Here is a 230,686-nt window from a genome sequence, read left to right on the forward strand (position 1 = left end):
GGCAACAACTTGGCCAAATGTTTGATCGCCAATTTGAACAAATGTTGGAGGGACAAGCGTATTTCTCAACTGCTTGGTAGCTCCATCTTTACCATTACTTTGCGCACCATAAGAAGTCCGGTCAAGGGCAAAATTGACGGCCTGACGGAAGTCTTTATTTAAAACCGCTTCTTTTGTTGCAGTCTTTTGAGCATCACTTGTTTTGGAAGTGTGATTGTATGATTGACGGTTGAAGTTGAAATTAAAGTAATATGAGGTCGCATCCTGTGGACTGTAAAGGATATTGTCCGCATATTTCTTTTTAACTGCCGCAAAACCTGAAGTATTCGGATAGAGACGTGCACCACTATAAGCTCCATCGCTGAAGTTGCGAATCAAAGATTCTTGGTCTGATCCATCATAGTAGGTTAATTTGACATGTTCTAGACTGACTTTGTCTTTATCGTAATAATTGGGATTCTTAACGAATTCCATAGACGATTTAGAAGTCAAAGATTTCAAAAGGAAAGGACCATTGTAAAGAATACTTGATGGATCAACAGAACCAAAATCTTTTCCTTTAGACTTCAAAAATTCTTCATTGACAGGGAACAAGATATTATTCGTAGTTTTAGAGTTCCAATAAGGCTCTGGGCGTGTCAGCGTGTATTGAACAGTATAATCATCTACTGCCTTCACTCCGACTTTTGAAAAGTCTTTTTCGTCGCCTTTGACATAGGCATCCAAGCCACTAATCGAGTCCTGAATTAGGTAAAGAGCTTCAGACTTTTGGTCAGCCACATATTTAAGTCCAGTCACAAAGTCTTGAGCTTTCACACTTGCAACTTCTTCGCCATCAACATTGAACCACTTAGCATCCTTACGAAGCTTATATGTGTAAGTCAGGCCATCTTGAGAAACTGTCCATGATTCTGCAAGAGAAGGAACTAGATTTCCATATTCATCATTTTCCAAAAGACCATCTACAAGGTTTGTAATAACGTCTGATGTAGTTGCACGGTTAGTGGTCAGGTAGTTCAAGCTATCTGGATCGCTGGCATAAACATAAGAATATGTGGTTGTGCTGGATGAAGATTTGCCACAAGCTGACAAGAATACTCCTGCACTGAGTACCACTCCAGTAGCTAAAAGCATTTTTGATACTTTCATAAATACACCTCCAAAAATCGAGAGAAGCCTAAGAATAAGAGAAGTAAAAATAAAGCCATTCCTTTATTTGATCCAATATTAATCTTAGTCCAATTTCTATGTTACATTTTATAACATAAACTATTATACCAAAATTATGATGAAAAGTAAATAGAAGAATCAGAGAGTCATTATGGAAAATTTCTGAAAACAGCCTCCACCCAATCCAATTGACAAATATACAGATTAAGCATATAATAAACTCAATGTAAACAAACGAGGAAATCACCGTGAATTCTAATTATATTACCCGCCTCAAGCGCTCTGAAGGTCAGTTAAGAGGCATTCAAAAAATGATTGAAGAGGACAGGGAATGTTCAGATATTCTCACACAGTTATTAGCCGTTCGCTCCAGCGTTGACCGTGTTATTGAGATGGTTATTACTGAGAATTTAACGGATTGCCTAGAAAATCCATCTGATGATCCGAAAAAACAAAGGGAAAGAATAGAGAAAGCTATTCATTTTCTGGTAAATCGAAAATAAGAAGGAGAGGAAAAAAGGATTCAAGCAACGACTTGAATCCTTTTTATCTTTTATTCCGTCTCTCCAGACCAAGCGTTCATGCCACCTAATACGTTGGTCACATCGAAGCCCTGCATGGCAAGAAATTGGCAAGTAGTTGCTGAACGCGCTCCTCCTTGGCAAATGACATAGTATTTGTAGTCAGGATTCAGCTTTTTATAGCCAGTTTCCAACTCACTAAGTGGAAGATTTCTAGCATTTGGGATATGACCTGCTTGAAATTCATGTCTTTCGCGCACATCTACGATGGCCAATTTTTCAGATTGATACTGCTTTTCTAAATCAGCTGCTGATATAGTTTTCATTTTTCTACTCCTTCTGGTTTTACCATTTTGTACAAAGCATAAGCTCCGTCTAGATTTTTCACTGCAAATCCTGCTTGTTTTAAGATTCGCTCGGCAATATAGCTGCGCAGACCGCTGTGGCAGCTCACGATATATTCTTCTTCCTTATTCAGCTCATCCAAGCGTTCTCTGAGTTCATTCAGCGGAATATGGACTGTCTTGTCCGCCTTCAGGCGTCCTTGCTGAAATTCATTGGGTGTCCGGACATCTAAAAAGACTTTCCCACGTGCTAACTCGTCTTCCAGCTGGTGCCATTGGATATTTTCACTCAAGCCTTCTGCTAGATTCATAGCTGCATAGCCCAGCATATTGACTGGATCCTTGGCTGAGCCAAAAGGTGGTGCATAGGTAAACTCCAGCTCTGGCAAATCAAAGATCGTGAGATTGCCCTTGATAGCTGTCGCCAAAATATCAATCCGCTTGTCAACGCCTTTTTTACCCACACCTTGAGCACCATAGATTTTTCCAGTTTTTGGCTCAAAGAGCAATTTCAAGGTCAAGTCAGTCGCACCTGGATAGTAGCCTGCATGATCCTTACCGCTGACATGAATCGCTTGATAAGGCAGCTGATTTTGCTGAAGGAAACGCTCATTCAGACCTGTTGAAGCGGCTGTCATGTCAAAGACACGCACAATAGCTGTACCAATACTTCCCTTATTCTTCCGCTCCAAGCCAGCAAGCACATCTGCCACCTGACGTCCTTGTCGATTAGCAGGCGAAGCTAGAGCAATCAGGGCATCTTCACCAGTGATTTCCTGCTTGACAGGGATAGCATCGCCGACTGCAAAAATATCTTTCTGACTCGTCTCATAATGTTCATCAACTAAGATACCCCCACGAAGACCTGTCTCAATACCTGCTGCCTTGGCCAAGCTATTTTCAGGCTGGACCCCGACAGAGAGAATAGTCACATCTGAAGCCAATTTTTGTCCATCTTCCAAGACGATCACTTTGCCATTTTCTTCGAAGCGAGTAGCCGACTGGGAAGTGATGATTTTCACTCCCTTATCGGCTAATTCCGCTTGGACAAAAGCTGCCATCTCCTCATCCAGTGGTGGCAAGACATGCGGTGCTTTTTCTACGATTGTCACATTCAAGCCACGCTTGCGCAGATTTTCAGCCGTTTCCAGACCGATAAATCCAGCACCGATGACAACAGCCTCTTGAGGCTCTTCATCCAAGGCTAACATGATCTGATCCAAGTCTGGGACATTGCGCAAAGTGAATACATTAGTTGCTTCTGAAAGTCCTTCAATCTCAGGAATAAAAGGCTTCGCTCCCGGTGAAAGAATCAGCTTATCATACTGCTCTGTGAACTCTGAACCGTCATGAGCCACCGTCACCGTATGATCTTCAGGCGAAATTTTCACCACCTCATGAAAAGGTCGCACATCCAAGTTAAAACGCGCCTTGAGACTTTCAGGTGTTTGAACCAAGAGAGCATCTCGCTCAGCAATTTCACCAGAAATATAATAAGGCAGACCGCAGTTCGCAAAAGATACAAAAGGACCTTTTTCAAAAATCACAATTTCAGCATCTTCCATCATCCGTCTTAAACGTGTTGCCGCAGACATACCGCCTGCAACTCCACCAACGATAATAATTTTCATTGTTTAACCCCTTCTACTTAATGGTTTTCCCTGTCCAAGCGCTCATACCACCGCGGACATTGACAACATCATAGCCCTTTTTCTTCAGCTTTTTCGCTGCCATCTTGCTCCGCACGCCTGAATGGCAAATAACGTAAATCGTCTCCTTTTTAGCTGGAGCAAATTGACCAATTTGGCTCAAAGGAATATTCTGGGCCTCTTTGATATGTCCTCTACGAAATTCGGATGGTGTCCGTACATCAATTAGTTGGATATTGGACTTCAATCGCTTCTCCAACTCATCCGTTGAAATACTATCTATCTTTGTAAAAAAATGAAACATATTTTTTCTCCTTTATACCCCTATAGGGTATATTAAAACACTAAGAAGAGAAAATGTCAAGGAAACGATTTCAAAACTAAATAAATCAGCAGATATTGCCGATTTATTTTTTAAAATTCAAAATTGGGATTTTTCTTTTGTCCGCTTCTTTTTCGGTTCTTGTCTTTGTTAGCCAGTCTTCAGTGAAATTTAAACATTCATAAGCACTACTTTTTTTGAAGACTTCATACCATGCAGCGTCTTTACAAATCGTACTATAGTCAATAGAGAAATTAATCAAGTCTAGCTTATACTTTTCCATAAGTTCCATTGCTTCACTTGTTAGTTTTACGTTTTGGAGTTCATTATAAATTTTAACATCCAGTTGAAAATACTCTTGATCCGTTAAATTATCATGATATTTGGAAAATATAAAAAATATCTTTTTTTCTTTAATCTTGGGAAATTTTACAGGCAAAGGCAGTTTTTTATTATCTTGATCTTCAAAATAATCTATTTCAGCAAAAAAATCCATTAAATAACATAAAAAATAAGAATCCAAATCATCGAAACTAATATCTCCCTCACCTTTAGTAGATAAGCTCACTCTGTATAAATTTGTATCCAATTCAACAAAGTCTCTTCCTTCATTTCTACGTTTTAATTCTTCTAAAATTGGCAGGAAGATATTGTAGTTTAACTTTTTCTTATTAAATTCTTTATCCAATTCAGCATAATATTCTAAAGTAGTCAAAATCAAACGTTCATTCATATTTTCAGAAAGAAAATTATCTTTAAAAAATTGTTCTTGAACTTCATTATCCAAATCATATAAATAGTTGGCAGCGTAAAATTCTTGGAAAATATTATGAACAAAATAGTAAGATTGTCCCTCTTTATGTATGATACATAGACAAGTTATCAAATCAGCAAGCAAATCTTCAGCTCGTGTTGAAGATTTGCCTTCATCATTTAATACCCTATCTAGCAAAGAAAGAATCTCACTTTCTGTAAACTCTGATTTCTTTCCATTATTTTCAAAATAAGTGAGAAAACATAGATGAGAAATCACTCGCATCATCGTAGACTCAGGTAAGTTGGTTTTAAACTCTCTAGTTAGAGCAACTAACTTTGAATGATCATGTTCTTTATAGAGCAGTCGGTAAGAATCTTTGATAAATGTAGCTTTTTCAGTCGGAAAACTTGCATTTCTTTCAAACATTTGTAGCATCAAAAAAAGCAATATTGGATTTTCTGCAAATGATTGATATTCATCATATAAATGTACTTCCAAACTATTGATAAATCGTTCAAACACCTCTTCTTTTAACTCTGCTATAGGCAATTTACTGATACGCCTTATTAAGGCTATCGCTTCGTCTTTACTTAAGCCATTCGTTTCGTAGGGATGAAATAAAGAGGCATTATTTATATGATTAAAAGGTAATTTTCGGCTAGTCACAAGGATTGGATTATTAGAATATTTAGTGGCTAATTCTTCTATCTCTGTCGCAGCTTGTTCCATATTATTTGAAGATATTTCATCAAAAGCATCCAAAAGAAAAATAAAGCGCCCTTTTTCTGCCATATATTCAAAATACTTAAATTCTAAATCAAACCCTAATACTTTAGCTTCTTCATATATAAAATTTAAAAATTCCCTTCTTTTCTTCGAATCAAAATTATATTTCCTCAATTCAATATAAATGGGAATTCTTTGATTATTATTACTCGTAGCTTTTTCAATCTCCTTAAGAAAAAAGTACTTCAGCATGGTTGATTTACCAATGCCACCATATCCATAAATCCAAGCATTATCCGATTCTTTTAAAATATTATCTAAATCAGCAGTATAACATCTCACATCATTTATTTCTGATTTTAGATAAGTGGGCTGAAAAATAGAAAACAAATCGATATTATTTGTACCGCTTAGGACAAATGGAATATTCTTCACTCTCTTAAACGAACCCTCAAAATAAGATGTAAAACTTTTATTAAATCTAGTTTCAAATTTTTCCCAATTATCTACACCAAAATCCACCAATTCATCTTTTAATTGAATCAACGTATTATTTAACAAAGCTGAAATAGCTAAACCTAAAAATTCCATATTGCCCTCCTTAGAATATCCTTATAACAACTCTATTATACAAAAAAAAACATTGCATGTAGCAACTGTTTCTTTTGAAACGATTTCATTTTCTCCAAAAATAAAAATCCCAATCTTGAGACAGGGATTTTTATCAATAATGAATTATTTCGCAATTGGGTAAACTGATACTTGTTTCTTATCGCGACCTTTACGTTCAAAGCGCACTACACCTTCAACTTTTGCGAACAATGTATCGTCTCCACCGCGGCCAACGTTAACACCTGGGTAGATGTGTGTACCGCGTTGACGGTAAAGGATAGATCCTCCAGTTACAGTTTGTCCGTCAGCTGCTTTAGCTCCAAGACGTTTTGCTTGTGAATCACGTCCGTTTGACGTTGAACCTCCACCTTTTTTGTGGGCGAAAAGTTGCAAGCTTGCAAGATTCATTTTTAACATAGTGTTTTTCCTCCGTGTTAGTTTTCTGTGATAACTCTGGTTTGGACGAACTCAGAAGAGTTCTCCGATAAGTTTGCCATTCCCAAGAAAAATGATTCAAAGAAAAGCTGAGTCATTTCTCTCTGATGCGGCGGAATATCCATAGGGATTTCTACTCGTAAATATCCGCCTTCTTCTTCGTTTAATTCTAGGATTGGTTCATAGCCTGCAAATTTTTCAATTGAATTGATGAAATTTATGGCAAGCGTAGAAACCGATGCACACACGACATCAAAGCCGTATTCGCCACTTCCGGCGTGTCCAGTAATTTCCGCACTCCTCAGCTCGCCATCTTCGGCTTTCTCAAAGACTGCTTGTATCATGTGTTCTCCTGTAAATTAAGCGTTGATTGCGTTGATGACAACTTTAGTGTAAGGTTGACGGTGACCTTGTTTGCGGTGGCTACCTTTTTTAGGTTTGTACTTGAAAGTAACGACTTTCTTTTGTTTTCCTTGTTTTTCAACAGTTCCAACTACAGTAGCTCCAGAAACAAGTGGAGTTCCGACAACAGTTTTATCACCACCAACAAGAACAACTTCGTTAAAAGTCACTTCTTGACCAGCTTCAACATCCAATTTTTCAACGTAGATAGCTTGACCAACTTCAACTTTAACTTGTTTTCCGCCAGTTTTAATGATTGCGTATGTGCTCATTATGCACCTCCTATGATTTTTTGGGGTTTCCCCATATTTTTGTGAAGACTCGCCTAGCATCGTGGGACGAACCACTTTATACTCACTATGTGGGCAACGATGTTCGAGCGGTTGCACAGGCCGTGCATAGTCAACATTCTTAGTATAGCACTTCTACTAACCTTTTGCAAGTAATTTTATTTAATGAAAACGGATTTTCCACTAAATATCCTCATTCTGTACTTCCATTTATTTAAAATATACAATCTGCCCTTCTTGATTGACACAAACCTCAATAGCTTTCGGAGGCTTCAAATGTTTTTTTGCTGATCTGGCAAGACTTTTATTACTATCTGAAACATTAACCTCTCGCTCTTTTCCATCAACGTTAATAGTAAAGGTAATACGAGAATAGGTAGACTTACTTCCTCCGGTCTCGGTATCAACACCAGTCACTAAAGCCGATTTTAGCTCGGTTATCTGATTAGTAAAATAATGATAGCGCCAAATACCATTGGTCATTCGATAGCCTTCATAAGCAGGAAAGATAAAAAACATAAGAAGAACGCCAATTATTGTGACAAAAATAGCTCTGCCCGTACTTTTTTGGCTTTGACGTATGGTATTCCATTTATTTCTCATAGCCTTCTTGACAGAGCCAGCTTCCTTAATATCTTTATGATATCCCCAAAATAAGAGAGCATACAAGCTTAGGAAAATCTGGAAATGAACTAAGAGACCAATAAAATAAGTCCAACTGGGAATTCCAAACAGCAAAGCATTATCTTGTCCATCTTTCCAAGACAATGCTCGCATGAGCCCACTCAAGAAATAATCCCACTCGTTCATAAATTTCCCCTTTTATCTTCAGCATAGATGGATATAATTTCCAGATTCTTTTAGAAAAAAGCTACTTCTAAACTCCTACAACAAGTCCTCAATCAGCTCATCAACTTCATCAGGCTCTGCTTGCGGTCTGATTTCTGTAATCATGATTCCTGCAACAGCGCGCTCAACTAAACCTTCAACATCTAGGTAAGTTTCGTACTTCTCAGCATTCTTGATTTTTGGATTAGTTTTAGGCCGGTCTGGCGCAAAAATAGTACAGCAGTCTTCAAATGGCTGGATAGAGATTTGGAAGGTATCAATTTTTTCTGCAATCTCAATGATTTCCAGCTTGTCCATCGTCACGACAGGACGGATAACCGGTGTATTGGTCACTGCGTTGATAGCCTGCATACTTTCAATGGTTTGACTTGCCACCTGACCAAGACTTTCTCCATTGATAATGACTTGAGCGCCCCGCTCCTCTCGAATCCGGTCTGTAATACGCATCATAAAGCGACGAGTCAGTGTCATCAGGTAGGCTTCTGGAGCCTTTGCCTTGATTTCCTCCTGAATCTCCGTGAAAGGAACTTCGATAAACTGGATGTTGCCACCAAATTTGGTCAATTTTCGCGTCAGATCTTGAGCTTTTTTCAACGCACCTGGACTGGTGTAAGGCGGACTGGCAAAGTGAACTGCCTCTATATCCACACCGCGCTTGAGAGCCAGATAACCAGCCACCGGTGAGTCAATCCCACCAGACAGCATGAGCATGCCCTTGCCTGAAGTTCCGACCGGCAGTCCCCCAGCACCACGAATCGTCTCATAAGAGATATAGGCCGCTTCTTCACGAATTTCGACCCGCAGCTCAATATCCGGCGCTTTCATTTTGACCTGAACATTGGGAATGGCCTCAAAAACAGCATTCCCAAGCGTCTGGTTCAGCTCGCGGCTATCCAATTCAAAGCTGTGATCACTGCGCTTGCTGGAAATCTTAAAGGTCATACCTTCTTGATAGACTTCCTTCATGATGGTTTGGACAGCTTCGATTAGGGCTGGTACAGACTTTGCGATTTTGTAAGACGGTGAAAAATTCTGAATCCCAAAAATCTGCTTGAGTGACTCAGCGACAGGCTGATAGTCTGTTCCATGCAAATAGACATGAGTTCGGTCACGGTCAGCCTTGACATGGACCTGCGGATAGACTGACAAAACAGCCTGAATATTACGTTTGAGTTTGTTGATAAAGCGCATGCGGTTCTTGCCCTTGGTAGAAAGCTCACCATAGCGCACCATAATTTCTGAATATTGCATTGTTTACCTTACTTTTCTGGTTTTTTCGTAAATAATTTTAAAAGTTGTTAAAAACTGCTCCATCTGGCTCATATCATTATCAAGATCCAAACTGATACGGACAGCAGTTTGAGCGAGAGACTTTTCGACCCCCATAGCGATTAGAGTTCCCGCTGGCTTTCCAGCCTTGGAAGAGCATGCGCTGGTCGTCGAGATATAGATCTCGTAGTCTTCAAACGCATGGACGACGACTTCACCTCGTACTCCCTTGATACCAAAGGTCAGGATATGAGGCGCAAAATCTTCCAAGCCTGAGAAGACCACCACGTCGGGATACTTCTGCAACTCTTCAAGGAGAATTTGCTTCATCTGAGTCGTCCGCTGGGCAAATACTTCTTGCTTTTCCATGGACAAACGCAGAGCCTTGGCTGTCGCTGCAATGCCAGCTAAATTTTCCGTCGTTGACCGCTTGTCCGACTCCTGGCCACCACCAGTCAAGAGCGGGCTGATTTTCTTGCCAGACTTGATATAGACAAATCCTACTCCCCGGAGACCGTGAAATTTATGACTGGAAAATGTCGCAAAATCCACACGATCCGTCAGATAAGCAGCTGTCGGAATCTTCGTAACAGCCTGTACAGCGTCCACATGAAAGGAAATAGTTGGCTTGTCTGCTAGCAGTTCAGATATTTTCTGAATGGGCTGAATACTGCCGATTTCATTATTGACAGCCATGATAGAGATCAGAGTGGTGTCTGGTCGAATCAGCTCCGCTAGCTTGTCTACATCAACAAAGCCTGCCTTATCAACTGGAGCAAAATCGACTTCAAATCCCCGACTCTGCAACCAGAGGGCTGATTCTTTAACCGCTGGATGCTCGATGTTAGATACGATAATGTGTTTGCCAAAAGGAATCTTTTCAAAAGCAACTCCCTTAAGCACCCAGTTGTCCCCTTCTGTTCCTCCAGACGTAAAAAAAATCTCCGACGAAGACTTGCCTAAAAGCTCTGCTATTTGCCGACGAGAGGCTTCTAAGAGACGGGTCGCCTGACTGCCTAAACTATGCAGGCTAGAAGGATTACCCCAGATTTTAGAAGCCACTTCTGTATAAGTAGCCAGCGCCTCTGGATAGGGCTTGGTTGTCGCTGAATTATCTAAATAAATCATCTTTTTCCTCTGTATTTATCAGTAAAAATCAATACTCCTATTGTAACACGAAACGAGCCTAGGAACAAGAAAAGGGCGCAGTTCCTACCTGATAAATTTAGGAACCGGCCCTGAAGACGATTACTGCACCTCGCCAATCATATCTAATTTTTTTAAATAATCCTCAATTAGGAAAGCTGTCTCTTCAATTGATTTATCCGTAATATTGATGACCTCCGTCTGATATTTTCTAAAGACTTCTTTGGAATAGTCTAATTCCTGATAAATCTTCTCCAAATCTGTGTAACTGGTCGAGCGGGACAGCCCCAGCGAATTGAGGCGGTTGCTACGAATTTTGACTAATTTTTCTGGCTCACAGACCAGACCGATGATCCTACGCTTGTCCACCTTGTCTAAAACTTGAGGAAGCGGAACTTCTGGAATCAAAGGCAAATTGGAAACTTTATAGCCCTTATTGGCCAGAAAAATGCTGAGAGGAGTTTTTGAAGTCCGTGAAACTCCTAGTAGAACTAGATCCGACTCCAAAAACCCCTGCGGAGATTTGCCATCATCATACTTTACTGCAAACTCAATCGCTGATATTTTATTAAAATATTCCGTATCCAAACGGTGCAAGGTTCCTGGTATCTCAATCGGGCTAATCCCAGTCTTTTCTCCTATGATTTCAAAGAAAGGGTGCATGAGATCAATGTAGGCTAGCTTGTGGTTTTGGCTAAATTCTCTAGCTAGTCTAGCTAATTCTCCATTTACCAAGGTACTGATGACCAAGGCATCATCTTTTAAAGCATCTTGCAAAATTTCCAGCAATTCTTGCTCCTTGTCTATAAAAGGAAAACGGTAGCTATTATTAAATATCAAATCTGGATACTGCGCACTTACAGCTGACAAGAGTCGCTGCGAGGTTCCTCCTAAAGAATCCGAAATGCTATATACAATAATTTCTTTCTTCATTGTCACTACTCCTGTCTCTTTACTTCCGCTTGGCGTGCTTCCTGAATGATATAGTCCAGCAGAGCTGTCTTAGTCACCGTTCCTAAAATCTTGCGCTCATTATCTTTCTCTACCACAGGCAGGGAGTCAATGGCAAAATCCTGCAAAAGAGCGGCCACCTCTAGTATATTCATATCCTTATGGCAGGTTCTAAGATGAGGCATCCGTGTCATACAAACTGCAATAGGCGTTGTTCCGATACTACTGGATAAAGCCGCTCGTAGCAAATCCTTGCGCGAGACAATTCCTAAGAGTAGCTTCTTTTCATCAATGACATAAAGAACATCCGCGTCATACATAAAGAGCCTTATCACCGCATCCTGTATGGAAGTGTCTTGAGACACCAAAACTGGAGAAACCATAATATCTTCCGCTTTCTTGCGAAAAGTGTCAAAGAAAAATAAGGTTTCTAAATCATTTCCTGAATAAGTATAGCCAACCTTTGGCGTCGCTTTTAAAATGCCAACCAGCGTCAAAAAGGACAGGTCCGAGCGCAAGGTTGCTCTAGAAATTTCCATCAGTTCTGAAATCTTTTCCCCGCTGACTGGCTGCTCTTTCTTGACAATGTCAACAATCTGCTTTTGGCGTGCTGATAATTCCAATGCAATATGTCTCCTTTTTAGAGATAGAATACTTTATTTTTCATCTTTTTCTGTCATATTATATCATATTTTTATCTTATATCAATGAAATATAACGATCTTTTCCATTGACAAATATATGTGATGTATATTAGAATATAAACAAGATATATATGACACATTTTTGTCTATTTGGAGGTACGATATGACGAAATGGATTTATTCCTTTGAGGAAGGACGAGCCGAGCAAAATGCTCTTTTGGGTGGTAAAGGTGCCAATCTGGCTGAAATGACCAATTTAGGTTTGCCAGTTCCGCCAGGATTCACCATTACGACGGAAGCCTGTATGCATTTTTTAAATAAGCCCTCCTTTTTTGAAGAAACATTAAGAGAGAATGTTTTGCAGGCTATTTCTGAACTGGAGCAAAAAACCGGCCAATGCTTCTCAGGAAATGAAGAGGAGCAACTGCTAGTCTCTGTTCGCAGCGGCGCCAAGTTTTCTATGCCTGGCATGATGGATACGATTTTAAACTTGGGACTGAATGATCTGAGAACCCAAACCTTGGCTTCCAAAACCAATATGGCTTTTGCTTACAACTGCTACCGCAGGCTGATCCAGATGTATGCAGATGTTGTTTTCCAAATTCCAAAAGAGGACTTCGATCAGTTGCTCTCCTATTTTGAAAAGAATGCTGGTAAGACTGCCAACGACTTTAGTTTGGAAGAGCACCAAACTCTCGTTGATCAGTACAAGCAGCTGTATCGCGAGCATTATCAGACTTTTCCTCAAAATCCTAAGGAACAACTCTTCGCTGCTATCAAAGCCGTTTTCCGCTCTTGGAATAACCCACGCGCCCAAGTCTATCGCAAGCTCAATCAGATTCCAGAAGATTTAGGAACCGCCGTTAATATTCAAGTCATGGTCTTTGGCAACTTTGATCAAGAAAGCGGAACTGGAGTCGTCTTCACTCGAAATCCAGCAACAGGTCAAAAGGGACTCTTTGGCGAATTTCTTTTAAATGCCCAAGGAGAGGATGTCGTGGCCGGTATTCGCACGCCCGAGCCCATTCAACATCTGCAAGAAAAGATGCCAGAAGCCTATGCTGCTTTTCAAGAGTATGCCCACATCCTTGAAGATCACTATAAAGATATGCAGGATATCGAATTTACAATCGAAAAGGGCAAGCTCTATATCCTGCAAACCCGTAATGGTAAGCGAACAGTCAAGGCTGCTTTGAAAATCGCTCTGCAATTAGTAGAAGAAGGCAAGATAGACAAGTGCGAGGCCATTCGTCGGATTAGCCCTGCTCATATCAATCAGCTGATTCACCCCGTCTTTGATGAAAATAAGCTCCAGCAAGCGACAATTTTAGCGCAGGGATTGCCAGCCAGTCCCGGTGCTGCAACAGGAAAAATTGTCTTTACTGCCAAGCGAGCCAAAGAACTACATGAAGCTGGCGAAAAAGTTGTGCTAGTCCGCCAAGAAACTTCTCCCGAAGACATAGAAGGAATGATTGTCAGCCAAGCAATCGTCACTAGCCAAGGTGGGATGACCTCCCACGCGGCAGTTGTCGCCCGAGGGATGGGAACCTGCTGTGTCGTAGGATGTGGAGATCTACTGGTCCAAGAAGACAGTAAGACCATCCAGTGCGGAGATATCTTGCTCAATGAAGGAGATATTCTATCCGTAGATGGTCGGACTGGTTTTCTTTATCTGGGTCAAATCCCGACTGTCTCTGTAGAGAACGATCAGGATTTGCAGCTCTTGCTGACTTGGGCTGATGAAGTAGCTAAACTTACAGTCCGCGCCAATGCTGAAACGATTCAAGATTTGAAAACCGCTATTAGCTTTGGTGCACAAGGCATTGGACTAGCAAGAACCGAGCATATGTTTTTCGGTGAGGAAAGAATCCTGCAAATGAGGAAATTAATTCTGGCCGAAAATGAGATAGAGAGACGGGAGGCACTTGCCCATCTACTCGATTACCAAGCCGAAGACTTCTATCAAATGTTCCAGACTGTTGGTGAAAAGCCCATGATTGTCCGTCTACTGGATCCTCCTATGCACGAATTTCTCCCGAAAGACCATCTAGAGATTGCCCTGCTGGCTGAAAAACTCAATAAAAAAGCTAGTCAACTAGAAAGAAAAATCACGCAATTGCAAGAAACAAATCCTATGCTTGGCCATCGCGGCTGTCGTCTAGGAATCACCTTGCCGGATATCTATAAGATGCAAATAGAAGCTATCTTTAGCAGCGCCATTCGACTGCAGCAAGAAGGAAATCTAGTCCGTCCTGAAATTATGATTCCGTTGATTGCTACAAAATCAGAGCTTGTCTATCTTAAAGAGCTGCTCATCAAGCATATCGAATGGATTTTCAAAAAGTATCAATGCCCGCCATTCTCATATGACATCGGAACCATGATCGAACTACCGAGAGCCTGCTTCATTGCTGATCAGCTGGCTCAAGAAGCCGACTTTTTCAGCTTTGGAACCAATGACTTAACCCAGATGACTTTTGGTTTTTCAAGAGACGATATCGGAAAATTCCTCAATGATTATAAAGAGAAAAAGTTGCTCACCCAGGATCCCTTCCAAAGCCTTGACCAGGAAGGTGTCGGCCAATTGATGAAATTGGCCATTGAAAAAGCTCGCCAAGTAGATCCAAACCTGTCCATCGGAGTTTGTGGCGAAGTTGGAGGTGATCCGACTTCCATTCCTTTCTTACAAGAAATAGGAGTCACTTATGTCTCCTGCTCCCCTTATCGAGTCCCAGCAGCTCGGCTAGCTGTAGCCCAAGCTGCCCTTAACTCTGAAACAACTCCAAAGTAGCTCTAACATTTTGATAAAACAAACAGCTCTAAGAGGCTTATCTCTCCGCCTTTTAGAGCTGTTGTTCTTCATTCTTTTGTGTGCGTTTTCATTTAAAAAATTCAGATTTTTGGAAGACTTTTCTAAATAAAAGACGTATAATAAATTAAGAACGAAAAGGAGCGACTTTTACATGGAAAACTATTCTCGCAAAGAAAAAAATAACAGCAATTCTAATCGAAAACCAGCTAGTCAGCATATTAAAACTGGCTTTTCTGCCCTACAAAAGACTATTGCTACAATTGCCAGTCTTCTATCAATCGTCATTGCTTGCTTTACCATCATGAACCTTATGAACAACAATGACTCAAAATCAAAAACTGATACAGGCAACTCGACTACGACTACTACCATCATCAAAGAGGTAGAAAAAGAGTCTACATCTGTTAGCTCGACTCCAACAGAAACTTCTGCTGCTACTGAGACCGAAACATCCTCAAGCTCTTCAAGCGCAGAAACGAATACGAGCCATACAACTACTTCCACTGATAGCAGTTCGACAAGCCAAGACCAGCATACAACAACAGAGTCCAGCACTCAATCATCCAACTAGGAACATTTGGGAGAGTGCCCCTTATCCAATCTATCCAAGAAAGCCTGAATATCACTTAGGCTTTTTTCTATTGCCAGCCTTCTCTTACTATTTGAGAAAAATTTTTAGCCTTTCTCTAATTTTTGGAGCCAAAAAAACTGTGAGGTCAAGAAGCCCCACAGCATTTTTAAAAATTAAAGTTCCAAAATTTGATAATCATAGCCTAGATGGCTCAAGAACTTAAAAAGATCTCGGGTCGCGACAAAAATTGTCTTTTCATTGGTATTGGGATGGAAAGTCATGATATCCTCTGATACAATGTCCTTATCAAAATAGACCTGAATGTCTCGCTCAGGATTATTCAGAAGGCCAAAAGGCGATACCGTTCCTGGTGGCAGCTGCATTTTTTCAAAGAGAGAATCCGCTGAAGCCATGCGAATACGATTGGCTGAGACCAAGTCTTTAAACAAGTCCATATCCAGAGTCTTTTGATCATCCATAATCAACAGATAATACTGAGTTTTCTTCTTATTGGTCAAAAACATAGACTTAGTCCGGACTCCTTCGATTCCTTCGATATAGGAGTCAGCTTGCTCTGTGGTAAATGCAGGCGGGTGCTCCACCACATCAAAGGTGATTCCCAACTCTTGCAACTTATTAGCTACTTGTTGATAAGCATCCATAGTTTTCCTCCTTTATTGATGAATAATCTTTTGTACCAACGCTTGCAATTCTGGCACCACTTCTGCCTCAAACCAAGGATTTTTCGCCATCCAGATTTGATTGCGGGGCGATGGGTGTACCAAGGGAAAAAAGTCTGGCAGGTAGTCTTGATAATGCTGGACCGTCTCGGTCAGCTTGACTGTACCTTTTTGATGCAGATAGTATTTCTGTGCATACTGACCAATCAATATAGTCAACTCAATATCTGGTAGGAGCTCTAAAATCGGCTGATGCCATTTCTCAGCAAAGCCTTTACGAGGCGGTAAATCTCCAGACTTGCCATGCCCTGGGAAATAAAAATCCATGGGCAGAACCGCAAAATATCCAGACTGATAGAAAGTCTCTTCATCAACACCCAGCCATTCTCTCAGCCGGTCGCCACTCTTGTCCTTCCAGTAAAGCCCTGCCTGCTGAGTTTTCAGACCCGGCGCTTGACCGACAATGTTAATCCTAGCATTCTTAGGCGCTGCAAAGAGTGGCTTGATCCCCTGTTCTGTGAAAGCTTTATTCTGTGGGTCAGCTATAATTGCCTTGGTAATATCTTCTATTGTCCGCATAATATCTCCTTCCTTGAAAAGAAACTCACCTGGCATAGCCAAATGAGTTCTTATTTTATTTGATCAATTCGTAGATAGCTTCAGCATAGATTGCAGCCGCACGGAATAGATCTTCAACATCGATAAATTCATTGGCTTGGTGCATGGTATCGATATAGTCTGGGAACATCGCACCGTAAGCGACACCACGTTTCAATAGGCGTCCAAAGGTACCACCACCGATAACTTGCTCATGACCTTTCAGTCCCGTTTGTTTTTCATAAACAGCCAGCAAGGTCTGCACCAACGGATCTTCCATCGGTACATAGTGAGGAGTATGTCCATGCTCAGACAAGGTCACTTTGGTAACTGGCAACTGCTCTAAAACATTCTGAATGGCTTCTGGACTAGTTCCCTTAGGATAGCGAATATTGAGGGCAATTGTGTTGTCAGCCTTGTTTTCGTCAAAGCGGAAAACGCCAGCATTCATTGATAGAGCCCCCATCTTATCATCCACATGAGCAATCTTCAAGTTCTTACCCTCATGGTCATTTAGGAGAATATTTCCAGCCACATCTAGGTAATCCTTAGCTGGACCAGCAAAATCAAACTGCGTTAGGAATTTAGCCAAATAGGTTGCACCATTGACACCAGACTGAGGAGAAGCACCATGAGCAGACTTACCGATAATGGTCACAGTGACTTGGCCACCAGCTAGTTCTTCATAAGTAAAGTCTAGCTCATTTTCCTTAGCAAACTGCTCCAATTTATCAACTAGATTTGGCAATTGACCTGACACAATGGCTGTACCAGACTCAGGTACCATGTTCTCCCGCAAGCCGCCAGTAAAGCTATGCAGGTGTGCTGCACCAGCATTTTCACCAGCAAAATGCAAGTACTCTGTGATATTTCCTTTTTCACCATTGATAATCGGGAACTCAGCATCTGGCGAGAAGCCGAAATCAGGCTCAGGCAGGCCTACATGAGCAAAGTAATACTCCATGTCTTTCCAGCCAGACTCTTCATCTGTCCCCACCACAAAGCGCACGCGCTTAGAAACCGGCAAGCCTAAGTCTTTGATGATTTTCAAGCCATAGTAACATGCCATAGTTGGTCCCTTGTCATCACTAGAACCACGGGCATAGAGACGGCCTTCCTTAATCGTCGGTGTATAAGGGTCTGTATCCCAACCACTTCCAGCAGGTACCACATCCATATGGGCAAAGATACCCAGCTCTTCTTCTCCTTCACCAAAAGTAAAGTGACCAGCATAATTATCCACATTTTGAGTCGGGTAACCATCACGTTCAGCAATTTCCAAGAACTTATGCAAGGCCTTTACAGGTCCAGGTCCAAAAGGATGCTCCTTGTCTGCCTTTGAATCATCCCGCTCTGAATTAATTTCTAAAAGGCTGAACAAGTCTGCCAACAGAGCTTCTCTACGTTTTTCAACTTCTGCTTTAAAATCAATTGTCATTTTTTTACCTCTATAAAACACTTCGATTTAAAATATCTGAATTAAATCGCGAATTCTGTTTTTTACTTTATTAACGCTTTTCGATAATCTCGTCAACCGGTAATCGATAGCTAGGCTCTAGCTTGTCGTCTGTATAACCAACAGTAATCAAGAGTTCCGGACGGAAGCGCTCATCAATCTCCAAAACTTCGTTGACTTTTGATTTATCAAAGCCTAGGATGATATTGGAGCCAATCCCTTGGTCAGTCAAGGCTAAAACAAGGTTCATAGCTACCAAGCCAGCGTTAAGGGCCAAGTAATCACTCTTTTGCTGGTCATTATAGCGAGCAAACTCAGCTGGCAAATTCTGCATGTAAAATTGAAGCTGTTCATCAGAAAAATTTCTTACTCCAGCGACACGCGCAATCTTTCGTGCCCGCTTAGCCAAATCCGTATCTGTAAAGAGGGCAATTGTCACTGGAGCTTCCTTGATTTGATCTTGGTTAGAGCCAAAAGCAATGCCCGCTAGAGCTTCATTTCGCTCACGAACCACCACGAACTTCCAAGGCTGACTATTGTGAGCGCTCGGTGCCAAGGTCGCAATCTCAATAGCTGTGCGGACATCTCTAGGATCTACCGGTTTGTCATTGAAATGCTTAGTAGCATGACGTTTTTTGTTTAATTCTAGAAATTTCATAATTGATTTCCTTTTCTAATTTCTGTTACTCTTATTTTACCACAAATTGAAAGAGCTTGCAGAGGTTTTTCACGAAGGATTTTTTCATTCTCTATCGAATAAAACTGTCTGCCCTTGCCACTTGATAAGATTATCGCTTTGTAGAAGTTTCATTTTCTCCATTCTAACTACTTGAATCTCATAAGCTCTTTTTCAAATCACTACATCCTGAGTTTCTTTCTTAGTCAAAACCTCTATATAGTTCTTGATTTAACTTAGGGATTTCAACTTTTGATTCAGGTTTGCGCACAGAATAATCAATAGCTCCAAGCAGTAGAACCAGCAACAAGACTAATATTGTCCACAAAGTCTCTTTTTTTGGAAGAGGCACTCCTTTGGTCGGGAAACCTTTCCAACGAGGATACTGCTGCAAAAATTCATTTATCTTCATCCCATTGGGGTAGAGTGTCAAAAAACCATACATGGTAAGAAAGAAAAACGAAAAACTATGCATAGATACCCAACTAAACCGAATCCTCATTTTGAAGGCTTTATAGCCTGACCTAGCCATATAAATCTCTAAGCCAAAAGCTATAATCATCAAGATAAAGAACATGAAAACCTGCAGTTTCCAGAGCTTTCTCAATCCTAAGTAAGCCCGTTTATCTGCCTGCTCTTTCGCACTGTCTTTAGTTTCTCTCTCTTGAGTCTGAATTTTGGGTGTAGGTTCAGTTACTTCTTGACTTGCTTGAATCTCCTGAACCACCTCATTTTCAATCTGCGGCTTATGTTTTAGACCATACCCCACCACTTCTTTTAAGACTAACTTCAGATTTGTCTCGGTTAGTTTGTAGGGATACCCGCGTAACGTCCATTTCTCTCTTAGTTCTGGATGATCTGGAAGAGATACCATGACGTAAAAGTGCTGTCCAATCAACGTAATCGTGAAAGAAATCCGATAAAATCTAGATCTTACAAAGAAATAGGCCCTATAAAGGTAGTCACCATCCATTTCCTTCGTCGTTTTGTCAAATTCAATCTTACCTAAAAACAGCTCTTCTATAATCTTCTGTATTTCTAAAACCTTTGTATCAACCGTATCCAGACTAAGGGGAGCCTTTAAAATAAGCTCTAAATCAGACATAGAATCCATAGAAAAACTTATGCCAGATTTGTCTTTTTCTAAATGTTCTTCTAAATAAGTCTTACACTTGCTCAGAAAAGAGGATAAATTAGAGGAATTTAACTGGACTGGACAATCAAGCAACGATTCTTGACTTCCTACACTAAAATCTAAGGGGACAATATCTCTTACAATGAAATCTTGTTCTAGTAGCTCAAGAGTAAAAGAAGCTTTGTAGCTAGGTAGGATGCTTGTAATAATGACTCGATAATTTTCGCCCTTTTCGACAGGTTTTTCCCACTTATCCGTTTTCGTTTTCCCATCAAAAATATTCTCAATCATCGCTTCAATAGCTCGTATTTTCAGATAATTATTTTCGGGAGTAAGAGGTTCAAGAAAAATCTGCTCTGGCTTATCTAGGTAGTTTTTTATTCTTCCCAGTCCTTCCGCCAATGTTTCTGGCCGATACTTGTATTGTATCCCGTATGTAGGCTTTTCGCCCCACTTCAAGTGTAAATCGCTGCCGTCTACTAAAATATCCAATTTTTCTTTATAATCTTCTAGATTGATTTTAAATAGAAAAGTCGGGCAGTATGAACTCAAGACAATATCAGAAATGCCTTCTATTTCAAAACCAGATTCAAATTTTTTTTGGAGCTCTGCACGGATATCCTTCTCCAAATGTTCTTTATGCTTATCAAAATTCAGCCCCATCTGTCTTCAACTTTCTTTTTGTTCTACTTTTCAAAAACAGCCCCACCACACACTTGGTCGTATGGAAAGCATTTTGCCTCTGCTTTTCTATCATTTAACTAGAGATTGTCGCAAGCATTAAGCTTGAGTACTGTTCTTTACTTCCTCAAACCATTTTTCAAATTCTAGACGTGGAAGCAACTCTTCATCCTTGTCATAGCGCCCTTCATAGCTATAGCGACTATCAAGACTGTTTTTCTGAGCGTCATAAATCAACCACATTTCAGTTGGATGTTCGCGGTCATATTCTTGGCACAGCTTAACCATTCTTTCTATATCTTGTGCCCCAATTCCTAATAGACTAAACTGAATTTCATCTGAACTATCTATTTCATTAGGAAGGTAACCCGCAATCTCATCTCTATCCAGATAATGATTATTCGTTTTAAAAAATACATCAAACCTATAAAAACCATCCGCAACGCAATAAATAAAAATTTTATCTGCTTGATTTTGGACATATTCCATAGCTAATGAAACCATGTCAATCTGGATTTCCATAAATTTATCTTCAAATTGTGTCATATTATTCTCCTACTGCTGCTCGCCTTTCACTTCCTCAAACCATTTTTCAAACTCGAGACTTGGAAGCAACTCTTCATCCTTTTCATAACGCCCTTCATAGCTATAGCGACTATCAAGGCTGTTTTTCTGAGCATCATAAATCAACCACATTTCAGTTGGATGCTCGCGATTATATTCTTTACAAACATCAAGCAATTTTTGTATATCTTCAGCTCCATATCCCAATAGAGCGAATGCCATATTATCGGAATCATCTATTTTTTTTGTCGCAACTTCATTAACTTTATCCATTTCAACTACAATACCATTAATCTTATAAAAAACTTTATATGATTGCAATGCTTCTTCAGAAATGCAATAAATATATACTTTTTCTGCTTGATTTTGGACATATTCCATTGCTAACGAAATCATGCTAACCTGAACTTCCATAAATTTATCTTCAAATTGTGTCATTGCTACATTCCTTTTATATTTTCAATAAAACTTCCGCTTTGTCTGAGTTTAGAAAATCTTTCAGTATATGCAAAGTATGTTCAATAGAATCTTTATTACCACCATACACTCTTCTTATACTCTTATCATCAATAAGCTTGGATAAAAATGTGACTGAAAATTTCTCTTCATCAGTTTGAGTAAACCAAATGTTAAATAATCCACCCTCTCCTGCTTCCAATTGCGTATTTTTACCTGTTGATGAAATACCTATTGTCATATGATAACCGTTATACACGAACGGAAAATTAAAATTTTCATCTTCCCCTTCATTAATCGCAATCGTATCAAGATCAATCGAAAAAATTTTCTCTAAAGCTTGCTTGACATTCTGATAACCTAAACTATCTCTTATTGGTAAGTATTGTTCGCTCATTTATAAGGACTCCACCTATTCCTAAAAATCCTCACTTTTATATCTTTTTCTCTCAAAAAAATCATTTCATTCTTGAACATTTCATCTTCTATGAAAAAAACTATCCTTATAAAACCTTATAGCATCCCTTGGCAAAACCACAAGGAATGTAACCCGCTTGGTATAAAGCATACAAATCATCATAAAATTTTGATTCGGCTTGAGGAATCTCTTTCTTGATGGTCAAGTAGAGAGCCAAGCCAATGATATCAAATTCAATCTGATCTTTCATGGATGCTACCAGTTTACCTTCCGTAATCAGGTTATCTAATCGTGCTTCAATTTCAGGAATGATTTCCTCTTTTGCATTATTTGCCAGTTCATTCCAGTGCTTATAAATGTCACTATGATTTTTAAAAAGATAAACACTAAAGTCACCATCTTTTTCTAAGACAAAATTCTCCCATTTTAAACTATTAATATTCTTTTCTGCTTCTTTTACAGTCTTTAACTGAGTAATCGGTAGACCTGTTTCTCTTTCTTCCTTCAAAAAGTCTATACTTATTAATTCATTTATCACATCTGAATGGAGCTTCATCTTTATCCCCTTTCTAGAACCAAGCTATTCTTTCAGATAAAAAGCTTCGTTTTCTATTCTCCCTGCACCAATAAATCATAAGGAAAATACTCTAAATCTTTCAAGCGTTCGTCATAAATTCCTTTGATCTTGCAGGTTGCGGCGGTGTCAAAACTCCAGTAACCATAATAACCACAGTGTTCATATTGATGAGAATTATACCAAGGTTCATCTGAATGACTATAGTACCAGAAACCCTGCGCCTTGGCCACACTCTCATAAGTGTCCTCAATCATATTTTGATACTCTAGAATCGAATGAAAAGGAACTACCGTATCATGGAATAAATAAGTCATGTAATATTCAATCAAGCCATCATTGTGGTCCATCTGCTCATAAATAGCCTTTAAATCATCCAGAAATTCTCCCTTGCGCTCACTATAAAGGACTTCCAATGCAAAGATGTTAACTGCCAAGTCAAATGGAACCCCCTCTGAGACAATGAGCTTCAAATTAGAAAGAATCCCTTTATAATAGGGGAAAATCTCCTCTTTCGCAGCCCCTATAGAATAGGAAAGTTTCACTAGTTCTTCATTGAACAAAACCAAGAATTGGTAATGGACTTGTAGATAATCTTTCATGATATCTTTAGTTTTACTTGTTTTCTTTTTTAAGCGCTCTTGTACACGATTCAATCGTCTTTCAAAATACGCATAATCTTTGTGTTTGTCTCTTATCATATATTAACTCCCTTTCTTAGCTTATTCTCCCTGCACCAACAAATCATAGGGAAAATACTCCAACTCCCTCAAGCCTTCGTCGTAAATTCCTTTGATCTTGCAGGTTGCGGCGGTATCAAAACTCCAGTAGCCATCATAGCCTCTATTGTCATACTTATGGGTTCCATACCAAGGTTCATCTGAATGACTATAATACCAGAAACCCTGCGCCTTGACTACGCTCTCATAAGTGTCCTCAATCATATTTTGATACTCTAAAATCGAATGAAAAGGAACTACCGTATCATGGAATAGATAGATCATGTAGTATTCAATTAAGCCATCTGTGTGGTCCATCTGCTCATAAATAGCCTTTAAATCATCCAGAAACTCTTCCTTGTGCTCACTGTAAAGAACTCCCAAAGCAAAGACATCAACTGCACGATAAAAGGGGATTCCCTCTGAAGCAATAACTTTGAGATGAGACAGAATACCTTGATAATAGGGAAAAATCTCCTCTTTCGAAGCCCCTATAGAATAGGAAAGTTTCACTAGTTCTTCATTATTCAAAACCAAATCTTGATAATGGAACAACAAATACTCCTCCGCAATCTCATCCGTTATCTTAATATTCTTCTCTAATCGTTTTTGAACAAAAGCTATCCATTTTTCAAAATACGCTTGATCTTTGTGTTTGTCTCTTAGCATATATTGACTCCCTTTCTATGCTTAATCTCTCTACACCAACAAATCATATGGGAAGTACTCCAACTCCCTCAAGCCTTCATCGTAGATATTTAGCCTTGTTTTTTATATTCTTCCATTTCTTTAAAAAGTTGAAGTAAATCATTATTTTCAGGTTCTTCTCCTAAACATTTATGTTTAAAAAAAGACAATCTTTGATTAGAGGTAAAGGGACTGGCAAACCAATCAGTGTAATCAAACTCAACTTTTAATTGCTTCCGAGATTTTACTATTAAAACCATTGCATACCATTTAGGTTGATTATTATTTTCTAAAACCTCTAAAATATTTCTAGAAATACTCATTAATTGATTAAAGGAGTCCATATATTCGGAAAATGGAATATCATAAATTACTGGTATATCATGTGAGAAAATATATTTTTCAGGACTTTCTTTCGTATTAAAATAGAAAAAAACTTCTCCGTCCCCTTCCTTTAACTCAACATTAAAGTATAAATCATTCCACGTTTCCGGAATCATACGATTTACATTATTTGCTATATCATTAAACAATTGGCTTAATTGATTTTCAAACATTTTTAACCTCCTGGTTTATTCCTTATCTGATTAATTCTTCAAGAGGAATATCATTTAATTTAGCTTTCCATGCATGCTCCATAGAATACCAAACTCCACCACTCCTGCTAATATTACTATTCATAGGAAAAAGAATAGTAATATCGCAAGCCACCCATAAATGGAAGCAAACAAGTTCAATGCTTTGATTTTAAATAATGCTTTATTATTTGATTCATTATTGCGATTCACCTTCCTAGGAATAAATAATTTCAGATGATTATTTGAATATAGACACATCCACTATTTTTCCTGAGCTTATATCAATTTTGCATCTTCTAGCATAAAAATCCGTCGCATAAAGCCAGCCATCTATCAAAATCATCTGTTCGAACGGATAAATAAGCTTACTGTATCCACTGTTAGCAATGGTCCAAACTACAGTTCCTCTACAATCAAGTCTGATAATATTATTTTTCTCCAAACTATCAAAAGGTATTTCTAATAAAACAATACACTCCTCATCCACTTCTATTAGATCTCGTATAGCAAACTGAAAAATTTTAGTAATTTCACCATTCACTATTAGTTTGTTGTTTTCATATTCTACCATTCAAGTAACCTTTCTATAATCTGTTCTATGCCTTTTCCCATCATCCTTAAAATCTCACTATTGGCACGTCGATATCATTCACTAAGAAGGTCGTACATAGAAAGTCTATATTGCTTAAAAAAGACTCTCAATTAGACTAGAAAAACTGGAACAAACAAAGGTCGCCTCTTTAAACTCATCATAGTTCTTTTCATGATTCCAAAAAACTACGCTTTTCTCAGCTGAATAATCAAAACATAATAAATTTCCAAAACCATCTTCCACAAAGGGAATCAGCTGGTCACCAAGTCGATCTTGTAGATCTTCAAGAATTTCATATATATTATTGTCTTCATTTTCGTCTAGGCTGATTAAATTGTTGAAAATTTCCACCTTCTCACCTACCTTAAAATGATTGGGATTAGGATAACCACCATCATATTTCAAAGCGACTTGCTTATAATCATCTGGTAGAGTAATCTGCAATCTATGCTCCACACTTTTTATGATATCCTTAGAAATTCCCTTATAATTTAACCACTTCATATTCGTACTTGATTTCCTTTCCCAAACTTCTCTAAACTGCTCTGGCTCCTGTTTCCTATTAAACTTTGGATTTTTCTAAAATCTTTACATAAGACGGTTGAAGCTGAGAAGCATTTGATAAAAGATAGGCAAATTTATGAATTATATACTTATAGAAGTATATCTTGATAGCCAATTTCAGACAAAAGGCCATTGGTAAATTTTATTCCTATGCCATTTTCTTTGTCCCAATCACAATCACATAAAAAGCCAAATTCTTCAACACCTTCATCAAAGGTTAGAGGAAACATGATTTGCTTAGGCTGCAATAGAGAATAAATTTGCTGCTCATCTCCCATTTTATTTAAAAAAGATTGTTTTTCAGCTAAATTTGTAAAACTGGAAACAATATCTGATATTTCTCGATCATAGTACGATAAAATAGCAGAATTAGCTTCTGTTACAATTTCATCCAAATGTTCTTGAAAAAATGTATAGGCTTTTTCTTGGTTTATTTCAAATTCTGCATCTTCATCTGCATCAATATTTATCTCTAAAACATGCTGCTTACCGAACATCGTTATAGAAATAGGTCTTGTCCAGCCATTATTAAATTCTATGTTACCGAAAATTTGATGATTCATTTTCATTGTTCTCTTTATTCTCCAAGTTCGTCAACTAGGTAACCGCAAAAATCTTTCTTACCTTCTATGCAGTCTTTTTTCACTGCTTCATCAATTCAATGCAATTTCGTTGTCGAAAATAGTTATTGGCCTTGCATTTCCTCAAACCATTTTTCAAACTCTAGATTTGGAAGCAACTCTTCATCCTTGTCATAACGACCTTCATAGCTATAGCGACTGTCAAGGCTGTTTTTCTGAGCATCATAGACAAGCCACATTTCAGTTGGGTGCTCGCGACCGTATTCTTGGCAGATTTCAATCATGTTTTCTACATCCTTGATACCTTCTCTCAGTAAGATTGATTGGAGACCGATATCAACTTGAGAATCATCTGGTAAAAAATTATTCACCAAGTGTTTATGTACAACCTTCCCTTTTATTTCATAAAACAAATTAAAACTATATAAACTATCTGCTATTGCATAAATGTATATTTTATCTGCTTGTTCTTGAACATATTCCATTGCTAACGAAATCATGCTAGCCTGAACTTCCATAAATTTGTCTTCAAATTGTGTCATTGTATTCATCCTATCTAATTCTTTTAGCTTTTCAAGTTAGTGGACACTATTCATAAAGCGCTCGACTTCTTCAACACGATTATAGAATCGGTATTGATTTCTGTTCGCCAAAAAAATCCAGCTATATCAAGTCATAATAGAAGGTATCATCTTCCATAAGCCGGTCTAGAAGGTCTACTAAATTAGGAGCAATTTCCTTATCATAATAGTAGATTTTCCCCTTATTTTCAGCAGCAAATCCGATAGATAGAAGCGCTACTTCATTGGCTTCAAAGAAAACTAATTTATCATTCTCAAATTGATTGTAGATTTCAATATCTGGATAAAACTGGTTCAACGGATCTAATTTAATCTTCTCAAACATCTAAGCTCGTCCTTCCAAATTCAATGTCATCTCTCTTCAACTTTTATTTTCTTTTGGTTCACCTATCTGAAAAAATTGCCTAACATCCTCTACGTAACCATACTTGTCATTCAAGTAAGCCAATAATTCTCGGTTATGCCCTTGGTAATTATCTTCGCGACGTAATTCTTCATACATTTCGATGAAAGGAAGAGCTTTTTCTTTGGCTAATTCTAACTCTGCTTCGTAGTCATAAGCGACTTTTCGGAATTGGATATTTACCAGTTCCCCGTCTTCAACTTCTAACAAGGCATACTGGGCACGGTGATTTTTCAAGGCCGACCAATCAAAATAGGGCATGCCAATCGAACCGGGATTGATAATCTGTTGCCCTTGGCTGCCATAACGAAGCAACTGCTTGTGGACATGACCGTAAATTGCCACATCAGTCTCCTCATCCAGTAGCCGGTCAAATTTGTCCGTATCATTGTCAACCAGTAGGTCACTCCCATAGTTTTTGGCAGGCAAATTATGTGAGAGCGAAAAACGCAGCCCATCAATTTCTTTCTTCGCAACCATAGGCAGACTCCGCAGCCAGGTGATCTGATCAGGGTCCATTCGCTCCATCAAATACTGCGTCATACGCAAGAGCTGGACTTCCTGTGGGTCTTCTAAGCCATATTGACCATCTAAAGCCTCTAGGACACAATCATCCCAGTTTCCGCGGACAGTCGCTGTGATAGGAAGGTCTTTTAACAAGGCTAGCAAGTCATTTTCCCCCGGACCAGGGAGAAAAATATCCCCTAGAAGCCAATACTCCGTCGCTTCCTGCCTTTTAGCATCTGACAGAACTGCCTTCAAGGCTGTGGTATTCCCATGTATATCAGATAGAATCGCGATTTTATGTTTCATATTATTACTTTCTATTATTCATTTTCAAATGATTGTATTGATAATTCAAACTATTTAATTACAAACTTATTTATCCGCATCGGCATTACTTATATTTGCTTCAATCATTGCTCTGACCTGCTGGCGTTGTTCCTCATTCAGATTCAACTTCTGTAGTTGTTTTTCAATACTAAATTCTGAGGTACTGTATTTCTTATCATACATCTCTAATAATTTATTACGAAGAATAGGCTCGCTGATCAAATGAATTTCTTTCAATAGTTCTTCTTCATTTCCTTCCTGCTCCTCTTCTCCATTAAGTCTTTCAATCATAGAATTAATCTTCGCTAAGGCAAAATCACCATAAATATTCTCAATCAAATTTTCCTTCATGATTTCTTGTATATTTTTAGCGAAAGTATTTTGTAAAACTTTTCCTTCTGAATATCCAGTTTCTTGATTCTTTTCAATCAAAATCACATTTCCTGGTTTAATATCAGATAACATATAGGGAGAGTGGGTTGTGAAAATAAGCTGTAAATTTACGTCTTCCCGTCGTCTCTCTCTTTTCAAAAACTCTACGAAGTTATTAATTAACTTTCGTGACCATTCCAGATGCATTCCCATTTCTATTTCGTCAATTAAAAATATATAATCTCTGATATATTCATTAAATTGTTGTGAAGTCAAAGCATTTGAAAATAATCTAATAAAGTTAGTTTCACCTGCTGACATACAAAAAGAATCAAATTTTAGAATATTAAATCTATAATATGAATACTGATTTAAAAAACTACGAAGTGAGTCAAATTCCTTACAAATATCTAAAAACTCTTGATCTTGTAATAAATCTCGTGAAAAGTTCACTAATATTTCTTCACCCTCTATAGAGATAATATAATTATTAAGATGCAATAAAAAATCAGAAATCTTTTGAAAAACTTCTACAAAACTTACTTTCCGATTTTCTACTTTCAAACTATTCATTAGCGAAGCTAACTCATTATCTAAATAACGCATTTTTTCTAAATAAAATGTAATATCTGACTCACAGTCATCATTATCTTGGTATTTGAAATACTCTATCTCGCTCACTGCTTTATCTATCTTTTCTTCATAATCATTTAAATAACCGTATCTATTTGCTTCAAAGTTGGAAATTAAGCTTAAACAAACATCTTTAATAAATTCTTTCTTATTATCAATCTTATTAGGTAAATAAGAATTAATTAATAAGATTTTAAATTTGAAATCAGAAAAAATCTCTTTATCATAAAACTCTGAGTAAATCCTAAAATAATTTTCTAACGAGGACCAATTGATTTCCATTTCTAATATATTGCTGTTTTCTGGCACCCCTGTCACACCAAAAAAAGATTGATTATGCAAATTATAATAATTTATTGCTGTGTTTATATTTGGTTTTTGAAATTGTTTATCATCACCATAAACTTCAAAATTCTCATTCTCTTGTATATCTATATTGTGCCTATCTACTTTGAATTTTTCATTATCCCTAAATACTTTAAAATAAGAACTATTACTTTCTAAATGAGAATCTGATTCCCTCATCAATCTCAATAAAGTTGATTTCCCAGTCCCATTTATCCCAACTATTGGTGAAATATTATAAATAGACTCTCCATAAAAGTTTTCAATATAGTCTGGATTTTTATCAATTTTTAATTCATTTGTTTCAAAGTTAAAATCAACTTTATATTCATCTGAAAAATTAAAAATCTGTTCTTTAAAAAGCTTATCATACTGTTTAATCACCAAAGCAATTAATTTCATTCTTCTTCTCCTACTAGTCCAATTTCTTTGCTAATATCTGTAACCATTTTTGAAAGTGGTCTATTCCCATAATTTTCTTTGTCTGTATAATAACCAACTATCATTCTATCTATCTCATATTTTGAAAACTTTTTATCGGACGTAGCTAAAATTTCTTCTAACTTAATTTTATAGCTATTACTATAAACTTCCTGCTTCCACAATAATTCTTGGACAACATCTGTGTGTAGTTTATATAGATTTCTTGTGTCAATCACATATTTATCCTTCAATAATTTCTGTCTGACACTTAATTCATCCTTGCTTTCTAATTGTTTTAACTTCTCCTCTGATATGTCATCCTTTACTATAATATCAATATTTGCTGAATTATTTATAAAATCAGCTAATTTTGGTTTCCACGAAAACATCAACAATTCATCAACATCAGTTATACTTTCATCATAGGGAGAGATATAAAATTTACTCGTACTCTTTTTATTATTACAACCATAACAAGAAGGAATTAGATTGTAAAAACATAAAGCGAATAGAGGATATTCATTCTTAGGGAAAAAATGGTCTAACTGACTCGTATTAGCCTCCTCGGTTACATTTATAAAATTTCTATTACAATATGGACAAACTGTGACACCAGTTATGCGAACTAACTCTTTTTTGTCTATTCTATTGTAAAGGGTTTCTAATACTCTTTTAAATTCATTTTGGAGATATTTTTTTAAAGGCACCTTGTATTCTATCTTTTCAGGAAATTTCGGGCACCATTTTTTATTAAAATCTTCCTGTCCATAAATTTCCAACAAATCCTCAAGCTTTATACTACATTTAGAGGATTCGAGCGCTTTTTCAAAAGATTCTCTGAAACTTATATCAAGTTTAGAGAGTAGTAACTCAGCAAACTCCTTTTTCTTGTCAATTTTATTTATTAAAATATTTACTTCATTAGTAATCTCTATGTTTTTCTCTTTAACAAAGCTATTAATTTTCTTCAATTTTTTATTGGACTTATATTCAAGTAGAATAAGTAGGTTAATATCATCTTTAACCCTGTCTATATTACCAATTTGTTTCTCTTTAAACCAACTATTGCATTCCTCAATAAAATCTTTATCCAAATGCTGATAAATAATCCTTAGGAATTTATTGAGTGAGTGGTTACATTTATTGGATTTTATACTAATGCTTTCATTTATCTCAAACTTAGCTTCACTTTGCCCATCAATTCTTTCTTTTACCTTCTGTAATTCCTTATATTCAAGAGTCATCAATTTTAAAAACAACTCCTCATCGTCAGACTGGATTTCTGGAAAAATATCACTAAACTCATCTTTTAAAATATGGTTCAATCTTTCTTTATCATTTTCCGAGATCATTTCATAAATATCCTTACAAAATTCATATACTTGTTCAGAATTGCTCTTTTTTATCGGAATCATTTTTCACCTCTAAAGCTTAGTTTAATCATAATTATACCACAAAAGACCGTTTGCACGGTCTTACTTTATATATTAACTATCCAACTCTACTAAAGGCCCAGCAACTTCTAACAAATGACGGGATGGATCTACCATTTATTTCATTAAATGACTACATTCAAATCTTTGCCCGAAATACCTTCAAGAAATACTTCATCAATTTCTGGTTTTAATTTTTTTAGTTTAAATTTTTGAATCTTCGTTATTTCGGGCTGAAAAGAGATAGTCCCACTTGGAAATTGGCCTCTGAGAATTTTAGTATAGACATCTATTACAAAATCTTCCCACTCCTTTGATAGCGGATTTTCAAAGGCTGCCTCTCCCTCAAGTAAATACCTGATGCCATCTGCACGATAGAAAGCTAATAAAGCCACTGAAAGACTGCACTTGGAATGATTAAGCACTACTTTTGGCACTTCAAATCCATTATCCCAGTTAAAATTGTCCAGCAAGACAAACAGCTCATCTTCAGTTTAAAACTGCTTAAGGCACACCACAGCTTTAGCATTGCTTTCAGCGTACAAAATATCAGCTATTTGCTGAATTTGTCGATTATCCATTTAAAACTTCAACTCCCTCCTAATAATCCTAAGCTTTCCAATTTTTGCAAGGCGGCATTTTTTGAAGGAGGACAATCATTCTTCAAAAAGCCCTTAATTTCTTCAAGATAATTATAAAAATTCATATTGATTTCTTTTAAATTCTCAATAAATAAGTCTACTAAGCTTGAATCAATATTTTCCAAAGGAGAAGGCAATTGTTGCTGATTGTCCAGCAGATAGGCTTCCCTAGCAGTTGCACCGATTGCATAGCTAAGATTGTCCCACGATGGAACATTAGCCTCATTCTCGTCTAATTGCATGTAGATGAAAATTCCCTTAAAATCCGTTCCATCATCTAGTAGACTATAAAGCTCTTTGCCCGTTTTGCTGTTATTTTCCACAAAACTCCAGCAAGCGTCCAAGGCAACTCGAATTTGTGGCTTATATTCTGTTTCCATATGATTTAGGATGGCTTCTGAGTAGACCAGCATGAGATAAAATTGATTGGTATTCATATTCTCGCATTTACTCCTCAAACAAAAATTCTAAGTAAGGGCTAACAGAGGGGTCTGCGACATAGGCTTCCTCCTCAAGCCATTTCGTTCTCCTTGCAATGTCACTGTAGCTTCTAACCAGTTGCTTATAATGAATAAAATAATCTTCGAGCGTATCTTCATCCACACACTCTATGGTTTGGGGCAAGTACTGCTGTCCAACTGCTTTGTATGACTGATAAACTACTAACGCAATGAAAGAATCAATACATCTCCACACAGCTAGATCGGTGCTTTTATCCAGCTCCGAATAGGTTAAGATGTCTTCCTCGTCTAAATTTTCCAATCTATCATACAGAAAGTCTGGGTCGGACTCACTAAGCCTATCAATACATCGGCCTGCAATGTCTAACGTTTCATGCACATATTCCTTATAATCCGAGTTTCCTATATATGTTTCTAGCGGTTCTGTTAATTTTTGCATAAATTGCAAAAGATTGAGGTTAAGAGTAAATTCCATTTTGATTCCTTTCTGAACCTAGGACGCTGCAAAAGCTATCATGGCTCTAGAAAATTGACTTTACATTAAAGCTAGTGTCTAATTTCATTCTTCATCTCCTGTAGTAGCCTTCAAAAATGCTTGTTTGAAATCCTCGTACATATCAAAGGCGATTTTCATGACATCTCTAAAATCAACATAATCAGAAATTACGGGATCCAAAATGATATAGTCTCTTGAGATTAGCCATTTGGCATAAGATGCAAAGGGGCTACCCATGATGGCTTTATTTCCCTCATAGATGACCCAGATCAATTCTAATCTTCCTCGTTCAAAAGCAAAATGAAAGCCAAAGCGAAAAGGTCCGATTTCCTCCAAATCAATATGGAAAAAGCGCTCTCGTTTATCATACTGCACTTTGTAGCCTAATAATTCCACAATTTCCATCAGAAAATCGCCGTCAAAATAATCCAATTCTTGGCCTTTTGGGGTTCTGTTCTGACTATAATACGCTGATAATTCTTCATATCTCTCTACAAAGTTAATTTCTTTTAAAGCCTGTTTAATTCTAGTGTCTAAGTTCATCCCTCATCTCCTGTAGCAGCTTTCAAAAATGCTTGTTTGAAAGCTTCATACATTTCAAAAGCGATTTTCATGACGTCACGAAAATCTACATAGTCGGAAATAATTGGCTGTTTGATAATATAATCACGCGCAATCATCAACCTTGGATACCTAGTCCAAGGAGAACCAAGGACAACTTTATCTCCTTCATAAACAACCCAAATCAATTCTAAGCGACCATACTCAAGAGAAAAATGGAAACCAAATTGAAATTTTTCGACTGATTCCAAATCAATATGGAAAAAACGTTCTCGTTTATCATATTGAGCTTTGTAACCTAATAATTCCACGATCTCCATCAGAAAATCACCATCAAAATAATCTAATTCTTGACCTTTCGGAGTTCTTTTCTGACTATAATATGTCGATAATTTTTCATATCTCTCTACAAAGTTGATTTCTAGTAAAGCCTGTTTAATTCTAGTATCTAGCTTCATTCTTCATCTCCTGCATCAACTATTTCTACATTTAAAATACCATCATCCAAGAATTCTTCCTCGAATATTTCTCCACTTTCAAACATAAAGTGTTTATTCATTGCTATTGACATGTGTTTTAGTTCAGAAAATGCATCCTCCAGGCCGTCCAGAGCTAAAAAGATATCTACAAATCCATATGTATAAGAGGGATCTTGAGATGATGAAATTTCATTTTTCTTTTTTTCTAACAAGCCAAGCCCGCTATTTAATTGATTCAAACATTCATTTATAGCTTTTTCACAGCTTTTTAAATCGTCTAGCCCCTCCTCACTTAAAAGCTTTCCATTGTAGTTCTGATTTAAGTTCTCACAAAAGCTGATATATCTCGTTACTAGCTCATTCATTTTCCTCTACCTATCTATAATTGACGGTCGCAATAAATTTGATATTGGGCTGCTCTTTGACTTGCCCACAATATTTATAATTATAAAGCAAAATAATGGAATTACTTTCAGGTATGGCTAAGTCATCTTCAATCTTCTTTAAATTATCTATGACAACATCTGCATATGAGGCTCCGATTAAATGGTCATATACATTTAAAAATCTGGAATCGCAATATTCTTTTTCAATTAGGTAGTCGTCAATATCATCAATATCAATTTGAAAAGCGTCATAAAACTTGGAACTGACGATTTCTCCGTCATCATCATACCTTAAGTCGATATAGCTATCCAGCTCTTCCCTACTTGCAAAATTTCCAACCCAAATTGATACTGTATTTTCAGTCTCCATATTCTCACCTCTATTTATACTGAAAGTCGCGCTATTAAAAATTTTAAGCTTATTCTAAAAATGCTACTGATGCTAGAACTTATAGCTTTTATCCCTCACTATCGAACATGAGTTCATCTAGTTTTTCTCTATCAGCAGCAATATTTTTATAGGTTTCAATGGTATTATTTAGAAATCCCATATCCACTTCAGCTTGTTCTTTGTACAAGTTAATTTCTGCACCTAAACTTATGAGACTGGCAAGAATTTCTTGCATAACTATTAACTGGTCTAGATCCAGATAATCACTTTCTAACAAAGTCTCATTTCTCTCTATTCTCGTCTTGATTTCACCAATTGGCAAAGTGCTATGTTTCCTCATTATTTTACATGCCTGTAAGATATTATCTGACATTTTGACATTTGCGTAGATTATTGACACCACTCGCTCCTTTATAAACATCTTCCATTAAAAGCATTCCTTCACTCGGTCACCCCATCTTTAGTTATGCGAGAAAATTGATTTAATTTGAGTCACCATCTTCATCCAGATATTTAACATTTAGGATTCCATCATCTAGGTATTCTTCCTCGGATGTTTCTCCGCTTTCAAACATCAATTTCTTATTCAAGGATAGCAGCAAGTCATCCGCATCATCCAATAAAACCTCTAGTCGTCTCAGTCCCCAAAAAATTTCAAGAATCCCTTTTGTATATGCCCTGTTTCTTGAAGATTCAATTGATTCAGCCTGACTTTCCAAGATCTGAAGGCCACCTCTTAACTGTTCGAAACTTGAATCCCAGTCATCACGAATGTCCTCCAGAAAATCATCTAACTTCTCCTGATCAAGCAGTTTTCCACTAAATTTATCATTGAGTCTTGAGCATACCTGATGCAAATTTTCTAGTACTTCTTTCACTTTCTACTTTCCTTATATATTTATCATCTACTTCTATCTTCAAAGGCCACAATCTTGACTGAGAGGGAACAATTTCGCAATATTACTATGTTGGGAAGTCGGAACCATTACTTCGCATCATCGAACATATAGAAATCGTCTTCCTCAATTTGATTTTTGGTATCTTCTTGTGACTCAATGACATGGCTCAAAAATTGCATGGTTACCTTTTCATCATCAAGGAATAATTGAAGCTCCCCACCCAATTCGGTTATCTCTTCTACTGTCTTTTTAAAGTTCTTTAGGCGCTCTAAATTCAAATATTCTGTTTCAAGCACAGCCATATGATGAGTCATTTTTTCCTTGATTGCTCCGATTGGCTCATGACTGAAATCTCTAATTATTTTCAAAATTTTCGTATCGCTATTATCTGACTTTATTTTGGCCATAAATTTATGCATGACTGCTCCTTTCTAAAATCGATCCATTCGCCGAGTAAACTCATTTTCTATCTTCTTTGCCAATCACATCTTCATCAACAATTTCGCCATTGATTTCTCTAATCTTCTTTGAAATTTGAATGTGAATCTCCCTTAAATCGGCTACATAATTTTCAATATTTAGCAATGAAGTATAGATATCATACATCCCACTTAGGTAGGCTTGATTAGCAGTATCATGTATTGATTCTAAGTCTAAATTTTTCATTGTAGCAAGCCCTCTGGCAAGATTATCGACGTCTTCTTGGAAATCTTCATGAATGTCATCATAAACATCCGATATCTTTTCTGGATTTATTAAATGCTCATTATAATGGGAATTTAACTTTGAATAAAGGGTTGTTAATTCTTCCAATAATTGTTTCATAAGTGTCCTTTAGTTCATTCTATTCAGGAAAGTATTTGACTTCAAAACAATATCTGCCTCTCGCAAAATAGGCAGGTTGTTAAAAATCAATGTCCAATAAAACTAGTATAACAAAAACTCTAGGAAAAATGAAAATGCGATAACAGTAGGTTATCACATTAAACAAAATAAGATTACAACTTAACAATCACTTGCTCTCGACCAGCATACCTATCGATTTCTTCTTGCCAGATTGCTTTCAATTCATCATCAACAATGACTGGACTATTTACCTCTTTCATTTTTTGAATTCTTTCGTCAATAGATTTAATCTTACATACCTTACTTTTAATGGTGGCTATAAATTCTTTAAACGAAAGATGGAAGGGAATAATTTTTTGTTTTTCATGATCAAAAAATGCTATGAGATTATAATTTTGTTTAGAAATTCCCAAAAGAATATAATTTCCAAAACTATCCTCTGCAATCGGTAGGTAGCCAGCTTGGATATAATCGGATAGAAAATCATGGTCAAGAAAATACTGGAAATTGTACTCATAATCAGCATTTTCAAAGCCATAAAAGGCTCGAATATCCCAACTCTCTTTCTTTATTTTAAAGCTTGTCTGTAAGGCATTTCCACCATTATAGTTTATTAAAAAGGTTCTATATTCTTCCGGCAACAAAATGTCATGATTTTTTTCAAATTGAGCCACTGCCTCTGAAACACCTGTTTTATCAAATGGAAAAATTCTTAACATTTTTCTCCTTTTTTGTTCTTGAATAGCCAGTATACTTGAATTTCAGCTATTTCTATCTATTTCATCGGAAAGTTTAAGAAATATGTCACATAATTCCTCAAAATCCAAAGATAGATTGCGTAGACCTATTATCATCTGTGAAATTGCTTCTCTGTCCAACTGATTGTCTTTTGTAAGAGACTGAACCAGCTTTTCATTTCCCTTTTGTATCCAACCTACATGATTTGGAATGTAGTCCCTTAAATAGTCTGTGAAATCTTCTAGAACATCTTCTGAAAACGGCATCTCAGCTTGACTCGTTTGAATCAATGAAATGCTTTCTACTATTTTATTTAACTCTTTCTCAATTGTCATTTTATTCTTCTTTCATGATAGAAATATGTTCCGATAAATTATCCATCTTTGACTGAGATAGATTAACAGTGCCAGTTCCATCAGGAGTCTAGCTTAGAAGGTCAATGATGAACAACTCTAGTATAACAGAAACTCTCCAAAAAATAAAAATGTGACAACATCAGGTTATCACATTAAACAAAATAAAACTACAACCTAACAATCACTTGCTCACGGCCGGCATACTTATCAATTTCTTCTTGCCAGATTTCCTTTAATCTAGGTGTAATTTCTTTTTTGCTGCCGACGGCTCTCATATCGGCGATTCTTTCTTCAATCGTGCGAATCTTTTTCTTTTTGCTTTTAAGTTTAGCCACCCAGTCTTCAAAATTGATTTCTAAAGACTGCACAAGCTGGCCTTCATGATCAAAAAAAGCTATCTGATTGAAATTTTTGTCTGTAACACCAAGAAGGATAGAGTTCCCAAAACTATCCTTGGCTATGGGAATGAAGCCTCTGTCTAAAACTTCTTCTAAAAAACCACTCTCAATCAAATATTGGAAATTATTGTATTGACTCGCTTTATTAAAACCATAAAATGCTCGTATGTCTGAAGTTTTACGATTTATACTAAAACTAGTTTGTAAGCTATTCCCACCATTATATTTAAGTAGAAATTCTTTATATTTTTCTGGAAACTTGATTGTAAACCTATCTTCAAAATCCGCTATAGCCTGCTCTACACCTTCTGTATCGTAAGGAAAAATTCTTAACATTTCTAACTCCAAATTTTTTACTATTTTGTAAAGTTTCAATTCGATCAATCTACCATTTTTAAAATAAGTACTAAATAAAAGAGGGACTACACATTCTCACATTCTAATCCCTCCCATTTTAACATTAATTTTGGACTAATTCTAGAAATTCGGTAAAAGTGCGAGCCAGAAAATAGGCATTATTTTCATCACTTGAAGCTTCTAGATTATATGTATCATCATAGTAATAAATACCTTCATCCTCATCACCACTCAACCAGAAAATAAGAAAACCATGTTGCAAGGAATCGCCTATAATGATTGAATTAGAAAAAAGATCATCCAAGTATTCATCAGTCCACTCTTCTATATCAGAGTTTTTTACGCCAGTCTTAATCCCATATAAAACAGCAACATTAATTTCTTCATTGATGTTCTTTATCTCAATAGAATTTTCAAACTCATAGGAAGGACATCGTCCACCATTGTTTTCTTTCAAAAAGTTTTTATAGTCTTCTGGAAGAGTTAGCATGTACTTCTCTTCCAAATCTTTTATTTCTTGATCACTGGCATGACCTAGTGGTCGAATCATTAAGCTCATCAAATTTTCCTCTTCTTTTAAATATCACAATCTTTGGTTTACGATTTTGTTGAACATGCTCCCCTTTTGGTTAAAAGGCTTGATGCCTTTTAGACTTTCTTGTCCATCTATCGCAAAATCAGAGTCAACTCAGAAAGTCAGTAAAAATAGTATTACAGCTTAACAATCACTTGCTCTCGGCTTGCAAATTCATCGATTTCTTCTTGCCATAAAGCTTTTAACTCATCATCAACTACAACAGGACTTTTTATCTTTTTTAGAAATTCAGTAAAATCGATAGTAAATGGAATATACATTTGCTTTTCATGTTCATAAAATCCTATTTTATTATAAGTACTAGCGCCGACACCAATTAGGATACTGTTACCAAAACTATCTTTAGCTATGGGTAGATAATGATTGTCAATAAAATCTTCTAAAAAGTTTCTTTCGATTAAATAGTTAAAATTACTATAATAGTTAGCTAATGAAAAACCATAAAAGGAGTGGATATCCGAACAAACTTTCTCTACTTTAAAGGTTATATCAATCGTATCTCCGCCATTGTACTTTAATAAAAAATCTTTATATTTTTCAGGCAATGAAATAGAATAATTTTTCTCCAATTGTTCTATTTCATCTAAGACACCATCGGTTTTAAATGGGAAAATTCTTAACATATCTGTCTCTTTTCATTACTGGCACCAAAAATATTCTCTATCAATCTGGTTGAGCATATCTCCCAGTATTGAAAGCTGCATACGAGTCTCTTTAATATCAAATGATTTTTTCTTTCAATCTATATCTACAATCGGCTCCGCCACTTCTAACAAAGGTCGGGATGGCTCTGTTTGATTGAGTTTTGCCTGCACAGCTTCTGCCACCGCTCGCGGTACGCCCACTTCGACGATTTCATCGACACTGGCTTCTTTAATCTTGGTCAGTGATTTGAAATGTTTCATGAGATTTTGCTTACGTTTTGGCCCCAAACCTTCGATGCCATCGAGTTGCGATGAGAAGGAATTCTTAGATCGAAGCTGGCGGTGGAAGGTAATGGCAAAGCGGTGCACCTCATCTTGGATGCGCTGGAGGAGGAAAAATTCCTGAGAATTACGGGACAGTTCTACGACTTGAAGAGGATCGCCAAAGAGCAATTCATGGGTCTGGTGCTTGTCATTTTTTTGCAGTCCAGCGATAGGAATATCCAATCCCAACTGCTCCTGAATAACTTCTTTAGCGACATTGACCTGGCCTTGCCCACCATCAATGACAATCAGATCTGGTGGCGTCAGCCCGTCACGAATGACCCGACTATAGCGGCGCTTGATAACCTCTCGCATACTGGCGTAGTCGTCCGGCCCTACCACGGTCTTGATCTTGTATTTGCGGTAATCCTTCTTGCTCGGCTTACCATTGACAAAGACCACCATAGCCGATACGGGACTAGTTCCCATGATATTTGAGTTGTCGAAAGACTCAATCCGAACGGGTGTCGGAATATTGAGGAGCTTCCCTAGATTTTCTATAGCCCCCTGCGTTTTCTCAACGGATTTCTCCAAAAGATCAAATTTCTGCTGGAGGCTGACCCGAGCATTCTTAATAGCCAGATTGACCAACTGCTTCTTCTCGCCTCGCTGAGGCTTGACTACTTTAGTATCCACAATCGCTCGGACGGCTTCTTCGTCAATATATGCTGGAATTAGGATTTCATTGGGCTTGAGGTGGGACTTTTCTTGGTAAAACTGGCCAATATAGGTCAGAAAATCTTCGTCGGGATCATTGTAATAGGGGAAAAGATTGACATCACGCTCAATCAACTTGCCCTGGCGCACAAAGAAGACCTGCACACACATCCAGCCCTTATCCACATAGTAACCAAAAACATCACGATTCTGCAAATCCTTAGCCATGACCCGCTGCTTAGTACGCAAGGTTCCAATAGCTTGAATCAGGTCACGGTATTCGGCCGCCCGTTCAAACTCCATGGCTGCAGCTGTTTTATTCATCTTCTCACGTAGCTCATCGATAATCTTATCGTCCTGTCCCTTGAGAAAATCCGACACTTCCTGAGCCATATTCTTGAAATACTGGCTATCCCGCTTGCAAATCGTATGGGCTTCACATTGCCCCAAGTGATAATAAAAGCAGACTTTTGCAGGTGGATTGGTACATTTTTTGAATGTAAAAATGCGATCGAGCAGGCGTTTGATTTCATTGGCTGCACCGACATCTGGATAAGGCCCAAAATAAAGACCACCATCCTTTTTGACTTGGCGAGTGATAATCAGACGCGGATAAACCTCGTTGGTAATCTTAATAAAAGGATAGGACTTATCGTCCTTGAGCATGATATTGTACTTGGGCTTATTTTCCTTGATTAGATTGATTTCTAGGAGGAGAGCCTCAATGTTGGACTCGGTGACAATAAACTCAAAATCCTCAATCTCGGAAACCAGAGCCTCCGTCTTGGTATCGTGGCTGCCACGAAAATAAGAGCGAACACGATTGCGGAGATTCTTGGCCTTTCCGACATAGATAATAGTCCCGTTTTTGTCCTTGTGAATGTAACAGCCGGGACTGGTCGGCAACAGTTCCAGCTTGGATTGAATTAGCTTGTTTGTAGACATAATTTCCAAAACCCTATCTTTTCAATAGAAATTTTCATTTTCCTAGAACATGCACTTTCTTAACAATTCATTATCATTCTTCGTTGCAAATGTTTCTTTCTAGGCTGGTAGATCTTAGACTTACTTTGATTCTTGCGCCCTTTTTTCTAACATCTTCTTTATGAAATAAGGCATTTTGACATTCTCTCTACCCTTTTTCTCTATCAACTTTTTGACAAATTCAGGCATTTGAAGTTCTTCCGTTTCGCTTAAGATTTGATTACTTTCTTCTGAAGGGGCCAATTCGTCAAAGGTTGTTTCTTCTGGATGCATGTATCGAAGCTCTTCTGTTTCATGCTGACGAATAGTTGCTAATAATGCATCAATCAAACGGGAGTCTGTGTTCGGCATTGGTGGACGATGATAAGCCACACCGAGTTCTTGGCACAATTCCTGACACTCCACATCATTATCGAACAGTACCTCGATATGTTCGCTGATGAAACTAATTGGGACAAAGATATAATGTTGCGGATGAGTCGTCTGATCTCGGAGATATTCTAGGACATCTGGCTTGATCCACGGCAAGCCAATATCGCTTTCGCTCTGCCAGGTATTGGTATACTCAGATGGAGCAAGGCCTAGCCGATGGGCAATCAGCTGTGAGTTTTCAATAATCTGATCAATATATGGATCTTCAAAATCAAGCGCTAAAACTGGGACACTGTGAGCTGAGAAGATGACCTTAAAACTTTCATCTTTGACTTGTGTTTGCAAGATTTTCCTGATTTCTTCCTCCCAAAAGCCAAGCAAATCCTCAGCCTGATACCATTCTTTGATAATATGGAATTTAATTGTCTGGCTCGTAATAAATTTTTCATACCCCATAACAGAGTAAAAGGAATAATGCGGTTCTAAAATCAAGCAGATACATTCCTCAATCCCGTCATCCTCCATCTGCTTAATAACATCTGGAATAAAAGGGCGAGAAAATTTATTAGCAAAATAGACAGCATACTCTCCCACTAAAGCTTCTTTCACCAGCTCAACTTCTGCCCGCGTGATGCGTTGCAGGGGACTGCCACCAATACGCTGATAATTATCATGAAGGTGCTGAATCTCCTGATCAGTAGGCCGCACACCACGACGGATATTCGTGAAAAATTCTGCAATATCTTCAAAAGTATAGCCCTCTGGCGATCCAAAGGTCATCATTAGAATAGCTTTTTTAGTCATAAGTTCCTCTTTTTGTATAAAATCCTCTGCTATTATAACATGATATCCCCTGAAAAGCAGATAAAAGGAATGTTTTCTAGCCAAATTTAAGAATTATTTGAATCACAAAAACTTCTCTTCCTAAATTTGATTCAATCAATCTAATTCACCAATAAAAAATGAAGTGAGATGTAACACTCACTTCACTGTTATATACTATAAAGTTTTTCTGCGGCGATGTTTCACTGCACCTGCGAGAAGAGCTGCACCGAGAGTCATTCCAAGGAAGGCTAATTGTTCCGCTTCCGTTCCTGTATTAGGAAGGACAACTGACTGGCTAGGAGAAGCTTTAGGAGTCGCTGGAACATTAGTATTATTATCAGTCTTTGGCTGAGCTTGAGTAGCTATGTTAGCCAATGTTTCAACCGATGCATCCTTCTCATCTTGAGAAGCTGAACTTGCATTCGAAGCCAGAAGCGTTTGACTTCCTGCACCCGCTGCTGCAAAATTAAGTCCACCATTTGCTTGATAAGTAGTTGTAGTGGCCGATGCTAGGGCTTGGCGCACTTCTTTTGGAAGCAGATCTAGCAAATAATTGTAATTTGCTAGCAATTCATTGTAGACTGTTTGCAAATCAACTAATTTTGCATTCTCAGTCTCAGTCACAGCTTGTTTAGCCTTCAGGTCAGCCTCTGCTGCAGCCAATTCTTGCTTAGCTCTTTCCAATTGTTGTGGAGCTGTTTTGAGATCTGCAACTTTCTTCTGAGCCGCTGCTACACGATTTTGAGCAGCGACCAATTCAGCTTTAGCTGCTTCTAAGGCCTTATTCTTGTTTTCCTCAGCCGTCTTCAAAGCTGCGAGCTGATTCTTAGCCTCTACTAAGGTTGCCTGAGCTTTTTGCAATTTAGCTTGATATGGAGAAATTGCAGACGCGATTCTTGCTGTTGCTGACTTCAAAGCAGCCTTTTTATCTGACAAGTTTTGTTGAGTCAGAGCTAGGGCTTTCTCAGCAGCTTCAAGATTCTGTTTAGCTTTTACAACAGCAGCCGCACGATCTTTCTGTGCTTGGTATGAATCTGTCAACTGATTATTTAAAAGATTCAAGCTAGACTCTTGACTAACTTTTTGCGCTTGTAACTCTGCCAAACGATTCTTCAAGGCTGTCACATTGGCACTTGAAGCAGCCCCACGACTGCCGCCGCTGCGAAGAAGTTTCTCCATGGCCTCAACAGTTAGCAATGTGCCATTATTAACTCTTTGATTGAAATTCCGAACATTATGGAATCCAACTTCTGAAGTTCCGTATGGAGTTCCAAACTGATTTGGATGAGTGTCATAAGCAGCAGAAATAGCATTGGCCTTGTTATCCATCATTTGGACATAGTGACCGATTTGCGCAAAGACGTTAGGCCCTACCTTCATATAAATGGCATTGGCATCCAGTTGTCTTTCATCAGTTGGCAGGCCGTATTGAGCAGCAATCTTTTGATACAAGTCTTTTTCACTATGCCAGAAATTAACCGCACCTTGAGGATTGAAGCTGATGGCCACGTTTTCATTGCCAATCAGCTTGCCCATGTGCCAGTTAGCCTTCTCAAAGTACAAGGTCTGAATTTGGCTGGCAACATTAGCATATGGATCCACCAAAAGCTCTGGGAGACCCGCATTACGACGGTAAGCATTGATAGCCTTAACCAATTCCAAAGCCTGCAAGTTATTTTCCAAGCTGGCTGGGCTAGATGGATCTGAACCAACCGTGATCTTGAATTCATTCTGACCACGTTTGTAAAGAGCTAAAGCATCAGCTGCAGCATTTCTTACAGCTTCGTTGTTCGAATTATCTCGAAGATTCTCTAAGAATTGCGAATAGGTCGTATTCCGTAAATCAACCGGTGCTGTACTTGCATTTTTCTGTTCATGCACCAACTCTGTATTTGTTGCAGCAATCAATTGCTTGGTCTGCTCTAACTTGGCCTGAGTTTGATTGATTTTGTTTCGGATTTCTGCTTGATTTTGTGGCGCAGCAGTTGCTGCTTGGTCTGCTTTTGCTAGTTCATTTTTAGCATGCTCCACAGCTGTTTGAGCTTGATTCTCCTGATTTTTAGCAGTTTCTACAGCAGCAGTTTCTGCATGAACTGGTTCCTTAGCTTTGTTTAGTTCAGATTCTGCCACATCCACCAATGATTGCTGGCCAGCAATTGTATTTTCTTGGTCTTTAACTGCTTGACTTGCTCCCTGAACTGCAGTTTCTGCTTCTTTGACAGTTTCTGATTTTGCTGTTACTTCTTCTTCAGCTTTTTTAACACTGGTCTCTGCTTGAGAAATGTTTTCTTCAGTTGCTGCTTTTTCATTCTCAGTAGCAGTAGCCACTTTCTCTTGAGCCTCTGAAACTGCAGCTTTAGCTCCTTCAAGGTCTGCTTCAGCTTTCTTAGTTTGCTCTTGTTGCTGATTTACATTTTTCTTGGCAGCATCTGCTTTTTCCTTCGCTTCTGCTACATCCGCTGTCGTAATTGGTTTCTCGGTAACTGCTGTTGCCTTTGGTTTCGTAGCCGTTGACTCAACGAGTTCATCCGCTTTTACCTGATGGCTAAGCGCACCAGAAATAATCGTTGTCGCTGCAATGCCAGTTGCTACAACGGATTTACCAATTTTCTTGTCCATAGACATCTCCTTCTAATAGCACATGTATCATTTCATATTTTAGTCCTACGCTATAATACTAACATAAAATGACTGGTTAAACCAGTCAAAACCATATCATTTAAATAGAAATTTTATTACAATTCTATGACAAAAATCGAACGCTTCATCCTAATAAAGTGGAAATAGAGCGGATTTAAAGCGTTTTCTAGCTTCTTCCGCTCCTTATTCCATTTATTTCGAAAAAATCTTTACTGTTTATTTTCTTCTGGTGTCACTTGACTTTCAGCCTCTTTTTCTGAAGGAGCTGGTGCATTCGCTTCTTCTACTTTAGGAGTGGCTGGTGAGCTTAACTCTTCCACTGTTTCTTTAGGAGACTCGCTAGTTTTTTCTTCCTTAGTCTCCTCAGTCGGACTAGCCTCCGTCTCAATTTTAGCTTCAGTTGGAGCCGGCTTGTTGGCTTGAAGTTGATTAAAGAACGCTTCTGCTTCGGTTAGCAGAGCTGCTTTGTCCTCATTAGGATCAGATAATTTATCCAATAGAGCATCTACCTTGGCAAATTGCTCATCTGTCCCCTGTTGTTCCTCAAGCATCTTGTGGGCAGACATCAGCAAATTGTAAATTTTCAGATAGGTCTCTTTATCCTTGAGCGCTGCAGATGCTTGCTGTTCTTTTAAGGTTTCAACGATTTGAGTCAAGAGCGTTTTCGTTTCTGCTAAGATTGTTTCTCTATCTTTGCGAGATTCTTGCAAATCAGTTCGAAGTGCTGCGAGTTGCTTTTGATAATTTTCTTGCACAGTCGAATCCGTTACTTTTTCCAAAAGTTCTTGCCCTTTTTGGAAGAGAGCTTGGAGAGTTGCTTCTGAGATTTCCTCTGTAGGCTGCGGTGCAAATTCTCCATACAATTCTTTCAAGAAACCATAGATAGCCGTCTTATAACTGTGATCGTCCACCTTTTCGGTATCCAGAACCGTTTTATCCTTGGCCGAAGCTGCCTCGCCACTTGCCAGAGCCTTATCAACTTCGAGCTTGGTTTGATAGAGTTCCAAGAAAAGAGCTTTCAGGTCGACCGCTTCAATAAACGCCTGAGATTTATAAAGCTTGAGCGTCAAATCAGCAACTTTCTTACGAAGTTCTGGCTGCAAACGAGCATCATCAACCGCAAGATAGAAAGCTTTGAGATACTCAACGGAGGTCACTCCTGTCCGATCTTGATAATCTTGCAGACTTGCCAATAGCTGCTCAATCTCAGCCATCTTAGCTTCATTTTTTTCTACCTTAGCTGTCTGCAATTCACCGAGCAAGTTGGTTTTATTCACATTGTAGCTGTCTGTTTCCAAACGTTTGATCTTGTCAACCAATTCTTGATATTTTTTATCAACTTCTGTCAGCTCTTCCGTTTTCGCTTTTTCATCAACATGAATGTAGTGCTTATCAAATTGATCCAGACTTGCCAGATAGCCCTCTGTTGAGTTGCTTGGCAATTGCTTCATGGTTTCTACAAAATTACCGAGAGCTAGCTCGATTCGACGCTGCATGAGCAAGTCTTTAGCATAAATGGTTCGGCTAGCTGCCAAGAGGGCATCCACCTTTTCAAGAACGGCTTTTTCATCATATGCCCCTGCTTGATAAGCTGATTGCAAAGCTGGGATTTTGTTCTTCAAACCTAGATTCAATCCTTTGGATTGGACACGGATGTAGTGGTTGTGATCGCCATGCGGAATGACAAACTGACCATTTTCCACCTGAATACTGTATGGAGACAGACCTGAACGCAGGGCTGTTGTATAAAGCTCGTTCAGGAAGTCCAGCTCTGGATTTCCAGTTTCTAGAGGAATCCGAACGTGCTCTTTTCGAACAGCGTATGGATGGATATGTGTCGGATCGTAGTCTTGATCTGGATTATTAAAGACAAAGAAGCCTTTTGAAATCTTAATCGCTTCACGCGGTACGCCATAAGTCTTGGAAATATAAGCGATTTTCTCTTCGTCACTTGCGTCACGAGAAAAACGATCATATTCTGTGCTGACTTGACTAGACTGGCTTGAATCTTTGTGCTTGGCAAGATTAGCTTCTGCCGCTGCAATCTGATCTTTGGTCAAATCTTTTTTGAAGAAATAATGTGCATGGCCGCCGTGTTGGACAACGTAACCTTCCTCATCTTTTGAGATGACATGTTCAGCATGGAAACCATGATCGTGCTCATCTTTATCAGCTGGTTTGGCTGGCTGACTTGGATTTGCTGGTTGACTAGGCTGGCTTGGTGTACTTGCAGTAGCCTTAGGATAAGTCTTCTGACCAGCAACAGGAATGTTCCGAGCTATTTCTTCTTCTAGGGCAGACAGTTTGTTGTAAGGGATAAAGTGGTAGTGATTTCCGTGTGGAATGGCCACTCCCTCTGCGGTCCGTCTAACAATTTTACTTGGATCAAAGACAAGACCATCTTTTTCAATATAGCGTTTTTCTTTTGGAGTACGATAGAGTTTCTCAAGTAAGGTTTGGTAACTTGATGGTGCATCTTCTGCTTTTTCAGATGGTTTAAATCCGTGCCCAGCATCTGATTGGGCAGGTTTGGACGCTTGAGCTGGCTTAGCAGTCTGTCCCTTGTCAGCTTGATGCGCTGGCTTAGTCACAGTTCCTGCATTTTGATTTTCTGATGCCTTACCTGTAGGAGCAGAAGCCTCTCCTCCTGTATTAGGATTTTCAGCTGGACTAGCTGCTTGCTTGCCTCGCTGCAAGGAATCCCAGTAGGCTTGGGCAGCCGCTAATTCACCTGGCGACAGATCACTTTTAGGAATATAATGTATATGACCGCCATGTGGCACAAGGAAGCCATCTCCTGTATCCGAAATCACATCAGATGGACTGAAAACATAGCCGTCATCTGTTGTATAGGCGCCATTGCTCCGACTCGATGCAGTGCCTTCTGCTTGATAGGTCCTCTTTCCTGCAGCATAAGCGGCACTTGGACGACTGAAGTCTTGCGTTTTTCTGCTAACAGTTTGGGTCGATTTAGCTTCTGAACCGCCTTCGCCTTCTTCCTTGCTAGGATGAATTTGTCTTTGCCGTGCGATTTCATCAACTGAACGAACATTGCTAGTTTCTTTGGCATTGGTCAGATAGAGATAATATTTTCCTGCAACCTTGATAATATAGCCATCTTTCACTTGGTTGACAATATCTGATTCTTGCAATTGATAATTTTGATCCCGCATAATCAACTCTTCACTCAGAATTGCATCAAAGGGAACCTTGCCATTATAGTAATGATAGTGATCACCATGTGAAGTCACATAGCCTTGTTCCGTAATCTTGACAACGATTTGCTCAGCAGTAATGCCTTCTTTAGCCTGAATCTGCTCAGGTGTCAATTTCTCGGCTTTTTGAGATTTATTGTCCTGCTTATTTGTAGATTTCTTTTCTACATAAGCCACTCGATTTGTTGCTTGTTCTTGTGGCTTATCTGCTTGATACTGCATGATCGCATAACCGCACACACCTAGTGTAGCTAGTACCGCAACTGAACTAATAATATATTTCTTTTTCATATACCACCTCAATGTTTTAATTCTTTCGCTAAAATTTCTAAATTATCTTCTAAATTTTCAAGATAAGTCTTATCATTTTCAGGATCTGCTTCGAGAGGATTTAGCACCTTTAGGTTGACTCCTGTCGCCTTCTTTAAGGTTTCAGCCAACTTAGAAGAAGCATTGCTCTCGACAAAAATCGTCTTGACTTTATAGGTCTTGATAAAGTCTTGTATCTCGGTCAACTGCCTTGGACTAGGCTCTTGGTCTGGCGAAATTCCTGAAATCCCTAGTTGCTTGAGACCGAAACGCTTGGCCAGATAAGAAAAGGCCGTATGCTGTGTCACAAATGTTTTTTCATCTAGGCCGCTAAAGACTCCTTGATATTTTTGGCTTAGGGCCTTTGCCTTCTCTGCAAATTTTTGAGCATTTTCCTGATAGGTATCCGCATTTTTACTATCTAGCTTGGACAATGCTTGAGCAATGAGCTGCGCTTCTTCTGCCACTTTTTCAGGATCCAGCCAAGTATGTGGATCATAGAGGGTCTTTTCATCAATCCCTCCCTCAGCAGACACTTCTTCTAGGCCGGCCACCTTGTCCAACTGCATCCCATTGCTGGCTTCTACGACCGCTACTTTAGACTTTTGTAAACTGGGATCCAGACTACCAGCCCAAGACTCCAAAGTCCGCGAATGATACACAAAGACATCTGCTTCATAAATAGCCGCTACATCACTTGCTGACGGCTCAAATTCATGAATTCCTGCACCCGACTGAATCATCCGTACATCATTCAAATCTCCTGAGACTTCTTTGACCATCGAATAAATCGGGTAAAAACTCGTGACAATATTGAGCCCGCGTTTGCTACCAGCACCGCTTGCTTCCTTTTTACTACAAGCGGCAAGGCCAAGTCCCAGTAAGACTAGACTTAAGGCTATCAAAACTTTTTTGATTTTCATTTCAACTCCTTAACCAGTTTAGCAATCATTCAAAGAAATAACTATTTTCAAAACATTCTTTGCCAAGAATTGCTTTCAAAAATAGTCTCTTTTGTTAACTGGTTTATTAACTAGTTAAGATAATACTCCTTTTTATTTTTTCTGTCAAGAAGGAAGTTTGAATTTTTTCAAAAATTTTCCAACCCTTCATCCAAATAAAAAAGCCACAAACGTGGCTTTGAGAAATCGATATCTAAATTTTGCTATTTATAGAAAGGACTAGTGTTCACTATCCCTACTATTGGCTCGAATTTCTTCCAACATTTTGGCTTCTTCAGCTGTACATTCATAGTTTTCCAGCAAGTCCGGACGACGCTCATAGGTTTTTTTCAGACTTTCATAGAGACGCCACTTGCGGATATTTTCGTGGTGGCCACTCATGAGAACTTCTGGAACAACCATACCCCGATAGTCGTAGGGACGAGTGTACTGAGGATACTCCAAAAGTCCAGACGAAAAGCTGTCATCCGTGTGACTGACTTCCTTGCCAATAACCTCTGGAATCAGGCGAACTGTCGCATCAATCATGGTCATAGCCGCCAATTCTCCTCCGGTCAGGACATAATCACCCAGCGAAATCTCGTCCGTCACCAAGGTCTTGATCCGCTCATCATACCCCTCATAGTGACCGCAGATGAAGATCAATTCCTCTTCCTGAGCCAGCTCCTCAGCATATGCTTGATCAAAGGTTCGCCCAGCAGGATCCAGCAAAATCACGCGCGGCTGCTTCTTTTCAATGGCATCATAGGCATCAAAAATTGGCTGAGCCCGCAGCAGCATGCCCTGACCGCCACCATAAGGCTCGTCATCCACATGCCGGGATTTTTCCGCATTTTCTCGGAAATTGTGATAATTGATCTCCAAGAGACCTTTTTCTCGCGCCTTGCCAACAATCGAGTGCTCCAAGGGCGCAAACATCTCCGGAAAGAGGGTCAAAATATCAATCTTCATCGTCCAGTCCTTCCGGTATCTCTACATCAACCCTACCTTGCTCGATGTCAATCCCCAGCACCACTGGCGGAATGTAAGGCAGTAGCAAGTCGCGCTTGCCCTTACGTTTGACCACCCAGACATCATTGGCTCCTGGCTGGAGAATCTCCTTAATCGTACCTAGCAGAACATCATTTTCATAGACTTCAAGGCCGATAATCTCATGGTAGTAAAATTCCCCATCTTCCAAATCAGCCAAGTCTTCTTCGGCTACTTTCAGACTAAAGTCACGAAATTTCTCGATGTCATTGATATGATACATCCCCTTAAACTTGATAATATCAAAGTTCTTGGCCTTGCGGTGGCTGGCAATTTCCACGTCCATAACAAACTGGTCTTTCTTATCGAAAAGAGCCAATTTATTGCCTTTTTTAAAACGCTCTTCCGCAAAATCTGTCACTGATAAAACCCGCATCTCGCCTTGCAAACCTTGGGTATTGACGATTTTACCAACATTAAAATAATTCATTTTTACTCCAGTTAATCTTTTTACTATTCGTTTTATTGTATCATTTTGCTGGCTTTTTCTCAAGGCAGGCAGCTGGCTCAGACAGCGGAAAAGCTTATAAGTCAATGCCTTTTTCTTTGAGATTTTGCAGGCATTTCTCATAGTAAGCCGCATCATGCTCGGAGTAAATAGGGCTCGCGACAGCCACTTCTTCCAGATGCACATAGGCCGGACAAGTCTTGCCACGATAATCTCGCTCCAGCCACTCTGGGGACACACGATAACCTCGCTTGCTCATCTCCTCCATAATCAGCTCATGGTAGCGATAAAGCAAGTAAGGAGAGTGAGTAAAAACATAATCAACGGTCGCATGTTTCTTGCCCCAGCCATTGCCACGAAGAGCGCAGCATTCCCGATGCTGGCCAAGCAGTTGCGGACGGGGAAGCTTGGGAATCAATGCTTGATGCCAGAGTCTCATTCTAACCTCCATTTAGTAAAAACAAAGCAATCTTTTATTGCGCCAAATCGTAATTGAGCTCCAGAGAACTTCCTTTTAATAATCGCTGAAACGTCTATGTTTGATTTCAAAGTCGAAATAATTCTCTTCCTGAAGTCGGTGGAATATGTCCCGATAGGCCTCTTCGTCAAAAGACTCCCCTCGATAAAGGATTTCAAAGCTAAGATCCTCATATTCCAGAAAGGCATTGGCTGAGCGGAAGCCCTTGCTGTGATAGAAATCCCAGCGAGCTTGACGCTGCTCAAGATTGTCACAGGGCTCATCAAGGCGCTCGATTTCTAAAAGCATGGTTCGCTGATAAAAATTGACCAGCTTTTCAATGATTTCACCGCCATAGCCATGGCTGCGCAGGTGAGGCATAATCGCAAAGAAACTAACATAAAAGGCTTGATCGTTGGAAATGGCAAAGGCAAAACCAACAAACTCCTTTTCATGATAAAAGGCGAAAAAATTAGCATCTTCCTGATCCTCATATCGTAAAAATTCACTGAGTGGTATCCTTTCCTCTTCGGGGAAAGCTTCATTATTCAAGGCTTCTACCTTATCCAAATCTGGAAAATCTGCTGTAATGATCTGGCTGGTTAAGCTCATAAAATCACTCCTTTTCTAGTGATAGTATAACAAATTTTACAAAAGGGTTCAAAAAAGAGCCCTGAAAGAGCTCTTATGTATTTATTTTTATGAAATGATGTAAGGTGCCGAGTTCCTAAGAACTACTGATAGTTGGTCACGATTGGACTCCCAGCCGTTACTTTACTATTTCACGTAATTTATCCAAATGCTGGTTATCCGTCACAGCCATAATGCTGACTCCTGCTGGCCAGACAAAGTCTGGAGTAAACTGACTTTCTAAGGGCTGATTCTTTGTTAGACGATAGCCGATAATATTGAGATGATACAGCCTACGAGCATCTACTTCACGAACTGTTTTCCCGACCCAGCTAGCAGGCAGCTCAAACTCAGCCACGACTACATCGTCATCCAGCTGGAAAACCTCAATCGAATGGTTAAAGAGAATGGTCTTAGCCAATGAAATGCCAGCCTCCACTTCAGGCAGGATAACCAAATCAGCTCCCACCTTTTCGAGTACCTGCTGGGTTACTTCATCCTTGACCTTGGCAATGACATTTTTAACACCCAATGCCTTACAGTGCATGACCGCTAGGACACTGGATTCCAAACTTTCTCCAGTCGCCACGACGACCGTATCACAGGAACCAACGTCTGCCGCCTCTAAAAGCTCCATATCGGTAATGTCCCCGATTACACCGACAGCAATCATGTCTTCATACTGATTGATTGTCTCTTCGTGATTATCAATCGCAATGATTTCTACATCTTGAGAAATCAAGGCCTCAATGATACTCTGTCCAAAAATCCCCAAGCCGAGGATTCCAACTGTTTGATTTGCCATTTCTTTTCTCCTATCCAATCATAATGTCCGCCTTGCTGTAGTGCAAGGTAGTCGCCTTCTTCGGTTGATAATGGCTCAGACTGACCATAAGAGTCAGTGGCCCCACCCGTCCAATAAACATCAGCAGCATAATCACAATCATACCAGCTGTATTGAGGCTAGTAGTGATATTGGCCGTCACACCAACTGTAGCCAATGCCGACACAGTCTCAAATATCAGGTAAATAAAGCGATGACTGCTATCGGTCACTAGCCCAAGAGCCAAAAGACCAAGCAGAAATGTCATCTGAAAAATCACTGTCACACCAAAAGCCTTCTGCACCAGCTGAGGAGACAGTGTTCTCCGACCGATATTAGTATGTGGCAAGCCCAGAATTTCCTTTCGGGCAAACAGCAAAAGAACTAAGAAGGTCGTAATTTTCAGACCGCCCGCTGTACCACCCGGAGCTCCTCCTAGAAACATCTGGAGCAGATAGATAAACAGGGTTACTGGACGAGCAGCCGTATAATCTATGGAAGCAAAGCCAGCTGTCCTCATGCTGACTGTCTGGAAAAAGCTGACCAGTAGCTTATCGCCAAAGGAAAGATTCCCGATCGTTCCAGGATTATTATACTCCGTCCAAAGACTCGCAACCGTCCCAAAAACGAGGAGACCAGCAGTCAGCAGCAAGACTACCTTGGTATGAAAGTGCAGCCCCTTCTGTTTTCCTCCTAATTTGGTCGCCAAGTCAAACCAGACCATAAAACCAAGTCCGCCAGTAATGATAAGGAGAGCCAAGGTGATATTGACCAAAACATCTGTCTGCAAGCCTAGTAGGCTATCATTGCCAAAATTATCAAATCCTGCATTACAAAATGCAGAAACAGCTAAAAAGATAGAATTAAAAATCCCTTTCCCCAAGCCAAACTTAGGAATGAAGCGAATCATAAGAAGGAGAGCGCCCAGTCCTTCGATAGTAAAAGTCGTGATAAAAATCGAACGGACAAATTGACCCAAGGTACGATTGTGCCCATAACTAAAACTATCCCGCAGAATGCAGCGATCCTTGAGACTGAGCTTTTTCCGACTTTCCATGGTGAAAAATCCGATAAAGGTCAGGATTCCCAAACCACCAATCTGAATCAGCAGCATGCAAAGGAGCTGCCCCCAGACATTGTATGTATCTACAACCGATCGTGTAAAAAGCCCTGTCACACAGACCATGGAGACAGCTGTAAAAAGATGATCCAGATAGCCCGCTTGGGAACTTGCCGTCTGCACCCAAGGCAGACTGAGTAGCAAGGAACCACAGAATATCACCAGAAGAAAAGACAAGATAATCTTTTGCGCTGGCGACAAGCGTGAAAATAAATGCTTCATAAAGTTTCCTTTCTTGATCTAATAAAAGCAGAGGCTAGCTCTATCTGCCCTTCTCTTTCCTTGACAGCCAGCTGTAAATCATCTGGACTCTGCAAGTTTCTGACTTTGATGGCATAATCCGATGCGACAATAGCATGGCCCCGCATGTGGCCTGTTGCGACTGCTTGGGCAAAGACACGCGCAGCATATTTACCGATTTGTGATTGGGCTTGCTGCGACAATTTGTTAGCCAAGAAACCAGCCTGCCTTACTTCATAGGCAGATGCCCTCCCATCAAGTCGAGCCTGAAAAACCTCTATTACCTGAGTCAAAATCTTCTGCTTCTCAGACTCATCTTCCGCATCAATCAGAGCTATAAAGCTTGACGCCATTTTCATAGCCCATCGTGCCAGTTGCCCCTGAGGAAGTTCCTCCAAAACAAGCTCCAATTCCAATCTCTTCTCACTATCATCCAGAATTTTTAGCTTATAAGGGCTCGGTAAAATCACTTGATCATTCTCATAAGACTTGCGCTCATGAGCGTTCCAAGCATAATCTTCTGACTTCATATGTCCTCCGGTTTCGAATTTCTCTAAACTCGCCCCTGCATTTCGTGTTTATCTTAAATGAAGTACCTAGTTCTCGCGAAGCTTGAACTGCATCAATGGCCCTAAATTCAACTACGCCTAACGGCTTGTTTTATTAAGGAGAATAAGGAACGTAGTTCTCGCGAAGCTCGAACTGCATCAATGGCCCTAAATTCAACTACGCCTAACGGCTTGTTTCATTAAGGAGAATAAGGAACGTAGTTCTCGCGGAGCTCGAACTGCATCAATGGCCCTAAATTCAACTACACCTAACGGCTTGTTTCATTAAGGGCCATAGAAAAACGGGACACATGGCCCCGCTGCTTCTTATTTCTCATCAATGACGATGCGAACTTTTTTGTACTCGGTTGGGACAGAGTAAACAATCGTCCTTATAGCGGAGATAGTACGACCTTTACGACCGATCACACGTCCAACATCGCTTGGATCAAGATCAAGATGATACTCTAAAAACTCAGGCGTATCTTCAATCTTGATAGTTAAGGCATCTGGCTGTGAAATCAAAGGTTTCACTATCGCAATAATGAGATTTTCAATCGTGTCCATATATCAACCTGCACTTCTATTATTTAGAGTATTTTGAATCGTGGAATTTCTTCAAAACACCTGCTTTTGAAAGGATGTTGCGAACTGTATCTGAAGGTTGAGCTCCATCAGCCAACCATGCAAGAACGCGATCTTCTTTCAAAGTCACTTGGTTTTCTTCAACAAGTGGGTTGTAAGTTCCAACTGTTTCGATGAAACGTCCGTCACGTGGTGAACGTGAGTCTGCAACGTTGATACGGTAGAAAGGTTTTTTCTTAGAACCCATACGAGTCAAACGGATTTTTACTGCCATTTTTAAAATTTCTCTTTTCTTATTTTTTATTTCGGTGAAATAGCTAAGCTATTTAGCACATGTTCTATTATAGCAGATTAAAAACAGCTGTCAAGTTTTTTTCTTGACAGACTTAAAAATTTTTTCAAAGTAGTAATTTTTTAATTTCTTCATAGGAAGATACCCTATAAGTCGGCTGCGCACTGCTATTATTAATCAACTTTTTGGGATTGTACCAGATAGAGTCCATTCCTGCATTATTGGCGCCAGCAATATCTGCCGTCAAGGAGTCTCCAATCATCAAAGTCTGAGACAGATCAAAATCTGGTATCTGCTCTGCTATTTTTTCATAAAATAAAGCTTCAGGCTTCTGAGTCCCCATCTTTTCTGAGATGAAAATATGGTTAAAATAGGGCGCAATATCGGAATGGGCCATGCGGCCGGTCTGAATAGCCGTGATGCCATTGGTCGCTCCGTAAATCTCATAATCAGCTGCTGTCAGACTGTCCAAAAGCTCGCTTGCACCAGCGTAGGTTTGTCCTTGCTGAGCAATATGCTGCTGATAAAGGAAGGCTAACTCGGCGCCATCCTTCTCAATGCCAAAATGAGCGAAAAGACGAGAAAAGCGAGTGTTGACCAGCTCCGGCTTGGTAATTTTTCCCTGTTCCAAATTCCGCCAAAGTCCCTTGTTCATGGGAATATAATAGTCTTTGTAGGTCTGAATCTCCGTCACGCCCTGCTCCTTCAAAAAGTGAGTCAAGGCAATGTCTTCTGCCGTATCAAAATCCAGTATCGTATGATCAAGGTCGAAAAGTAGAAATTTGTATGACAAAATCGAAATCCTTTCTGCAATTGTAGTAGATTTATTATATCATACTGTACCCAGACTGTACCCAGCAGTCCAATAGCTAAAGTAAACGCTAAGCTCAACTAAAAAAGTAACCTCAAAGGCGCTTTTTAGGCTCTGATTAAACCAATCAAATACAATACCTTTGGATTTGATAACTTTGGTAACTTTAAGAAATAAATCTTTCTCACTCTGAACATAAGAAAGGAGAGGACGTCGATTACCTTCTACAGGTTTTAAAATTTCATTAATCCATTATAGTTGACAAAGATACCTAACTTTTGGGATTTAGATTATTTTTTGCAAAGTCTCTTTTATAATAAATTACGAATTTTTTCTTTTATAAATGTGTTAAGAGGATAGTGTTTTTCAAGATATTCTAGGAGTGCCTGAGCAGATTCAGAAATTCGTTCGTAACCTTGCAAAAAGTAGGGTAATTGTTTGGCATCATTTGGATAACCTTTTTCAAATCGTCTGTTGCTGTTAAAAATATCTATAAAATTAGATTTAGAAGTTTTTTCCAAATTGATTAGTTCAGTCCAGAGCTTGACAGATCTGTTTTGGATGAAATCATAAGCAGCCAATTTTTCGCCTCGTTGATAACGACCTAGTCCTATATATAGATTGCATAAAATTTCTCCCAACAGCCATTCACGGTCTCTATTTTCTTTTGATGGCAATCTTTGTGGCTGGCAGATTGTTCCATCAAAACCGACCTCCTTCCAGATAATCTTGCCTTCAGCGAAGGGAATGTTTACTAGTTCATGAGCTTCAAAGACAGCAAATTCACAAAAAACATCATCTTCAAATAGAACTTTATGTCCGTCCACTGTATTTTGGTAGTGAAATACAATTGGTTCTAGCTTACTTAACCAGGTTAGGTCCTGGATATAGGCCTGCTTGTAGCCATCTTTTACAATAACAAAGAAGTCTAAATCTGAGTACTGATCCAATCGTTCTCTTTCTGCTCCGCAAGAACCAAGTGCCAGCAAAGCTAGTGCTTGGTTCGAATCTTTTAGAGACTGACCAATCTCATCTAGTCTTTGTAACAGTAATTCTGTTTTATTCATATCGTTACCTCATTCTTTCTTGTTTAACAAAAATTATACATTTAGCGCTTTCAAATGTCAATTTCATTTAATCCTAACTCTATAGATTGTATATTTTTGCTATAATAAATTGAATCATTTTACGGAGATTTTCTCATGTTATCAAGAGTTGAAAAATTTAAAGTAGTCTTTGATTAATTAGAAAGCGGTTCTTATCTTTAAAAAGATTAAATGATTTAGAAAATATTTGAGAAGGAAGAATATATCGACTTAACCATCAATTTGCAAACGGTAAGATCTTCCCTCAAACGATGAAAATATAAATACGACCGCGCGAAGAATGGCTAATTTACCTAATTAGGCATGAAACAATCATCGAAAAATATATTTTTTAAATTACTCATAAAACAATGAGTCGAAGCGAGTTATTCAAAGTCATATGTATTGCTGATATTTAAAAGAGCGATCTGAGACTCAATCTATATATAAAATTAGGACTGCTAAGTAAAGTGTGGACATTATACCACAATGCACAAAAAATCAACCGCTCAAAAATGAACGGCTGATTTCTAATCTATTTCACCACTGGAATCCAGAGTTCCATTTGATAATCTGGGGAGGACATATCTCCCTCGGTGTAAACTTCAAAGTCTGGTGCTCCTGAGTGACAATAACCTGTTTCTGGGAAGAAGACTTCCAAAACATATTTCCAAGCATGGTGGATGCTGGCAGGTATAGCCCCCTTGACTGGTACGATGGCATATTCAGCTGCTGGGATTTCCTTGATAGAAAGGCCTAGGGCTTCTGCTTTCGCTTTATCCGTCACATCATAAGCCGCCATGTAGTTAATGATTTCACCCTCTTTGACATCAGAGCAGAGGCCAAAGGATTGGCCACTGCCCATACTTTCTAAGCTTTCAAAGCTGTGATTTGCATAGAGCTGCTCCCAAGCAGATGGGCACTGGCTATTGTCGATAGCTTCCAATAGGACGCCTGCTACAGTAAAAGCAGGTTTCTTTTGAATCTTGATATCCATATTCTTTCCTCCTGTAATCTTTAAGGATAATTGAAGTCTAGGAAAGACCCGATAAGGTTTTCCATTTCGAACTTCTGAGGGGGTTGCACCATGGAATTTCTTGAAAGCTGCGCTAAAGGCATCCGCAGACTCATAGCCGTATTTCAGTGCTATATCAATGACTTTCTCAGAGCTTTCCTGCAAGTCCGTCACAGCTTCTGACAGCCTGCGATTGCGCAAGTATTCTGCTAAAGTCATATCTGCCAGAATGGAAAAGAGCCTGCTAAAGAGAGCATAAGAATAGCCCGATATCTGCTGAAATTTTTGCAAATCCACTTCTGCGTCCAATTTGCTTTCCAGATATTCCATGGTTCGATTGAATTGATGCATCATATTCTTTTTCACCTCTTGACTATAGTCTAACAGATATAAGATACTTCTGCCCTAGAATTTTTGTACAAGATTTAAAGGAGGATTTTTACAACCTATCCCGCAGCTTCTCCACAAAAAGATAAGCTGCTGGACAGGTCAGGGTATTTTTGATTGTCAGATGGTTAATCTGATGAATCTTCTTACGGTCTGTGTGAGGGAACTCTCGGCAGGCCTTGGGACGGACATCGTAAATCGAGCAGAGATTGTCTCCACCTAAAAAAGGACAAGGCATAGCCTTGAAGACCTTGTCACCGTCTTCGTCTACCTGCAGAAATTCCTCTTCAAAAGCCGGCAGCTTCATCTTGAAATACTTGGCAATACGGACAATATCGGCTTCCTTAAAGTCTGGCCCTAAAGTCTTACAGCAATTGGCACAGGCTGTACAGTCAATCTCCTCAAAGACCTCATCATGGATTTGCTGGGCAATCTTATCGAGGTTTTTTGGTGGCTTTTTCTTGAGACCGGCTAAAAATTTCCGGTGCTCTTTCTGCTTTTGCAAAGCTAGCTGATGGTACTTTTCAAGGTCAATTTCTTGAGTCATAAACTACTTTCTAATCAGTTGATTTTCGTTAGCATTATATCATAAATCTCAAAAAAATGAGACCTACTTTCAGGTAGACCTCATTTTCTTTGTTTTAAATATTGTTAGTTGGGCCTTTTTCATCAAGGCTCCATGTTTCCTCTATATATGAGATGACAGAAGCCAGAGTTTTTCGGTCGCCTTCAAAAGAGATCAAATATACTTTGTCGTCTTTTTGGAAAACCCAAGAAACAACTAGCTGCCCTGATTTCATAATTACATTCAGTTGGAAAGCTTCATTGCCAGAAACAGTGGATTTTGCTCCCCACATTTTTTCTACATCTTTATTATCATTCCAACTATAGGCTAGTCGCTGGGCGATTAACTCAGCATTGAAAGTTTCTCCATCTTGGACATGAGCTTTTTCTCTAGTATAGCCATTCATGGTAACGATATTATAAGCTGAACCATCCGTAAACTGAACGCTGTCGCCACCATCTAGGTCGGTGAACTTGATCCAATTACTTGGAATATCGATATAGCCGTAATCAGCCGAGCCAATGCGTTTAGTCTCGGTTGTAGTGGAAACATCTTTGTCACTAGCTTTATCAGATTTGCTGCTATCTTTTTGAGAAACTTGACTAGTTGTACTACTAGAAGTAGACGATTTCCGATTACCATAATTTTTAATAAGGCCACAAGAAGCCAGAGACAGACCAACCAAAACTGTCAAGAAACTAAGAAAATATTTTTTTGCCATAACAAATCTCCTTTTTAGACTACATGAGCCCGAACTATCTAGATTTCTATACTATCGAAACATTATAGATAACATAGAACGTTTCAAGATTGCTTCCATATCTTATTTTTAGGAACAGATCGATTTTTTCCTTCGCTTTGTAATGCTGAGCTCAGACGATTAATGTCAACTTTATTCCTCATCCATACTTAGGACGCTGAGGAAGGCTTCTTGTGGGACTTCAACAGAGCCGATCGCTTTCATCCGTTTTTTACCGGCCTTTTGTTTTTCTAGGAGTTTGCGCTTCCGAGAAACGTCACCACCATAACACTTGGCCAAGACATTCTTACGCAAAGCCTTGATGTCAGTCCGAGCCACAATCTTGTGTCCAATGGCTGCCTGAATGGGTACTTCAAACTGCTGACGAGGAATGATTTTCTTGAGCTTGTCTACAATCAGCTTACCACGCTCATAGGCAAATTCCTTGTGAACGATAAAGCTGAGAGCATCGACCTTGTCGCCATTGAGGAGGATATCCATCTTCACCAGCTTGGATGAGCGATACTCAGAGATTTCGTAGTCAAAGCTAGCATAGCCACGAGTAGAGGACTTGAGCTTGTCAAAGAAGTCAAAGACGATTTCAGCAAGCGGAATCTGATAGATGACATTGACCCGATTGTCATCAATATAATCCATGGTCACAAAGTCACCGCGCTTACGCTGAGCCAATTCCATCACCGCTCCGACAAATTCCTGCGGCACCATAATCTGCGCCTTGACATAAGGCTCCTCGATGGAATCAATCTTGGTCGGATCCGGAAACTCGCTTGGATTAGAGACATCAATGGCTTCACCATCTGTCAGATTAACCTTATAGATAACAGACGGCGCCGTCATAATCAAATCAATATTAAACTCACGCTCCAAACGCTCCTGAATAACGTCCATGTGCAGCAAGCCTAAGAAACCACAACGGAACCCAAACCCAAGCGCCTGTGATGTTTCTGGTTCAAATTGCAAACTAGCATCGTTTAGCTGGAGCTTTTCGAGAGCCTCACGCAGGTCATTGTATTTATTAGACTCGATTGGGTAAAGACCAGCAAATACCATCGGATTCATCTGCTTGTAGCCGTCCAAGGGCTCAGATGCTGGATTGTCCGCCAAAGTTACTGTGTCTCCGACCCGAGTATCCTGAACCGTTTTGATAGAAGCTGCGATATAACCAACATCCCCTGTTGCTAGGAAATCGCGGCCAATGGCCTTAGGCGTGAAGATGCCAACCTCAGTCACGTCAAAGGTCTTGCCATTGCTCATGAGCTGAATGGTATCTCCCGGCTTGACCACACCGTCCATCACCCGCACTTGCAGGATTACCCCACGATAGGCATCGTAGACTGAGTCAAAAATCAAGGCTTTGAGCGGTGCTTCAACATTTCCAGTCGGAGCTGGAACTTTTTCTACAATCTGCTCTAAAATATCTTCAATTCCGATACCAGCCTTGGCAGAAGCCAATACGGCTTCGCTAGCATCCAGTCCAATCACATCTTCAATCTCTGCCCGCACCCGCTCTGGATCCGCAGCTGGCAGGTCAATCTTATTGATAACTGGCAGGATTTCCAAGTCATTGTCCAACGCCAGATAGACATTAGCAAGGGTCTGAGCCTCAATCCCTTGGGCCGCATCAACCACCAAAATAGCCCCTTCACAAGCCGCTAGCGACCGCGATACCTCATAGGTAAAGTCCACGTGTCCCGGCGTGTCAATCAAGTGGAAGATATAGGTTTCGCCGTCCTTGGCAGTATAATTGAGCTCGATAGCATTGAGCTTAATGGTGATACCGCGCTCCCGCTCCAAGTCCATGCTGTCTAAAAGTTGGGCCTGCATTTCCCGGCTGGAAACCGTCTCCGTCGCCTCCAAAATCCGGTCAGCCAAGGTTGATTTCCCGTGGTCGATGTGGGCAATGATGGAGAAATTGCGGATTTTCTCCTGACGTTTTTTTAAATCTTCTAAATTCATTTTTCTCATCCTTTTAGGGTATTCTATTTATTATATCATGATTTTTCGAAAATAAAAACGACTGTAACCAAGACAGTCGACTTAATTTTCCATTTATCTAGAGTCTCATAAATACGGAGACGATTAGTCATGGACTTTTCTGAGTTTTTCAAGAGTTTCTAGGAAAATAGCTGGCGCTTCAGCCGTAAATTCCAGCACTTCGCCAGTCCGAGGATGGGTGAAGCCCAGTGTTCGCGCGTGCAGAAATTGGCCATGTCCCTTCAGGGTCTTACGTGGTCCATAGGCCTCATCTCCAGCGACTGGATGGCCGATATAAGCCATGTGAACACGGATTTGATGCGTCCGCCCCGTCTCCAACTGCAGCTCAACCAAGGTGTAATCCCCAAAACGTTCCAAGACTTGGAAACGTGTCAGGGCTGGCTTACCTTTAGCCGTTACGGCCTGCTTCTTGCGGTCTTTTTCACTACGGCCAATCGGCGCCTCAATCACTCCACGGTCGTTAGGCAGATTTCCATGGACAATCGCCCAGTATTTACGGAGGGATTTCTTATCCTTGAGTTCGTCTGCAAGTGCCAGATGGGCTTGGTCATTCTTGGCAATCATCAAAAGGCCAGAAGTGTCCTTATCAATCCGATGGACAATCCCTGGGCGCAGCACACCATTGATGCCAGAGAGATCTTTGATGTGGTACATGAGGGCATTGACCAGAGTACCGCTGGTATGCCCAGCTGACGGGTGGACCACCATGCCTTGCGGCTTGTTAACGACGGCTACATCCTCATCCTGATAGACGATTTCTAGTGGAAGATTCTCTGCCACATACTCAACTACCTCTGGCTCAGGTACTTCATAGGAAATGACATCATCCTCTTTGACGGCATACTTGGCTTTTTTTGCCAATCCATTAACCAAAATCTGGCCATTTTTTATCTGTTCATTGGCTAGACCACGGGATAGCTCCGTCAAGTCCGCCACTGCCTTGTCCAAACGCAGGCCTGCGGCTGCTGCATCAATTTTCAATTCCATTTGTTTCTTCCTTCAACATCACCAGTAATAAAATCGCTACTCCAACAGTCAAGTACATATCTGCTACGTTAAAAATAGCAAAATTGACAAAATCTAGCTGGAACATATCCACTACAAATCCTTGCTGAATCCGGTCAATGAAATTGCCCAAGCCACCAGCAATAATTAGAATGAGTCCCGTCAGCATCCACTTAGAAGCTTGGATATTTTTAATCAAATACCAAACAGCAACTCCAATCACGGTACAAGTTATCAAGGCGAAAAACCACTGCTGATTTTCCAAGATAGAAAAGGCTGCACCAGTATTTCGCAGGTAGGTCAAACTGATAATCTTAGGAATAAACTTTCTAACTTGGCCCAATGAAAAATTGGAAACAATATAATACTTGACTGCCTGATCAAGAGCAATCAAAAGAATAACTAAAAAAGGAATCGCAATTTTACGTTTCATACTTCTCTTTTCTGTGCAAAATATTCTTTCATAACAGCTACAAAAGCTTCGCCGACCTGACTCAACTCTACATCTTCCCTCTTGACATAGACCATGTGATTGTCTAAATTGTCTCGTAGTTTGATGACAGTGATTCCATTTACACTGTTGCTATCCAAAAAGCCAGATCCAGTCGCATAAGCATCCGTCCGCTCCAAAATCCCATTCAGCGTAGCTCGATCCGTCACATTAAACATCTGGGAGCTAGCGCTGGTATCGACAAAATTATCAGAATAATAGAGGTACTCATCCTTTTCCTGAGTGAAGCGAACGGTTGGCAAAGTGGCCAAATCTTCCATGACCAGTTCCTCCTTTTGAGTCAGAGGATGATCTTCCCGCAGATAAATGTGGGTCTGGAAAGGGATTAGCTCAATGACCTCCAAGCCGAGCTTCTCCACCCGCTGCATAATGCCCTTACTATTCTGATTGTTGAGATAAATAATCCCAATCTCGCTGTGGCCTTGGGCCACCTCGTCCAAAATCTGCACGGTTGTTGATTCAAAAATCCGGAAATTCTTATATTCTGGATACTTTTGAGAAAACTCCGTAATCAATGGCGGCAAAAAATCATAGTGTTGACTGGCAATGGAAAATTCATCCTTTTCCTCTTCAGGATTGGCATACTGATTTTGAAAGACATCAAATCCTTTGACCAATTCCTGAGCTCTCTCGTAAAATTCCATACCACGGCGGGTCAAGAAGGTTCCACTACTGGTTCGACGAAAAACTTTAAATCCCAGCTCCTTTTCCAAATCTCGCACCGCGATAGATAGACTGGGCTGGCTGACATACATCTTTTCTGCTGCTTCGCGGAAAGTTCCGCTGTTGGCAATAGCCACTACATAACGCAATTGTTGAATATTCATATCTTTTTCCTTTTACAAATACTCCTAATTATACCATAAAATCTGCCTTCCTCAAAGGCAGGCAGCGACTTTCCTCTTGGAAATACATCTCTGAAATCTGCATCATTTGCCTAAAATGTCCTTTGTGTATAAGAAGGTGACATAAAGAACGACGAGCAAGGCTATTAAGACCTCAAAAGCAAGCAGAATTTGCCCAGCTAGACCAAGATTCAACACGTTCAAAGACTGCTTCAAGGCTACAGCCGAAATAACCAAAGGGAAGGTAAAGGCAGAAAATCCTGCTGAAAAAGGACGCTTGATCAAACGAGGCAGTCGCCACAAAATAAAGGCATAAAAGCATTGACCCGAAATCAAGAGCAAGCTCAACAAGACAGGATTTGGCTGAGGAAAAGTAGCTACATAAGCCGCTGTCATCAAGGAAATAGGCGCACAAATCGTTGTTGTATTCGGGCGTACATTCTCTGCTAAGCCGATTTTATAGGTCTTATAAAGAACGATTGGCAAGACCAAAATAGTCGCTAAAAGCCCGTACCAGAAGACCAGCTGCCCCAAAGCTAACTGCTGGGGAACAGCAATGGTCAGAGGAGCGACACCAATCCCGACAAATAAGACCGTCCAAGCGGGAAAGACATTCTCCCACTTGAAAGGGAACACAAAGGTCAGGATATAATAGACCATCAAGAAAACCAGTCCGCTAAAGCTCAGCCACCACAGCACTTGCGCACTAATTTGGGCAAAATTCCCCAAGAAAGTCCAGCTCGCTAGATAAGTCGAAGCTACCATTCCCTGCATAAAAAAGGTCGGGAAGACCGAGGCCACTAGCGCTTGACCTAGTTGCTCTTTGACTTGCTTGGTATGCGTCAGCATTCCCATCACTAGATGGAGGAAAAACAAGAATGCCAGACTTGCTAAAAGATAACGCAAGAGTTGACTAACATCACCAACTAAATTTCCCAAGGCTAGTAATCCTAGTACCAAGCCCGCCTGAACTAAGAATGGCTCTTTTCTCTTTATCATCAACAGATCTCCTAACCTTAAAAGCACTTTTCTCCAAAGGATAATTCTTTTATTTTCTCTTAAAATAAACTGTTTCCGATTTTCGTTTAAAGCCCAATCTTTCATACAGCCTTAGGGCACCTGTATTCTGGGCTTCTACTACGATTTGACAGACTTGTCCATTTCGGCTAGCAAGGTCATTCAGGATAGATCTGACTAGGTGACTCCCTAAGCCCTGTCCCTGAAAGGTCGGATCCACAGCTAAGGCAAACAGATAATTACTTCCAAAACTTGTATCCACTGAGCAAGACGCCACGATATGACCGTCTTTTTTCAGTACATAGAGCAGGCTATCTGGGCTCTCCAGCGCTTGACTGGCATAGTGAAGCGCAGTCTCCATCGGCATTTCAAAAATCTGCGACTGAAACGCTGCAATCTCCGCAACCATTTCCTTTATCCCAAGTAAAACTTCCACGCCTTCTTTTTCTTCTTCAGGGAAAGTTCCTGCAGCCTGCTCCAGCCAGATTTCCGTTTCTTTCAAATCATAGTCAAACTTCTCAGCAAAGGTCGGATGGTCTGCTAAAAACTTGACTTCACTGATGTATTCAATTTGAGATAAATCGTATTTCTCTGCAATTTTGAAAAATTCCTGCAAAAGAGCGCTCGCTATGCCCTGTCTGCGATAGTCAGGCAACACATAGACAGATACCTCTGCTTGCCCCGGCTCATCCGCATAAACTGATAAAAAACCGACCGTTTGATGATCTAGGTTGGCCAGAAAAAAGGCTGGCATATCCCCATCAAAATTATAGGCGTTGTCCAGATAAGGAAGACGATAAGTCCCATCTATAACGTGGCAGTTTTGAACCAGCTCAAAGAGCTGATCTTTGATTTCCTGACTAGGCTTGCTATAAATCTGTATTTCCATCATTCTCCCTCACAAACTTGTATCCATAACAAATGTGCTACGTACTATTCTACTCCAACTCACTCAGATACTCATAGCGCTCATACTTTTCAAGAAGCTGGTCATTCTTGTCATCCAGCTCCTTCTGAAGTTCCGATAGCTTGGTAAAGTCCGAACCGTTCTGCTCCATCTCCGTCTCAATGGTGGCGATGCGTGCTTCCAGCTTCTCGATATCCGCCTCGATGGTCTCCCACTCTTGCTTTTCAAAGTAGCTCATCCGCTTCTTCTGCTCCCGCGCCTTGACGGACTTTTCCTTTTCTTTCTTTTGGGAAATAGCTGCGCTGGATTGTCTAAAAGCCTTCTCATCCAGATAGTCCGTGTAGTTGCCAAAGAACTCTCTGACCTGACCATCCTCAAAAGCTAAAATCTTGCTGGCTACCTTATCGAGGAAATACCGATCGTGACTAACTGTAATCACCGGTCCTGCAAAGCCCTGTAGGAAATTTTCTAAGACCGTCAAGGTTGCGATATCCAAATCATTGGTCGGCTCATCCAGAAGCAGGACATTAGGCTTTTCCAAAAGAAGCTTGAGAAGGTAAAGCCGCTTCTTTTCTCCACCAGACAATTTCTCAATCAAAGTGCCGTGGCTTGAGCGAGGAAAAAGAAACTGCTCCAAGAGCTCAGCAATGGATGTTGTGCCGCTCCCACTCTTAACTTCTTCTGCGACTTCCTGCAAATAATTGATGACCCGCTTGGACTCATCCAGCCCTTCAATCTGTTGAGAAAAATAAGCCACTCGAACTGTCTCACCGATTATGACCTGACCAGACTGAGGCTGCAACTGACCAGCAATTAGGTTAAGCAGAGTAGACTTACCCACTCCATTATCTCCGACGATACCTAGTCGATCTTTGTTTTGCAACAAGAGATTGAAATGCGACAAAATCTGCTTGTCTCCGTATGCAAAATCCACATCTCTAAACTCGATGACCTTCTTCCCAATACGACTGGTTTCAAAGTTCATCTCTAAGTCCGTCTGATTGGTCTGACCAGCCAAATCACTTTTGAGGTCATGGAAACGATTGATACGTGCTTGCTGCTTGGTCGCTCGCGCCTGAGGCTGACGGCGCATCCAAGACAGTTCCTGCTTGTATAGCTGCTGTTTCTTGTGTAGCAGGGCAGCATCGCGCTCATCCTGCTCAGCCTTGAGCCGAACATAGTCCTGATAATTGCCCTGATACTCAACCAAGCTCCCGCCGTCCAATTCAAAAATCCGCGTGGAAATATTATCCAAAAAATAGCGGTCATGAGTAATAAAGAGAACTGTCTTCTTTGAATTTTTCAGGAAATTTGTCAGCCATTCAATCGTATCAATGTCCAGATGGTTGGTCGGCTCGTCCAGCAGCAGCAAGTCTGCCTCTGAAAGCAAAACCTGCGCCAACTGAACCCGCCGGCGTAGACCACCGGAAAGCTGGCTGATTTTTGCTGACAAATCCGAGATACCAAGCTTGGATAGGACGGTTTTTACCTGACTTTCAATCTCCCAAGCATGCAGCGAATCCATTTCTGCCATGACCTTGTCTAGACGAGCTTGCTTGGCTTCATCATAAGCTGCCATGAGCAACTCGTATTCTCGAATAAGCTGCATTTCTCGCCAATCGCTGGACAAAACAGTATCCAAGACTGTCTTTTCTTCATCGAAGTCTGGTTCCTGAGTCAAATAGGAGATTTTATAGTCAGATTTTGCTGAAAAGGGATATACATCACCATCAAAGCCTGATTTGCCAGACAAGACATCCAGAAGGGTTGTCTTTCCTGTCCCATTGACTCCAATCAGCCCGATCCGATCCAAGTCGTGAATGATAAAAGAAATCTCTTGAAAGACTGTCTTATCCCCGACAGACTTACTCAGCTTTTCAACGATAAAGTCACTCATCCAACTTGCTCCTTAATAAAGTTCATAATCTCTTCCTTGCTATTTGCCAATTCTCCGTCGACAATGGCCCATTCAATTTTATTCAGGATTTTTCCCAATTCTGGCCCTGGTTTAAAGCCATAATCTCGGATCAAATGACTGCCCGTCATCACAATCTCATGTTTGTCATGAATGGTCAGAGCAGCATGTGTCACTTCAATAGCCTCAAACTCAACTGGTAAGCCTGCTGCTTGCCTCAAACTTTCCGCCTGTAGAATCAAATCCAAATCATACTGATAGCAATCACGCTTAGAAAGACTCCGCTCCTGCCGAATCTCATAAACAGCCACTAGCTGATTTACTCGCTTTTGAAATTCATTGGACGTTTTCCAATGCTTCAAAAACTTGCGAACATCTTTTACCTTCAAAGCCAGCAAAAGCGCAGCCCAAGCCTGCTCAGAACTAGAAAATTGAAAATCTTCTTCTAAACCGTCTAGTAGTTCCTGCAAAGCTTCTGCTGAATGTTTCATATCAGGAAGAAAGTCGTAGGCAGCAGCTTTGAGCAGGCTCTCCAGACCTTTTCGCCAGAAAGGTGCCATCAAGAGCTTGTCAAACTCGATAAAAATCCGCTCTACCGATATCTTCTCCAAAAGCGGCGCGCAATCTGCCATAGCCTGAAAGGTCAACTCTTCCAAATCAAAGTCTAAACCAGCCTGAAAACGGAAGCCCCGCATGATGCGGAGAGCATCTTCATTGAAACGCTCTGAAGCCACTCCAACTGCCCGCAGAGTGCGATTTTTCATATCTGCCAAACCGTTAAAGAGGTCCACAATCTCCCCCTCTTGGTTTAAAGCAAGTGCATTGATTGTAAAATCCCTACGCTTCAGGTCTTCTTCCAAAGAGCGCACAAAAGAGACCTGACTAGGCCTGCGGTAGTCCACATAGACATCCTCAGTCCGAAAGGTCGTTATCTCGTATTCCCCCTGGCCTTCCAAGACCAGAACCGTTCCATGCTCAATGCCAACATCGACAGTCCGAGGAAAGATGGTTTTGATCTCCTCGGGATAGGCCGAGCTGGCAATGTCCACATCGTGAATCGGCCGATTCAACAGAGCATCTCGTACAGAACCGCCGACAAAATAAGCCTCAAAACCGGCCTCTTTAATCTTCTCTAATACTGGCAAAGCCTCCTGAAACTCAGAAGGCATCTTCTCTAATCTCATAGTAAATGTTCCAATCCATAGACCAATTCAGAGCGCTTCACTACCTCTTTGATACCCAGATTTACCCCAGTCATAAAGGAAACCCGGTCATAGGAGTCATGCCGCAAAGTCAGCCCTTCTCCTTGACTACCAAAGATAACTTCCTGATGGGCCACTAAGCCCGGCAAACGCACTGAGTGAATCCGCATGCCGTCAAAGGCAGCTCCACGGGCGCCAGCCAACGATTCTTCTTCATCAGCCGCTCCCTGCTGCTTGCTCGTCCGAACTTGACTGATTAATTCAGCTGTTTTGATAGCCGTACCACTCGGTGCATCTTTTTTATTGTCATGATGCAGTTCGATAATCTCCACGTCTGGGAAATACTTGGCTGCTTGGGCTGCAAACTGCATAAGCAAAACAGCTCCCAGAGCAAAATTCGGCGCAATCAAACCGCCCAGACGCTTTTGACGAGATAATTGGGTCAAGTCTTCAATCTGCTCAGGCGTGAAACCAGTCGTTCCGACCACCGGAGCAAATCCATTCTCAAGAGCGAAGCGAGTATTTTCATAAGCCACTTTGGGAGTCGTAAAGTCAATCCAGACATCTGCCTGAAGACCAGCAAGTTCTTCTTTGGTATTGAAAACTGGAACTCCCGCTACTTCCTTTTCCTCTGTGAAAGGATCTAGCAGACCGGCCAATGCCAACTCAGGATCTTCTGTTACCATCTTATAGGCTGCTTGTCCCATCTTTCCCTTGAAACCAGCAATAATGACTTTTATACTCATCTAGAACCTCTCTCTATTCTTGACTAACCGCCCTGCAAAACTCTAGACCAGCGGAATGTAGGCCAAAGCGACACTACCCTCGCCCAAGTGAGTTCCAATTACACTACCAAAGGTAGCCAGAGGAATATCATCCGCTATGCCAGCCGCTATCAGCTGCTGGCGTAAGCTTTCCGCCTTCTCTTCAGCATTCCCATGAATCACTATGATCTGATAAGAAGCGGAGGCAGTTTTTTCCTCGACTACTTCAATCAATCTCTTAATCGCTTTCTTTTCCGTCCGAATCTTTTCAAAGACTTCGATGACCCCTGCATCGTTAAAATACAGAATCGGCTTGATACTTAGGAGATTTCCCAAAATAGCTGCGCCATTGGACAAGCGACCGCCCTTAACCAGATGATTGAGATCGTCAACCATGATAAAGGCACTGGTTCCATCGATTTGTCTCTGAATCTTGAGCAAAATCTCTTCAAAATCCTGTCCTTCCGCAGCCCAAGTTAAAGCATTTTCAACCATGAGCCCCAGCGGAGCACTGGTGATTTTTGAATCAGGAAAGGCGATTTTCAAGTCAGCAAACTCGTCCTTGAGATACTGGATATTTTGATAAAATCCTGAAATCCCACTGGATAAAAAGAGCCCCAGCACATGCGTGTAATCCTCGCTGGCAAGGCGCGTCAACGTCTCCTCCAACTCTGCCACACTAGGCTGACTTGTCTTTGGCAAATCATCTGCAGCAGCCATTTTCTCATAAAACTCACTGGCTGTCAGATTTTTTCCTTCCACATAAGTCTCTCCAGCAATCACTACTGGAATATCGAGCACAAAAAGATGGTCATTTCCACGAAGGCTATCAGGTAAAAAAGCGGACGAATCCGTTATAACCGCTAATTTCATCATTAGAACTCCAAATTAATACCTGGCAAATCTAGCGCAATCTCAGTCACTTCATAAGTCAAGCGATTGAGCATAGTCAAACAAGGACGCGCCAATTCTTCCACTTCTTCATGCTCAAACTCACTAGGTTCCTGCACCAAACGTCCTTGAATATGATTTGTCTGCGTGATCGTTCCACTAATTACAAAACGATCAAACACAATCATGAAAGTCAAAATCACAATCATGGATGTTGAATTCTTTTCTTCATTTCTTTCAATCAGCTGAAAATTCACGTCAACTTTTGTTTCAGGTGTTCCATTCTCTTTTTCCCATTCAAAATTGCGTGCATCAAAATGATACTGGCTGACAAATTCTTGTTCACGTTGTAATTCCATTACTATTCTCCTAAAAATATACGATAGTCCATTATAACATAATTTGATGTATCTTTCTAGCGATAATTGTTTTCAGGGCTCTATCCGGATAGGAAATGGTAACGGATTCTCACAAAGTCTGAAGCTGATTCTGGGCGTAATTTTTCCATACTTCCAAGTACTCACTCGTTTCACCTGTTTCTCTACGCTTAAAGAATAGATTAAATAAAAATCCAACAAAGCCTGGATAAGATTGTATTCTTACCAATTGGCAGGTCGAAGAAGTCAAAGGAATCACTTGACAATTTAAAATCGAATGCAGAAGAGAGTGTCTCGCATGTATCTCAATCAAAAAGGCTTCCTCATTGACCTCGCTTATTTCGCAAGACATTTTTATTCCTTCTTTTGTCACAATATCGTATTTTCTTCCTTCGTAGAAAAAGTCTTCTCCGCCCTCAAAGTGAATGGCTTGATTTGTTGATAAATTAGGAAGCCATTTATCCATCATTTTCAATGATTCCCAAGCAATTTTTGCATTCATATTCACAACTAACTTATCTGTATATGTTTTCATAATCTTATCCCATCTATTCAAATTATGGCAAAAAGAATCTTGATAAAGCATCAAGATTCTTTCGCATATGTTTTATTTTTCAAGTGGTTTACGCAAATATCCGAAAAGAATACCGCTGACAACTGCACCAATCAAGACATAGACAAGGTAAAGGATTGGGTTGTTTGTCAAACCGATGACGAAGATTCCTCCGTGAGGAGCCATAAGTTTGATGCCAGACAGACCAACAAGTGCACCTGTAAGAGCTGAACCGACGATAAAGCTTGGGATTGCACGGGCTGGGTCAGCAGCTCCAAATGGAATCGCACCTTCTGTGATGAAAGAAAGCCCCATAACGATATTTGTCAAACCAGAATCACGTTCTTCGGTAGTAAATTTATCTTTGAAAAGCAGAGTTGCCACGAATACTGCAAGCGGTGGAACCATTCCGGCTGCCATAACCGCTGCCATGACTGGAGAACCACCAGTTGAAACAGTGCTTGCCAGTGTACTTGTACCAAATACATAAGCTGCTTTGTTGACTGGTCCACCCATATCGACAGCCATCATACCACCGACTAAGAGACCGAGAAGAACCGCAGAGCTTCCGCTTAGACTAGCAAGGAAATCGTTGAGGGCTGTATTGATTGCTGACATAGGGATATTGACTGCCAGCATAAGGAATCCAGTCACAAGAACACCAAGAAGTGGCAAGAGCAAGATGGAACGAATACCTTCAAGTGAGCGAGGCAGACCTGCAAGTAATTTGCGAAGGACTAAAATCACACCACCAGCTAAGAAACCACCGACCAGAGCTCCAAGGAAACCAGATGATACACCCGCTAGAGAGAGTGTCTTCTCACCACCTGCAGCATAGGCAACACCACCAAATGATGCACCGCTGCTAGCAATTGCACCGGCTACGAAACCAGAAACCAAACCTGGCTTTTCAGCGATTGAGTAGGCGATATAACCAGCCAATACTGGCAACATGAAGCCAAAGGCTGCACCACCAATTGCCTTAAATTGAGCTGCAATCTCATGATAGCTTCCCAGATTAGAAAGCTGATCTTTTGGTACACCTAAGATCTGATCCAGCAAGAAGGCAATGGCAATCATAATCCCGCCACCAATAACGAATGGCAACATTTGAGAAACACCGCTCATCAAGTGCTTGTAGAAAGCACCACCCAAGCTAAGTTTTTCATTGCTGCTAGCTACTGCAGCGCCACCGTTAGCAGCCTTGTAGACTTCGGCATTGCCAGAAAGAGCTAAATTGATGAGTTCTTCTGTCTTGCGGATACCGTCTGCAACCGGGCGACTGATTAAAGGTTTGCCGTCAAAACGATCCATTTCAACAGCCTTGTCTGCTGCGATGATGACCGCTTTAGCTTTTTTAATGTCTTCTGCTGTCAGTTTGTTGCCGACACCGCTGGCACCATTGGTTTCAACCTTGATGCCGACACCCATTTCAGCAGCCACTTTTTGAAGGGCTTCTTGAGCCATGTAAGTGTGGGCAATCCCTGTTGTACAAGCTGTAACAGCTACGAGGAAGTAGCCAGATTCGTTGGCAGGAGCAACAGTTGCAGGCTCTTCTGCTTTTTCTGAAGCTTGGTCAAAAAGAGCAATAACTTCATCTGGCGAAGATACTTTACGCAATTTGTCAGCAAAACCGTCTTTCATCAAGTATTGAGACAATTCTGCCAAGGCAGCCAAGTGGGTGTCGTTAGCACCTTCTGGAGCTGCAATCATGAAGAAGAGGTCTGTTGGTTTACCATCCAAGCTTTCATAGTCAACACCCTTATTTGACTTGGCAAAGAGAACGGTTGCTTCTTTGACAGCAGAGTTCTTACTGTGCGGCATAGCGATTCCGTCACCCAAACCAGTTGAAGTCAAGGCTTCACGCGCCAAAATGCCTTCTTTAAATGTTTCAAAATCCGTCACATAACCGTGATCGACCAAGCTTTTGATCATCTCTTCGATGACGGCTGTTTTTTCAGTTGCCTGCAAATCTAGCAACATGACATCTTTTCTCAATAGGTCTTGAATTTTCATCGTTTTTCTACCTCAACTTTTTCATATGTTTCTTTAATAAATTCCGCAGTTGCCAAGTCATCTGAGAAGGTAGTTGCTGTTCCACAAGCGACTCCCCATTTGAAGGCTTCTACTGCATCTTTGGATTTGACAAATTCACCTGTAAATCCAGCGACCATAGAGTCGCCAGCTCCAACTGAATTTTTCACTGTCCCCTTGATTGGTTTTGCGAAGTAGGCTCCCTCAGATGTGACAAGGAGTGCACCGTCCCCAGCCATAGAGATGATAACGTTTTGGGCACCTTTAGTCAGCAATTCTCGAGCATATTTCTCGATTTCATCTAAACTTTCGATTTTCACTCCAAAGATGGCTCCAAGTTCGTGATTGTTTGGTTTGACCAAAAGTGGCTGGTAGTCTAAACTATCAATCAAGCTCTGTCCTTCAAAGTCGCACACTACTTGCGCACCAGTCTGGCGCGTCAAGGCAATCAGCTCCTTGTAGATGATATTACCTAGGTTCTTGGCACTTGAACCTGCAAACACAACTGTATCTTCGGCAGTCAAGCTGGATAAAATAGCTTTCAATTCTTCTAACTGTGCTGGTTCGACAGTTGGACCTGTTCCATTGATTTCTGTTTCTTGGTCTGCTTTAATCTTGACATTGATACGCGTATCTTCTGCCACTTGGACAAAGCGTGTCTCGATTTCTTCCTCTGCCAATGTATCTGTGATAAATTTACCAGTAAAGCCTCCGATAAATCCAGTCGCTGTGTTTGGAATATCCAAGCGTTTCAAGACACGACTGACATTGATTCCTTTCCCACCAGCAAACTTATCATCACTGTCCATCCGATTAACACTACCGATCTCTACTTTATCTAAGCGGACGATATAGTCAATGGATGGATTGAGTGTGACTGTATAAATCATGCTTCTATTACCTCCGTTTTTTCTTTAATCTTTTGAATCACTTCAGATTCAGTTTGGTTTGTAATGAGCCTTGCGCGCGATACTGGTGCCACTTTTGCAAAAGATGTATTGCCCAACTTTGAGGCATCAGCCAAAACATAAGTTCTCTTAGCATTTTCGAGAATAGCGCGTTTCACTGCTCCTTCTTCCATATCCGGAGTCGTGAAAAATCCATCGTCAATTCCATTCATTCCGATAAAAGCCTTGTCAAAATTTAGTTGTCCGATTTGATTTAGAGCGACACCGCCGATACTGGCATCTGTCGACCGTTTCACGACACCACCAATAATCACAGTGGGAATGTTGCGCTCCACCAGCTTAGTCGCATGGTGGATAGAGTTGGTCACCACTGTCACGCTTGGATCATGCAATTCATTGACTAAGAGTTCATTGGTTGTCCCTGCATCAATAAAAATGACATCGTATTCTTGAATCAAGCTGGCTGCTTTTTGAGCAATCCTAGTTTTTTCTTGAATGTTTTTGATAGATTTTTCTTGATTGCTTTCTTCCTCCTGCAAGAAGTGAAGACTCTCGGCACCGCCATGCACACGCCTCAACTTCCGCTCGCTTTCAAGCTCATCTAAATCTCTTCTAACAGTTGATTCTGAAGTGTTTAAAGCTTTTACTAGATACTCTAAAGAAACAAATTTATCTTTCATAACTTTCTCGAGAATCAGCTGCTTTCTTTTCGACTTCAGCATAGAATACCTCCTCTGCAATCGATTACAGTTCTATTATATAAGATTAAATTTCAAAGTCAAGCATTTTCTATCATTTTCTATCAAAATAAATTATTTGTTTGAATATAGAAAAAAGAAGCCTATTAGGCCAGATTGAAGACAAACATTCCAAATGGTGTTTGTCTTTTTCTGTTTGTCAGGCTAATATTTCATCTTTTGATAGAATAATGGTCATTTGAACAAAATAAAAAGGCTTGTCCACCCTCATTTTTACTAGTTTTTTAAGATTCAAACACGCCAAAGTAAGCCCAACCTTATCTTCCATTTTGGACTTTCCTTTCTCTCTGGTGTATCTCAAGTTATGATATTCCTTAGCAGTCCCAAAGAGTCGCTCAATTGTTTCCTTGCGCTTCTTATAAAGCTCCTTCATCCCTCTTTTGTGGCGAATCTCTTCACAAAATTCAAGGTCATCTTTCCATACATGTCTTGTGATGACTTTCTGCTGATTCTGGCTCTGGGTACAAACTGATGATAGGGGACAGGCGACACATACTTTTGGATCACTCTTATACTCACGGTAGCCTGCTCGGGTCGTCGTGCGATAGGTTAACACTTGGTTCTCTGGGCAGAGGTAACAGTCATAGAAGGCATCATAAACAAAATCACCGGGCCTTAAGTTCCCTTTTACACCCTTGGGGCGGGTATAGGGAAAGACAGGGATGATGTTTCGCTCTAATAAATAATGAGCAATAGCTGGGGTCTTATAGCCTGAGTCCGCAATAATGTAGCGTGGGGAGAAAGCTTCTATCTTTGAAAAAAGGGCAGGGAAAGCCTGACTATCGTGTACATTTCCTGCTTCAACACTATAAGCTAGTGCCCAACCATGCTTGTCACAAGCTACCTGGGCAGAATAGGCAAATACTTCCTTGTGTTGACCCTTGTGGAACCAGCCACTCTCTGGGTCTGTCCTTGAGATTTTCTTTTCTTTAGCCTCGCTTTCTTTTGCGGGCTTTAAGGACTTTTTTTCATGTTTCCTCCTATCTAAATCAATCTCAACTTCCAATTGCTCACTCATAAATTTAGCTTGTTGGGCAACCATTTTCTTACGATATTTGTGACTGTTAGCTGCCGCTTTGATGTGAGTACCATCCACAAATAGTTCCGAAGGATCAATTAAGCCAGCACATAAAGCTTGATGGAGCACTCGCGAAAATATCTCTGAAATTAATTCTTTATCTTGAAAACGACGACTGTAATTCTTTCCATAGGTGGTAAAATGAGGGACCTTGTCATCCAAGCTTAGTCCAAGAAACCAACGATAAGCTACATTTACTTCAATATCTTTAATGGTTTGGCGCATGGAGCGAATGCCATAAAAACATTGAATCAAAGAGATTTTGACTAACATGACAGGATCGAGACTAGGACGACCATTATCTGGACTATAGGTGTCTTCTACCAAGTCATAGATAAAATCAAAATCAAGCTTTGAATCCACTTGGCGAAGAAAGTGATCCTCTGGGACCAATTCGTCGATCGTATAGAAGCCATATTGGCAGCGATGATAATCAGGTTTTTCTTTGTGAAACATAGAGAATACCTCACAATTCTTCTCACCTCTATTATACGACTTTACAAAAAGAAAAGCCCTTAGAAAAGTGTCTTCTAAGGACTTTGTCTTCAATCTGAAGAAGCCTATTAGGCTTCTTTTTATTCCTTTATTATCTTGTAGTGATATAGACAAGAAGGATCGGTAAAAAGGCAGCAAGTACACATAAGATTGAAAATACCCAGAACCAGACTGATTTAAGAGCTTGCTTATATGTTCCCGGCTGAGATCTATTTTCAGTAATATAAGCTTTAATTTTCGACCTATTTAGGATGAGTACAATCAATACAACCGTTGTTCCTGCAGTCATCAATCCATAATTTATGAGATTCACGATACTTTTTGGAATATAGTTGGTCAGGAAATCAAGCCCCTCTGCGATGACCAAATTATTGAAAATATGGAAGAAGATCACCCAGAAAATAGAATATTCAAAAGCGATGTAACCAAATCCCAGACCAATCAGAGCTGCAAAATACACCTGATAGAGATTTTCATGAAACAGTCCGAAAAGAAGAGCCGTCATGACAATGGCAAAAACTTTTCCGTGTTTTTCCAAGGCTCGCAATCCTGCTCCTCGAAAAATAATCTCCTCCGTAATCGGTGCCATGATCGTTGTATAGATAAACATGGTGATTGAATGAGAACTAAAATCCTGTGATAAAATCTCAGAAAGATCCAAACCAAAGAGCGACAAAATAGCATTCATGATCTGACTCGTCAAAGTGCTAAACAGCTGAGAGAAAAACAAAAAACAAATCATGAAGAAGAAGACTTTGGCTGTCATTTTTTTATTTTTCTTGCGCAAATCTCGAGTAAAAAGCTGCTTGCCTCGGAAAATCGTGAAAATAAGCACTCCCACACAAGAAGCGATAATGTAGGAACCGCCATCTTTATCCATAAAACTTTTTACAAATTCCTCAGTCTTACCTATATCAAAGCCCTGCTGAAAAAGAACAAAGAAATAGGAAAAGATAGTATAAAGGATAACGACCACAAGCATCACGATAGAATAAGTGAAGCAGCTTGCTGAAAATCTCCCCAAATCTTTCTTGGGATTTAAAGGTTCAGGTAACGTATTCATAAATTCTCCTTTGGTATTATTAGCTACGAGTCTTTCTACTGAAAAAATACAAACTTAAAAAGATTCCCTCGTAAAGAAGAGCAAAAAGAATAAAGGTGTGCATGAAAAATTCTTCTGGCAAAATCCAGATGACTGGATCCTTGGCTGGATCAAATAGCCATGTATTGTCTCCCACAAAAAGCACTTGATGAAAGAGCGTAAAAAAGCTGTCAAAACCAATCAAGCCAGCCAAACAAATCATGACAAATGGCAATACGCTCAAGATAAATAAGCTTCTTTGATAAAGAGCTAAAAATCCTTTTTTGACCACTTTTTTGATAAAGAAGATCAAAGCAGGCAGAGTAACTAGAAAAATAGCTTGCGCCAAGTGAAAAAGATACTTGACCGCTTGAAAATGATGCAGACCTGCTGCCGAAGAGCGAAAATCCGGCATCGACAGCTTCTGACTAAAAGGATTTGTCAAGTAATTCATCAAAATGTTGAAATTATACTGGATAGTCTCTGCTTTCAAATGAACCTTATCGGACAAAGCGAAATAGGAAATTTCCAGCGGGTAAAACAACCAAGCTAGATAAATGGTCAACAAAATGGCTACTGCCAGCAAGCACAAAACGCTGGCTGAAAATCTCAACTTATCACGCATCAAAGTCCCACTCCGCTAGGCTAGACAAGACATGCGTCGGTTGGATAGGCAGATTTGGCACCTCTTCTGGCAGGGTAAAGCCTGTCGTAACCAAAAGAGTCGGAATGCCATTGTCGATTCCCGCTCGAATATCTGTCAGGTAGTTATCGCCGACCATAACCACATCCTCACGCGCCAGCCCTAGATGCTCAATGGCTTTTTCCATAATGATGGCATTGGGCTTGCCGATAAAGGTCGGCTCAACACGAGTAGCGGCTTCCAAGAGAGCATTGATAGCACCCGCTCCCGGCTGCAGTCCTCGCTCAGTCGGAATATTGAGATCGGGATTGGTCCCAATAAAGTGAGCACCCTTTTGAATGGCCAACGTCGCTATTGTCAGTTTCTCATAATCCACTTCCCAGTCCAGACCCACTACCACATAGTCGGGATTTTCTGTATCTTCCTCATAGCCAGCTTCTTCAATGGCATGTTTCAGTCCGACATCACCGATAACGTAGACTTTCTTGCCCAGATTTTTCTCCTGCATATAATCAATGGAAGCTAAAGTCGCTGTGTAAATAGTTTCAAGCGGCGTCTCAATGTTGAAATTCTCAGCCAACATGGTCTGAACCATTTCTGGCGTGCGCGTAGTATTATTGGTCACGAAAAGATAGGGAATCTTGCGCTTCTGCAACTCATGCACAAAAGCTTCGCCAGCCGGAATCCGGCTCTTTCCCTTATAAATCGTCCCATCTAAATCAATCAAATATCCTTTATAAGTCATATATTACTTTCTAATCTTTTTCAATCTCTTGCCAAGTGATTATAGCCTGAGCATTGACTTCACCGTCACTGGAAATCTGGTGATTACTCTGCAGACCGTCTAGGTCGTAGCTAGAAGCAATCATGCCGCCTGGTCGGACTTCCTTAACATACTTCAGGTTGATTTTCTGAGGAATATGCTGGGTAAGGAAATCTGCTCCCATGACCTCAAAAATCCAGTCCAGATACTTGCTATTGTTGACATGTCCATTCATATCCAAGTCGTAAAAGCGCACATGATAGTCCTTGCTGACAGGATTTTCTAAGTTTGGATATTTAGGGCCACGCAGCAATTTCTTGGAAAACTCTGATTGATATGGTGCTACAATCTCTGGTTCAACTGCATGAACCTTGCGACTATCCCGATCCATAAGGACAAAGGTTGCCATCATCTGGATAATAGCCTCGCCCGCTTCATCAAAAATCGTAAAGCGACGGTAGCAAAAAAGCCGATTGTAAGTCAATGCTTCTGTCTCAATGGTAATTTCCTCTGCAAAGCGAGGAAGACGAGTAACATCGATATCATAGTCCGTGATAATCCAGACTAGATTATACTGCTCCAGCATGTCCTTGTCGCTGACGCCGAGCTCAATCGACTGCATGCCTGATACCTGCAAAGACAGTAAGATGACATCAGGCAGCTTGATATGGCCGTTCATATCTGCCATATCAAAAGGAATTTTCATTTTCATTTGATAAGTTAAGCCCATGATTTACTCCAATATAAATTTCTCAGCAACCGTATCGCCCCAAAAGAGGCCTTGTTTGGTCATGCGCACGATGTCTCTGTCAGGCACTAGCAAGCCCCGCTCAGTCAGCTCAGACACAACAGCTCCGTATTGATCTTCAAAGGAGAGACCGAATTTTTCCTCAAAACGCTTTTTAGAAACACCTGACTTCTTGCGCAATCCCAGAAACATCTCTTCTTCCATCTGTTCTTTCAGCGTCAGCACTTCTTCCTGCACACGGGCATTACCCGCTTCCACCGCCTGCAGATAATGACGAATGGGGCCGTGATTTTTATAGCGAACACCATCAACATAGCCAGACGCTCCCGCTCCGATACCATAATACTCCGCATTGTCCCAGTACATGAGATTGTGGCGGCTCTCAAAGCCTGGCTTGGAAAAGTTTGAAATCTCATAATGCTCAAAGCCAGCCTTTTCCAGCTCAGCTATAATGTATTCAAACATCTCCGCTTCCAAGTCTTCCTTGGGCAGAGGCAACTTCCCACGCCGCATCCGATTCATGAAGACCGTATGATTTTCCAAAATCAAGCTGTACAGACTCATGTGGGGAATATCCAGAGCAATGGCCTTGGCTACATTGGTTTTCACATCCTCCATAGTCTGCTTGGGAAGGGCATAAATCAGGTCAATCGAGATATTATCAAAACCTGCTTTTTTGAGATTGGCAATGTTCTCATAGATATCCTTTTCCAAGTGACTGCGGCCAATCTGCTTGAGCATGCGATCATTAAAGGTTTGCACGCCCAGCGAAACCCGATTGACAGGCGAGTCTTTAAGTACAGCAATCTTCTCCTGATCCAAGTCCCCAGGATTGGCTTCAATGGTCAGCTCCTCAAGATAAGACAAGTCCAGCTTGTCCGTCAGCTTTTCCAGCAAAAAAGCCAACTGAGGCGCCGATAGAGCCGTCGGAGTCCCTCCTCCGATATAGAGGGTGCGGAGCTTTTTGATGTCGTAAGAATGATATTCCTCAATCAAATGCTCCAGATAACTATCTACCGGCTGATTTTTGATAAAAACCTTTGAAAAATCGCAGTAATAACAAATCTGAGTACAAAAAGGGATATGCACATAGGCAGAAGTTGGTTTAGTTTGCATAGTATTTATTATAGCATAAAATTAGCGACAAAGCCCCCTTGGAAAATAGAATAAAAAAACTCAAGAAATAGAAAAATTCCTTGAGTTAATGTTGAAAGAGCATCTGTTCGAGCAGATCACGGATAAAGCAACTGCTGAATCACTAAAACATGGCTCTCTTCTACGCCATATAAACTATGAAGTTCATTCGGCTCCATTGTCAGAAAACTTCCCGGCACCAATTGTACAGTTTCTCCTAAGGCAGTAAAATCCACCTTCCCTTCTAGACAGACAACTGTAACAAGAGCATCTGCGCTATGTTCAGGAATTTGTTTTCCTTTAGCAAGGTACAAATGGCGGATAAGACGTCCTTGCTCTTCGACCGGAGTTTCAACCATATCAACATTTGGATCTATTGAGTAAAATTTCATCGTTTTCCCTCCTTTTCTTCATTTTAGCATAATTCCGAAGAATTGTCTGAATTTTTTAATATTCCTAATTACTACCTACAAAGTTACAAAATATGGTATTTTCATCATGCTCTGTTAAATTAATTTCTTAAATATAAAAAGATTTAAGAACGTCATCTAAAATAGATCTTTTCTTCAATCTAGAAATTTGGTTTAAATTAGATTTCAAAATCATTGAATTCCATAAGCCATACTGATCTGGATTTTAGCAACTCCATTCTGCAGGCTGATTTTGTCAATGCTGAATGGACTCTGCGGCAGAGATAGAAGGAAACTATCTCCCTCCGTTGTGATAGTCGAATTAGAGGTCTGCAGTTGCTGCTTCAGCATGCCAGTCACCCAGGATTTAGGGATAGGAAGGATGCCTAGCTTGGCGCTATCAATTGTGATGTACAAGGCACTCCCCTTCACCGTCACATCCACTTCTAGATCCAGCTTACTATCAATAAAAAATAGCTTAACCGGATACTGGATGCGCAGCTTATTGCCTTCAATGCTGTAAGCACTGTTCAGCAGCTCCTGATTCTCGCTATCAGTCAGCGAAGACTTGAGAAGCTGATTAAGCTGAACACTATTGAGAGAGACCTCAGTGCTGACTCCCTGAGCTGTTGCATTAGCATTGTTCAAAGTCGGCTCAATCATACTTTCCCACGAAGTATTCGCTTGAACATTTTTTAGTTGTTCATTCGGATTGATAGAAGAAGGAACCAGAAATAGCACTGCTGCAAGCAACAGCACCAAGACAATTCCCACCAATCTTTTGATCAATTTCATATCTGTCTTCCTTTACTTTGAGAAATCTCCTTAGCTGAAAACACAGAAAGGATTTATCTCATTTTACACTATTTTTACATCATTTTCTGTAACAAAGAGATTAAAAGACTAACAATCCTATGAAAAAGGCTGGGACAAATAATCCCAGCCTCTTAGTCGCATATCGCCTGTATAACAAGGCTTAGCATAGATAGCCTATTTTTACTTAATCACTTGTTGCGTTTTAGCATAGTTGGCTTCGACTGCTTCTTTTTCAGATTTCCACCATTCTTGGTTGTCTGTGTACCACTTGATGGTCTCTTTGAGACCTGCTTCAAAGTTGGTAAACTCTGGCTTCCAACCTAGCTCATCACGGAGCTTGCTAGCATCAATGGCATAGCGGAGGTCGTGACCAGCACGATCTGTCACATGGTCATAGGCATCAGCTGGCTGCCCCATTTCCTTGAGAATCAGCTCCAGCACTTCCTTATTGTTCTTCTCACCATCAGCACCGATCAAGTAAGTTTCGCCGATTTGTCCCTTGGTCAGAATCGTCCAAACACCTGATGAATGGTCATTGGTGTGAATCCAGTCACGGACGTTCTTGCCTTCACCGTAGAGTTTTGGCTTGATACCGCTCAAGATATTAGTGATTTGACGCGGAATGAACTTCTCGATGTGCTGGTAAGGACCATAGTTGTTTGAACAGTTAGAAATAGTCGCTTTGACGCCAAATGAACGAACCCAAGCTTTGACAATCAAGTCTGAAGCTGCCTTGGTTGATGAGTAAGGCGAGCTTGGGTTGTACTTGGTTTCAGCCGTAAATTTCTCACCCGGTCCTTCTCCATGACCTGGCAAGTCTTCACGCAGAGGCAAGTCTCCATAAACCTCGTCAGTCGACACATGGTGGAAACGAATATCGTACTTACGAGCTGCTTCCAAAAGCGTGTAAGTTCCGATAAAGTTGGTGTGAATAAATGGACTCGGGTCATTAAGCGAGTTATCATTGTGGCTTTCTGCCGCATAGTGAACGATAGCATCAGCTTCAGAAGCCAGCTTATCTACCAAGTCTGCATCAGCAATATCTCCAACAACCAACTCAACGCGGTCGCCTAAAATTTCTTCGATATTGGCACGATTACCCGCGTAAGTCAGCTTGTCCAGCACTGTCACATGGACATCTGGAAAGTTATTGTAAACATAGTGGACAAAGTTAGAACCGATAAAACCAGCTCCACCTGTCACGATAATTTTTTTGTATTCAGTCATTTTTATTCCTTAAACTTTTTTATAATTGCCTTAAGTGGTGGGGACGCAAGCAAACCTCCGGTTTCATTGCTTATTTTTGAGCCTAATGTCTCAAAAATCCCCTGTCATGTAACAAACTAAACAATTTGTTACATGACTTACACCACAGTGGCAATCATTTCTTTAATTCGCTTCGCTCGGATTAGAGCTGAGGTAAATCATATATTTCAGTATCAATTAATGAATCAGAAAAGAAATCTTCTTACAGATCTTCTTTTCTTAATGGTTTGACATCCTTAAGTAATGGATGGTTCTTGTCTGCTTCTGAGACTTCTGCTGCTTCTAGGTTTTCCCACTGGATGCCTAGAGCTGGGTCTGCATAGTTGACAAAGGCATACTTGGGTTTGAGTTCCAAAGCCCAGTAGTCATTGACCAGATAGCTATAAGAAACTGTGTCAGAAAGGACTTGGAAGCCATTGGCTACGCCTCGAGGTACAAAAATTCCCTTGCTGGCATCGATTACTGTCTGGTAAGTATTACCAAAGGTCTCACCTTCACGCAGGTCTACCCAAGAACCAAGCACCTTACCGTCATCTGCAACAGAAATGTACTTGTCCCATGGTTCAGCATGAAGACCACGCAGGACATTTTTACGAGAAAAGCTGACATTATTTTGCAGTTTTCCTTCTGCAAAGAAGCTTTCAGGAAAGCCTAGCGGCAGCATTTTTTCCTTTTGAAAATTTTCCTTAAACCAGCCTCGGTTGTCTCCACGAACAGGAATATCAAATTCTAGCATTCCAGGAATTCCGGGAACCTCACGCGCTGCTAATTCCTTATCAAAAAATTGTTCTGTCATCTTCTTATGCTTCTCCAATCAAACGGAGCAAGTATTGTCCGTATTCATTCTTCTTCAACGGCTGCGCCAATTCGTGCACTTGCTCTTTAGTGATATAGCCCATACGATAGGCAATTTCTTCCAGATTTGCCACCTGAACGTTCTGCATCCGCTGAACTGTTTCGATATATTGAGCGGCCTCTAAGAGACTTTCATGGGTACCTGTATCCAACCAGGCAAAACCACGTCCCATGAGCTCAACAGACAAGTCACCACGATCCAAGTAAGCCTTGTTAACATCAGTGATTTCCAATTCTCCGCGAGGACTTGGCTTGATGTTCTTGGCAATTTCTACAACATCATTATCGTAGAAATACAGTCCTGTAACTGCATAGTTAGATCGCGGCTGTTCTGGTTTTTCTTCGATGGAGATAGCATTCATATCTTCATCAAATTCTACAACACCAAAACGTTCTGGGTCCTTGACATGGTAGCCAAAAACAGTTGCTCCTTTTTCCTTAGCAGCAGCATTTTGGAGCATTTTACTCAGACCTGGTCCATGGTAAATATTATCCCCAAGAATCAGCGCCACGCGGTCATCTCCAACGAAATCAGCCCCAATGATAAAGGCTTGTGCCAGCCCGTCCGGACTTGGCTGCTCAGCATAAGAGAGCTTGATGCCAAACTCAGAGCCATCACCCAGCAAATCCTCAAAACGAGGCAGATCCGTCGGAGTGGAGATAATCAAGATGTCCTTGATACCAGCCAGCATAAGAGTTGACAGTGGATAATAAATCATGGGTTTGTCATAAACCGGCATGAGCTGTTTTGACGCAGCGCGGGTCAATGGGTACAAACGAGTACCAGAACCACCTGCAAGAATAATACCTTTCATATGAGTTTCCTCTCTTAATGTATTCCCTTTATTTTACCATTTTTGAAAGCGGATGTCATCCTTTTCACTAGACTCAAATAAAAGAAAAAGAGCGGAAATTCCGCTTTCTTCCACTCTTTTATTCCAAGTTGGCATCAGCCCAAAGCCACATCCAAGACCATCATGAGAACAAAGCCCACCATGAGACCTAAAGTCGCCACATCAGTATTGCCATTGGTCTGCGAATCCGGTATCAGCTCCTCTACCACCACGAAAATCATAGCTCCTGCCGCAAAGGAGAGGGCATAGGGCAGAATTGCAGTAATGGCCATTACTGCAACAGCTCCCAGCACTGCTCCAACAGGCTCTACAATCGCGGACATAGAACCCCAGTAAAAGGCTTTAAGCCGAGACTTGCCGTCCGTCCGAATCGGAATGGATAGAGCCGCTCCTTCTGGGACGTTTTGCAGGCCAATTCCCAAAGCTAGACCAATCGCGCCGACAAAGGCTTCCAGACTAGGATTAGCAGCCAAAGCGCCAAAGGCTACTCCGACTGCCAAACCTTCTGGAAAATTATGAATGGTAATGGCTAAAAAGAGCAGAGCCGTCTTGGACAGCTTCTTTCGGCTATGCTTAGGAACACTCTCTGCCTCCGAAATGTCTTTGCTCAAGTGCAAGTGAGGCACCACCGCATCAATCAGCCGCAGGAAAAAACCTCCCACTAAAAAGCCAATCGCTGCAGGAAACCAGGATAGCTTGCCATAAGAAACTTCCGCATACTCAATCGACGGTGCTAAAAGCGACAAAAGGAAGCCGCAATCATAACGCCCGCCGCAAAGCCCATCATAATATCCAGCAGCTTGCGACTGACCTGTTTAAAGAAAAATACAATAGCCGAGCCCACAATAGTACATCCCCATGTAAAAAGCCCAGCCAAGAGTGCCTGTATAACCACAGGCTGCGATCGTAACCAGTCCATAACTTCTCCTTATCCTCTGAAATCAATCATACAAAATCGTCTTGGTTTCTCCGATACAGTGTTTTTCCTCATTCCAGTAATGAATCCGCTCGAAAGAGCCTTTCCTCCAGTAGAGAGGCAAACGTTCACGTATGTCGTTCTGCATATCTATTTGGTCAAGTTCCGAAATCTTCCACCATTTGGGCTCCCCTTCATGATCGTTTCCCCTAACTTGCCCCTCAAAGGCAGTACAAAGAAAATCGTAATACACATACCGTTCTTTTTTACTCGGATTAGTGAAACCTGAAATTCCCTTCAATTCCAAGTTTAGAGCAGTCAGCCCCGTTTCTTCTTTTAATTCGCGCCTTGCAGCCTCAAAAAAAGATTCTGGAAACTCCACTTTCCCGCCCGGTTGTATCCACCCTTTAAAATTATCATGCTGGCGATTAAGCAGTAAAATTTCTTCGTCTTTTTTCACACAAATATTGACCCAATTCAAAATAGTTTCTGTCATATCAAACCTTCTCCACATGGAACTAATAACTTTAAGAAAGACGCGTTCATGATGATTATACAACCACAAGCTGAAATCGGAAACAAGCTCCCCAAAAATTTATTCCAAGTTAATATTGTTTATTTTGGATAGAAAATCGAACGATCTGATGATTTTGAACAATAACCTCGTATTTACCAAATCCAGAATACTTACTATGTTTCCCGACACTAATGACTATAAGATAACGTGCATTTGGTAGCTTGGTTAAGGCTAGCTGCTCTTGTAAAATCTGCTTGATTTTATCATCATTCTTCTGGTCTTGGCCAATACTAATGATAGATCCATCGTCTTGCTCCACGTTCAAAATTACCTTCATTTCAATGGCAAGAGCCTCTTTTTCCAACATGTCAGAAATAGGGATTGGATACAAGCCCTGCAAAGGCTGGCCTTCTGCCCGATTCTTCTTTATAAGAGCCTCGTATACATCAATATGTGGCGCATCCTTATCTATCATAAAATCAAGGGATTCTAAATATAATTTCTTCTTATCCGCTCTTGTGAAGCTATCTTTTACAGTTTCTAAAGTTTCACTATACCCCGGACTCAGCTCAAGTCCCGTATAAGCGATACTAGGGAAAGCTTGATAAATAGCATATCCCTTTTCAAGCTGTAGGTCAATATCCGTTTTTCCATATTTCTCATCCCGAGAGGTGTAGTACTCAATTCGGTCACCGATCTTAACCGTTTTCCCCTCAATTTCCTCAGAATACTCAGCACTGATTAGATAACCAGCAAAAGAGGTATAGTTTTTATTAGCATCTAAAACTCTGACCGTTCCTTCAAATCCACTCTGCTTATAAGAGCGCTGAACAGCCTGTATCATTTCATATTTCGGCACTCGTACAAAAACTCCCCACATATCTATGAAATTCAGAAACATAGAGACAAGAGCCATGAGAAAAACGATCACCACACTAGATAGGAAACAGCCCAAAACACCGAAGCCTATTTTCTTTTTTGTATTCTTTGCTAGTTCCTGATTTCCTCCATTATTTTGAGCATCAAGAGAATATTGAGAACGATTTTTGTGTCTAATAAATAGAATGAGTGAGATTGATATTAAGATTGATATTACTAGTAAAAGTAAAACGAGGAATATTATAATCATTTGTTTTCCTTAAGTATCTTCTTCTCCACGTACCGTTCAATAGGATAGTCTGCTGGATTCAGCAGCCCCGCTTCTCCTAAAACCATCTGAGCCAATTGGCGTCCGATGAGCGGACCAGTTGTCAAACCAGAAGAGCCTAATCCACTGGCAGCGTAAACATGCGGCAAGTCTGGCACAGCGCCAAAGAAAGGAGAAAAGTCGCTGGTATAAGCCCGCGTTCCCACGCGCTCACCCAGAATCTCTGCTTTAGACAAACTTGGCAAATAAGTTTCCGCTTCTTGCTGCAACTGATCCAGTACTGTCTTATCTACCGTCAAATCAAAGCCCTGATCATTTTCATGACTGGCACCGACACTGACCTTGCCTGCTAGAAAAGGAATGATATCCAGCTCGCCCTCAGGCATAACCACAGGGTAGTCATCCGTCTTTTCAGCCAGCTTAAAATCACGCAACTGTCCCTTTTGCGGCCGAACATCTGTCTTATAGCCCAGTGGCTGCAAGATTTCTCCCAGCCAAGCTCCCACAGCTAAAATAACACAGTCAAAGCTCTGACCATCCACCAGAAGTTGCTCTCCTTCTACTGTCAAGCTTACCTTTTTCTCAACTAGTTTTGCCTTACTAGCTTTCAGAAGCGTCTCCGTTAAGAGTGCTCCCTCCACACGAGCACCGCCGGAAGCATAGAGAAGCCGCTCAAAGCCTTGCAAGTCTAGAAATTTCTCCTGGGTTTCCTGACGGCTGAGAAGACTCAACTCCCCTATTAAGGGCGACTCTTCCCGACGATTAGAAGCCAAATCATAAAGCTCCTGTAGCTTGCTCTCGTCCTTTTTCAGCAGATAAACACCTGTTTGTTGGTAAAAGTCTGTCTGAATACTAGCCGCTTCCAGTTCCGCAATCAAGTCCTGATAAAAATCAGCGCCCAGACGCGCCATCCTGTACCAAGCTTTGTTGCGACGCTTGGAAAACCAAGGACTGATAATGCCAGCGGCTGCCTTGGTTGCCTGCCCCTTGCCCTCATCAAAGACAGTCACTTCCACATCTGGGAATTTGGACAGATAGTAAGCCGCTGTTGAGCCAACAATCCCAGCTCCAATCACTGCTACTTTTTTCATGTCACACCCTCTCAAATATGTCGGAAAGGATTGGTCCAAGCCTGACTAGCCAGAATCTCAATATCCCATCCCTCTTCTGCCTTCCAGGTATCAAGCCTTTCTTTTAATTTTTCCGTAAAAAGAACCTCGATATGGTGTCCAGGATCCAGCGCTAAAAGCCCCTCTGTCAGCATTTCCTGGGCAGTGTGATAGTAAATATCACCTGTTATGTAGACCTGCGCTCCCTTGGCAATAGCCTCTGGATAAAAGGACTGACCGCTGCCACCACAAATAGCTACACGCTCAACCACACGTTCTAGATCCGTTTCTTCATAAGCGACCAGACGCAAACTATCTAGGCCAAAAGTTTCCTTGACCTTAGCCGCAAAGTCCCCAAAAGTCTGAGGCACAATCTTCCCCACGCGGCCAATACCGTGTTCTGGACTTGTCTGACTGAGAAAACTTGTCTCCTCAATATCTAATAACTGGCAGAACCAGTCATTGAGCCCGTCCTCTACAACATCAATATTGGTATGGCTGACATAAACAGCAATATCATGCTTGATGAGGTCTAGAATGATTTGATTTCGCGCCTTATCTGCCACTAGGTCCTTGAGCGGGCGAAAGATAGGCGCATGCTTAACGATAATCAGTCCAGCACCTGCCTCGATAGCTTCTGCCACCGTCTGCTCACGAATATCCAGCGCCACTAGAACCTTGTCCACTTCTTTGTCCAAAGTTCCGATTTGCAGGCCTGAAATGTCGCCCTCCATGGACAATTCTTGCGGGCAATAGGCTTCATAACGGGCGATGATCTCACTTGCTAACATGGAGTACCTCCTTGATACTGTCGATTTTTTGGGACATAGCAGAGCGTTCTAGCTTATTTCTTTCTGGGATATGAGCTAAAGCTTCTTCGAATTTCTTCAGTTCTTTCTGCCATTTTTTCTGAAAAACTAGCGATTTCTGCTCTAACAGGAAAGGACCAAAGCGTTTTTCTTGCTCCGTCAAAGTTTGCTGGCCTGCCTCAGCCACTAGGATTTCGTAAAACTTACCAGCCTCTTCTAAGATATCCTCAGCCAGCAAACGAAAGCCGTTGGATACCAGCCAGCTGCGGAGCTCATCCTCTCGATTATTGGGCTGCAAAATCAAGCGGGAAACAGACGCAAGCTTAGCTCTGCCATTTTCCAAAATCTCTGAAATCAAGCGACCACCCATGCCAGCGATGACGATGGTGTCAATCTGATCTTCCGCTTCAAAAGCCGCCAGACCATTGGCCAAGCGAACCTCAATCTGCTCCGTCAGCCCATGCTCTGCCACATTTTTCTGGGCAGACTGAAAAGGCCCCTCTACCACTTCACCGGCCAGAGCCTTCTCAATCCGTCCCTGCTGAATCAGGTAAATAGGCAGATAGGCATGATCGCTCCCAACATCCAGCAGCTTTGCCCCATCTGGAACAAAAGCAGCTACTCGCTCCAAGCGTTGGGAAATAGTCTTTTTTTGCATTGCTTACTCTTTTCTAAACATTCTTCTATTCAGTATATCATTTTTAAGGGTATAAAAAAAGCAGCGGAACAAAAATCAGCTTTTCGATAAACCGATTAGATTGATTATTACAACAAACGAATTGAAATTAAATAAAAGGACTTAGTCCTGCGCAGTATAGAATTTTTTCTATCTCCTCTTGACTTTTTTTCTTGAAAACTGAATTAACCTTTGCTAATTCTTTGAGGCTAAAATCTCTTTTAAAAAATTACACGACCTGAGTAATCCCAAGCCGTGTAATAGTTTTATGAATCAATATTGGATTCTTCATAAAATATTTAATTCTAATCAGTCATGACATTTCATAAACTCTTTATTTCAAGTTCAACTTGTTCATCTATAGCATCCAACAAAGCTCTTTTTATCACAGAAATTAGATTCTTTCCACTGCTTGTCACAAAATAATCTGATAACGCTTTGATATCTGGACTGATATTGTCAACCCAAGGAGGCATTTTACTTCTATCTTCATTATCCCAAACAACTTGATTAGGATTAATTCTTTCTAATTCCTTTTGGATGGTCTCCAATTCACGCAAAGCCTCCTCCAACTGATGTGGTTCTAGCTTTCCGCTATATAACTCATTCATCAAAATAGGGAATCTGCTCCCCCAAACATTATTTTCTAAACGAACACAAATTGTTGAAAAAAACGAGTGGAGAAAACCTCCTGTTCCAATAGAGTACCAATATAAATCTACTTTTAAACCAACCGTCATAAGTTCCTCACTCTCTCTTGAATAGAATCTCAGCATTATAGTCTGATTTTTCTATAATCTTATTTTTAATATCTCGGAGTATTTCTAAATTATACTCTTGACCTCTTACATCAATAACAACTGTTTGTTCGGTACCTTCTGGTAAATTTGTGAGTCTTTTTTTAATCTGACTACTCACGTTATTTATTATGGTTTAAAACTATCTTTTAAATCTGCGTATTCTTTATCTGTTAAATTCAACAGTAAAATACTCACTAGTATTCCATCTTGAGAAAAACCTAATTTTACTCGACCATTCGTTAGATAAGATGTTTCTTCCACATCAATTAACCGAATCTTCAAAATTTCTCTTGACAAGAATACATCAAAGGACTGATTTATATCATGCAGGTCATTTGTGAATGAAATATCACTTTGGAAAACAGGACAACCTTGGATTTAAATCTATATTATTTATTAAATCATTATTTTTATAGGTTTTAGTTTTAATTTTTTTAAGAATATTCACCATTAAATTATTTTGTTACCGTTCCAGCAAATAATCAGCAATTGTTTTCGTTGAATCTGATATGACTTCATTAACTGTTTTTCTTGTTCCAAAGTCGTTATGCCAATAATGAATATCTGATAAACCACCGCGTGGTGGAAAAAGTTCTTGATAAAGAGTAAATTTTTCCCTTGTACTTAGCTCGTCATTGGTATTCAAAGATTTTTTTAAATATTTTAAATCCTCTACTTGCGGATGAACGTTTTTAATTTTATATTGGTCAATTATTGATAACAAATTATCAATTGCTTTTAAAACTGTTTCTAACATACTAATATTTTCCTGTCCTAGAGGTATATTCAAAATGCTTTTGTTCAAAGTTAGGACCGTGTTTCTCAACAAATCTACGAGACGAAAAGGGCAAAGAAAGTATCCTACCCTAAAATTCTTTATACTAGATTAATCTTCTAAAATCACAGGAAAAATATCTTCCCCTCTGTGCATTTTTTCTGCCATTTCTTTCCACTCTAAAACCAGTTTATAAAGCTCATTTGTAGGAATAAAGCATGGACCACCTAATATTTCTTCCTCAAATTGGAAGTAAACTTCTGTTCTTTCTTTTCCAATTTCAAGCCCTAACAAATTACCATCAAAAGCATATTCTTCCATATTCCCAGTAATTACACTCTCCAAAGCTTCTCGAACATCTAGATAAAAGTCAGTAACTTCTGTAATCATAAAGGTTGTTATAATTTCATAATCTTCTCTATTATACAATACCGTAAGTGCATTTCCATTCTCAACACTTTTAAATAATTTGTATTCTCTTTTTAACATTCAAATCCCTTTCTATTCTGAAACGGTCGGATAGACGGTAATAATTTTCCCATCATCAGTAAGAACTATTCCAATTTTAATTCCTTCCTTAATCCCAGCATCATTTAAAGCAGAACTTTCGTACCCTCGATAATATTTCCAGAAGTCCCCTCTACCATATCATTGTGATAGCCTCCTGCTCGACCTTCTTTATTAATATCACCTTCAAAGATGTGAATCTTAGACTTCTCTGTAAAGTTCTCTGTGTGCTTAAGATTCGCTAAGTCATCCATACTGTAGTTTTTTATCTCAACCACCGTCTGACTCCCCACGCTTGGAATTTTCCCTTTGATCCAGTCTTTTCCCTTTCCAAAAGCTTCGGGGATTGTTGTATAAGGTTTATTGTAATACTGGTTATACCCCACATAAGCAGAATACAAGGCAGCACCCCAGCTAAGTGTTTCAGTGATAGGATGGATGCGATTATACCATTCAGCTGTTTGGATTTCTTCGGCTGTTGCTGGCTCAAGTGTAATCGGATTGATGGGCTTCTGCATCAAAAAATTCACATAAGGTTTGATAATAGGAATCAAAAAAACTTATCATTAAGCTAATACTATTATTTTGATATTTGAATATATCATATTCTCTTTTTAGCATTTTTCTCCTCTTTCTCGTCTTATAATTCAATGTTTTAACTATTCTTTGCTAGGAAAAGCTGAAATAATCTTCTCATCAGAGTCCAAATACATCGTAATCTATATATTATTCAAATATCAACATATTCTGTGGCAACAGTTATTACATAAGAACCATTCCAGTATCTAATATAACTTTATAGTCTTCAATATTTGTATTTTCATTGTCGTACCATGCATTTACTATCTGAGCTCGATTATCAATTATTTGAGCAATTTCAAATTTGAAATTTTTATAAGGAGCAAAGCTTGGCTCTTCAACTAGTATTTCTCCCATTTTATCTTTTGTTTCTAATAATATTCTCAAGCAATTTTCATTATCAATTAAAACTTCTAGACTAATATTTTCTTCTTTTAGAATATCAATGTTTTCTGATAGCCACTCTTTAGTCACTTTTTTTACTTCTTGAAGTCGACTCATTACTTTTCTCCTTTGATATTTATATTACGAGCATCCGGCATTTCTGTTATGGCTGGCAAGCCCTTCTTTTGATTTAACCTATCAATTAGAGATCCTGGACCTGGGATTTGTCCCCATCCTTCTTTTCCAGCTGGATAAAGACTCTGGGAATTAACATCAAATTCTGTAAAAACGCTTCCTGGTTTAGCAGCTGGAAATGCTTCAATATTAGAAGGAGTAGCAACATATGTTGTATTTCCATTCGGTGACATTTGAACTTTACCAGAATCAATCATCTTTGTATATTCTTCCATTGACATCCATCGTCCTACAGTTGACATCTCATCTACAATAGGGTTATCTAAGCCACCAACATTAATTTTAGGTAATTTGGAGTCCAAATTCTTTGATGGAAGTTGAGGATCAACCACCGGCTGACTCCCCACGCTTGGAATTTTCCCTTTAATCCAATCTTTTCCCTTTCCAAAAGCTTCGGAGATTGTTGTATAAGGTTTATTGTAATACTGGTTATACCCTACATAAGCAGAATACAAGGCAGCACCCCAGCTAAGTGTTTCAGTGATAGGATGGATGCGATTATACCATTCAGCTGTTTGGACTTCTTTGGCTGTCGCAGGCTCAAGTGTAATCGGATTGATCCCTTCTTCAAGGATGTAATGATTAAACTTCGCCGTGTAATTAGGATCACGCCAACTAAGTAATTTCTGACTGTCCATTAAAAAATAACGGTCTGTCACATAGCGATGATTAGCCCATTCAGTCTCTGACATGCCTAAACTGCCAAATGGTTTCACATGAGCTTGGGAAATGGCATTTTTGAGCTCAGGAAATTCTTTTTCTATCTCCTCTTGGCTCATACCATCTATTTTTTTCTTGAAAGCTGGATCAACCTTAGCTAATTCTGTGGGACTCAAGCCTCGATGATCATTTTTTACTTGGTCATATCTCGCCATAATCAATTGAAGAGCATCCTGACTCATAGTAGCAATAGATGCATCACCATATCCCGTGGTTAAAAAACGTTCATAGGCCTGAATCTTGCCACCATACTTTTCCTCAAGCTCAGCTCGGGTCATATTGAAAACATCCAGTAGATTATCCCCTTTATCTGTCTTAAGATCTTTATTAAAGTTTGAAATAATCTTCTTCCATTCAGAACGTGGTTTTCCCTGCAGCTTCTCTGCAAGCTTACCTCGGTAATAGATTTCAGCAGTACCGGATAACTTCATATCTTTGACAGCCTTGTCTATAGCCTGTTCTTGGGGTGTCCGATAATCACTCTTTGAAACAGTCTGAATCTTCTGAGCCTTCATCTTAGCAGACCAACTCATATCTATTCCATCAGTAGAGTAATTACCCTCACTGTCTACCAATACCTGACTAAGCTGCGTCGCTCCCTGAATAGCTAGGGCCAAAACCTGCAGACTATCTGTGAAATACTGGGATACCTGAGCCACAAACCATTCCAGTTTGTCAATTTTTTCCTGAATTTCCCGAATACCGATATTTAGCTGGTTTTCCAGCATTGTCAGAGCATTCGTCTTGGACAGATTGTCAGCTAATTTCCCTGCAACTCCATCAATAATCCGGCGAAATAGAGATTGATACTCTGCCAGCTGAGCTTGGGTTTTCTCCAGCATCTCCTGTTTTATTTTCAGTTGTTCTTTCAATAAATCCAAATCTAACTCGCCGTATTTGGCCACCTCGGTATCGGCATTTTTATAAGAGGAAAGCTCCTCCTGAATATCATCAATAGCAGCTTGTAGCTTTTTGATAGCAGGGATTATAATTTCTGTAAATAAGCCCTTTCCCGCTGTATAAGCCGCTCCCTGCAGCTCACCCGATTCCAAAGAGGCAATCAGGTGATCGCAGCCACTAGATAGACGATCGGTCACCTGATTAGCTACCTGCAGATTGCTGGTCATCGCTTGGATAAGCTGGGCCGAATCTGCTGCACTATATTTCACTCCCATGGCAGACTATTCCTTTCTTTGGTCAGTTTTTCTCGTTCTTCTTCCAGAGTCTTTCTTGTTTGACGACCGAGCTTTTCTAGTTCATCCATCTGCACCCCCACATAGTTCTTAACCTGTTGGTTAAGATGGTGAGTCTCTGCTAAATCACGATTGAGGGAAGCAGTATTTTGCGGATACTCATAAAGTAGATTTTCCATTCGATTCGTCAAATATTGGAAATCCGTCGCAAAATTTGCCAGAGAATCTTCGTATTGATGTTTGAGAGCTATAAATTTGTCTTCTTTTTCGTCAACTTTGAGAATTTTTTCGTAAAGTGCCTGACGTTCTTTTTCGCTTTTATCTGCCTTCATCTCAACTCTCCCAGCGCTTAGCCTGCTCTATATCGCGTTTCTCAATTTTTGCAGCAATTTCTGGAAATTTATTGGCCTGAGTTAGGACGGCCGAACTGAAGTCACTGATAGCCTGTAACATTTGATTGCAAGCTTGACGGCCAGCTTCCATCCCAGAAATTTCCGCCGTATAGGAAAAGTCAACTTGTTGATTTTGTGCATTGCTGGTATCAACTCCAACTAGCTCGCTGATAGCAGACCTAGCTGAAATAGTGCTTGATTTAATTTGTCCCATCTTTGCTTCTCCTCTTGTTTATGGAATTGTCAATATACCTTTCCATTATATCATAATTCCTCAAAATCATAGGTTCTAAAACAAAAAAGAGACTGAAACAAAAATGTTGCAGTCTCGCCCTATTATGTTCAGAAACTATTAAAATGGTAGATAATTGCTCAATAGCCAGCGATTACTGAGCAACCACTCGGAGTTGGAACTATTTATAATGACTTGAAGATCTTTAAATCTAAAACTAGATAGTAGAAAGAAAAGCAAAATCTTCAAACATTTCGCACAACCCCACCGCACTTACTTGTAACTAGTCCTTCCACAGATTCATGGCCTTGAGGAAATCATCCGAAACCGTTACATTCTGTGGATTACTTGCTTCACGCTCCGCCCGTTTGGCTTCTACTTGAGCTTGGGTTGTAATACCTTCCCGCCGCCAATTACGCAAGATCGCCTGGATATATTTCCAATTAGGCTTGCCATTGAAAACCGCTTCGCGTAAGGCAGCCTTGACCAAATCTGGATTGGTTTGATCGTCCTTAATGGTCTTGGTTAAATCCTCAATTTCAAATGGAGTCAAAAGACGACCCAGCTCTTGCTGGAAGGTTTCAACTAGTTCCTTGAGAAGGTTGCCATCAGATGCCGGCCTTGACCCAGTAGGACTAGAAGTCTCCAAAAGCTCATCTAGCTTTTCTAAGGCTGGTGAAGCATCAAAAATCGCTTCAATTTCCCCATTCAGTTCGATGGTTCTGTACTGGAGCAAGCCTTTTTCTGTCAGATGGGACATGGAACGATTGACCTCTGATAAGGTCTTGCCAATATGCTCCGCAATCTGACTAGGCGCAAACTCCTCCAATGAAGTAGTATTTTGCAGATAGAAAAACTGCCAGACCAAAAAATCATCACTGGAATCAAAAATGTCTTTAAAATGCAAAAAGAGGGCACTTGGAAGAACCAAGTTGCCGTTTTTGTAAGCTGCTAAATAAGTCATAGTACCTCTTTATAAATAAGCAAAGAAGGATGCATCATTCTCTGGACTTTGCCAATCAAATGGTGTTTCTTGATAGACTGCATAATTGACCCAATTACTGAAAAAGAGAGCTGCCGCCAAACTCCAGCGCAAACAAGGAGTTGTATTCACATCATCATTCTTGAAGTAATTCTCAGGAATATGAGGATCCTTGCCCGCTTCCAAGTCACGGAAATACTCCTTGGCAAGGGTATCACGATCGTACTCCATATGACCGAAGCTATACACCTCTCGCAAGTCACGGCTCGCCAAAACGGACAAGCCCGTGTCTTCTCCCTCGGAGAGAATCTCTAGATTGGTCAGATTAAGAATGTCTTCTTTCAGTACTTCTGTATGCCTTGAATGAGGCGTGATGAATTCATCATCAAAGCCTCTAAAAAGTAGATTATTGCTTGGAGCAGACTGCTCGTAAACACCTGATAGTTTCTCTTCCATCTGGTGCTTATCCACGCCATAGCGAGCATAAAGGCCAGCCTGTGCTCCCCAACAGATATGTAAAGTCGAAAAGACATGAGTCTTGGACCATTCAATCACCTGCTGGAATTCCTCCCAATAGTCTACTGCCTCAAAGGGCAGATGCTCTACTGGCGCTCCTGTGATAATCAAGCCATCAAAGAAACGATGCTTGACCTCATCAAAAGTCTTGTAAAAGGTCTGCATATGCTCCACTTGGGTGGTCTTTGACGTATGAGAAGTCATATAAAGAAACTCAATGGTCAGCTGCAAGGGCGTATTGGCCAAATGACGTAAAATCTGAGTTTCCGTCACCATTTTCTGGGGCATAAGATTGAGTATCAAGATATTCAAGGGGCGGATATCCTGATGATCTGCCCGGTCATCATCCATGACAAAGATATTCTCAGAGCTTAAAATTTCAACTGCGGGAAGCTTCTTATCAATCTTGATAGGCATGAAAATATCTCCTTTTGTTTAATATACTCATTATACTCAAAGGAGATATAGTTTTCAATTATACTTTTTCTCTAACTAGATATAGTAATAAGCTATATCTTTAGTAGTGCATCAATACTTTGTAGTCATAATCGCCAATTGCTTCGCGACCTTTGAGCTCATCCAGCTCGATGAGAAAGGCACAACCAGCAACAACTCCGCCAAGGCGCTCAATCATTTCAATGGTCGCCTTAACTGTTCCACCAGTTGCAAGAAGGTCATCAACAATCAGAACACGTTGACCAGGTTTGATTGCATCCGCATGCATAGTCAGTGTGTCTACACCGTACTCTTTTTCATAGTCCGCTGAGATAACTTCACGAGGAAGTTTGCCAGGCTTACGGACAGGAGCAAAGCCAATTCCTAATTCAAAGGCAACTGGACATCCTACGATAAAGCCACGCGCTTCTGGACCGACGATCATGTCGATTTCCTTGTCAGTCGCATATTGAACAATTTCACGAACAGCATAGCTGTAGGCATTTCCATCAGCCATCAAAGGGCTAATATCGCGGAAGAGAATCCCTTCCGTTGGGTAGTTTTCAATAGTTGCAATATAATCTTTTAAATTCATAATATTCTTTCTTTCAAAAAATTTTTTACTCTCTATTATACCATGTTTTATTCAAAAAGGCTCTAGCAGACTTTCAAATATTTTTAGATATGAAAGATTTGTAAAACAAGAAGGCCTTTTCCCTAGCAATCCATGAGATAGTCGTAAATCTCCTGCACAGTGCCCAGAGCCATGAGTTCTTGCTCTTTGACTAGGCGCTTGAGGTCTTGGTAAATACGACTGCTTTCAATTTCTTTCTTTTCTGCTTCTTTATTAACTGTCATGACACCTTCGGTGATGCTGACAAAGCCCAGCTCTTCAAAAATCTGAATCATTTTAACCAAGAGAATCGGGTCGATTTTCAGGTAAGCCGCCAACTCTTTGAGTTTATAGCGAACGTCAAACTCGGGGAACTGGTAGATAGTCTTGTAGAGTTTGGCAAATTGCTCACGGGTACCATAGCCGGTCAGATAGTAAGATTTGGCAATCTCATTCTTAAAGTAAATAGCATCGAAATTCTGAGACTGAAGAATCTTCTTCAAGACCTGCAAATCATCAGGCAGGTCATAAACCACAACTGCTCTGCTATTTGTCAAATCTGGCAATTCCTCTGTGAAACGCAAGACTGGAACCTTATCAGGCAGCGTCGCATTTTTGCTGCGGATATTGAAAAGCTGTACGCCGTCCACACGAGCATCTACCAGCATGAGCTGGAGACTGGTCTGTCCCTTCCATTTATTGACAGAGAGGCTGACAGCTAGCTCTAGATTCTTGGTCTGGGCAAACTCTGTCGCCAGGTTTCCTTGCCCAAAAGCTACTACTTCAAAAGATGCATCTTCCTGAGAAATTTTCAGCTTGAGATGGCTATTGCCAGCCCCCATAGTCCGAGCATTATCCACTTTAAAGTCCTTGAGGTAAAAGAGTGGCTTCTTATTGTTCATACCAAAAGGCGCAAGTTTTTCAAAGCTTTTGAGTGTATCCAGGGTCAGTTCTGGCAGGTGCAACTCCTCGTCTAAATAGAGAGTTGTTTTTCCAGTCAAATCCAAATCATTGTCTAAGATGTAGGCTGTCAGGATATCAGATAGCTCTGCTAGTTTGTCTGCTTCAAGAGTCATTCCAGCCGCTCCAGCGTGCCCGCCAAAGGCTAGAAAGAGGTCACGGTGGCTGTCCAAGGCCTCAAAAATATTGACCGCTTCAATACTGCGGGCGCTTCCCTTAGCGATACCAGCCTCAATATTAAGCACTATAACTGGCTGGTGCAGCTCTTCCAGCAAGCGCCCAGCGACAATCCCTAGCACACCAGGATTCCAACCTTCCTTGGCCAGCACCTGTACTGGTCTCTTAGGATCCAGCATGGTTTGTGCTTCTTCATAAATCTGCTGGACGATTTCCTTACGCTCATCATTTTTTTGGTTGACCATGAGCGCAATGTCGCGAGCTTCCTCATCATCAAATCCTGTCAAAAGTTCAATAGCCGGATTGGGATCATCCAGCCGTCCCAGTGCATTGAGTCGGGGGGCAAGCTGGAAGCCAACCGTTTCTTCGTCTAGCTCATCTGGCTGAATGCCTGCGATTTTGAAGAGCTCCTGAAGACCCACCCGCTGGGTATTTTTGAGGACGGAAAGGCCGTATTTGACCAAAATCCGATTCTCTCCCGTCAGACTGACCATATCAGCAATGGTACCGATAGCCACTAAGTCCAAAAGTTCAACTTGGACTTCTTCCAGCAAGGCTGTTGCCAGCTTAAAAGCCACCCCACAACCGGCTAAATGCTTGAAAGGATAATCTGCTCCGCTATGTTCCGGATGGACAATCGCATAGGCGTTTGGCAGCTCCTCAGGCATAGAGTGGTGGTCCGTCACGATGACATCTACGCCCAGAGACTGGGCCAGCTCGATAGCTTCAAGACCAGCCACTCCATTATCAACCGTAATAATGAGCGAGATGCCATGATTTTCAATAAAATACTTGTAAACACTGCTATTAGGACCATAGCCGTCCGTAAAGCGATTGGGCAGATAGACCTGACACTCAGCCCCCAGCTGGTCCAAGGCTTCCTTGACAATAGATGCCGAGGTCATACCATCAGCATCGTAATCGCCATAGATCAAAATCTGCTCGTAATTCTCAATCGCTGAGCGAATGCGCTCCACTGCTCGCTCCATATCATGCAGGTCATAAGGATCGTGAAGCTGGTCTAAACTAGGCTCCAAAAATTCCTGTAAGGCCTCTTCAGTCTGCACGCCTCTTTGATAAAGAAGACTGGCAGCGGCAGGTTCTAATCCAGCTTTTTTAGCCTTTTTTAAAAATTTTTCGTCTGTAAAATTAGTGGCAAACTGCCAGTCATATTTTGAGCTAATCATGATAAGTGAAACACTCTCTCCGTTCAATCTTGTCTGAATATTATAACATGAAAAAGCGACAGAACAGAAGAAAAAGTCACGGAATATTTCTTCTGTTCCATCACTTTATGTTTTACTTCCTCACTCGATTAAAATTTGAGTAAGGGCAACTTTTGTGGATTTTCGCTTACCAGCTAGGGCTTCTCCGATCGGCAGATCCGACTCACTAGCTTTCTTTCGTCATCCCATTCCCTTTGTAAGCCTTTGCTTTAAGAACAAGCGCTTTCGAGCTAATAAAATGACTTCTGCGCTTAGATGAGTCAAGAGTAAGGTTAGCAAAAAGACAATTCTTCCCTGCTGCCATTTGGCAAAATCGGTCTTCTGGAGCAGATAAAAAGAGGATTCTATAAAAATCGGATGCAAAAAGAAATATAAAACGCTCAATTCTTTGAGGTGATACAGATGCCAGTTTTGACCAATTCTTGTACGCAAAATCCAATTCACCAGAAATAAAGCAAAGAGAGGCAAAGCCAAAAAGAAGTTCTTATCAATCCCCTGATGGATGAAGACAATCCACCCATCTAGCAGCAAAAGAAGACTGGTCAAGAATAACTTTTTCCCATAATTGTCCCTGAAAAGACTGAAATGCCGATAATCATAAAGAAGATAGCCCAAGTAAATAAAAATGGGAGTATAGAAAATGCCGTTTCGAGTGGTGAAGAAAACTTTAGAATAGGCATCAAATGATTGGGTAAGCCAGCTATTTGAGAAATAAGCGTAGTATGTCTCGATCGAGCCCATTACATAAAGCAAGAGTAAAAATATCCCCGTCTTTCTAGCACCCCATTTTCTATAAAAATAGTGAACAAGTAAAAGTCCCAAGAGAAAGGCAGGAATATACCAAAGCTGATAGCATAAACCGATATACAAAAGCCCAGCCAATAAGGCTAATGGAGCATAATGTTTAGGAAGTGCCAAGGTCCAAAAATACGCCAAAGCATAAGGGACATAAATCCCGCTCCACAAAAGATACTGCTTCAAAATACGCTTAATATAGAGCTTCATTTCCTGCTTTTTAGCCAAGCTGGATTTAAGCATAAAAGCTGATGAAATCAGGAAAAAGGGCACTGCCATACGACCAAACATACTTTTCTGAGTAAAATGCAGGACTTCATTCTCGAAAAGCCGCTGGCAATGCACCAAGATTACCAAAATTGAAGCCATGTACTGAAACAAACTGAGCATGGCGTAGTTGACCGGCTGCTCAGGCTCTCTGACATTTCTTTCTGCCATAAATAGTTCTCCCTAGGAAGATTGTGCTTAATAAATGGATTTAGTGCTTGCTCAGCCAAACATGCTGAAAGGCAGCGATGTCTCGATAAGGCGATTGGTTGCAGACAGCCAGCTCCATCTCAAGCATCTTTTCAGCCCAGTCAGGAGCCGTTTTATAGTCATTGGATTGCAGCCCGTAAAAAATCCGTACTCCCTGATAACCCTCAACTTCTAATGGCAAATCTGAAATCACTTCCTGAACCTGATAGACCTTAGCAGCACCCATGCTGTGGGTTTCATATTCCTGCCCCGCCAAAAGCTGCTGAGCCTTCTCTGGGTCATTTTCAAAAACCACTGTATGCATAATTCGCCCAACCTCGTGATGCTTGACCAGAGAAATTTTGCCGTCCTTTTTTAAGAGGCGGGAAAATTCTGTCAAATAGAGAGCAGGCTCAGACACATACTCTAAAACATTATGACAGATGATGACATCAAAAGACTGGTCTGGCAATTCTTGCAGAAGGTCCAAGCTGCCATGCAATTGCTCATAATAAAAGTTCTGCTTGCGCTCGGCAATCATTTCTGAACTCGGCTCGATGGCGGTCACTTGGTTCTTTTCCGCTAGAAAATCAGCCACAATTCCAAAACCACTGCCGAAATCAAGAATTTTCTGGCCCTTCAGCGACTCTAGAAAGGCAAAAATAATATCATACTGAAGTTTGCCCCAAGGCGCCTGCAGATGAGCCTTGTAGGCTTGTAGATTAGCTGTCATAAAACCTCACTTATAGTTAAACATACTGGCTGCCATCTTGTCTGCAATTCTTGGAAAAAGGGTATAAAGCTTGTGCGCTAGATTGAGAATTCCAGGTAGATTCATTTCCCGCTTCTTTTTGCCAAAAGATTTGACAATTTTGCCTGCTACAAAGTCTGGCTCAAGCATATATTTGTCCACTGCTTTTACATAGGATCCGTTAGGATCCGCTTGATCGAAAAAGGAAGTTTTGATAGGACCTGGGTTCACCGTCGTGACATAGACTCCAAAAGGCAGGAGTTCCAAACGCAAGGCATTAGAAAAGCCAATAGCCGCAAACTTGGTCGCTGAGTAAAGACTGGACTTGCTACTTGCAATGAGGCCGGCCATACTGACGATATTGACGATATGACCTTGACCTGCCTGTTTCATGCGAGCTCCAAAGATACGGGACAGGTTCATCAGGGCAAAGGTATTGACCTCAAACATGGCCTCGATATCGCTGGAGCTGATTTTGTCAAATCCTTCAAAAATCCCGTAGCCAGCGTTATTGACTAGGACATCGACATGACCGTACTGGCTGTCAATCTGCTCAGCAAAGCTCTCCAAAGCTGAGCTGTCTGTAATATCCAGCTCCACTAGGTCAAGATTCTCCCTTTCTCCATATAGTTTTTCCAGCTTAGCCTTGCTCCGACCAACCAAAATCAGTCGGTCGTCGGGCAAGAGCTTAACCATTTCCTGAGCCAGCCCACCGCTAGCTCCTGTGATGATGATGGTTCTCATATCTCCACCTCTTCCAAGTCCTTGACCACATGGACCTTTTCAAAGACAGCACTGGCATCGCGACGCATTTGGCTGATGTCCTTGGCTAGAAAGCGAGCACTGATATGATTGAGAAGGAGGCGCTTAGCACCAGCTTCCTTGGCTACTTCTGCGGCTTGCATATTGGTAGAATGACCGTGGTTACGGGCCAATTTTTCGTCTCCCTTGCCATAGGTTGCTTCATGAACCAGCACATCTGCTGCCACAGCCAAGCGAACACTTGAATCGGTCTTTCTGGTGTCACCCAAAATGGTAATGGTCTTACCCGGGCGAGGAGCTGAGATATAATCGGCTGCGATGATTTTGGTACCATCTTCTAGGACGATGTCCTGACCATTCTTGACTTTTCCAAAGAGAGGACCAAAAGGAACGCCCGCCTCGCGCAGCTTGTCCGCATCCAGCGTTCCTTCCAAATCTTTCTGCATCACCCGATAACCCACGCAGAAAATCGTGTGGTCTAGCTTATCCGCATAAACAGTAAACTTGTCCGTTTCTAAAATCTTCCCCAGACTGTTTTCATCAAACTCATGAAAATCAATCCGATAAGGCAGGCGGGAACCAGACACGCGCAGGCTTGTCATCACAAAGCTTTTGATACCGACTGGCCCATAAATTTCCAAATCCGTCTGCTCTTCATTGGCCTGAAAAGCTCGACTAGAGAGGAAACCCGGCAAGCCAAAAATATGGTCACCATGCAGATGCGTGATGAAAATCTTTGAAATCTTACGAGGTTTGATGCTAGTTTCCAAGATTCGATTCTGGGTACCTTCACCGCAATCAAACATCCAGACTTCATTGATTTCCTCCAAAAGCTTGAGGACAAGACTGGACACATTGCGAGCCTTGGACGGCTGACCGGCTCCGGTTCCTAAAAATTGTAATTGCATATTTTTCTTTCTAAATGATATAAATCATGGCAGAGCGATTCTGCGAGTGATAGTATTTTTTGCCAGCATAGGACTGGGCTAACTGATTGACTTCATCTTTATTGTAGCCCAGAACTCTCTGACTGCCATCCGCCAGCTGCTGCCAATCAGTCAAAGCAGTCAGCACCTGACTATCCACGACTTGAGTCTCAGGTCTGAGAGGCATCATTCTTATCTGACCTTCTTCTTCAAAAACCAAGTACTGGGGAAAGACTTGAGCAATTTCAAAGAGCAGGTCAGCTGTTACTGGCTCTGGGTTTTCAGGGAAGACCAAGCCGATTTCCTCGCTCTCATAGCAAAATCCATAGGACTTGCCAGAAAGATTGAGGCGGACAAAAGGCTTGCTTTCTACAAAGCTAGGCTCAGGATTCCACAAGTCCAGCGCTTGCGTAATTTCTAGAAAATAGGCTGTTGCGGCTTCCGGACTTTTCTTTTGATAAAGCTCAGCAAAGTAAGCATTGATAACGCTGGGCGGCGGTGTGATAAAACTTCTCTTCTGCTCTTCCGTCAGGCCAGCCAATACTTGCTCTAAGTAGACCCTGTCTAGGCTCGTAAAACCGCCGTATTTCAGGGCCAATTCAATATAATCAGTCATAAAATTCTTCCAGTCTCCATTTATTTTTTTCGGCAATCCAGCCCGAAATCGTTTCGACATCATCTATGTATTCTCGATTCCCCATAATTGCGACTTTCTCTAAATCATGAATCTTGTAGGCTTTAGCCGGCGCTACTTTGATGGTAAAAGGCACAAAGAGCTCTTTCATCCGCTCCAGCAGGACTTGCTGCAAAAGAGCTCTGCTATTGTCCGCCTTAGCCGAAATCAAAGAATAAGGAGTCACGGTCGGGGTGAAATTCTCCGCCTTATCCGCTTTGTTATAGAGAGTCAGACGGGGAATATCCAGCATGTCCAGCTCTTTCATGATGTCGAGGACAGTCTTTTCGTGCTCCTCATGATGAGGGTCGCTGGCGTCAATGACATGAACCAGCAAATCGACATTTTTGCTCTCTTCCAGCGTGGATTTAAAGCTGGATACCAGCTCCGTCGGTAAATCCTGAATGAAGCCAACTGTGTCTGTCAGAGTGACATTGAGCTGGCCACTGAGGTTGATGTTCTTAGTCGTGGCATCCAGCGTCGCAAAGAGTTCGTCCGCCTCATACTGGCTCTTACTGGTCAAGCAGTTCATGATCGTAGACTTGCCAGCATTGGTATAACCGATGAGACCGATTTTGAAAATGCTGGACTCTAGCCGCTTTTCACGAACGGTAGCCCGATTTTTCTCCACAGCCTTTAGCTGGCGTTCAATATCATGAATCTGATTGCGGACACTGCGTCGATTGAGCTCCAGCTGACTTTCACCAGGACCGCGAGAGCCAATGCCACCTGCCTGACGACTGAGCATAATGCCCTGTCCAACCAAGCGAGGGAGTAGGTACTTGAGCTGGGCTAGATGCACTTGCAGCTTGCCCTCATGACTCCTAGCCCTCATGGCAAAAATATCCAAAATCAGCTGCATACGGTCAATGACCTTGACCCCCAAGCTTTCTTCTATATTAACATTTTGCCGAGGTGTCAGACGGTTATTGACAATGACGGTCGAAATCTCTTCGGCATCAACCATCTGTCGGATCTCTTCTAACTTACCAGAACCGACAAAGGTCTTGCTATCATACTTTTCTCGCTTCTGGCTATAGGAGCCGACTACCTCAGCTCCAGCAGTCTTAGCTAGACTTTGCAGCTCCTCCATGGATAGGTCAAAATTTTCCGTGTCTGGCAATTCCACACCGACCAAAAAGACACGCTCTACTTTTTTCTCTGTTTCTATCATCTCATATCCTTACTAAAACTTGGTCAGCCAGCTATTTGTCCAAAAAATTCTTGATGTCTTTCATGACCTGTTTTTTATAATCTGGATATTCCACCTGATAAAAGGTCACAGACATCCGATTGCGAAACCAAGTCAGTTGCCGTTTGGCGAAACGGCGGGTGTTCTGCTTGAGCTTGTCCACCGCTTCCTCAAGGCTTATCTGACCTTCAAAGTAGGGGAAAAGTTCCTTGTAGCCGATGCCCTTGCTAGCTTGACTGGTTGGAGCCTGCTCATACAGCCAGCGAGCTTCTTCTAAAAGTCCGTCTTCCACCATCATATCCACTCGTAGATTGATTCGCTCATAAAGTTTTTCTCGTTCATCATCTAGGCAAATCAGCAGGGCCTCATAGTCTGGCTGGCTATTTTCTAGCGAACCGCCCAGATGGGCAATCTCCAGCGCTCTCATAGCCCTGCGTCGATTCAGCTGGGGAATCTCGATACCCAGCTCTGCTATTTTCCCAAACAAAGCCTCATCTGACCAAGTATCCAGCTGCGCCCGATAGGCTAGAATCTCCTCATGAGAGGCAGAGCCGCCCAGATGATATCCCTCGAGCAAGCTCTGGATATAGAGCCCTGTGCCACCGCAAATGATGGGAAGCTGTCCTTGAGCCTCAATCTCACGAATAGCCTGAGCCGCCTCAGTCACAAAATCATAGGCCGAATAACTCTCGCCGACCTCCCGCACATCCAGCAGATGGTGGGGAATGCCCTCCCGCTCCTCAGGACGAATCTTAGCCGTTCCAATATCCAAGCCACGATAAACCTGCTGGCTATCACCGCTGATAATTTGGCCATTGAAGCGCTTGGCTACCTCGATACTCAGAGCCGTTTTTCCGACCGCCGTCGGCCCCACTATCACAATTATTTTGGTTTTCATCTTTTTTCCTTGAAAAAATTTTGATTTTTCGTTACTATTAATTATAACATAAATAATAAAAGTTCAGAAAAGGAGAAATCACATGGCTAAAGGATTTGGAAAAGGCGTTCTTACAGGTGTAGCAGGTACTGTCGCTGCTCTTGCTGGTGCAGTCTATGCCTTTAAGAAAAAAGTCATCGAACCCGAGGAACAAAAAGCGGCTTTCATCGAAGAAAACCGTAAAAAAGCAGCTCGCAAACGTGTAGCACACTAAGCTTGCACATTTTACAAAAGAGCGTGGGAAAGAAAGCGGTAATTGGTTAGAATTCGATTTCGTCGTCCCACCTCCGCACAGTTGAGTAGGGCTGTAAAAGCTGATAAAATCAGCCTAGTAGAGCCCACTCAACCACTGCGTCTTGCTCGACATTCCAAAGACAATTGAGAGGCTAGGACTTTTGTCCCAGCCTCTTTTCTTTTGCACAAAACAACAATCAGGATAACTGCTACAGCTAAAACAATTAATCTTTTACATTTCTCTCTTTCTTAGATGGCTGAATGCCATGAGAGCTAAAGATATAATTGCTTAAGAGCGAAAATACTAACAAGCCAAGCACAAAAAATAAATCATAAGTGGGCTCAGAAGACAGGGACACGAAGGGAATTGCGAGACACAAAATTATGACATAAAAGACTTTCAACTGCTTGATATAAAGCCAGAAGAATTCAATGCTCCGACTGCCATTAATCTGCGACTTAGACTTACTTTTCGCGTACCAGATGATAAAGGCTTCCGCATAACAGAATAAACTTAGCAAAAAGACCATTCTCCCAAAGCGAATCCGCAGCAGAATTCCCACTGCTAACAATAGGATGAAACCTAAGCCCGTAGCAACTACTGCTCGCCTAGTATTAGTCATAAAATCAACTCCTTTAAAGGATAAATTCAAAGAATGTCTTTAACAGTTTTTTTATTTTTATTCTCAAGTAATCAAAAAATCAATCCTTATTTCTATGATGAGAACTAAAAAATATAAGCAAAACAATTAAAAACGAGACAATTAGACCTACCGTAGTTTGGTTTAAAAACGGATAATTAAAAAATAAATAATTACAGAGTGTTAATAATAGACCTCCTGCCGTTAACACAAAAGATATAAGCAGAGAAATTTTATAAAACAATTTTTTTCCATATTAGTGACCTCTTTTTTCCTTGTATAATTATCATAAGAAAAGCGGAACTGCTTTTCTAAAATAGACAACAGTTAGTTTAAAGTCCTCTTTTTCGGATGATCCGATAAGTCATCAGACAGCAGAGGAGCATGAGAGAGAGCCGGATCATGATCACGCTGACACCATTTGCGGTAAAATCATTGAAGAAAAATCCTTTGCTATTGGAAAGTTTCAATAAGATTCCTTCCGTTCCATCGGTTGAAATTGAAAAAATAGTTAGTATCTTATTCATCAGACCATCTCTGAAGATATTCATCAAAAAGTCTGGAGCCAAGAACATCCCTACAGAACTTGCAAATGTTGCTAGCGGCGACTTTGTCAAACTAGATATGAGAACCATCACCCCAAGAATAAAGAGTAAACCAACAAACTGGAATAGAATAAGGCGAATCAACAATTCTAAGAGATTCATATGGACAGGGAATTGCAAAATATTATAAATGGTCGAAATCCATTCCAAATTCATCTGGACACTGGTATCCCAACCACTCCAACCAAAGTAGGTTCCAAACACCAGCAAAACAAGGCTATTAACAAGGACAAATGTTAAAGTAGCAATTCCAAAAACAGATACGATTTTTGCAATCGTTAACTGATTGCGACCATATTTAGTTGTCAAAAGTAATGAATCCATCTTTCTTGCTCGATCACCTGAGAAAACAGAGCAGCAAATATAGATCACAAATACCACCATTAAACTAAAAGCTGCATTTAAGGTATTAAATAACTTATGCCAAGGTGCAAAATTTCCCAGCTTTAAAGTTTTTAAAGGGAAATAGGACTGCAGCTCTTCTTGCGACTTGAGGCTAATCCGGTCATAATGTAAGACATCGTCAGATTTATAGGTATCTGTTAAAATTTCTTGAGAATTGGGGACGAGACGATCAATAGTATACCAGGAAAACATATCATACAAATCATTCTGTTTGAAATAGGGCATATTCGCTGCATAGTTATTAACGATTTTATCCATTAACTCATCAGATAAATAACCAGTATGCTCTTCAGCAATCTTTTGTTTGATCACAACTGCTTGTCTTCCATGTATTCGATCAGCTGAAGATCCGCTAATCTGTCCATCATTAAAAAAATTTGCATAAAACAATCCAGCTAAAACCAGCATAATAGCCAGGACTGCACCTAAAACTGATTTCTTTTTTAATAATTTTTTCAATTCAAAAGGAACTAATGCTATCATCCATTTGCCTCCTCTCTAAAGTAATAAATATACAAATCTTCCAGACTTGGAATCACCCCTTGCGCCCCTTCGACAGGACTCTCATCGCTAATAACCCGCAAGACGATACCGTCTGGTTCTATCCGCTCATTCACAATTACATAATCCTTTGCAAAACGCTGCCACTCACGCTCAGAAACACGAAATTCCCAAACTTGCCCCTCGATAAGTGAAAGAAGTTCCTTAGCACTACCTCTCTCCACAAAGTTTCCATCTTTTAGGATTAGGATTTCCTTGGCAATCGCTTCTACGTCCGATACGATATGGGTAGATAAGAGGATGATTTTATCAGCTGATAGCTCACTGATAATATTTCTGAATTTCACCCTTTCCTTGGGATCCAGTCCCACGGTTGGCTCATCTAAAATCAATACTTTGGGATGATTGAGAAGTGCCTGCGCAATGCCCAGTCTTTGCTTCATACCACCCGAATAGGAAGCAATCTTCTTTTTCCGAACATCGTATAAACCAGTAAGTTTCAAAAACTTATCGCTCTCTACTCTGGCTTGTTTCTTCGTCATTCCCTTAAGAGCGGCCATATATAAAAGGAAATCGAGCCCCGTAAAGTTATGATAATAAGAAAAATCTTGAGGCAAGAATCCGAGATACTGGATATAATCTTCTGTATGTGATGCCCCATCACACTTTATCCTTCCTTGGCTCGGCTTTATGAGATCACAAATGATATTCATCAGGGTCGTCTTACCCGTACCATTTGCCCCAAGCAAACCATAAACTCCCTCAGTAAATTCACAGGAAATATCTTTGAGCACAGACTTAGAGCCATAGCTCTTGCTAATGCCTATCATTTCTAATTTCATAGATGCCCTCCATTCCAAAAAGTGCCATTAGAGATAGCAAATCACTATTTTCCCAAAATCACAAACATTATTATACTGTTATTATAACATAAATTTTTGATTAAAAGTTTTTTTAACAGACTTCAACCATTTGCAAAGTCAATCTTAACCTGCTTAGATTATAGCGCACTTTCTCCAAATAACAAGCCGAAAATCATAAACAGTCTGCATTTCATCCTAAATGGTCATTTGAAGAAAAAAACACAGCACTTGCTGGGAGCAAATGCTGGTTTTACTGAAAAAATAAAGTCAAAACTATAAAATTACAAAGAGCATAAGAAAGAATTGACCAGCAGGATATTCCGTATCGTCTTCTTGAAAAAATGCTATAAGAAATATTCTTAGAAAACATCATGAAAAAGTAAGACAGAGAGAGTATAGCGATATTCCGTTCAATTTAGCAAATCTAATTTGTTTTATGTTTTCTACTAGCTACCTTGGCATATTTTATTCCCCAAATAAGTAGAATAAGTAAGATAAATAATAAAATAGTGGATATCAGAGCAATTAATTTTTGAAAGTCATCACTAATCGTTATTAGTCTGTAAGAACTAAATATAAACAGAGCCAAAGTCAAAATAGTAAAGATAATCTGGTTTGATAAGATGTCGGAACTTCTTTCTTTTTTTATTTGGTTCATAAAATAAAGATTCAACACAAGATTGCTCACAAGTATCAAATAAAAACAAATCTGGACTAGAAGCGATGCTTTAAAAACCTGGTTACTTAAAATTATAATGAATAGAGCCAGACTAGGAAGCTGGGCAGTTAAAAATCGCATTAGATATGTATTGCTATATAATTTCTTCATTTCTTGTCACTCCTAACAATTAAATAACAAAAAACCAGACAACAGTTTGAGTTTAAGTTATATTTGTCTATAAACAAGGCATTTCTCTTAGTGTCTTCGTATTCTTAAACCCTATATTAATTATAGCACTTTTAAACAGGTATGGCATAAAAAATCTTAAATTGTCTTTTTTTACTCATAAACAGTTCTTGTTACTCTCATTGAGTTAAATCAAGTAGCAAATCTAATCATTCGCAATCTAATAGATTCATTTTATCTCCAACTCTTGTCTAAAAGAGTGATCATGACTAGTGGTACGCAGAGAAACATTGGGATAGTGGCTGATAATATTTTGAACATTGGAGAGACCAAGCCCTCTATTTTCTCCTTTAGTGCTAAAACCCTTTTTAAAAATATTATCGGAATGGATAGAAAACTCTTTTATTGTATTCTCAACAATAAAAATCTGTCTACCTTCCTGCTCTAAAAAGGCAAAAGAAACTACTGGATGACTAGTCTCCACTGCTGCTTCTATAGCATTATCAGCCAGTATGGAAACAATCGTGATAAAATCAAGCAACTCCATTCCTTGAGGTTTGATTTCTTGAGGAACTTCCAAGCCAATTTCTATTCCCTTGCTCTGAGCTTCTAGAAATTTTGCTGACAATACGCTCTTGAGAGCATCATTGTGAATATTGGACAGACGGCCTAAATCATATTTAGATTGGTTGAGTGCTTGACCCGAGTCTTTAAGGACTTGGTTATAAATCTGCTCAATGGCTGGTAAATCATGCGTATCAATTCCTAACTTCAGACTCCTTAAAATATTGATGTAATCATGCCGGAAACTTCGCAACTCATTATAAAGTTCTTCAATATGCTGACTGTAATCGGACATATTTCTTAACTGTAACTCTCTTTGTTCACTTAACTGCTGTTGAATTCGCTCTCGCAAATTACGGTCTAGGATATTAAGTGAGATAAGGAAAATAATGATGTAAATAACTACGACCAACTCTCTATATAATAAAGCATCTATTCTATACATCACTTCCAAATAAGAAAAAATTTGAACTAGTAAATAATAAATTAACATGGAAATATTCAAAAAGATTATTATTTTTCTATCTTCTCTGGGATTCTGCTGTTTATTCAATATTTCAAAATTATATTGGAGCACATTAGGAATTACAAATGAGAGAATACTTGCAGTCAGTGCTGAGATAGTTAATAGAGTTTTATTATGGCTAATTTGCTGAATATTCGAAAAACCTAAACCAGGTAGGATAAAAAAAGTTATAGAGCGATGCAGTAGATTCCAAAGGACAATTGGGAAAAGACCATAAAAAATCGATAAATATTTTGATACATTTTTACTTATTACTAAGCTAAAAATCAAAAAGAAAAGAGGCATAAATAAATAAGACACTAAAGAAAGAATAGAGCTATAAAAGAAAAATACTATTATAAAGCCAGAAACATAATAAACTATAATCGCCAGAATATATTGATATCGGCTCAAATGATTACCACTAATACGTGAATACATAACAAATAATATTAAAATTTGAATAAGATCTAAAACTATTTCTAATCCTATAACCATAATTCCTCTCCCACTTCTATCATATTACTTCTCTACTGCCTTAAAGCTGTCCGTAATCCTTTCATCTTGAGGCGTGATACATAGCAACTAGCGCCATTAGGAAAATAGGCTATGTTTTCTATCTTATCCAGCTGAGAGATATTCGCTGGATTGACCACATAAGAGCGATGACACCGATAGAGACGCTTGTCCTGCTTTGTAATCTCAGAAAGTTGTCCGTAAAATTCGATGCGCTCTTTCTTGGTATAGAGAACTAGTCTATGAGGCACTTCTGATGTCTCAAAATAATAGATTTCATTAAAAGGCACCTGAAAATCCGACTTAGAATTTTCAAAGAGAAAAGTTTCCTCAGCTTGAAAGCTGTCCTTTCTCTCGTAAAGATAGGCCAAGTCCTGCTCAATCTGCTTGATAAAATCTTCCTCAGGCAAACCTTTATCAATAAAGTCAAAAGCTGATACCTGATAGCGAAAAGTCAAGGGCATAAATTCTGAGTGAGTCGTCACAAATACAATCAGAGCATAGGGGTCCAACTTGCGAATCTTTCCTGCCACCTCTAGTCCCTTCTGCGTCTCTTGCTTAATCTCAATATCCAAAAAGAAAATCTGATGGCTCCCCCGTTCCCTTACTGCATCAATCAGCATGTCCGGCTTGCCATAGATTTCTAAAAAATGGCATTCCCAGCCATTCTTTTCCAGAATCCCCTGAATGGTTGACTCCATATAGGCTTGTTGCTTAAGATCATCTTCTAATACAAAAATTTTCATCTTATTTTCTTCCTTCCTGAGACCAGCGCTTGATGAGACTGGATAAATGACGCCTTGAGCAGACAATATCTCCTAAGTCAGACCGCTCAAAGAACAAGCTTTTACGCTCCCTGTTAAATCCTTGAACCTTGGCTAAATTGACCAGTGTTTGACGATTACAGTGAACCAACTCATCAGGATAGAGCTTAGCCAGCTCAGTCAGAGAAGCCCTAAAGCTGTAGTTGCCTTGTCTAGTGAAGATAAGAACAGTGTGCGTCTTTTGAGGATGGGACTGGACATAGTAAATTGTTGAAAGATCCAGCTTTCGAAGAGTACTGCCGTCTTTGATTATGATAGTAGCCATTTGTCTACCTCCTTTGCTCTAGCATAGCACAGGTCGCATCGCAAACGACTCCCAAATCCTAAATGGTAGCTGAGAAGTCTTAAATGGTCTCAGAAGCACTAAGTAAAAACTTACTTGTTAGGTAAGTTTTCACGATCTATTATTTCAGTCTGATGTATTGGTGACAAACAGTTGTACGAACTCTTACTTTTTCTTTTTCTGTGGGAAAAGAGGCATGCCCAACGCAGCAATCTTTTCAGCTGGCACCTTCATGCCTTCTTTGATCCATTTGGAAAGCACCGAAACAACCGCAGAACTCCAGAATGAATTCATATAGGAATTAGCTGTCTTCTTTCCACCTTTGCTACGCTTTTCAAGGAAATCAAAGACCGCCTGCGTCAGCAACTTTTCAAAATTATAGTCAATAGCCAGACTAATGACACGCGCTTCCTTCTTGGCTTCCTTAAAAAGAAAAAGCCAAATCTGGTACATTTCTGTCTTGAAATTAAACTGCTCCAGCTTGTCGACAATTCCCTGAACCGTATTTTTGAAAATTCCCTCTAGGATTTCTTCTTTGGAGCTATAGTTACGATAAAAGGCTGCGCGCGAAACCCCAGCTCGCTCGACTAATTCAGAGATGGTAATCTTTTTCAAATCTTTTTTCTCTAGCAGTTGCATCAGAGAAATTTCCAAGGATTCCTTCGTAATTCGATTAGATTCTTGATTATAAATTTTTAAATTTGCGAGGGATTTTTCTGATATTTTCTTTTCCGCCATAACAATTTCTTTCTTCCTGTATCAGCTGAGAATTAAGGCTTTATATCAAAGCATCTTCATGTTATAATTGTAAGAAAAGACATGTTTTTTGTCAATGTAGAGAACTGATAGAGCAGGGGAAACTAAATGACTTGGAAAATTGTTGCCGATTCTGGCTGTGACTACCGTGAGATTACAGATCTGGCCAACCAAACAAAGTTTGAGAGCGTGCCGCTAACCATTCAGATCGATAATGAGATTTTTGTAGATAACGCTCATCTCGATATTGATGATATGATGGAAAAAATGTACGCTACTTCAACCGCTTCAAAATCAGCCTGCCCAAGCCCTGATGACTACCTCAGAAGCTTTGAAGGAGCTGAAAATATCTTTGTCGTGACAATTACGGGCTCTCTTTCTGGTAGCCACAATAGCGCCCAGCTAGCTAAAAAACTTTTCTTAGAAGAAAACCCAACAGCAAATATCCATGTTATTGACAGTCTTTCGGCTGGTGGCGAAGTTGATTTGATTGTCAAAAAATTGAACGAGCTCATCAAAGAAGGGCTTTCTTTCGAGCAAGTCGTAGAAGCCATCACCCACTACCAAGAAAATACGAAACTTCTCTTTGTACTAGCTAAGGTAGATAATCTGGTCAAGAATGGTCGGCTCAGCAAGCTGATTGGTGCAGTTGTCGGCCTCCTCAATATTCGCATGGTCGGCGAAGCCAGCGATACTGGTACTCTGGAGCTTCTCCAAAAAGCTAGAGGGGCTAAAAAGGCCCTGACTGCTGCTGTCGATGAAGTTCTGAAAGCTGGATATAAGGGCGGCCGCATTATCATTGCTCATCGCAATAACGAGAAATTTTGCCAGCAATTTTCGGAAGTCATCAAGGAAAAATTCCCAGCTGCCGACATTTCATTCCTACCAACTTCTGGACTTTGCAGCTTTTATGCGGAAGAAGGCGGCCTCTTAATGGGCTACGAAATTTAATCCTCTCCTTTTGAGCTGAATATCTGTATTCAGCTCTTTACTTTTTCGATTTAATTCGTTAAAATAGAAGAAAGAAAAGGAGTGAATATCATGGCCAGAGGACGCGGTGTCGCTAGCCCCCAGGATAAGGAGGCAATACGGCTCATTTCTAAAAAAATCAAAACTTTATTGAAGCAAAAGCAAATCAAACAAATTGAACTTTCCCGAGGAACAGGAATTCCAGCCAGCACTCTTACTGGCTATATCAAAGGAAATTCCCTACCTGTCCTAGAAAATATGCAAAAAATTGCAGACTTCTTTGATATGGATGTCCAAGAGCTGGATCCTCGCTATTTATCTGTTCATAGCCCTACACCATTTTCGCTAGAGTTCGCAGATATTTTCCAATCTCTAGACCAGAGCCGCAAGCAAGCTGTGACAGACTTTGCTAAAAAAGAGCTGGAAAATCAAACGACTGAGGAAAGATTAAAAGATGATTATTTTCCTTACAAGGTCTATGAAAGCTTCCAGACTTTCTTGAATAAGCCCGAACAGGCTGACATCGTCTGGTTAGACAAAGAGCTTGACTATGATATCGCCCTCTGGATTCGGACAGATTCGCTGGAACCCAAGTATCCGCAAGGGTCTGTAGCTCTCATCAAGAATACACATTTTGAATTTGCAGGCGCTATCTATGCCATCGATTACGACGGGCAAACCATTTTGAAAAGAGTTTTCAATGATCCAACTGGCATCCGCCTCATTTCTCTCAATAAAAAATACAGCGATAAATTTATCCCGCATCAAGAAGAACCCAAGGTCATCGGCCGTGTCATGGCCGCCTTTATGCCCTTAGATTTATCAGAACAAGCACAAAAGCCACTTTAGTACATAAAGCGGCTTTTCTATTTTTTCTTACTCCCTTTGCTTGCAATCGTGATGACTGCTGCTGTCAGAAAGAAAATAATATAAGTGGCAATTGGGAACCAGACATAGCGATGGTCCAAAGTAGGCAGTGGTAGCAAAGGTCTATGACGGCGGCTCCTCACTCCAAAGTAATGTAGCAAAAGAACCATAGGATTTATATAAAGGAGAGTATTGACTAAGTCTTTCAAAGAAGTGACCCTCTTTGCACTATTTTCACGTAGAATAGAACCATAGGCATAGTACAGTAAAACAAGAATATTTATAAACAAAGGAAAAACATAGTTACTCTTTAAATATGTGGGGAGGAAGGGGATTTGAAAAACTAGGATGCCCGTAATCATTGCAAAAAGAATAAGGACGGAGAAATCCAATAACCAAGCTAGAAAACCATGGCGCTTGAGCCATGTATTCACTTTATCTAGCCAAAGGCACTCATTCCTATTCATATTTCTATTCACATCCACACACTCCCTCTACTAGCTTGTTTGAACGGGTTTTGGAGCTAGATTCCATTGACAAGACTTGCATCAGTCAATATAGCGAACACGATTGACCTTGGTTTTCATGATATAAGGATTGACTAAATCATGGTATTCATCATATTCCCCAAATAAAAAGCCTTTTCGTAAAATAACTTCTCTCCCCTCTATCCCGTAATCCATATTGATCGGGACAGAATTTTCTGATTTGGCTATAGAGAAATGAAAGAAAATTGCAAACCATATAAACAATGCAAGAGGTACACTCAGGATCCCCCAGATGAGATGGAACCAGCGAAACTCCCTCTTTTTCAAAAAGAGAAACCATAGGTGACAAAATACGACCACTGACAGAAGAAAAAGCCAATTGTTCCACAGCAGGGGCGCAAAGGCCAAGCCAAACGGACTCAAGCTAAAATGTAGCAAGACAAAGATAAATAACAAGATATAGAGCACTAGCCAAATAACTTTAGAAAACTTCCAGCGCTTCGCTTTTTCTTCCCTTGTATCTTCCACATTTAGCTCACTCATTTCCAACCAACTCCACAATCTTCTGGAAAGTCTTACCGTTTCGGATAGTCAGTTGCTTGTAAAAGCTAGATTTGAGCAGTTTTTTATGGTAATTGGACTTAAGATAGTCCGCTTGGTCAGCATTGCTATAAAAGAAAGCCGTCTGCCCAAAATGTAGTTGCTCCTTGTCATTCGCCCAGCTGCCTGCCAGCTCTTGAACGCTCTCCCTATCTGTCTCTGGCAAATAAAAGAGAACATCGCGCCGAAAGGCTGTCTCATCTTGCCACCAAGTAGGCAGATTTGCTATTTCTTTTTCAAGCATGGCAGAGCTGACAAGGACAAAAGGCAGCGGAAAATCGTAAGACCGACTGAAATAAGCCGACAAGATATCCCGAATCCTCTCCTCCCGCTCCTCGCTATCAAAGAAAAGATTGCCGCTATTGATGTAGGAAACTGGATTTTCAAAACCCAACCCAGCCAAATCTTTCTTCAAATCAGCCATAACGACCTTGTTTTTTCCGCCAACATTGATGCCGCGGAGTAAAAGTGCATAACGCATGTGGTGCTCCTTAAAAATATATCTATTGTTTTTCAGACTAACTGTTTGAGTTTCTCATGTAAATCATCCGTTTTTCTTTCACAGCTTTTCCTAGGTCAATGACCTTTTCCTCGCCGTCAAAAACAAAACCCATTTTTCCATAGAAAGCGATGGCACGTTTGTTATCTTCTAACACCCATAATAAAATCTCTGGATAACTATCCAAGGCAGCAAATGCAGCCTGCATGAGCTGATGTCCTACACCCTTGCCATAATAATCTTTTAAGACATACAAAGCGATAATTTCACCCGCTATCGTAGCTGGATCTCGAAAATCACCGTAGCTAACAAAACCGACCACTTTAGCATCATCCAAGGCGATCAAGGTATTTTCAGGATACTTTTGACTATAAAATCGGCACTTATCCAAGGTCATTTGCTCTTGAAATTCCGCAGGCAAAATCTCATCATAAGCTTCTCGCCATGTCTGCCAATGAACTCTGGATTTCTCTTCTATCTCCTCAGCTGTTTCCATTGTTTTGATAGTGATGACCATTTGTTTTTCTCCTTGATATCCCTCAATCCATCGCCTTTATTTCCAGAATCATATCGCGAATCTGTGCGGCCAGTTCGAAGTCCAGAAGTCCGGCAGCTTCTTGCATCTGACCTTCCAGTTTCTTGATCATGTCCTTGCGCTCTTGCTTGCTGAGGCTTTCAATTTCGACAGTTTCTTCCTTGTCTGGCAGGGCAGCCTTGGTCACACTGATCAGGTCACGGATTTCTTTCTTGATGGTCTGCGGTACAATGCCATGCTCTTCATTGTAAGCCATCTGGATTGCCCGACGGCGGGCAGTTTCATCGATAGCTCGCTGCATGGACTGGGTCATAGTGTCGGCATACATAATCACATGCCCCTCACTGTTTCGGGCTGCCCGTCCAATAGTCTGGATAAGGCCACGTTCGTTGCGGAGGAAACCTTCCTTGTCCGCATCAAGAATTGCTACCAGACTAACCTCCGGAACGTCGATTCCCTCGCGCAGCAGGTTAATCCCAACCAAAACATCAAAGACACCCAAGCGCAAATCACGGATAATCTCAGTCCGCTCCAAGGTCTTGATGTCCGAGTGCATGTATTTGACCTTGACACCCATTTCCTTGAAGTAGTCCGTCAAATCTTCCGCCATCTTCTTGGTCAGGGTTGTGATAAAGGTCCGCTCATTCTTTTCGACACGAGCATTGATTTCGCCCAAAAGATCATCGATTTGCCCCATGGTTGGACGGACTTCCACTTCAGGATCCAGAAGCCCTGTCGGCCGGATAATCTGCTCAATAACAGTATCCGTCTGCTCTTTCTCATAGTCGCCCGGCGTAGCCGATACATAGACAATCTGGTGAACATGACTCTCAAATTCTTCTCGGCGCAGCGGACGGTTGTCCAAGGCAGACGGCAAGCGGAAGCCATAATTAACCAGCATCTCCTTCCGAGAGCGGTCACCATTGTACATGCCCCGAATCTGTCCCATGGTCATGTGACTCTCGTCAATCATAATCAAGAAATCATCAGGGAAAAAGTCCAGAAGGGTATAAGGCGGCTCTCCTTCGCTCCGACCATCCATGTGGCGAGAATAGTTCTCAACGCCGTTTGTATAGCCCATCTCGCGCAACATTTCGATATCGTACTCCGTGCGCTGCTTCAAGCGCTGGGCTTCCAGCAGCTTGCCTTCCTTCTCAAAGATAGCTAGCTGCTCCTCCAGCTCAGCCTGAATCTTGGCAATGGCTACTTCCATGTGGTCTTCATTGGTCACGAAGTGAGTGGCTGGGAAGATGGCCAAATGATCCACCTCACCCAAGACTCGACCGGTCAAGGCTTCGACTTCACGAATCCGGTCAATCTCATCTCCGAAAAACTCCACCCGAAAGGCATGTTCATCCCGAGAAGCTGGGAAAATCTCCACCACATCGCCTCGAACACGGAATTTACCCCGCTGAAAGTCAATGTCATTGCGCTCAAACTGGATATCTACCAGATCATTAAGTAGCTTGTCACGGGAAATTTCAAGGCCTGGACGCAGACTAACCACGCTATCAGAGTATTCCTTAGGCGATCCCAGACCATAGATACAAGAGACCGAAGCCACGACAATCACATCATTGCGCTCCAAGAGGGCTGATGTCGCTGAGTGACGGAGCTTGTCAATCTCATCATTGACCGAGCTATCCTTTTCGATATAGGTATCGCTGGAAGGCACATAGGCCTCAGGCTGATAGTAATCATAGTAGGAAACGAAGTATTCCACGGCGTTATTGGGGAAGAACTCCTTGAACTCACCATAAAGCTGACCGGCCAGCGTTTTATTATGGGCGATAACCAGAGTCGGCTTATTGACCCGAGCGATAACCTGACTCATGGTATAGGTCTTACCAGTACCCGTCGCCCCCATGAGAATCTGGGCTTTCTCGCCCCCCTCGATATTGTCCACCAACTGCTCAATAGCCTGTGGCTGGTCACCTGAAGGCTCATATTTAGAAACCAATTCAAATTTATTATCTGTTATTCTGTTAATCATCTTTTATTCCTTAAATTGTGCTTCTATCATTTTACCATATTTGCCCTATTTTCTCTGGATTTGGGTGTAGGTAGAATGGCCAAGCTTCTACCATCGTCTATCTCTTGTCACACATCTCGTTAAAAGACATAAAAAAGGCCCAGCTAAACTGGGAGGAATGGTTATTTCTTAAAGATCAGCGCCTGAGGCAGACGATTTTCTTTCTTGAGTGACCAGTAGAGATAGGCAACGCAGCCAATCAAGACTATACTGGCAAAAATAGATCCTTCAGCACCGAAAGCTCCACCGGACAGCAAATCCACAGAAGATTGTGAGCTATAGTTCAAGATTGAAGTAGATGCTCCTTGGCCACTGACCTGAATACCATAGATATTCCCTTGCACAAAATTCCAAGCGCCGTGCATACCAGCCAGTACCCACATATTGTCATACTTGAGCATAAGGAAACAAGCAAAGATACCGTCTAGTATGATATTGACAATAGAAAGAATGGTCACACCAGGGTTAAAGAGGTGCAGTGCCCCGAATAGAGCACTAGAAATCAAGATACCAATGAAGATATTTGACTTAGCGCTAACGGCTGGAAAGAGCCAACCACGCGTCACTAGCTCTTCTGTCCCACCTTGGAGAATCCAGAAAGGAATGATAGCTAGGACAAAAATCAAAGACTGCAAATTCACCTGACCAAATTTCAGACTGCCTGTCCCCGTTACCAAGAGCAAGACAACAACCAGTGAAAACTGAACGGCTCCAATAAGGAAGCCTCTGCCCAGTTCTTTCAGCCATCCTTCCTTAAAGAAACCCAGGCTGGAGAAAGCTCTCTTTTCTCGAAACTTGACCCACAGAAAAACAAGTAAGGCCATAAAGAAAAAACTACCCAGCTGAAAAAAGATATAATAATGCCCGAACACTTCCATAAGTGTAGCCCGGTCAGCTATCGGATTTACCATGGCAAGCACAGTTCCAATGATGATCCCTGCAAAGATTTCTCCTACGTGGATAAAGCCAATGGAGATCAGAACTGCTAACCAAATAGGAGGAATGTAGCGCGACAGCTTCACATTATCTAACATGCGTGATTTAAACATAGAAATCTCCTTTCATCATTTATTTATTATAACATATTTTATCATAATAGTATAATAGGTAATATTCATCGTTATGTAAGAAAATATAACATTAAAATAGAAAATATTTGCCTTTCTTAAATTTTTCTGATATAATCAAAAAATATTCAACTAAAGGAGAGAAAATATGAAGAAAAAGATCATAGCTTTTCTGCTAGCGTTATTCCCTATCCTTGCGCTAGGGACAACCACTCACGCAGATACCATCAAAATCGTATCTGACACGGCTTATGCCCCATTTGAATTTAAAGATTCCGATCAAACCTATAAAGGGATTGATGTAGATATTATCAATAAAGTTGCTGAAATCAAAGGCTGGGCATATGAAATGTCCTTCCCTGGCTTTGACGCTGCTGTCAATGCCGTTCAAGCAGGACAGGCCGATGCCATTATGGCAGGTATGACCAAGACTGCTGAACGCGAAAAAGTCTTTACCATGTCTGATACATATTATGACACAAAAGTTGTCATCGCAACGACCAAGGCTAATACAGTAAAATCTTACGATCAGCTCAAAGGAAAGACTGTCGGAGTCAAAAATGGTACAGCCGCACAACGTTTCCTTGAAAAGATCAAGGACAAATACGGCTTTACTATCAAAACGTTTGATACAGGCGACCTTATGTATAACAGCCTAACAGCTGGAGCCGTTGATGCAGCTATGGATGACCAACCTGTTATCGAGTATGCAATCAGCCAAGGACAAGATCTGAAAATCTCAATGAAGGGTGAGGCCGTTGGTAGCTTCGCATTTGGTGTCAAAAAAGGAAGCAAATACGAATATCTGGTGACGGAGTTTAACGAAGCCTTGGCGCAGATGAAAAAAGATGGTACCTTGAAGGACATCATCACCAAGTGGACTGCCGCTTCTGGCACTTCAACCAACTCAGCAGTACCAGAGACGACAACCAAATCGGGGCAAAAAGCTACTCCAGTCAAAGCTAAATATACGATTGCCAGTGACTCATCTTTTGCTCCTTTCGTTTTCCAAAATGATAGCAACCAATACACTGGTATTGATATGGACTTGATCAAGGCCATTGCCGAAGACCAAGGTTTTACACTGGAAATCTCTAATCCTGGCTTTGACGCTGCCATCAATGCCGTTCAATCTGGACAGGCTGACGGGATGATTGCTGGGATGTCTGTGACAGAGGCCCGCAAAGAAACCTTTAATTTCTCTGAACCATACTACACTGCTAACTCTATCCTTGCGGTGACAGAATCAAGCACTATTAGCTCCTATGAAGACTTAAAAGGAAAGACCGTCGGAGTCAAGAACGGTACGGCCTCTCAAACCTTCCTCGTCGAAAACCAAAGCAAATACGGCTACAAAATCAAAACATTTTCAGACGGTTCTTCTATGTATGATAGTCTGAACTCTGGCTCTGTCGCTGCTATTATGGACGACGAGCCCGTTGTCAAATATGCCATCAACCAAGGCAAGAAAATGAAAACGCCAATCGAGGGAACCCCTAGTGGTGAAGTTGCTTTTGCAGTAAAAGCAGGCACCAACCCTGAACTCATCGAGATGTTCAATAATGGTTTGGCTAATCTAAAAGCGAATGGTAAATATCAAGAAATTCTTGATAAATATCTCTCAGCTGAGAAGGATAATTCCACAACCGTTGATGAAACAACTATCTGGGGACTTCTCCAAAACAACTACAAACAGCTGTTAAGCGGACTTGGAATTACCATTGCTTTAGCACTGATCTCCTTTGCGATTGCCATGGTGATCGGGATTATCTTTGGGATGTTTAGCGTCAGCCCTATCAAAGCGCTTCGCATCATTTCAGAAATTTTTGTTGACGTTATTCGTGGTATTCCACTTATGATTCTGGCAGCCTTCATTTTCTGGGGAATTCCAAATCTCCTTGAATCTATGACTGGTCAGCAAAGTCCGATTAACGACTTCGTTGCAGGAACAATTGCTCTGTCACTCAATGCTGGTGCTTATATCGCTGAGATTGTTCGCGGAGGGATTCAAGCCGTTCCAGTCGGACAGATGGAAGCTAGCCGAAGTCTGGGGATCTCGTATGGAAAAACCATGCGCAAGATTATCCTGCCTCAAGCAACCAAGATTATGCTGCCAAACTTTGTCAACCAGTTCGTCATCGCTCTCAAGGATACAACTATCGTATCAGCTATCGGACTTGTTGAGCTCTTCCAAACAGGTAAAATCATCATTGCCCGTAACTATCAGAGCTTCAAGATGTATGCTATCCTAGCAGTGCTTTACTTGGTCATCATCACACTCTTAACAAGATTGGCTAAACGCTTAGAAAAGAGGATTCACTAATGGCTAAATTAAAAATTGATGTTAATGATTTACATAAATACTATGGTGAGAATGAAGTCCTAAAAGGGATTAGTGCTAAGTTTTATGAGGGAGATGTTGTTTGTATCATCGGTCCTTCTGGATCAGGTAAATCAACTTTCCTACGCAGCCTGAACCTACTTGAAGAAGTAACTAGTGGGACCATTACTGTCAACGGTTATGACTTGACAGACAAGGCTACCAATGTAGACCATGTTCGTGAAGATATTGGAATGGTTTTCCAGCACTTCAACCTCTTCCCACACATGACTGTCCTGCAAAATATCACCTTTGCTCCTGTTGAGCATAAGCGAATGAGCCAAGCTGATGCAGACAAACTTGGTATGGAGCTCTTGGAGAAGGTTGGGCTGGCAGACAAGGCTGATGCCAAACCAGACAGTTTGTCAGGAGGACAAAAACAGCGGGTGGCCATCGCTCGAGGATTGGCTATGAACCCGGACATTATGCTCTTTGACGAACCGACTTCTGCCCTTGACCCTGAAATGGTCGGCGACGTTCTCAACGTTATGAAGGATCTAGCTCAGCAAGGTATGACCATGCTGATCGTGACTCACGAAATGGGCTTTGCCCGTCAGGTCGCTAATCGTGTCATCTTCACTGCTGACGGTGAATTCCTAGAAGACGGCAAACCAGATCAAATCTTCGATAACCCTCAGCATCCACGCCTCAAGGACTTCTTGGACAAGGTACTCAATGTATAAACATGACGAATCCTGAAAGTAATCTTTCAGGATTTTTATTGACTTATTTTGCACTTTTTGCTAGACTAAAGGTAGAATGATTTCGGAGGTACACGGAGACATGAAAAATTAAGTCTATTTTTTAAAGGAAACTTTATTTAGTAGATTTTGTCATGTTTCTGCATATCCGCGGGACTTTCGTTTTTTTGTGCTTTCAAGCTTCTATGCCTTATCTTTAGATTAATCCTGACACTCCTATGACAGTGCAAGATGAAAGCCTACAAACGAATGCCCCTATTTGGACACTCCTGTGTCTTCTTTGTGCAATCTCAACAGCTCTGCTAAATAAAGCAGGGCTGTATTTTGTATGAAGAAAACGAAGGAGACATCTATGCTTCAAATAAGAAATCTAACGATCACCCACCTAAAAGACCTGAAAGAGTTAGTCAAAGATTTGTCACTGACTGTCAATCAAGGAGACAAGGTCGCTATTATCGGCGAGGAAGGCAATGGCAAGTCTACCCTGCTCAAGCTCCTGCTAGACGAGCGACTGGTCAGCTCTTATGTCAGCTACAGCGGACATATTGATAAGTCCTATACCGCTGCTGTTTATCTGCCCCAGCAACTGCCTTCAGAGGATGCCCAACTGACGCTCAATGACTATTTCTTTGCTGATTTTGAGACAGAGCTGGACTATGCTAAGCTCTACCGCTATGCTGGGGAGCTCAACTTTGACAGCCAGCGCTTTGCCAGTCAGCAGCAGCTCTCTAGCCTATCTGGAGGAGAAAAACTCAAGGTCCAGCTCATCAAGAAACTAGCCAGTGATTGGGACATTCTCTTTCTTGACGAGCCCTCTAATGACCTCGATCTTGAAACTTTGACTTGGCTGGAAAACTTTATCAGCCACAGCCAGAGAACAGTTCTTTTCGTCTCTCACGACGAACACTTTCTCGCTCAAGCCGCGACCAAGATTGTTCATCTGGAGCGAATCAAAAAGAAGCAGGAGGCTAGAACCAGCGTCAAAAGTCTGGACTACGAAAATTACCGCCATCAGCGTCAGGAGGCTTTTGAAAAACAGGGGCAACTAGCACGAAAAGAGCGAGAAGAACACGCTAAGACTATGGAAAAACACCGACGGGTTAAACAAAATGTTGAAAATGCCTTGAGAAATACCAAAAATGATGTCCAAGGCCGACTATTAGCCAAGAAGATGAAAAACGTCCTCTCACAGGGCAAACGATTTGAAAAGGCAGGGGCTGAAATGACCGAAATCCCGACACAGGAAGATGATATCAGCCTTCACTTCTCAGACATAGAAGCTCTGCCATTGACCAAAAGAATCCTGAAATTAGAAGGAATGAAACTGGAAACAAACGAACGACAACTGGCGAAGAACCTGACTCTGGAGGTCTGCGGTCAGGAAAAAATCGGACTGATTGGTGCTAATGGTGCAGGCAAATCTACTCTACTTAAAGAAATATGGAAGATCCTGCGTGATCGGACAGATATGCGAGTCGGTTATATGCCCCAGCATTATGGCGACTTGCTGGATGATGAGAGCAGTCCCTTGGACTTTCTGGCTCCCTCTGGCGACAAGTCCCAGAAGGAGAAAATCCTAACGCATCTAGCCAGTCTCCAGTTCACGCGCGACGAGACCCGTCACCCGATTGGGCAGCTTTCCGGTGGTCAAAAAGCCAAGCTCCTCCTGCTCAAACTAGTCCTAGACCGTCCCAATGTCCTCCTTCTGGACGAGCCAACCCGCAACTTCTCTCCCACCTCTCAGCCTCAGGTTCGCCAGCTTTTGGCGACCTATCCTGGCGCCATTATCGCTGTCTCCCACGACCGAATCTTTCTCAAAGAAGTCTGCCAGAAGATTTATAAACTGACGGAGACAGGGTTGGAAGAAGTTGAACTATAAGCAAAAAGAGTTGGAAATTCCAACTCTTTTCGTTTTGTTTAGCATCAATCTGTGAACTTTAATAAAGCTCCCCTTCTACTCCTGCGCCGTCTGCATTTGGTAATAAACACCTCTGGCTGCCATGAGCTCCTGGTGATTCCCATGTTCGACGATATTGCCATCTACCATGACGAGGATGATGTCAGCATTTTGAATAGTAGACAGGCGATGGGCGATGATAAAGCTAGTACGACCCACCATGAGCTTGCTGAAAGCCTCCTGAATCAAGACTTCTGTCCGGGTATCAATGGAGGAAGTCGCTTCATCCAAGATTAGGATTTTAGGAACAGCCAGGAAGACGCGCGCGATGGTTAATAGCTGGCGCTGACCTTGAGACAGGGAGTCCCCAGCATCCGCCAGATAGGTGTCATAGCCCTGAGGCAACTGCTGGATAAAGAAATGCGCATTGGCCGCCTTGGCAGCTGCAATAACCTCTTCTCGGCTGGCGTCTGGCCGGCCAAAAGCTATGTTATCATGAATGGTTGCCGTCTTGAGCCAAGTCTCCTGTAGTACCATACCGAACTGCTGACGATAAGAAGCTCTGGTGTAATGACTGATGGGAACATCGTCTAGCGAAATAAGACCACTGTCTACATTGTAAAAGCGCATGAGGAGATTGATCAGGGTTGACTTACCAGCACCAGTTGGCCCGACAATAGCAACCTTACTAGCTGCTGGAATCCTTATATTCAAATCCTGAATCAGCTCTTTGCCGGACTCATAGCCAAAAGCCACATGCTCAAAGCTAATCTGTCCTCTGACATCTTCAGACTGGAGGATTTCCTGACCAGACTCTGCTATTTCTTCTTGGTCCAAAACGCTGTAAATCCGCTCTGCACAAGCTAAAGCGCTCTGCAATTCTGACATGACTGACGATATATCGTTGAAAGGCTTGGTGTACTGGTTGACGTAGTTGAGAAAAGTTACCAGCTGCCCAACCGTAAAGCCTGTTCCCTGAATGATTCGGACAGCCCCAAAGCCCACAATCAAAGCATAGATCAGGGCATTGATAAAACGAGTCGAAGGATTGACCGTCGAAGAATAGAAAATAGCCGCCTGAGAATAGTCAGCATAGGTTTGATTACTGCGAGTAAAAGCTGTATCAAACTGCTCCTGAGCATTAAAAGCCTGAATCAAACTTTCCTGGGTCAAACTTTCCTCAATCAGCTGGGTCTGCGCTCCTCTTGCCTGCGTCTGACGTTGGAAAAAGCTAAAACTCTTTTTAGCTATAAAGCTCGCCAAGAAAAGAGAAAGGGGCGTCAAAAGCAAAACCAAAAGCAGGAGGAAAAAGTCCAATCTGGCCATGCTAATGATGGTCACTAAAATTGTCAGCAAACCCACAAAAAATTGATTGAAAACCATAAGCAGGCCATTGCTAAGCTGCTCCAAGTCCGTCGTCACCCGACTAACCAAGTCACCGGTTCCCTGCCGATCCAGATAGGCCAAAGGCAGATAGTGTACTTTCTTGATAACGCCCTGTCGGAGCTGCTGACTGTAGCGATAGACCAGCTGATTATAGAGCAAGGGATTGAGCCACTGAATCAGCGTATTGGCTAAAATAACCAGCAGCATCTGGCCCAAGATCGGCATCAAATGTTGCTCCGCTTGAGGGAGAAGAACGCTATCAACCGCATTTCCAATTAAAACTGGGAGAAGAACAGTCAGAGCTACTTGAGCCACCGTTCCCAGACTAGCTAGGACAAAGAGCCAGCGCGCCTGCAGCAAATCTCGAGTCAAACGCCTCAAGCTGCTAGATGATTTCTTATGCTTCATGCTTGTCCTCCTCTCCTTGACTATGCTGTGAGTTATGAATTTCTCGGTAAATGGCAGAGCTGACTAAGAGTTCCTCATGGCGACCAAGAGCCACCTGTTCTCCCTTATCCAGCACTATGATTTGATCCGCTGAGCGCAAGCTATTGGTCCGCTGAGAGATCAAGACCAGACTGGTCTCTGTCAATTCATTCTTAATAGCCTGCAGGAGTCTTGCCTCTGTCAAATAGTCCAGAGCAGAGGTTGCATCATCTAAAACCAAGAAAGGCGCCCTCCGCAAGACAGCTCTGGCGATGGTTAAACGCTGACGCTGACCGCCAGAAAAATTCCGGCCAAAGGCCTCTACAGTCGCATCCAAGCCACCTTCCTTCTGAGAGACAAAGTCTGCCGCCTGAGCAATCTCTAAGGCCTGCCACAAGTCTGCATCTGTTGGCTTGTTTGACAATCCTAAAGTCAGATTGGAGCGAACAGTTCCTTGGAAAAGCTCCGCCTTCTGAGGTACCAGACTAATCCAAGACCGCCATTCGCTGAGATTTTTAGGACTGCGCCCTTGGGAAAAGATGGTCAACTGACCAGCAGCCACAGGATAAAGATGAGCCAGCAGCTGGACTAGGGTCGACTTCCCTGAACCTGTCCCGCCAATAACACCTAAAGTCTGACCGCTTTTCAAATCAAAAGTCAGACCAGTCAAGGCTGGACTAGCTGCATTGGGATAGGAAAAGCTGACCTCCTGGACTTTAATGGCTTGATACGGCAGAGCTGTTTCCTGCACTAATTCCTGCAGGACATCTTCTTCTGCTTGCTCGAAGACCTGACTGATGCGACCTGCACTGATATAGCTTTGATTGAGTGAGTTGACCAACATAGCCAGCTTGAGCAATTCCACCAAAATTTGCAATAAATAATTGACCAAGGCCACTAGCATCCCCTGGGTCAGCAAGCCCTTGCCGATAAAGCTATTCCCCTGCCAAATCACAGCAATCAGAGTACCATTGACTGTGAGAAAGGTCAGAGGGCTAATCAGACTAGCCAGAGCTCCCGTCCTGATTTGCCAGGTTTTATAGAGCTCATTGCGATTGCGGAAACTCTGAATCTCGCGCTGGGTCTGACCGAAAGCTCTTATAACCCGCATGCCCTGCAGTTGCTCACGCGTCAAATTGACTAGTTGGTCTGTCAGTTGACGAATCTTAGCATAGAGGGGATTCATCAGACGAGACATGAAAACGATAATAGCCGTTAAAATCGCCACCATGAGCAAGAACCACAAGGTAATGGTCGGACTGATAGTAAAGGCCATGATGATAGAGCCAAAAACGATAATGGGCGCCCTCAGGAAGAGACGAAGAAACTGATTGATGCCCGTCTGAATCTGATAGGTGTCGCTCGTCAGCCGAGTCACCAAGCTAGAAGTCGTCAGCTCATCCCGACTAGCCTTGGGCAAGCGTAGAATCTTTTGATAGAGGTCGCTTGTCATCTGGCGGGTAAAGCCCACTGCTGCCTTTGACGAATAATACTGGGCCACCACCGCTACTACCACGCCAAGCGCAGCCAAACCCATCAAAAGAAAAACCATCCAGTAGAGATGGGAGCTGTCCTTTCGAGGAATAGTTTCGTCCACAATCCCCGCAATCAAAATCGGAACCAAGAGTTCAAAACTAGCTTCCAAAAGCTTGAACAAAGGCCCCAGCAAAGACTCCCTGATATAGCCTTTGAAATATCTCAATAAATCTTTCATACTGCCTACTTCTCCATTAAACTGTTTCTATTTTATCATAATTTTCAAAGGGAAAAAAATATTCTCCTTCTGACCAGCAGAAAGAGAACATTGATATTAGACTTCTTGTAAGTTCTGGCTTATTTTCTTTAGACCCATATGCAAAAATGGCGTTACAGCTAGTAAGAAGCCACCTAAAACTATAAAAGTCGAGTCGAAGCCAAGATTATCAATCAGCCAGCCAGTCAGAGGGAAAATGACAATCATGCTCAGGCTGAACATCATAGAATAGACACTAAGCATGGTCGCCCGCACTTCACTTGGCAGCTGCTTTTGTAAATCGTTGTCAAAAATCGGCTGGAAAAGAGCATACAAGGCGTTGCTGATTAGATAAATCAAAATATAAATGACTGGAGTTCCAAAATAGGACAGCAGGTAGCTTGCTCCAGTTAGAAGAACCACTGAAGGAAAGAGTTTTAAGGCAGAATATTTCTTTCCAATCATACTCGCCAGATAGACCGCCAAGATATTCAAAGCACTGCCAATTAGCATGACTACCGAAATCTGCCAATCTTTTAAATCAGGCAATTGATTTTGATAGTAAAAATAAAACATACACATCAGTGTTCCGATGATTTGGGAAAGAATCATCCAGATGAAAAGGCTGGGATTTCTCTGCAACTCCTCTTTGACAGCCCAAATAATCTTTTTCATGGTCAGGCGTTCTGCTTTCTCTGCTTTGACACTTGGCTCCTTCAGCATCCAAGTCAGGAAAAGAACGATGACAGAGGTGCCAATCATGATATAGTAGGTCAGATGCAATTGTCCATGGACAAAAAATCCAGCCCAGACCGTTCCCAAAGACCGGGTCGCTTCAGCCACCCCAGACATAAAACTGGAGATGGATAAGTAACGTTCCTTGAGTCCGGCCTCCACAGATGAATCATAGACCATGGCTGCGCTTGTCCCCGAATCAAAATTATAGGACCAAGCACTGATCATCATAGCCAGTGCATAAACCCAAAAGTTCCCCTGCCCGGACAACATGAGAACAGAAGACACAATCCCGGCTATCCGGCTCAGATACAGATTGGTCTTGTAGGAGAAGCGATCCGCCAACATCCCAGAAGGAATTTCACAAATGACGCTGGTCGCATGAAAGATACTTTCCAAAAGCCCAATCTGCCAAAGAGACATACCATTTTGACTTAGAAATAAAATCCAAAAACTAGTAATGCCTAGAAAGGCAAAAAATTCAACTCCGGCCATAAGACCGATATTTTTCCGATAACTTCTTTTAAACATATTTTCTCCTTTAACAAGTGTTTTATATTGCTATTATTTGTCACTTGTTAATCTGCTGTTTACATGACTCCTACCTCTTCTTTCTCTAAAATTTTATATTTGGATTATTTCATAGTTCATTGTTGAAAAAACGCCACATGGGCGTTTTCATTGATTTACGGTTTAATACGGTGCAACATACGTGGGAATGGAATAGCTTCACGGATATGCTTGGTACCTGCTACAAAGGTTACCATACGCTCGATACCGATACCAAATCCACCGTGTGGAACAGAGCCGTACTTACGAAGATCCAGGTAGAATTCATATTCCGATGTATCCATACCAAGCTCTTCCATTTTAGCGACCAGTGCGTCGTAATCTTCTTCACGCATAGAGCCACCAATGATTTCACCGTAGCCTTCTGGAGCAAGCAAGTCTGCACAGAGAACACGGTCTGGATTTCCAGGAACTGGCTTCATGTAGAAAGCTTTGATAGCTGCTGGGTAGTTCACGACAAAAGTTGGTACACCAAAGTGGTTTGAAATCCATGTTTCATGCGGTGAACCGAAGTCATCGCCATGTTCCAAATGCTCATAATCTGCATCTTCATCATTTTCATGGGCTTGCAAAAGATCAATCGCTTCATCATAAGTAACACGCTTGAAAGGCTCAGCAACGTAGCGTTTCAAGAGTTCTACATCACGTTCCAATGTTTCTAAGGCTTGAGGAGCACGGTCGAGAACACCTTGAATCAAGGCTTTGACATAAGCTTCCTGCAAGTCGAGTGACTCATCGTGAGTAACAAAATTATACTCCGCATCCATCATCCAGAACTCTGTCAAGTGACGACGAGTTTTTGATTTTTCAGCACGGAATACAGGTCCAAAGTCATAAACACGTCCCAGAGCCATAGCTCCCGCTTCCAGATAAAGCTGACCTGACTGACTCAAGTAAGCTGGAGTTCCAAAGTAGTCGGTTTCAAAGAGCTCAGTTGAGTCTTCTGCTGCATTTCCTGACAAGATTGGGCTGTCAAACTTGATAAAGCCGTTCTTATCAAAGAATTCATAGGTAGCATAGATGATGGCATTACGGATTTGCATCATGGCAACTTGCTTGCGAGAACGGAGCCACAAGTGACGGTTGTCCATGAGGAAGTCAGTTCCGTGTTCTTTTGGCGTGATTGGATAGTCGTTAGACTCGCCGATGATTTCGATATCTGTAATGTCCAGCTCATAGCCAAATTTTGAACGCTCATCTTCCTTGACAATCCCTGTCACATAGACAGACGTTTCTTGGCTCAAGCGTTTAATAGTATCAAACTTCTCAAGTCCTACTTCTTCGCCAAATTTCTCAATAAAGTTAGGTTTGAAGGCTACACCTTGGAAAAAGGCAGAACCATCACGCAACTGCAAGAAAGCGATTTTCCCTTTTCCTGACTTGTTGGCCACCCAAGCACCAATCGTTACTTCTTCACCAACATGATTTTTTACATCAACAATTGTTACATTTTTCTTCGACACGTTTTTTCTCTTTTCTATTTTTATTCTTTGTGGCAGACTACTTCGACATTATTTCCATCTGGGTCTAGGATAAAAGCTGCATAGTAAGGTAGATGATCACTCCGATAATCAGGTGCACCATTATCTTTTCCACCTGCCTTCAAACCCGCCTCGTAGCAAGTTCGAACCTGCTCGTGGTTTTCTGCAAAAAAAGCAAAGTGAATAGGAGCCTGCTCTCCCTTTCCTAGCCAAAAATCTCCACCAGGATGAGGACTGTTGGGGGCAACAAAACTGAGTAGAGAGTCAGTTTTAAAATCCAATTCGTAGCCAAGAGGAGCAAGAAAGCTTGTATAAAAGTCTTTTGAAATTTGTAAATCCCTTACTTTAATCTCAAAATGATCAATCATTCTTACTTCTCCATGAAATCCTTGAGGCGTTGAACCGCTTCTTTTAGTGTATCCATGTCAGTCGCATAGCTGAGGCGGATATTTTCTGGCGCACCAAATCCATCCCCTGTCACCAAAGCAACTCCTACTTCTTCTAAAATCGCTGTGGTAAAGGCCGTCACATCGGTATAGCCTTTCATTTCCATCGCTTTTTTAACATTTGGGAAAAGATAGAAAGCTCCCTGAGGCTTGACGACTTCAAAGCCGGGCACTTGAGCTAGCAAAGGATAAATAGTATTTAGGCGTTCCTCAAAGGCCAATCTCATATTTTCGACCGTATCCTGACTGCCCGTCAAGGCTTCAATGGCTGCATATTGCGCCACCGCTGTTGGATTAGAAGTCGTTTGCCCTGCAACCTTGCTCATCGCTGAGATAATTTCAGGCTCACCTACAGCATAGCCAATCCGCCAGCCCGTCATAGAGTAGCTCTTGGAAACACCATTGATGACGACTGTTTGCTTGCGAATTTCCTCTGACAGACTAGAAATCGGCGTGAATTTATTGCCATTATAGACCAAGCGGCCATAAATATCGTCGGCCAAGATCAAGATATCATGCTCAACAGCCCAGTTTCCGATGGCCAGCAGTTCTTCTGCTGTATAAATCATACCAGTCGGATTGGATGGCGAGTTCAGAACCAAGACCTTGGTCTTCTCAGTACGGACAGCTTCCAGCTGGGCCACCGTCACCTTAAAATTATTTTCCTCTGTCGCTTGAACAAAAACAGGCTTTCCTTCGGCCATCAAGATCTGATCGGCATAGCTAACCCAATAAGGCGTCGGAATGATGACTTCATCTCCTGGATCAATCACACTCATAAAGAAGGTGTAAAGAGAGAACTTAGCCCCCGTTGCCACTGTCACTTGATTTGGCTGAATCTCATAGCCATAATACTTGGCAAAATAGTCTACCACCGCTGATTTCAGCTCAGGCAGACCACTTGTTACCGTATAAAAACTAGCTCTGCCATCTTCAATCGCTGCAATCGCTGCTTGCTGGATATTCTTAGGCGTCGGAAAATCTGGCTCTCCCAAGGTCAAAGAAAGGATATCCCTGCCTTCAGCCTTTAAAGCTTTGGCTCTAGCTGCCGCTGCCAAGGTCACGCTTTCTTCCATATTTAAAACACGATTGGATAATTTCATAGCCCCTCCTTGCTGAGCAATGTCTTGCTTTCAAATCCGATATTGTAATAAGTGCTTCCAGACTTAATTTCCCAAACAGGCTGACCGTCTAAGTAACCAAAAGTGGTCTTATCAATAGAAGTCGCTCCATTTTCCTTGGCTACTTGTTCTGCTTCTGCCTGACTCATCCCATCTTGCAAACGATAGACATGGATCTTGTTTGAATTTTTGGAAATCAGAACAGCTTCTTCCTCTTTTTTACTAGTTTTCCCAATCAAGCTATAGTAGGACTCTTTGCCATTGTAAATCGAAAAGCTCGTCAGAGTTTCCAAATCTGCATATTCCTTAGCGATTTTTTGAGAACCTTCCTTGGCTGACTGCCAAGGCTCGATAGCAAGGTGCAACATCGTAAAAAATGAAAAAATAAGCGTCGTGAGGACGAGGAAAAGCCCGATGGCATAGTGCCTTATAGGAAATTCAGCCCTTTCTTTAATTTTATGTTTCACTGAATCATTATACTACAAATAGCCTGATTTTTCTAGGACTTTTATTACATTTGCATTTATTACTACTTATTGATAAAATGTTGCTATGAAAATAACTGAAAACCTAGACAAGGATACTCTACTTGACCTTAAGACAATTATCGTTCTCCATAAGGCGGAGCGCACCATTCGTAATCTCGAAGCTCAAATTTTTAAAAAGCACAATTTGACGCCTACCCAATTTTCCGTTTTGGAAACCTTATATAGCAAAGGAGAGTTGCGGATTCAAGATTTGATTGACAGCATGCTGGCTACATCGGGAAATATGACAGTCGTTATCAAAAACATGGAAAGGGATGGCTGGATTAGCCGCAGTTGTGATCCCAATGATCGTCGCTCCTTTCTCATCCAACTAACCGACCAAGGCCAGAAAAAGATCGAGGCTGTCTTGCCAGAGCACATCGCCAATATCAGCCACATGACTGCTCTCCTATCCCAAAACGACAAAGAAGATTTAGTGCGGATTTTAAAAACTTTCAAAAGGCTGAGCTAAATTATTGCTAATTAGTGACACTTGTTGTAACATAGATAGTAACAAGAGGGAGACCTCTTAAATAAAGATTAAATGGAGGACACATTTATGTCTAAAGTACTATTTATTGTTGGCTCACTTCGTCAAGGTTCATTCAATCATCAGTTGGCAGCACAAGCAGAAAAGGCTCTAGCTGGCAAAGCTGAAGTTTCTTATCTGGACTACAAAGATGTACCATTCTTCAACCAAGACCTCGAAAGTCCAGCTCCAGCTGCTGTTGCCAAGGTTCGTGAAGAAATCCTTGCAGCTGATGCTATCTGGATCTTCTCACCTGTCTACAACTGGGCCATCCCAGGTGTGGTGAAAAACTTGCTTGACTGGACTTCACGCGCACTTGATTTGTCAGACCCAAGCGGCCCTTCTGCCCTCAATGCCAAAGTGGTAACTGTTTCATCTGTTGCTAACGGCACTTCACCCGATGAGGTCTTCAAGCACTACCGTAGCCTCCTTCCATTCATTCGTATGAATGTGGTTGACCAATTTACTGGTGTCGGTATCAATCCAGAAGCTTGGGGAACTGGCCAATTAGTCCTTTCAGAAGACAAGCTTGCTGAGCTTTCTGCTCAAGCAGATGCCCTCCTAGCAGCTATCAACTAAGATAAAATGAAAAACATGAAGCAGTATTTCTGGGAAATGCTGCTTCATGTTTTTTTATTTTAAGATAATGGCTGCGACGATTGGACTGACAATTACATACATGATCCCTGTCACTCCGATTGCAAGACCTGCCATGGCTCCAGCAACATGTCCATATTTGAAAGCTGTTCCTGTACCAACTGCATGTCCTGTACCACCTAAGGCCAAGCCAACTGCTACTGGATCCTTAATTTTTAGCAGTTTTAGAATAGTGGGTCCCATGACACTTGTCAAAATACCTGTCGCCACAACAACCACCAAGGTAACAGTTGTCAAGCCCTGCATTTTATCAGTAATGCCCACTGCCATCGCTGTTGTGACAGATTTTGGAAATAGGGAAATTGCTAAAAAGAAGTCCATCCCAAAGAATTTTGCCAGCAGCGCTGTGAAAGTCGTATTGACCACTACAGCCACAAAGGTTCCTAGCAGGATACTGCGAGCGTGGTGTTTCATCAAGTGGAAGGTCTTATAAAGCGGAATTCCTAAAGCAACCGTAGACGGTACTATTAAATTGTTCAAGTAAGCCCCACCGACATAGTAATCCTTATAAGAAATTCCCGTTAATTTCAAAAAGGCAATGACCAAAATCGCTGCTAAAAGGAGAGGCGTTGTTAAAGGATGAGGAAATCTACGGAAAATCAGCATCCCGATGAGGTAGGCAAAAATGGACAAGGCGAGGCCAAATAGCGGGTTACTCCATAGATTAGACATGATCCATCCCCCCTTCCTCATAATCGCCTTCAAAATGCTGCTTGATGAATTGTACGACAAGGGCAATGACGATCACATTTAAAACAATGGCACCAAGAATAATCAAAACAATAGGCAACAGATAAGGAGCAATCACGTGAAATTTATCCATAATACCAACCGCTGGCGGCAGAAAAAGAATGGTCATATTAGCTAACAGGAAGTTTCCGACCATACTGACGTGGCGGAGCCGCAATAACTTAAACTGCAAAGCAAGAAATAGCAAGATTAAGCCGATAATACTACCTGGAATAGGAAGATGGAAGACACTTGATATCCCCTCTCCAATGATGGAAATCGAGAAAATAATCATCAACTGGACATATAACTTCATGCAGAACCTCCGAAACTTTCTATGTACAGTTTACTCCTTTTCAGAAAAATTTCAAGGTTTTTCTCAAATAAAAAAGATGGAAACGAATCCATCTGATTGCTTGCATACTATCCTTACCTCTATATTCTGCAAGTCTAGCATTAAACAAAGTGATTATCGTTCTTCGTCCCGCCATCAAAAAAGCGCCCTAAGGCGCTTCTTGAAATAAACGGAAGACATGGGATTCGAACCCACGCACGCTTTTACACGCCTACTGCGTTTCCAACACAGCCTCTTAAGCCTCTTGAGTAATCTTCCATACAAGAGAAAGACTTGCTTTCTCAAAACTTTATCCATTATACCACATTGCAGCTCCAGCCGCTATACTTTCCGTTATATTTTTTCGAAATTTCTATTAATTCCCAAACATGTTGGTTTATGCTAGGGAGCTCTGTAGTATCGAATCGGGATATTTCTAGTTTGTAAGGACGAGGATTGCCTTCTTCTTTTTTCCTAGAAGAAATATCATAATCAAGAGCAGAGGCATCCCCCATAAAAGAAACACGATCATCGTAAGTCTCAAAACTAAACTTATGAGTGATTTCCCGTAGTTGACTATGGTCATCCCCTTCTTTATCTAAGCGATACCAGATACGCTGGTTTAAAATAGATTGATACTCATATTCATTTGGATACAAGAAGTCAAAGTATTGTTTCCATTCAGGATCCACCAGAGTAGCTGAATTATATTGATATTTCGAAAATTGCTCCATCACTTGAGCAATAATCGGCATGTGCCGCTCTCTATCTTTCAAATAGTAATAAAATTCTATATGACCATCTGTGATGACTACTCCGACATAGATAGCCGCAATGCGCTTCATCGCTTCTGAAAGACGATCTTCGATGAGGTTCAAATTAGAAAATTCGTCATAATCTGGAAACCCTGTTTCTCGATCAACATTCAAAATAGCAATTCTCAACCGTAGTGCATAAGTATAGGATGGATAGGGAGCGACTGAATCCAACGCTAAATTGAGACGGATACTAGCCATTCGGTCATCAATAAGGGTCGAAAAAGAGCCCCATTCATTCGGAAGATTTTCTAAATCAACAGAAACTTCCTCAATGGGTAGATGACTATCTTGACTCTTCCCTAAGATTTTTCCAAAAAAACTCATATCATCAAAAACCTCATTTACATATCCCTATGGAGCCGGTGGGAGTCGAACCCACGTCCAAACACCTGCCAACACATTTGTCTACGACCATAGGCCATGTCTTCATTTAACTTAGCTTTGACACATGGCTCAAGCCCAAGCTAAGCGAGTCTATCAATCTCTTGTAAAATCCCTAGACTTGATTTTACCGTAGCTTGCTCATAATAAGACCGGTCATCAGACACAAGCAATCCGAATCAGGTCACGCTGGCTGTTTTTTAGGCAGCTAAAGCGTAAGAATTGTTATTTTTTGCAGTTATATTTAACTGGCGTTTTACATCCGCTAGATGAGTCGCAAAATGTGCCGCATAATGCCTGTCGAATCCGTAACGACCCCAAGACAAGTAACTATTATACCAAAATAATGTCCTAATTGCAAAAATCAAGATAAAATTACTCCAAAGATGCTAAAATTCCCTTGATATAAGGTACCAAGGGAATTTAACTACATATGATCTTTTACTGCAACTGCTACCATTCTAGCCTTGGCTCTTGGCTGTCCTGCTACTGACATCTCCATCACGATAATAGCTTTCCTTGCTCCCAACTCCTCAAGCTGCGAAGTGACGATGATTTCCTGATCAATAGGCGTCGGGATTTTATAATCAACTTCTAAACGGGCTGTGATAAAGCGTCCAATGACTGTATCTTGAGTCAAGTCCAAGCCTTTTTCTTGATGGGCAAACCAAGCTGCTGAAGCCGTTCCATGGCAATCAAAAATCATAGCAATCATGCCACCAAAAAGATTGGCCGGCACACCACCAGTATAGTGAGATTCTGGTCTTATTCTAGTAATGCATTCCTTCCCATCTAAGCTAGGATAAGTCTTTAAATGTAGACCTAGCTCATTCTTAGGGCCGCAGCCCCAGCAATGTTGAAATCGGTCGCCATATGTATCTTGAATAGCAATCTTTCTTGTTTCTAAAGTCATACCAGTTCCTTTCAAAAATCAGAGTGTAAGCGTTTTTTGATTAGTATATCAGTCTTTGGGACAATAGTAAATAGAATGCAGAGTCAATATATTTTAATTGTAGCTATAATCTGATTTTATAAAAAGCACCTAAGTTTTCTACCTCTTTCTTGAATTAAAAATACTCATTTTCAGCCTGAATAGCCTTTCTAAAGCATAGAAAAACCAAGAAGGCCCGATCTAGCTTCTTGGTTTCATCAATTTTTATAACTTCTTCTATTAGAATAGTTCCTGAATCGGTTCAAAAATAATCCGTTCAATGTCAGACAAGTAAATAGAGAGCTGTTGTTGCTTGTTAAAGAAGGCTGATAATAAATCATTGCCTTGGATTTTATCTCCAAAACTCTGCATCTTTTCTTGAATGTCTGGAGTCGGCATTTGACCTGTTTGAGCCAGTTGCTGCAGCTCTTTCTGGAAAGCTAGGTAGTCATCAAAAATTGCCTTGGCTTCACTATTCGCATTGATAGCCTGCTTGCTTTCTACCACAGCTTTGTACTCTGGCATTTCGCGAAGTCCTCGACTGAGTTCATTGGCTAAATCATAAATATTTGACATAGAGTTCTCCATTCTATATTAGTCTACGGACACTAGGTAATCCGTATTTTCTCTTACTATTTTAGCAGATTTTTCCAAATCTTGGCGATTTTTAAAGGTGATTTGCAGAATACCATTGATATCTTCACGGTTTTCCTCGTTGATTCGAATATTGACGACCGAAATTCCGCGCAGAAGCTCCAGAATGCCCAAAATCGCATCTTCTTCGTCGGGCACTTCAATAAAGAGGTCGTAAAAGCTATCTACACCGGCACGCTTATGAATTTCCATTTGTTTGCGGCTTTGCCGTCCTCGGTCGAAAAATTCCCAGATAGCTGTCTCGTCCTTGGCCTCAATCGCTGCGGCAACCTTGTCTAACTGGTCTTTAAAATCTTCCAGCCGCTCCAAGATAGCTTCAGGATTTGTCAAGAGGATAGAGGTCCACATACCCGGCTCACTCTCCGCAATCCGTGTCATATCTCGAAAACCACCGGCTGCAAAAGACTGGGTTAGTTCATGCTCTTGGCTATAAGCTGCCGCTTGCTCCATCAGGCTGGAGGCTAGGATATGCGGAAAATGGCTGATTTGACTGGTCACTCGGTCGTGCTCGGCTGCGTCCACCCGGATAAAGCGGGCATAAAGACCACTCAGCAAGTCTTTCATTTCCTCAAGCGTACCAGGCTTGGTCAGGCTAGAGGGGGTGAAGATATAATAGGCATTTTCAAAGAGAGTAACATGGGCCGCCTTGGCTCCGGTCTTGTGACTTCCGGCCATAGGATGAGCTCCGACAAAGCGGACGGGCTTATCCTGCAGATACTTTTCTGCTGCTGCCACAATCTCAGCCTTGGTCGATCCAGCATCTGAGATGATAACATTTTCCTTCAAGTTCAGCTCTGCTAGATTCTTGATAAATGCTATGGTCTGCTTGATGGGCACAGCCAGAATAATCACATCAGCCAATGGAGCAAAGGCCGCAAAATCATCCGTTACCCGGTCTACCATTCCCCGCTCCAGGGCAGCCTGTCTTGATTCTTCACTTCGATTATAACCAAGAATCTCAATCTCAGGATGAGCTCGCCTGATGCCCAGAGCCAAGGATGCTCCAATCAGTCCCAGACCTGCGATATAGACTGTTTTCCTCTCCATGCCCACTCCTTTCTTCTAAAAGTTCTTGACAAATTCCCGATGGCGGGCTACCGCATCCTTTAGTTCTTCCAGATTGTCCGAAGAAAACTTCTCTAGGACTTCAGTGGCTAAAATTGTTGCCACCACGCTTTCCATGACAACACCTGCCGCTGGCAGAGCCGTAGGATCGCTCCGCTCCACCGTTGCCTTATAAGGCTCGTGGGTCTCAATATCCACGCTCATCAGAGGCTTGTAAAGTGTTGGAATGGGCTTCATAACACCACGCACCACGATTGGCTGACCATTGGTCATACCGCCCTCAAAGCCACCTAGATTATTGGTCCTGCGAGTAAAGCCATCTTCCTCAGACCAGAGGATTTCATCCATGACTTGACTGCCCTTGAGACGGCCTGCTTCAAAGCCCACGCCAAACTCGACTCCCTTGAAAGCGTTGATGGACACGACTCCCTGAGCAATCTTGGCATCCAGCTTCTTGTCCCATTGGACATAGGAGCCCAGACCGACCGGCACACCGCCAACGACAGTCTCGATGACACCACCGATGGTATCCCCGTCTTTCTTAATTTGTTCAATGTAAGCCTTGATTTCTTCTTCGCGCTCGTGATTGACAATGGAAACATCAGACTGGGCAGCTCTTTCCTTGATTTCTGCTACAGTCAGGTCATTCTGCACATCAATATCAATGCCGCCGAAGGTTACGATATGACTAGCCACCTCCACACCGATTTCTTCCAGCAAACGCTTGGCTACTGCTCCAACTGCCACACGCATGGTCGTTTCACGGGCAGAAGAGCGCTCAAGTGAATTTCGCAAATCGTCAAAGCGGTATTTCATACCTCCGACCAAGTCAGCATGGCCAGGGCGTGGTTTGGTAATCTTGCGCAGCCCTTTTTTCTTTTCATCCACATCTGCCGCGCTCATAATCTCCAGCCATTTCTGATGGTCCAGATTTGTAACATTGAGAGTAATCGGTCCGCCCATGGTCAAGCCATGCCGAACACCAGATGTAATCTCGACTTGGTCGCTTTCAATCTTCATACGGGCACCGCGGCCGTATCCACCCTGACGGCGCTTGAGCTCGGCATTGATATAGTCAGCGGTCAAAGGAAGACCAGCCGGCACTCCCTCAATAATGGCTGTCAGACGAGGTCCGTGCGATTCTCCTGCTGTTAAGTATCTCATACATTTTCTCCTATTTTTGGGATGGAAAAGCTGGGCAGTCAGTCTATTTATTATCCAAACTGTCCAATCGTCTTAAACTCCATCTGGCACTTATTTCTTCAGAAATTCTTTCATCTCTTCCAGCGGAATCTGGTGAATGCTAGCCGAACCCAGCTCAGGCACCAGTACTAGCTTGATAGAGTTGCCTCTAGCCTTCTTATCATGGGTTAAGGCCTGATAAAGAGCATTCTCATTCCATGGCTGGTAATCCACCGGCAAGCCAAACTTCTGACACATATGGATGATGTTTTCTGTGATTCCGGCTAGCATAAGGCCTTTCTTTTCAGCGACACGAGAAACCTGTACCATACCAATCGCCACAGCTTCACCGTGCATGACTTTTCCGTAGCCGGCTGTTGCTTCAATAGCGTGCCCAATAGTATGGCCGAAATTTAGATAGAGGCGAACGCCATTATCCAGCTCATCCTCGACCACAATCTTGCGCTTGACATCGCAGGAATGGTAGATGATGCTCTCCGCATGCTCCAAAATCGACTCAGGGCTGCCATCCATTTCCGAAAGCTCATCCCAGAGTTCCTTATCCTCAATCAAGCCGTACTTGACCACCTCGCCCATGCCTTCGATCAGTTCCCGCTGGCCCAAGGTATGCAAGACTTCTGGGTCAATCAGAACTCCGTCAGGCTGGGTAAAAGTGCCGACCATATTCTTGGCCCAGGGTGTATTGACACCTGTCTTACCACCGATAGAGGAGTCCACTTGGGCTGTCAGACTGGTCGGAATCTGCACGAAATGAATGCCTCGCATGTAGGTCGAAGCAACAAATCCTGCCAAATCACCAACAACGCCGCCTCCCAAGGCAACGATCCCGTCACTGCGTGTCAGACCAACCTTGACCAAAAAATCATAGACTTTGTTGACCGTCTTTAAGTTCTTGCTGGCTTCACCCTCCAAAAAGTCAAAGACAAAGGCCTCAAACCCAGCCGCTGACAAGCTCAGCTTGACCTTTTCCGCGTAGAGTCGAGCCACTCGATTGTCCGTGACGATGACCACTTTCTGAGGCTGCCAAAGCTGACTCAGCCAGTTTCCAGCCTGAGATAAGGCTCCTTTTTCGATGGTAATATCATAGGGATGATGGGGGAGATTTACATTCAATTTCATAAGCGCCTCCTTGTTTTTCCTGCTCCAACCATAGAGGAGCTGAGTATGAGTGACTATTTATACAGAGCTTCCAACTGCTGCCAAATTTCCTGACAGGGCATGGATTGGTCTGTCCAAAGCTCAAAAGCTTCTGCTGCCTGATAAAGCAACATACCTAGACCATTCACTGCCTCTACCTTCTGACTTCGAGCCCACTCTAAAAAAGGTGTTTCAAAAGGTTTGTAAATCACATCCGCAACTAAAATCTGGCTCGGCAGCTGAATACTTTCAGCCAATGGCAAAGTTTTGCCATCCATACCCACACTTGTTCCATTGACCAGAAGATCCGATTGGTTAATTTTCTCCTGTAGAAGAACCGAGTCTTCTAAGTTCAACACCTGAATCCTGCTCTTAGTCTGGCGGCTGATAGCTACCATCTTGCTGACAGTATTAGCATAGGAAGTCTGCCGAGTAAAGACAAAGATTTCCTCTGCCTGATCCAAAGCAGCTTGAGCGATAATAGCTGTCGCCGCTCCGCCAGCACCTAAAATGGTCATTTTTTTGCCCTGAATAGCAAAAGACGGCAAGCTCTTAAAAAATCCCTTGCCATCCGTATTATATCCTATCAATGTACCATTTTTATTCACCACCGTATTCACAGCCCCGATAAGACGGGCACTGGGATCCAATTCATCAAGATATTGGATGACTTCCTGCTTGTAGGGCATTGACAAATTTATCCCAAACATATTATACCTTCGGATATTAGCAACGGTCGCTTCTAAATCCTCTGCTTCAATTTCCAAAGCAAGGTAGACACCATTGACAGCAGTCTTCTCAAAGGCAGTATTATGAATAAATGGTGAAATGCTATGCTTAATTGGCTTAGCAACCACTGCTGCTAGACGAGTATGGCCATCAATTTTCATTTAAAATCTCCCGCACAACCTTCATGTTTGCGAGGGAAACCTGACCTGGTGCACTCGGCTGTTCAACGCTGGCAAAAGACCAGCTCGAACCTGTCAAATCTGCAGCTAAGCGAGAAATCTTTCCGACTTTTCCCATAGAAATCGTTACATACTCTTGCTCAGGATTCAAAATCTTAAATCCACGAGTGTAGTTCATCAGGTCCAATACATCCTGCTCATTATGCGCCATGACAGAAACTTTGACCACTTTTGGCGCCAAACTTGTCAATTCTGACAAAATTTCCATCATATTTTCAGGTGTTTCCTCGAAATTATGATAACTGAGAACTAAATTTGGAAACTCGAGCATTTCTTCGAATTTATCTTTATGCGAATAGTATTCAAAATCAACATAGTCTGGCGAATAAAAATTGGCTACTTCTTTGATAAGAGCAACATATTCATCATCTGACAGATCAATTTCGCCACCTTCTCCGCGACTTCGTAGCGTGAAGAGCAATTCACGACCAGCAAATTTCTCGAAAATAGCAGGAGCAACGTTGAGAATGCTCTCTTTCGGCAAAAAGTCCGCGCGCCATTCGATAATGTCAGCATCATCATAACGACTCACATCAATTGCTTTAGCCTCTTCTAAACTTCTGGGCATGATTGAAACGACTAATTTCATTTGTCCACCTTAATTGTAAATACCTTGAGGTAGTTACTATTCTCATCTTTCTTATTGTATACAAAGTCTGCTGGTAGGCCATATTCCGCCAGATAGCGGTGAGGAACTCCTGCAAATCCTTTTTCAATTTCTTTTTTAAACTTACTTTTAGAAACATTAGCTGCGTTGGTCGAAAGAATCAATATTCCATTCGGACTCAAGATTTCCAAGGCCTGAGCCACCAAACGATGATAATCTTTCGCAACAGAGAAAGTCTGTTTCTTATTGCGAGCAAAGCTCGGCGGATCTAGGACAATCACATCATACTTTAGTTCATGACGCTTGGCGTATTTGAAATAATCAAAAACATCCATGACCACAAAACGATGCGGCTCTAAATCCAAACCATTGGCTTCAAAATGCGCCTGGGAAAGCTCGCGACTGCGCTTAGCCAAATCCACCGAAGTTGTTCGACTGGCACCGCCCATGGCAGCTGCCACCGAGAAAGCCGCTGTATAAGAAAACATATTGAGCAGGCTTTTCCCACTAGCTAAGCCGTCAACCAGACTCCCCCTCACCTCGTGCTGGTCCAGAAAAATCCCAGTCATCAGGCCATCATTCATGAAGACTTGATAGCGCACGCCATTCTCCAAAACCGTAAAATAGGCTGGCGCTTCTGCTCCGTAGAGATGGGCTGAGTCATAGTCCAAGCCCTTGAAGCGAATCTTCTCATAAGCTCCAGCGACCTCAGGAAAGACCTGCTGGAATGCAGCCACTATCTGATCCTTGATTGAGAAAACAAAGGAATTGTACCAAGAGAAAACAACATATTTATCGTAGATATCAACTGTAAAACCGCCAAAACCGTCACCTTCTTGGTTAAACAGGCGATAGGCTGTCGTATCCTCCGCATGACGATAATAGAAACGTTTGTCTTTGGCCTTTTCAAACAAGTGCTGAAAGAAGGCTGAGTTCAGCTCTACCTTGGCATGGGAAATCAGCCAGCCAAGTCCCTTATTTTGTAAGGACAGATAAGCCGTTCCCAAGAACTTCCCCTGCTGACTATGCAATTCCACACATTGATCGGTGAGCGAAAGAGTTGGAAAATCATTCTTATCAAGAACTAAAATCCCTTTTCTCAACTTTTCCTCTGTCTGTTTATTAACAGTAAGTTTCTTCATAAGCATTATTATACCAAATATTGTGAAAATTCTCAAAGCATATTTATTATTTTCACATAATACTTGTTTTAGTAGAAGAAATTTTCAACACTTTATATATTAAGTATTTATTTTAACAGGCGGACTTTCAAGCAAGCTTCCCTACTCCTACTTTCCACTATCTATCATGAAACAAATCCTGTCTAATCTTAGGTATGTTTGCGAACAATCTTGAAGCTAGGAAATAATTGCCCTTATTAAATTACTTTACAAATAAAATAAACTAAACACTAAATCGCCTCAATTTTTCCTCAACTTGAAAAATTGTGATATACTTAGAAAAAGAGAATTTTTAGGAAATAAGACAAGGAAGTACCTTTCTGTGAAAAAAATAACCAAGAATTTACTCAATTTTATGAGTACAAGGCTCGGTTTCGTCTTGAGCTTGCTCACGATTTATTGGTTAAAAACCATGTGGGCTTATACTGTTGATTTTAATTTAGATATTCAAGGAGCCTATCAGATTTTTCTGGCTCTGATTAACCCTTTCCCCATCGGCCTTTTACTGATTGGACTCGCTCTTTATATCAAGCCGACCAAGATTTTTTATTGTGTCAGCACGGCTATCTACATCATGCTCTTTGTCTGGTTGGTCTCAAACTCCATCTACTACCGTGAGTTTACCGACTTTGTGACAGTCAATACCATGTTGGCCTCCAGTAAGGTGTCTGCAGGTCTCGGAGCCGCAGCCATGGAGCTCTTCCGCCCTTGGGATGCTATCTATATCATTGATTTCCCCATTCTAGGCTGGCTTTTTTATAAAAAATATATCCGCTTGGATCATCGTAGGTTTAATTTCCGCGCCAGCTTTGCTGTAACGTCCCTATCAGCGATGCTCTTTTCAGCCAATCTTTTCCTAGCAGAAATTGATCGTCCTGAGCTCCTGACACGCGGATTTTCAAATTACTATGTCGTTCGCGCTCTTGGTCTTCCTGCCTTTCTCGGCTACAGTGCTAATCAAACCTATGCTGCTAATAAAGAGCGTTCCAAAGCCTCTGCCAAGGATCTAGAGCCTGTTGAACAATATATCCAATCCCACTATGCCGAGCCAAACTCTGAATACTACGGCATTGCCAAAGGTCGCAATGTTATCTATGTCCATCTAGAAAGCTTCCAGCAGTTTCTGATTGATTATAAACTGCAGATGGAGGGCAAGGAATATGAAGTTACGCCTTTCCTCAACTCCCTTTACCACTCCAACTCAACTTTAGCCTTTTCAAACATCTTTAACCAGGTTAAGGCTGGAAAGACTTCTGATGCGGAGACCATGATTGAAACAGGTCTCTTTGGTCTCAACCAAGGCTCCTTCATGGTAAACTACGGCGGTACCAATACCCAACAGGCAGCACCTTTTATCCTATCAAAAAACGGAGATTATACATCTGCTGTTTTCCATGGAAATACAGGTAGTTTCTGGAACCGCAACACGGCCTACAAGCAATGGGGCTATAACTATTTCTTCGATGCGTCTTACTTTACCAAGCAAGACGAGACCAACTCCTTCCAGTATGGCTTGAACGATAAAATTATGTTCAAAGATTCCATCAAGTATCTGGAACATTTGCAGCAGCCTTTCTATGCCAAATACATCACCGTCTCTAATCACTATCCTTATACGACCAGCTTGATTGGCGATGAGATTGGTTTCCCACTGGCAGATACCAAAGACGAGACCATCAATGGCTACTTTGCGACTGCAAACTACCTCGACTCAGCTGTCAAAGCCTTCTTTGACTACCTGAAAGAAGCTGGTCTGTATGAAAATTCAATCATCGTCCTCTACGGCGACCACTATGGAATTTCCAATTCCCGTAATCCAGCTCTGGCACCTCTGATCAATAAAAATTCTGAGACATGGTCTAGTTACGACAACGCCATGTTACAGAGAGTGCCATACATGGTCGTGATACCTGGAATGGAAAAGGGAAAAATCATTGATACCTTTGGCGGACAAATCGATATGCTGCCAACCTTGGAGCATTTATTGGGAATTGACTCCAAAAATTACCTCCAAGTCGGGCAAGACCTCCTCTCACCTCAGCACCAGCAAATCGTGGCCTTCCGCTCAACCAATAACTTTGTAACACCAAAATACACAAGTTATAGCGGCCGCATTTACAACACACAAACTGGTGAGGAGATCACTCTGCCAGACGAGTCAACAACAGCTGAACTAGAAGCTATCCGAACAGCCGCAAATACACAGCTGAAGATGAGCGATGCTATTCAGACAGGGGACCTATTCCGCTTTTACACAGGCAATAACCTAGGAAAAGTCAACCCTGATGATTACAACTACATCAACTCTTTGAAAGCCCTCAAGGCCATTGAGAAAGAAAAAGGTGATCAATCGACTAGCCTTTATTCAAAACGTGGCGGTGTGTCTTCTGTGGATCTCTTTAATTCACCAAGCTATCGAGCACTTCACCCAGAACAATTTCACTCTAGTACTAGCAGCGAAGAGGGAACTAGCGGAGAGTCCTCCAGCTCTTCTAGCTCCTCCAGTTCAAGTGCCAGTCCCTAATATCTATGAGACTACTCAACTCTTCCTAAAGCATTGAAAAATGTTTTGGGGAGAGTTTTTTTATTTTTAAAGCACAAAAAAAGATTGAAGAGGTGAGCCACAAAGCCCATCTTCAATCTTTTCTTATTTTATTCATATTATGCAATCACTTCAAAAACGGAAGCGGTCAGATTCTCCACATAGAAGGGTCTCTTATGACGACTATTGCCGACCAACAAACGCAGGTGATCCGCATTCTCAAGGTAATAGGGCAAGCCACTCGCATTAAAAATGATCTCATAATGTTTTTCATCTTTAATCTCAAAAATGACGATACCACTGCCAGCAAAGGCTTCTCTTACAAAGACATGTTTGTAAATCTCTTCATAGGTTTGATAAGAAAATTCCTTCTGACTTGTCTTTAAGTGAATAATCTGCTTGATATAGTCAATACTCTCCTGATGTTGACTAATCAATTCCCAATTCACTTGGTTGACAGCATCGGGAGCATTGTAGCTATTCATTGCTCTGTCACGGTCGCTAGGAAGGACTTGGCCCTCTTCTCCTGTTCCTACTAGTTTCGTGCGAGAAAATTCTTGACCCAATTCCATGAATGCCATCCCCTGCATAAGCAAGTTCATAGCTGTTGCCAGCTCAATCCTTTTGGTCCGAGTGACCTCATCATCATCTGGGTGCAAGTCAACCAGCAAATCATGCAGGTTGAAATTATCATGCGCCTCCACATAATTCAGAACCTGAGTTGGTGTCAAATAGGAGCCTAACTCACTGCTGCCCAGAATGGCTTTGGCTATGATATCTTCAGTCGCTTGTCCGCTCACATAACCAGCTTTCAGACCACCGTAGACTTCAGCACCCTTTATCGCATCGCGCTGAGTATCATTAAAGAAGCCAATTCGTGGCAGTTGATAAGCATTGTCCTTCTTTGCCTTGTCCTCTGGCATCAGGCCTGTTCCCATATCCCAACCTTCACCATAAAGCAAAATCCGTGGATCAATTTTGTCCATTTCTTCTCGGATGATATTCATGGTGGTGACATCATGGATTCCCATCAGATCAAAACGGAAGCCATCCACATTGAATTCTTCTACCCAGTAGCGAAGTGAATCAATCATGAATTTGCGGAACATTTCATGCTCACTGGCCGTCTCGCTGCCGACTCCTGTACCATTCTGGAATGAACCGTTGGGATTCATTCGGTAGTAATAATCGGGAACCGTTGACTGAAAGGCGGAGTCAAAGGTGGAATAAATATGATTGTAAACCACATCCAAGGTCACAGAAATACCCGCATCATGATAAGCCTGAATCATGGTTTTCAAATCTCGGATGGCCTGACCTGGATCATCCGGATTAGAAGAAAAACTGGTTTCTGGTGCATTGTAGTTCTGTGGATCATAGCCCCAGTTATAAGTAACTTGGCCATTTTCGTCATAGTCCTTGTGTCGGTCAGAAACCGGCTGGAGCTGCACGACATTGATACCTAGATTGCGAATGTAATCAAAAGTAGTCTGGTCTCCCTGACTATTTCTAGTGCCACGTTGACAAGCACCTAAAAAAGTCCCTCGCAAATGCTCTGCAACACCGGAACTAGGCGATTTGCTAATATCGCGGATATGCATCTCATAGATGACCGCCTGATTTGGGTTATCTAAACGCCAAGTTGCCTCCTTGCCTTGACATACCTTAAAACCAGCAACAGTCTTGTCCTGTTCAGCAACAATAGCTGAGCGCTTGCCATCTGGACTAGTAGCAATTGTATAAGGATCGCGCGTCAAAAAATGCTGGTTTTCAAAATGAACATGATACTGGTAGGCCTTGCCAGCTAAATCTTCTGGCACTTCTACTGACCACACTCCGATTGTATTTTTAGCATGATCGTGCGAGTAAATCTCGCCCTTTTCCATAGGGAATTCTTTATAAACAGCTGCTTGATTATCAGAAGTTTCATAAACTACCAATTCAACCTTTTTGGCTGTCGGAGCCCAAACTTTAAACTCATTTACCTGCCCCTGCAGACGATGCCCAAGCCAGCCTTGGTAGCCCCAGCATTCATCAAAATAATCCGACCGCATAGCCACATCGAAATTATGGGGACGTCGCCGCGAATATTGGTGGCTCGTCGTCGCCGCTTGCAAGGAATAGTAGACCTGATGATCTCCTTCAATCAACCAAACCTCTGTGGGCAAATGAACTGGCAATAAGTCAATGTGGTAGTCGCAAGATTGGCTGGACCAGTCTGAACGCTTGACAATCACATGAGCCTGACCGAGAGGATCCCAACTTTCAAAAGATAATTCTCCCTGAATACCAAAATAATCTAGTTTAGAAAAAGGTGCTTCTTTTCCCCACTGATCCGTCTGCCACTGCCACAAATCATAAGAAAAGTAATCTCCCTTAGGATTGTGGTAATGGACAATGACCTTATAGTCTAGCATTTTCATTTATCTCTTCATTCTAATTTTTCTAAGGAAAGAGCGCTCTCATCGATTTCATCTATATTGGCGAAAAACTCCAGATGATTGTGCAAAACTTCCAATTCTACTGGTGTATCTCCTCCGTACTCACCGTCCAGATTCAACATAAAGGGTGCTTTTTTATCCAATACTTCTAGCTTCAATTTGCTGGTTTTCAGATATTCAACATTGGCATCCGTCACGTGTTGGCCACCATTAATTGCCTGTATGATGAGACTAAGCATATCAAACAACTTGGCCGTTTTTACAAGAATTAAGGTGAAATTTCCATCGTCCAGTTTTGTATCTGGCGCTAGTTTTTCAAAGCCTCCGATAGAATTGGTCAAGGCTGCAAAGACAAGCGAAATCTTGCCCTCAAAAACACCATGGTCATGCTCAATCCGTACCTTACGGGATTTGGAGCGCGGCAGCATCTTGGCCCCTTCGGCTACATAAGCCAGATAGCCTAGACGAGTCTTGACTTCACTAGGGACACTGTAAGTCAGCTCTGTCAGAGTGCCCGCTGCCGCAATGTTGATAAAGTATTTGCTGCCATAAGCCCGACCGATATCCATCTGAATCGTCTGATTTTTCTCAATAATCCGAGCTGCAGCCACCGGATCTCCCATGGGAATTTTCAGAGCACGCGCATAATCATTGGTTGTACCAGTTGGGATGAAAGCCAGCTTAGGGCGCACATCTAGGCCCGCAACCCCATTCACTACTTCATTGATAGTCCCATCTCCACCAGCTGCTATAACTAAATCAAAACCTGCTCTTGCTGCTCTTTCAGCTTCTCGCTGAGCAGAGAAAGGCTCTGGAGTCGTCTGATAGGCACTAGTCTCATAGCCAACATCTTCCAAGACATCCAAGACTTCGGCAATATTTTTTTTGATAATTTCCTGCCCAGAAGTTGGGTTATAAATTAATCTTGCTTTTTTTATTTTATTTTCCATACTCAGCCTCATAAGCTATCTAGCCAGTCCTCGTCTCGAATCTCGATCCCAAGTTCTTGAGCTTTGGTCAATTTGCTTCCTGCATCGCTACCTGCCACCACCAAATCTGTCTTTTTAGACACACTTCCAGCAACATTTGCACCCAGACTCAGCAATTTTTCTTTAGCTTGATTCCGTGTTAATTTTTGTAATTTTCCGGTCAATACGACTGTTTTGCCAGCGAGAGCGGCATCAGCTGCCACTTTCTCCCCCAGATAGTCTAGGTTGACGCCAGCTTCTTGTAATTCTTGCAGCAGAAGCTGACTGCCTTCCTGCTCAAAGTAAGAATGCAGACTCTGAGCGATAACTGTCCCTAGGCTGTCAATGGAAGATATTTCCTCTTGACTTGCCTGAGACAGCTTGATAATATCGTGGAATTTCTCCATCAAAATCCGACTAGCCTTGCTCCCCACGTGACGGATTCCCAGACCAAAGAGCAATTTCTCTGCTGAGTTTTCCTTGGAAGCTTGAATAGCAGTATACAATTTATTCGCTGATTTTTCCTTAAAGCCGTCCAAGGTCAGCAAATCTTCTACAGAAAGTCGATAAATTCCAGCCACATCCTTAACCAAGGCCTTATCAAAGACCTTTTCGACCACTGCTGGACCAAGGCCAGTAATATTCATAGCATCCCGGCTGGCAAAGTGAATCAAGCCTTCCTTGATCTGGGCTGGACAGAGCGGATTGATACAACGCAGAGCCACTTCGTCCTCGAAATGCACCAGCTCACTCTCACAGCTCGGACAGTGACTTGGTATTTCCAAAGCCTCCTCTGAGACCCGCTTGGACTCCACCACGCGCAAGACAGCAGGAATAATATCCCCTGCCTTATAGACGATAACTGTGTCTTTCTGACGAATATCCTTCTCCGCAATATAGTCCACATTGTGCAAGGTTGCTCGGCTGACTGTCGTTCCCGCTAGCTGAACTGGTGTCAGATTGGCTGTCGGAGTTACAACTCCCGTCCGGCCGACTGTCCAGTCAACAGACAGAAGCTGGGCTTCCTTTTCCTCAGCTGGAAACTTATAAGCGATGGCCCACTTAGGTGCCTTGACCGTAAATCCAAGCTCCTCTTGCACCGCCAAGTCATTGACCTTGATGACAATGCCGTCAATCTCATAAGGCAGACTGTCCCGCTCCTGAGCAATCTTTTCGATAAACTCCCAAACCGCATCAATCGAATCCGCTAGAAAATGAATCGGATTGACTGAGAAGCCCAAAGATGCCAGCTTGTTCAAAACTGCTTCTTGGCTGCCAGCCTCAGTCGGACTGGCTTCTTGGTAGAGGAAGGTTGCTAGATTACGCTTGGCCACAACCGCTGTATCCAACTGTCGCAAGGTTCCTGCTGCCGCATTTCTAGGATTGGCAAACTCAGGCTCACCATTCTCCTGCCGTAGCTGATTGACCGCATCAAAGGAAGCCTTGGGCATGTAGCACTCTCCGCGTACCGTAATGTCCAGCGGCTCTTTCAAAGTCAGTGGAATATCCTTGACCCGTTTGAGATTTTCCGTGATATTTTCACCAACAGAGCCGTCCCCCCGAGTCGCTCCTGCTACCAAGATTCCCTTTTCATAGGTCAGGGAAATAGAAAGCCCATCAATCTTGAGTTCACAAATATAGGAAACCTGAGGAAATTCCTTGCGAATCCGCTGGTCAAAAGCCATTAATTCGTCACGTGAAAAAGCATCCTGCAAACTAAAGAGAGGATACTGGTGTGGATATTTTTCAAATCCTTCTAAAATCTTCCCGCCCACCCGATGCGTTGGACTATCAGGTAGGATAGCAGTTGGGTACTTTTCTTCTAGCTCCACTAGCTCACGATAGAGTCTGTCATACTCGCTGTCCGATACACTTGGCCTGTCTGCCGTATAATACTCATGAGCGTATCGATTGAGCAATTTGACTAATTCTGACATTCTTTCTTTCATACTTCTATTTTATCACAAATACACAAAATCTTCCTCTATTTGTTCCGAATTCTCACTAAAAAAGAGGACATAAAAAGAGCGGAAATTCCGCTCTCTGCTGTCTTATTTTGTCAAATCAATCCTTTTCGCAATCTGGTTAATAATGATAGCCCCAGCAATCAAGGAAGCGAACTCACCAATGGCCGTTGTGAACCAAGTCAGGAAGAATGGCAAGCCCTGTAAGAAATACAACTCTGCCGCAATCGTCACCATCGAAATAGAAAAGAAAATGGCAAAATAGAAGTGATCCAAACGAAGCAAATCTTTAATCAGGTATTGATTCTTATAGCGGCTGAAGAGGTAGACACCTAATGATAGGAAGACTAGAGTTGACCAACCGCCGACAAAGACGTCAATGATTCCAAAGCTATAGAGATTTGCAATCATACAGCCAATGGTCACACCCATGATATATTTCCGATTATAAAAGGCCATAAAGTTCATCATTTCAGAAATTCTGAACTGGTAAGCACCATAGCTTATAGCATTTAAAGGGGGCGTAATCGTAAGGGCTACATAAATAGCAGCAACAATGGCAATCTGAACCAAATCACGAACTGACAAGTTTTCTTGTTTCATTTTTTCTCCTTTAGCACATGAGCGCGTGTAATATGCTTGGCGAAAGAAGCTAAGCGCCAAGGGTTGCGTCAGACGGGAAAATCATCTCCCAAAAATCGACAACTTCACTAGTATAGCATAAATCCTAGAAATGTGATAGACTATGCTTATGAAAACTTTGATTAAAAAATTCTTTGACAATGAGGTTCTGTCCTATCTTTTCTTTGGTGTGGCAACAACTGTCGTATCCGTTGTCAGTCGGATGCTCTGCTATGAACTGACAGGAAACGAACTACTAGCTACGATAATCGGTGATATTCTGGGGATTCTCTTTGCCTTTGTGACCAACGATACCATCGTTTTCAAGCAAAAAAGACAGGGATGGCCAGTTCGATTGGTCAAATTTTTCACTGCCCGACTGGCTACTATGGCCTTGAACTTGCTGCTAACCTTTATCTTTGTCACTAGCTTCCCGCAGATTATTGGTCAATTCGTCCACAACGATATTAAGATGGTCAACACCATTGAAACTTTGATAGCTCAAGTGCTGATTATCGTCCTCAACTATGTCTTCAGCAAAATTTTTGTCTTTAAAAACAAGGCAAAATAAGATGGCTCGGCTTATTTCTCCTATAAAAACAAATCTGGACCAGATATTTCTGATCCAATTTTATTTTATATTTCCAAACTTGGATGCTCAGCTGTCAGATGAGTAATATCGCCTTTGACACCAAAATAGTCCTCAATCAGAGTCTGGAGTTCAGTCATAGCTGATTTGGCACGCGCCGCCTGCTCTCCATTGATGGCTTCGATAACCAAGATAGCATCCTTGGTCTCCTCTGTCAGCATGGTCCGCTGCGCTTCTCGCCAGTTAAGACAACGGCAGACCGCTCCCTCTTCATCATAGTAGATGATTTCTTCTGCTAAAGCTGGTGCATCAGTCTCAGCTCCCAGTGGGAAAAAGGCTTCACCACCCTTGGCCTTTCCCAGATAAAGGCCGCCGACAATCTTGTCCAAATCCTCTCCGCCACAAGGAACGGCATAAGAGAGGGAAACACTATTATAAATATCTACTAAGGGATTGATGGGGTTGAATTCCCGTCCTTGACTGACCCGCTTGAGTAGGACTTCGATAGAGGAACGCGCTCCTTTTTTGGTCTTGAATTGGCTGAAAGCCTGCCGCCACTCCTGAATAACATCATTCTGAGTGAAATTCTCATCTGGAATAAAGTCTGCTGCTCGCTTTGCGCCCTTGTCCAGCAGGGATTTGAAATACGGGTCCTTACTTTCATCAACTTTATTATCCAGCCCCTTGACCACTAAGACACTAATCTGAGCTTCTGGAAACAAAGCCCAAAATTCATTTTCAACTGCAATTTTCATGTTCTACCTCAATAATTTCTTTTCTGTCCTTTTTTGACCAACTCCCAATCCTTAGTAATATTCTCTCGGACGCGAACCAGCAACTTTTCTAACTCTTTTCGCTCAGTTTCTGAAAATTTTTCCAACGCCACCTGCTCCGAATATTCGTTTTCCGCTAAGATAAGAGGATAGAGGGCCGCCCCCTTTTCGGTAACAAACCATTCCTTGTTCTTGCGGTTATTGGCAGCTGGCCGCTGTTCCAGTAAACCCTTGCTTTCAAGCTTCTTGACTGAACGAGCCACCGTCGAGCGATCTACCTTGAGCAAATCCGACAGCTCCTCCTGGATAATCCCAGGATTCTCCGCAATCCGCACCAGATAGAGATACTGCCCCCGCGCTAAATCTATGTCACGAAACTCAATATTAGCGATGGAATCCAAAGCCCGAGCAATGATTCCAATCTCACGTAAAATTGACATACCTCCTCCTTCTGAAGATAGTATAACAGATTTTTATTGCAAATGCAATAAAAATTATTCAGAAATACTTATCTTAGAAAAATTCGATATAGAACTAAACCTCGGCACAGAACTATTTCCGACTTTCCCTTATCTACACCATCAAAAAAGAGGCTAGGGAAAAGTCTTAGCCTCACTTTTTGTTAGAAATAGATACTGGGAAGGTTAGCTGATTGCTTGTTAAGCAACCTCTTGATATATTTTGATAAAGGTCAGTACAATCACTAGCTAGATTCTCTCGAGTATAATCTTCACCTTTAAAATCCATTAGTGTAGCATTATTACTCACATCATGTAATACTACAATATCAAATCAGCTTGAGAAGAGCATAGAAAAACCACCTGAAGTCAAATCAGGTGGAAATTTTCGGATAGATATTTATTTACTAATGCCTCGTTGCTTCTTAACATATTTCTTATACATTTTTGACTTTTTCCCATACCATTCCTCAATGGTATAGCCATATTCTTCACGGTACTTCTCTTGATTTTTATTGACTGCATTCAAGTTCTCTAGCGTTACTACATTGGATTTAAAAAATGATACCAAAAATAGGCCTAAGAGAATAGGTGAAATTGGCAATAAAGCAAGCAAGAGATACGCTAGGAAATGATTGAGTCCGTTGGTGAAGAGATTGATTCCATACATCAACAACCATAAGAATAAAATAACATTCAGAAACTTTTTATAATATTCTGAGGAGAAATAATCCTTGCTAGCGCGTTGCTTTGTGGCAAGGATATAAACAAGGTAAATCAGTGATAAGACAAAACCAATCCAGTAGAAGATACGAATTACAACTAAGGGGATTAAATACAAAGCACCTATAAACCAACTATAATATAAAATTACGAGCAAAAATAATTGAATAATCTGAGTCAATAAATAGGCTTTAATGCGATTTCTTTTGGAAATTATATAAAAGCTAATAAAGCTGAGCCAACAAAATAAAAATAGAAAAACAAAAAAACTAGTTGGAGGAATAAGGCTATTTTCTACTGATGTCAATTGTGTAACTAGTTCATGTCCATCTTCACTAGCCAATCGAAGCATAGCCATTGGAAAGTATGAGGTCCAAGTAATCAAAAACGAATATAGAGACATTACGAAAATCATTACTAATATATTCCATCCTCGCGTTGTCTCTAGTGCATCATTAATATCTTTTTGTATCTTATCCATTTATTTTCTCCTATTTTGTTCAGGTTACATTGTAAAAGGAGGTACCATCATCATCAAAATCGAGTGGGTAAACCAGCATTGACTAAACTTCCTGATCCAATGACTCCTTGTATCTCTTCGACTCTTTCCCACACCAGTCTTCTATGGAGTAGTCAGATAATTGGCGGTAATCTTCCAAATATTTTTTAAGATAGTAGCCTTGAAAATCGTTCACACTTAAAACATACAGAAAGTAAAGGAAGGGGACAAATATTATTGGATTAATGGCTACAAAAATTGAACGAAAGGTACCATTTTGCTGAATAAGATCCGAGTTTGGGAAAAAGATACGGAAAATAACTATTAGAAATAGGATAAGCCCTCCGTACCTTTTTGCAAATACAACAAAACGATCGAGAAAATCCGCTCCTCTATTTGAGTAAGTAGACTCTTGATATAAAATTTCGAACGTATTCTTCTGAAAATTTTGAAATAGTCTAATAAAGTACAGAATAAAAGCAACCGTATATAATGCGCCAGATAAAATCATTCCTATTATCGTTCCTGCTCCAGCTATACCTATTACTAGACACTGCAAACAAAGAAGAAAAATCATAAAATTAGACCATACATTGAAGTAATAGTAGGATAGTATTGACTGATTTTTTATTTTGGTTAGATCAATTAAATAACCAACAAACCCTACAAATCCCAATCCAAAAAAAGCACCATTTATGAGGCTTACTTTCATAAATAAAAACTGCAAATTTTGAGAATCAATCCAAATACTAAAAAGAAAGATTAGAAATAGGATAAACTGCATTGTAATAAATCCTAAAAGCTTTCCCTCATAACCTTTTTCATTGAAATCCTCAAATGAAGTTTTGATATACTGATCTGTCACTAAATTCATACTTTCCTCTAACGAGGCATTAAAAATTGTTTGTTTCATATTTCACCTATTATACATCTGTATCCTTATCTGCATGTCCTTCGTCATCAAATCTCAGAATAAGCTCACCACTACGGCTTTCAAAATGCGATACAAAACGGCTTTGGATGCTTGCATTGAGGACAGCACCGACGATTAGCACCTTGGCAATCAGGATAAACCAAAACATGATAATCACAACCACCACTGAGCCGACAAAACGCACATCTAAAAAGCGATCTAGGTAAGCTTCAATATAAACAGTAAAAAGGTTCATGAGGCTATAAATGATAACCAGAACCAAGGTCGCACCCGGTAGGACATAGCGGATTTTGGGAATCTTCACATTAGGTAAAGAAAAATAAAGCAGAATCAGCGAAAGAAAGAGCATCAGATAAATCGTAGGCTCTGTCATGGTCAGCAACTGCTGGTAGAGGCCACGGTCAAAGTGCCAGAAATTATAAAGAAAGCCAACCAGCATTCGACCGAACAGGGTCAAAACGAGCGACAAGCCTAGTAGGACTTGCAAGCCTAGACTCATGATAAAAGCAAAGATACGCTCCCAGATAAGCCCCCGCCCTTGCTTCGTACCATAGCATTTATTAAAAGCCTTTTGCAAAAAAGTCATGCTCTGGGAAAAAGTCCACAGGGCAGACAGGATAGAAATACTCAGCAAACCTGTCGAAGGCTTGGTTAGCACATCGCGGACAACCTTGGCGATCGTCAGATACAATGACTCTGGCAGTAAGTCTTTCAGCGCAACCAAGAGCTCATCTGGCCGAATTTGAAAATAGGGCAGAATATTTGCCGCAATCAATAACAAGGGAAAAATCGAAATCAGAAAATAATAGGCCACAGCAATACTGGTAATATCTGCCTCCGACGCCTGATAAAAATGGAAAAACGCTCTGAGAAATTCATTTTCTCTTATCTTTTTGATGAATCCTGTCACATCTCTCTCCTATTCAAAAAGACTGGGACAAGCCCAGCCCTCTACTTAATAAGTCCCTTCTTCGCCCTGGCTGGTTAGAATCACAGGACCATCTTTGGTAATGACAAATTGATGCTCATATTGGCAAGAAAGACCGCCATCTAGGGTTTTATGCGCCCAACCGGTCTCAAAGTCTGTGTCAATTTCCCAAGTACCTGTATTGATCATGGGCTCGACAGTCAGAACCATTCCCTCCCGCAAGCGCAGGCCACGCCCTGCACGGCCGTAATGCGGCACCATTGGTTCCTCATGCATGGTTGGACCAACACCGTGACCAACCAAATCACGAACTACTCCGTATCCATGGCTTTCAGCGTATTCTTGAATGGCTGCACCAATGTCTCCGATACGATTACCAACTTGTGCGGCTGCAATTCCTCGGTAGAGACATTCCTTAGTCACATCCATGAGTTGCTGCGCTTCTGGACTAATCTGTCCAACAGCATAAGCCCAGCAAGAGTCTGCGACACCACCACGGAAGCTTTCTGTATATTGCTTCATCTGCTCTACGTTGTTAAAGTCCAGCTTAGATACATCCAGCTCAGCCTTGTCGACTAAGCCAACAACCATGTCCACACAGATGATATCACCTTCTACCAATTTTTGATGGCGAGGAAAGGCGTGAGCCACCTCGTCATTAAGAGAACAACAAGTCGCATAAGGATAATCCATGATACTGCCCTCTACGCCAATCTGAAGTGGCAAGGCATTAGCTTCTTTACAGCGCTTGCGGACATATTCTTCGATGTCCCACATGTCAATACCTGGCTTGATCAAATCTCTCAAGCCGATATGAACAGAAGCTAAGAAATCTCCGCTCTTGTCCATTAAATCAATTTCACGTTGTGATTTTATAGTAATCATTATTAACCTCTTTACTAAGTAATTTTTACAGTAATCGTTGCTTTGGCAACAATGAGCGAATCTAAGTAGATATCATAGTCAATCACTGCTGTCCGCCGCGTCTGATGAATAATACGTGGCCGAATCTGCAGGACATCATCAATCTGAACAGCCTGAAAGAAATGAATCATCATCTGATCGACGATTAAGCTCTGACTATTCGTCGTCATCAACTGTTGTGTAATCCGAGTGATGATTTCCGTCAGGACGCCATTAGCCAAGACCCTGTTTTGCTCCAGCATGAAAGGCTCGACAGTGAAAGAAAAAATATCCTCTTGCCGATGAAGCTTCTGGCCCACCTGCTCACTGAAGGTCGGTAGACTGGAAATCTGTGAGCGGCTCATTTTCTCCATAATATCCCGACGTGTAATCACTCCAAGGAGAGTCTGATTGCCACGCACTACCGGAATCATCTCAAAATCTTCTGCAATCATGCGCTGACTGATATTGGCAATATTTGCTGAAAGACCAGTCATGAAGATTTTCCGGGTCATAACCTTGTCCAAGGTAGTCAAAGGAGACTTATCTCCCGCATCCCGCATCGTCACGACCCCAACCAGCATTTGATGCTGATTGACGACTGGAAAACGGCTGGTCCGATTACGACGAACCAAGTCCAGATAGTCACGAACGGTATCTGTGTCGTGTAAGAAACCATATTCGTGACTGGCTCTATAAACCTGCTCTACTGTCAAAATATCAGTTTTAATCTGGATATTGGACAGGGCGCGGTTAATCATGGTCGCCACGGTATAGGTATCGTGCTTGGTTCTTAGGACTGGAATTTCAATACGATTGGCCAGTTTTAAAACCTCTGGATCGACTTCAAAGCCTCCCGTTACGAGTACGGCATTCTCATTCTCAAGAGCCAAAATCTGAATCTGCGTCCGATCCCCGACAATAAGAAGGCCGCCCTCGTTTAAGTAACGTAGGATATTTTGCTCGGTCATAGCTCCGATGGAGAACTTGTTAAATTCTTTTTCCAGTCCCTTTTCGCCGGCAAGCACCTCTGATCCAGTAATATCAGCAATTTCCTTGTAGGTCAGGTGCTCTAAAACAACTTTCTTCGACTTCACTCGGATAGTCCCACTTCTGGGTCTGGTTTCGACAATTCCTCTATTTTCAGCTTCCTTGATCGCTCGGTAGGCCGTTCCGTCGCTGACACCCAAGTAATTTGAAATACTCCGAACACTGACCCGCTTACCAATTGGAAGATTTTCAAGATAAGCCAAAATTTCCTGGTGTTTACTCATTGAAATCTCCTTTTTCGTAGCGATATTCGGTGTAATCTCTCATCTTTCTCGTATAGCGGTCGCTCCCTTTAAACTGACGGAAGAGCTTAAAACCAGCTTTCAGTGCAACTTTTTGACTGGCAATATTCTCTTCATGCGTAATGATAGTCAGACGCTTAAAATCGAATTTTGTAAAGGAAAGAAAAACCAATTCACGGACAACTTCGGTCATCAGGCCCTGTCCCCAGTAGTCCTTCCTCAAAAAATATCCTAGTTCAGCTTCTTTTTTTATCTCATCCATTTTCTCAAATTTAATGGAACCAATCATTTCATTCGTTTCCTTATCACAAATTGCCCAAATTCCCAATGGATTTTTCATAAAATAATTGGCGATAACATATTCACTTTCCTGTAAGCTACTTTCAGTCGGAAAAATAAATTCGGTATTATCCGGATTGGAAGCAATTTTATAAAGGGATTCTGCATCTCCAAAAAGAATCGGGCGTAAAAAGGAATGCTCCGTTTCAATAAAAGAAAAAGCTGCTAACTGTGTCCACAAATTCATAGGCTTCCTCTATAAAAAATAAGCGATGAACGCTTATTCTTCGATGAGCTGGATGTCCGCACCCAGACTTCTTAATTTTTCAATAATATTGGAATAACCGCGTAAAATAAATTCAATATTGGTAATTTCTGTTCGGCCTTGGGCCATCAGACCAGCAATCACCAAGGCTGCACCCGCACGCAAATCCGTAGCCTTCACAGAAGCACCTTGCAGCTGATTTGGTCCTTCATAGACGATTTGATTGCTAGCGGTTGAGATTTTACCAGTCATCTTAGCCAATTCAGCGACATGGTTGACCCGTTTCTCATAGATGGTATCAACGATTTTTCCATGGCCATGAGCTGTCAACAAAAGCGGAGTGATCGGCTGCTGCAAATCCGTAGCAAAGCCAGGATAAGGCGAAGTCTTGATGTTAATAGCTTTTAATTCCTTCTGCCCTTCTACAAAGATGCTGTCTTCTGAAATGGTCATGCGCACCCCCATTTCCTCTAGCTTAGCAATGAAACTTTCCAAATGTTCATAAAGGACATTATTGATCTGGACACCTTGTCCAATTGCCGCCGCCAAAGAAATATAAGTCCCAGCTTCAATCCGATCTGGAATCACTTGATGGCGCGTTCCATGAAGGCTGTCTACACCTTCAATCGTGATAATATCAGTCCCAGCCCCACGAATATGAGCTCCCATATTGTTAAGCAGCGTAGCTACATCGATGATTTCTGGCTCACGCGCCGCATTTTCAATCACCGTACGCCCCTCAGCCTTGACTGCTGCCAACATCGTATTAATCGTGGCACCGACACTAACAGTATCCATGTAAATACTAGCTCCAGCCAAGCGCTTACCACCTGTTGACAATTTCATATAATTGCCTTCCATGGTCATGTGAGCGCCCATTGCTTCGAAAGCCTTGAGATGGAGATCAATCGGACGAGGACCAAGGTCACAGCCTCCAGGAAGCCCAACTGTCGCTTCTCCAAAGCGGCCTAGCAAACTTCCATAAAAATAATAAGAAGCCCGTAGACTATTGATTTTACCAGATGGCATCGGCATATTCTTGATGTTTCTAGGATCAACCTCTAGGCAATCTCCAGACCGTTTGATAGTCGCTCCCATGATTTCCATAATCTCGATGAGGCTATCAACATCCGAAATCGCCGGTACACCATCTAAAGTAACAACATTATCAGCTAAAATAATAGCTGGGATAAGGGCCACAACACTATTTTTAGCACCATTAATAGTCACCTCTCCTTTTAAAGGGCGACCACCATTAATTACAATTTTTTTCATGTTTTAAAATTTAGCTCTTTCACGGTATTACTCTTTATTATATCATAGTTTTATCCATTTTCCTAGACAAAAAAGCCCTCAGTTTAAACCGAGGACTACTATTTTATTGCAAAGCCGCTTGGAGCGCAGCTGCCTTGTCTGTGCGTTCCCAAGGAAGATCGATGTCTGTTCGACCCATATGACCATAAGCAGCTGTTTGGCGATAAATTGGGCGTTTCAAATCCAACATTTGGATAATACCTGCTGGACGCAAATCAAAGAGTTGGCGGACAGCATTCTGAAGTCTGCTTTCAGAAACTACGCCGGTTCCAAAAGTATCAATGCGGACTGAAACGGGCTGAGCTACCCCAATAGCATAGGCCAACTGCACTTCTACTTTTTTAGCCAAACCAGCAGCTACGATATTTTTAGCGATATAACGAGCCGCATAAGACGCAGAACGATCGACCTTGGTTGCATCCTTACCAGAGAAGGCGCCACCTCCATGGCGAGAATAACCACCATAGGTATCCACAATAATCTTACGTCCTGTCAAGCCAGAGTCTCCTTGAGGACCACCGATAACAAAACGACCAGTAGGATTGATAAAGACCTTGGTCTGACCATCCAAATATTCGCTTGGAATCACTTGAGCAATGACCTTTTGGATAACATCCTGATGAATCTGTTCATTGCTGACTTCAGGATCATGCTGAGTAGAAATAACTACCGTATCTACACGAATTGGGCGATCATTTTCATCGTATTCTACCGTAACCTGAGACTTGGCATCTGGTCGCAGATAAGACAATTCACCTGATTTGCGCAGTTCTGCCAAACGACGCACCAGTTTGTGACTGAGAGAAATAGGCAATGGCATGAGCTCTGGTGTTTCATCCACCGCAAAACCAAACATAAGGCCTTGGTCACCAGCTCCAATCAAATCCAACGGATCTTTTTGAGCATTTCCTCGAACCTCAAATGCTTCATTGACCCCTTGAGCAATATCTGGCGACTGCTCCACCAAAGATGGATGGACGCCTACTGTCTCTGCAGAAAAGCCATACTCTGTATTGGTGTAGCCAATCTCTGCAATGGTATCACGAACCACCCGATTGATATCTACATAGGCTGTAGTCGAAATTTCTCCAAAAACATGGACGGAGCCTGTATAAACAGCGGTTTCAGCTGCAACATGAGCCTCTGGATCCTGAGCCAAAATAGCATCCAAAATAGCATCGGAAATTTGGTCTGCAATCTTATCGGGATGTCCCTCCGATACAGATTCAGACGTAAAAAGTTTACGTTCTGACATAGAAATGTCCCCCCTTAAAAAATATTAAACAAGTAAACAAACTCCAAAATAATTTAAAATCATCTCGCCCACGAGTTACGAAGCAAAAGAAATAAAAACGATGCCTTTATTTCTGAAGCTAGTAAGGCGCATAGGGTGACCGCTGCATAGCTGCAACCGTTGAATGACGAGTGACTTTGGAGCCGTCATTGTTTGCGAGTTACAAAGTACTGATAGAAGTTTCCTACCATCTTATCGGGACTATATAACCCCTCCATTATATCATGATTTTTAGAATTATGCTGAATCATTTTCAAAAGAAAAGTTATAGTTCAAAACTATAACTTTATCATTTAGATTTATTCGATCTAAGCGGATTATTAGTGCTAAATATTTCAAGCAAACTATACCAACTCTGTCTGAGCAATGGCTTCTTTCACATCTTCCAGTGGCAAATGCACCAGTTCCACTTCTTTCTCCCTGTAAAGATACTGAGCATAGTCATCTATCCGATATTGGTTGATGTAAACCACCCGCTTGCAGCCGACCTGAAGAAGTTGCTTGGTACAGTTTAAACAGGGAAAATGAGTCACATAAGCCGTAAATCCCTTGGGAACGCCTCTCTCAGCTCCCTGCAAGATAGCATTGACCTCTGCATGCAAGGTTCGCACGCAATGACCATCGATGAGCAAACACTCATGATCAATACAGTGCTCTGTTCCTGAAACAGAGCCATTGTAGCCGGTCGATATAACCTTATTGTCCTTGACTAAGACCGCTCCGACCTTGGCGCGCTTACAGGTCGAACGATTGGCAATCAAAAGAGCCTGTGCTGCAAAATATTCATCCCAAGCTAACCGATTTAACATCATCATTCAGTCCTCCATCCATTCTCACTATATTATACTAAAACACTTGGAGATTGTCATCCTGACAAGAAAAAAGTTGAAACAATGTTTCAACTTTTTGTATTCTTATTTAGCAAGTTTAGCCTTAGCTGCATCTGCAAGAGCTGTGAAAGCTGCTGCATCGTTAACAGCCAAGTCAGCAAGCATTTTACGGTTCACTTCGATCTCAGCCAATTTCAAACCATGCATCAATTGTGAGTATGAAAGTCCGTTCAAACGAGCTGCCGCATTGATACGAGTGATCCACAATTTACGGAAGTCACGTTTTTTCTGACGACGGTCACGGTATGCATAGTAGTAAGAGTTCATTACTTGCTCTTTTGCAGTACGGAACAAGATGTGTTTTGCTCCATAGTAACCTTTAGCTAATTTTAAAATACGTTTACGACGTTTGCGTGATACAACGCCACCTTTAACACGTGCCATGTTTTATTTCCTCCAATATTTCCTAGATAATTGTTACAAAATCTCTTATTTAAGACCTGTAAGCATTGCTTTGATACGTTTGAAATCTCCTGCATGCACCATAGATGCTTTACGAAGATGACGACGTTGTTTCTTAGTTTTTCCGTGGAAACGGTGAGAAGTGTAAGCACGGAAACGCTTCAAGCCACCAGAACCTGTACGTTTGAAACGTTTAGCTGATGCGCGGTGTGTTTTTTGTTTTGGCATGATAAAATCTCCTTTTTCTAACTTTTTGACAGTTTATTTTTTGTCACTAATCGGTGCCATTTGCATGAACATTTGACGTCCATCCATCTTAGGCTTTTGCTCAATGATTGCAACATCTTGAGTTGCTTCAGCAAAGTCTGCCAAGACCTTAGCTCCAATTTCTTTATGGGTAATCATCCGTCCTTTAAAGCGAATGGATACCTTAACTTTGTTTCCTTTTTCAAGGAACTTGCGTGCGTTACGAAGTTTTGTATCAAAATCCCCCTTATCAATGGTAGGACTGAGACGTACTTCTTTCACAGTGACAACGCTTTGTTTTTTACGTTGTTCTTTCTGCTTTTTCTGATACTCAAACTTGAACTTACCATAGTCCATAATTTTAGCAACAGGTGGTTTAGCTTGTGGCTGAATCAGGACCAAATCGACATTTGCTTCATCCGCAAGAGATTGCGCTTCGCTAAGCGGTTTAATACCTAATTGTTCGCCGTCAAGACCGATCAACCGAACTTCACGCACACGAATTTCATCATTGATGAATAAGTCTTGTTTTGCTATGGTTTTCACCTCTTTTTTTATTTTTCGAGAAAAACAAGTGCGGACCTGCTAACGCAAACCCGCACTACATGATAGTATTTCATTACTGAAACTGAATCCTGTAGAGCCAGACAACGTTAGTCGCAAGGCGAGAAGTTCTCACTTCTGCTTTTCTCAACTCTACTATCATACCAAGTTTCTTTTTATTTGTCAATAATTTTTTTCGCTTTTTCTTCAATAAATTTGACAACTTCTGCAATTCCAATGCCAGTCGTATCAAAATGAATGGAGTCAGCCGCTGGTTTCAAAGGTGATACTTCACGATGACTGTCCTTGTAGTCCCGCTCCGCTATTTCTTTTTTTAGAGTTTCCAAATCAGCTGGAATCCCTTTTTCAAGATTTTCTTTGTAGCGGCGTTCTGCTCTTTCCTCAACTGAAGCCACTAGAAAAATCTTCAACTCTGCATCTGGCAAGACGACCGTTCCAATATCACGGCCATCCATGACGATGCCGCCCTGTGCAGCAATCAACTGCTGCAAATGAACCAATTTTTCACGCACTTCCGGGATAGCTGATACCCACGACGCATTATTGGTTACTTCATTTTCTCGAATCGGATGAGTAACATCGACATCCCCTACAAACACTAGCTGCTCACCATTCTCCGAACGACCAAAACTAATCGAATAAGTCTCGAGCAAAGCTACGATCTCATCTACATCATTTTCAGTCAAATGATTTTGTAAAGCTAGGTAAGTGGCTGCACGGTACATGGCACCCGTATCCAAATAGGTATAATTAAAATCTTTGGCAATAATCTTTGCAACAGTGGATTTTCCACTTGACGCAGGTCCATCAATCGCAATCTGAATCTGTTTCATAACCCGCTCCTACTGAATCTTAACAATATCACCTGGGTTGGCATACCAAGAACCAGTAGACATGTGCGACGGATTTAATTGCTCCAATTTTGCAATAGAGATACCTGCACGCGCTGCAATCGCAGCCTCTCCTTCACCAGGCTGAACAGTCAAAGTACCTTCTGAAGACTGAGTTGGCTTTTCTTCTGATTCACTTGGTTGTTCTGATGGAGCTGGTTGTTCCGCGCTGCTACTTGAAGATGCAGCTGCATTAGAAGTGCCATAAAATCCATCCATAACAGTCTTTTTATTACTTCCACCAGTAGATAGATAGGCGAAAAAGAGTGCCATAGCAATGACCATCACCAGAAAAATAGCCGCTAATATGGTCAGCCAGCGATCAACTCGACTCGCCTGACTTTTCTTTCTGCGATTCAATTTCTCTGCTCCATTATCATATACATCTGCTTCCCATGGTTCTTTTTCCATGACTTCCTCCTTGAGTTTTTCTAAAAATCTTATTACAATATGAGTATGAAAGTTACACTCATTCCCGAACGTTGCATTGCTTGCGGACTCTGCCAGACCTACTCAGATCTCTTTGATTATCACGATAATGGCATTGTCAAATTTTATCAAGACGACCATCTCTTAGAAAAAGAGGTTGATAGTCAGCCTGAGATTCTCGAGGCTATTAAAAACTGTCCAACCCGAGCTCTGCTAAAAGACTAATTTTTCTTAGATTGGTCACCATAGTAGACCTCGAAATAATCTAGAAGAGTCAGATTGTCTACTAATTCCACTTCGCCTTTAAAATGCTCATTTAAAGCTAGGGCGTTGACAAAATATTTTTTTGGCCACTTCCGCATACAGAAGGTCCTGCTACGACTCTTCCCTGTAAAATGAAGGGTGATAGACGTTTTTGTTACTTCTAGCTTCTCAATCGTTGAAATGTCAATCTTGATTGGCGTGAAAGGATTTGCCGTAATAATGCGCAAAATACCGTCATCATAAATCGTGAAATATCTATGCACACCGATAGCCAGTAAGACCATGAACAAAAAGAATGAAAAGAGGACAAGAGTCGGAACGCTGGAACTTTCGTACATCAAGGCCAGTCCTATAAAAATCGGAATGACTGACAAAGACCAATAAATCACCAACACCGACATTTCTGGTTGCCAATGATAGCGGACTTTCCCAAAAATCTTTATCATATCTTCACCCCCTTACTACTAGTTTAGCATAAAATAATAAAAAATAGAATTGGTAAACCTATTCTATTTTTTATTTTGCTGGTACAGCAAAGAAATCCTTCGAAAGATATCCTTTTCCACCAACCATATCATACTCGATCAATTTCAAATCATCTGCAATTTCCTGAGCTGATGAATCCAGTGCTTTCTTGTCCACACTGGCTTTATGGAGAACCTCAGTCAATAAAGCGTAGTAAGGAGATACTTTCGAATTGGTCTGCTCAAGTAGTAGGGCTGAAAAATCACTAGAATTAACCAAAGGATAGTTCAACTTAGGTGTCTCATAATTGCTCCAGATAAAGTAATCGGTCAAATATTGATTTTCGGGATGATCCTTAAAAGCTGATTGAGGATATAGACCTGGCAAGTGATCACCATAAAAAACTACTGTTATCTTTTTATCAATTTTAGAAAGCTTATCTAGAAACTCCTTGGTCGCATTGTCTGTGTGGTAGAGCATCCTTACATAGCTGGATAAGGATTTATTTCCTGCCTCCGTGAAACCTGAGTAACTAGCAGACATGTAAATCGGATTAACTTCCGTCCAAGGCATGTGGTTTTGCATCGTCATAACTGAGAAAAATTGACTTTGGTCTGTTTTTAGACGGTCTAAGACTTGAGTATAGGTTGTTTTATCACTATAGTTTCCACCAATATGATCTCCCTGTAATCCTTGAGTTCCATAATGAATAAAGGTATCGTATCCCAGATCTTTGTAAATGATATTTCTGGAATAATTACTTGGTGAAGCTAAATGAATCACTGTACGATTTTGAGAAGAATAGGAATCACTGATTGCCGGAAGCTTGTTCATCTTTGGTACAACTTCTGTATAAATGACAGAGACAGAGGGTGATAGATTATAAAACGGTAAACCAGTCAGCGTTTGGAACTCCATATTTGCAGTTCCACCACCATAGCCATCTGATTGCATCAACCCACTGGTAGTCTTAGACATGATTTCCTGAATATTTGGAATCGGATTTTGTGACATAGATACACCAGAAATCCGTGCTGGATCAGAAAAGCTCTCACTAAGAACATAAATGACCGTCTGTTCTTCTATTTTCTGCTTACGTTCCTGATTGATAGAATCAGCTAGTGCCCCATATTTCTTTTCTAATTCTTGAATTTTTTCTTTAGAATATCCCGCTGGCTGAATCATAGGCTTATCAGATAATTGAGTAAACCAAACAAAAGAAACCGACCGCATTTGCGAATTAACTGTATTACCAAACCAAGTCAAATCATGATAATTATTCAAAATGGACACAACTGGAATATTGTCAGCAACTTTACCATTCTCTTTCGAAGAGAATATCTGTAAAACACCTAAGAAAAAAATAATAGGAAAAATCAGTGAAATAAGTTGAATTTTTACCATGGTGATTATTTTTCCAGGTAAAATTTTCCTACGGAAAAACCAATAGAAAAGACCAATAGCTACCACACTAGCAATCGCGTAGATTCCATAGTTACCACCAAGAAAATCAAATAAAAGCTTAGGATCTTTTAGCCAGCTGATATCACTTGGCAAAATTGGCTCTTGTCGATATTGAAATTTCAAGCTGCTGGCAATTGTTGAACTAACACCTATCACCAATATGATAATTGTAGGTAGAAAAATTTGATTAAAAGCAAGATAGATAAAAATAAATAGTGCAAAAAAGACTGCTATCTGAAAGAGACTTGCCCCAGTAAATAAATGAAGTTCTAACACAGAAACATCCGCTCGAATACTATTTTGGATAGTGTAGTTAAAGATAACAGAAAAAGCTGCGCTACTTAAGACTGCGACTGAAAGGCTTCCTTTATTTCTCGAAATATCTATCAAACCCTTTACCGCTAAAAAGCTAGGAATCGAAAATAAGAAAAAGAGTAAAATAATAAAACCAATTAACTTAAAAATCGAATCCTGAGAAATTGCAAAGCCGCTATCTGAAAGATAATTCATCAACAAACTCTGTTGCTGAAAAATAGCGGTCATCTTACTATCTGTTAGCGATAAGAGAAGAAAAGATTGGGACAAGAAAAGTATCTCTAGAAAACCAATATTAAATTCATCAACAGTTAGAAAGCTTTGGGAATGATATTTTTGCAGAGAAGAAAAGCGGTTTATGAGATAAGCAAATAAAAATATCAGCAATAAGTAAGGTAAACCGTTAACTTCTACAAAGTGATTACTGAAAAGATTCTCTGCTTTAAAATCAAAATCATTCACATGCTGCGTCACCGTCAGCAAATAAGAAAACAGGGCGTAGATTCCATAAATGAGAAAAGACCAAACTAATAATTTTCGATTTAGCAGTTTGGCAACAATCTGACCTACACCAAATAAAACCGCTATTAAAATGAGAAAAACCAAACCGAGGCTGACATAATTGTCTAACCTCTTATTTACTTGAAATAAGAATAACGTCGCAACAGCTATGGTATCCAAAACTAAAAAACTAATAAGCAAATAGGAAATCTGCTTATAATAATTGACTAAAAATTTCATTATTCTTTCTACAGAAACCATTATCTAACTTTTTAAAAGGTTCGATAAATACTTTCTAACTTTTTTTGCTAGGCTCTTGTGAGCCAGTTTTCCTTTCTGTTGGTTTAATCGCTCTGTTTCTCTTTGTAAATCTAATACAGAAGTCAATGGGGTTCCAGACATGATTTTAAAATCATAGTCCTGTTCCCAAGCCAAATAAACTAACAAACTTTCTAAAACTTGAGGTTCAGTTTGAGCTGATAACTGGTAGTCGTTTTGAAAAAGTCTAATCAGAGCAGAAGGCTTAAACCAAAGAAAGCCACCATACACCCTAGAAAAAACAGGATATTGTTCAAAATCAAAAGTTTTCTGGCAAAGGAGCTCCTGCCAAATTGCAGCCATTTCTTTCCGATATGTTTTTTGCTCAAACAAACCATATCTGACTAAACTTGGAAGATCTGGTATAACGAGACCAAGCTTATCATCTCGTTCCAATGCTTTAATACTAGCATTGGCATTTTCAAACATCATCTCCATCAGTTCTATACGCATCGCATTATCAAACTGAAGTATTCTATCTACTAAATTTACAGTAGAAATATGCCCAACGAAAGCAAATTTCTGTAATAAGTCGCTCTGTTCAAGCATCGCCTGCATAGAATTTTCTTCTTTGCCTAAAAGAACTTGATAACGGTCTGATACAGTTTCCAAAAGCTGATCAAAGATTTCTTGGTCAGCTGTCGTCACCACAAATTGGTATTGTAGAGGAAGGAATTCCCATTTTTCTTTAAATTGGTCAAAGATTTGAAAGTCTGTCACATGAATATGAAGCGCTACCGGCTTTTCTGGCGAGTCATTCTTATCATCTTTCGAAAGCTGCTTATCCTGCAACAGGCAGGGTACATCTGGACCAATATAATCAAATATATGCTCAGAAATTAAAGAAACCGGATAAGAAGTTCTCTCTTTGATTTCTTCCAGCAGATACCTCGCAGAAAAAGGATTGCCACTGATAGTTTTCACTTTCAAAAAGGGAACCTTTTTCTCAAGAATAGTAAAAGGCTTATAATAAGTAAAGTCTGGATGAATTAAATCCGCTACTTCTTCTAGACGAGTATCAAATAAAGCTTGATAGGTAAAGCCTGCCCCTGTAAAATATTGGGTAAATTTCGTCTCGTAGTGGTCAATCACATCTTGAACATCAGTAAAATCTTTTACTTTTGTCCAAAATTCTTGAAAAGAAATTGCCCTCAATATCTGCTGCTTAAAGGTAACAAAATAGCTCTGCAAATGTTCTTCAAAATACTTTGTTTTTCGAAAGTTGGTCATACCCCAAAAATCAACCTGAGTATCCGCCTCAAAACGCTTATAAATAGGCTCCAAATCCCAGAGCGGGCCAAAGCAAGTATCATTCATCAGAGTCAGAGAGTCATAGTTTTTGAGCACTTCAAAACCTACGGCGCTCATTCCATCCCGCCAAGCTGCAAAATCATAGCCTTGATTGTCTCTTTCCAACACATCGCTTATCCCAAATTCGTCTTGTAACTTTTTCTTAGTTGCTTCTTCAATATGACTATTTGAAATAAAAAGGATTTTGGAAAACAGGGGCTTGAGCTGTTCTAATTGGTAGAAGACATGATTACTCACGCGCTTATATTTATTAAAATGAACATAGAGTAATATTCGTTCCATGAAAACACCTTATCATTTTATTGAGAGATTTCCCAGACCCCATTACGCTGAATCAAGCCCGTTGCTGAGTCTTTTGCAGAGGTATCGTCATCTTTAAGATCCCGTCGGCTGATGATAAGGACTGGAGTATTCTTAGAATCTGCAAAGGCTAAAATCTGATTCTCTTCATCACGTACAGAAACCTGCAATTTCAATTTTGCATGATTAATTTGGGAAAGATGGCATTTGTATTTAAATGTCTTCTTGCCTGTTCCTTCTGTCAAATTATCCATTGAATTATCATTATATAACCAAATCGTGCGGTCAATATCAGTCAGTGAAAAGGCTATGTAGGTTGGCATATCTTGATTGACTTGATAGCTAATCTCAAATTCAATTTCTTCAGTCGGTGCTATCTGAGGAGAGCTTAGTAGACGAACCTTTAAATCAGAGACTGCGACAGATTCCGTTTCAGCGACATAATCTTCGTTCATGGCTTTGGTGTCACTTGCATTGTCTAAACTGTATTGGTTAGCTACATCATCAGGATTTCCGACAACTTTGACTAAGCCGTTCTCAATCAAAACAGCTTTATTACAATACTTTTTAACAGCATTCATATCGTGAGTTACTAAAATAGTTGTCTTTCCCGAATGCTTCCGTTCCATAAAATAATCATTACACTTGCGCTGAAAGGCTTCATCCCCAACAGCCAGAACCTCATCCAAAATCAGAATGTCACCTTGAGCCTTGATTGCCACAGAGAAAGCCAGACGAACCTGCATCCCACTAGAATAATTTTTGAGTTTTTGATTCATAAACTCACCCAGCTCAGCAAATTCAACGATGTCGTCATACATGGCATCTACTTCTTCAGTTGAGAAGCCTAGCATGGCACCATTCATATAGACATTCTCGCGGCCAGTCAGCTCTGGATTGAATCCAACACCCAGCTCGATAAAGGAAACCAACTTGCCATCAATGGTCACTGTTCCCTTTTCGGGAATATAAATCTCTGAAATAATTTTCAGAAGAGTGGACTTGCCAGAACCGTTTCGCCCAACAATTCCATAAAAATCTCCCTTTTCCACTTCAAAGGAAATATCCTTAAGAACGTTCTGCTCTTTGTAACCCTTGATGCCTCGAAAACGGTTGACTAGGCTTGTCCTTAAACTTTGTGTTGACTCTGTTGGCAGTTTAAAAAACTTACTGACATGGTCAACTTTTACTGCAATATTATTTGACATTATAAAATCTCCGCAAATCTCTTAGCATTTTTATTAAAGATATAATATCCAAGCCCAAATATCACTACTGGCAATAAATAAGGAATCAGAGCAATCCAGTAATGATCCATCAAATCCCAGCCCCGAGTACTGCCTGAGAAAACGATAAAATGACGAAGATCTTGAATAATCTGAGCCATTGGATTAAGCATCATCAGCTTAGCGACCAAAACATGCCCACCCTTCAGAATAAAAGTCAGTGAATAAATAATCGGTGTCGCATACAGGCCTGCCTGCAAAACCACTTCCCAAATGGGTCCAATATCACGATATTTAACAAAAAGAGTTGCCAACATAAAAGCAAAGCCAGCTGAAATCAAAACTAATTCCAGAAACAGCGGGATAATAACTAGCCATCCTAGCGTGATTGACACGCCATTAATCAGTGCAAAAGCAAAAACGACCATTAAATTTATAGCATAGTTGATTGCTGCACCAGTGATAGCTGAAAAAACGATAATTGATTTAGAAAAATTCAGTTTTCGTAGTAAGTCTCCTCGTGCAACAATGGACATCATGCCCATATTGGTCGCTTCCGAGAAAAAGTTCCACGTCACCATCCCTAGAAGAAGCGATACTGCATAATGAGGCGTTCCATCATCAAAACGCAGGAAACGAACGAAAACAAGATACATAATGGTAAAAAGCATTAAGGGTTTTAAAATCGACCACAAATGCCCAATGAAACTGCCTTGATAACGCAATTTGAAATCTGTTTTAACCAACTCTCTCAAGAGAATCCAGTTTTTTTGGCTAAAATAATCTAGCATGCATATTACTCCTTATAAGCAAATTTTGTGAGAATGAGCGTCGTGAAAACCAAAGTATGAAAGGCACGATTTTTTCTGTAACCATACTTTCGAATCCGTCGCAGTCGCTCTGCAAAAGGGGCTTCCATGATTGTCACAAAATTTTCAATAATTTCTCTATTTTCAGTTGTCAGAGGCTGGCTGAGAAGGTTGCGGACCTGAGTCTGACTGTCTTTTATCAATTTCCAATATTTAGCAAATAGACGGCTAGGATGAATCCAGTTCTTCATCCGCTTGCGTAAGGTTCGGGCTCCCAATACATTATTCGAATGCTGGCGATAGAGCTCACCTGGCTGATCCAGATAAACGAGTTGCCCAAAAGCCGAAGCCAACAAGCCCAGATACCAATCGTGCATGAGCAGTTCATGCTCCTCCTGCCCTGTCCACAAATCAGCCAGAGCGCGGTTAATCATCGAAACGCCACCTGTCACCGTATTTTCCGTCAATTCTTGAATCAATTCTGTATTGGCATGGTCAGACTGCGTCCGAATCATACTTTCGTGAACAACATTTAGCTCCTGATCCACCACTTTTAAATCCATATAAACCAACAAAGGTACGGAAGCATCATAGTTTTCTGCTGCCGCCAACTGAATCGCCAACTTATCCGGCAACCAGACATCATCCTGATCACTAAAAAAGTAAACATCCGAATCCTGATACTTAAGCAGGCTATAAAAACTCTTAATGACACCCAAATTTTGAGCTTCTTCCGGATTGATAAAGAAGATCCGGTCGTCCTGTTGGCAAAAATCCTCAATAATCGCTCGCGTCTCATCACTAGATCCGTCATCTCGAATCAAAAGCTGCCAGTCCCTATAGGTTTGGGCTTGAATACTTTCAATCTGCTCTGTCAGAAACTGCTCACCATTATAGGTCGACAGAAGAATAGTCACTTTCATGATAAAAATAGCTCCTCGTATTCACCTACAATTTTTTCCCAGGTGTAGTTTTCTTTCATATTTTCTTTGGCTGCCTGACCTAGCTCAGAAAAATCAAGTTGGCCATCCACTTTGTCAATCAGCTGGGCCAACTGCCCCTCTTCTTTTTGCCAATACAAAGCTGTCTCTTGAGCTACTTGATGATTGAAATCCACATCCAAAACCAAATTGGCATCAGTCTGAGCCAGAGCTTCCAAGAGTCCAGGATTAGTTCCACCGACTTCGTGGCCATGCAAGTAGGCAAAGGCTTGATTGCGGATATATTTGAGCAGTTCCTGATCATAAACAGTCCCGACAAACTTAATCCGAGAGTCCTTGTCAAAACCCGTTTTCTGCTTTAACTCTTCAAAATAAGAATTCCCTTCATGATTGCAGATAATCAGCAAGTCACGTTGGGTTTTGGATTTCATAAATTCCCGAATGATGGTCTCGTAGTTATTTTCTGGCACAAAACGTCCAACAATCAAATAATATTCCTTTTCTCTGCTCTGCCATTTCTCAAAAAAATCATGCACGCGAGCATCCTGAGAGTCAAGAGACGATAGCTGGAGATCTGTCCCATAAGCAATGAAAGCTGTCTTAGACCAAGGATAGGATTCTTTTATATAACTCTCAATGCCTTGGTTGTCCGCAATGACCAGATCAGCATGCTTGGTCATAACCTTCTCAGAATATTTAAGATAAGCTTGAACTGGCTTAGGCCACTTAGCCCGCTTCCATTCCAGACCATCCGGATTGATAAAGAAAGTCCCGCCCGCTTTATGAATTTTATGTGCAAAAGGCGCCACAAAGGCTCCAATCGTATTGCCCAAAATATAAAAAATTGGACGCTCAATCTGCTGCTCTTGCACTAGCTTTAAAGAATAATTGATGGACATCATATCATAGGCGATCACCCGAGCCGGCCCTAATTTAGGAGCCTTAATGGTGAAGCAATCCACTCCCTTGTAATCAAAATGATGAAAAGCTTCATCATCCGACAAACAAGCTACATGATACTGGATTTTGGAAGAAACCTTATTTTCTACTAATTTTTCAACAAAGGTTTCAAATCCTCCATATTTAGCAGGAAGTCCTCGACTCCCGATGATGAAGACATGTCTCATGCTTTTCCTCTATTCAAAGATTTACAATCTAGTCTATTATATCATTTTCTTGGTGATTTGTGTTGCAAAGAAAGAAACAGTAAATGTCATTTCTTTTACCATTTACTGTCTCTTAATAATATTCACTATTTTATAATTCTTCTTATAATTTTTTTAAATAGGTGGGTAATTTTTCTTTCAGATACTTTTTTGAATTCAAATAGACTATTAAAATAATACAATAATTTCTTATTTCTCACATTATCCTCTGTTATTGCACTTAACAACTCAGCATAGTTGTTTTCTATTCGATAAACATTTTGAATCCTCTCCCTTTGTTTTACAACAAAGTCTTTTTGCTGTGAGAAATTTTTTATAGAATCTTGCAAAATACTCGTCAACTGTTCAATATTTCCTAATTGGTAAATAGTACCGACTTCAAATAAATTGTAGGCTGTCATATATCCTTGATTATCTGATATAATCGTTGGAATCCCATTTAAAATAGCCTCTATGTATACTAAACCAAAAGTTTCAATTTTGGAAGTAAAAACACAGATATCTTCTGATGTTAACTCTTCCCAAGGATTATCCTTGTGCCCCAAAAAGAAAATATTTGTTAATCGGTTCTTTTGGATATAATCATCACATTTCTTTTTATAAGTTTCATCCCAACCACCAATAAATACAAGCTCATAATCCGAAGCATTTTCTAAATTTTGATAAGCTTGAATCAGTTCAATCTGATTTTTATTATCATTTACTCGACCAACAGAAACAAACCTTTTCTTACTTCCTTGTTTTAGTTTTATTGATACGACTTCATTATGTGAAATAAACGATTTAATTTCACGCTGAGGCAAGATAAAAGATAGCGATTTTTGAAGGTTTCCTGTAACAGTGAATATCTCATCTGCTAAAGAGTCTATAACACCAATTTTCTCTTTATAATAACCAAATTCTCCCTCAGGAAATTCATGAATCAGCCAGAAATGCGGAATATCCTCACAAGCTGCTGCTACTGCTCCTTGAAACATATTAACTGTATTTGTAATGACCAAGTCAATATGGCTATCTGCCATTAACTTTCTCAGCGCAGCAATATTTTCTTGGTAAGAATTTACCCTCTCTTCATGAGTTCCAGGAAGACCACCTGGTGCATCCTCCCACCACCATTTAACCGATGGCAGAGCAATGGTTCTAATTCCTTCTTTTGCAAGAGTAGAAATATAGTCTTGCTGGACTTGGACATGATAATCTGGTATCGCATTGATAACGTGATAGCCATCTTGAACCAAATACTTCATCAGATGGAAAATAGAAATCTCTGCCCCATTATCCAATGTTCCAGTCGGCGAAATGAATAAAATGTTTTTCTTCATAGCTTATCCTTACCAATTCCAATAGAATGGAATCATTAAATAGATTGAAATTAAAAAGTTAGCTGACAAAGTGCCTATAAGCAAGTTTTTAACTGTCCGCTCCTGAATCTCCAGCTTGCCTATATTTGCAAGAAGGGGTAAGAATAGAATTAGGAAAGGCGTGAAATAGCGGCCCTGAGTTCCAACGGATATCTGAGCACCTTTTCCTAAAACAATTGGAGTCCACTCTAGGTACATGATAGTGACAACAGCAATGACCTGCAAAAGGAAAAGATATGCAGAGACAGTTGCATAGGACTTCGTCATAAAATCCTTCTTAGACTGCAAGAAAATGATAGTCAGTACCGCTACATCAAGAAAGATTAGCCACAGGGGCAACTGAATGGTGAAAATACCCAAAAATCCAAAGAGACCAATGGTCAATATGGTATTGAGGTCACCGTTCATGCGCTGTTTAAACAAAGTGTTGAGCAGAACCCTACTGTAGTGGAAAATCCCTCCTTGATGACGAAAAAGCAAATGCAAGGCTAAGAAAACAGCAACAAAAGCCAAACTGTAAAAAACATAGCGATGACGACCAATAAATGCCTTGATCGCCAGAAAAGGCTTGTTCAAAACAGCTAAGAATCCTTCAATTTCAAAATCAATGAAAGGCAACAAGCCTAGCAATAAGACATTGTTCAGTTTGGTTGCAAAGAGTCCAACAGATATAATCAAAAGCTGGATGAAATTCTTATTGGTAAATTTCTTGCTGGAAGCAATATTAGTGAAAAAACCAATAACTAGCATAATCTCCAAATAGTTCATTACATCATAGGAGAGAGAAGCTGCCTGCTGAACCATAATCGGCAGAAGTGAAATGAAAAAGAGAGCCTTCTTGCCGTACTTAAAATACTTAATCAGGAAGTAAACACCCAAAATATAGGCTAGGCCATTAAAGAATCGCCCCATCATGATAATAACTCCCACTGATGGATAGATAAACGATCCCAAGGTCATGCCAATTAGCTGCGGTAAAAAGGAAAGAGTTTTTAAATTAATCCCCAAAGTAGACTCTTCCTGAGATAAATCCAATTTTTCCGTAAAAAGCTTCTTATACTCTGTTGGAGAAATATGCGGTTCCGAAGAGATATTTTCCATCCACTTGTAGGTTTTCTCTGTCGGTTTATGGAAAATCTCCCAAGTCATGCGGGCGTGATTCATCTCATCTGGAACACGGTTGATCGGTTGAACCACCATAAATGTCATAACAAAGACCGTCGCCAAGACCAAAAAGATATTTTCTATTTTTATCGTCTTACTTCTTTTCAAAATCATTCACCATTTCATCTTTACTATCTAAACTGCAGTTTTCAAGAACAAAATCATAGGCATTTTCCGCTAATTCCTGACGTAGGTCAGACGAAAGAATCAAACTCTCTAACTTTTCTTTCCACTCCCCGTCTTTAGCCAAAAGTCCAGTCTCCCCATCTTTTACCATATCAGAGAAGGCTCCAATGTGACTAGCAACTGTAGGAACTTTTACTAAGGCAGCCTCCATCCATTTGATTTCAGACTTAGCTCGGTTAAAGACCGAATCAACCAGTGGAGCTAGATTGATATCCACCTGACTGATCAGCTGAGGTAAATCCTTCCAGTCAACATAGTCATGGACAACAATCTGCTTTTGGTAAGACTTCATATCCTCTGGAATATCTAAATGGCCGACGATATGGAGTTCCACATTCTTGTAAGTTTCAAGCAAGGATTGGATGGATGGCTTTATCAATTCAAAATTTTCATTGTGACTGATTGAGCCTGAAAAATAGGCAATCTTGACTTTTGAATCCTGCTGACTATAATCTTTGATAAAGTGAGAACTGATTTCAATCAAGTCACTGGAAGCTCGATTTCTGTTCAGCAATACCTTATCTTTATATTTGAGCAGCTCTTCCTTCAATTGGAAAGTCGAAGTAATCGCTCCATCACAGGCAGCTAACATCTTGCCATAATTTTTGACACCAGCATCATAGTTGCCCTTGTCCTTTTCTGATAAGCCTTGAGTATAGCTTAGCTGATCTGTATAAACTGTATCAAAAACCAAATCATCAATGTCAAAATAAACTGGTTTTTTATCTCTTTTAGCTGTATCGCACAAGAATTGAAGTTGATAAGACCATGGAGCCCGATAGATGATAATATGACTTGCATTTCGAGCCTGAGAAATCTCAAATTCTGATACATTTACTACTTTGACCATGAAGCCGTTTTTTCGCAACTGTTCTGCTTTGTTCAGCACTCGGTAACGTGTACATTGAGGAATGATGTTTTCAACCCCATCTATAATCAAGATATATTGTTCTCTGGAGATTGATTTGAATTTTTGTACAATATTTTCTAATATTTCAACTGGATAATCTGTTTCCATTTGTACATAATTGAGCAAATCAGGTATTTCTGTTCGTCTTTCCAGTCCCTGCCAACGAAATTGTTGCGCATTATAATTTTGTAATGAGGTGTATTTAACCAACGGACTACCAGCCCTAAGCATTCTCAAAGGATGAATATACATAGCACTGTCTTTGTTTTCAGACACCAAAGCATCATATCGATAACCTAAATCTGCAAAATACTTAGTAAAAGTTGTTTCGTGTTTCCCAATAGCCTTATCGCGTGAATCCGTATCGGTTAGGTTATTCCAATAGTCGAAAAATTCCTCTGACCGAAGCAATAAAGGCTCAATGACAAGAAAATAAGACTGCAGATGTTCTGGAATATAGCCATATTGATTGAAATTCGTAGCATCTTCCTGCACTTCACCAAAGGAAATCCCCCAGAAATCGAGATTTCTATCTTCCATTGTTTGGAAGACTTCATTCAAATCTCTCATTGGACCAATATTCGTATCATTGACTAACAGAAGCTGGGAAGAAGTTTGCAACTTTTCCTTACCAATGGTTAAAATACCTTCCCTAAATGCCGCAGCATCGTAACCTGTATTATCCCTTACCAGAACTTGGTCATACTGTTCCAAAGTAGATAAATCCTCTGATTTCAATCCTCCATTTACTACAATCAATGTTTCATCTACTAAAGCTGCTAATTTCTCTAAAAACAGGATCTTGTAGCGCTGAAGATTCTCTTCTGCTTCAAAAATGACGTAGATTAGGTACTTATTGCCAGTCACTTGTTGAAATTGCTTTCGCTGAGAATTCCGTAAAACTCGATAACAATAGGTTTTTGGCGATTTAATGTTTCTTTTTATGGCAATGCACTGACGCTTCATTTGAGATAGGACAGTTCGGATATTCCGCGGATTTTTGACAATCTGCCCTACCTGCTTAATTGGAGTGACGATAGCATTCCCAACGCGATATGAGAGTGAGTTACGTAATTCTTCAATATTATCTTGGTATTGATAAATCAGTTTACTATCGTACTCCCAATTCTCTCTCAAATCTTGGACATAGTCAGATACCTGATTCATATGCTGAATCAAATCATCCAGTCTACCATCTAAAGTATAAATATTTGCTGACAAAGCTTGATAAATCTCATCAGGCAACTGTTTTACATACTTATGCAGGATTTTCAGATAGATTTCGTAATGGTAACGAGTAGAATCTCGTTTAGAGATAGATTCCTTGTCAAAGACCCGATAATTCAGCTTTGTATTTGCATTATAAACAGGTTTCGCACCTTGATTGATAATTAAGTTTAAAAGAAAATCATAGTCTTCCAATTTTTCACGATTCAGCGCTTCATCATAATAAATACCATCAGCAATTGAGCGACGAATGAGGGAACAGTTGGAAATGAAATTTTCTGTTAAGAAAGCCACCTTGTCATAGGGACGTGATTTAAGGTAAACTTCTTTTTTATCAGGGTCATACAAATCCCCATAGACAATATCTGCTTCCTCTTGCAGCATGGTTGTATAGAAGCTCTCAACGTAGTCAACATCTAGGAAATCATCACTATCCACAAAAATAAAATAAGTTCCTTGAATTTGCTGCAAAGCCTTATTTCTTGTCTTGACGACCCCCATATTTTCATGGCTTTCAAACCGCGTCGGAAAAGGGGAATCTACCAAAGTTTCTTGGATAATCTGGGCGGACTTATCAGTGGAACCATCATCCAATACCAGTAACTCAATATTTTGATAGGTCTGCCCAAAAATACTGCGCAAACACTGTTCAATGTAGTTTTGATGGTTGTAACATGTTACAACAACAGATATTAAATCTTTCATATACCTTCCTTGTAAATAACTCTATTAATTTGAGTTGGCATCTTGACTCTTCATATATGCTTTGTTTATCAGATTAGCCACCCACTTAGGCCAGAAAAGCTGATACATGAACAAATCTTCTTTGGTCCTAGTATTATCTGAAATAGTCTTGGTTGTTTCCGACTCTCCATGAATCCGGTGGCACATGAGTTTCTCAGAAATATAAGCAAATCGCCCCTTATAATCACTAATCTTGTACCAAGCATACCAATCCAGACTCACGCGCATTTCCTCATCAAATCGAAAATCCCTTAATGCCTCTAAATTGTAAGTCACAGCCGGACAGGAAATGGGATTGCCAAAAGCTAGAACCCGATTTCTCCAAAAACGACTGGATGGCATTAGGTTCAAGGTTTTAAGCATGAGAGTCTTGATTTTCAAATTAGTATTAGCTGGAATCTTGACTCCATTTTTCTCTTCAAAATAGTCTGTATAAGCAATGAGAATGTCTTTAGACTGCTCTATTTTTTGCATCACTGCTTCTAGATAAGTAGGTTCATAATAGTCGTCTTGGTGGGCAATGGTAGCATAAGAAGTCTCAGCAAAAGAGAGTGCATTATTCCAGTCCTTACCGATACCGCCGCCTTCTTTCGTATAAAAAGGAATTTGATACTTCTGGCAAAGCTGCTTGATTGAATCCAGCGGTGTTGAACTATAACAGATAATCTTTGATGACAAGGTTTGATCTTGCAGAGACAGGATGCAAGCTTCTAAGAATTCACTTTCGCCATAGGCACAAATCACCCAAGTATGGTTATTTTTCATCTTTTTCACTCTCTAACTTAGATATTTTTTGCTTCATAATGGACAGTTCTTGCACCAACTGCTTGATTTGTTCCTTTTGCTTGGAAATGGAAATAGTATGTAAAAAAACAATAACCAGCAAGAAAAAAATGGCCAAGGACATCACAAAGTTTGATGTCAGCTCAAAGCCCAACAATTTGGCAATAGAAACTGGAATCCGATCAAAAACAGAGATAATAATCAGCACGAAGCCAATAACAATCCACATAAAGGCTTGCTCAAACAAAATATTATTTTGATTGATATTCCGAAAGACAAAATACAGGAATAGAACTGAAGCCACTAGCATAACAATAGACAAAATGGACATTATTCACTCTCTTTCATAAAAGCAGCAATCAAGATTGAAGAGCAAACTTCAATCATATAGCGAATGGACTTAATCGGAGTAATCGATGAGACTCCTCCTGCACGTTCAAACATATTGGCTGGTGCTTCCACCACTTTATATTTCCGCTTCAAGATATGGACGATTGATTCTGGTTCAGGGTACTTGATAGGATAGCGCGCAGCGAATTGTCGAATAATGTCTCGATTGGCCAAACGATAGCCTGATGTGGTATCCAGAATCCTTTTACCAGTTGTTAATTTAATAAAGGCTGAGATAATAGTAATGCCAAATCGCCGCATAAAAGTCGTCTGAAATTCTGAAGACTTGTCACCGATAAAACGAGAACCAACAACCAAATCCGCCTGCTGACGACGAATAGGCTCCAGCAAAGCATCCAGCGACTCAATATCATGTTGACCATCTCCATCAAACTGTACGGCCACATCATAATTATTCTCAAGAGCATACTTATAGCCGGTCTGAACAGCTCCTCCAATCCCTAAATTCATAACCAAATGAATAGCATTCAGATGATGGTTGTCCAAAATCTCCTTGGTTCTGTCAACAGAGCCATCATTGATGACTACGTAGTCTAAGTCAAAATCAACTTTCTTCCGATATTCTACAATGCTCATAACCGTATTTAAAATACTTTCTTCCTCATTATAAGCAGGAATTATCATTAAAACTTTCAATTATCCTTCTTCCCTTTACAATAAATTTTAGCAAATAATGGAACTAACCTTAACTTTTCTAAACTCAAAAAAACAATTAGAGAAATTTTAGTCTGAAATCTTTCGCCCTGAACCTTCTTAGACAAGGGAGAGATCGTACTGATGAGTTTATTCTCTTTTAACCATTCCTTAATCCTAATATACTGATGAATAAACTCCTGATTGGATGAGGTTCTCCCAGAAAAAAGCAAATACCAAACATAATATCTTTTCAAGTAATATACTTCTAGCTCAGATGGCTTACCCAGCTCTAATATTTTTGAAAAAAGAACTAAAATATCAATTTTAGGAGAGAAACATCTCTGAGAAGTGTTAGAAATACTCTGACTATTGTAATACCAATTATATCCTTTATAATCTAACAAACCTATTTTGTATGTTGCCTTATAGGCAGCTAGGTTAAAAATGATATCTTCTCCTATACCATAGTCAAAAAATTCTAGATTGTTCGTTTTCAAGAACTCCGTTCGGTAAATTTTGGCCCAAGGAGCCATTATAATATACTTGGACCATTCTGACTGCTGTATATCCTGGCTAAAGATAATTTGGTTATCCTGATTGACACGTTTGTAGCCACCAATAACTAAGTCTAGCCTTTTCTCATGAATAGCCTGATAAAAAGTTTCAATGTAATCACTATCAACAAAATCATCATTATCCATGAACATAGTATATTCTCCCTCAGCTAGAAGAATCCCCTTATTTCTAGTTACTGCAACTCCTTCATTTTGTTTGTCAATTACTCTTACAAAACTATACTTCAATTCATATTCTTTTAAAATATTTAAAGAGTTATCTTTCGAACCATCGTTGAGAAGAATAATTTCAAAATTCTTAAATGATTGATTCAAAAGAGAATCTACACAGCGTTTAATCCCGTCTTGTGCATTATAAACTGGAATAATAACTGAAATAGCTGGTTTAGACATATTTTTCCTTTCATAACTAATCCACTCTATTTATAAAACTTCAATAAAACAGGAAATAGTTTTATTGAAAATTTTATCCCAAATAAATTGGCTAATAGGCCTGTTAATTCAAATACGCGGTTCTCTATATACTTTGCATACTTTAGCAAATACTTATACTGATAAAGCAACTCTTTAATTTTAAAATTATCAATGTATTGATTTACATAATACACCTGTTAAAACTTACGTTACAAACACATCATTAATGTAAATATGATATTCATAGAATCCTATTTCTTTTTTCCTGATTTTTAGCAATACCATAGATAATCAGACTTGTTGCACAAAAAACACACATGGAAATTAAAAAGGAATTAGCAGCTCCCATCAATTTTTGGTCGCGGATAAATGGTAAAGTAATAAATTTTGAAACAGCAAATGTCAGTAAATAGGCTATCATCAGATAATGCTGTTTTCTAAAGATGGTCATAATGATATCAACTACTAAGGCTAAAACATTTAAAATACCACCTACTAACAATATTGTAAAGGGCAGCTTATATTCTTGTAACTGAATACCATAAACAGCACCTAACACTTCTGTACCAATCAAATAACCTAAGCCAACAATAATAAAACCCAAAACAAGCATAACCAAAAACAGTAGGCGAACTTGTTTGAAAAAAAGTAGTTCCTTCTTCTCATTCCAATAAATTGAAAGCTGTGTAGTCAACGGTCTAAGGACGAAGAATAAAAGGGATAGGACAAAGACAGGCATAAATAAAATGTTAAAGTCCCTTTGCATACCTGACACCAGAACTCCGCTTGTTAACAAGCGGTCAATGACAATTTTAGGCTCATTATAGATATAAGCAAGTAAAAATCCATTTAAAAACAAAGGAAAACTGTTTTTTAAAATAGAGAAGACATTGCTTTTATCCTTAAATAGCAAGGGAGTAAGACATTCATTCCGAAAATGACGTCTATAGTAAGTGATATCTAAGAGCGATGTTAAAACGAGATTTACTAAACCAATAATCAAACTAGCAAAAAGTAAAGATTTTGTGAGTAGCAGAACAACTGCAAAAACGAGCATACAAAGCCAGCTTCTGTGAAACTGAATTTTTCCAGCTAGATCTGACCTGTTCTTTTGCTGGAAAAAGCCTTGGATGACATCCGAATAAGCATCTATAGCTCGGTAAAAAACCAACAGAGAAATAATAGCCGATTTGTAGATGTCATAGCCTTGCCAGCATACATAAAATAGGGAAGTAAGCAGCATCAAAAAGACTGTAAAAATCCTAGTATTGTGGTATGAAGCGAAACTATACGTTTCCTTTACATCTGTAGACTGCAGATTTCTAATCTGAAAATATCCCAACACATAGAACTGCTGTCCTAAAGCAAATGCGATACTAAATATATCAGAATCTTGCGAGCTTAATAATCTTGAAGCTAGTAGTAGTAGAAAAAAGGAGATAAATGAAGCTGAAATAGTCCCTAACATATTCCATATATAATTGCTCTTAACTGACGGTAGTGAAATTTCTGATTTCTGGGACATTCTATCTTCTCCAATTACGTTCTAGTTCTTATTATACTATACTTTCCATGAAATGTGAAAAGCCACTATTAAATAGCCATCAAAAAAGGACTCAAAGGTCCTTTTGATAAATATCAGTGTTTTTTATCCTGCTTGTAAAACTCTTTCAAAGCATCCTGCCAAGTTGGAATGACAAAGCCTGTAGCCTTGGCCTTGGCCAGACTCATAGTTGAGTTGAAAGGTCGCTTAGCCTTAGCTGGGAACTTGCTAGAATCAACTGGCTGGACTTCCACATCCGTATCTTTGAGAATTTCCACTGCAAAGTCATACCAAGTTGTGTCCTCTGATGCATCATTAGACAGATGGTAATAACCAAATTCCTTTTGATTTTCAGCCAGATAGGTCATAAATTCAGCTAGCGTACGAGTCCAAGTCGGACGGCCATGCTGGTCATTGACTACAGTCAGAGTTTTGTGCGTCTTAGCAAGATTTTGCATGGTAAAGACAAAGTTTTTACCGTAGTTCCCAAAGACCCAGGCAGTACGGATAATGTAGAAACGGCTGGAATATTTCTCAACTAGCTCCTCACCCATGCGCTTGGTACGGCCATACTCGGTCTGTGGATCTGGTCGATCGTCTACTTCCCATTCCTCTCCGACAGGCTTTTGTCCATCAAAGACATAGTCTGTTGAGATGTAGACCATGGTCGCCCCATGTGCTTCTGCTGCTTTTGCCACATTTTCGGTACCAGTCACGTTGATGGCATAGTCCAGCTCTTTACCTTCATCTTCAGCTGCATCAACTGCAGTATAGGCTGCGCAGTGATAGACCAAGCTTGGCTTGACTTCCGCAAAGACCTTGTCCACCATTTGGGAATTGGTAATATCCATTTCTGCCACATCAACAGCAACATACTCCTCATTGCGCTCATCCAAAAGATAGCGGAGCTCTGTTCCCAGCTGTCCATTCGCGCCTGTAATTAAAATCATCTTCTTTTTCTCCTATAAAAATATTCAACGGATTCATTATATCAAAAAAAGCAGGAAAAATCTGCTTTAAACCAAAATTAATCAGTACTTTCAATCCCTTCAATTTCGAAATAAGCTGCCATCCACTGGTTAAACCAATCATCTTTAGATGGACCTAAATTCGCTGTACCTTTATAAGCATTGAAAAGGGTTCTTGGTTCTGTATAACGCCTCAAGGTGACAAACTCTTGACCTTTTTCTTTTGCCAAGCGTACTTCCTCGTACTGCTCCTTAACAACTAAGTAAGTATCGTGAACATCACTAAGAGCGTTACTGTAAGACATCCCAAATTTAATAACAACAGGCAAAAGAGCATACACCGCAATCCCCCTCACCCACTTTTTCTCTTCAACAAAAATTACTTTGAGGGGGATTAGAAGAGCTAAGATAAGAAGTACACTTGCCCCAAAGAAAATCCGTTCTGGCAATTCATTGCTCACAACCAATGAATAGATACAAGCCAAATGAGCCATTAAAATAAAGCTAATAGCAAGTATTTGCTCTTTTCTTAGATACTGTCTAAACAGAGCATAGACAACGAGTAACAACAGGATGATATATAGAACCCCGTAACGCCCCCAGCTTAGTTGAAAAAGGTTATGAAGTTTGTCATAGAGCCCATCAAAAACAGAAATTGCCCCTGCTCTTTTCCGAGAACCTGGTGATAATAACATTAAGAAAAAACCACCACTAGCAAATACAATTTCTAAAACTCTCTCAATTGGAAATCTATTTTCTATAAACCAATCATAAAGGGAAAACAAACCAACCAACATAATAATTGCTGGGGAGGTATTCTCATTTCCTGCCCCGACAAAAAATGCCAAAGGAATCGTTAAAAGTAGCAAATAAGGGAATCGTTTCTGCTTAAATATCAAGGACAGCCAAACCAAATCTAAGACAGCAGTCCACAAGTAATTTCCCGAACCTGATACCCACAAGACTGTCTTTCCTATCTCTGGCAAGAACCACCATAGAAGTAGAAAAATTACAATGAGATAAAACGACTTGTATCTTATTTTTGAACCAGTAGAAAATCTAGAGCTAAGATGATCTAGCAATAAACATAAAGTTACAAATACTACGGAGTTAATAACATCAAATACAATTTTGTCAAATTGCATAAAAACTTGAACAATCGTATGTCCTGTAAAACGACCATTCCACACTTTCCAATGATTTATTTGAGACAACAATAAATCAAAAATATTTCTAATTGGTTGCTCGTGTCCATCAGGAAAAGGTTGTCTGTACAAAAAATGATAAGTAAAATCATCTGATGTATAGAGGGTAAAACGATTTAACAGGAACACCAAAAAAAATACAGCCACTAATATAAAAATAAAAGTGTATTTATATTTATGGTTATGGTTATCTTTTTGCATTACTCTTCTCCTTAATCACATAAACAGGGCGTTTCTTTGTTTCCATGAAGATTTTGCCGATGTACTTGCCCAATATACCGATGGTCAACAACTGGAAACCTCCGAGAAGGAGGATGACGGTCATGAGGGACGGCCAGCCAGATGTGGGATCACCAAAAACCAAAGTACGGATAATAATCACCGCCATTAGGATAAAGGCTAAAATCCAAGACAGGATACCTCCTAAAAAGGCGATGTTGAGCGGTGCATCAGAGAAATTGACAATGCCTTCCAGAGAATAGTTGAAAAGAGACCAGAAATTCCAAGAGGTCTTGCCAGCCACTCGTTCGACATTTTTGTATTCCAAGTACTCGGTATTGAAGCCAACCCAGGCAAAAATTCCCTTGGAGAAGCGATTGTACTCTGAAACCTCCAGAATGGCCTCTACCATCTGGCGGCGCATCAGTCGGAAGTCACGCGCACCATCTACCATCTCTACCTGACTAATCTTGTTAATCAACTTGTAGAACAAATTGGCGAAAAAGCTTCGGATTGGGGGCTCTCCCTCTCGAGTCGTGCGACGGGTACCCACACAGTCCAGCTCAGGATTCGTGTCCAGAATGGCCTTCATCTCAATCAGGAGCTCGGGCGGATCCTGCAAATCCACATCCATGACCGTCACAAAATCCCCGCTCGCCTCTTGCAAACCAGCATAGAGAGCTGCTTCTTTTCCAAAATTACGAGAAAAGGACAGATAGTGCACGTCTGGACAGCGACTGCTGAGCTCACGCAAAACAGCCAAAGTCCGGTCCGTCGATCCGTCATTGACAAAAATATATTCGAACTGGTCACGGATTTGATATTTCACCGCTTCCATGGCTTCATGAAACAAAGGAATAGACTCTTCTTCATTGAAGCACGGAACAATAACTGAAATTGTCATTTTGATTACCTGCTATTTTTTAATATCTCTCATTATAACAAAAAACTAGGCGAAAACCTAGTTTTATTCTTATTTGCTCTGTCTAGAGGTCTTGAAAATTAGATAGTTTCCAAGGCGATTCTCAAATCCTCTATCAAGTCATCCACATTTTCCAAGCCGATAGAGAGTCGGATTTGATTTGGTGTAATGCCTGCTGCCAGTTGAGCCTCTGGTGACATCTGACCATGGGTCGTTGTAGCTGGATGGACAACCAGAGACTTAGCATCTGCTACATTGGCCAAGTCAGAGAAAATCTCTAGGCTGTCAATAACCTTACGAGCTTCTTTCTCCCCACCTTTGACATTAAAAGTGAAGATAGAGCCCACGCCTTTAGGGAAATATTTTTCTGCCAAAGCGTGGTAAGGACTGTCAGCAAGTTTTGGATAATTGACCTGCTCGACCTTAGGATGCCCTGCTAGGAATTCCACAATCTTCTCAGCATTGGACACATGACGCTCTACACGCAAAGAGAGAGTTTCCAACCCCTGTAGGAAGAGAAAGGCATTGAAGGGTGACATAGCTGCGCCCGTATCGCGCAAGAGCTGCGTCCGCACAGCAGTAACAAAGGCTGCTGTTCCGACATCGCGCGTATAACTGATATCATGATAGCTCGGGTCTGGATCCACAAACTGCGGAAACTTGCCAGAAGCTTCCCAGTCGAAACGACCGCTGTCCACAATCACACCACCAATGCTGGTTCCGTGACCGCCGATAAACTTAGTCGCAGAATGTACTGCGATGTCCACTCCATGAGAAAAGACATTGATCAGATATGGTGTAGCAAAGGTATTGTCGGAAATTAGTGGAATTTTATGAGCATGAACTAGCTCTGCCAAAGCATCAAAGTCAGGAATATTAATCAAAGGATTGCCCAAGCTTTCAATCAGAACTAGCTTGGTATTGTCCTGAATGGCTGCTTCTACTTCAGCTAGATTTTCAATATCCACAAAAGTCGTGGTAATGCCATAGCGAGGCAGAGTTTCCTTGAGCAGATTAAAGGTACCGCCATAGATGGTAGAAGCTGCTACTACATGGTCGCCAGCATGCGCCAAAGCTAGAACGGTATAGGTAAGGGCCGCCATACCAGAAGCTGTTGCTAGAGCTCCGACTCCACCTTCCAAAGCCGCAATCCGCTCCTCAAAAGCAGACAGGGTCGGATTGGTAATCCGAGTGTAGATATTGCCCGGTTTGCGTAGGGCAAAAAGATCTTCTCCCTCCTGAGTATCGTCAAACACATAGGACGTTGTCTGGTAAATTGGCAGAGCCCGCGACTTAGTTGTCGGGTCAACTGTCTGTCCGGCATGAAGCTGCAGGGTTTCAAATTTGAATTCACGTGTCATAAGGTCACCTCACTATAGTTATGTGATAAGTCTACCATTAAACGTCCCGCTTGACTAATAGAATTTCCTTATCAAAAGAAATAAAGAGAAGCTATATCTTATAGCTTCTCAGATATAATCTCAAAAGTCGCTTGATTGCTGGGCCAATACAACTGCGACGAAACTTTGTCTAAAGCTACCCACTGAGCTCCCACATGCTCATCAGAAATCTGGATTGCCTTCTGTTCAGTTAGAACTAGAAAGAGATTTTTGTGGATGGACAGATTTTCATCAATCTTTACCGTAAAATCTCCAAGACCCGTCAGGTTTGAACAAGCTAAGACCAAGCCGGTCTCTTCTTTTATCTCACGAAGACAGGCTTCTTCTGGACTCTCACCACTCTCAATCCCACCAGTAATGGGCTGGCAAAAGGAAACTGTCTCATCCTCAACTTTCAAGAGCAAGATTTCCCTATCCTCTGGATGATAAATCCAGGCTTCAATCGACTGCCTCATCATGATTTTTTCTCAATCGGTGCTATGCTGGCCAGCACTTTCTTCAGACCAACTTCTGGGAAATTAATCTTGAGCTCTTGACTGTTTCCGCTACCAGAGACTGCCAGAACAGTCCCATCGCCCCATTTCTTGTGGTGGGCAATATCTCCAATAGCCCAAGCAACTTCCGGCTTAGATAGCTGGTTCTGACCGCTCTTGCCAAAAGGCAGGCTGCCTGTAGAAATCGAACTTGGTGCTGCCTGACGTTTCCGCTCTTGTAGAGCCTGGGCCAGACTCATGCCCTGACCGAATTTGCTAGTATCGCTGTTGGTATAACTAACCTTAAAGGAGCTGTTGGCTGGTCGAGCCAGTCCCTGATAGTTTAGCAAGTCTGAACTGATTTCTCTCAAGAAGCGAGTCGGCTGATTGTAGTTGGTACGACCATAAAGCAGACGGGAATTGGCATTGGTCAGATAGAGAATTTTTTCTGCTCGGGTGATACCGACATAGGCCAGACGGCGCTCCTCTTCCAGCTCATCCTCATCTTCAGATGCTCGGCTCAGAGGGAAGACATTTTCCTCCATACCGACTAGAAAGACAACTGGAAACTCTAGTCCCTTGGCCGCGTGGAGGGTCATCAAAGTCACTTCAGAACTCTCCATGTCTCCATCATCTGTGTCCGCAATCAAGGCTAAGTCATTGAGAAAACGGCTGAGCTTATCAAGGCCAGACTCATCACTAGGATTGTCTGGATTTTCGTCAAAATTCTTGGTTACAGACAGGAATTCTTCGATATTTTCAATCCGTGCTTGGCTTTCCAAGGTTGCCTGAGCTGCCAAGGCGACTGAGTAACCTGTCTTTTTCAGAACAAGCTCGACTAGCTCAGTCACACTATAGTCATCCAAACGATCCCGCAAGTCGAGTATCAGATTGGCAAACTCATAAACTGCCTGAGCCGCCTTGCCCTTGACTGGTGACAACATGATATTAGCTGACGCCTCCAGCAAAGAGATTTCTTGACTAGCCGCAAAATCCCGAATCTTCTCTACCGTTCCCGGTCCGACACCACGTTTGGGCTCATTGACCACGCGCTCGTAGCTGATATTGTCACTAGGATTGGCGATGAGATTAAGGTAAGAAATAACATCGCGGATTTCTTTACGGCTATAGAACTTGGTGCCCCCAACCATGGTATAGGGGATATTAGCCTTAAGCAGGGCTTCTTCCACCGTCCGTGACTGGGCATTGGTCCGGTAAAGGACCGCAAAATCCTTATGACTGTAGCCTTCTCGGCTCAGCTGATCAATAGTCCGAGCGACAAAAAGAGCCTCGTCCTGCTCGTCATTAGCCCGATAGTAGACAATTTCCTCACCGTCTTCGTTTTGAGTCCAGAGATTTTTAGGACGACGGTTGCGGTTGTTTCGGATGACTTCATTAGCTGCCTGAAGAATGGTCTTAGTCGAGCGATAGTTTTCCTCAAGTAGGACTACCTTAGCTTCTGGATAATCCTTTTCGAAGTCTAGGATATTCTGCATATCGGCTCCCCGCCAGCCATAGATAGACTGGTCAGCATCTCCGACCACACAGATATTCTTAAAGCGAGAAGCTAAGAGCTTGACAAGCTGGTACTGGGCGTGGTTGGTATCTTGATACTCGTCCACATGGATGTACTGGTAACGTTGCTGGTAGTAGGTCAGGACGTCAGGATTTTGATCAAAAAGTCGCAAAGTCAGCATGATCAAATCGTCAAAATCCATAGCTTCAGACTGGCGCAATTCCTTTTGATAGGCCGTGTAGCACTTGGCTACAATCTCTGTGTACATATCACCAGCCATTTTTGCATAGGCCACCTCATCAATCAGGTCGTTCTTTGCATTGGAAATGGTCCCCAGAATGGCGCGCTCATTCCACTTTTTAGGATCCAGATTGAGTTTTTTGAGAATCCGTTTCATCAGAGTCCGCTGCTCGCCTGGATCAACAATGGTGAAGTTGCGATTGTAGCCGATATGATCTGCTTCTCGCCGCAAAATGCGTACACACATGGAGTGGAAGGTAGCGATTAAGCAATCTTGAGTGGCTGGATTAAGTGTAGCTGCTCGTTCTTTCATCTCCCGCGCCGCCTTATTGGTAAAGGTAATGGCTAGGATATTCCAAGGATTGACCATCTTTTCATCAATCAAATAGGCGATGCGGTGGGTCAGGACTCGAGTTTTTCCTGAACCAGCCCCCGCCATGATCAACAAGGGGCCTTCTGTCGTCTGGACTGCTTCGGCTTGACGGTCATTCATACCGTTTAATAAGGGATTCATCTTCTATCCTTTCAATATAACATCAAACTGAAAATTAATGCTTCCATTATATCAAAATTCGAGCGAATTTGTTATCGAAAAGGCAACTACCTCATTTGAAATCCAAGTGTGAAAAAGTTATAATAATAGTTTAGAAAGGGGCAACCATGAACAATCATCCAAGCGATAATCTCAAACTTGCCGAACGAGGCGCCCTCCTAGCAATTGCTACCTACATTGGCCTATCCGTTACAAAAATCATTGCAGGTGCAGCACTGACATCCTCCAGTTTGACGGCGGATGGTTTCAACAACGTCTCCGATATCGTTGCCAATCTAGCAGTCCTAATCGGCCTGCGCATGGCACGAAAACCAGCGGATAAGGATCACCGCTTCGGCCATTGGAAGATTGAAGATCTGGCCAGTCTGATTACCTCTTTCATCATGTTTTTTGTCGGCTTCAATGTCCTCATTGATACGGCTCAAAAAATCATTAACAAGGAAGAAACCTTGATTGATCCTGTGGGTGCTGTCGTCGGAATTGTATCGGCCATCATCATGTTTGGTGTCTATCTTTACAATAAAAATCTAGCTAAAAGAGTAAAATCCAAAGCTCTGGATGCGGCCGCCAAGGACAATCTCTCGGATGCTATCACTTCTCTGGGCACTTCTGTTGCCATTATTGCCAGCTCCCTGAAATTCCCTATCGTTGATAAGCTAGCAGCCATCGTTATTACGTTTTTCATTCTAAAAACAGCCTATGATATCTTTATAGAGTCCTCTTTCAGCCTGTCAGATGGCTTTGATCAGGACCTTTTAGACGATTACAAGCGCGCTATCCTGGAAATCCCTAAAATCACACGCGTCAAGTCCCAGCGTGGTCGGACCTATGGTAGCAATATCTATCTGGATATTATACTGGAAATGAATCCCGACCTCTCTGTCTTTGAAAGTCACGAAATTGCTGACCAGGTGGAGGATATGCTCAAGGAAAACTTTAGCGTCTTCGACATTGATATTCATATTGAGCCAGCTCCGATTCCTGAAGATGAGATTTTGGATAATGTTTATCAAAAGCTCCTGATGCGTGAGCAATTAGTCGACCAAGGTAGTCAATTGGAGGCACTTCTTTCCTCTGATTTTGTCTACATTTCCCAAGATGGTCGCCAGCTAAACAAAGAGGAATTTCAACTAGAGAGAGCCCAAACTTCTCCCATCAAAAATTTAGAAATTACATCCGTCAGCCAAAAGACCAAGCTGATTCGCTATCAAATCGGGGATGTCATCCATACTAGCCTCTGGCGCCGCCACGAAGTCTGGCAAAATATCTTCCACCAAGAAACAAGAAAAAACAACTAGTTTTCTGCTAGTTGTTTTTATATGCTTTCACTTGGTCTGTCGCAATATCCTCGCCAAACCACTTTTCAGCGATTTTCTGAAATTTCCCTTCTTGGTATAATTTCCCGAAAGCAGCATTTACTTTTTCAACTAAAGTACGGTCCGCCTTTCTAGCCCCGACCGCAAAGTCCTCGCTCTCAAATCCAACGGAAAAGACTGAATATTGATCTAAAATTCCTTCTTCTGTCAGATAATAATTAGCATAAACGCGGTCAATCAAGAGACCATCAATCCGGTCGTTTTGCAAGTCAATCAACGCCTCGTTAAAGCTCTGATACTGAGTAGCTGCATGATTTTTGACAATGGTTTTCAAAATTTCAGGATTGCTTTCAAAAGCTATGTAGCCAGAAGATCCTGCTTGGGCACCCAATACTTTTCCTGCCATATCACTGGCCTGTGAGATATGAGAGGACTTTTTGCTGACCAAAACCTGCTCATTTTTCATATAAGGAATGGTAAATTTCACCTTTTCCATTCTCTCATCCGTTGCGGAATAGCCATTCCAAATGAGGTCTATCGTGCCGTTGGTCAACTCTGTTTCTTTCATATCCCAATCAATCGGCTGCCATTTCACCTCAATCCCATATTCCTTAAAAACAGCATTGGCCAAATCAATGTCAACCCCTGCATAAGTGCCATCTTTTTGCTCAAATCCCATAGGGACAAAGGTATTATCAAAGCCGATTGTAATCTGTTTTTTTTCCTCATACTTGCTCCAGTTATCCAAGCTGGGATCACTAACATTGGAACTACAAGCACCGAGCAGAAAAGTTAGGAGCAAGGTCAAACAGGCCAAAAGAATATTCTTTAGTTTCATCTGGGCCCCCTTATTTTGGTGTGACTTTGAGAATAGAATCCGCAATGTTTTCCGCAAACTGCAAATCATGTGTGACTACAATCTGTGTCATCCCCATTTCCCGATTTTGGAGGATGAGTTTTTCTACTTCCAAGCGTAAGGCAGGGTCCAAGGCAGAAGTCGGCTCATCATAGCCTATAATTTCTGGGTTGATCATCATAGCACGAGCCAAAGCAACCCGCTGTTTTTGCCCGCCTGACAGCGAATAAGGATAGGCCTTGGCATGCTCGGACAAGCCTAAGCGGGCCAATAAGGCCTGCGCCTTCTCTTCAGCTTCTTCTTTGGAAATGTTCATTGTATATATTGGTGATAAGGTCAAGTTTTCCAAGACAGATAAATGAGGAAAGAGCTGAAAATCTTGAAAGACGAAGCCTAGAAGATTGCGCTTTTCAAGCTCTGCGACATCCAAAATCTCTCCATTATAAATCACTTGTCCCGAATCAATTGTCTCCAAACCTGCCAACATACGCAGAAGGGTCGTCTTCCCCCCGCCCGAAGGTCCAACAATGGCCAACACTTGCTTTTCAGGCACAATCAAATTAAAATCCTTTAGAATCTGCTTATCACCAAATTTTTTACTAATATTTCGTAATTCTAACATAATAGCACCTACTTATAATAACTAAATTTCTTTTCGACCTGCTTGGCAATCAAGGTGGCCAAACCGATTAAGAGCAAGTAAATCAAGCCTGAAACAAACATCGGTGCCAGACTGGCATCTCGGTTGGCCGCTGTACGACTGGCCAAAATTAAGTCTGAAATGCCTAAAGCATAAACCAAAGAGGTGTCTTTCACCAAAGTCATAACTTCATTAAAGACACTAGGTAGCACAATTTTTACGACTTGTGGCAAAATAATCAGGCGAACCGTCTGAACAGGTGTAAATTTCAAAACTTTCGCAGCTTCATACTGTCCAGTCGGAATAGAAGAAATTCCTCCGCGGAAGATCTCCGCAAAATAAGCCGCATAGTTTAATGTAAAGGCAATAATCGCTGCAGGAATCCGATCCAGCCGAATGCCTATACTTGGCAACACATAGTAAATAAAGATTAACTGCAATAAAAGCGGCGTCCCGCGCATAATCCAAATGTAAATATGAAGCAGCCATTGCAGAGGCTTCAAGCGAATTTGCATTGAAAATGCCAGCATAATTCCCAAAGGAATCGAAAAAACCAATACCAAAGCAAACACCTGCAAGGTAGTTGCTGCTCCACTTAGAAGACTGGGTAAAATTTCCAAAATATAGCTCATTCTCTTCCTCCTAAATAAATATTATACCATTATAGCAGAATATCAAGGAAATACAAGCAGATATTACAAAAAAGTTATAGCACAAAAATCGAAGTCGAATAAAATTTAAATCCGACCCTCTTTTCAAGAATCGGATTTATTTGACTATGGGGAGCTTCGTGTCGTTTTGGAACCATTCGAAACAACACAGCTCTAAAACACCAATTTCTTTCTGCAAGTTTTTCGGATATTTTTTCCCAAAGCATAGCCGTTTTCTCCTTATCTAGCTTTATTTTTATGCTTTTTATTCTTATATGTGCTATTACACTATATATTGTGTATATTGTAGATTTTTCTCCTTTTTTACACAATATATTGACAAATATTGTTCTTTGGCATATAATATATTTTGACTAGGACCTCTCACCGTTTTAGTCAAAATTTCAACAGAAAGGAGATGAGTCTATGGACACTAATCAAATTTTGATAACTTTTTTAACTTCATGCGTTCCTGCGTTTCTTGTTTATCTCGCAAATAAATATCAAACTGATTCCAAAATAAGAGAATTAAAGGCACAATCTGAAAGCGAATTACAGAGACTTGAAAAAGAGCATGAATTAAAACTGGATGCTTTAAAACAAAGCCAGCAAGTAGATATCACTTCAAAATTCCTTACAGGCGAAGTTGATTTCCAGAATATTGCTAGAGCTATTGATGGCATCACGGAGCTTCAAAAAGCCGTAGATAAGTTACCAAAATAATTTAATGAAAGCGGGGTGCTTACTCTGCTTTTTTAAAATTTTCAAAATCATTGAAAGTCCACAGACTAATCCAGCTAAATACCCTCGCCCATAGTCCGTCCTTAAGAATTTTAATAATTCAATTGCTTCTTCTTCAGTCATATTCTTCACCTCCTTTCAAATATGGTATAATCGAAATCAAATGATTGGAGAAAAATTATGATAATTCGAGCACAAATAAACTCTTCTGTTTCTAGACCTGTAACCGTTGAAGATATCTGTCCAAATTGTAAAAAACCCACCAATCCAGATCTTGTGAACTCTTCTTATTTTTTTCTTAGAGAAGATGAAACAAGCTTGGTATTAACACTTAGATGCTTAGGTTGTAAGCACTTCTGGACAGAGGAGTTTATAGCTACAAGATATTCAATCGATCACTACACCGAGAAATACGAAATCGAGCATATAAAAGTAATTCCTAATCTTCCTAGCGATATACCTATATCTGACGATGTAGAAATAGTTTCTCCAATTGGTAAGCAAATCTATGTCCAAGCACTGAAAGCTGAACATGAACAACTAGACCACATTGCAGGCATCGGATATCGAAAGGCACTTGAGTTTTTTGTTAAAGATTTCTCTATTGTTACGAATCCTGATGATGAAGAAAAAATCACTAAAATGTCATTAAAGCAAGTTATTGAAAAATATATCAAGGATGAAGATCTTAAAACATTTGCACTAGCATCTGCTTATATCGGTAATGACGAAGGTCATTACTATAGAAATAATCCTGATAAAGATTTTAAAGACCTAAAGAACTACCTGCACGGAGTTATTCACTACATGGAAATGAAACTCAATTTTCTTGATGCTCAAGAACTTGTGAATCGTTCAAAGAAATCTTAAAATCTAGTTCATCCAACTTCTCAGCAATATATGTCACGGTCCTCAATATTTCATTGAGGGCTGTTCTTTCTAGTTCGTTCATTTCCCTACTCCTTTCTCTTTTTTGCTCTTGGTTTTTTGTTATTTCCTTAAGCTTGATTTAATTATAATATGATTTTTTCGTATTGTTAATGGTTTTTATCAAAAAATAGGATTTTTTCGTATTTTTGATTGTCTATCAATAAAAAATGATATATAATAGAATTATAAAAAATACGAGGTAATCGTAAATGGATGAAAAAAAACGAATGAAAATTATTGCTGAAAATATTACACACTTTAGAAAACAACGTGGTGTTACCCAAAAAGAGTTGGCTAAAGAAGTTGGAATTACAGCAAGTACTATGACAGACTATATGAAGTTAAGAAGCGCTCCTTCATTTGGTGTTATCCAAAAACTAGCTGATTATTTCGGTGTTAAAAAATCAGATATAGATACCACTTTCAAAGAAGAAGCCTCCTCCCTCCCAGACGCTCCAGATTCGCTCGCGCAGCAGATAATGGACAAAGTAGTACAATTAACCACCCCAAATAAAAGAATCGTTCTACGAACCTCTGAGGAGCTTTGGGAGAGTCAAAAAGCAGGCAGCAAAACTTATAGACAGACAAACGAAGTATCGGAAGTCATTCAGCTTTATAGTTACGACTACTACGACCACCCAGCTTCTGCAGGTACAGGGCAGTATTTGAACGATGTACGAGTGGAACAGATTGAGCTGCCAGTAGATATCGATGCTGACTTTGTTATCCCGATTAAAGGTGATTCCATGGAACCTGACTATCACGATGGTGACCTAGTATTTATTCAGACCAGCGTAGATTTGAATAACGGCGTTATAGGCGTATTCAACTATAACGGCGATGCCTATATCAAGCAGCTTGTCATCGACAAAGACCAAGCTTACTTACACAGTTTAAATCCAGCCTATAAAGACATGCCGATCACACCAGAAACAGACTTCCGAATTATCGGCGAAGTCGTGGATTTGTATAGAGAGAAATAAGAATATTATTTTTTAAAATATTAAAGATTTTATTTAAAAAATAAAAAACAGTTGACTTTTTTAAAAAAAACATTTAGAATGAATTTATTAGAGAAAAAGCGTCGGGATCTCTACGGGGACCGATACGGGAAAACTCCTTCATTCTAAATAGAATGGGGGAGTTTTTTTGAAGCCATTTAAAACAATCGAGGAACAAATCGCAACACTAAAAAGCAGAGGGTTATCCCTTACAGATGAATCTAAAGCAGCTAAGTACCTGCTAAGTAACAATTACTACAATATTATCAATGGATACAGTAAGTTTTTTCAACACCCTGGTACTGACATTTATATTGACGGTGTCACATTTGACGAAGTTTCAAGTCTCTATACATTTGACAAAGATGTAAAACGAGCCATTTTACAAGCTATTCTTGAAGCTGAACACCATATCAAGTCAATTACTGCTCACAGATTCGCCGAAGCCTATCCTGGTCAAAAATACGCCTATCTAAACACCAATTCTTATGCAGATAATAAAATATTAGACGTGGGATTTATTGTATCAAAGCTATCCAAAATCATAAACACAAACAAGCGATACAGAGGAAATTCAATTCACCACTACGCACATACTCATTCAGATGTCCCAATCTGGGTACTAACTGATTATCTAGAGTTTGGAGATTTACGCACGATTGTTGAAAACCTACCGAATTCACTCCAAAATGAAATCGCACGGGATTTAGTAAGTTTTATAAGCACAAACGTACCTAACTTTAACGATGTTTTCCCACCAGAAACCTTGATATCTTTTCTAAAAAATATTAACGAGGTACGAAACAAATGCGCTCACAATAATCGCTTATTAAACTTCAGATGTCGTTCCAATAGTACGTTTTGGGAAACGATTCATAACGAAGAGATCTTGATGGGAGATGACAGTAGAAAAACTGTATATTCAACAATTATTAGCCTTCAATGCTTTATCAGTAGAGCAGAATTCAACATTTTGTGGAATTCTCTTAGAAAGAAAGTTATCAAACTAGAGAAAAAGCTGCCTTCTATAGACATCAATGTAATCAACCAGTCTTTAGGATTTCCTGATGACTGGCACCGTAATGAACCAAGAGTATAAATTAAAACCAGCTATTTCCAAAATGGAAATAATTCAAACAAAAAAGCCCCACGCTCTCAAACTTCGGCGAGTCTGAGCGTGGGGAAAGCTAGTATAGTAAAAGGCATTAAAAAGCCTCTTTTACTATACCTATTTTATCAAAAAATGAGGTGAAAAACAAGATGGCATACTTTAGAAAAAGAGAAAATGGCTGGGAATATCGCATCTCTTATAAAACCCCTGACGGAAAGTACAAGCAAAAATCAAAATCGGGTTTTAAAGACCAAAGCCTTGGCCAATCAAGCAGCTATAGAGGCTGAGAGAGCTCTACAAAACGATATTTATATTGATGATAAGATAACTCTTTTAGATTACTTTAAAAAATGGTCAGAGATACACAAAAAGCCAAATGTTTCAGCTATAACCTGGAAAAGTTATGAGAACACCTACAAAAAGATTAAATTATATTTTAAAGATACAAGACTAAATAAAATAACAAGCAGCATGTATCAAGAAATCATCAACAGATATGCTCAGACACACGCTCAGGAAACCGTAGAAAAATTTAACGTTCATGTCAAGGCAGCAGTTTCTATGGCGGTTTACGAAGGGCTGATTCCTAGAAATTTCTGCACATTCTCAAAAGTCAACTCTCAAAACAAAGGAATTGCAACAGAAACTAAATTTCTTGAGGCTGAGGAGTACCTTAAACTACTTGAGATTACTAGCCAAAAAATAGAATACCAATCCTACTTTATTCTTTATATCATTGCTGTGACTGGAGTTCGATTTGGTGAATGCCTTGGATTTACTTGGGACGATATAGACAAGCAAGCAAAGACCATATCTGTCAATAAAACATGGGATTATCATAATAATACTGGCTTCAAACCCACTAAAACCAAAAGCAGCATCCGAAAAATCCCGCTCGATCAACACACACTATTCTTGCTAGAAAAGTACAAAAAAAATTACTGAGAAAAAAAATGATGAAAATCGCATTTTCTCAAAAATATCTAATAACGGAGTCAATAAGACTCTGAGAAAGATTGTAGGCAGAAATGTCCATGCTCATTCTCTCAGACACACATACGCTTCCTACCTCATTTCTAAGGAAGTAGACCTTATTTCCATTTCCAAAGTTTTGGGCCATGAAAATCTAACAATTACACTGGAAGTCTATACCCATCGTTTAGAACAACAAGAAGAAAAAAATCATAATCGAATAAGAAATATTTTCGAAACTTTTAGGGTGGATTTAGGGCAAATATAACAAAAACCCTTGTTAATCAAGGGTTTTAAGTATTGTTTAATGTCCCCTGCCGGAATCGAACCAGCAACTACTCCTTAGGAGGGAGTTGTTATATCCATTGAACTAAGGGGACTAGAGAAAAACTCTGCCAAGTGACAGAGTCATTTCTGATATTAACGACGGATTTCTTTGATACGCGCTGCCTTACCTTGCAATGCACGAAGGTAGTACAATTTAGCACGACGAACTTTACCGTAACGAACGACTTCAATCTTGTCAACACGTGGAGTGTGGATTGGGAAAGTACGTTCAACACCTACACCGTTAGAGATTTTACGAACTGTGTAGTTTTCTGAGATACCAGCACCTTTACGAGCGATAACGACACCTTCAAAGATCTGGATACGTTCGCGAGTTCCTTCGACAACTTTCGCGTGAACGCGAACAGTGTCACCAGGACGGAATGCAGGGATATCTGAGCGAAGTTGACCTTCAGTCAAGCTTTGGATTAATGGATTCATTTTTTCTCCTATCTTACTAATCTTGTAGTTCTAGACAACAGCGGATTAGCCGTTTTTTTAGTGCATCCATTTATGCACAAAGTATATTATATCAAAATTCTAGCAAAAGTAAAGATTTTTAGATAAAAATTCCTAAAAGAATGGCTAAAAATCCTATAAGGTAAGTCAGCATTAAATAGAGGCTAAACTTTTTCTTATCTGAGAACAGCTCTGCTAATTCCGCATTAAAAGTGGAAAGAGTTGTTAAACCGCCACAGAAGCCTGTTGCCAATATGCTATACAGCTGTTTATTTTGGATATGATTATAAACATATCCAATCACAAAGGCTCCCAGTACATTAGCCATCAAGGTGCCTATTGGCAAAGACGCTCTGCTATTAATCTTAGAAAAAAAGTAACGGACAAGAGCTCCTAGACCGCAAGCAATGAGCAAAAACCAAATCATGCGGTCACCTTCCTTCCAGCCCATAAGGCAATGCAAAGGCTGCCGCCGATACTCAAGGCAAGATATACGATCAATTCTGGATAATGGCCTAAATCCAGCAATTTGAGCGAATCTAATAGAAGACCTGAAAAAGTTGTCAAGCCGCCACAAAATCCCGTCGACAAAGCCAATAATAAACGCTTGGAAACTTGCTTGCGACTGAGATAACCTTTAACCAAATAGACTAACAAGAAAGTTCCTAAGTAGTTGACCAAAAGTGTCGCTAGCGGAAAATGTTCCGTAAATGTGAAAAAGGATGAGCATTGATAACGAAGTAAGCCGCCTAGCATAGCTCCCAAGAAGATTGCTAAAGAATTTTTTACTTCACTCATCTTATTTGCTTCTCCTGAAAAGCACGTGAATGCTTTAGGATGTCCGCAAAGGTCGCAAGAATCGTTTCTTGATAGTCCTTATTTTCAATCTTGCTCGCAACTCTAGCAAAAATCCTTTCTTCTCGTTTAGGATCTGCGACGGCCTTCCCAGTTGATTTTTTAACAGCCACAACTTGGCCGACCAGATTCATGCGTTTCTCCAGTAAAACAACGAGTGCATCATCTACTTGGTCAATTTCCTGTCTAATTTCCTCTAGCTTCATCTACTTCCCCCCTTATATGCTATCTATCATAGCAAAAAATAGTAAAATGTTCTAGTTTTATCCTAAATAAAAAAGGGCCACTGGACCTTAAATTAAAAGAAAACTCGCTTAAGCGAGTTTTTATCCGCAACCTAAAACAGTCCTCAGGACCTTTGGATTAAGGAGAACTCGCAAAAGCGAGTTTTTTATCCGCAGATTAAAAAGGTCCGCTGGACCCTTTTAACCAACTGAGCCTTCCATACTCATGTTGATGAGTTGGTTGAGTTCGACGGCGTATTCCATTGGTAGTTCTTTGGTAATGGGTTCCATAAATCCGTTGATAATCATAGCTGTGGCTTCTTCTTCGCTGATTCCTCGACTCATCAGGTAGTAGAGCTGATCCTCAGACACTTTGGAAACCTTGGCTTCATGTTCTAGCGCGACGTTGGAATTATGGATTTCATTAAAAGGAATGGTATCGGAACTAGACTCACCATCCATCAGAATGGTATCGCACTCGATATGCGATTTAGAGCCAGCGCTATTCTTGCCAAAGCGAACCTGACCACGATAGTCGGTCTTGCCGCCATCCTTAGCCACTGATTTAGAAATTAAGGTACTGGAAGTCTTGGGCGCATTATGAAAAACCTTACAACCCGCATCTAAGTGCTGACCATAGTTGGCAAAAGACATGGATAAAACAGAAGTCCGTGCATTGCGGCCATTAAGAATGCTACAGGGATATTTCATATTAACCTTGCTGCCTAAGTTCCCATCAATCCACTCTAAGGTGCCGCCTTCTTCAACAATCCCCCGCTCCGTTACGAGGTTATAGACATTGTCAGACCAATTTTGAATGGTCGTATAGCGGAAAAAGGCATCCTTTTTGACAATGATTTCGACATTTGCCGCATGAAGACTATTGCTTGTGTAAGTTGGTGCTGTACAGCCCTCAATGTACTGGATAGAACCACCCTCCTCGATAATCATCAAGGAACGCTCAAACTGGCCGGCATTTTCACCATTGATACGGAAATAAGTCTGAACAGGAACTTGGCACTGCACATTCTTGGGCACATAGATAAAAGTTCCGCCGGACCAAACCGCACTATTAAGAGCTGAAAATTTATGCTCAGCATTTGAAATCACAGTACCAAAATACTGCTTGACCAAGTCCGGATATTCCTGCACAGCCGTATCCGTATCAGTAAAGAGAATCCCCAACTTGGCAAATTCTTCCTTCATATTGTGGTAAACCACTTCCGATTCGTACTGGGCCACAGCTCCAGACAGAAACTGCTTCTCAGCTTCTGGAATTCCCAAGCGGTCAAAGGTTTTCTTAATCTCCTCTGGAACTTCATCCCAACTGCGAGCCCGATCTCCGCTTATTTTCTGATAGTAGATAATATCATCAAAGCGAATACCTGATAAATCTGGTCCAAAGTCGGGCATGGGTAGCTTATGAAAAAGTTCCAAAGAGCGGAGGCGATAGTCCAGCATCCACTGGGGCTCATTCTTGATTTCTGAGATTTCTCGAACAACTTCTTCTGTCAGGCCTTTACCAGTTGAAAAGAGTGGCTTTACATCATCATGGAAGCCAAAGGCATAGTCGCGTTCTTTCATAGGAACTCCTCCTTTATCTAAGGGATAACGCTTACCTATATTATACTCCTAATCATGAGAATTGTCAGAAAATAATACTTTAACAAAAGAAAAACGGCCACAGCCGCTCTCCATATGTCATTTTAAACATTACTTACCAACTCTTCCGCAAATGCTTCCAAGCGCTCGATATCATCTTCTTCTGCAGAAAGATCTACTTTGACACATTCTGAACCTTTCACTGCTCCTGTAGCCGCAAAAACAGCATCAAAGTCATCAACAGCCTTGCAGAATTCGTCATAAAAAGTATCGCCTGAACCGACCACTCCGTAGACCTTGCCGGACAAATCCAAACCAGATAAGTCTTCGTAAAAGTCCATCATCTCATCCGGCAGCTCACCGTCACCGTAGGTATAGGTCGCTACAATCGTAATATCCGCTTCCAAGAAATCTTCTGCATCGACAGTGGTACACTCGTCCACTTCAACTTCTACATCTAGTTCTCTTAGCTTATCCGCCACAATATCGGCAATTTCCTCGGTGTTTCCAGTCATACTGGCAAATACAATTTTCGCTAAGGTCATAGTTCCCTCCAAATTATAATCTTCATTCATTATAACACATCTTTTTTATTTTAAAAATAAAAATTCTTGTGCTACAATAACTAGAGAAAGTTTAAGAGGTTTACAATGAGTATCTATAGTAAAATTCTGAAAAAAATGAAGGAATACGATAAAATTATCATCCACCGCCACATGCGCCCTGACCCAGATGCAATTGGCAGTCAAGTCGGCTTACAAAAACTTCTCCAGCTCAACTTTCCTGAAAAATCCATCAAAGTAACAGGTTACGACGAGCCTAGTCTTACTTGGCTAGCAAAGATGGATGAGGTGACAGATGCGGACTATGAGCAGGCCTTAGTAATCGTATGCGATACAGCCAACACTCCCCGCATTGATGATCAGCGCTACAGTACAGGCGACTTTTTGATTAAAATCGACCATCATCCCAACGATGATGCCTACGGAGATTTGCTGCTGGTTGATACTGATGCTAGTAGCACAAGCGAAATTATTGCTCTTTTCGCCTTCGAAAATCACTTAGAAGTAAATGACTATATCGCTAAACTTCTTTATGCTGGCATTGTTGGGGATACAGGGCGCTTCCTCTATCCAGCGACTACTGCACGCACATTTGAGGTAGCTGGCAAACTTCGCCAATACGCTTTTAATTTTTCAGAGCTTTCTCGAAAAATGGACTCCATCACACATCAAGTTGCCAAACTGCAAGGTTATGTTTATGATAATTTAGAAATTGATGAGAATGGTGCTGCACGCGTTATCCTATCTCAGCAATTATTGAAAGAAAATCAGCTGACGGATGCTGATACTTCAGCTATTGTAGCTGCACCCGGACGAATCGAAGATGTCCAGATGTGGGCCATCTTTGTCGAACAGCCTGACGGCCATTATCGTGTGCGGATGCGCAGTAAATTTACTCCAATCAATGAAATTGCCAAGCAACACAACGGCGGCGGCCATCCACTTGCCAGCGGTGCCAATGCTTATTCCAAAGATGAAGTGGACTTAATTTATCAAAAATTAAAAGAAAGTGCAAAAAAGTAAGAAAATCATCCAAAAGACTTGTCAAATCATTTAGAATTTGATAAACTATCAAAGTAACTAATCTATGGCTCGCAAAGAGTCCATGGCAGAAAGGATTTTTTAAAATGAGAAAAGACATTCATCCAGAATACCGTCAAGTTGTATTTATGGACACTACTACTGGCTACAAGTTCCTTAGCGGTTCAACTAAACGTTCAAACGAAACTGTTGAATTCGAAGGTAAAACTTACCCATTGATTCGTGTCGAAATTTCATCAGACTCACACCCATTCTACACTGGACGTCAAAAGTTCACTCAAGCAGATGGACGTGTGGATCGTTTCAACAAAAAATACGGTCTCAAATAAGAAGCGTATTGACATTAAAAAGAATGTTGATACAAAGCCAAATCCGAGAAATCGGATTTGGCTTTTTTTATTTTTCAAATAGAAAATCCTTTGAAATCTGGAATGAGGCAGCATGACTACTGTCACTCATTCCTTCATCTCAAAGGATTGGTTTCAATTATTGATTTTCTTTCAATTTTTCTCGCTCAAGACGAAGTTTGCGATTTGGATTCAGCCGATTAAAGAGTTCTTCCAGCTTTTTTGCATTCCAAACATCTGCTGCTGAGACAAAGTTGCCATTTTCGTCTCGAAAAGATATTGGTTTATCACCCATTACATATCTCCTTAGTCAACAAATTCAAACTCAAAGCTGCCGATACGCACCAAATCTCCGTCCTTGGCACCACGCGCACGAAGCGCCTCGTCAACGCCCATACCGCGCAACTGACGGGAGAATTTCATGATGGACTCATCACGGTCAAAGTTAGTCATTGTAAAGAGTTTTTCTAGTTTATCACCTGAAAGCACCCATGTAGCATCATCATCACGAGAGATTTCGAAGGCTGGTGCTTCTTCATCAAAGCCATAATAAGCCTCGTCTTCCATATCGGATTCTTCATAAAGCAGAAACTCAGGTGTCTTATCCAGCAACTCAGCTGTCGCATCCAAGAGCGTGGCAAGCCCCTGCTTGGTCAGGCTAGAAATAGGGAAAATCTGCGGCAACTCTTCAAATTCGTCATAATTGGCAGCCAGTTTTTTCTTGAATTCTTCCAAGTTTTCTGCGCTATCAGGCATATCCATCTTATTGGCTACAATAATCTGCGGTCGTTCCATCAAGCGCAAATTATAGGATTCCAACTCCTTATTGATCGCAAGGTAATCCTCATAAGGATCGCGTCCCTCACTGGCAGACATATCAATAACGTGCAAAATGACCCGTGTCCGCTCGATATGACGAAGAAACTGGGTACCTAGGCCCACTCCCTGACTGGCTCCTTCGATCAAACCTGGCAGATCGGCTACAGCAAAAGATTCCCCAGACTGAGTACGAACCATACCCAGATTAGGAACAATCGTGGTAAAGTGATAGGCTCCAATTTTGGGTTTGGCTGATGTAATCACACTCAGAAGGGTTGACTTACCAACTGAAGGAAAACCAACCAGACCAACATCGGCCAGCACTTTGAGTTCCAACAGCAATTCTCTTTCCTGACCGGGCTCCCCATTTTCAGAAATTTCCGGAGCAGGATTTTTAGGTGTAGCAAAGCGAATATTGCCACGACCACCACGACCGCCATGCGCTACGATGAATCGTTGACCGTGTTCAATCAAATCCGTAATGACCTTGCCAGTTTCAGCATCACGCACAGTCGTCCCCTGCGGTACACGGACAATCAAATCCTCCGCTCCTCGACCATGCATTCCCTTAGTCATTCCTTTTTCGCCTGATTGAGCCTTGAAATGACGGTTGTAACGGAAATCCATCAGGGTACGCAGTCCTTCGTCCACGACAAAAATAACATCACCACCACGACCGCCATCGCCGCCCCAAGGTCCACCATTGGGTACATATTTTTCTCGACGAAAGGCTACCATGCCATCGCCGCCCTTGCCAGCCTTGACCTGAATCTTGGCTGTATCTAAAAACATACTCATATAAATTCTCGCTTCTTTTTACTCTAAAAAAACGCCTTGCAGCGTTTAGGATTAGAAGATTACGCCGATAGCTTGTGCAAAAATTGCACCAATCGTTACAAGTAACATGATTACCACGACCAGCATTGTCAATTTTTCAAATCCAGTTTTTTTACGTTGTCCGTTATCTCCAAAAGCCACTTTATTACCTCAATTCCTAGATTACTCCCTATATTTTAACACGATTAGCATACTTTTTCAAATATTTACAAGATGAAAAAGAAAAAGAGAGATTTTACTCCATTAGCCAAAGAATCCTAAAGGATATTTATGTAAATAATTTAAAAAGATTGAAGAACTCACTCCAAATAGGAGGCTTCTCCAATCTTTTGACCTTTATTCGATACCAATTTCAGCACGGACAACATTCGCAATTGTGTCCACATAGTAGTCCACTTCTTCGTGAGTTGGCGCTTCAGCCATGACACGCAGAAGCGGTTCTGTTCCGCTTGGACGGACAAGGATACGGCCGTTTCCTGCCATTTCAGTTTCCATTTTTTCAATAATGTCTCTGATGGCTGGTACTTCCATTGACTTATCCTTCATAGCATTTTCGACACGAATATTAACCAATTTTTGTGGGTAAATGGTCACTTCTGCCGCAAGTTCAGACAAGCTCTTGCCAGTTTCTTTCATCACTTTGGTTAATTGTACCGCTGACAATTGACCATCACCAGTGGTATTATAATCCATGATAATGACATGTCCAGATTGCTCGCCACCTAGATTATAACCATTCTTGCGCATTTCTTCTACCACATAGCGGTCACCAACGGCAGTCACTACTTTATTGATGCCTTCGCGCTCCAAGGCTTTGTGGAAACCAAGGTTGGACATAACCGTCGTCACAATTGTATTTTGAGCTAATTGACCTTTTTCAGAAAGATACTTGCCAATGATGTACATAATCTTGTCACCATCTACAATATCGCCATTTTCATCAACGGCAATCAAACGGTCACTATCACCATCAAAAGCGAGACCAATCGCTGCTCCTGACTCACGGACTGTCTCCTGTAAGCCTTCTGGATGAGTAGAGCCTACATTTAAGTTAATATTGAGGCCATCTGGATTTTCTCCGATAACAGTCAGCTGGGCACCCAAATCAGCAAAAATTTGACGGGCACTAGTTGAAGCAGCGCCATTTGCTGTATCGAGGGCAACGTGCATTCCTTCAAGATCTAAACCAGTTGAAACGATATATTGTTGGTACTTACGCAAGCCTTCCGGATAATCCATGACTTTTCCTAGACCTTCTGCACTTGGACGTGGAAGGGTATCTTCTGCTGCGTCCAGCAATGCTTCGATTTCGAGTTCGCGCTCATCATCCAGTTTATAACCATCGCCACCAAAGAATTTGATGCCATTATCGAGAGCAGGATTGTGACTAGCTGAAATCATGACACCCGCACTAGCTTTTTCGGATTTGACCAAGTAGGCAACACCCGGAGTAGCGATCACACCAAGTTTGTAGACGTGAATCCCCACAGAAAGCAGACCTGCAATCAAGGCACTCTCCAACATTTCTCCCGAAATACGTGTATCACGGCCAACAAATACCCGAGGAACTTCACTTTCGTGTTGGCTCAGAACATATCCACCAAAACGACCCAGTTTAAAGGCCAATTCCGGCGTTAATTCCACATTAGCCTCTCCACGAACACCATCGGTTCCAAAATATTTACCCATTTTTAAAATTTTCCTTTCAAATCTTGCATTTATTTACTAGATGAATTCGAACTTGAGCTCGATTTTGAGCTTGACGAATTCGAATGTGTCGTTTTGGTCGTAACTTTCATCGTTGTTTCAAACGGTGTCACAACACTTGGCAAAACATTCCCATTGGCATCCATGGCCTGCAAGGAAGCTGCCCCACTATAATTTCCTGAAATAGTGACATTGCTTGGTAAGACTGCTGCGACATGATTAACTTTTTCCAAAGTTTCTTCATCGCTTGTCACTGTCACTTCTTCGTGCTCCAAGCTCACATTTGTGATAGAAATATCTTCTGCAACCTGACTGCCTGTGATGAGATACTTCACTGGCACTTTCTTGCTTGCTTTTTTACCTATCTTGACTGAAATTTTTTGCGGATTAACCGTAGCAGACAGGCCGCTTGGTAGATTTTCGACTTTCAGCTGCACTTCGACTGTTCCTTCTGATGCATTAGATAAATCCGCTACCACATGGAACTTCCGTGTACTCTCCTGCATTTCGCTACTTAAAGCCACTCTATTAGACCCCGTCAAAACAACACTAGCCTCGGAAGTAAAGCCGCTAATGAAGTACCGTTCGCTATCATACTTGATATCAATCGGGACATTAGAAATCGTATTACTATAAGTTTCCGAGGTCACTTGGCGAATGCTGATACTATTTTGAAAACTACTAGACGTCGCATAAATAAACAAAACCAAAGCAAAAAATATGGAGGAGATAATATAGAGAATTTTTTTACTTTCTTTCATTCTTCCATCCTCCTAGGATACGATTCTTTAGGCTCAATTTCTCATGCTTGTCTGATAAGAGAACTTCCCGCAGTTGTGATTCGAACTCGCTCAAACTCAAGTCATGCTTGAAGACTCCATTATGTGTCGTAGAAATACCACCTGTCTCCTCAGACACAACAAAAGTAAAGGCATCTGAAACTTCTGAAAGGCCAATCGCAGCCCGGTGACGAGTCCCAAATTCCTTGGAAATACCTGTGCTTTCTGTAAGCGGCAAATAGGCACAAGAGGCAGCGATCTTATTATCTTTGATAATAACTGCCCCATCATGCAGAGGCGTATTAGGAATGAAAATATTGATCAACAGTTCCCCAGAGATATCCGCATCCAGAGGAATTCCAGTCGCAATATATTCCTGCAACGTTCGAGCGCCCTGAATAGCCACCAAGGCACCGATCTTACGCGGACTCATGTAAGCTACTGCCTTAACAAAGGCTTGAATCAATTTCTCCTCACTGCTGACTGGCGTGGCTGAAAAAATCTCAGTTGCTCTACCCAGCTTTTCAAGACCAGTCCGAATCTCAGGCGAGAAAATCACCACTGCCGCAATGACCCCGTAGGTAATAACCTGATTGATCAACCATGAAATGGTCGTTAAACCAATGATATTCGCTAAAAACTGTGCCAAGATAAAGAAGAGCACTCCCCGAACCAGAATCATAATTTTGGTCCCAGCAATTGCTTTAGTAAAATGATATAAAATCCAGGTAACTAAAGCAATATCAATAATGTTGATTAAAATATTCCAAGGATTACTGAATACATTAGACCAGTATTGGAGATTGGTTAATTGTTGAAAGTTCATTGCATAGTGGCCCTCCCAGTCAAAAACAAACAGTTCTCAACCATTATATCACTTTTAAGGATATTTTTCTGTAACCTTCTTTACTTTTTTATGATAAAATATTTCTTATGAAGATAAATACAGCATTGGGCCTCTTGGCAGGCAAGTCCTTCCACTTTGTTCTGAGCAAAATGGGACGCGGATCGACTCTGCCAGGGAAAGTTGCCCTCACATTTGACAAAAACATTCTGCAAAACTTGGCCAAGAACTACGAAGTTGTAGTTATTACCGGAACCAATGGTAAAACCCTGACTACAGCTCTGACAGTGGGCATTCTCAAGGAAGCTTTCGGAGAAGTGGTGACCAATCCTAGCGGTGCCAATATGATTACCGGGATTACCACAACCTTCCTAACCGCTAAGAAAGGCAAATCTGGCAAAAATATCGCTGTGCTGGAAATAGATGAAGCCAGCCTGTCTCGGATTTGTGATTATATCAAGCCTAGCCTCTTCGTCTTTACCAACATTTTCCGAGATCAGATGGACCGCTATGGTGAGATCTACACGACCTACCAGATGATTCTGGATGCTGCTGCTAAAGTACCTGAAGCGACTGTACTAATGAATGGTGACAGCCCGCTCTTTAACTCGGTCAGCCTGAAGAATCCTGTCCGCTACTATGGATTTGACACGGAGAAAAGCCAACCTAAGCTAGCCCACTACAATACTGAGGGTATCCTCTGTCCTAAGTGCGAGCATATCCTCAAGTACGAGCTCAATACTTATGCAAATCTGGGAGCTTACATCTGTGAGGACTGTGGTTTCAAGCGCCCTAAGCTAGACTACAGTCTGACCGCTCTCAAAGCACTTGAGCACAATCGCTCTGCCTTTACCATTGATGGACAAGACTATCAGATCAATATCGGTGGTCTCTACAATATCTATAATGCCTTGGCCGCTGTGTCAGTTGCTCAGTTCTTCGGAGTTGAGCCGGCTACCATCAAGGCTGGCTTTGACAAGAGCAGAGCTGTCTTTGGTCGTCAGGAAACTTTCAAAATCGGCGATAAGGAATGTACCTTGGTCTTGATCAAAAATCCAGTCGGTGCGACCCAAGCCTTGGAAATGATTGAGCTAGCACCTTTTGACTTTAGCCTCTCTGTCCTGCTCAATGCCAACTATGCAGACGGCATTGATACCAGCTGGATCTGGGATGCTGATTTTGAGAAAATTTTAGAGATGGAGATTCCTCAGGTCCTTGCAGGTGGAGTTCGCCATTCTGAGATTGCGCGTCGACTGCGAGTAACAGGCTATCCAGCAGATCAGATTACCGAAGTCAAAGATTTGGAAGCAGTCTTTAAGATGATTGAAGAGCAAGAAACCAAACATGCCTATATTCTAGCTACTTATACCGCCATGCTGGAATTCCGCGAGTTGCTGGCAGAACGACAAGTAATCAGAAAGGAGATGAACTAATGGTTTATAGATCCCTCGTTTCCCCTGCAAACCAGGATTATCACTATGACTTAAAAATCGCTCATCTCTACGGCGACCTTATGAATACCTATGGCGACAACGGTAATGTCCTTATGCTCAAGTATGTAGCTGAAAAGCTAGGCGCTAGGGTTGAGGTTGATATTGTCTCCCTAGAAGATGACTTTGACAAGGATAGCTACGACATCGTCTTCTTTGGCGGAGGTCAAGACTATGAGCAAACGATCGTGGCTCGTGACCTGCCAGCTAAAAAGGAAGCTTTGGAAAACTTTATCAATGACAACGGCGTTGTGCTAGCTATCTGCGGCGGTTTCCAACTTCTTGGCCAATACTATATCGAGGCTTCTGGCCGTCGAATCGAAGGACTGGGCATCATGGGACACTACACTCTCAACCAAGTCAAGAATCGCTATATTGGTGACATTAAGATTCATAACGAAGAATTTAACGAGACCTACTACGGCTTTGAAAACCACCAAGGACGAACCTTCCTCTCTGACGATGAGAAACCTCTGGGCAAGGTCGTCTATGGAAATGGTAACAACCAAGAAGACGGCAATGAAGGCGTCCACTATAAGAATGTCTTCGGCTCCTACTTCCATGGTCCCATCTTGTCTCGCAATGCGAACTTGGCCTACCGTCTCGTGACCACTGCTCTGAAAAACAAGTATGGCTCTGCCATTGAACTGGCAGCTTATGAAGATATCCTAGCCCAAGAAACTCAAGAAGAATATGGCGATATCAAGAGCAAGGCTGAATTTGAATAATTAGGAGAATCATTATGAAAGAAAAATTACACTATATCCTGCTATTGATTACCATCCTATTGGTTGCCAGCATTTCCTTAGCAAATATGCAGAGCGTCAATGTTAGCTTTATCCTCTTCAGCTTTAAACTTCCCTTAATCATTTTGATTTTGGTCTCTGTCCTCCTAGGCTCTATTACAACCTTTCTCATCAGCATGTCTAAAAATTTCTCGCTAAAAAAAGAGCTTAAGAAAACCAAAGAAAGTCTTAAAACATCTCAAAAAGAAAACTAGGTTGGAATTTCCAGCCTAGTTTTTTGCTACTTCGTTTCAATAAAACCAAATTTATTTAAGGGAGAAACGCGAAATTCTACACTGCCCTTAATCTGCTCCTTTTTGATCAGACCAAATTCTCGACTGTCTTTCGTATTTTCTCGCCGATCATTTAAGATTAAAAAAGAATTTTTAGGGATGGTATCAGAAGTCGCACCTTTTAAGTCAACAACAGAAAAATCGTGGGTATAATAGCCCGTGCTGGCAGCCGAAGCCAGATATTTCTCTCGCATCTTTTCGATATATTGCTCTGACTGCACCTGATCGTTCAGGTAGAGCAAGTTATCCATATAGGTCACCTTGTCATTTTCCTTAGCAATGACACGGCCGACATACTCTTTTCCATCGACTTCATAGAGGGCAAATTCCCCACGAGCAAGCTTGGCTGTCTTATCCGCCAAGACCAAATCATTTTCCGCTAAGAAAGAATTGGCATCTTGCTTGGTGATGCGATAAGGTGTATAGACAAACAAACGCAAGCCTACCAGAATGGCAATAAATACCGTCACAATGATAATATTTCTCAGTAAATCTCTCTTTAACATCTCTCTCCCCTGTCCTTTTATTCTATTATATCATTTTTCATGGGATTAGACAAAACACTGAGATAAGAGAGAATTACGTTTAACAAAATTGTAAAAAATGAAAAGGCAAAGCCTATTGAGGAGCTTCCTCAATTGAATTTGCCTTTTTTATTTTAATCTTCTTTAGCCACGCGTGATTTGTTGGCAATATCAGCAAGGATAGCTTGAACAAATTCATCAACTGAAACAGTTTGTGTTTCTTTTTGTCCATAGCGACGAACGTTGACTGTTCCGTCTTCCATTTCCTTGTCTCCAACGATCAATTGGTAAGGAATCTTGCTCGTTTGTGATGCACGAATCTTGAACTGCATTTTTTCATTGCGCTCATCCACATCAGCACGGACACCACGGTCACGGAGTTTCTTAGCCACTTCCCATGCATAGTCCACGTGTTTTTCGTTAGATACTGGGATGAGGGTCACTTGATGTGGTGCAAGCCATGTTGGGAAGGCACCCTTGTAGTTCTCAATCAAGATAGCTGTGAAGCGTTCCATAGTTGAGATAACCCCACGGTGGATCATAACTGGACGGTGCTCTTCCCCATCAGCTCCGATATATTTAAGGTCAAAGCGTTCTGGAAGCAAGAAGTCAAGCTGGATAGTCGAAAGGGTTTCTTCTTTTCCAAGGGCAGTCTTAACCTGGATATCCAATTTTGGTCCGTAGAAGGCTGCTTCACCTTCAGCTTCAAAGTAGTCCAGTTCCATATCATCCATAGCTGCCTTCAACATGTGTTGTGCATTTTCCCACATTTCATCGTTGTCAAAGTATTTGTGTTTATCTTCTGGATCACGGTAAGACAAGCGGAAACGGTAATCTGTCAAATTAAAGTCTTCATACACGTCGATAATCAATTGAAGAATTTTCTTGAATTCTTCCTCAATTTGTTCTGGAGCTACAAAAGTATGACCATCATTTAGGGACATTTCGCGTACACGTTGAAGGCCAGTAAGGGCACCAGATTTTTCATATCGGTGCATCATGCCAATCTCAGCGATACGGATTGGTAATTCACGGTATGAGTGTACATGGTGTTTGTAGACTTGGATGTGGTGTGGGCAGTTCATTGGGCGAAGGACAAATTCTTCACCGTCACCCATATCCATAGTTGGAAACATGTCTTCTTGGTAATGGTCCCAGTGACCAGAAGTCTTGTAAAGTTCTACTGATGCAAGTGGTGGAGTGTAGACGTGTTGGTAGCCAGAAGCCAACTCCTTATCGACAATGTAGCGTTCCAATTCACGACGGATAGTCGCACCATTTGGCAACCAGAATGGCAGTCCTTGACCAACTTCTTGTGAAATCATGAAGAGGTCAAGCTCTTTACCAAGTTTACGGTGGTCACGTTCTTTGGCTTCTTCACGCATTTGAAGGTAGTTCTTCAAGTCTTTCTTATCAAACCAAGCTGTACCGTAGATACGTTGCATCATGGCATTGTCGCTATTTCCACGCCAGTAAGCACCAGCTACATGAAGAAGGTGGAAGATTTGGATACGGCCTGTTGATGGGACGTGAGGTCCACGGCAAAGGTCCACGTATTCACCCTGACGGTAGATAGTCAAACCGCCTTTGTCCTCAGAGTGTTCTTCAATCAATTCCAACTTGTAAGGGTCGTTCTTAAAGATTTCACGCGCCTCGTCCTTGGTAACTTCCTCGCGAATAGATGGGAAGTTTTCTTTAACGATTTTTTTCATTTCTTCTTCAATACGAGGAAGGTCTTCGTTAGAAATTTGACCAGCTTGATTATCCGTATCGTAGTAGAAACCATCTTCGATAGCTGGACCAACCCCCAAGTGAATATCTGGGAAAAGACGACGAGCTGCTTGGGCGAACAAGTGGGCAGCTGAGTGACGCAAGATTGGAAGGGCATCTTCGTGATCAGGTGTCACAATTTCGAGGCTTCCATCTTCAGTGATGGCACGAGTCGTATCAATCAGTTTGCCGTTGAATTTACCAGCCAAAGCTTTTTTAGCTAGGGAATTGCTGATAGATTGGGCAATTTCAAAAGTAGTCACGCCAGATTCGAATTCACGAACAGCGCCATCTGGGAAAGTAATCTTAATCATGGTTTTCTCCTTAAAAATTTATCATATTTTATAACTGAGGGTTGAAGAACTGGGAAACTAGCTATCAACAAAGAATGATAACAATCAATTTCATTTTAGCTTTTTCATTCTAAAAATAAAGAAAAGCGTAGAAATAAATAGATAGCCTACCAAGGAAAGAATAAGAGACAGATATTCCTCCTGAGTCATCTCACCTCTCATGTATATTCTTATCGGATAACTTTTGATTGCATTGACTAAATAGATACCAGCTGTCAAACTTAAAAGATATCCTGTTATAATGAGTTTCTTGTTGTTGAAAAACATTAAGATACCAAGAAAGGGGGCAAGAAATGGCAAGAGAGGAATGAGTAGAAAAAATGAAAAGACGACAATATTTTCCGTCCCCCATAGACTGAGCGTTTTCATTAGCCAGACATAGACTAATAGGAAGGTGCAAGCCATCATCCAAGATAATTTTTTCTTCAAATCTATCACCTCATTCAGCTCTTGGCTAAATTCATTTTAACTTTGTCTTAACTATTCTCCATACAAAAAACGACCTCCTCAAAAGGACGTCGCAACGTGGTTCCACCTTCATTTATGCAGGCCAAAAAGACCTACACCTCTGATTGGCTCTAACGTAGCCACCGTTTTATGTTTGCATAAAAGCTGATAGAGTAGTCCCAACTGCATCCTCTACGCGATTTCCAGCTCCACGCGCTCTCTAAAAGATTTCCTGCAGGTGATATGTCTCTAAAAATTATTATAGCACGATTGAAAAAATTTGCAAGAACTTTTATTGGTTTTCAGCTCTGCTATTTTTCCTAGTAAATCTATAAATCACATGCCCCAAGCCATTTCCAGCTAGTGAGAAAAGGAAATAGGCGGCATGATAAAGAGGAATCCACTCCCCAAAGGTGAAAATAGTCAAGAAAAATAAGAGGGCAACCAAGAAAGAAAAGCGCAAAGAAAATCCATATAAAGCTGCATAGAGCAGGGATACCAACAAGGTTGCCAGAGGAGAGTAGATGAGAACATTTCCAACTACTAGCCCCTTACTTAAGATGGAATCCATTGGCACATACCGTAACAGTATATAAAAGACAAAATAGAAAAAGAAAAGGGGGAGCAAAAAGAAAATTTCTTTTTTATGGACTTTCATAAGAGCACCTCCGTTCATTAGGCCTTATGAGAAAGTTTATTCCCAATATTTCCGAATATTCTTTATCTGCTTCTTAGAGGCTTTTATCATCCTAGTTGAGCTGTTGACCGGCAGTGACATGATTTTTCCTGGCAAATAGACAATGGTCTTGGCTAAGCGTTTGGCCATCGTTTCTTCAGGATTGAGATCATTATGAAAATCCTTGCTAATGGTTAAATCTAGATAGAATTCATAGATTCGACGACCAAAATTCTCGGCGGAAATCTCGTATAATTTATCGGCTAGCTTTTTCTCGTCCATATCTGGTGTTGCCAAAATGGCCTCCAAAATAGCTCCTGCCAAATCCCGGCTCTCATAATAAAGCGTACCAAAAGTTTTATCGCTGATTACATTGTCCAGATAAGGATTGCCATGGGCGATGATGGGTGTACCGCTGGCTAGACTTTCCAGATAAGTCAGCCCCTGCGTCTCACTGGTTGAGGCTGAGATAAAGAAATCTGCCGCCTTATAGTAGAGGGCCGTATCGCTTGGGGCAATCATCCCTGTAAAAATGACTGAGTCCTCAATGTGAAGCTGGGCTACCAAGGCTTTTAAGTCCTCAGCATAAGGTCCATCTCCGACAATGACCAACTTCACCTTGGCATTTTCTTCCAGAACCATTGGCAGTGCTTCAACAATCGCTTGGATATTTTTCTCGTAGGAAATTCTTGATAAACTGAGCAGCATGATTTCGTCTTCTGCTATGCCCAGCTTAAAGCGCAGTTTCTTGATGTCTTCCCGTGAGAGTTCTGGGCGGTCAAATTTGGCCAAGTCGATTCCTGTTGGGATAACCCGTTTTTCCGCCTTGATTTTATAACCGACCAAAAGATCGTAGACAATCTCAGAAGGACAAACGACACCATCCAAATCGCTCATAAAACCACGCACGATGTACTTGACCATACTCGGACGAATCACCATGCCCTTTGCAAGATAATGCACATAATCCTCATATTGGGTATGGTAAGTGTGAACCACTGGAATCCGCAGTTCCTTGGCAATCCAGATGCCCAAAAGGCCCAGCGAAAACTCTGTCTGAGTATGGATGATATCCAGCTGGTACTGGCGAGCAATTTCTAAGGCATTGGAAAAGCCACGATAAGCCACGCGCCGATCCTTAAAAGCAAAGAAAGGTACGCTGGGAATACGGATAATCTGCCAATCTTCATAGCGGTTGACATCCTTGTCTGTCGTAGTAAAAATAAAGACTTTGTGACCTAGTTTCTCTAGCTCAGTCTTGAGGGTGCGAATGCTCGTCGCCACCCCGGAAACCTGAGGAAAATAGGTATCTGTAAAAAGACCAATCCGCATATCACATCTCCAAAACTGTTTGGTAAGCCTTGACTAACTGAAGTGCGACATCATCGATAGAGCGACTCTCCGCAACACGATAGCCTGCTTCACGTTTGTCCACTTTTCCGTCAAGAACCTTACGAAGCGACTCGACAAACTCATCTACATTATGACAAAGCTCCGCCGACTCTTCATCAATCCAGCCATTATAAACAGGAATATCACGCAGGACCACGTGTTGCCCGCTGGCCAGCGCTTCTAGGACCACAATCCCTTCGGTCTCTTCATAAGACGGGAAAAAGAAGGCGTCACTGCCTGACATGGCTCCTTGGAAGACTGCACCTTTGAAATAACCCGGAAATTCCACGTTTTCTGGATGATTATAGAGGACAAGGTCTCGAATCTTGCGCGGAATAAGCCAGAGATTGATAGAACCCAGCCAGATAAAGCGGACATCTGGCATTCTGCGAGCCACTTCGACAAAGTCTTCGATTCCTTTTCGTCTGAAATAAAGGCCAGCACAAATTACAACTTTCTGCCCATCTGCAATCTGAAAATGTTTTTTAAAGACTTCTTCCTTGCGTTCATCTTTCTTGTATTTCGACAGGTCAATGCCGTTTGAGACAGCCATGATGGGTGTCGTCACACCGTAGGACTCAATCAATTTTTTTGAATACTCAGACGGAGTAATGATAAAGTCCGCCATTTTATACATGTGCACTAGATATTTGCCAAATAAGGGCGCAAAAAGATTAGACCCAATAAAAGAATTTTCGAAGTCTTCTTTGGTCGAATGTCCGTGCATGATCACTTTTTTACCTCCCCGCTTAGCCGCGTGAAGAAGAAGTAAACTACGAGGTCCGTAAGTGTTGATGTGCACGACATCATAATCTCCTAAAACATCTGTGGTATAAGGAATTCCTGCCAGATCCAGTGCATGCATTTGATGCTGCAAGGCACGGCCGATACCTGATTTTTCTAAAACAGACTTTCCTTCTAGATATAGTAATACTTTCATATCTTCTATTATACCCAAAAGAAGCAAAAAAAGGAAACGCCAAGGGAAGATTAGTACTTAATTCATGTACCTAGCCTTCCGCCAAGCATTTCCCTTAGTAATATCCTTTCTTGCTAGAACTCTAATTATTCCCCAAGCAGGCTAGTCCACCTTGACCACCTGCAGCTCAGCTCCTCCTAGTAGAATCAAATATTTGTCTACTTGGCTAAGACCATAGGAACGACTGAGCGCCTCTGCATAGAGATCTAATTGAGCTCGGTAGCGCTCTACTAACTCTGTCGGCTCATGATAGCGGTCAGTCTTATAGTCAAAGAGGACAATGCGATCATTAAAGAGCAGGTAGCCGTCTAAGATTCCCCGAACGACAAAGTCTTGACCGCTAGCCGGATCCTGCTTGAGCATGGCAAAAGGTGCTTCCCGATGGAGATGATTGGCCTGATGCTGGATTAGCTGACCTAGTTCTTTAGCGAAAAAGGCTTCAATCTTAGCCAAATCAATCTCTTTCTTGACTGCCGCATCTGCCTGAACCTGAGCCAAGGCTTGACGAATGCTAGTCTTTGTAATAGGACGATCCAGCGGAATCCTTTGCATGAGCTCATGGACAGCAGAACCGATTTGAGCTCCCGTGACTTGCTTCTTCTTGCCAAAATCAGGCAGTTCAAAAGACAGCTGAGTCTGATAACTTCGAGGCGCATCCATAATGTCCAGCCCTTCTGAGTCCATAACTGGTTCATAGAACTTCTTGATTTGACTGGGCGTGCGGACACTAGGCAATTCAATAGCCGCTTGATAGAGGCTGTTGAGTCGATCTACATTCTCCAAGATATCCAGAGCTCGGCGTATATCCTCTGACTGACGGTTGCCCGTCAAATCATCTACTGGAATAGGATCAGCCTGCTCTACTAAGCCAATCTGTTCGTCTGTCAGCTCCTGATCAGTTACAAAGCGGGTTTGATAAGCCAGATTTTCCTTTTCAAACACTGACTGAATAGCATAGAGCCAATCCTGAAAATTGGTCAGCTGGCTTCGGAGACTGCTAGACAAGCGCCCATTTTGGCTGCTTCCCCACTTGCGCTCTTGGAGCTTAGCTTGCTTGCCCTTGCCGACCAGATAGAGCTTGGTTTCAGCCCGCGTCATGGCCACATAGAGCAGACGCATCTGCTCAGACAGGCTTGCCAGCTTGAGTTCTTCGGCATTCTGCTGATAAGGTAGGGTCTCCATGGAAATGCGGATCTGCTTGGGTGCATGAGGATCCTGAGCCTCAACATCCACATCAGCTATATATTTGATTCCGATGCCTTTTTTTCTGCTGAGGATAATTGCAGAGCTGCTATCCTGACGGTTGAAGGCCTTGTCCATATTGAGTAGAAAGACATATTTGAACTCCAGCCCCTTACTCTTATGGATGGTCATTAGCTGGACTGCATTTTTCGGAGCAGCCAGAGGGACACTGGCCAAATCGTGCTCATTTTTCAAAATTCGGTCAATCATGCTGATAAAGCGGGACAGACCCTTGAAACTCGATTTTTCATAGTCGTTGGCCCTCAAGGACAGGGCATAGAGATTGGCCTGACGCTGCTCACCGTTGGGCAGAGCCCCCACCATATCGTAGTAAAAACGATCCTGATAAATCTTCCAGATTAAATCATAGAGAGAATGCATCTTGGAATAGTTGCGCCAGTCATCCAGCGTTTCCTGGAAGTGCTGCAGTTTCTTGCGCAATTCATCATGGATGAGCTGAGGTTCCAGACCTTGATCAGCCAGAGCATTCCTCAGCTTTTCGTAGAGATTTTCCATAGACTTGGTACTGGAGGCTTGCAAGGCTAGCCGAGCCAATTCATCCTCATCAAAGTCAAACATTGGCGACTTTAGGAGAGCGGTCAGGGCATAGTCATTGAGAGGATTGTTAATGGTCCGCAAGGTATCCAGCATCACCATAACCTCTACCGACTGGAGGTAGTTGGTCTCGCCATCATCAGGAACAATCGGGATATGATGCCGGTCAAACTCTGCCAAAATCAGATCATTGCGAGTTCGCGAAGCTGTCAGCAAGGTAATATCCTTGAAATCCACCCCTTCCTGATTATGAAGGCGGATAATTTCCTTGATTACCAAGGCTACTTCACCAGCTGAAATACTAGGTAGGCCTTGGTCAGAATCCTCTTCTTCGCTATCGGCGCTACCATCATAAAGGAGAAATTCCGCTTGATTGGCTGGATTTGGCTCCCGTTTGGCTGGATTTCCCGCTACCAAGTAGTGGGTCTCATTGTAATCAATCTCGCCGATTTCCTCGTCCATGAGTCGTTTAAAGACATCATTGGTCGCTTCCAGCACCTCGATGTGACTGCGGAAATTTTCCTTGAGGATGATCAGCTTGCCCTGACTAGGATCGGCCTGATAGAGTTTAAATTTATCATTAAAAATCTGCGGATCGGCCTGGCGAAATCGATAGATGGACTGCTTAATGTCGCCAACCATGAAGCGATTATTCCCTCGAGCCAGCAATTCCAGCATTCGCTCCTGAGTATGGTTGGTGTCTTGGTACTCATCGACCATGACCTCATGGTACTTATCTTGATAAAAACGCCGCACTTCTGGATAATTTTCTAAAATCTCAATTGCAAAATGGCTGATATCACCAAATTCAAAGGCATTTTCTGCTACCTTGCGCTCCAAATAAGCTTGTGAGAAATCTCGGACAAAATCGCGTAACAAATCCAATAGGGGAAGAGCTTCTGCCTGATGCTGCTCCATAAAGTCCAGATGATAGAGGCGGACATCCAGCTCTTTAATTCGCTCTATCAAGGGCTTGCGGGCTTCATTATAGGTCTGAGCCAGCTCTTTTTTGAGCTCGTCTGCATTCTTACCAACTCGGGCAGTAAAAGCCTGATGTTTAGAGGCCTTGGCTAATTCTAAAAAGCGCTGAATCAGGTCTAGTAACTGCTCAGATTTGGTCTGCTCTGTCAACTCAGTCAAGATATCTAAGGCTGCCTGAACATTTTCCTGATATTTAGCCCCAGCAAAGGCCTGACCTTCATGAGCCAAATGGCTCTGGAAAAAATCTTCCAAATCCAGCAAAGACTGCCTAGCTCCAGACAGGATTCGCTCCCTCTCTGCTCCAAAATCACTGGTTTCATAGCCTAGAAGAAAGGTCTCTTCCAACCATTTCCGCGGATTACTAGTAGACTGGAGAAAACTATAAATACTATAAATCTGCTGGCGGAAACCAGAAATGTCCTTGCGCTTACCAGTGAAATTTTTGACCAAGCGACTAAATAATTCCTGCTGATCACTCTCATAGTAGGTATCGAAAAGCTGGTCAAAGACTTCATTTTGCATAATGAGCTGCTCACTGGCCGACTGTAAAATCCGAAAATGCGGTGCCAACCCCAACAAATAGCCGTACTTATTGACTACTTTCTGTGTAAAAGCATCCATAGTACCAATATCCGCATTGGCAATCTCAGCTAACTGCTGGGCCAGATGCTGGCGGAGTTCCTGATCTGAAGTCTCCTTGAGTACCAGACTCAGCTCCTTCTCCAGTCGCTCCTTAAGCTCACCTGCTGCCTTGACAGTGAAAGTGGAGATGAAGAGTTGGCTGACCTCCACACCTCTGAGAATCTGGTCAATAATCCGCTGAACCATAACATAGGTCTTACCAGAGCCAGCCGAAGCCGAAACAAGAATATTCTGACCAGAGGAGTAGATAGCCTGGATCTGCTCTGGTGTGCGCTTTTGTGGCTTGTCAGAGGCAGCTTCCTCAGCCTGCTTGACTAGGATATCCTGCTCGTTTAAAAAGGGAATCCGTCTCATTTATCCAACTCCTCCTTGATTTTTTCTAGCCAGGCTTGACGCAGCTTCTCGCCTGTCGGCCGTTTTTCGTACTGCTCAAGATTTAACTTGGTCAGCTGTCTAGCCTGCCCCAGATGGAGATTAGCTTCAAAGCCTGTGATGGCCTTAAACTGATCCACGTAAGGGGCAATGCTGCGCCCATTTTCTGTATAAGGATTGATGGCAAATCGACCAGCTAAAATGCCTTCTGCCACTTGCTGATAGAGGTAGGCATTGTAGGCCAAAATCACTTCTAATTCTTCCTTAGTCAGCAGATTAACCTTGCTTTTCTCATAGTTAGCTCCCAAGTCCTTGACCTGGTCAGCCAGAAAGAGGCCTTTGTAAACCTGACTTTTCATGACTTGTTTCACAGCCTCGTCCAGTGCCTTAGTGTCCTTGAGGCTGGCTAGGGGCTCCGTCATCTGTAGGTACATGGCTCCGAAAATTCCCTTGTCCTCTTGGTATTCTGGCATTTCTCGGATAGCCGCTAGGTAGGTCGGCAACTGAGAGTTAAGCCCATTAAAGAACTTCTCAAAGCTGAATTTGGTATCGCCAGACTTGTAATCCACGACTCCCAGACTCCCCGTCTCCTTCAGACGATCAATTCGGTCCACCTTACCGCTAACTTGAAGAGCTCTGCCATTGTCCAAAAGCAAGAAAGGCCGAGCATCCCGACCAAAGTCAGTCTCCTCACCGATGACCTCCAGCCCATCCGACTGAGCCAAGATACGGCCAGTAGCCCGAGCCATATCCAATAGCAATCGGCGGGCAAACTGGGTCTCCCCATTTTCACCATAGATAGACTCAAACTCAGCCTCCCAGCTAGTCTCCTCCATAGCCCGTTGCAAGCGAGTGTCGAAATCCTGCTCCAAGTGCTCCTGCATAACCTTTTCAAAGATTCGGTGGAGGAAAATCCCGTGACTGCGCGCATCCGGCTGAATGGTCCACTCCTCCTGTAGCCGCAGGACATACTTAAGGAAATAGGAATACTGGTTTTTAAAATATTCATTGAGGGCAGAAGCTGATAGTTTTAAAGGCTGCTCTGAAGGATACAGAGCCTGAAGGGTTTCCGACTTGAGAGTCTCCGTCTTCAACTCCTTGCTGATCTGGGGAATGGAAATCCCTTCAGCTGCCAACTTCTTACGCAAGACTCGAATGGCCACTGCCCAAAAGGTCTGCTCCTCCAGTGTCCATTCGCGGTCAATATCCTCCTGATAGAGGTCAATCACGCGCGCCAACAGAGCCCGATAAGTCCCAATATCGTCACTGCTAGCCTGTGGCCGCTTGCTGATGATAGGTAGGGAAATAGGCGCTATTTCCAGCTCTGTCAGATAGGAAGACATGGCATCTTCTACTTCATTGATTAAGACAGGGGCAGACAAAACCAAATCTTCTGTCGCTGAATTAAGCAAGGATAGCGCTGCAAAGCGATTTTTCTTGAGATTTTCACTGCTGGATATCTGCAACTCAGCCTCGTCCCCAGTTGCTTGGTTTAAAGCCTGACGTTCCTCGTCACTGAGTAGACTTTTATTTTGCGCTAACTTAGGCAAGTGTTCCTGAGTCAACCCGATAGCATAGACATAAGGCGCAGCCATGGGTTCAATCAAATCATAGGACTGAACTGTCACCACGTCCACTGTCGCTGGTACAACTCGGTACTTGGCCAGAAGCATGCCAGACAGAATCAGAGCCAGAAAATCATCGATCTTGAGCTTGCTACCATCAAACACCTGAGCAAGCTGCTCTAAGACATGGCAAAAGGTCTTCCAGACTTCCTCCTGCCGCTCTACTTCCTGCTGACTTGCATCTTCCAACAGCCCCATCAGATTGGCATCCAAGCGAACTTCTTTGATAAAATTGGTAAATTTAGCCAAGAGGCCAGCCACTGTATGACTGCGAGATTTGAAAAAGTCTAACAGAGGCGTGATAAGGCTGCGACGCATGACATTGAGCCGCTTCAGGTCAAATTTCTCCTGACGGTTAATGGTGAAATCTCTCCCCAGCTTGGCTGCTCCTTTAATTTCCGCAAAGCGAAGGTACTGCTCAAAACTATCCAGCTCCTCCTGACGCAAGCCGCCATACAGGCCGTTTTTTAAAAGATTGAGTAAATCTTCTGTCTGAAAATTATAGCGTTTCAACCGTTCCAGTGACTCTAAAAACTGGACCAAAGGATGCTGAGCCATGGACTCAGACCGCCCTAAATAAAATGGAATTTGATACTGGTCAAAAATGGTCTTCAGCTGGAGCTGGTAGACCTCCACATCACCCAAAAGCAGCCGGATATCCTTGTAGCGAGCGCCATCATGGAGCCGCTGACGAATGGACTTGGCCACATACTCTAGTTCTTCTTTTTGATTGCGCACCGACCAAATCTCTACGTGAGAGCGATCCTCCGCAGTCAATTCCACATGGGTTTCAGAAAAATCATAGCGACTCTCTAAAATCTTTGAAATCTTGCCAAAGGCATCATCCGACTGAATCGAATCTCCCGCTAGATACTCTGGCTTGATCTCATAAGTTTGAGCCAGCTTGAGCAAAAAGTCCACGCTGGCCTGGTAAAGATTGCCCTCACGAAAGGCTGTCCGGTAGGCTTTTTGACTAGCATAAACGCCAATGACAATCTCCACTCCCTTGCGATGCAGCAAATCTACTAGATATTCCTCCTCTGC

Annotated in this window: 241 protein-coding genes, 2 tRNA genes, 1 other RNA gene, 2 pseudogenes, 1 riboswitch and 2 other annotated features (2 of these 249 cut by a window edge); of the genes and pseudogenes, 27 read left to right on the forward strand and 219 right to left on the reverse strand. The window is 41.2% G+C overall.

All coding sequences use genetic code 11. From position 1 onward, the window contains the following. Positions 1–1,149, reverse strand: partial view of a peptide ABC transporter substrate-binding protein gene (locus HBA50_RS05395; protein ID WP_045497479.1) — the 5' portion only. The gene continues 816 nt to the left of window position 1, outside the view; the window shows 1,149 of its 1,965 coding nt (coding positions 1–1,149); the start codon lies at positions 1,147–1,149; the stop codon falls past the left edge of the window. 269 nt (positions 1,150–1,418) lie between these two features. On the opposite strand from HBA50_RS05395, the gene HBA50_RS05400 reads away from it, so the two are divergent. Beyond that, complete coding sequence (locus tag HBA50_RS05400; RefSeq protein ID WP_015605027.1) at positions 1,419–1,673, forward strand: metal-sensitive transcriptional regulator; 255 nt, start codon at positions 1,419–1,421, stop codon at positions 1,671–1,673. Between the two features lie 50 nt (positions 1,674–1,723). On the opposite strand, the gene HBA50_RS05405 is transcribed toward HBA50_RS05400, so the two are convergent. The 12 genes from HBA50_RS05405 to HBA50_RS05460 form a co-directional block, all read right to left on the reverse strand. Continuing rightward, positions 1,724–2,017, reverse strand: coding sequence for a rhodanese-like domain-containing protein (locus HBA50_RS05405; protein ID WP_045497481.1), 294 nt, complete (start codon positions 2,015–2,017; stop codon positions 1,724–1,726). Continuing rightward, entirely contained in the window at positions 2,014–3,666 is a 1,653-nt protein-coding gene (locus HBA50_RS05410) for an FAD-dependent oxidoreductase (protein WP_045497483.1), read from the reverse strand. Before HBA50_RS05410 ends, HBA50_RS05405 begins: the two co-directional genes overlap by 4 nt. A 13-nt stretch (positions 3,667–3,679) precedes the next feature. Continuing rightward, positions 3,680–3,988: a rhodanese-like domain-containing protein gene (locus HBA50_RS05415; protein WP_045497485.1), complete on the reverse strand. Its 309-nt coding sequence runs from the start codon at positions 3,986–3,988 to the stop codon at positions 3,680–3,682. 103 nt (positions 3,989–4,091) lie between these two features. Next, on the reverse strand, positions 4,092–6,080 hold the full coding sequence (locus HBA50_RS05420; protein ID WP_166492636.1) for an NACHT domain-containing protein: 1,989 nt from the start codon (positions 6,078–6,080) through the stop codon (positions 4,092–4,094). 144 nt (positions 6,081–6,224) lie between these two features. Then, positions 6,225–6,518 carry a 50S ribosomal protein L27 gene (gene rpmA, locus HBA50_RS05425; RefSeq protein WP_005590406.1) on the reverse strand — a complete coding sequence of 98 codons (294 nt, stop codon included), beginning with the start codon at positions 6,516–6,518 and terminating at the stop codon, positions 6,225–6,227. Between the two features lie 17 nt (positions 6,519–6,535). Next, entirely contained in the window at positions 6,536–6,880 is a 345-nt protein-coding gene (locus HBA50_RS05430) for a ribosomal-processing cysteine protease Prp (protein WP_005590407.1), read from the reverse strand. Between the two features lie 15 nt (positions 6,881–6,895). Beyond that, positions 6,896–7,210 (reverse strand): 50S ribosomal protein L21, encoded by a 315-nt coding sequence (gene rplU / locus HBA50_RS05435; protein ID WP_005591928.1) that lies wholly within the window; start codon positions 7,208–7,210, stop codon positions 6,896–6,898. A gap of 35 nt (positions 7,211–7,245) precedes the next feature. Further along, positions 7,246–7,333, reverse strand: a sequence feature (ribosomal protein L21 leader region). A gap of 105 nt (positions 7,334–7,438) precedes the next feature. Then, positions 7,439–8,038, reverse strand: a complete 600-nt coding sequence (locus tag HBA50_RS05440; RefSeq protein ID WP_045497492.1) for a hypothetical protein — start codon at positions 8,036–8,038, stop codon at positions 7,439–7,441. A gap of 75 nt (positions 8,039–8,113) precedes the next feature. Then, complete coding sequence (thiI, locus tag HBA50_RS05445; RefSeq protein WP_045497495.1) at positions 8,114–9,328, reverse strand: tRNA uracil 4-sulfurtransferase ThiI; 1,215 nt, start codon at positions 9,326–9,328, stop codon at positions 8,114–8,116. 3 nt (positions 9,329–9,331) lie between these two features. Continuing rightward, the gene (locus HBA50_RS05450) at positions 9,332–10,474 is read right to left on the reverse strand and encodes a cysteine desulfurase family protein (RefSeq protein ID WP_045497498.1); all 1,143 of its coding nucleotides are present in this window, start codon (positions 10,472–10,474) and stop codon (positions 9,332–9,334) included. Between the two features lie 120 nt (positions 10,475–10,594). Further along, entirely contained in the window at positions 10,595–11,425 is an 831-nt protein-coding gene (locus HBA50_RS05455) for a pyruvate, water dikinase regulatory protein (RefSeq protein WP_045497501.1), read from the reverse strand. Positions 11,426–11,430: 5 nt separating this feature from the next. Further along, positions 11,431–12,066 (reverse strand): CBS domain-containing protein, encoded by a 636-nt coding sequence (locus tag HBA50_RS05460; protein WP_045497504.1) that lies wholly within the window; start codon positions 12,064–12,066, stop codon positions 11,431–11,433. Between the two features lie 184 nt (positions 12,067–12,250). On the opposite strand from HBA50_RS05460, the gene ppdK reads away from it, so the two are divergent. Continuing rightward, on the forward strand, positions 12,251–14,878 hold the full coding sequence (ppdK, locus tag HBA50_RS05465; RefSeq protein ID WP_045497507.1) for a pyruvate, phosphate dikinase: 2,628 nt from the start codon (positions 12,251–12,253) through the stop codon (positions 14,876–14,878). Between the two features lie 172 nt (positions 14,879–15,050). Next, positions 15,051–15,470, forward strand: coding sequence for a DUF6556 family protein (locus HBA50_RS05470; RefSeq protein WP_045497510.1), 420 nt, complete (start codon positions 15,051–15,053; stop codon positions 15,468–15,470). Between the two features lie 173 nt (positions 15,471–15,643). Here the strand turns inward: HBA50_RS05470 and HBA50_RS05475 are convergent, their stop codons facing one another. From HBA50_RS05475 to miaA, 107 genes and pseudogenes are all read right to left on the reverse strand, one after another. Further along, a complete protein-coding gene (locus HBA50_RS05475) occupies positions 15,644–16,132 on the reverse strand; it encodes a prolyl-tRNA synthetase associated domain-containing protein (RefSeq protein ID WP_045497513.1) in 489 nt (162 codons plus the stop codon). A gap of 12 nt (positions 16,133–16,144) precedes the next feature. Further along, positions 16,145–16,729, reverse strand: coding sequence for a uracil-DNA glycosylase family protein (locus tag HBA50_RS05480; RefSeq protein ID WP_045497516.1), 585 nt, complete (start codon positions 16,727–16,729; stop codon positions 16,145–16,147). Between the two features lie 55 nt (positions 16,730–16,784). Beyond that, the gene (gene pepV, locus HBA50_RS05485) at positions 16,785–18,185 is read right to left on the reverse strand and encodes a dipeptidase PepV (RefSeq protein ID WP_045497520.1); all 1,401 of its coding nucleotides are present in this window, start codon (positions 18,183–18,185) and stop codon (positions 16,785–16,787) included. A 70-nt stretch (positions 18,186–18,255) separates the two neighbouring features. Then, positions 18,256–18,861, reverse strand: a complete 606-nt coding sequence (locus tag HBA50_RS05490) for a nitroreductase family protein (protein ID WP_045497522.1) — start codon at positions 18,859–18,861, stop codon at positions 18,256–18,258. A gap of 220 nt (positions 18,862–19,081) precedes the next feature. Continuing rightward, positions 19,082–20,677 carry a hypothetical protein gene (locus HBA50_RS05495; RefSeq protein WP_080940853.1) on the reverse strand — a complete coding sequence of 532 codons (1,596 nt, stop codon included), beginning with the start codon at positions 20,675–20,677 and terminating at the stop codon, positions 19,082–19,084. A 117-nt stretch (positions 20,678–20,794) separates the two neighbouring features. Then, positions 20,795–21,241, reverse strand: coding sequence for a hypothetical protein (locus tag HBA50_RS05500; RefSeq protein ID WP_045497524.1), 447 nt, complete (start codon positions 21,239–21,241; stop codon positions 20,795–20,797). 9 nt (positions 21,242–21,250) lie between these two features. Further along, positions 21,251–21,697, reverse strand: a complete 447-nt coding sequence (locus tag HBA50_RS05505; protein ID WP_045497527.1) for a hypothetical protein — start codon at positions 21,695–21,697, stop codon at positions 21,251–21,253. A 13-nt stretch (positions 21,698–21,710) separates the two neighbouring features. Beyond that, positions 21,711–22,112: a hypothetical protein gene (locus HBA50_RS05510; RefSeq protein ID WP_045497530.1), complete on the reverse strand. Its 402-nt coding sequence runs from the start codon at positions 22,110–22,112 to the stop codon at positions 21,711–21,713. A 106-nt stretch (positions 22,113–22,218) separates the two neighbouring features. Next, entirely contained in the window at positions 22,219–22,689 is a 471-nt protein-coding gene (locus HBA50_RS05515) for a hypothetical protein (RefSeq protein WP_045497533.1), read from the reverse strand. Positions 22,690–22,742: 53 nt separating this feature from the next. After that, positions 22,743–23,309, reverse strand: a complete 567-nt coding sequence (locus HBA50_RS05520) for a PoNe immunity protein domain-containing protein (protein ID WP_496109352.1) — start codon at positions 23,307–23,309, stop codon at positions 22,743–22,745. Positions 23,310–23,429: 120 nt separating this feature from the next. Next, positions 23,430–24,095, reverse strand: a complete 666-nt coding sequence (locus HBA50_RS05525; RefSeq protein WP_045497539.1) for a PoNe immunity protein domain-containing protein — start codon at positions 24,093–24,095, stop codon at positions 23,430–23,432. An 89-nt stretch (positions 24,096–24,184) separates the two neighbouring features. Next, a complete protein-coding gene (locus HBA50_RS05530; protein WP_045497542.1) occupies positions 24,185–24,670 on the reverse strand; it encodes an immunity protein YezG family protein in 486 nt (161 codons plus the stop codon). A 259-nt stretch (positions 24,671–24,929) separates the two neighbouring features. Next, positions 24,930–25,262 (reverse strand): DUF7957 family protein, encoded by a 333-nt coding sequence (locus HBA50_RS05535; protein WP_045497545.1) that lies wholly within the window; start codon positions 25,260–25,262, stop codon positions 24,930–24,932. A gap of 114 nt (positions 25,263–25,376) precedes the next feature. Next, a complete protein-coding gene (locus tag HBA50_RS05540) occupies positions 25,377–25,787 on the reverse strand; it encodes an SMI1/KNR4 family protein (protein ID WP_045497548.1) in 411 nt (136 codons plus the stop codon). 149 nt (positions 25,788–25,936) lie between these two features. Then, positions 25,937–26,410 carry a DUF6985 domain-containing protein gene (locus HBA50_RS05545; protein WP_243746217.1) on the reverse strand — a complete coding sequence of 158 codons (474 nt, stop codon included), beginning with the start codon at positions 26,408–26,410 and terminating at the stop codon, positions 25,937–25,939. A 122-nt stretch (positions 26,411–26,532) separates the two neighbouring features. Continuing rightward, positions 26,533–26,970 carry a hypothetical protein gene (locus HBA50_RS05550; RefSeq protein WP_045497709.1) on the reverse strand — a complete coding sequence of 146 codons (438 nt, stop codon included), beginning with the start codon at positions 26,968–26,970 and terminating at the stop codon, positions 26,533–26,535. Between the two features lie 121 nt (positions 26,971–27,091). Next, positions 27,092–27,334 carry a hypothetical protein gene (locus HBA50_RS05555; protein WP_052687618.1) on the reverse strand — a complete coding sequence of 81 codons (243 nt, stop codon included), beginning with the start codon at positions 27,332–27,334 and terminating at the stop codon, positions 27,092–27,094. A 36-nt stretch (positions 27,335–27,370) separates the two neighbouring features. After that, entirely contained in the window at positions 27,371–28,225 is an 855-nt protein-coding gene (locus tag HBA50_RS05560; protein ID WP_045497554.1) for a metallophosphoesterase family protein, read from the reverse strand. A 66-nt stretch (positions 28,226–28,291) separates the two neighbouring features. Then, positions 28,292–29,998 (reverse strand): AAA family ATPase, encoded by a 1,707-nt coding sequence (locus HBA50_RS05565; RefSeq protein ID WP_045497557.1) that lies wholly within the window; start codon positions 29,996–29,998, stop codon positions 28,292–28,294. After that, positions 29,995–31,434 (reverse strand): HNH endonuclease, encoded by a 1,440-nt coding sequence (locus HBA50_RS05570; RefSeq protein WP_052687619.1) that lies wholly within the window; start codon positions 31,432–31,434, stop codon positions 29,995–29,997. Before HBA50_RS05570 ends, HBA50_RS05565 begins: the two co-directional genes overlap by 4 nt. Before the next feature lie 143 nt (positions 31,435–31,577). After that, entirely contained in the window at positions 31,578–31,925 is a 348-nt protein-coding gene (locus HBA50_RS05575; protein ID WP_235285258.1) for a DUF4274 domain-containing protein, read from the reverse strand. A 116-nt stretch (positions 31,926–32,041) separates the two neighbouring features. Beyond that, positions 32,042–32,530 (reverse strand): Imm6 family immunity protein, encoded by a 489-nt coding sequence (locus HBA50_RS05580; RefSeq protein WP_045497560.1) that lies wholly within the window; start codon positions 32,528–32,530, stop codon positions 32,042–32,044. Positions 32,531–32,540: 10 nt separating this feature from the next. Beyond that, the gene (locus HBA50_RS05585) at positions 32,541–33,029 is read right to left on the reverse strand and encodes an Imm6 family immunity protein (protein WP_045497563.1); all 489 of its coding nucleotides are present in this window, start codon (positions 33,027–33,029) and stop codon (positions 32,541–32,543) included. A gap of 84 nt (positions 33,030–33,113) precedes the next feature. Next, positions 33,114–33,593: a hypothetical protein gene (locus HBA50_RS05590; RefSeq protein ID WP_045497566.1), complete on the reverse strand. Its 480-nt coding sequence runs from the start codon at positions 33,591–33,593 to the stop codon at positions 33,114–33,116. Continuing rightward, a complete protein-coding gene (locus tag HBA50_RS05595; protein ID WP_045497569.1) occupies positions 33,590–34,069 on the reverse strand; it encodes a hypothetical protein in 480 nt (159 codons plus the stop codon). The genes HBA50_RS05590 and HBA50_RS05595 overlap by 4 nt, the downstream gene beginning before the upstream one ends. Then, on the reverse strand, positions 34,066–34,455 hold the full coding sequence (locus HBA50_RS05600; RefSeq protein WP_045497572.1) for a hypothetical protein: 390 nt from the start codon (positions 34,453–34,455) through the stop codon (positions 34,066–34,068). The genes HBA50_RS05595 and HBA50_RS05600 overlap by 4 nt, the downstream gene beginning before the upstream one ends. A gap of 10 nt (positions 34,456–34,465) precedes the next feature. Next, positions 34,466–34,846 carry an immunity 22 family protein gene (locus HBA50_RS05605; RefSeq protein WP_045497575.1) on the reverse strand — a complete coding sequence of 127 codons (381 nt, stop codon included), beginning with the start codon at positions 34,844–34,846 and terminating at the stop codon, positions 34,466–34,468. Positions 34,847–34,934: 88 nt separating this feature from the next. After that, on the reverse strand, positions 34,935–35,240 hold the full coding sequence (locus HBA50_RS05610; protein WP_235285259.1) for a hypothetical protein: 306 nt from the start codon (positions 35,238–35,240) through the stop codon (positions 34,935–34,937). A gap of 109 nt (positions 35,241–35,349) precedes the next feature. Beyond that, a complete protein-coding gene (locus tag HBA50_RS05615) occupies positions 35,350–35,745 on the reverse strand; it encodes a hypothetical protein (RefSeq protein ID WP_045497578.1) in 396 nt (131 codons plus the stop codon). Positions 35,746–35,852: 107 nt separating this feature from the next. Next, on the reverse strand, positions 35,853–36,185 hold the full coding sequence (locus HBA50_RS05620; RefSeq protein ID WP_045497581.1) for a hypothetical protein: 333 nt from the start codon (positions 36,183–36,185) through the stop codon (positions 35,853–35,855). Positions 36,186–36,225: 40 nt separating this feature from the next. Further along, a complete protein-coding gene (locus HBA50_RS05625; RefSeq protein WP_045497584.1) occupies positions 36,226–36,591 on the reverse strand; it encodes a hypothetical protein in 366 nt (121 codons plus the stop codon). 173 nt (positions 36,592–36,764) lie between these two features. Further along, entirely contained in the window at positions 36,765–37,331 is a 567-nt protein-coding gene (locus HBA50_RS05630; RefSeq protein ID WP_045497587.1) for an SMI1/KNR4 family protein, read from the reverse strand. Between the two features lie 42 nt (positions 37,332–37,373). After that, entirely contained in the window at positions 37,374–37,685 is a 312-nt protein-coding gene (locus HBA50_RS05635; RefSeq protein ID WP_045497590.1) for a hypothetical protein, read from the reverse strand. Positions 37,686–37,873: 188 nt separating this feature from the next. After that, entirely contained in the window at positions 37,874–38,479 is a 606-nt protein-coding gene (locus HBA50_RS05640; RefSeq protein WP_243746218.1) for an SMI1/KNR4 family protein, read from the reverse strand. Between the two features lie 85 nt (positions 38,480–38,564). Beyond that, positions 38,565–39,020, reverse strand: a complete 456-nt coding sequence (locus tag HBA50_RS05645; RefSeq protein ID WP_045497596.1) for an SMI1/KNR4 family protein — start codon at positions 39,018–39,020, stop codon at positions 38,565–38,567. A gap of 152 nt (positions 39,021–39,172) precedes the next feature. After that, positions 39,173–39,679: an SMI1/KNR4 family protein gene (locus HBA50_RS05650; RefSeq protein ID WP_045497599.1), complete on the reverse strand. Its 507-nt coding sequence runs from the start codon at positions 39,677–39,679 to the stop codon at positions 39,173–39,175. Positions 39,680–39,793: 114 nt separating this feature from the next. Beyond that, positions 39,794–41,626: an excinuclease ABC subunit UvrC gene (uvrC, locus tag HBA50_RS05655; protein WP_045497602.1), complete on the reverse strand. Its 1,833-nt coding sequence runs from the start codon at positions 41,624–41,626 to the stop codon at positions 39,794–39,796. 120 nt (positions 41,627–41,746) lie between these two features. Beyond that, entirely contained in the window at positions 41,747–42,841 is a 1,095-nt protein-coding gene (hemH, locus tag HBA50_RS05660) for a ferrochelatase (RefSeq protein WP_045497605.1), read from the reverse strand. Between the two features lie 195 nt (positions 42,842–43,036). Next, a complete protein-coding gene (locus tag HBA50_RS05665; RefSeq protein WP_045497608.1) occupies positions 43,037–45,481 on the reverse strand; it encodes a CAP domain-containing protein in 2,445 nt (814 codons plus the stop codon). An 890-nt stretch (positions 45,482–46,371) separates the two neighbouring features. Next, a pseudogene (locus HBA50_RS05670) lies at positions 46,372–49,008 on the reverse strand (pneumococcal-type histidine triad protein); the annotation flags it as partial. Positions 49,009–49,016: 8 nt separating this feature from the next. After that, positions 49,017–49,949, reverse strand: a complete 933-nt coding sequence (locus tag HBA50_RS05675; protein WP_045497613.1) for a metal ABC transporter solute-binding protein, Zn/Mn family — start codon at positions 49,947–49,949, stop codon at positions 49,017–49,019. 258 nt (positions 49,950–50,207) lie between these two features. Then, a complete protein-coding gene (trmD, locus tag HBA50_RS05680) occupies positions 50,208–50,939 on the reverse strand; it encodes a tRNA (guanosine(37)-N1)-methyltransferase TrmD (RefSeq protein ID WP_045497615.1) in 732 nt (243 codons plus the stop codon). Next, a complete protein-coding gene (rimM, locus tag HBA50_RS05685; protein WP_045497618.1) occupies positions 50,929–51,447 on the reverse strand; it encodes a ribosome maturation factor RimM in 519 nt (172 codons plus the stop codon). The genes trmD and rimM overlap by 11 nt, the downstream gene beginning before the upstream one ends. Before the next feature lie 94 nt (positions 51,448–51,541). Next, positions 51,542–51,904: a TIGR02328 family protein gene (locus HBA50_RS05690; protein WP_045497621.1), complete on the reverse strand. Its 363-nt coding sequence runs from the start codon at positions 51,902–51,904 to the stop codon at positions 51,542–51,544. A 75-nt stretch (positions 51,905–51,979) separates the two neighbouring features. Beyond that, on the reverse strand, positions 51,980–52,534 hold the full coding sequence (locus HBA50_RS05695) for a GNAT family N-acetyltransferase (protein ID WP_045497624.1): 555 nt from the start codon (positions 52,532–52,534) through the stop codon (positions 51,980–51,982). Between the two features lie 157 nt (positions 52,535–52,691). Next, entirely contained in the window at positions 52,692–53,357 is a 666-nt protein-coding gene (locus HBA50_RS05700; protein WP_045497627.1) for a potassium channel family protein, read from the reverse strand. Positions 53,358–53,367: 10 nt separating this feature from the next. Next, positions 53,368–54,717 (reverse strand): TrkH family potassium uptake protein, encoded by a 1,350-nt coding sequence (locus HBA50_RS05705; protein WP_045497630.1) that lies wholly within the window; start codon positions 54,715–54,717, stop codon positions 53,368–53,370. Next, entirely contained in the window at positions 54,714–55,265 is a 552-nt protein-coding gene (locus HBA50_RS05710) for a putative immunity protein (protein WP_045497633.1), read from the reverse strand. Before HBA50_RS05710 ends, HBA50_RS05705 begins: the two co-directional genes overlap by 4 nt. Before the next feature lie 345 nt (positions 55,266–55,610). Next, positions 55,611–55,850 carry an RNA-binding protein KphA gene (gene kphA, locus HBA50_RS05715; protein WP_005590445.1) on the reverse strand — a complete coding sequence of 80 codons (240 nt, stop codon included), beginning with the start codon at positions 55,848–55,850 and terminating at the stop codon, positions 55,611–55,613. Between the two features lie 19 nt (positions 55,851–55,869). After that, positions 55,870–56,142, reverse strand: a complete 273-nt coding sequence (rpsP, locus tag HBA50_RS05720; protein WP_005590447.1) for a 30S ribosomal protein S16 — start codon at positions 56,140–56,142, stop codon at positions 55,870–55,872. 124 nt (positions 56,143–56,266) lie between these two features. Next, positions 56,267–56,953 carry a pyrimidine 5'-nucleotidase PynA gene (pynA, locus tag HBA50_RS05725; RefSeq protein WP_045497636.1) on the reverse strand — a complete coding sequence of 229 codons (687 nt, stop codon included), beginning with the start codon at positions 56,951–56,953 and terminating at the stop codon, positions 56,267–56,269. Positions 56,954–57,282: 329 nt separating this feature from the next. After that, positions 57,283–58,038, reverse strand: coding sequence for a hypothetical protein (locus tag HBA50_RS05730; protein ID WP_045497639.1), 756 nt, complete (start codon positions 58,036–58,038; stop codon positions 57,283–57,285). A 553-nt stretch (positions 58,039–58,591) separates the two neighbouring features. Continuing rightward, a complete protein-coding gene (locus tag HBA50_RS05735; protein ID WP_045497642.1) occupies positions 58,592–59,425 on the reverse strand; it encodes an AraC family transcriptional regulator in 834 nt (277 codons plus the stop codon). An 85-nt stretch (positions 59,426–59,510) separates the two neighbouring features. Then, positions 59,511–60,005, reverse strand: coding sequence for a YkgJ family cysteine cluster protein (locus HBA50_RS05740; protein WP_002900210.1), 495 nt, complete (start codon positions 60,003–60,005; stop codon positions 59,511–59,513). 94 nt (positions 60,006–60,099) lie between these two features. Continuing rightward, positions 60,100–60,744, reverse strand: a complete 645-nt coding sequence (locus tag HBA50_RS05745) for a hypothetical protein (RefSeq protein WP_005590456.1) — start codon at positions 60,742–60,744, stop codon at positions 60,100–60,102. Between the two features lie 171 nt (positions 60,745–60,915). After that, positions 60,916–62,739 carry a translation elongation factor 4 gene (gene lepA / locus HBA50_RS05750; protein ID WP_045497646.1) on the reverse strand — a complete coding sequence of 608 codons (1,824 nt, stop codon included), beginning with the start codon at positions 62,737–62,739 and terminating at the stop codon, positions 60,916–60,918. 123 nt (positions 62,740–62,862) lie between these two features. Next, on the reverse strand, positions 62,863–63,765 hold the full coding sequence (locus HBA50_RS05755; RefSeq protein WP_045497649.1) for an RluA family pseudouridine synthase: 903 nt from the start codon (positions 63,763–63,765) through the stop codon (positions 62,863–62,865). Continuing rightward, positions 63,749–64,216, reverse strand: a complete 468-nt coding sequence (gene lspA, locus HBA50_RS05760) for a signal peptidase II (RefSeq protein WP_045497652.1) — start codon at positions 64,214–64,216, stop codon at positions 63,749–63,751. Before lspA ends, HBA50_RS05755 begins: the two co-directional genes overlap by 17 nt. Beyond that, entirely contained in the window at positions 64,213–65,121 is a 909-nt protein-coding gene (locus HBA50_RS05765; RefSeq protein WP_045497655.1) for a LysR family transcriptional regulator, read from the reverse strand. The genes lspA and HBA50_RS05765 overlap by 4 nt, the downstream gene beginning before the upstream one ends. 102 nt (positions 65,122–65,223) lie before the next feature. After that, positions 65,224–66,138 carry a TDT family transporter gene (locus tag HBA50_RS05770; RefSeq protein WP_045497658.1) on the reverse strand — a complete coding sequence of 305 codons (915 nt, stop codon included), beginning with the start codon at positions 66,136–66,138 and terminating at the stop codon, positions 65,224–65,226. Between the two features lie 49 nt (positions 66,139–66,187). Then, on the reverse strand, positions 66,188–67,045 hold the full coding sequence (locus HBA50_RS05775; protein WP_045497661.1) for a GNAT family N-acetyltransferase: 858 nt from the start codon (positions 67,043–67,045) through the stop codon (positions 66,188–66,190). A 49-nt stretch (positions 67,046–67,094) separates the two neighbouring features. Next, positions 67,095–68,960 carry an ABC-F family ATP-binding cassette domain-containing protein gene (locus HBA50_RS05780; protein WP_045497664.1) on the reverse strand — a complete coding sequence of 622 codons (1,866 nt, stop codon included), beginning with the start codon at positions 68,958–68,960 and terminating at the stop codon, positions 67,095–67,097. Continuing rightward, entirely contained in the window at positions 68,957–70,162 is a 1,206-nt protein-coding gene (locus tag HBA50_RS05785; protein ID WP_045497667.1) for a CCA tRNA nucleotidyltransferase, read from the reverse strand. The genes HBA50_RS05780 and HBA50_RS05785 overlap by 4 nt, the downstream gene beginning before the upstream one ends. Further along, positions 70,159–70,926, reverse strand: coding sequence for a 4-hydroxy-tetrahydrodipicolinate reductase (gene dapB, locus HBA50_RS05790; RefSeq protein ID WP_045497670.1), 768 nt, complete (start codon positions 70,924–70,926; stop codon positions 70,159–70,161). Before dapB ends, HBA50_RS05785 begins: the two co-directional genes overlap by 4 nt. Before the next feature lie 42 nt (positions 70,927–70,968). Beyond that, positions 70,969–71,817 carry a DegV family protein gene (locus HBA50_RS05795; protein ID WP_045497720.1) on the reverse strand — a complete coding sequence of 283 codons (849 nt, stop codon included), beginning with the start codon at positions 71,815–71,817 and terminating at the stop codon, positions 70,969–70,971. 2 nt (positions 71,818–71,819) lie between these two features. Beyond that, a complete protein-coding gene (locus HBA50_RS05800) occupies positions 71,820–72,194 on the reverse strand; it encodes a DUF1149 family protein (RefSeq protein ID WP_005590470.1) in 375 nt (124 codons plus the stop codon). A 109-nt stretch (positions 72,195–72,303) separates the two neighbouring features. Beyond that, positions 72,304–72,798, reverse strand: coding sequence for a hypothetical protein (locus tag HBA50_RS05805; RefSeq protein ID WP_080940854.1), 495 nt, complete (start codon positions 72,796–72,798; stop codon positions 72,304–72,306). A 21-nt stretch (positions 72,799–72,819) separates the two neighbouring features. Further along, positions 72,820–74,781, reverse strand: coding sequence for a PTS fructose transporter subunit IIABC (locus HBA50_RS05810; protein ID WP_045497673.1), 1,962 nt, complete (start codon positions 74,779–74,781; stop codon positions 72,820–72,822). Continuing rightward, complete coding sequence (gene pfkB / locus HBA50_RS05815) at positions 74,778–75,689, reverse strand: 1-phosphofructokinase (protein WP_045497676.1); 912 nt, start codon at positions 75,687–75,689, stop codon at positions 74,778–74,780. The genes HBA50_RS05810 and pfkB overlap by 4 nt, the downstream gene beginning before the upstream one ends. Then, the gene (locus tag HBA50_RS05820; RefSeq protein ID WP_045497679.1) at positions 75,686–76,429 is read right to left on the reverse strand and encodes a DeoR/GlpR family DNA-binding transcription regulator; all 744 of its coding nucleotides are present in this window, start codon (positions 76,427–76,429) and stop codon (positions 75,686–75,688) included. Before HBA50_RS05820 ends, pfkB begins: the two co-directional genes overlap by 4 nt. Before the next feature lie 175 nt (positions 76,430–76,604). After that, positions 76,605–77,999: an IS1182 family transposase gene (locus HBA50_RS05825; RefSeq protein ID WP_045499729.1), complete on the reverse strand. Its 1,395-nt coding sequence runs from the start codon at positions 77,997–77,999 to the stop codon at positions 76,605–76,607. Between the two features lie 130 nt (positions 78,000–78,129). Beyond that, a complete protein-coding gene (locus HBA50_RS05830; RefSeq protein WP_045499726.1) occupies positions 78,130–79,101 on the reverse strand; it encodes a CPBP family intramembrane glutamic endopeptidase in 972 nt (323 codons plus the stop codon). Positions 79,102–79,120: 19 nt separating this feature from the next. Continuing rightward, positions 79,121–79,744 carry a TIGR01906 family membrane protein gene (locus HBA50_RS05835; RefSeq protein ID WP_045499723.1) on the reverse strand — a complete coding sequence of 208 codons (624 nt, stop codon included), beginning with the start codon at positions 79,742–79,744 and terminating at the stop codon, positions 79,121–79,123. Next, positions 79,737–80,507 (reverse strand): TIGR01457 family HAD-type hydrolase, encoded by a 771-nt coding sequence (locus HBA50_RS05840; protein WP_045499721.1) that lies wholly within the window; start codon positions 80,505–80,507, stop codon positions 79,737–79,739. The genes HBA50_RS05835 and HBA50_RS05840 overlap by 8 nt, the downstream gene beginning before the upstream one ends. Before the next feature lie 10 nt (positions 80,508–80,517). Further along, positions 80,518–81,255: an acyl-[acyl-carrier-protein] thioesterase gene (locus HBA50_RS05845; RefSeq protein WP_045499719.1), complete on the reverse strand. Its 738-nt coding sequence runs from the start codon at positions 81,253–81,255 to the stop codon at positions 80,518–80,520. 3 nt (positions 81,256–81,258) lie between these two features. Then, positions 81,259–82,389, reverse strand: coding sequence for a radical SAM family heme chaperone HemW (hemW, locus tag HBA50_RS05850; protein ID WP_045499716.1), 1,131 nt, complete (start codon positions 82,387–82,389; stop codon positions 81,259–81,261). 116 nt (positions 82,390–82,505) lie between these two features. After that, positions 82,506–82,799 carry a cupin domain-containing protein gene (locus HBA50_RS05855; protein ID WP_045499713.1) on the reverse strand — a complete coding sequence of 98 codons (294 nt, stop codon included), beginning with the start codon at positions 82,797–82,799 and terminating at the stop codon, positions 82,506–82,508. Between the two features lie 210 nt (positions 82,800–83,009). Beyond that, positions 83,010–83,612: a hypothetical protein gene (locus HBA50_RS05860; protein WP_045499710.1), complete on the reverse strand. Its 603-nt coding sequence runs from the start codon at positions 83,610–83,612 to the stop codon at positions 83,010–83,012. A gap of 201 nt (positions 83,613–83,813) precedes the next feature. Next, positions 83,814–84,860 carry a dTDP-glucose 4,6-dehydratase gene (gene rfbB, locus HBA50_RS05865; RefSeq protein ID WP_045499707.1) on the reverse strand — a complete coding sequence of 349 codons (1,047 nt, stop codon included), beginning with the start codon at positions 84,858–84,860 and terminating at the stop codon, positions 83,814–83,816. A 241-nt stretch (positions 84,861–85,101) separates the two neighbouring features. After that, entirely contained in the window at positions 85,102–85,695 is a 594-nt protein-coding gene (locus HBA50_RS05870; RefSeq protein WP_015605114.1) for a dTDP-4-dehydrorhamnose 3,5-epimerase family protein, read from the reverse strand. Positions 85,696–85,699: 4 nt separating this feature from the next. Further along, positions 85,700–86,569, reverse strand: a complete 870-nt coding sequence (rfbA, locus tag HBA50_RS05875; RefSeq protein ID WP_045499704.1) for a glucose-1-phosphate thymidylyltransferase RfbA — start codon at positions 86,567–86,569, stop codon at positions 85,700–85,702. A 134-nt stretch (positions 86,570–86,703) separates the two neighbouring features. After that, positions 86,704–87,527: pseudogene (gene tmpA, locus HBA50_RS05880) on the reverse strand (ZIP family manganese transporter TmpA). A gap of 22 nt (positions 87,528–87,549) precedes the next feature. Then, positions 87,550–88,020 (reverse strand): 8-oxo-dGTP diphosphatase, encoded by a 471-nt coding sequence (locus tag HBA50_RS05885; RefSeq protein WP_045499701.1) that lies wholly within the window; start codon positions 88,018–88,020, stop codon positions 87,550–87,552. Between the two features lie 109 nt (positions 88,021–88,129). Beyond that, positions 88,130–89,170, reverse strand: coding sequence for a hypothetical protein (locus HBA50_RS05890; RefSeq protein ID WP_045499698.1), 1,041 nt, complete (start codon positions 89,168–89,170; stop codon positions 88,130–88,132). Next, positions 89,167–90,279, reverse strand: a complete 1,113-nt coding sequence (locus HBA50_RS05895) for an NAD(P)/FAD-dependent oxidoreductase (RefSeq protein ID WP_045499695.1) — start codon at positions 90,277–90,279, stop codon at positions 89,167–89,169. The genes HBA50_RS05890 and HBA50_RS05895 overlap by 4 nt, the downstream gene beginning before the upstream one ends. Positions 90,280–90,290: 11 nt before the next feature. Continuing rightward, entirely contained in the window at positions 90,291–91,088 is a 798-nt protein-coding gene (locus HBA50_RS05900) for a Nif3-like dinuclear metal center hexameric protein (RefSeq protein ID WP_045499692.1), read from the reverse strand. Continuing rightward, on the reverse strand, positions 91,075–91,764 hold the full coding sequence (locus tag HBA50_RS05905) for a tRNA (adenine(22)-N(1))-methyltransferase (protein WP_045499689.1): 690 nt from the start codon (positions 91,762–91,764) through the stop codon (positions 91,075–91,077). Before HBA50_RS05905 ends, HBA50_RS05900 begins: the two co-directional genes overlap by 14 nt. Positions 91,765–92,105: 341 nt before the next feature. After that, complete coding sequence (locus HBA50_RS05910) at positions 92,106–92,522, reverse strand: immunity 70 family protein (RefSeq protein ID WP_045499686.1); 417 nt, start codon at positions 92,520–92,522, stop codon at positions 92,106–92,108. A 186-nt stretch (positions 92,523–92,708) separates the two neighbouring features. Beyond that, positions 92,709–92,864: a hypothetical protein gene (locus HBA50_RS10375; RefSeq protein WP_235285274.1), complete on the reverse strand. Its 156-nt coding sequence runs from the start codon at positions 92,862–92,864 to the stop codon at positions 92,709–92,711. 181 nt (positions 92,865–93,045) lie between these two features. Next, positions 93,046–93,339, reverse strand: a complete 294-nt coding sequence (locus HBA50_RS05920; RefSeq protein ID WP_045499683.1) for a hypothetical protein — start codon at positions 93,337–93,339, stop codon at positions 93,046–93,048. A gap of 129 nt (positions 93,340–93,468) precedes the next feature. Further along, positions 93,469–93,846: a hypothetical protein gene (locus HBA50_RS05925; protein WP_045499681.1), complete on the reverse strand. Its 378-nt coding sequence runs from the start codon at positions 93,844–93,846 to the stop codon at positions 93,469–93,471. A 104-nt stretch (positions 93,847–93,950) separates the two neighbouring features. Then, entirely contained in the window at positions 93,951–94,382 is a 432-nt protein-coding gene (locus HBA50_RS10380) for a hypothetical protein (RefSeq protein ID WP_243746219.1), read from the reverse strand. Positions 94,383–94,626: 244 nt separating this feature from the next. Next, the gene (locus HBA50_RS05935; RefSeq protein WP_045499676.1) at positions 94,627–94,944 is read right to left on the reverse strand and encodes a hypothetical protein; all 318 of its coding nucleotides are present in this window, start codon (positions 94,942–94,944) and stop codon (positions 94,627–94,629) included. Continuing rightward, on the reverse strand, positions 94,944–96,917 hold the full coding sequence (locus HBA50_RS10195) for a TreTu family toxin (protein ID WP_045499673.1): 1,974 nt from the start codon (positions 96,915–96,917) through the stop codon (positions 94,944–94,946). Before HBA50_RS10195 ends, HBA50_RS05935 begins: the two co-directional genes overlap by 1 nt. After that, a complete protein-coding gene (locus HBA50_RS05950) occupies positions 96,908–97,267 on the reverse strand; it encodes a hypothetical protein (protein WP_045499670.1) in 360 nt (119 codons plus the stop codon). Before HBA50_RS05950 ends, HBA50_RS10195 begins: the two co-directional genes overlap by 10 nt. Position 97,268: 1 nt before the next feature. Next, entirely contained in the window at positions 97,269–97,541 is a 273-nt protein-coding gene (locus tag HBA50_RS05955) for a hypothetical protein (protein ID WP_045499667.1), read from the reverse strand. A 301-nt stretch (positions 97,542–97,842) separates the two neighbouring features. After that, complete coding sequence (locus tag HBA50_RS05960; RefSeq protein WP_045499664.1) at positions 97,843–98,523, reverse strand: DnaD domain-containing protein; 681 nt, start codon at positions 98,521–98,523, stop codon at positions 97,843–97,845. Positions 98,524–98,532: 9 nt separating this feature from the next. Further along, positions 98,533–99,474: a homoserine O-acetyltransferase MetA gene (gene metA, locus HBA50_RS05965; protein WP_005590498.1), complete on the reverse strand. Its 942-nt coding sequence runs from the start codon at positions 99,472–99,474 to the stop codon at positions 98,533–98,535. A 100-nt stretch (positions 99,475–99,574) separates the two neighbouring features. Next, positions 99,575–100,087, reverse strand: a complete 513-nt coding sequence (locus HBA50_RS05970) for an adenine phosphoribosyltransferase (RefSeq protein WP_045499661.1) — start codon at positions 100,085–100,087, stop codon at positions 99,575–99,577. A gap of 122 nt (positions 100,088–100,209) precedes the next feature. Then, entirely contained in the window at positions 100,210–102,429 is a 2,220-nt protein-coding gene (recJ, locus tag HBA50_RS05975; protein ID WP_045499658.1) for a single-stranded-DNA-specific exonuclease RecJ, read from the reverse strand. A gap of 219 nt (positions 102,430–102,648) precedes the next feature. Beyond that, positions 102,649–103,701: an acyltransferase family protein gene (locus tag HBA50_RS05980; RefSeq protein ID WP_045499655.1), complete on the reverse strand. Its 1,053-nt coding sequence runs from the start codon at positions 103,699–103,701 to the stop codon at positions 102,649–102,651. Positions 103,702–103,741: 40 nt separating this feature from the next. Then, positions 103,742–104,452 carry a class I SAM-dependent methyltransferase gene (locus HBA50_RS05985; protein WP_045499652.1) on the reverse strand — a complete coding sequence of 237 codons (711 nt, stop codon included), beginning with the start codon at positions 104,450–104,452 and terminating at the stop codon, positions 103,742–103,744. 6 nt (positions 104,453–104,458) lie between these two features. After that, entirely contained in the window at positions 104,459–105,214 is a 756-nt protein-coding gene (locus HBA50_RS05990) for an SDR family NAD(P)-dependent oxidoreductase (RefSeq protein WP_045499649.1), read from the reverse strand. Then, the gene (gene rnz, locus HBA50_RS05995) at positions 105,211–106,140 is read right to left on the reverse strand and encodes a ribonuclease Z (RefSeq protein WP_045499646.1); all 930 of its coding nucleotides are present in this window, start codon (positions 106,138–106,140) and stop codon (positions 105,211–105,213) included. Before rnz ends, HBA50_RS05990 begins: the two co-directional genes overlap by 4 nt. 10 nt (positions 106,141–106,150) lie before the next feature. Next, the gene (locus HBA50_RS06000; protein ID WP_045499643.1) at positions 106,151–106,774 is read right to left on the reverse strand and encodes a cystathionine beta-lyase; all 624 of its coding nucleotides are present in this window, start codon (positions 106,772–106,774) and stop codon (positions 106,151–106,153) included. After that, a complete protein-coding gene (gene hflX / locus HBA50_RS06005) occupies positions 106,767–108,005 on the reverse strand; it encodes a GTPase HflX (RefSeq protein ID WP_005590508.1) in 1,239 nt (412 codons plus the stop codon). The genes HBA50_RS06000 and hflX overlap by 8 nt, the downstream gene beginning before the upstream one ends. A 31-nt stretch (positions 108,006–108,036) precedes the next feature. After that, positions 108,037–108,921 carry a tRNA (adenosine(37)-N6)-dimethylallyltransferase MiaA gene (gene miaA / locus HBA50_RS06010; protein ID WP_045499640.1) on the reverse strand — a complete coding sequence of 295 codons (885 nt, stop codon included), beginning with the start codon at positions 108,919–108,921 and terminating at the stop codon, positions 108,037–108,039. An 82-nt stretch (positions 108,922–109,003) separates the two neighbouring features. Here miaA and HBA50_RS06015 point away from each other — a divergent pair, with 82 nt between their 5' ends. Further along, on the forward strand, positions 109,004–109,174 hold the full coding sequence (locus HBA50_RS06015; protein WP_005590510.1) for a DUF3042 family protein: 171 nt from the start codon (positions 109,004–109,006) through the stop codon (positions 109,172–109,174). A gap of 244 nt (positions 109,175–109,418) precedes the next feature. On the opposite strand, the gene HBA50_RS06020 is transcribed toward HBA50_RS06015, so the two are convergent. The 7 genes from HBA50_RS06020 to HBA50_RS06055 all read right to left on the reverse strand — a co-directional run bounded on the left by HBA50_RS06020 (position 109,419) and on the right by HBA50_RS06055 (position 116,486). Beyond that, on the reverse strand, positions 109,419–109,817 hold the full coding sequence (locus HBA50_RS06020; RefSeq protein WP_045499637.1) for a hypothetical protein: 399 nt from the start codon (positions 109,815–109,817) through the stop codon (positions 109,419–109,421). Between the two features lie 350 nt (positions 109,818–110,167). Then, the gene (locus HBA50_RS06025) at positions 110,168–111,328 is read right to left on the reverse strand and encodes an ABC transporter permease subunit (protein WP_045499634.1); all 1,161 of its coding nucleotides are present in this window, start codon (positions 111,326–111,328) and stop codon (positions 110,168–110,170) included. Next, positions 111,325–112,188 carry an ABC transporter ATP-binding protein gene (locus HBA50_RS06030; RefSeq protein WP_045499631.1) on the reverse strand — a complete coding sequence of 288 codons (864 nt, stop codon included), beginning with the start codon at positions 112,186–112,188 and terminating at the stop codon, positions 111,325–111,327. Before HBA50_RS06030 ends, HBA50_RS06025 begins: the two co-directional genes overlap by 4 nt. Positions 112,189–113,285: 1,097 nt before the next feature. Then, the gene (locus tag HBA50_RS06040; RefSeq protein ID WP_045499625.1) at positions 113,286–114,623 is read right to left on the reverse strand and encodes a sensor histidine kinase; all 1,338 of its coding nucleotides are present in this window, start codon (positions 114,621–114,623) and stop codon (positions 113,286–113,288) included. 32 nt (positions 114,624–114,655) lie between these two features. Then, the gene (locus tag HBA50_RS06045) at positions 114,656–115,387 is read right to left on the reverse strand and encodes a response regulator transcription factor (RefSeq protein WP_045499622.1); all 732 of its coding nucleotides are present in this window, start codon (positions 115,385–115,387) and stop codon (positions 114,656–114,658) included. Between the two features lies 1 nt (position 115,388). Continuing rightward, the gene (locus tag HBA50_RS06050; RefSeq protein WP_045499619.1) at positions 115,389–115,730 is read right to left on the reverse strand and encodes a LytTR family DNA-binding domain-containing protein; all 342 of its coding nucleotides are present in this window, start codon (positions 115,728–115,730) and stop codon (positions 115,389–115,391) included. Between the two features lie 183 nt (positions 115,731–115,913). Beyond that, positions 115,914–116,486, reverse strand: coding sequence for a TetR/AcrR family transcriptional regulator (locus tag HBA50_RS06055; RefSeq protein ID WP_045499617.1), 573 nt, complete (start codon positions 116,484–116,486; stop codon positions 115,914–115,916). A 126-nt stretch (positions 116,487–116,612) separates the two neighbouring features. On the opposite strand from HBA50_RS06055, the gene HBA50_RS06060 reads away from it, so the two are divergent. After that, positions 116,613–117,455, forward strand: coding sequence for a DegV family protein (locus HBA50_RS06060; RefSeq protein WP_045499615.1), 843 nt, complete (start codon positions 116,613–116,615; stop codon positions 117,453–117,455). 90 nt (positions 117,456–117,545) lie between these two features. Then, positions 117,546–118,322, forward strand: coding sequence for an XRE family transcriptional regulator (locus HBA50_RS06065; RefSeq protein WP_045499613.1), 777 nt, complete (start codon positions 117,546–117,548; stop codon positions 118,320–118,322). A 17-nt stretch (positions 118,323–118,339) separates the two neighbouring features. Here HBA50_RS06065 and HBA50_RS06070 read toward each other — a convergent pair whose 3' ends face one another. The 6 genes from HBA50_RS06070 to HBA50_RS06095 form a co-directional block, all read right to left on the reverse strand. Next, the gene (locus HBA50_RS06070; RefSeq protein ID WP_243746220.1) at positions 118,340–118,774 is read right to left on the reverse strand and encodes a hypothetical protein; all 435 of its coding nucleotides are present in this window, start codon (positions 118,772–118,774) and stop codon (positions 118,340–118,342) included. Between the two features lie 114 nt (positions 118,775–118,888). Continuing rightward, positions 118,889–119,371 (reverse strand): hypothetical protein, encoded by a 483-nt coding sequence (locus tag HBA50_RS06075; RefSeq protein WP_045499609.1) that lies wholly within the window; start codon positions 119,369–119,371, stop codon positions 118,889–118,891. Next, positions 119,364–119,909, reverse strand: coding sequence for a DUF1697 domain-containing protein (locus tag HBA50_RS06080; protein WP_045499606.1), 546 nt, complete (start codon positions 119,907–119,909; stop codon positions 119,364–119,366). The genes HBA50_RS06075 and HBA50_RS06080 overlap by 8 nt, the downstream gene beginning before the upstream one ends. Positions 119,910–119,946: 37 nt before the next feature. Beyond that, on the reverse strand, positions 119,947–120,444 hold the full coding sequence (locus HBA50_RS06085; RefSeq protein WP_045499604.1) for a GNAT family N-acetyltransferase: 498 nt from the start codon (positions 120,442–120,444) through the stop codon (positions 119,947–119,949). A gap of 22 nt (positions 120,445–120,466) precedes the next feature. Beyond that, positions 120,467–122,455 carry an excinuclease ABC subunit UvrB gene (uvrB, locus tag HBA50_RS06090; protein WP_045499601.1) on the reverse strand — a complete coding sequence of 663 codons (1,989 nt, stop codon included), beginning with the start codon at positions 122,453–122,455 and terminating at the stop codon, positions 120,467–120,469. A gap of 161 nt (positions 122,456–122,616) precedes the next feature. Then, positions 122,617–123,543: a CPBP family intramembrane glutamic endopeptidase gene (locus HBA50_RS06095; protein ID WP_045499598.1), complete on the reverse strand. Its 927-nt coding sequence runs from the start codon at positions 123,541–123,543 to the stop codon at positions 122,617–122,619. 166 nt (positions 123,544–123,709) lie between these two features. On the opposite strand from HBA50_RS06095, the gene HBA50_RS06100 reads away from it, so the two are divergent. The 3 genes from HBA50_RS06100 to HBA50_RS06110 all read left to right on the forward strand — a co-directional run bounded on the left by HBA50_RS06100 (position 123,710) and on the right by HBA50_RS06110 (position 128,521). Continuing rightward, positions 123,710–125,884, forward strand: a complete 2,175-nt coding sequence (locus HBA50_RS06100) for an ABC transporter substrate-binding protein/permease (RefSeq protein WP_045499595.1) — start codon at positions 123,710–123,712, stop codon at positions 125,882–125,884. Next, entirely contained in the window at positions 125,884–126,624 is a 741-nt protein-coding gene (locus tag HBA50_RS06105) for an amino acid ABC transporter ATP-binding protein (RefSeq protein ID WP_005590533.1), read from the forward strand. The genes HBA50_RS06100 and HBA50_RS06105 overlap by 1 nt, the downstream gene beginning before the upstream one ends. Before the next feature lie 370 nt (positions 126,625–126,994). Continuing rightward, positions 126,995–128,521: an ATP-binding cassette domain-containing protein gene (locus HBA50_RS06110; RefSeq protein WP_045499591.1), complete on the forward strand. Its 1,527-nt coding sequence runs from the start codon at positions 126,995–126,997 to the stop codon at positions 128,519–128,521. A 75-nt stretch (positions 128,522–128,596) separates the two neighbouring features. On the opposite strand, the gene HBA50_RS06115 is transcribed toward HBA50_RS06110, so the two are convergent. The 7 genes from HBA50_RS06115 to HBA50_RS06145 all read right to left on the reverse strand — a co-directional run bounded on the left by HBA50_RS06115 (position 128,597) and on the right by HBA50_RS06145 (position 136,903). After that, positions 128,597–130,333, reverse strand: a complete 1,737-nt coding sequence (locus HBA50_RS06115; protein WP_045499588.1) for an ABC transporter ATP-binding protein — start codon at positions 130,331–130,333, stop codon at positions 128,597–128,599. After that, positions 130,323–132,065 carry an ABC transporter ATP-binding protein gene (locus HBA50_RS06120; protein ID WP_045499585.1) on the reverse strand — a complete coding sequence of 581 codons (1,743 nt, stop codon included), beginning with the start codon at positions 132,063–132,065 and terminating at the stop codon, positions 130,323–130,325. The genes HBA50_RS06115 and HBA50_RS06120 overlap by 11 nt, the downstream gene beginning before the upstream one ends. Positions 132,066–132,161: 96 nt before the next feature. After that, a complete protein-coding gene (locus HBA50_RS06125; RefSeq protein ID WP_045499581.1) occupies positions 132,162–133,349 on the reverse strand; it encodes an MFS transporter in 1,188 nt (395 codons plus the stop codon). 155 nt (positions 133,350–133,504) lie between these two features. Beyond that, positions 133,505–134,851: an asparagine--tRNA ligase gene (gene asnS, locus HBA50_RS06130; RefSeq protein WP_045499578.1), complete on the reverse strand. Its 1,347-nt coding sequence runs from the start codon at positions 134,849–134,851 to the stop codon at positions 133,505–133,507. Positions 134,852–134,871: 20 nt separating this feature from the next. Continuing rightward, entirely contained in the window at positions 134,872–135,237 is a 366-nt protein-coding gene (locus HBA50_RS06135; RefSeq protein WP_045499575.1) for a VOC family protein, read from the reverse strand. Positions 135,238–135,239: 2 nt separating this feature from the next. Beyond that, a complete protein-coding gene (locus HBA50_RS06140; protein WP_045499573.1) occupies positions 135,240–136,418 on the reverse strand; it encodes a pyridoxal phosphate-dependent aminotransferase in 1,179 nt (392 codons plus the stop codon). Beyond that, positions 136,415–136,903 carry a cell wall elongation regulator TseB-like domain-containing protein gene (locus HBA50_RS06145; RefSeq protein ID WP_045499571.1) on the reverse strand — a complete coding sequence of 163 codons (489 nt, stop codon included), beginning with the start codon at positions 136,901–136,903 and terminating at the stop codon, positions 136,415–136,417. Before HBA50_RS06145 ends, HBA50_RS06140 begins: the two co-directional genes overlap by 4 nt. 85 nt (positions 136,904–136,988) lie before the next feature. Here HBA50_RS06145 and HBA50_RS06150 point away from each other — a divergent pair, with 85 nt between their 5' ends. Together HBA50_RS06150 and HBA50_RS06155 are read left to right on the forward strand one after the other, a co-directional pair. Beyond that, entirely contained in the window at positions 136,989–137,435 is a 447-nt protein-coding gene (locus HBA50_RS06150) for a MarR family winged helix-turn-helix transcriptional regulator (RefSeq protein WP_045499568.1), read from the forward strand. A gap of 87 nt (positions 137,436–137,522) precedes the next feature. Beyond that, positions 137,523–138,071, forward strand: coding sequence for an NADPH-dependent FMN reductase (locus HBA50_RS06155; protein WP_045499565.1), 549 nt, complete (start codon positions 137,523–137,525; stop codon positions 138,069–138,071). Positions 138,072–138,125: 54 nt separating this feature from the next. On the opposite strand, the gene HBA50_RS06160 is transcribed toward HBA50_RS06155, so the two are convergent. The 13 genes from HBA50_RS06160 to HBA50_RS06220 form a co-directional block, all read right to left on the reverse strand. After that, a complete protein-coding gene (locus HBA50_RS06160) occupies positions 138,126–138,821 on the reverse strand; it encodes an LrgB family protein (protein ID WP_015604519.1) in 696 nt (231 codons plus the stop codon). Beyond that, the gene (locus tag HBA50_RS06165) at positions 138,814–139,194 is read right to left on the reverse strand and encodes a CidA/LrgA family protein (protein ID WP_045499562.1); all 381 of its coding nucleotides are present in this window, start codon (positions 139,192–139,194) and stop codon (positions 138,814–138,816) included. Before HBA50_RS06165 ends, HBA50_RS06160 begins: the two co-directional genes overlap by 8 nt. Positions 139,195–139,403: 209 nt before the next feature. Beyond that, positions 139,404–139,491: transfer RNA gene (locus tag HBA50_RS06170), tRNA-Ser, on the reverse strand. Positions 139,492–139,529: 38 nt separating this feature from the next. Further along, positions 139,530–140,354 carry a DUF695 domain-containing protein gene (locus HBA50_RS06175; protein ID WP_045499560.1) on the reverse strand — a complete coding sequence of 275 codons (825 nt, stop codon included), beginning with the start codon at positions 140,352–140,354 and terminating at the stop codon, positions 139,530–139,532. A gap of 27 nt (positions 140,355–140,381) precedes the next feature. Beyond that, positions 140,382–140,730: a transfer-messenger RNA gene (ssrA, locus tag HBA50_RS06180) on the reverse strand. A gap of 108 nt (positions 140,731–140,838) precedes the next feature. Beyond that, positions 140,839–141,324 carry an acyl-CoA thioesterase family protein gene (locus HBA50_RS06185; RefSeq protein WP_045499557.1) on the reverse strand — a complete coding sequence of 162 codons (486 nt, stop codon included), beginning with the start codon at positions 141,322–141,324 and terminating at the stop codon, positions 140,839–140,841. 258 nt (positions 141,325–141,582) lie between these two features. After that, the gene (locus HBA50_RS06190; RefSeq protein WP_005592507.1) at positions 141,583–141,918 is read right to left on the reverse strand and encodes a YlbF/YmcA family competence regulator; all 336 of its coding nucleotides are present in this window, start codon (positions 141,916–141,918) and stop codon (positions 141,583–141,585) included. 18 nt (positions 141,919–141,936) lie between these two features. Next, positions 141,937–143,043 (reverse strand): prephenate dehydrogenase, encoded by a 1,107-nt coding sequence (locus HBA50_RS06195; RefSeq protein WP_045499552.1) that lies wholly within the window; start codon positions 143,041–143,043, stop codon positions 141,937–141,939. A gap of 15 nt (positions 143,044–143,058) precedes the next feature. Further along, positions 143,059–144,225, reverse strand: coding sequence for a chorismate synthase (gene aroC / locus HBA50_RS06200; RefSeq protein WP_045499549.1), 1,167 nt, complete (start codon positions 144,223–144,225; stop codon positions 143,059–143,061). A gap of 90 nt (positions 144,226–144,315) precedes the next feature. Continuing rightward, complete coding sequence (gene aroB / locus HBA50_RS06205; RefSeq protein ID WP_045499546.1) at positions 144,316–145,383, reverse strand: 3-dehydroquinate synthase; 1,068 nt, start codon at positions 145,381–145,383, stop codon at positions 144,316–144,318. Positions 145,384–145,436: 53 nt separating this feature from the next. After that, positions 145,437–146,291, reverse strand: coding sequence for a shikimate dehydrogenase (locus HBA50_RS06210; RefSeq protein ID WP_045499544.1), 855 nt, complete (start codon positions 146,289–146,291; stop codon positions 145,437–145,439). Then, a complete protein-coding gene (gene aroD, locus HBA50_RS06215; RefSeq protein WP_005590561.1) occupies positions 146,281–146,958 on the reverse strand; it encodes a type I 3-dehydroquinate dehydratase in 678 nt (225 codons plus the stop codon). Before aroD ends, HBA50_RS06210 begins: the two co-directional genes overlap by 11 nt. Continuing rightward, on the reverse strand, positions 146,955–148,118 hold the full coding sequence (locus HBA50_RS06220; protein ID WP_045499809.1) for a class I SAM-dependent rRNA methyltransferase: 1,164 nt from the start codon (positions 148,116–148,118) through the stop codon (positions 146,955–146,957). Before HBA50_RS06220 ends, aroD begins: the two co-directional genes overlap by 4 nt. Before the next feature lie 361 nt (positions 148,119–148,479). Between HBA50_RS06220 and HBA50_RS06225 the strand changes: the two genes are divergently transcribed. Next, positions 148,480–150,681, forward strand: a complete 2,202-nt coding sequence (locus HBA50_RS06225) for an LTA synthase family protein (protein ID WP_045499542.1) — start codon at positions 148,480–148,482, stop codon at positions 150,679–150,681. Positions 150,682–150,818: 137 nt separating this feature from the next. On the opposite strand, the gene pulA is transcribed toward HBA50_RS06225, so the two are convergent. The 4 genes from pulA to HBA50_RS06245 all read right to left on the reverse strand — a co-directional run bounded on the left by pulA (position 150,819) and on the right by HBA50_RS06245 (position 156,675). Further along, complete coding sequence (pulA, locus tag HBA50_RS06230) at positions 150,819–153,116, reverse strand: type I pullulanase (RefSeq protein WP_045499806.1); 2,298 nt, start codon at positions 153,114–153,116, stop codon at positions 150,819–150,821. Positions 153,117–153,130: 14 nt separating this feature from the next. Further along, positions 153,131–154,090: a diacylglycerol kinase family lipid kinase gene (locus HBA50_RS06235; protein ID WP_045499540.1), complete on the reverse strand. Its 960-nt coding sequence runs from the start codon at positions 154,088–154,090 to the stop codon at positions 153,131–153,133. Between the two features lie 8 nt (positions 154,091–154,098). After that, positions 154,099–156,057, reverse strand: coding sequence for an NAD-dependent DNA ligase LigA (ligA, locus tag HBA50_RS06240; protein WP_045499537.1), 1,959 nt, complete (start codon positions 156,055–156,057; stop codon positions 154,099–154,101). A gap of 102 nt (positions 156,058–156,159) precedes the next feature. Continuing rightward, positions 156,160–156,675: a QueT transporter family protein gene (locus HBA50_RS06245; RefSeq protein WP_045499534.1), complete on the reverse strand. Its 516-nt coding sequence runs from the start codon at positions 156,673–156,675 to the stop codon at positions 156,160–156,162. Then, positions 156,673–156,795, reverse strand: a riboswitch (PreQ1 riboswitch). It overlaps the preceding gene by 3 nt. Before the next feature lie 28 nt (positions 156,796–156,823). On the opposite strand from HBA50_RS06245, the gene HBA50_RS06250 reads away from it, so the two are divergent. Then, positions 156,824–157,264, forward strand: coding sequence for a GtrA family protein (locus HBA50_RS06250; RefSeq protein WP_045499802.1), 441 nt, complete (start codon positions 156,824–156,826; stop codon positions 157,262–157,264). A gap of 65 nt (positions 157,265–157,329) precedes the next feature. On the opposite strand, the gene HBA50_RS06255 is transcribed toward HBA50_RS06250, so the two are convergent. The 16 genes from HBA50_RS06255 to HBA50_RS06330 all read right to left on the reverse strand — a co-directional run bounded on the left by HBA50_RS06255 (position 157,330) and on the right by HBA50_RS06330 (position 170,347). Continuing rightward, positions 157,330–158,037: a B3/B4 domain-containing protein gene (locus HBA50_RS06255; RefSeq protein ID WP_045499531.1), complete on the reverse strand. Its 708-nt coding sequence runs from the start codon at positions 158,035–158,037 to the stop codon at positions 157,330–157,332. 8 nt (positions 158,038–158,045) lie between these two features. Continuing rightward, complete coding sequence (locus tag HBA50_RS06260; RefSeq protein WP_045499527.1) at positions 158,046–158,495, reverse strand: MarR family winged helix-turn-helix transcriptional regulator; 450 nt, start codon at positions 158,493–158,495, stop codon at positions 158,046–158,048. Between the two features lie 418 nt (positions 158,496–158,913). Then, on the reverse strand, positions 158,914–159,717 hold the full coding sequence (locus tag HBA50_RS06265) for a hypothetical protein (protein ID WP_045499524.1): 804 nt from the start codon (positions 159,715–159,717) through the stop codon (positions 158,914–158,916). Positions 159,718–159,799: 82 nt separating this feature from the next. Beyond that, positions 159,800–160,648: a hypothetical protein gene (locus HBA50_RS06270; protein ID WP_045499521.1), complete on the reverse strand. Its 849-nt coding sequence runs from the start codon at positions 160,646–160,648 to the stop codon at positions 159,800–159,802. A gap of 10 nt (positions 160,649–160,658) precedes the next feature. Continuing rightward, on the reverse strand, positions 160,659–161,579 hold the full coding sequence (locus HBA50_RS06275) for a YihY/virulence factor BrkB family protein (RefSeq protein WP_045499518.1): 921 nt from the start codon (positions 161,577–161,579) through the stop codon (positions 160,659–160,661). 45 nt (positions 161,580–161,624) lie between these two features. Further along, positions 161,625–162,482 (reverse strand): methionyl aminopeptidase, encoded by an 858-nt coding sequence (locus tag HBA50_RS06280; RefSeq protein WP_045499515.1) that lies wholly within the window; start codon positions 162,480–162,482, stop codon positions 161,625–161,627. Positions 162,483–162,496: 14 nt separating this feature from the next. After that, positions 162,497–163,774 carry a CBS-HotDog domain-containing transcription factor SpxR gene (gene spxR, locus HBA50_RS06285; protein ID WP_045499512.1) on the reverse strand — a complete coding sequence of 426 codons (1,278 nt, stop codon included), beginning with the start codon at positions 163,772–163,774 and terminating at the stop codon, positions 162,497–162,499. After that, the gene (locus tag HBA50_RS06290) at positions 163,767–164,318 is read right to left on the reverse strand and encodes a GNAT family N-acetyltransferase (protein WP_045499509.1); all 552 of its coding nucleotides are present in this window, start codon (positions 164,316–164,318) and stop codon (positions 163,767–163,769) included. The genes spxR and HBA50_RS06290 overlap by 8 nt, the downstream gene beginning before the upstream one ends. Before the next feature lie 33 nt (positions 164,319–164,351). Next, positions 164,352–165,611, reverse strand: coding sequence for a UDP-N-acetylglucosamine 1-carboxyvinyltransferase (murA, locus tag HBA50_RS06295; protein ID WP_045499506.1), 1,260 nt, complete (start codon positions 165,609–165,611; stop codon positions 164,352–164,354). Positions 165,612–165,714: 103 nt separating this feature from the next. Beyond that, entirely contained in the window at positions 165,715–166,905 is a 1,191-nt protein-coding gene (gene metK / locus HBA50_RS06300; protein WP_045499503.1) for a methionine adenosyltransferase, read from the reverse strand. Between the two features lie 383 nt (positions 166,906–167,288). Next, entirely contained in the window at positions 167,289–167,756 is a 468-nt protein-coding gene (locus HBA50_RS06305) for a deoxycytidylate deaminase (RefSeq protein WP_045499799.1), read from the reverse strand. A 102-nt stretch (positions 167,757–167,858) separates the two neighbouring features. After that, positions 167,859–168,218: a 50S ribosomal protein L20 gene (gene rplT / locus HBA50_RS06310; protein ID WP_005590588.1), complete on the reverse strand. Its 360-nt coding sequence runs from the start codon at positions 168,216–168,218 to the stop codon at positions 167,859–167,861. 45 nt (positions 168,219–168,263) lie between these two features. Beyond that, complete coding sequence (gene rpmI, locus HBA50_RS06315) at positions 168,264–168,464, reverse strand: 50S ribosomal protein L35 (protein ID WP_005590589.1); 201 nt, start codon at positions 168,462–168,464, stop codon at positions 168,264–168,266. Positions 168,465–168,497: 33 nt separating this feature from the next. Next, positions 168,498–169,028, reverse strand: coding sequence for a translation initiation factor IF-3 (gene infC / locus HBA50_RS06320; protein ID WP_015604487.1), 531 nt, complete (start codon positions 169,026–169,028; stop codon positions 168,498–168,500). A 16-nt stretch (positions 169,029–169,044) separates the two neighbouring features. Beyond that, positions 169,045–169,175, reverse strand: a sequence feature (ribosomal protein L20 leader region). Between the two features lie 26 nt (positions 169,176–169,201). Next, complete coding sequence (gene cmk, locus HBA50_RS06325; RefSeq protein ID WP_045499500.1) at positions 169,202–169,879, reverse strand: (d)CMP kinase; 678 nt, start codon at positions 169,877–169,879, stop codon at positions 169,202–169,204. A 9-nt stretch (positions 169,880–169,888) separates the two neighbouring features. Further along, positions 169,889–170,347, reverse strand: coding sequence for an SAG1386/EF1546 family surface-associated protein (locus HBA50_RS06330; protein WP_045499497.1), 459 nt, complete (start codon positions 170,345–170,347; stop codon positions 169,889–169,891). Positions 170,348–170,392: 45 nt separating this feature from the next. Here HBA50_RS06330 and HBA50_RS06335 point away from each other — a divergent pair, with 45 nt between their 5' ends. After that, the gene (locus HBA50_RS06335) at positions 170,393–170,590 is read left to right on the forward strand and encodes a ferredoxin (protein WP_279539025.1); all 198 of its coding nucleotides are present in this window, start codon (positions 170,393–170,395) and stop codon (positions 170,588–170,590) included. Here the strand turns inward: HBA50_RS06335 and HBA50_RS06340 are convergent. From HBA50_RS06340 to pcrA, 21 genes are all read right to left on the reverse strand, one after another. Next, positions 170,587–171,075: an EbsA family protein gene (locus tag HBA50_RS06340; RefSeq protein ID WP_045499491.1), complete on the reverse strand. Its 489-nt coding sequence runs from the start codon at positions 171,073–171,075 to the stop codon at positions 170,587–170,589. The two genes, HBA50_RS06335 and HBA50_RS06340, sit on opposite strands and share 4 nt — an antisense overlap. A 70-nt stretch (positions 171,076–171,145) precedes the next feature. Next, a complete protein-coding gene (locus tag HBA50_RS06345) occupies positions 171,146–173,614 on the reverse strand; it encodes an LTA synthase family protein (protein WP_045499488.1) in 2,469 nt (822 codons plus the stop codon). Positions 173,615–173,638: 24 nt separating this feature from the next. Then, a complete protein-coding gene (locus tag HBA50_RS06350; RefSeq protein WP_045499485.1) occupies positions 173,639–175,285 on the reverse strand; it encodes a rhamnan synthesis F family protein in 1,647 nt (548 codons plus the stop codon). A gap of 17 nt (positions 175,286–175,302) precedes the next feature. Beyond that, positions 175,303–176,511, reverse strand: a complete 1,209-nt coding sequence (locus HBA50_RS06355) for an ABC transporter ATP-binding protein (protein WP_045499482.1) — start codon at positions 176,509–176,511, stop codon at positions 175,303–175,305. After that, positions 176,511–177,320 (reverse strand): ABC transporter permease, encoded by an 810-nt coding sequence (locus HBA50_RS06360; protein ID WP_045499479.1) that lies wholly within the window; start codon positions 177,318–177,320, stop codon positions 176,511–176,513. The genes HBA50_RS06355 and HBA50_RS06360 overlap by 1 nt, the downstream gene beginning before the upstream one ends. Positions 177,321–177,325: 5 nt before the next feature. Next, positions 177,326–178,261 carry a glycosyltransferase family 2 protein gene (locus HBA50_RS06365; RefSeq protein WP_045499476.1) on the reverse strand — a complete coding sequence of 312 codons (936 nt, stop codon included), beginning with the start codon at positions 178,259–178,261 and terminating at the stop codon, positions 177,326–177,328. After that, a complete protein-coding gene (gene cps2T / locus HBA50_RS06370) occupies positions 178,258–179,406 on the reverse strand; it encodes a beta 1-4 rhamnosyltransferase Cps2T (RefSeq protein WP_045499473.1) in 1,149 nt (382 codons plus the stop codon). Before cps2T ends, HBA50_RS06365 begins: the two co-directional genes overlap by 4 nt. 125 nt (positions 179,407–179,531) lie before the next feature. After that, positions 179,532–180,767 carry a glycosyltransferase family 4 protein gene (locus HBA50_RS06375; RefSeq protein WP_045499470.1) on the reverse strand — a complete coding sequence of 412 codons (1,236 nt, stop codon included), beginning with the start codon at positions 180,765–180,767 and terminating at the stop codon, positions 179,532–179,534. Between the two features lie 9 nt (positions 180,768–180,776). Continuing rightward, positions 180,777–182,078, reverse strand: coding sequence for a DUF2142 domain-containing protein (locus HBA50_RS06380; RefSeq protein ID WP_045499796.1), 1,302 nt, complete (start codon positions 182,076–182,078; stop codon positions 180,777–180,779). After that, on the reverse strand, positions 182,065–184,998 hold the full coding sequence (locus HBA50_RS06385; RefSeq protein ID WP_045499468.1) for a rhamnan synthesis F family protein: 2,934 nt from the start codon (positions 184,996–184,998) through the stop codon (positions 182,065–182,067). Before HBA50_RS06385 ends, HBA50_RS06380 begins: the two co-directional genes overlap by 14 nt. Before the next feature lie 24 nt (positions 184,999–185,022). After that, the gene (locus tag HBA50_RS06390; protein WP_045499465.1) at positions 185,023–185,802 is read right to left on the reverse strand and encodes a glycosyltransferase family 2 protein; all 780 of its coding nucleotides are present in this window, start codon (positions 185,800–185,802) and stop codon (positions 185,023–185,025) included. Next, on the reverse strand, positions 185,792–186,151 hold the full coding sequence (locus tag HBA50_RS06395) for a DUF2304 domain-containing protein (RefSeq protein ID WP_045499462.1): 360 nt from the start codon (positions 186,149–186,151) through the stop codon (positions 185,792–185,794). The genes HBA50_RS06390 and HBA50_RS06395 overlap by 11 nt, the downstream gene beginning before the upstream one ends. Continuing rightward, positions 186,151–186,867 (reverse strand): glycosyltransferase family 2 protein, encoded by a 717-nt coding sequence (locus HBA50_RS06400; protein ID WP_045499460.1) that lies wholly within the window; start codon positions 186,865–186,867, stop codon positions 186,151–186,153. Before HBA50_RS06400 ends, HBA50_RS06395 begins: the two co-directional genes overlap by 1 nt. Continuing rightward, positions 186,864–187,835, reverse strand: coding sequence for a glycosyltransferase family 2 protein (locus HBA50_RS06405; protein WP_045499457.1), 972 nt, complete (start codon positions 187,833–187,835; stop codon positions 186,864–186,866). The genes HBA50_RS06400 and HBA50_RS06405 overlap by 4 nt, the downstream gene beginning before the upstream one ends. Before the next feature lie 262 nt (positions 187,836–188,097). Then, a complete protein-coding gene (locus tag HBA50_RS06415) occupies positions 188,098–189,381 on the reverse strand; it encodes a lipopolysaccharide biosynthesis protein (protein ID WP_045499455.1) in 1,284 nt (427 codons plus the stop codon). A 113-nt stretch (positions 189,382–189,494) separates the two neighbouring features. Next, positions 189,495–190,349 (reverse strand): dTDP-4-dehydrorhamnose reductase, encoded by an 855-nt coding sequence (gene rfbD, locus HBA50_RS06420; protein WP_045499453.1) that lies wholly within the window; start codon positions 190,347–190,349, stop codon positions 189,495–189,497. 77 nt (positions 190,350–190,426) lie between these two features. Continuing rightward, positions 190,427–191,773 carry a DUF3329 domain-containing protein gene (locus tag HBA50_RS06425; protein WP_045499451.1) on the reverse strand — a complete coding sequence of 449 codons (1,347 nt, stop codon included), beginning with the start codon at positions 191,771–191,773 and terminating at the stop codon, positions 190,427–190,429. Further along, positions 191,760–192,695, reverse strand: coding sequence for a glycosyltransferase family 2 protein (locus HBA50_RS06430; protein WP_045499449.1), 936 nt, complete (start codon positions 192,693–192,695; stop codon positions 191,760–191,762). The genes HBA50_RS06425 and HBA50_RS06430 overlap by 14 nt, the downstream gene beginning before the upstream one ends. 98 nt (positions 192,696–192,793) lie before the next feature. Further along, positions 192,794–194,074 (reverse strand): O-acetylhomoserine aminocarboxypropyltransferase/cysteine synthase family protein, encoded by a 1,281-nt coding sequence (locus HBA50_RS06435; RefSeq protein WP_045499447.1) that lies wholly within the window; start codon positions 194,072–194,074, stop codon positions 192,794–192,796. Positions 194,075–194,172: 98 nt separating this feature from the next. Then, positions 194,173–194,571 (reverse strand): NUDIX domain-containing protein, encoded by a 399-nt coding sequence (locus HBA50_RS06440; RefSeq protein WP_045499444.1) that lies wholly within the window; start codon positions 194,569–194,571, stop codon positions 194,173–194,175. Next, positions 194,568–196,856 carry a DNA helicase PcrA gene (pcrA, locus tag HBA50_RS06445; protein WP_045499441.1) on the reverse strand — a complete coding sequence of 763 codons (2,289 nt, stop codon included), beginning with the start codon at positions 196,854–196,856 and terminating at the stop codon, positions 194,568–194,570. The genes HBA50_RS06440 and pcrA overlap by 4 nt, the downstream gene beginning before the upstream one ends. 146 nt (positions 196,857–197,002) lie before the next feature. Between pcrA and HBA50_RS06450 the strand changes: the two genes are divergently transcribed. After that, entirely contained in the window at positions 197,003–198,193 is a 1,191-nt protein-coding gene (locus HBA50_RS06450; protein ID WP_045499438.1) for a cation diffusion facilitator family transporter, read from the forward strand. 7 nt (positions 198,194–198,200) lie between these two features. Here HBA50_RS06450 and HBA50_RS06455 read toward each other — a convergent pair whose 3' ends face one another. The 3 genes from HBA50_RS06455 to HBA50_RS06465 are packed head-to-tail and all read right to left on the reverse strand — an operon-like array spanning position 198,201 to position 200,339. Then, the gene (locus HBA50_RS06455; RefSeq protein ID WP_045499435.1) at positions 198,201–199,049 is read right to left on the reverse strand and encodes an amino acid ABC transporter substrate-binding protein; all 849 of its coding nucleotides are present in this window, start codon (positions 199,047–199,049) and stop codon (positions 198,201–198,203) included. A gap of 10 nt (positions 199,050–199,059) precedes the next feature. After that, the gene (locus HBA50_RS06460; protein ID WP_045499432.1) at positions 199,060–199,689 is read right to left on the reverse strand and encodes an amino acid ABC transporter ATP-binding protein; all 630 of its coding nucleotides are present in this window, start codon (positions 199,687–199,689) and stop codon (positions 199,060–199,062) included. Between the two features lie 8 nt (positions 199,690–199,697). After that, complete coding sequence (locus tag HBA50_RS06465) at positions 199,698–200,339, reverse strand: amino acid ABC transporter permease (RefSeq protein WP_045499429.1); 642 nt, start codon at positions 200,337–200,339, stop codon at positions 199,698–199,700. Positions 200,340–200,783: 444 nt separating this feature from the next. On the opposite strand from HBA50_RS06465, the gene HBA50_RS06470 reads away from it, so the two are divergent. Further along, on the forward strand, positions 200,784–201,080 hold the full coding sequence (locus tag HBA50_RS06470; RefSeq protein ID WP_045499426.1) for a hypothetical protein: 297 nt from the start codon (positions 200,784–200,786) through the stop codon (positions 201,078–201,080). Here the strand turns inward: HBA50_RS06470 and HBA50_RS06475 are convergent. Then, entirely contained in the window at positions 201,069–201,221 is a 153-nt protein-coding gene (locus tag HBA50_RS06475) for a hypothetical protein (RefSeq protein WP_166492637.1), read from the reverse strand. The two genes, HBA50_RS06470 and HBA50_RS06475, sit on opposite strands and share 12 nt — an antisense overlap. A gap of 57 nt (positions 201,222–201,278) precedes the next feature. Between HBA50_RS06475 and HBA50_RS06480 the strand changes: the two genes are divergently transcribed. The 6 genes from HBA50_RS06480 to HBA50_RS10545 all read left to right on the forward strand — a co-directional run bounded on the left by HBA50_RS06480 (position 201,279) and on the right by HBA50_RS10545 (position 205,380). Next, positions 201,279–201,968, forward strand: a complete 690-nt coding sequence (locus tag HBA50_RS06480; protein WP_045499423.1) for a DUF4145 domain-containing protein — start codon at positions 201,279–201,281, stop codon at positions 201,966–201,968. Between the two features lie 269 nt (positions 201,969–202,237). Then, positions 202,238–203,011, forward strand: a complete 774-nt coding sequence (locus tag HBA50_RS06485; RefSeq protein WP_045499420.1) for a helix-turn-helix domain-containing protein — start codon at positions 202,238–202,240, stop codon at positions 203,009–203,011. Between the two features lie 166 nt (positions 203,012–203,177). Further along, on the forward strand, positions 203,178–204,128 hold the full coding sequence (locus HBA50_RS06490) for an Abi family protein (RefSeq protein WP_045499417.1): 951 nt from the start codon (positions 203,178–203,180) through the stop codon (positions 204,126–204,128). 161 nt (positions 204,129–204,289) lie between these two features. Further along, on the forward strand, positions 204,290–204,427 hold the full coding sequence (locus tag HBA50_RS10535; protein WP_306452450.1) for an Arm DNA-binding domain-containing protein: 138 nt from the start codon (positions 204,290–204,292) through the stop codon (positions 204,425–204,427). After that, positions 204,399–205,085 (forward strand): site-specific integrase, encoded by a 687-nt coding sequence (locus tag HBA50_RS10540; RefSeq protein ID WP_306452451.1) that lies wholly within the window; start codon positions 204,399–204,401, stop codon positions 205,083–205,085. The genes HBA50_RS10535 and HBA50_RS10540 overlap by 29 nt, the downstream gene beginning before the upstream one ends. 70 nt (positions 205,086–205,155) lie before the next feature. Further along, entirely contained in the window at positions 205,156–205,380 is a 225-nt protein-coding gene (locus HBA50_RS10545; protein WP_306452452.1) for a tyrosine-type recombinase/integrase, read from the forward strand. 40 nt (positions 205,381–205,420) lie between these two features. On the opposite strand, the gene HBA50_RS06500 is transcribed toward HBA50_RS10545, so the two are convergent. From HBA50_RS06500 to HBA50_RS06530, 7 genes are all read right to left on the reverse strand, one after another. Then, a tRNA-Arg gene (locus HBA50_RS06500) sits at positions 205,421–205,492 on the reverse strand. Positions 205,493–205,532: 40 nt separating this feature from the next. Beyond that, entirely contained in the window at positions 205,533–205,880 is a 348-nt protein-coding gene (gene rplS, locus HBA50_RS06505) for a 50S ribosomal protein L19 (RefSeq protein ID WP_005590628.1), read from the reverse strand. A gap of 118 nt (positions 205,881–205,998) precedes the next feature. Then, complete coding sequence (gene crcB, locus HBA50_RS06510; RefSeq protein WP_045499415.1) at positions 205,999–206,325, reverse strand: fluoride efflux transporter CrcB; 327 nt, start codon at positions 206,323–206,325, stop codon at positions 205,999–206,001. Continuing rightward, positions 206,322–206,696 (reverse strand): fluoride efflux transporter CrcB, encoded by a 375-nt coding sequence (crcB, locus tag HBA50_RS06515; RefSeq protein ID WP_045499413.1) that lies wholly within the window; start codon positions 206,694–206,696, stop codon positions 206,322–206,324. Before crcB (HBA50_RS06515) ends, crcB (HBA50_RS06510) begins: the two co-directional genes overlap by 4 nt. Beyond that, a complete protein-coding gene (locus HBA50_RS06520) occupies positions 206,693–206,959 on the reverse strand; it encodes a chorismate mutase (protein ID WP_045499411.1) in 267 nt (88 codons plus the stop codon). The genes crcB (HBA50_RS06515) and HBA50_RS06520 overlap by 4 nt, the downstream gene beginning before the upstream one ends. A gap of 219 nt (positions 206,960–207,178) precedes the next feature. Next, positions 207,179–208,561, reverse strand: coding sequence for a Fe-S cluster assembly protein SufB (gene sufB, locus HBA50_RS06525; protein WP_045499408.1), 1,383 nt, complete (start codon positions 208,559–208,561; stop codon positions 207,179–207,181). Positions 208,562–208,683: 122 nt separating this feature from the next. After that, on the reverse strand, positions 208,684–209,124 hold the full coding sequence (locus tag HBA50_RS06530) for a flavodoxin (protein WP_045499793.1): 441 nt from the start codon (positions 209,122–209,124) through the stop codon (positions 208,684–208,686). A gap of 105 nt (positions 209,125–209,229) precedes the next feature. On the opposite strand from HBA50_RS06530, the gene HBA50_RS06535 reads away from it, so the two are divergent. Then, on the forward strand, positions 209,230–210,165 hold the full coding sequence (locus HBA50_RS06535; RefSeq protein WP_045499405.1) for a DHH family phosphoesterase: 936 nt from the start codon (positions 209,230–209,232) through the stop codon (positions 210,163–210,165). A gap of 104 nt (positions 210,166–210,269) precedes the next feature. Then, complete coding sequence (locus tag HBA50_RS06540; protein ID WP_045499402.1) at positions 210,270–210,512, forward strand: type B 50S ribosomal protein L31; 243 nt, start codon at positions 210,270–210,272, stop codon at positions 210,510–210,512. Positions 210,513–210,669: 157 nt separating this feature from the next. On the opposite strand, the gene HBA50_RS06545 is transcribed toward HBA50_RS06540, so the two are convergent. The 6 genes from HBA50_RS06545 to cdaA all read right to left on the reverse strand — a co-directional run bounded on the left by HBA50_RS06545 (position 210,670) and on the right by cdaA (position 215,498). Then, on the reverse strand, positions 210,670–210,825 hold the full coding sequence (locus HBA50_RS06545; RefSeq protein ID WP_045499399.1) for a hypothetical protein: 156 nt from the start codon (positions 210,823–210,825) through the stop codon (positions 210,670–210,672). A gap of 11 nt (positions 210,826–210,836) precedes the next feature. Continuing rightward, positions 210,837–212,147 carry a GTPase ObgE gene (gene obgE, locus HBA50_RS06550; RefSeq protein WP_080940880.1) on the reverse strand — a complete coding sequence of 437 codons (1,311 nt, stop codon included), beginning with the start codon at positions 212,145–212,147 and terminating at the stop codon, positions 210,837–210,839. 51 nt (positions 212,148–212,198) lie between these two features. Next, positions 212,199–212,327, reverse strand: a complete 129-nt coding sequence (locus HBA50_RS06555; protein ID WP_065426516.1) for a DUF4044 domain-containing protein — start codon at positions 212,325–212,327, stop codon at positions 212,199–212,201. Between the two features lie 195 nt (positions 212,328–212,522). Next, on the reverse strand, positions 212,523–213,875 hold the full coding sequence (glmM, locus tag HBA50_RS06560) for a phosphoglucosamine mutase (protein ID WP_045499393.1): 1,353 nt from the start codon (positions 213,873–213,875) through the stop codon (positions 212,523–212,525). Between the two features lie 29 nt (positions 213,876–213,904). Beyond that, on the reverse strand, positions 213,905–214,654 hold the full coding sequence (locus HBA50_RS06565; RefSeq protein ID WP_045499391.1) for a CdaR family protein: 750 nt from the start codon (positions 214,652–214,654) through the stop codon (positions 213,905–213,907). Next, positions 214,641–215,498: a diadenylate cyclase CdaA gene (gene cdaA / locus HBA50_RS06570; protein WP_045499389.1), complete on the reverse strand. Its 858-nt coding sequence runs from the start codon at positions 215,496–215,498 to the stop codon at positions 214,641–214,643. Before cdaA ends, HBA50_RS06565 begins: the two co-directional genes overlap by 14 nt. Before the next feature lie 107 nt (positions 215,499–215,605). On the opposite strand from cdaA, the gene murT reads away from it, so the two are divergent. The 3 genes from murT to HBA50_RS06585 are packed head-to-tail and all read left to right on the forward strand — an operon-like array spanning position 215,606 to position 218,006. Further along, positions 215,606–216,949, forward strand: a complete 1,344-nt coding sequence (murT, locus tag HBA50_RS06575) for a lipid II isoglutaminyl synthase subunit MurT (protein ID WP_045499387.1) — start codon at positions 215,606–215,608, stop codon at positions 216,947–216,949. After that, positions 216,949–217,734, forward strand: coding sequence for a lipid II isoglutaminyl synthase subunit GatD (gene gatD / locus HBA50_RS06580; RefSeq protein WP_045499384.1), 786 nt, complete (start codon positions 216,949–216,951; stop codon positions 217,732–217,734). The genes murT and gatD overlap by 1 nt, the downstream gene beginning before the upstream one ends. A gap of 14 nt (positions 217,735–217,748) precedes the next feature. Continuing rightward, a complete protein-coding gene (locus HBA50_RS06585) occupies positions 217,749–218,006 on the forward strand; it encodes a LapA family protein (protein ID WP_045499381.1) in 258 nt (85 codons plus the stop codon). Between the two features lie 26 nt (positions 218,007–218,032). Here HBA50_RS06585 and lepB read toward each other — a convergent pair whose 3' ends face one another. The 8 genes from lepB to rexB all read right to left on the reverse strand — a co-directional run. Continuing rightward, on the reverse strand, positions 218,033–218,590 hold the full coding sequence (gene lepB, locus HBA50_RS06590; RefSeq protein WP_045499378.1) for a signal peptidase I: 558 nt from the start codon (positions 218,588–218,590) through the stop codon (positions 218,033–218,035). A gap of 152 nt (positions 218,591–218,742) precedes the next feature. After that, positions 218,743–220,692 carry a threonine--tRNA ligase gene (gene thrS, locus HBA50_RS06595; RefSeq protein WP_045499375.1) on the reverse strand — a complete coding sequence of 650 codons (1,950 nt, stop codon included), beginning with the start codon at positions 220,690–220,692 and terminating at the stop codon, positions 218,743–218,745. Between the two features lie 90 nt (positions 220,693–220,782). Then, positions 220,783–221,139, reverse strand: a complete 357-nt coding sequence (locus HBA50_RS06600) for a hypothetical protein (RefSeq protein ID WP_045499790.1) — start codon at positions 221,137–221,139, stop codon at positions 220,783–220,785. A gap of 331 nt (positions 221,140–221,470) precedes the next feature. Beyond that, positions 221,471–221,836: a membrane protein gene (locus HBA50_RS06605; RefSeq protein WP_045499372.1), complete on the reverse strand. Its 366-nt coding sequence runs from the start codon at positions 221,834–221,836 to the stop codon at positions 221,471–221,473. 36 nt (positions 221,837–221,872) lie between these two features. Next, positions 221,873–223,186, reverse strand: a complete 1,314-nt coding sequence (locus tag HBA50_RS06610; protein ID WP_045499369.1) for a glycosyltransferase family 4 protein — start codon at positions 223,184–223,186, stop codon at positions 221,873–221,875. A 1-nt stretch (position 223,187) separates the two neighbouring features. Next, positions 223,188–224,186, reverse strand: a complete 999-nt coding sequence (locus HBA50_RS06615) for an LTA glycolipid anchor biosynthesis glycosyltransferase, IagA/BgsA family (RefSeq protein ID WP_045499367.1) — start codon at positions 224,184–224,186, stop codon at positions 223,188–223,190. Positions 224,187–224,327: 141 nt separating this feature from the next. Beyond that, complete coding sequence (addA, locus tag HBA50_RS06620; RefSeq protein WP_045499364.1) at positions 224,328–227,999, reverse strand: helicase-exonuclease AddAB subunit AddA; 3,672 nt, start codon at positions 227,997–227,999, stop codon at positions 224,328–224,330. Next, on the reverse strand, positions 227,996–230,686 hold the 3' portion of the coding sequence (rexB, locus tag HBA50_RS06625) for an ATP-dependent nuclease subunit B (protein ID WP_045499361.1). The gene runs 597 nt beyond the window's last position; 2,691 of the gene's 3,288 nt are visible here — the last part of the coding sequence; the start codon falls outside the window, past its right edge — the gene reads right to left on this strand; the stop codon is at positions 227,996–227,998. The genes addA and rexB overlap by 4 nt, the downstream gene beginning before the upstream one ends.

Source organism: Streptococcus cristatus ATCC 51100 (genome assembly GCF_011612585.1).
Lineage (GTDB): Bacteria > Bacillota > Bacilli > Lactobacillales > Streptococcaceae > Streptococcus > Streptococcus cristatus_H.

Bases quoted from the DNA above. Each gene is read 5' to 3' on its own strand.
- HBA50_RS05405 (WP_045497481.1), bottom strand. From the start codon at position 2,017: ATGAAAACTATATCAGCAGCTGATTTAGAAAAGCAGTATCAATCTGAA.
- HBA50_RS05410 (WP_045497483.1), bottom strand. From the start codon at position 3,666: ATGAAAATTATTATCGTTGGTGGAGTTGCAGGCGGTATGTCTGCGGCA.
- HBA50_RS05415 (WP_045497485.1), bottom strand. From the start codon at position 3,988: ATGTTTCATTTTTTTACAAAGATAGATAGTATTTCAACGGATGAGTTG.
- HBA50_RS05420 (WP_166492636.1), bottom strand. From the start codon at position 6,080: ATGGAATTTTTAGGTTTAGCTATTTCAGCTTTGTTAAATAATACGTTG.
- rpmA (WP_005590406.1), bottom strand. From the start codon at position 6,518: ATGTTAAAAATGAATCTTGCAAGCTTGCAACTTTTCGCCCACAAAAAA.
- HBA50_RS05430 (WP_005590407.1), bottom strand. From the start codon at position 6,880: ATGATACAAGCAGTCTTTGAGAAAGCCGAAGATGGCGAGCTGAGGAGT.
- rplU (WP_005591928.1), bottom strand. From the start codon at position 7,210: ATGAGCACATACGCAATCATTAAAACTGGCGGAAAACAAGTTAAAGTT.
- HBA50_RS05440 (WP_045497492.1), bottom strand. From the start codon at position 8,038: ATGAACGAGTGGGATTATTTCTTGAGTGGGCTCATGCGAGCATTGTCT.
- thiI (WP_045497495.1), bottom strand. From the start codon at position 9,328: ATGCAATATTCAGAAATTATGGTGCGCTATGGTGAGCTTTCTACCAAG.
- HBA50_RS05450 (WP_045497498.1), bottom strand. From the start codon at position 10,474: ATGATTTATTTAGATAATTCAGCGACAACCAAGCCCTATCCAGAGGCG.
- HBA50_RS05455 (WP_045497501.1), bottom strand. From the start codon at position 11,425: ATGAAGAAAGAAATTATTGTATATAGCATTTCGGATTCTTTAGGAGGA.
- ppdK (WP_045497507.1), top strand. From the start codon at position 12,251: ATGACGAAATGGATTTATTCCTTTGAGGAAGGACGAGCCGAGCAAAAT.
- HBA50_RS05470 (WP_045497510.1), top strand. From the start codon at position 15,051: ATGGAAAACTATTCTCGCAAAGAAAAAAATAACAGCAATTCTAATCGA.
- HBA50_RS05475 (WP_045497513.1), bottom strand. From the start codon at position 16,132: ATGGATGCTTATCAACAAGTAGCTAATAAGTTGCAAGAGTTGGGAATC.
- HBA50_RS05480 (WP_045497516.1), bottom strand. From the start codon at position 16,729: ATGCGGACAATAGAAGATATTACCAAGGCAATTATAGCTGACCCACAG.
- pepV (WP_045497520.1), bottom strand. From the start codon at position 18,185: ATGACAATTGATTTTAAAGCAGAAGTTGAAAAACGTAGAGAAGCTCTG.
- HBA50_RS05490 (WP_045497522.1), bottom strand. From the start codon at position 18,861: ATGAAATTTCTAGAATTAAACAAAAAACGTCATGCTACTAAGCATTTC.
- HBA50_RS05495 (WP_080940853.1), bottom strand. From the start codon at position 20,677: ATGGGGCTGAATTTTGATAAGCATAAAGAACATTTGGAGAAGGATATC.
- HBA50_RS05500 (WP_045497524.1), bottom strand. From the start codon at position 21,241: ATGACACAATTTGAAGATAAATTTATGGAAATCCAGATTGACATGGTT.
- HBA50_RS05505 (WP_045497527.1), bottom strand. From the start codon at position 21,697: ATGACACAATTTGAAGATAAATTTATGGAAGTTCAGGTTAGCATGATT.
- HBA50_RS05510 (WP_045497530.1), bottom strand. From the start codon at position 22,112: ATGAGCGAACAATACTTACCAATAAGAGATAGTTTAGGTTATCAGAAT.
- HBA50_RS05515 (WP_045497533.1), bottom strand. From the start codon at position 22,689: ATGAAGCTCCATTCAGATGTGATAAATGAATTAATAAGTATAGACTTT.
- HBA50_RS05520 (WP_496109352.1), bottom strand. From the start codon at position 23,309: ATGAAAGATTATCTACAAGTCCATTACCAATTCTTGGTTTTGTTCAAT.
- HBA50_RS05525 (WP_045497539.1), bottom strand. From the start codon at position 24,095: ATGCTAAGAGACAAACACAAAGATCAAGCGTATTTTGAAAAATGGATA.
- HBA50_RS05530 (WP_045497542.1), bottom strand. From the start codon at position 24,670: ATGTTTGAAAATCAATTAAGCCAATTGTTTAATGATATAGCAAATAAT.
- HBA50_RS05535 (WP_045497545.1), bottom strand. From the start codon at position 25,262: ATGGTAGAATATGAAAACAACAAACTAATAGTGAATGGTGAAATTACT.
- HBA50_RS05540 (WP_045497548.1), bottom strand. From the start codon at position 25,787: ATGAAGTGGTTAAATTATAAGGGAATTTCTAAGGATATCATAAAAAGT.
- HBA50_RS05545 (WP_243746217.1), bottom strand. From the start codon at position 26,410: ATGAATCATCAAATTTTCGGTAACATAGAATTTAATAATGGCTGGACA.
- HBA50_RS05550 (WP_045497709.1), bottom strand. From the start codon at position 26,970: ATGACACAATTTGAAGACAAATTTATGGAAGTTCAGGCTAGCATGATT.
- HBA50_RS05555 (WP_052687618.1), bottom strand. From the start codon at position 27,334: ATGTTTGAGAAGATTAAATTAGATCCGTTGAACCAGTTTTATCCAGAT.
- HBA50_RS05560 (WP_045497554.1), bottom strand. From the start codon at position 28,225: ATGAAACATAAAATCGCGATTCTATCTGATATACATGGGAATACCACA.
- HBA50_RS05565 (WP_045497557.1), bottom strand. From the start codon at position 29,998: ATGAAATTAATTGCTTTGGTGATTAAACAGTATGATAAGCTTTTTAAA.
- HBA50_RS05570 (WP_052687619.1), bottom strand. From the start codon at position 31,434: ATGATTCCGATAAAAAAGAGCAATTCTGAACAAGTATATGAATTTTGT.
- HBA50_RS05580 (WP_045497560.1), bottom strand. From the start codon at position 32,530: ATGAATACCAATCAATTTTATCTCATGCTGGTCTACTCAGAAGCCATC.
- HBA50_RS05585 (WP_045497563.1), bottom strand. From the start codon at position 33,029: ATGGAATTTACTCTTAACCTCAATCTTTTGCAATTTATGCAAAAATTA.
- HBA50_RS05590 (WP_045497566.1), bottom strand. From the start codon at position 33,593: ATGAACTTAGACACTAGAATTAAACAGGCTTTAAAAGAAATTAACTTT.
- HBA50_RS05595 (WP_045497569.1), bottom strand. From the start codon at position 34,069: ATGAAGCTAGATACTAGAATTAAACAGGCTTTACTAGAAATCAACTTT.
- HBA50_RS05600 (WP_045497572.1), bottom strand. From the start codon at position 34,455: ATGAATGAGCTAGTAACGAGATATATCAGCTTTTGTGAGAACTTAAAT.
- HBA50_RS05605 (WP_045497575.1), bottom strand. From the start codon at position 34,846: ATGGAGACTGAAAATACAGTATCAATTTGGGTTGGAAATTTTGCAAGT.
- HBA50_RS05610 (WP_235285259.1), bottom strand. From the start codon at position 35,240: ATGTCAGATAATATCTTACAGGCATGTAAAATAATGAGGAAACATAGC.
- HBA50_RS05620 (WP_045497581.1), bottom strand. From the start codon at position 36,185: ATGCATAAATTTATGGCCAAAATAAAGTCAGATAATAGCGATACGAAA.
- HBA50_RS05625 (WP_045497584.1), bottom strand. From the start codon at position 36,591: ATGAAACAATTATTGGAAGAATTAACAACCCTTTATTCAAAGTTAAAT.
- HBA50_RS05630 (WP_045497587.1), bottom strand. From the start codon at position 37,331: ATGTTAAGAATTTTTCCATTTGATAAAACAGGTGTTTCAGAGGCAGTG.
- HBA50_RS05635 (WP_045497590.1), bottom strand. From the start codon at position 37,685: ATGACAATTGAGAAAGAGTTAAATAAAATAGTAGAAAGCATTTCATTG.
- HBA50_RS05645 (WP_045497596.1), bottom strand. From the start codon at position 39,020: ATGAGCTTAATGATTCGACCACTAGGTCATGCCAGTGATCAAGAAATA.
- HBA50_RS05650 (WP_045497599.1), bottom strand. From the start codon at position 39,679: ATGTTAAGAATTTTCCCATTTAAAACCGATGGTGTCTTAGATGAAATA.
- uvrC (WP_045497602.1), bottom strand. From the start codon at position 41,626: ATGTCTACAAACAAGCTAATTCAATCCAAGCTGGAACTGTTGCCGACC.
- hemH (WP_045497605.1), bottom strand. From the start codon at position 42,841: ATGACTAAAAAAGCTATTCTAATGATGACCTTTGGATCGCCAGAGGGC.
- HBA50_RS05665 (WP_045497608.1), bottom strand. From the start codon at position 45,481: ATGGACAAGAAAATTGGTAAATCCGTTGTAGCAACTGGCATTGCAGCG.
- HBA50_RS05675 (WP_045497613.1), bottom strand. From the start codon at position 49,949: ATGAAAATCAAAAAAGTTTTGATAGCCTTAAGTCTAGTCTTACTGGGA.
- trmD (WP_045497615.1), bottom strand. From the start codon at position 50,939: ATGAAGATTGATATTTTGACCCTCTTTCCGGAGATGTTTGCGCCCTTG.
- rimM (WP_045497618.1), bottom strand. From the start codon at position 51,447: ATGAATTATTTTAATGTTGGTAAAATCGTCAATACCCAAGGTTTGCAA.
- HBA50_RS05690 (WP_045497621.1), bottom strand. From the start codon at position 51,904: ATGAGACTCTGGCATCAAGCATTGATTCCCAAGCTTCCCCGTCCGCAA.
- HBA50_RS05695 (WP_045497624.1), bottom strand. From the start codon at position 52,534: ATGAGCTTAACCAGCCAGATCATTACAGCAGATTTTCCAGATTTGGAT.
- HBA50_RS05700 (WP_045497627.1), bottom strand. From the start codon at position 53,357: ATGGCAAATCAAACAGTTGGAATCCTCGGCTTGGGGATTTTTGGACAG.
- HBA50_RS05705 (WP_045497630.1), bottom strand. From the start codon at position 54,717: ATGAAGCATTTATTTTCACGCTTGTCGCCAGCGCAAAAGATTATCTTG.
- HBA50_RS05710 (WP_045497633.1), bottom strand. From the start codon at position 55,265: ATGAAGTCAGAAGATTATGCTTGGAACGCTCATGAGCGCAAGTCTTAT.
- kphA (WP_005590445.1), bottom strand. From the start codon at position 55,850: ATGGACACGATTGAAAATCTCATTATTGCGATAGTGAAACCTTTGATT.
- rpsP (WP_005590447.1), bottom strand. From the start codon at position 56,142: ATGGCAGTAAAAATCCGTTTGACTCGTATGGGTTCTAAGAAAAAACCT.
- HBA50_RS05730 (WP_045497639.1), bottom strand. From the start codon at position 58,038: ATGAATAAAACAGAATTACTGTTACAAAGACTAGATGAGATTGGTCAG.
- HBA50_RS05735 (WP_045497642.1), bottom strand. From the start codon at position 59,425: ATGATGCATCAATTCAATCGAACCATGGAATATCTGGAAAGCAAATTG.
- HBA50_RS05740 (WP_002900210.1), bottom strand. From the start codon at position 60,005: ATGACTCAAGAAATTGACCTTGAAAAGTACCATCAGCTAGCTTTGCAA.
- HBA50_RS05745 (WP_005590456.1), bottom strand. From the start codon at position 60,744: ATGGCAAAAAAATATTTTCTTAGTTTCTTGACAGTTTTGGTTGGTCTG.
- lepA (WP_045497646.1), bottom strand. From the start codon at position 62,739: ATGAATTTAGAAGATTTAAAAAAACGTCAGGAGAAAATCCGCAATTTC.
- HBA50_RS05755 (WP_045497649.1), bottom strand. From the start codon at position 63,765: ATGGAATTGAAAATTGATGCAGCAGCCGCAGGCCTGCGTTTGGACAAG.
- lspA (WP_045497652.1), bottom strand. From the start codon at position 64,216: ATGAAACGTAAAATTGCGATTCCTTTTTTAGTTATTCTTTTGATTGCT.
- HBA50_RS05765 (WP_045497655.1), bottom strand. From the start codon at position 65,121: ATGAATATTCAACAATTGCGTTATGTAGTGGCTATTGCCAACAGCGGA.
- HBA50_RS05770 (WP_045497658.1), bottom strand. From the start codon at position 66,138: ATGATAAAGAGAAAAGAGCCATTCTTAGTTCAGGCGGGCTTGGTACTA.
- HBA50_RS05775 (WP_045497661.1), bottom strand. From the start codon at position 67,045: ATGGAAATACAGATTTATAGCAAGCCTAGTCAGGAAATCAAAGATCAG.
- HBA50_RS05780 (WP_045497664.1), bottom strand. From the start codon at position 68,960: ATGAGTGACTTTATCGTTGAAAAGCTGAGTAAGTCTGTCGGGGATAAG.
- HBA50_RS05785 (WP_045497667.1), bottom strand. From the start codon at position 70,162: ATGAGATTAGAGAAGATGCCTTCTGAGTTTCAGGAGGCTTTGCCAGTA.
- dapB (WP_045497670.1), bottom strand. From the start codon at position 70,926: ATGAGTATAAAAGTCATTATTGCTGGTTTCAAGGGAAAGATGGGACAA.
- HBA50_RS05795 (WP_045497720.1), bottom strand. From the start codon at position 71,817: ATGAAATTAGCGGTTATAACGGATTCGTCCGCTTTTTTACCTGATAGC.
- HBA50_RS05800 (WP_005590470.1), bottom strand. From the start codon at position 72,194: ATGGAATTACAACGTGAACAAGAATTTGTCAGCCAGTATCATTTTGAT.
- HBA50_RS05805 (WP_080940854.1), bottom strand. From the start codon at position 72,798: ATGCTTTATCAAGATTCTTTTTGCCATAATTTGAATAGATGGGATAAG.
- HBA50_RS05810 (WP_045497673.1), bottom strand. From the start codon at position 74,781: ATGAAAATTCAAGACCTATTGAGAAAAGATGTCATGTTGCTAGATTTG.
- pfkB (WP_045497676.1), bottom strand. From the start codon at position 75,689: ATGATTTATACAGTCACACTCAATCCATCCATTGACTATATCGTCCGC.
- HBA50_RS05820 (WP_045497679.1), bottom strand. From the start codon at position 76,429: ATGCTGAAGTCGAAAAGAAAGCAGCTGATTCTCGAGAAAGTTATGAAA.
- HBA50_RS05825 (WP_045499729.1), bottom strand. From the start codon at position 77,999: ATGTTTCACAAAGAAAAACCTGATTATCATCGCTGCCAATATGGCTTC.
- HBA50_RS05830 (WP_045499726.1), bottom strand. From the start codon at position 79,101: ATGAATACGTTACCTGAACCTTTAAATCCCAAGAAAGATTTGGGGAGA.
- HBA50_RS05835 (WP_045499723.1), bottom strand. From the start codon at position 79,744: ATGCGTGATAAGTTGAGATTTTCAGCCAGCGTTTTGTGCTTGCTGGCA.
- HBA50_RS05840 (WP_045499721.1), bottom strand. From the start codon at position 80,507: ATGACTTATAAAGGATATTTGATTGATTTAGATGGGACGATTTATAAG.
- HBA50_RS05845 (WP_045499719.1), bottom strand. From the start codon at position 81,255: ATGGGCTTAACTTATCAAATGAAAATGAAAATTCCTTTTGATATGGCA.
- hemW (WP_045499716.1), bottom strand. From the start codon at position 82,389: ATGCAAACTAAACCAACTTCTGCCTATGTGCATATCCCTTTTTGTACT.
- HBA50_RS05855 (WP_045499713.1), bottom strand. From the start codon at position 82,799: ATGAAATTTTACTCAATAGATCCAAATGTTGATATGGTTGAAACTCCG.
- HBA50_RS05860 (WP_045499710.1), bottom strand. From the start codon at position 83,612: ATGAAATTGATCAAAAGATTGGTGGGAATTGTCTTGGTGCTGTTGCTT.
- rfbB (WP_045499707.1), bottom strand. From the start codon at position 84,860: ATGACTGAATACAAAAAAATTATCGTGACAGGTGGAGCTGGTTTTATC.
- HBA50_RS05870 (WP_015605114.1), bottom strand. From the start codon at position 85,695: ATGACAGAACAATTTTTTGATAAGGAATTAGCAGCGCGTGAGGTTCCC.
- rfbA (WP_045499704.1), bottom strand. From the start codon at position 86,569: ATGAAAGGTATTATTCTTGCAGGTGGTTCTGGTACTCGTTTGTACCCA.
- HBA50_RS05885 (WP_045499701.1), bottom strand. From the start codon at position 88,020: ATGACAGAAACTATTTTGAATTGGGTCAATATTTGTGTGAAAAAAGAC.
- HBA50_RS05890 (WP_045499698.1), bottom strand. From the start codon at position 89,170: ATGATTATAATATTCCTCGTTTTACTTTTACTAGTAATATCAATCTTA.
- HBA50_RS05895 (WP_045499695.1), bottom strand. From the start codon at position 90,279: ATGAAAAAAGTAGCAGTGATTGGAGCTGGGATTGTTGGCTCAACAGCG.
- HBA50_RS05900 (WP_045499692.1), bottom strand. From the start codon at position 91,088: ATGTTAGCAAGTGAGATCATCGCCCGTTATGAAGCCTATTGCCCGCAA.
- HBA50_RS05905 (WP_045499689.1), bottom strand. From the start codon at position 91,764: ATGCAAAAAAAGACTATTTCCCAACGCTTGGAGCGAGTAGCTGCTTTT.
- HBA50_RS05910 (WP_045499686.1), bottom strand. From the start codon at position 92,522: ATGACGGTTGGTTTAAAAGTAGATTTATATTGGTACTCTATTGGAACA.
- HBA50_RS05920 (WP_045499683.1), bottom strand. From the start codon at position 93,339: ATGTTAGAAACAGTTTTAAAAGCAATTGATAATTTGTTATCAATAATT.
- HBA50_RS05925 (WP_045499681.1), bottom strand. From the start codon at position 93,846: ATGTTAAAAAGAGAATACAAATTATTTAAAAGTGTTGAGAATGGAAAT.
- HBA50_RS10380 (WP_243746219.1), bottom strand. From the start codon at position 94,382: ATGCAGAAGCCCATCAATCCGATTACACTTGAGCCAGCAACAGCCGAA.
- HBA50_RS05935 (WP_045499676.1), bottom strand. From the start codon at position 94,944: ATGAGTCGACTTCAAGAAGTAAAAAAAGTGACTAAAGAGTGGCTATCA.
- HBA50_RS10195 (WP_045499673.1), bottom strand. From the start codon at position 96,917: ATGGGAGTGAAATATAGTGCAGCAGATTCGGCCCAGCTTATCCAAGCG.
- HBA50_RS05950 (WP_045499670.1), bottom strand. From the start codon at position 97,267: ATGAAGGCAGATAAAAGCGAAAAAGAACGTCAGGCACTTTACGAAAAA.
- HBA50_RS05955 (WP_045499667.1), bottom strand. From the start codon at position 97,541: ATGGGACAAATTAAATCAAGCACTATTTCAGCTAGGTCTGCTATCAGC.
- HBA50_RS05960 (WP_045499664.1), bottom strand. From the start codon at position 98,523: ATGACTTATTTAGCAGCTTACAAAAACGGCAACTTGGTTCTTCCAAGT.
- metA (WP_005590498.1), bottom strand. From the start codon at position 99,474: ATGCCTATCAAGATTGATAAGAAGCTTCCCGCAGTTGAAATTTTAAGC.
- HBA50_RS05970 (WP_045499661.1), bottom strand. From the start codon at position 100,087: ATGAATTTAAAAGATTATATTGCAACTATTGAAAACTACCCAACGGAA.
- recJ (WP_045499658.1), bottom strand. From the start codon at position 102,429: ATGATTAGCTCAAAATATGACTGGCAGTTTGCCACTAATTTTACAGAC.
- HBA50_RS05980 (WP_045499655.1), bottom strand. From the start codon at position 103,701: ATGGCAGAAAGAAATGTCAGAGAGCCTGAGCAGCCGGTCAACTACGCC.
- HBA50_RS05985 (WP_045499652.1), bottom strand. From the start codon at position 104,452: ATGACAGCTAATCTACAAGCCTACAAGGCTCATCTGCAGGCGCCTTGG.
- HBA50_RS05990 (WP_045499649.1), bottom strand. From the start codon at position 105,214: ATGAGAACCATCATCATCACAGGAGCTAGCGGTGGGCTGGCTCAGGAA.
- rnz (WP_045499646.1), bottom strand. From the start codon at position 106,140: ATGCAATTACAATTTTTAGGAACCGGAGCCGGTCAGCCGTCCAAGGCT.
- HBA50_RS06000 (WP_045499643.1), bottom strand. From the start codon at position 106,774: ATGACTGATTATATTGAATTGGCCCTGAAATACGGCGGTTTTACGAGC.
- hflX (WP_005590508.1), bottom strand. From the start codon at position 108,005: ATGATAGAAACAGAGAAAAAAGTAGAGCGTGTCTTTTTGGTCGGTGTG.
- miaA (WP_045499640.1), bottom strand. From the start codon at position 108,921: ATGAAAACCAAAATAATTGTGATAGTGGGGCCGACGGCGGTCGGAAAA.
- HBA50_RS06015 (WP_005590510.1), top strand. From the start codon at position 109,004: ATGGCTAAAGGATTTGGAAAAGGCGTTCTTACAGGTGTAGCAGGTACT.
- HBA50_RS06020 (WP_045499637.1), bottom strand. From the start codon at position 109,817: ATGACTAATACTAGGCGAGCAGTAGTTGCTACGGGCTTAGGTTTCATC.
- HBA50_RS06025 (WP_045499634.1), bottom strand. From the start codon at position 111,328: ATGATAGCATTAGTTCCTTTTGAATTGAAAAAATTATTAAAAAAGAAA.
- HBA50_RS06030 (WP_045499631.1), bottom strand. From the start codon at position 112,188: ATGAAATTAGAAATGATAGGCATTAGCAAGAGCTATGGCTCTAAGTCT.
- HBA50_RS06040 (WP_045499625.1), bottom strand. From the start codon at position 114,623: ATGGTTATAGGATTAGAAATAGTTTTAGATCTTATTCAAATTTTAATA.
- HBA50_RS06045 (WP_045499622.1), bottom strand. From the start codon at position 115,387: ATGAAAATTTTTGTATTAGAAGATGATCTTAAGCAACAAGCCTATATG.
- HBA50_RS06050 (WP_045499619.1), bottom strand. From the start codon at position 115,730: ATGGCTACTATCATAATCAAAGACGGCAGTACTCTTCGAAAGCTGGAT.
- HBA50_RS06055 (WP_045499617.1), bottom strand. From the start codon at position 116,486: ATGGCGGAAAAGAAAATATCAGAAAAATCCCTCGCAAATTTAAAAATT.
- HBA50_RS06060 (WP_045499615.1), top strand. From the start codon at position 116,613: ATGACTTGGAAAATTGTTGCCGATTCTGGCTGTGACTACCGTGAGATT.
- HBA50_RS06065 (WP_045499613.1), top strand. From the start codon at position 117,546: ATGGCCAGAGGACGCGGTGTCGCTAGCCCCCAGGATAAGGAGGCAATA.
- HBA50_RS06075 (WP_045499609.1), bottom strand. From the start codon at position 119,371: ATGAGTGAGCTAAATGTGGAAGATACAAGGGAAGAAAAAGCGAAGCGC.
- HBA50_RS06080 (WP_045499606.1), bottom strand. From the start codon at position 119,909: ATGCGTTATGCACTTTTACTCCGCGGCATCAATGTTGGCGGAAAAAAC.
- HBA50_RS06085 (WP_045499604.1), bottom strand. From the start codon at position 120,444: ATGGTCATCACTATCAAAACAATGGAAACAGCTGAGGAGATAGAAGAG.
- uvrB (WP_045499601.1), bottom strand. From the start codon at position 122,455: ATGATTAACAGAATAACAGATAATAAATTTGAATTGGTTTCTAAATAT.
- HBA50_RS06095 (WP_045499598.1), bottom strand. From the start codon at position 123,543: ATGTTTAAATCACGCATGTTAGATAATGTGAAGCTGTCGCGCTACATT.
- HBA50_RS06100 (WP_045499595.1), top strand. From the start codon at position 123,710: ATGAAGAAAAAGATCATAGCTTTTCTGCTAGCGTTATTCCCTATCCTT.
- HBA50_RS06105 (WP_005590533.1), top strand. From the start codon at position 125,884: ATGGCTAAATTAAAAATTGATGTTAATGATTTACATAAATACTATGGT.
- HBA50_RS06110 (WP_045499591.1), top strand. From the start codon at position 126,995: ATGCTTCAAATAAGAAATCTAACGATCACCCACCTAAAAGACCTGAAA.
- HBA50_RS06115 (WP_045499588.1), bottom strand. From the start codon at position 130,333: ATGAAGCATAAGAAATCATCTAGCAGCTTGAGGCGTTTGACTCGAGAT.
- HBA50_RS06120 (WP_045499585.1), bottom strand. From the start codon at position 132,065: ATGAAAGATTTATTGAGATATTTCAAAGGCTATATCAGGGAGTCTTTG.
- HBA50_RS06125 (WP_045499581.1), bottom strand. From the start codon at position 133,349: ATGTTTAAAAGAAGTTATCGGAAAAATATCGGTCTTATGGCCGGAGTT.
- HBA50_RS06135 (WP_045499575.1), bottom strand. From the start codon at position 135,237: ATGATTGATCATTTTGAGATTAAAGTAAGGGATTTACAAATTTCAAAA.
- HBA50_RS06140 (WP_045499573.1), bottom strand. From the start codon at position 136,418: ATGAAATTATCCAATCGTGTTTTAAATATGGAAGAAAGCGTGACCTTG.
- HBA50_RS06150 (WP_045499568.1), top strand. From the start codon at position 136,989: ATGAAAATAACTGAAAACCTAGACAAGGATACTCTACTTGACCTTAAG.
- HBA50_RS06155 (WP_045499565.1), top strand. From the start codon at position 137,523: ATGTCTAAAGTACTATTTATTGTTGGCTCACTTCGTCAAGGTTCATTC.
- HBA50_RS06160 (WP_015604519.1), bottom strand. From the start codon at position 138,821: ATGTCTAATCTATGGAGTAACCCGCTATTTGGCCTCGCCTTGTCCATT.
- HBA50_RS06165 (WP_045499562.1), bottom strand. From the start codon at position 139,194: ATGAAGTTATATGTCCAGTTGATGATTATTTTCTCGATTTCCATCATT.
- HBA50_RS06175 (WP_045499560.1), bottom strand. From the start codon at position 140,354: ATGAGTTTTTTTGGAAAAATCTTAGGGAAGAGTCAAGATAGTCATCTA.
- HBA50_RS06185 (WP_045499557.1), bottom strand. From the start codon at position 141,324: ATGACTTTAGAAACAAGAAAGATTGCTATTCAAGATACATATGGCGAC.
- HBA50_RS06190 (WP_005592507.1), bottom strand. From the start codon at position 141,918: ATGTCAAATATTTATGATTTAGCCAATGAACTCAGTCGAGGACTTCGC.
- HBA50_RS06195 (WP_045499552.1), bottom strand. From the start codon at position 143,043: ATGGAGAGGAAAACAGTCTATATCGCAGGTCTGGGACTGATTGGAGCA.
- aroC (WP_045499549.1), bottom strand. From the start codon at position 144,225: ATGAGATACTTAACAGCAGGAGAATCGCACGGACCTCGTCTGACAGCC.
- aroB (WP_045499546.1), bottom strand. From the start codon at position 145,383: ATGAAATTGAATGTAAATCTCCCCCATCATCCCTATGATATTACCATC.
- HBA50_RS06210 (WP_045499544.1), bottom strand. From the start codon at position 146,291: ATGAAAATTGATGGCCATACTCGTCTAGCAGCAGTGGTTGCTAAGCCA.
- aroD (WP_005590561.1), bottom strand. From the start codon at position 146,958: ATGAAATTAGTCGTTTCAATCATGCCCAGAAGTTTAGAAGAGGCTAAA.
- HBA50_RS06220 (WP_045499809.1), bottom strand. From the start codon at position 148,118: ATGAAGAAACTTACTGTTAATAAACAGACAGAGGAAAAGTTGAGAAAA.
- pulA (WP_045499806.1), bottom strand. From the start codon at position 153,116: ATGCTAGACTATAAGGTCATTGTCCATTACCACAATCCTAAGGGAGAT.
- HBA50_RS06235 (WP_045499540.1), bottom strand. From the start codon at position 154,090: ATGGAAAATAAAATAAAAAAAGCAAGATTAATTTATAACCCAACTTCT.
- ligA (WP_045499537.1), bottom strand. From the start codon at position 156,057: ATGAAAGAAAGAATGTCAGAATTAGTCAAATTGCTCAATCGATACGCT.
- HBA50_RS06245 (WP_045499534.1), bottom strand. From the start codon at position 156,675: ATGAAACAAGAAAACTTGTCAGTTCGTGATTTGGTTCAGATTGCCATT.
- HBA50_RS06250 (WP_045499802.1), top strand. From the start codon at position 156,824: ATGAAAACTTTGATTAAAAAATTCTTTGACAATGAGGTTCTGTCCTAT.
- HBA50_RS06255 (WP_045499531.1), bottom strand. From the start codon at position 158,037: ATGAAAATTGCAGTTGAAAATGAATTTTGGGCTTTGTTTCCAGAAGCT.
- HBA50_RS06260 (WP_045499527.1), bottom strand. From the start codon at position 158,495: ATGTCAATTTTACGTGAGATTGGAATCATTGCTCGGGCTTTGGATTCC.
- HBA50_RS06265 (WP_045499524.1), bottom strand. From the start codon at position 159,717: ATGGATAAGATACAAAAAGATATTAATGATGCACTAGAGACAACGCGA.
- HBA50_RS06270 (WP_045499521.1), bottom strand. From the start codon at position 160,648: ATGAAACAAACAATTTTTAATGCCTCGTTAGAGGAAAGTATGAATTTA.
- HBA50_RS06280 (WP_045499515.1), bottom strand. From the start codon at position 162,482: ATGATTACTATAAAATCACAACGTGAAATTGATTTAATGGACAAGAGC.
- spxR (WP_045499512.1), bottom strand. From the start codon at position 163,774: ATGAGTAAACACCAGGAAATTTTGGCTTATCTTGAAAATCTTCCAATT.
- HBA50_RS06290 (WP_045499509.1), bottom strand. From the start codon at position 164,318: ATGAATTTGTGGACACAGTTAGCAGCTTTTTCTTTTATTGAAACGGAG.
- murA (WP_045499506.1), bottom strand. From the start codon at position 165,611: ATGAAAAAAATTGTAATTAATGGTGGTCGCCCTTTAAAAGGAGAGGTG.
- metK (WP_045499503.1), bottom strand. From the start codon at position 166,905: ATGTCAGAACGTAAACTTTTTACGTCTGAATCTGTATCGGAGGGACAT.
- HBA50_RS06305 (WP_045499799.1), bottom strand. From the start codon at position 167,756: ATGATGTTAAATCGGTTAGCTTGGGATGAATATTTTGCAGCACAGGCT.
- rplT (WP_005590588.1), bottom strand. From the start codon at position 168,218: ATGGCACGTGTTAAAGGTGGCGTTGTATCACGCAAACGTCGTAAACGT.
- rpmI (WP_005590589.1), bottom strand. From the start codon at position 168,464: ATGCCAAAACAAAAAACACACCGCGCATCAGCTAAACGTTTCAAACGT.
- cmk (WP_045499500.1), bottom strand. From the start codon at position 169,879: ATGAAACAGATTCAGATTGCGATTGATGGACCTGCGTCAAGTGGAAAA.
- HBA50_RS06330 (WP_045499497.1), bottom strand. From the start codon at position 170,347: ATGGAAAAAGAACCATGGGAAGCAGATGTATATGATAATGGAGCAGAG.
- HBA50_RS06335 (WP_279539025.1), top strand. From the start codon at position 170,393: ATGAAAGTTACACTCATTCCCGAACGTTGCATTGCTTGCGGACTCTGC.
- HBA50_RS06340 (WP_045499491.1), bottom strand. From the start codon at position 171,075: ATGATAAAGATTTTTGGGAAAGTCCGCTATCATTGGCAACCAGAAATG.
- HBA50_RS06345 (WP_045499488.1), bottom strand. From the start codon at position 173,614: ATGAAATTTTTAGTCAATTATTATAAGCAGATTTCCTATTTGCTTATT.
- HBA50_RS06350 (WP_045499485.1), bottom strand. From the start codon at position 175,285: ATGGAACGAATATTACTCTATGTTCATTTTAATAAATATAAGCGCGTG.
- HBA50_RS06355 (WP_045499482.1), bottom strand. From the start codon at position 176,511: ATGTCAAATAATATTGCAGTAAAAGTTGACCATGTCAGTAAGTTTTTT.
- HBA50_RS06360 (WP_045499479.1), bottom strand. From the start codon at position 177,320: ATGCTAGATTATTTTAGCCAAAAAAACTGGATTCTCTTGAGAGAGTTG.
- HBA50_RS06365 (WP_045499476.1), bottom strand. From the start codon at position 178,261: ATGAAAGTGACTATTCTTCTGTCGACCTATAATGGTGAGCAGTTTCTG.
- cps2T (WP_045499473.1), bottom strand. From the start codon at position 179,406: ATGAGACATGTCTTCATCATCGGGAGTCGAGGACTTCCTGCTAAATAT.
- HBA50_RS06375 (WP_045499470.1), bottom strand. From the start codon at position 180,767: ATGAAGAAAAACATTTTATTCATTTCGCCGACTGGAACATTGGATAAT.
- HBA50_RS06385 (WP_045499468.1), bottom strand. From the start codon at position 184,998: ATGAAAGATTTAATATCTGTTGTTGTAACATGTTACAACCATCAAAAC.
- HBA50_RS06390 (WP_045499465.1), bottom strand. From the start codon at position 185,802: ATGAAAAATAACCATACTTGGGTGATTTGTGCCTATGGCGAAAGTGAA.
- HBA50_RS06395 (WP_045499462.1), bottom strand. From the start codon at position 186,151: ATGTCCATTTTGTCTATTGTTATGCTAGTGGCTTCAGTTCTATTCCTG.
- HBA50_RS06405 (WP_045499457.1), bottom strand. From the start codon at position 187,835: ATGTCTAAACCAGCTATTTCAGTTATTATTCCAGTTTATAATGCACAA.
- HBA50_RS06415 (WP_045499455.1), bottom strand. From the start codon at position 189,381: ATGTCCCAGAAATCAGAAATTTCACTACCGTCAGTTAAGAGCAATTAT.
- rfbD (WP_045499453.1), bottom strand. From the start codon at position 190,349: ATGATTTTAATTACAGGCGCGAATGGACAGCTGGGAACAGAGCTCCGC.
- HBA50_RS06425 (WP_045499451.1), bottom strand. From the start codon at position 191,773: ATGCAAAAAGATAACCATAACCATAAATATAAATACACTTTTATTTTT.
- HBA50_RS06430 (WP_045499449.1), bottom strand. From the start codon at position 192,695: ATGACAATTTCAGTTATTGTTCCGTGCTTCAATGAAGAAGAGTCTATT.
- HBA50_RS06435 (WP_045499447.1), bottom strand. From the start codon at position 194,074: ATGACACGTGAATTCAAATTTGAAACCCTGCAGCTTCATGCCGGACAG.
- HBA50_RS06440 (WP_045499444.1), bottom strand. From the start codon at position 194,571: ATGATGAGGCAGTCGATTGAAGCCTGGATTTATCATCCAGAGGATAGG.
- pcrA (WP_045499441.1), bottom strand. From the start codon at position 196,856: ATGAATCCCTTATTAAACGGTATGAATGACCGTCAAGCCGAAGCAGTC.
- HBA50_RS06450 (WP_045499438.1), top strand. From the start codon at position 197,003: ATGAACAATCATCCAAGCGATAATCTCAAACTTGCCGAACGAGGCGCC.
- HBA50_RS06455 (WP_045499435.1), bottom strand. From the start codon at position 199,049: ATGAAACTAAAGAATATTCTTTTGGCCTGTTTGACCTTGCTCCTAACT.
- HBA50_RS06460 (WP_045499432.1), bottom strand. From the start codon at position 199,689: ATGTTAGAATTACGAAATATTAGTAAAAAATTTGGTGATAAGCAGATT.
- HBA50_RS06465 (WP_045499429.1), bottom strand. From the start codon at position 200,339: ATGAGCTATATTTTGGAAATTTTACCCAGTCTTCTAAGTGGAGCAGCA.
- HBA50_RS06470 (WP_045499426.1), top strand. From the start codon at position 200,784: ATGGACACTAATCAAATTTTGATAACTTTTTTAACTTCATGCGTTCCT.
- HBA50_RS06475 (WP_166492637.1), bottom strand. From the start codon at position 201,221: ATGACTGAAGAAGAAGCAATTGAATTATTAAAATTCTTAAGGACGGAC.
- HBA50_RS06480 (WP_045499423.1), top strand. From the start codon at position 201,279: ATGATAATTCGAGCACAAATAAACTCTTCTGTTTCTAGACCTGTAACC.
- HBA50_RS06485 (WP_045499420.1), top strand. From the start codon at position 202,238: ATGGATGAAAAAAAACGAATGAAAATTATTGCTGAAAATATTACACAC.
- HBA50_RS10535 (WP_306452450.1), top strand. From the start codon at position 204,290: ATGGCATACTTTAGAAAAAGAGAAAATGGCTGGGAATATCGCATCTCT.
- rplS (WP_005590628.1), bottom strand. From the start codon at position 205,880: ATGAATCCATTAATCCAAAGCTTGACTGAAGGTCAACTTCGCTCAGAT.
- crcB (WP_045499415.1), bottom strand. From the start codon at position 206,325: ATGATTTGGTTTTTGCTCATTGCTTGCGGTCTAGGAGCTCTTGTCCGT.
- crcB (WP_045499413.1), bottom strand. From the start codon at position 206,696: ATGAGTGAAGTAAAAAATTCTTTAGCAATCTTCTTGGGAGCTATGCTA.
- HBA50_RS06520 (WP_045499411.1), bottom strand. From the start codon at position 206,959: ATGAAGCTAGAGGAAATTAGACAGGAAATTGACCAAGTAGATGATGCA.
- sufB (WP_045499408.1), bottom strand. From the start codon at position 208,561: ATGAAAGAACGCGACTATGCCTTTGGCTTCCATGATGATGTAAAGCCA.
- HBA50_RS06530 (WP_045499793.1), bottom strand. From the start codon at position 209,124: ATGACCTTAGCGAAAATTGTATTTGCCAGTATGACTGGAAACACCGAG.
- HBA50_RS06535 (WP_045499405.1), top strand. From the start codon at position 209,230: ATGAGTATCTATAGTAAAATTCTGAAAAAAATGAAGGAATACGATAAA.
- HBA50_RS06540 (WP_045499402.1), top strand. From the start codon at position 210,270: ATGAGAAAAGACATTCATCCAGAATACCGTCAAGTTGTATTTATGGAC.
- HBA50_RS06545 (WP_045499399.1), bottom strand. From the start codon at position 210,825: ATGGGTGATAAACCAATATCTTTTCGAGACGAAAATGGCAACTTTGTC.
- obgE (WP_080940880.1), bottom strand. From the start codon at position 212,147: ATGAGTATGTTTTTAGATACAGCCAAGATTCAGGTCAAGGCTGGCAAG.
- glmM (WP_045499393.1), bottom strand. From the start codon at position 213,875: ATGGGTAAATATTTTGGAACCGATGGTGTTCGTGGAGAGGCTAATGTG.
- HBA50_RS06565 (WP_045499391.1), bottom strand. From the start codon at position 214,654: ATGAAAGAAAGTAAAAAAATTCTCTATATTATCTCCTCCATATTTTTT.
- cdaA (WP_045499389.1), bottom strand. From the start codon at position 215,498: ATGAACTTTCAACAATTAACCAATCTCCAATACTGGTCTAATGTATTC.
- murT (WP_045499387.1), top strand. From the start codon at position 215,606: ATGAAGATAAATACAGCATTGGGCCTCTTGGCAGGCAAGTCCTTCCAC.
- gatD (WP_045499384.1), top strand. From the start codon at position 216,949: ATGGTTTATAGATCCCTCGTTTCCCCTGCAAACCAGGATTATCACTAT.
- HBA50_RS06585 (WP_045499381.1), top strand. From the start codon at position 217,749: ATGAAAGAAAAATTACACTATATCCTGCTATTGATTACCATCCTATTG.
- lepB (WP_045499378.1), bottom strand. From the start codon at position 218,590: ATGTTAAAGAGAGATTTACTGAGAAATATTATCATTGTGACGGTATTT.
- thrS (WP_045499375.1), bottom strand. From the start codon at position 220,692: ATGATTAAGATTACTTTCCCAGATGGCGCTGTTCGTGAATTCGAATCT.
- HBA50_RS06600 (WP_045499790.1), bottom strand. From the start codon at position 221,139: ATGATGGCTTGCACCTTCCTATTAGTCTATGTCTGGCTAATGAAAACG.
- HBA50_RS06605 (WP_045499372.1), bottom strand. From the start codon at position 221,836: ATGAAAGTCCATAAAAAAGAAATTTTCTTTTTGCTCCCCCTTTTCTTT.
- HBA50_RS06610 (WP_045499369.1), bottom strand. From the start codon at position 223,186: ATGCGGATTGGTCTTTTTACAGATACCTATTTTCCTCAGGTTTCCGGG.
- HBA50_RS06615 (WP_045499367.1), bottom strand. From the start codon at position 224,186: ATGAAAGTATTACTATATCTAGAAGGAAAGTCTGTTTTAGAAAAATCA.
- addA (WP_045499364.1), bottom strand. From the start codon at position 227,999: ATGAGACGGATTCCCTTTTTAAACGAGCAGGATATCCTAGTCAAGCAG.